Source organism: Bacillus sp. EKM206B (assembly GCF_011066015.1).
GTDB classification, from domain to species: Bacteria; Bacillota; Bacilli; order Bacillales; family Bacillaceae; genus Bacillus; species Bacillus velezensis.
This window is the reverse complement of sequence record NZ_JAAMNL010000004.1, coordinates 1-227,743: the sequence shown is the minus strand read 5'-3', so window position 1 is coordinate 227,743 and position 227,743 is coordinate 1. Positions and strand designations below refer to the sequence as shown.

Annotated in this window: 250 protein-coding genes, 1 tRNA gene, 2 other RNA genes, 10 pseudogenes and 2 riboswitches (1 of these 265 cut by a window edge); of the genes and pseudogenes, 194 read left to right on the top strand and 69 right to left on the bottom strand. The window is 44.9% G+C overall.

Annotated elements, in window-relative coordinates:
- The 32 genes from G9F50_RS10140 to G9F50_RS09985 form a co-directional block, all read left to right on the top strand.
- Positions 1–94: the final stretch of a DUF2768 domain-containing protein gene (locus G9F50_RS10140; protein ID WP_015240106.1), read on the top strand. It extends 110 nt beyond the left edge of the window; only the last 94 of its 204 coding nucleotides appear in the window; its start codon lies off the left edge, out of view; it ends in the stop codon at positions 92–94.
- 19 nt (positions 95–113) lie between these two features.
- A complete protein-coding gene (locus tag G9F50_RS10135; protein WP_060562924.1) occupies positions 114–848 on the top strand; it encodes a hypothetical protein in 735 nt (244 codons plus the stop codon).
- Between the two features lie 185 nt (positions 849–1,033).
- Complete coding sequence (spoIVA, locus tag G9F50_RS10130) at positions 1,034–2,512, top strand: stage IV sporulation protein A (RefSeq protein ID WP_007409454.1); 1,479 nt, start codon at positions 1,034–1,036, stop codon at positions 2,510–2,512.
- Between the two features lie 375 nt (positions 2,513–2,887).
- Positions 2,888–3,166 carry a non-specific DNA-binding protein Hbs gene (gene hbs, locus G9F50_RS10125; protein WP_003153447.1) on the top strand — a complete coding sequence of 93 codons (279 nt, stop codon included), beginning with the start codon at positions 2,888–2,890 and terminating at the stop codon, positions 3,164–3,166.
- A 186-nt stretch (positions 3,167–3,352) separates the two neighbouring features.
- On the top strand, positions 3,353–3,925 hold the full coding sequence (folE, locus tag G9F50_RS10120) for a GTP cyclohydrolase I FolE (protein WP_003153448.1): 573 nt from the start codon (positions 3,353–3,355) through the stop codon (positions 3,923–3,925).
- Positions 3,926–3,945: 20 nt separating this feature from the next.
- Positions 3,946–4,173: a trp RNA-binding attenuation protein MtrB gene (gene mtrB, locus G9F50_RS10115; RefSeq protein WP_003153449.1), complete on the top strand. Its 228-nt coding sequence runs from the start codon at positions 3,946–3,948 to the stop codon at positions 4,171–4,173.
- Positions 4,174–4,329: 156 nt separating this feature from the next.
- On the top strand, positions 4,330–5,085 hold the full coding sequence (gene hepS / locus G9F50_RS10110) for a heptaprenyl diphosphate synthase component 1 (protein WP_007409455.1): 756 nt from the start codon (positions 4,330–4,332) through the stop codon (positions 5,083–5,085).
- 4 nt (positions 5,086–5,089) lie between these two features.
- Positions 5,090–5,791, top strand: coding sequence for a demethylmenaquinone methyltransferase (menG, locus tag G9F50_RS10105; RefSeq protein WP_003153453.1), 702 nt, complete (start codon positions 5,090–5,092; stop codon positions 5,789–5,791).
- A gap of 28 nt (positions 5,792–5,819) precedes the next feature.
- Positions 5,820–6,782 (top strand): heptaprenyl diphosphate synthase component II, encoded by a 963-nt coding sequence (hepT, locus tag G9F50_RS10100; RefSeq protein WP_003153454.1) that lies wholly within the window; start codon positions 5,820–5,822, stop codon positions 6,780–6,782.
- A gap of 120 nt (positions 6,783–6,902) precedes the next feature.
- Positions 6,903–7,349 (top strand): nucleoside-diphosphate kinase, encoded by a 447-nt coding sequence (gene ndk / locus G9F50_RS10095; protein WP_012117865.1) that lies wholly within the window; start codon positions 6,903–6,905, stop codon positions 7,347–7,349.
- Between the two features lie 189 nt (positions 7,350–7,538).
- Positions 7,539–8,309 carry a protein-glutamate O-methyltransferase gene (locus G9F50_RS10090; protein ID WP_060562778.1) on the top strand — a complete coding sequence of 257 codons (771 nt, stop codon included), beginning with the start codon at positions 7,539–7,541 and terminating at the stop codon, positions 8,307–8,309.
- A 71-nt stretch (positions 8,310–8,380) separates the two neighbouring features.
- Positions 8,381–9,553: a chorismate synthase gene (aroC, locus tag G9F50_RS10085; RefSeq protein WP_003153459.1), complete on the top strand. Its 1,173-nt coding sequence runs from the start codon at positions 8,381–8,383 to the stop codon at positions 9,551–9,553.
- The gene (gene aroB / locus G9F50_RS10080; protein ID WP_015240104.1) at positions 9,553–10,641 is read left to right on the top strand and encodes a 3-dehydroquinate synthase; all 1,089 of its coding nucleotides are present in this window, start codon (positions 9,553–9,555) and stop codon (positions 10,639–10,641) included. The genes aroC and aroB overlap by 1 nt, the downstream gene beginning before the upstream one ends.
- Positions 10,638–11,021: a chorismate mutase gene (gene aroH, locus G9F50_RS10075; RefSeq protein ID WP_003153463.1), complete on the top strand. Its 384-nt coding sequence runs from the start codon at positions 10,638–10,640 to the stop codon at positions 11,019–11,021. Before aroB ends, aroH begins: the two co-directional genes overlap by 4 nt.
- Before the next feature lie 223 nt (positions 11,022–11,244).
- Positions 11,245–12,792, top strand: coding sequence for an anthranilate synthase component I (gene trpE / locus G9F50_RS10070; RefSeq protein WP_060562779.1), 1,548 nt, complete (start codon positions 11,245–11,247; stop codon positions 12,790–12,792).
- A complete protein-coding gene (gene trpD / locus G9F50_RS10065; protein WP_060562780.1) occupies positions 12,764–13,780 on the top strand; it encodes an anthranilate phosphoribosyltransferase in 1,017 nt (338 codons plus the stop codon). The genes trpE and trpD overlap by 29 nt, the downstream gene beginning before the upstream one ends.
- Positions 13,773–14,525 carry an indole-3-glycerol phosphate synthase TrpC gene (gene trpC / locus G9F50_RS10060; protein WP_012117859.1) on the top strand — a complete coding sequence of 251 codons (753 nt, stop codon included), beginning with the start codon at positions 13,773–13,775 and terminating at the stop codon, positions 14,523–14,525. The genes trpD and trpC overlap by 8 nt, the downstream gene beginning before the upstream one ends.
- A gap of 4 nt (positions 14,526–14,529) precedes the next feature.
- Positions 14,530–15,183 carry a phosphoribosylanthranilate isomerase gene (locus G9F50_RS10055; protein WP_060562781.1) on the top strand — a complete coding sequence of 218 codons (654 nt, stop codon included), beginning with the start codon at positions 14,530–14,532 and terminating at the stop codon, positions 15,181–15,183.
- Positions 15,164–16,366: a tryptophan synthase subunit beta gene (gene trpB, locus G9F50_RS10050; RefSeq protein WP_060562782.1), complete on the top strand. Its 1,203-nt coding sequence runs from the start codon at positions 15,164–15,166 to the stop codon at positions 16,364–16,366. Before G9F50_RS10055 ends, trpB begins: the two co-directional genes overlap by 20 nt.
- Positions 16,359–17,156, top strand: coding sequence for a tryptophan synthase subunit alpha (trpA, locus tag G9F50_RS10045; RefSeq protein ID WP_017418034.1), 798 nt, complete (start codon positions 16,359–16,361; stop codon positions 17,154–17,156). The genes trpB and trpA overlap by 8 nt, the downstream gene beginning before the upstream one ends.
- A gap of 11 nt (positions 17,157–17,167) precedes the next feature.
- Complete coding sequence (gene hisC, locus G9F50_RS10040) at positions 17,168–18,250, top strand: histidinol-phosphate transaminase (protein WP_060562783.1); 1,083 nt, start codon at positions 17,168–17,170, stop codon at positions 18,248–18,250.
- 51 nt (positions 18,251–18,301) lie between these two features.
- Positions 18,302–19,417 (top strand): prephenate dehydrogenase, encoded by a 1,116-nt coding sequence (locus G9F50_RS10035; RefSeq protein ID WP_060562925.1) that lies wholly within the window; start codon positions 18,302–18,304, stop codon positions 19,415–19,417.
- An 11-nt stretch (positions 19,418–19,428) separates the two neighbouring features.
- A complete protein-coding gene (aroA, locus tag G9F50_RS10030) occupies positions 19,429–20,715 on the top strand; it encodes a 3-phosphoshikimate 1-carboxyvinyltransferase (RefSeq protein ID WP_060562784.1) in 1,287 nt (428 codons plus the stop codon).
- A 317-nt stretch (positions 20,716–21,032) separates the two neighbouring features.
- Positions 21,033–22,304 carry a tetratricopeptide repeat protein gene (locus G9F50_RS10025; RefSeq protein WP_060562785.1) on the top strand — a complete coding sequence of 424 codons (1,272 nt, stop codon included), beginning with the start codon at positions 21,033–21,035 and terminating at the stop codon, positions 22,302–22,304.
- 73 nt (positions 22,305–22,377) lie between these two features.
- Positions 22,378–22,917, top strand: coding sequence for a ReoY family proteolytic degradation factor (locus G9F50_RS10020; RefSeq protein ID WP_060562786.1), 540 nt, complete (start codon positions 22,378–22,380; stop codon positions 22,915–22,917).
- Positions 22,918–22,971: 54 nt separating this feature from the next.
- Entirely contained in the window at positions 22,972–23,418 is a 447-nt protein-coding gene (locus G9F50_RS10015; protein ID WP_012117852.1) for a YpiF family protein, read from the top strand.
- 138 nt (positions 23,419–23,556) lie between these two features.
- On the top strand, positions 23,557–24,060 hold the full coding sequence (locus tag G9F50_RS10010) for a Rieske (2Fe-2S) protein (RefSeq protein ID WP_003153484.1): 504 nt from the start codon (positions 23,557–23,559) through the stop codon (positions 24,058–24,060).
- Between the two features lies 1 nt (position 24,061).
- On the top strand, positions 24,062–24,736 hold the full coding sequence (gene qcrB / locus G9F50_RS10005) for a menaquinol-cytochrome c reductase cytochrome b subunit (protein ID WP_003153485.1): 675 nt from the start codon (positions 24,062–24,064) through the stop codon (positions 24,734–24,736).
- Between the two features lie 31 nt (positions 24,737–24,767).
- Positions 24,768–25,535: a menaquinol-cytochrome c reductase cytochrome b/c subunit gene (locus tag G9F50_RS10000; RefSeq protein WP_007409471.1), complete on the top strand. Its 768-nt coding sequence runs from the start codon at positions 24,768–24,770 to the stop codon at positions 25,533–25,535.
- A 107-nt stretch (positions 25,536–25,642) separates the two neighbouring features.
- Positions 25,643–26,236 carry a lipoprotein heptaprenylglyceryl N-acetyltransferase LhaT gene (lhaT, locus tag G9F50_RS09995; RefSeq protein WP_060562787.1) on the top strand — a complete coding sequence of 198 codons (594 nt, stop codon included), beginning with the start codon at positions 25,643–25,645 and terminating at the stop codon, positions 26,234–26,236.
- Between the two features lie 67 nt (positions 26,237–26,303).
- Positions 26,304–27,086, top strand: coding sequence for a sporulation protein YpjB (gene ypjB, locus G9F50_RS09990; protein WP_060562788.1), 783 nt, complete (start codon positions 26,304–26,306; stop codon positions 27,084–27,086).
- A gap of 29 nt (positions 27,087–27,115) precedes the next feature.
- Positions 27,116–28,291 (top strand): oxalate decarboxylase family bicupin, encoded by a 1,176-nt coding sequence (locus G9F50_RS09985; protein WP_060562789.1) that lies wholly within the window; start codon positions 27,116–27,118, stop codon positions 28,289–28,291.
- A gap of 24 nt (positions 28,292–28,315) precedes the next feature.
- Here G9F50_RS09985 and G9F50_RS09980 read toward each other — a convergent pair whose 3' ends face one another.
- The gene (locus G9F50_RS09980) at positions 28,316–29,188 is read right to left on the bottom strand and encodes a YitT family protein (protein WP_003153493.1); all 873 of its coding nucleotides are present in this window, start codon (positions 29,186–29,188) and stop codon (positions 28,316–28,318) included.
- Between the two features lie 142 nt (positions 29,189–29,330).
- Here G9F50_RS09980 and G9F50_RS09975 point away from each other — a divergent pair, with 142 nt between their 5' ends.
- The 18 genes from G9F50_RS09975 (at position 29,331) to G9F50_RS09890 (ending at position 45,546) form a co-directional block, all read left to right on the top strand.
- Positions 29,331–29,666, top strand: coding sequence for a nucleotide pyrophosphohydrolase (locus G9F50_RS09975; RefSeq protein ID WP_003153495.1), 336 nt, complete (start codon positions 29,331–29,333; stop codon positions 29,664–29,666).
- A gap of 8 nt (positions 29,667–29,674) precedes the next feature.
- Entirely contained in the window at positions 29,675–30,478 is an 804-nt protein-coding gene (dapB, locus tag G9F50_RS09970; protein ID WP_003153497.1) for a 4-hydroxy-tetrahydrodipicolinate reductase, read from the top strand.
- 23 nt (positions 30,479–30,501) lie between these two features.
- Positions 30,502–30,915, top strand: coding sequence for a methylglyoxal synthase (gene mgsA, locus G9F50_RS09965; protein WP_003153499.1), 414 nt, complete (start codon positions 30,502–30,504; stop codon positions 30,913–30,915).
- Positions 30,908–31,621, top strand: a complete 714-nt coding sequence (gene bshB1, locus G9F50_RS09960; protein WP_014418244.1) for a bacillithiol biosynthesis deacetylase BshB1 — start codon at positions 30,908–30,910, stop codon at positions 31,619–31,621. The genes mgsA and bshB1 overlap by 8 nt, the downstream gene beginning before the upstream one ends.
- Positions 31,618–32,751: an N-acetyl-alpha-D-glucosaminyl L-malate synthase BshA gene (gene bshA / locus G9F50_RS09955; RefSeq protein WP_060562790.1), complete on the top strand. Its 1,134-nt coding sequence runs from the start codon at positions 31,618–31,620 to the stop codon at positions 32,749–32,751. Before bshB1 ends, bshA begins: the two co-directional genes overlap by 4 nt.
- Before the next feature lie 4 nt (positions 32,752–32,755).
- On the top strand, positions 32,756–33,946 hold the full coding sequence (locus G9F50_RS09950) for a CCA tRNA nucleotidyltransferase (protein WP_060562791.1): 1,191 nt from the start codon (positions 32,756–32,758) through the stop codon (positions 33,944–33,946).
- Positions 33,931–34,908 (top strand): biotin--[acetyl-CoA-carboxylase] ligase, encoded by a 978-nt coding sequence (locus tag G9F50_RS09945; protein WP_060562792.1) that lies wholly within the window; start codon positions 33,931–33,933, stop codon positions 34,906–34,908. Before G9F50_RS09950 ends, G9F50_RS09945 begins: the two co-directional genes overlap by 16 nt.
- A 244-nt stretch (positions 34,909–35,152) precedes the next feature.
- Positions 35,153–35,986: a 3-methyl-2-oxobutanoate hydroxymethyltransferase gene (panB, locus tag G9F50_RS09940; protein WP_007409480.1), complete on the top strand. Its 834-nt coding sequence runs from the start codon at positions 35,153–35,155 to the stop codon at positions 35,984–35,986.
- 3 nt (positions 35,987–35,989) lie between these two features.
- A complete protein-coding gene (panC, locus tag G9F50_RS09935; protein WP_060562793.1) occupies positions 35,990–36,850 on the top strand; it encodes a pantoate--beta-alanine ligase in 861 nt (286 codons plus the stop codon).
- A 1-nt stretch (position 36,851) separates the two neighbouring features.
- Positions 36,852–37,235, top strand: a complete 384-nt coding sequence (gene panD, locus G9F50_RS09930) for an aspartate 1-decarboxylase (RefSeq protein ID WP_003153510.1) — start codon at positions 36,852–36,854, stop codon at positions 37,233–37,235.
- A 121-nt stretch (positions 37,236–37,356) separates the two neighbouring features.
- Positions 37,357–40,143: an ATP-dependent DNA helicase DinG gene (gene dinG, locus G9F50_RS09925; protein WP_060562794.1), complete on the top strand. Its 2,787-nt coding sequence runs from the start codon at positions 37,357–37,359 to the stop codon at positions 40,141–40,143.
- 147 nt (positions 40,144–40,290) lie between these two features.
- Positions 40,291–40,461 carry a YpmA family protein gene (locus G9F50_RS09920; RefSeq protein ID WP_003153512.1) on the top strand — a complete coding sequence of 57 codons (171 nt, stop codon included), beginning with the start codon at positions 40,291–40,293 and terminating at the stop codon, positions 40,459–40,461.
- Between the two features lie 9 nt (positions 40,462–40,470).
- Positions 40,471–40,956 carry a cell wall elongation/penicillin-binding protein regulator TseB gene (gene tseB / locus G9F50_RS09915; RefSeq protein ID WP_060562795.1) on the top strand — a complete coding sequence of 162 codons (486 nt, stop codon included), beginning with the start codon at positions 40,471–40,473 and terminating at the stop codon, positions 40,954–40,956.
- Between the two features lie 22 nt (positions 40,957–40,978).
- Positions 40,979–42,160 carry a pyridoxal phosphate-dependent aminotransferase gene (locus tag G9F50_RS09910; RefSeq protein ID WP_007612190.1) on the top strand — a complete coding sequence of 394 codons (1,182 nt, stop codon included), beginning with the start codon at positions 40,979–40,981 and terminating at the stop codon, positions 42,158–42,160.
- 134 nt (positions 42,161–42,294) lie between these two features.
- Entirely contained in the window at positions 42,295–43,587 is a 1,293-nt protein-coding gene (gene asnS, locus G9F50_RS09905; RefSeq protein WP_060562796.1) for an asparagine--tRNA ligase, read from the top strand.
- A gap of 94 nt (positions 43,588–43,681) precedes the next feature.
- On the top strand, positions 43,682–44,380 hold the full coding sequence (gene dnaD / locus G9F50_RS09900; protein ID WP_003153516.1) for a DNA replication protein DnaD: 699 nt from the start codon (positions 43,682–43,684) through the stop codon (positions 44,378–44,380).
- Between the two features lie 18 nt (positions 44,381–44,398).
- A complete protein-coding gene (gene nth / locus G9F50_RS09895; protein WP_060562797.1) occupies positions 44,399–45,058 on the top strand; it encodes an endonuclease III in 660 nt (219 codons plus the stop codon).
- Entirely contained in the window at positions 45,055–45,546 is a 492-nt protein-coding gene (locus G9F50_RS09890; protein WP_052827590.1) for a YpoC family protein, read from the top strand. Before nth ends, G9F50_RS09890 begins: the two co-directional genes overlap by 4 nt.
- Before the next feature lie 77 nt (positions 45,547–45,623).
- On the opposite strand, the gene G9F50_RS09885 is transcribed toward G9F50_RS09890, so the two are convergent.
- Positions 45,624–48,407 (bottom strand): PBP1A family penicillin-binding protein, encoded by a 2,784-nt coding sequence (locus G9F50_RS09885; RefSeq protein WP_060562798.1) that lies wholly within the window; start codon positions 48,405–48,407, stop codon positions 45,624–45,626.
- A 38-nt stretch (positions 48,408–48,445) separates the two neighbouring features.
- A complete protein-coding gene (gene recU / locus G9F50_RS09880; RefSeq protein WP_012117837.1) occupies positions 48,446–49,054 on the bottom strand; it encodes a Holliday junction resolvase RecU in 609 nt (202 codons plus the stop codon).
- 41 nt (positions 49,055–49,095) lie between these two features.
- Between recU and G9F50_RS09875 the strand changes: the two genes are divergently transcribed.
- Positions 49,096–50,058, top strand: coding sequence for a DUF2515 domain-containing protein (locus G9F50_RS09875; protein ID WP_014418234.1), 963 nt, complete (start codon positions 49,096–49,098; stop codon positions 50,056–50,058).
- Positions 50,059–50,101: 43 nt separating this feature from the next.
- Here G9F50_RS09875 and sspM read toward each other — a convergent pair whose 3' ends face one another.
- A complete protein-coding gene (sspM, locus tag G9F50_RS09870) occupies positions 50,102–50,206 on the bottom strand; it encodes an acid-soluble spore protein SspM (RefSeq protein ID WP_003153525.1) in 105 nt (34 codons plus the stop codon).
- A gap of 205 nt (positions 50,207–50,411) precedes the next feature.
- Here sspM and G9F50_RS09865 point away from each other — a divergent pair, with 205 nt between their 5' ends.
- Together G9F50_RS09865 and G9F50_RS09860 are read left to right on the top strand one after the other, a co-directional pair.
- The gene (locus G9F50_RS09865; RefSeq protein WP_014418233.1) at positions 50,412–50,657 is read left to right on the top strand and encodes a DUF5446 family protein; all 246 of its coding nucleotides are present in this window, start codon (positions 50,412–50,414) and stop codon (positions 50,655–50,657) included.
- Positions 50,658–50,702: 45 nt separating this feature from the next.
- On the top strand, positions 50,703–51,071 hold the full coding sequence (locus tag G9F50_RS09860; RefSeq protein WP_060562799.1) for a YppE family protein: 369 nt from the start codon (positions 50,703–50,705) through the stop codon (positions 51,069–51,071).
- A gap of 38 nt (positions 51,072–51,109) precedes the next feature.
- On the opposite strand, the gene G9F50_RS09855 is transcribed toward G9F50_RS09860, so the two are convergent.
- Complete coding sequence (locus G9F50_RS09855; protein ID WP_003153532.1) at positions 51,110–51,292, bottom strand: YppF family protein; 183 nt, start codon at positions 51,290–51,292, stop codon at positions 51,110–51,112.
- Between the two features lie 186 nt (positions 51,293–51,478).
- Here G9F50_RS09855 and G9F50_RS09850 point away from each other — a divergent pair, with 186 nt between their 5' ends.
- On the top strand, positions 51,479–51,913 hold the full coding sequence (locus G9F50_RS09850) for a YppG family protein (RefSeq protein ID WP_060562800.1): 435 nt from the start codon (positions 51,479–51,481) through the stop codon (positions 51,911–51,913).
- 29 nt (positions 51,914–51,942) lie between these two features.
- On the opposite strand, the gene G9F50_RS09845 is transcribed toward G9F50_RS09850, so the two are convergent.
- Entirely contained in the window at positions 51,943–52,356 is a 414-nt protein-coding gene (locus G9F50_RS09845; protein ID WP_017418017.1) for an Hsp20/alpha crystallin family protein, read from the bottom strand.
- A 138-nt stretch (positions 52,357–52,494) separates the two neighbouring features.
- Between G9F50_RS09845 and G9F50_RS09840 the strand changes: the two genes are divergently transcribed.
- The 10 genes and pseudogenes from G9F50_RS09840 (at position 52,495) to G9F50_RS09795 (ending at position 60,626) form a co-directional block, all read left to right on the top strand.
- Positions 52,495–53,001, top strand: a complete 507-nt coding sequence (locus G9F50_RS09840) for a PTS sugar transporter subunit IIA (RefSeq protein WP_012117833.1) — start codon at positions 52,495–52,497, stop codon at positions 52,999–53,001.
- A gap of 98 nt (positions 53,002–53,099) precedes the next feature.
- On the top strand, positions 53,100–55,346 hold the full coding sequence (locus tag G9F50_RS09835) for a DEAD/DEAH box helicase (RefSeq protein ID WP_012117832.1): 2,247 nt from the start codon (positions 53,100–53,102) through the stop codon (positions 55,344–55,346).
- 19 nt (positions 55,347–55,365) lie between these two features.
- Positions 55,366–56,604: a ribonuclease H-like domain-containing protein gene (locus G9F50_RS09830; protein WP_059368445.1), complete on the top strand. Its 1,239-nt coding sequence runs from the start codon at positions 55,366–55,368 to the stop codon at positions 56,602–56,604.
- 121 nt (positions 56,605–56,725) lie between these two features.
- Positions 56,726–56,833 (top strand): annotated as a pseudogene (locus tag G9F50_RS09825) (hypothetical protein); the annotation flags it as partial.
- A gap of 83 nt (positions 56,834–56,916) precedes the next feature.
- The gene (gene cotD / locus G9F50_RS09820) at positions 56,917–57,153 is read left to right on the top strand and encodes a spore coat protein CotD (protein WP_003153539.1); all 237 of its coding nucleotides are present in this window, start codon (positions 56,917–56,919) and stop codon (positions 57,151–57,153) included.
- Positions 57,154–57,241: 88 nt separating this feature from the next.
- The gene (locus tag G9F50_RS09815) at positions 57,242–57,790 is read left to right on the top strand and encodes an SLOG family protein (RefSeq protein WP_012117830.1); all 549 of its coding nucleotides are present in this window, start codon (positions 57,242–57,244) and stop codon (positions 57,788–57,790) included.
- A gap of 79 nt (positions 57,791–57,869) precedes the next feature.
- Entirely contained in the window at positions 57,870–58,169 is a 300-nt protein-coding gene (gene gpsB, locus G9F50_RS09810) for a cell division regulator GpsB (RefSeq protein ID WP_003153541.1), read from the top strand.
- Between the two features lie 55 nt (positions 58,170–58,224).
- Positions 58,225–58,606, top strand: an RNA gene (gene rnpB, locus G9F50_RS09805) — RNase P RNA component class B.
- Positions 58,607–58,703: 97 nt separating this feature from the next.
- The gene (locus G9F50_RS09800; protein ID WP_060562926.1) at positions 58,704–59,852 is read left to right on the top strand and encodes a THUMP domain-containing class I SAM-dependent RNA methyltransferase; all 1,149 of its coding nucleotides are present in this window, start codon (positions 58,704–58,706) and stop codon (positions 59,850–59,852) included.
- 327 nt (positions 59,853–60,179) lie between these two features.
- Complete coding sequence (locus G9F50_RS09795) at positions 60,180–60,626, top strand: hypothetical protein (protein ID WP_041482202.1); 447 nt, start codon at positions 60,180–60,182, stop codon at positions 60,624–60,626.
- An 83-nt stretch (positions 60,627–60,709) separates the two neighbouring features.
- Here G9F50_RS09795 and G9F50_RS09790 read toward each other — a convergent pair whose 3' ends face one another.
- Entirely contained in the window at positions 60,710–60,862 is a 153-nt protein-coding gene (locus tag G9F50_RS09790) for a YpzG family protein (protein ID WP_003153548.1), read from the bottom strand.
- 165 nt (positions 60,863–61,027) lie between these two features.
- Between G9F50_RS09790 and G9F50_RS09785 the strand changes: the two genes are divergently transcribed.
- The 5 genes from G9F50_RS09785 (at position 61,028) to pbuX (ending at position 67,074) form a co-directional block, all read left to right on the top strand.
- Entirely contained in the window at positions 61,028–61,219 is a 192-nt protein-coding gene (locus G9F50_RS09785) for a hypothetical protein (RefSeq protein WP_025852643.1), read from the top strand.
- Between the two features lie 103 nt (positions 61,220–61,322).
- Positions 61,323–63,242, top strand: coding sequence for an ATP-dependent DNA helicase (locus tag G9F50_RS09780; RefSeq protein WP_060562801.1), 1,920 nt, complete (start codon positions 61,323–61,325; stop codon positions 63,240–63,242).
- A gap of 111 nt (positions 63,243–63,353) precedes the next feature.
- A complete protein-coding gene (locus G9F50_RS09775; protein ID WP_060562802.1) occupies positions 63,354–64,856 on the top strand; it encodes a carboxypeptidase M32 in 1,503 nt (500 codons plus the stop codon).
- Positions 64,857–64,989: 133 nt separating this feature from the next.
- A riboswitch (purine riboswitch) is annotated at positions 64,990–65,089 on the top strand.
- A 99-nt stretch (positions 65,090–65,188) separates the two neighbouring features.
- On the top strand, positions 65,189–65,773 hold the full coding sequence (gene xpt, locus G9F50_RS09770; protein WP_012117825.1) for a xanthine phosphoribosyltransferase: 585 nt from the start codon (positions 65,189–65,191) through the stop codon (positions 65,771–65,773).
- Positions 65,770–67,074, top strand: coding sequence for a xanthine permease PbuX (gene pbuX, locus G9F50_RS09765; protein ID WP_025284909.1), 1,305 nt, complete (start codon positions 65,770–65,772; stop codon positions 67,072–67,074). Before xpt ends, pbuX begins: the two co-directional genes overlap by 4 nt.
- A gap of 392 nt (positions 67,075–67,466) precedes the next feature.
- Here pbuX and G9F50_RS09760 read toward each other — a convergent pair whose 3' ends face one another.
- Positions 67,467–67,742, bottom strand: a complete 276-nt coding sequence (locus G9F50_RS09760; protein ID WP_015417694.1) for a hypothetical protein — start codon at positions 67,740–67,742, stop codon at positions 67,467–67,469.
- Between the two features lie 344 nt (positions 67,743–68,086).
- Between G9F50_RS09760 and G9F50_RS09755 the strand changes: the two genes are divergently transcribed.
- On the top strand, positions 68,087–68,653 hold the full coding sequence (locus tag G9F50_RS09755; protein WP_060562803.1) for a cysteine hydrolase family protein: 567 nt from the start codon (positions 68,087–68,089) through the stop codon (positions 68,651–68,653).
- A 248-nt stretch (positions 68,654–68,901) separates the two neighbouring features.
- Here the strand turns inward: G9F50_RS09755 and G9F50_RS09750 are convergent.
- Together G9F50_RS09750 and G9F50_RS09745 are read right to left on the bottom strand one after the other, a co-directional pair.
- Positions 68,902–69,485, bottom strand: a pseudogene (locus tag G9F50_RS09750) (DUF421 domain-containing protein).
- A gap of 795 nt (positions 69,486–70,280) precedes the next feature.
- Positions 70,281–70,544 (bottom strand): hypothetical protein, encoded by a 264-nt coding sequence (locus tag G9F50_RS09745; RefSeq protein ID WP_032866282.1) that lies wholly within the window; start codon positions 70,542–70,544, stop codon positions 70,281–70,283.
- Positions 70,545–70,765: 221 nt separating this feature from the next.
- On the opposite strand from G9F50_RS09745, the gene G9F50_RS09740 reads away from it, so the two are divergent.
- Positions 70,766–71,074: an MGMT family protein gene (locus G9F50_RS09740; RefSeq protein WP_025284907.1), complete on the top strand. Its 309-nt coding sequence runs from the start codon at positions 70,766–70,768 to the stop codon at positions 71,072–71,074.
- 28 nt (positions 71,075–71,102) lie between these two features.
- Here G9F50_RS09740 and G9F50_RS09735 read toward each other — a convergent pair whose 3' ends face one another.
- Positions 71,103–71,711: a GNAT family N-acetyltransferase gene (locus G9F50_RS09735; protein ID WP_060562804.1), complete on the bottom strand. Its 609-nt coding sequence runs from the start codon at positions 71,709–71,711 to the stop codon at positions 71,103–71,105.
- A gap of 163 nt (positions 71,712–71,874) precedes the next feature.
- Between G9F50_RS09735 and G9F50_RS09730 the strand changes: the two genes are divergently transcribed.
- The 7 genes from G9F50_RS09730 (at position 71,875) to G9F50_RS09700 (ending at position 78,941) form a co-directional block, all read left to right on the top strand.
- On the top strand, positions 71,875–72,975 hold the full coding sequence (locus G9F50_RS09730; protein ID WP_060562805.1) for a type III polyketide synthase: 1,101 nt from the start codon (positions 71,875–71,877) through the stop codon (positions 72,973–72,975).
- Entirely contained in the window at positions 72,975–73,481 is a 507-nt protein-coding gene (locus G9F50_RS09725) for an isoprenylcysteine carboxyl methyltransferase family protein (protein WP_060562806.1), read from the top strand. Before G9F50_RS09730 ends, G9F50_RS09725 begins: the two co-directional genes overlap by 1 nt.
- 72 nt (positions 73,482–73,553) lie before the next feature.
- A complete protein-coding gene (gene fbpC, locus G9F50_RS09720; RefSeq protein ID WP_025284905.1) occupies positions 73,554–73,649 on the top strand; it encodes a Fur-regulated basic protein FbpC in 96 nt (31 codons plus the stop codon).
- Between the two features lie 183 nt (positions 73,650–73,832).
- Positions 73,833–77,414, top strand: a complete 3,582-nt coding sequence (dynA, locus tag G9F50_RS09715; protein WP_060562807.1) for a dynamin GTPase — start codon at positions 73,833–73,835, stop codon at positions 77,412–77,414.
- A 67-nt stretch (positions 77,415–77,481) separates the two neighbouring features.
- Positions 77,482–77,739, top strand: a complete 258-nt coding sequence (locus G9F50_RS09710) for a YpbS family protein (protein ID WP_012117818.1) — start codon at positions 77,482–77,484, stop codon at positions 77,737–77,739.
- Positions 77,740–77,815: 76 nt separating this feature from the next.
- Complete coding sequence (locus G9F50_RS09705) at positions 77,816–77,959, top strand: hypothetical protein (protein WP_003153570.1); 144 nt, start codon at positions 77,816–77,818, stop codon at positions 77,957–77,959.
- 94 nt (positions 77,960–78,053) lie between these two features.
- Complete coding sequence (locus G9F50_RS09700) at positions 78,054–78,941, top strand: 5'-3' exonuclease (protein ID WP_007409515.1); 888 nt, start codon at positions 78,054–78,056, stop codon at positions 78,939–78,941.
- Positions 78,942–78,946: 5 nt separating this feature from the next.
- Here the strand turns inward: G9F50_RS09700 and sspL are convergent, their stop codons facing one another.
- Genes sspL through G9F50_RS09685 form a run of 3 tightly spaced genes read right to left on the bottom strand, consistent with a single transcriptional unit; the run spans position 78,947 to position 80,206 of the window.
- On the bottom strand, positions 78,947–79,075 hold the full coding sequence (sspL, locus tag G9F50_RS09695; protein WP_060562808.1) for a small, acid-soluble spore protein L: 129 nt from the start codon (positions 79,073–79,075) through the stop codon (positions 78,947–78,949).
- Positions 79,076–79,126: 51 nt separating this feature from the next.
- A complete protein-coding gene (locus G9F50_RS09690; RefSeq protein WP_098081982.1) occupies positions 79,127–79,519 on the bottom strand; it encodes a reverse transcriptase-like protein in 393 nt (130 codons plus the stop codon).
- A 6-nt stretch (positions 79,520–79,525) separates the two neighbouring features.
- A complete protein-coding gene (locus G9F50_RS09685; RefSeq protein WP_012117815.1) occupies positions 79,526–80,206 on the bottom strand; it encodes a queuosine precursor transporter in 681 nt (226 codons plus the stop codon).
- 81 nt (positions 80,207–80,287) lie between these two features.
- Between G9F50_RS09685 and G9F50_RS09680 the strand changes: the two genes are divergently transcribed.
- Positions 80,288–80,959, top strand: a complete 672-nt coding sequence (locus tag G9F50_RS09680; RefSeq protein ID WP_082998654.1) for a ribonuclease H family protein — start codon at positions 80,288–80,290, stop codon at positions 80,957–80,959.
- 2 nt (positions 80,960–80,961) lie between these two features.
- The gene (locus G9F50_RS09675; protein ID WP_015240062.1) at positions 80,962–81,144 is read left to right on the top strand and encodes a zinc-finger domain-containing protein; all 183 of its coding nucleotides are present in this window, start codon (positions 80,962–80,964) and stop codon (positions 81,142–81,144) included.
- 26 nt (positions 81,145–81,170) lie between these two features.
- Here G9F50_RS09675 and G9F50_RS09670 read toward each other — a convergent pair whose 3' ends face one another.
- On the bottom strand, positions 81,171–81,428 hold the full coding sequence (locus G9F50_RS09670; protein WP_007409519.1) for a DUF2564 family protein: 258 nt from the start codon (positions 81,426–81,428) through the stop codon (positions 81,171–81,173).
- Between the two features lie 161 nt (positions 81,429–81,589).
- Here G9F50_RS09670 and G9F50_RS09665 point away from each other — a divergent pair, with 161 nt between their 5' ends.
- Positions 81,590–81,772 (top strand): hypothetical protein, encoded by a 183-nt coding sequence (locus G9F50_RS09665; protein WP_012117812.1) that lies wholly within the window; start codon positions 81,590–81,592, stop codon positions 81,770–81,772.
- 51 nt (positions 81,773–81,823) lie between these two features.
- Here G9F50_RS09665 and cspD read toward each other — a convergent pair whose 3' ends face one another.
- The 4 genes and pseudogenes from cspD to metA all read right to left on the bottom strand — a co-directional run bounded on the left by cspD (position 81,824) and on the right by metA (position 84,518).
- Complete coding sequence (gene cspD / locus G9F50_RS09660; RefSeq protein ID WP_003153604.1) at positions 81,824–82,024, bottom strand: cold-shock protein CspD; 201 nt, start codon at positions 82,022–82,024, stop codon at positions 81,824–81,826.
- A gap of 15 nt (positions 82,025–82,039) precedes the next feature.
- Positions 82,040–82,151: pseudogene (locus G9F50_RS09655) on the bottom strand (hypothetical protein); the annotation flags it as partial.
- Positions 82,152–82,245: 94 nt separating this feature from the next.
- The gene (locus G9F50_RS09650; RefSeq protein WP_007409520.1) at positions 82,246–83,388 is read right to left on the bottom strand and encodes a diglucosyl diacylglycerol synthase; all 1,143 of its coding nucleotides are present in this window, start codon (positions 83,386–83,388) and stop codon (positions 82,246–82,248) included.
- A 224-nt stretch (positions 83,389–83,612) separates the two neighbouring features.
- Complete coding sequence (gene metA, locus G9F50_RS09645) at positions 83,613–84,518, bottom strand: homoserine O-acetyltransferase MetA (protein ID WP_165406544.1); 906 nt, start codon at positions 84,516–84,518, stop codon at positions 83,613–83,615.
- A 282-nt stretch (positions 84,519–84,800) separates the two neighbouring features.
- On the opposite strand from metA, the gene G9F50_RS09640 reads away from it, so the two are divergent.
- The 10 genes from G9F50_RS09640 (at position 84,801) to G9F50_RS09595 (ending at position 93,253) form a co-directional block, all read left to right on the top strand.
- A complete protein-coding gene (locus tag G9F50_RS09640) occupies positions 84,801–85,283 on the top strand; it encodes a glutathione peroxidase (protein WP_007409521.1) in 483 nt (160 codons plus the stop codon).
- Positions 85,284–85,294: 11 nt separating this feature from the next.
- Positions 85,295–85,903 carry an HD domain-containing protein gene (locus tag G9F50_RS09635; RefSeq protein WP_060562812.1) on the top strand — a complete coding sequence of 203 codons (609 nt, stop codon included), beginning with the start codon at positions 85,295–85,297 and terminating at the stop codon, positions 85,901–85,903.
- 68 nt (positions 85,904–85,971) lie between these two features.
- Positions 85,972–87,105, top strand: coding sequence for a conserved virulence factor C family protein (locus G9F50_RS09630; protein ID WP_060562813.1), 1,134 nt, complete (start codon positions 85,972–85,974; stop codon positions 87,103–87,105).
- A gap of 252 nt (positions 87,106–87,357) precedes the next feature.
- Positions 87,358–89,034 carry a dihydroxy-acid dehydratase gene (gene ilvD, locus G9F50_RS09625; RefSeq protein WP_007409524.1) on the top strand — a complete coding sequence of 559 codons (1,677 nt, stop codon included), beginning with the start codon at positions 87,358–87,360 and terminating at the stop codon, positions 89,032–89,034.
- Positions 89,035–89,115: 81 nt separating this feature from the next.
- Positions 89,116–89,550 (top strand): BrxA/BrxB family bacilliredoxin, encoded by a 435-nt coding sequence (locus G9F50_RS09620; protein ID WP_003153619.1) that lies wholly within the window; start codon positions 89,116–89,118, stop codon positions 89,548–89,550.
- Between the two features lie 39 nt (positions 89,551–89,589).
- Positions 89,590–90,360, top strand: coding sequence for a class I SAM-dependent methyltransferase (locus G9F50_RS09615; protein ID WP_032870018.1), 771 nt, complete (start codon positions 89,590–89,592; stop codon positions 90,358–90,360).
- A gap of 262 nt (positions 90,361–90,622) precedes the next feature.
- Positions 90,623–91,231, top strand: a complete 609-nt coding sequence (locus tag G9F50_RS09610; protein WP_007409526.1) for a YpjP family protein — start codon at positions 90,623–90,625, stop codon at positions 91,229–91,231.
- A gap of 100 nt (positions 91,232–91,331) precedes the next feature.
- Positions 91,332–92,126 (top strand): thymidylate synthase, encoded by a 795-nt coding sequence (locus G9F50_RS09605; RefSeq protein WP_060562814.1) that lies wholly within the window; start codon positions 91,332–91,334, stop codon positions 92,124–92,126.
- Complete coding sequence (locus tag G9F50_RS09600) at positions 92,123–92,608, top strand: dihydrofolate reductase (RefSeq protein ID WP_012117807.1); 486 nt, start codon at positions 92,123–92,125, stop codon at positions 92,606–92,608. The genes G9F50_RS09605 and G9F50_RS09600 overlap by 4 nt, the downstream gene beginning before the upstream one ends.
- A gap of 21 nt (positions 92,609–92,629) precedes the next feature.
- Complete coding sequence (locus G9F50_RS09595; protein ID WP_059368434.1) at positions 92,630–93,253, top strand: lysophospholipid acyltransferase family protein; 624 nt, start codon at positions 92,630–92,632, stop codon at positions 93,251–93,253.
- Positions 93,254–93,293: 40 nt separating this feature from the next.
- Here G9F50_RS09595 and trhA read toward each other — a convergent pair whose 3' ends face one another.
- Together trhA and G9F50_RS09585 are read right to left on the bottom strand one after the other, a co-directional pair.
- Positions 93,294–93,932: a PAQR family membrane homeostasis protein TrhA gene (trhA, locus tag G9F50_RS09590; RefSeq protein WP_007409529.1), complete on the bottom strand. Its 639-nt coding sequence runs from the start codon at positions 93,930–93,932 to the stop codon at positions 93,294–93,296.
- 16 nt (positions 93,933–93,948) lie between these two features.
- Positions 93,949–94,941, bottom strand: a complete 993-nt coding sequence (locus G9F50_RS09585; protein WP_025284893.1) for a sigma-54-dependent transcriptional regulator — start codon at positions 94,939–94,941, stop codon at positions 93,949–93,951.
- Between the two features lie 184 nt (positions 94,942–95,125).
- On the opposite strand from G9F50_RS09585, the gene ilvA reads away from it, so the two are divergent.
- The 5 genes from ilvA (at position 95,126) to G9F50_RS09560 (ending at position 98,824) form a co-directional block, all read left to right on the top strand.
- Positions 95,126–96,394: a threonine ammonia-lyase IlvA gene (ilvA, locus tag G9F50_RS09580; RefSeq protein ID WP_007612085.1), complete on the top strand. Its 1,269-nt coding sequence runs from the start codon at positions 95,126–95,128 to the stop codon at positions 96,392–96,394.
- A 92-nt stretch (positions 96,395–96,486) separates the two neighbouring features.
- Complete coding sequence (locus tag G9F50_RS09575) at positions 96,487–96,738, top strand: DUF2535 family protein (protein ID WP_060562815.1); 252 nt, start codon at positions 96,487–96,489, stop codon at positions 96,736–96,738.
- A gap of 98 nt (positions 96,739–96,836) precedes the next feature.
- Positions 96,837–97,418 carry an SCO family protein gene (locus tag G9F50_RS09570; protein ID WP_060562929.1) on the top strand — a complete coding sequence of 194 codons (582 nt, stop codon included), beginning with the start codon at positions 96,837–96,839 and terminating at the stop codon, positions 97,416–97,418.
- A gap of 77 nt (positions 97,419–97,495) precedes the next feature.
- Positions 97,496–98,251, top strand: a complete 756-nt coding sequence (locus tag G9F50_RS09565) for an SGNH/GDSL hydrolase family protein (RefSeq protein WP_060562816.1) — start codon at positions 97,496–97,498, stop codon at positions 98,249–98,251.
- Positions 98,252–98,260: 9 nt separating this feature from the next.
- Positions 98,261–98,824 carry a YpmS family protein gene (locus tag G9F50_RS09560; RefSeq protein WP_007409535.1) on the top strand — a complete coding sequence of 188 codons (564 nt, stop codon included), beginning with the start codon at positions 98,261–98,263 and terminating at the stop codon, positions 98,822–98,824.
- Between the two features lie 50 nt (positions 98,825–98,874).
- On the opposite strand, the gene G9F50_RS09555 is transcribed toward G9F50_RS09560, so the two are convergent.
- Positions 98,875–99,300 carry a MarR family transcriptional regulator gene (locus G9F50_RS09555; RefSeq protein ID WP_060562817.1) on the bottom strand — a complete coding sequence of 142 codons (426 nt, stop codon included), beginning with the start codon at positions 99,298–99,300 and terminating at the stop codon, positions 98,875–98,877.
- Positions 99,301–99,428: 128 nt separating this feature from the next.
- Here G9F50_RS09555 and msrA point away from each other — a divergent pair, with 128 nt between their 5' ends.
- Both msrA and msrB read left to right on the top strand, forming a co-directional pair.
- Entirely contained in the window at positions 99,429–99,962 is a 534-nt protein-coding gene (msrA, locus tag G9F50_RS09550; protein ID WP_003153641.1) for a peptide-methionine (S)-S-oxide reductase MsrA, read from the top strand.
- A 1-nt stretch (position 99,963) separates the two neighbouring features.
- The gene (gene msrB / locus G9F50_RS09545; RefSeq protein ID WP_007409536.1) at positions 99,964–100,398 is read left to right on the top strand and encodes a peptide-methionine (R)-S-oxide reductase MsrB; all 435 of its coding nucleotides are present in this window, start codon (positions 99,964–99,966) and stop codon (positions 100,396–100,398) included.
- A 40-nt stretch (positions 100,399–100,438) separates the two neighbouring features.
- On the opposite strand, the pseudogene G9F50_RS09540 reads toward msrB, so the two are convergent.
- A pseudogene (locus G9F50_RS09540) lies at positions 100,439–101,059 on the bottom strand (polysaccharide biosynthesis protein); the annotation flags it as partial.
- Positions 101,035–102,719: pseudogene (locus G9F50_RS09535) on the bottom strand (recombinase family protein). The pseudogenes G9F50_RS09535 and G9F50_RS09540, both read right to left, overlap by 25 nt.
- 819 nt (positions 102,720–103,538) lie before the next feature.
- Between G9F50_RS09535 and G9F50_RS09530 the strand changes: the two are divergent.
- Together G9F50_RS09530 and G9F50_RS09525 are read left to right on the top strand one after the other, a co-directional pair.
- Positions 103,539–104,072, top strand: coding sequence for a hypothetical protein (locus G9F50_RS09530; RefSeq protein WP_060562819.1), 534 nt, complete (start codon positions 103,539–103,541; stop codon positions 104,070–104,072).
- 23 nt (positions 104,073–104,095) lie between these two features.
- On the top strand, positions 104,096–104,416 hold the full coding sequence (locus tag G9F50_RS09525; RefSeq protein WP_060562820.1) for a hypothetical protein: 321 nt from the start codon (positions 104,096–104,098) through the stop codon (positions 104,414–104,416).
- Between the two features lie 124 nt (positions 104,417–104,540).
- Here G9F50_RS09525 and G9F50_RS09520 read toward each other — a convergent pair whose 3' ends face one another.
- On the bottom strand, positions 104,541–105,491 hold the full coding sequence (locus G9F50_RS09520; RefSeq protein ID WP_060562821.1) for a thermonuclease family protein: 951 nt from the start codon (positions 105,489–105,491) through the stop codon (positions 104,541–104,543).
- A gap of 264 nt (positions 105,492–105,755) precedes the next feature.
- Here G9F50_RS09520 and G9F50_RS09515 point away from each other — a divergent pair, with 264 nt between their 5' ends.
- The 6 genes and pseudogenes from G9F50_RS09515 (at position 105,756) to G9F50_RS09495 (ending at position 109,493) form a co-directional block, all read left to right on the top strand.
- Complete coding sequence (locus tag G9F50_RS09515; protein WP_101536303.1) at positions 105,756–106,190, top strand: SMI1/KNR4 family protein; 435 nt, start codon at positions 105,756–105,758, stop codon at positions 106,188–106,190.
- 36 nt (positions 106,191–106,226) lie between these two features.
- Positions 106,227–108,027 (top strand): annotated as a pseudogene (locus G9F50_RS09510) (T7SS effector LXG polymorphic toxin).
- 2 nt (positions 108,028–108,029) lie between these two features.
- Positions 108,030–108,488, top strand: coding sequence for an SMI1/KNR4 family protein (locus G9F50_RS09505; protein ID WP_041482154.1), 459 nt, complete (start codon positions 108,030–108,032; stop codon positions 108,486–108,488).
- A 129-nt stretch (positions 108,489–108,617) separates the two neighbouring features.
- A complete protein-coding gene (locus tag G9F50_RS09500; protein WP_015240048.1) occupies positions 108,618–109,043 on the top strand; it encodes a hypothetical protein in 426 nt (141 codons plus the stop codon).
- A gap of 110 nt (positions 109,044–109,153) precedes the next feature.
- Complete coding sequence (locus tag G9F50_RS20790; protein WP_124693176.1) at positions 109,154–109,363, top strand: aldehyde dehydrogenase family protein; 210 nt, start codon at positions 109,154–109,156, stop codon at positions 109,361–109,363.
- Positions 109,281–109,493: an aldehyde dehydrogenase family protein gene (locus G9F50_RS09495; RefSeq protein WP_157773903.1), complete on the top strand. Its 213-nt coding sequence runs from the start codon at positions 109,281–109,283 to the stop codon at positions 109,491–109,493. Before G9F50_RS20790 ends, G9F50_RS09495 begins: the two co-directional genes overlap by 83 nt.
- Positions 109,494–109,883: 390 nt before the next feature.
- Here the strand turns inward: G9F50_RS09495 and G9F50_RS09490 are convergent, their stop codons facing one another.
- Together G9F50_RS09490 and G9F50_RS09485 are read right to left on the bottom strand one after the other, a co-directional pair.
- The gene (locus tag G9F50_RS09490; RefSeq protein ID WP_003153655.1) at positions 109,884–110,066 is read right to left on the bottom strand and encodes a hypothetical protein; all 183 of its coding nucleotides are present in this window, start codon (positions 110,064–110,066) and stop codon (positions 109,884–109,886) included.
- Entirely contained in the window at positions 110,056–111,192 is a 1,137-nt protein-coding gene (locus G9F50_RS09485; protein WP_060562824.1) for a Rap family tetratricopeptide repeat protein, read from the bottom strand. Before G9F50_RS09485 ends, G9F50_RS09490 begins: the two co-directional genes overlap by 11 nt.
- Before the next feature lie 358 nt (positions 111,193–111,550).
- Here G9F50_RS09485 and G9F50_RS09480 point away from each other — a divergent pair, with 358 nt between their 5' ends.
- Both G9F50_RS09480 and G9F50_RS20785 read left to right on the top strand, forming a co-directional pair.
- A complete protein-coding gene (locus G9F50_RS09480; RefSeq protein ID WP_060562825.1) occupies positions 111,551–112,003 on the top strand; it encodes a YoqH family protein in 453 nt (150 codons plus the stop codon).
- 140 nt (positions 112,004–112,143) lie between these two features.
- Positions 112,144–112,222: pseudogene (locus G9F50_RS20785) on the top strand (hypothetical protein); the annotation flags it as partial.
- 16 nt (positions 112,223–112,238) lie between these two features.
- Here G9F50_RS20785 and G9F50_RS09475 read toward each other — a convergent pair.
- A complete protein-coding gene (locus G9F50_RS09475; RefSeq protein ID WP_015240044.1) occupies positions 112,239–112,613 on the bottom strand; it encodes a YoqO family protein in 375 nt (124 codons plus the stop codon).
- A 563-nt stretch (positions 112,614–113,176) separates the two neighbouring features.
- On the opposite strand from G9F50_RS09475, the gene G9F50_RS09470 reads away from it, so the two are divergent.
- The gene (locus tag G9F50_RS09470; protein ID WP_060562826.1) at positions 113,177–113,455 is read left to right on the top strand and encodes a hypothetical protein; all 279 of its coding nucleotides are present in this window, start codon (positions 113,177–113,179) and stop codon (positions 113,453–113,455) included.
- Positions 113,456–113,645: 190 nt separating this feature from the next.
- On the opposite strand, the gene G9F50_RS09465 is transcribed toward G9F50_RS09470, so the two are convergent.
- The 4 genes and pseudogenes from G9F50_RS09465 to G9F50_RS09455 form a co-directional block, all read right to left on the bottom strand.
- Positions 113,646–114,110 (bottom strand): hypothetical protein, encoded by a 465-nt coding sequence (locus tag G9F50_RS09465; protein ID WP_039254808.1) that lies wholly within the window; start codon positions 114,108–114,110, stop codon positions 113,646–113,648.
- Positions 114,111–114,306: 196 nt separating this feature from the next.
- Positions 114,307–114,587, bottom strand: a pseudogene (locus tag G9F50_RS20780) (hypothetical protein); the annotation flags it as partial.
- A 167-nt stretch (positions 114,588–114,754) separates the two neighbouring features.
- Positions 114,755–115,276: a hypothetical protein gene (locus G9F50_RS09460; protein WP_021493934.1), complete on the bottom strand. Its 522-nt coding sequence runs from the start codon at positions 115,274–115,276 to the stop codon at positions 114,755–114,757.
- A gap of 74 nt (positions 115,277–115,350) precedes the next feature.
- Complete coding sequence (locus G9F50_RS09455; RefSeq protein WP_043021830.1) at positions 115,351–115,779, bottom strand: hypothetical protein; 429 nt, start codon at positions 115,777–115,779, stop codon at positions 115,351–115,353.
- Positions 115,780–116,497: 718 nt separating this feature from the next.
- On the opposite strand from G9F50_RS09455, the gene G9F50_RS09450 reads away from it, so the two are divergent.
- Both G9F50_RS09450 and sprB read left to right on the top strand, forming a co-directional pair.
- Positions 116,498–116,755: a DUF3221 domain-containing protein gene (locus tag G9F50_RS09450; RefSeq protein ID WP_241493483.1), complete on the top strand. Its 258-nt coding sequence runs from the start codon at positions 116,498–116,500 to the stop codon at positions 116,753–116,755.
- Between the two features lie 370 nt (positions 116,756–117,125).
- Positions 117,126–117,302, top strand: coding sequence for a recombination directionality factor SprB (gene sprB, locus G9F50_RS09445; protein ID WP_003153662.1), 177 nt, complete (start codon positions 117,126–117,128; stop codon positions 117,300–117,302).
- 33 nt (positions 117,303–117,335) lie between these two features.
- On the opposite strand, the gene G9F50_RS09440 is transcribed toward sprB, so the two are convergent.
- On the bottom strand, positions 117,336–117,761 hold the full coding sequence (locus G9F50_RS09440) for an SDR family NAD(P)-dependent oxidoreductase (RefSeq protein WP_060562827.1): 426 nt from the start codon (positions 117,759–117,761) through the stop codon (positions 117,336–117,338).
- Positions 117,762–118,076: 315 nt separating this feature from the next.
- On the opposite strand from G9F50_RS09440, the gene phyC reads away from it, so the two are divergent.
- Positions 118,077–119,228, top strand: a complete 1,152-nt coding sequence (phyC, locus tag G9F50_RS09435) for a 3-phytase (RefSeq protein WP_039254819.1) — start codon at positions 118,077–118,079, stop codon at positions 119,226–119,228.
- 49 nt (positions 119,229–119,277) lie between these two features.
- Here phyC and G9F50_RS09430 read toward each other — a convergent pair whose 3' ends face one another.
- Both G9F50_RS09430 and G9F50_RS09425 read right to left on the bottom strand, forming a co-directional pair.
- Positions 119,278–120,234, bottom strand: a complete 957-nt coding sequence (locus tag G9F50_RS09430; RefSeq protein WP_025284880.1) for a CgeB family protein — start codon at positions 120,232–120,234, stop codon at positions 119,278–119,280.
- Positions 120,235–120,240: 6 nt separating this feature from the next.
- Complete coding sequence (locus G9F50_RS09425) at positions 120,241–120,672, bottom strand: hypothetical protein (RefSeq protein WP_044802191.1); 432 nt, start codon at positions 120,670–120,672, stop codon at positions 120,241–120,243.
- A gap of 210 nt (positions 120,673–120,882) precedes the next feature.
- Between G9F50_RS09425 and cgeC the strand changes: the two genes are divergently transcribed.
- The 15 genes and pseudogenes from cgeC (at position 120,883) to G9F50_RS09350 (ending at position 132,651) form a co-directional block, all read left to right on the top strand.
- Complete coding sequence (cgeC, locus tag G9F50_RS09420; protein ID WP_007407929.1) at positions 120,883–121,182, top strand: spore maturation protein CgeC; 300 nt, start codon at positions 120,883–120,885, stop codon at positions 121,180–121,182.
- 64 nt (positions 121,183–121,246) lie between these two features.
- Positions 121,247–122,518, top strand: a complete 1,272-nt coding sequence (locus tag G9F50_RS09415; protein ID WP_060562828.1) for a glycosyltransferase family 2 protein — start codon at positions 121,247–121,249, stop codon at positions 122,516–122,518.
- Between the two features lie 38 nt (positions 122,519–122,556).
- Positions 122,557–123,336 (top strand): GNAT family N-acetyltransferase, encoded by a 780-nt coding sequence (locus G9F50_RS09410; protein WP_015240038.1) that lies wholly within the window; start codon positions 122,557–122,559, stop codon positions 123,334–123,336.
- Positions 123,337–123,414: 78 nt separating this feature from the next.
- The gene (locus G9F50_RS09405; protein ID WP_014418145.1) at positions 123,415–123,561 is read left to right on the top strand and encodes a YjcZ family sporulation protein; all 147 of its coding nucleotides are present in this window, start codon (positions 123,415–123,417) and stop codon (positions 123,559–123,561) included.
- 137 nt (positions 123,562–123,698) lie between these two features.
- The gene (locus G9F50_RS09400) at positions 123,699–124,145 is read left to right on the top strand and encodes an AraC family transcriptional regulator (RefSeq protein ID WP_060562932.1); all 447 of its coding nucleotides are present in this window, start codon (positions 123,699–123,701) and stop codon (positions 124,143–124,145) included.
- A 246-nt stretch (positions 124,146–124,391) separates the two neighbouring features.
- Positions 124,392–125,723: an aspartate aminotransferase family protein gene (locus G9F50_RS09395; RefSeq protein ID WP_060562829.1), complete on the top strand. Its 1,332-nt coding sequence runs from the start codon at positions 124,392–124,394 to the stop codon at positions 125,721–125,723.
- Positions 125,724–125,729: 6 nt separating this feature from the next.
- Positions 125,730–126,419, top strand: a complete 690-nt coding sequence (locus tag G9F50_RS09390; protein ID WP_060562830.1) for a CoA transferase subunit A — start codon at positions 125,730–125,732, stop codon at positions 126,417–126,419.
- Positions 126,404–127,099, top strand: coding sequence for a 3-oxoacid CoA-transferase subunit B (locus G9F50_RS09385; RefSeq protein ID WP_015240034.1), 696 nt, complete (start codon positions 126,404–126,406; stop codon positions 127,097–127,099). The genes G9F50_RS09390 and G9F50_RS09385 overlap by 16 nt, the downstream gene beginning before the upstream one ends.
- Complete coding sequence (locus tag G9F50_RS09380) at positions 127,071–128,372, top strand: peptidase (protein WP_395940735.1); 1,302 nt, start codon at positions 127,071–127,073, stop codon at positions 128,370–128,372. Before G9F50_RS09385 ends, G9F50_RS09380 begins: the two co-directional genes overlap by 29 nt.
- Entirely contained in the window at positions 128,335–129,207 is an 873-nt protein-coding gene (ablB, locus tag G9F50_RS09375) for a putative beta-lysine N-acetyltransferase (protein WP_060562832.1), read from the top strand. Before G9F50_RS09380 ends, ablB begins: the two co-directional genes overlap by 38 nt.
- On the top strand, positions 129,204–130,625 hold the full coding sequence (gene kamA / locus G9F50_RS09370) for a lysine 2,3-aminomutase (RefSeq protein ID WP_060562835.1): 1,422 nt from the start codon (positions 129,204–129,206) through the stop codon (positions 130,623–130,625). Before ablB ends, kamA begins: the two co-directional genes overlap by 4 nt.
- Entirely contained in the window at positions 130,622–130,900 is a 279-nt protein-coding gene (locus G9F50_RS09365) for a YokU family protein (protein ID WP_012117773.1), read from the top strand. The genes kamA and G9F50_RS09365 overlap by 4 nt, the downstream gene beginning before the upstream one ends.
- Positions 130,901–130,974: 74 nt before the next feature.
- Positions 130,975–131,199 carry a YozE family protein gene (locus tag G9F50_RS09360; RefSeq protein ID WP_007407941.1) on the top strand — a complete coding sequence of 75 codons (225 nt, stop codon included), beginning with the start codon at positions 130,975–130,977 and terminating at the stop codon, positions 131,197–131,199.
- A gap of 285 nt (positions 131,200–131,484) precedes the next feature.
- Positions 131,485–131,825 (top strand): annotated as a pseudogene (locus G9F50_RS20775) (VOC family protein).
- Positions 131,826–131,970: 145 nt separating this feature from the next.
- Positions 131,971–132,651 carry a hypothetical protein gene (locus tag G9F50_RS09350; RefSeq protein ID WP_003153690.1) on the top strand — a complete coding sequence of 227 codons (681 nt, stop codon included), beginning with the start codon at positions 131,971–131,973 and terminating at the stop codon, positions 132,649–132,651.
- Here the strand turns inward: G9F50_RS09350 and G9F50_RS09345 are convergent.
- Positions 132,648–132,791 (bottom strand): hypothetical protein, encoded by a 144-nt coding sequence (locus G9F50_RS09345; protein WP_012117771.1) that lies wholly within the window; start codon positions 132,789–132,791, stop codon positions 132,648–132,650. The genes G9F50_RS09350 and G9F50_RS09345 overlap by 4 nt on opposite strands.
- A gap of 117 nt (positions 132,792–132,908) precedes the next feature.
- On the opposite strand from G9F50_RS09345, the gene G9F50_RS09340 reads away from it, so the two are divergent.
- The 3 genes from G9F50_RS09340 to G9F50_RS09330 all read left to right on the top strand — a co-directional run bounded on the left by G9F50_RS09340 (position 132,909) and on the right by G9F50_RS09330 (position 134,147).
- Positions 132,909–133,082, top strand: coding sequence for a YozD family protein (locus tag G9F50_RS09340; protein ID WP_003153696.1), 174 nt, complete (start codon positions 132,909–132,911; stop codon positions 133,080–133,082).
- 73 nt (positions 133,083–133,155) lie between these two features.
- Positions 133,156–133,767 (top strand): phosphatase PAP2 family protein, encoded by a 612-nt coding sequence (locus tag G9F50_RS09335; protein ID WP_060562839.1) that lies wholly within the window; start codon positions 133,156–133,158, stop codon positions 133,765–133,767.
- A gap of 59 nt (positions 133,768–133,826) precedes the next feature.
- A complete protein-coding gene (locus tag G9F50_RS09330) occupies positions 133,827–134,147 on the top strand; it encodes a YodL domain-containing protein (protein ID WP_012117769.1) in 321 nt (106 codons plus the stop codon).
- 54 nt (positions 134,148–134,201) lie between these two features.
- Here the strand turns inward: G9F50_RS09330 and G9F50_RS09325 are convergent, their stop codons facing one another.
- Positions 134,202–134,327 (bottom strand): hypothetical protein, encoded by a 126-nt coding sequence (locus G9F50_RS09325; protein ID WP_003153701.1) that lies wholly within the window; start codon positions 134,325–134,327, stop codon positions 134,202–134,204.
- Positions 134,328–134,463: 136 nt separating this feature from the next.
- On the opposite strand from G9F50_RS09325, the gene deoD reads away from it, so the two are divergent.
- Complete coding sequence (gene deoD / locus G9F50_RS09320; protein WP_003153702.1) at positions 134,464–135,162, top strand: purine-nucleoside phosphorylase; 699 nt, start codon at positions 134,464–134,466, stop codon at positions 135,160–135,162.
- An 83-nt stretch (positions 135,163–135,245) separates the two neighbouring features.
- The gene (locus G9F50_RS09315) at positions 135,246–136,064 is read left to right on the top strand and encodes a M15 family metallopeptidase (RefSeq protein WP_007407945.1); all 819 of its coding nucleotides are present in this window, start codon (positions 135,246–135,248) and stop codon (positions 136,062–136,064) included.
- Positions 136,065–136,107: 43 nt separating this feature from the next.
- On the opposite strand, the gene G9F50_RS09310 is transcribed toward G9F50_RS09315, so the two are convergent.
- On the bottom strand, positions 136,108–136,359 hold the full coding sequence (locus G9F50_RS09310) for a hypothetical protein (RefSeq protein ID WP_007612011.1): 252 nt from the start codon (positions 136,357–136,359) through the stop codon (positions 136,108–136,110).
- Between the two features lie 92 nt (positions 136,360–136,451).
- Positions 136,452–137,153: a class I SAM-dependent methyltransferase gene (locus tag G9F50_RS09305; RefSeq protein ID WP_060562841.1), complete on the bottom strand. Its 702-nt coding sequence runs from the start codon at positions 137,151–137,153 to the stop codon at positions 136,452–136,454.
- Between the two features lie 145 nt (positions 137,154–137,298).
- On the opposite strand from G9F50_RS09305, the gene ctpA reads away from it, so the two are divergent.
- Positions 137,299–138,702: a carboxy-terminal processing protease CtpA gene (gene ctpA / locus G9F50_RS09300; protein ID WP_025284869.1), complete on the top strand. Its 1,404-nt coding sequence runs from the start codon at positions 137,299–137,301 to the stop codon at positions 138,700–138,702.
- 60 nt (positions 138,703–138,762) lie between these two features.
- Here the strand turns inward: ctpA and G9F50_RS09295 are convergent, their stop codons facing one another.
- Positions 138,763–139,488 (bottom strand): GntR family transcriptional regulator, encoded by a 726-nt coding sequence (locus tag G9F50_RS09295; protein ID WP_060562844.1) that lies wholly within the window; start codon positions 139,486–139,488, stop codon positions 138,763–138,765.
- Positions 139,489–139,738: 250 nt separating this feature from the next.
- Here G9F50_RS09295 and bglA point away from each other — a divergent pair, with 250 nt between their 5' ends.
- Both bglA and G9F50_RS09285 read left to right on the top strand, forming a co-directional pair.
- The gene (gene bglA / locus G9F50_RS09290; protein WP_060562845.1) at positions 139,739–141,181 is read left to right on the top strand and encodes a 6-phospho-beta-glucosidase BglA; all 1,443 of its coding nucleotides are present in this window, start codon (positions 139,739–139,741) and stop codon (positions 141,179–141,181) included.
- A 147-nt stretch (positions 141,182–141,328) separates the two neighbouring features.
- Complete coding sequence (locus G9F50_RS09285) at positions 141,329–142,798, top strand: glycoside hydrolase family 30 protein (protein ID WP_060562847.1); 1,470 nt, start codon at positions 141,329–141,331, stop codon at positions 142,796–142,798.
- 44 nt (positions 142,799–142,842) lie between these two features.
- On the opposite strand, the gene G9F50_RS09280 is transcribed toward G9F50_RS09285, so the two are convergent.
- Positions 142,843–144,333 carry a sodium:solute symporter family protein gene (locus tag G9F50_RS09280; RefSeq protein WP_060562849.1) on the bottom strand — a complete coding sequence of 497 codons (1,491 nt, stop codon included), beginning with the start codon at positions 144,331–144,333 and terminating at the stop codon, positions 142,843–142,845.
- The gene (locus G9F50_RS09275; RefSeq protein ID WP_003153716.1) at positions 144,333–144,533 is read right to left on the bottom strand and encodes a DUF3311 domain-containing protein; all 201 of its coding nucleotides are present in this window, start codon (positions 144,531–144,533) and stop codon (positions 144,333–144,335) included. The genes G9F50_RS09280 and G9F50_RS09275 overlap by 1 nt, the downstream gene beginning before the upstream one ends.
- A gap of 185 nt (positions 144,534–144,718) precedes the next feature.
- On the opposite strand from G9F50_RS09275, the gene G9F50_RS09270 reads away from it, so the two are divergent.
- Together G9F50_RS09270 and G9F50_RS09265 are read left to right on the top strand one after the other, a co-directional pair.
- On the top strand, positions 144,719–145,642 hold the full coding sequence (locus G9F50_RS09270) for a ring-cleaving dioxygenase (protein WP_060562851.1): 924 nt from the start codon (positions 144,719–144,721) through the stop codon (positions 145,640–145,642).
- Between the two features lie 2 nt (positions 145,643–145,644).
- Positions 145,645–146,247: an alpha/beta hydrolase gene (locus tag G9F50_RS09265; RefSeq protein ID WP_023356960.1), complete on the top strand. Its 603-nt coding sequence runs from the start codon at positions 145,645–145,647 to the stop codon at positions 146,245–146,247.
- Positions 146,248–146,290: 43 nt separating this feature from the next.
- On the opposite strand, the gene G9F50_RS09260 is transcribed toward G9F50_RS09265, so the two are convergent.
- On the bottom strand, positions 146,291–146,899 hold the full coding sequence (locus G9F50_RS09260) for a nitroreductase family protein (protein WP_003153727.1): 609 nt from the start codon (positions 146,897–146,899) through the stop codon (positions 146,291–146,293).
- 129 nt (positions 146,900–147,028) lie between these two features.
- On the opposite strand from G9F50_RS09260, the gene yodB reads away from it, so the two are divergent.
- Entirely contained in the window at positions 147,029–147,370 is a 342-nt protein-coding gene (yodB, locus tag G9F50_RS09255) for a transcriptional regulator YodB (protein WP_012117759.1), read from the top strand.
- A gap of 39 nt (positions 147,371–147,409) precedes the next feature.
- Here yodB and G9F50_RS09250 read toward each other — a convergent pair whose 3' ends face one another.
- Both G9F50_RS09250 and G9F50_RS09245 read right to left on the bottom strand, forming a co-directional pair.
- Positions 147,410–147,778 (bottom strand): hypothetical protein, encoded by a 369-nt coding sequence (locus G9F50_RS09250; RefSeq protein ID WP_060562853.1) that lies wholly within the window; start codon positions 147,776–147,778, stop codon positions 147,410–147,412.
- 52 nt (positions 147,779–147,830) lie between these two features.
- Positions 147,831–148,220, bottom strand: coding sequence for a tautomerase family protein (locus G9F50_RS09245; RefSeq protein ID WP_060562855.1), 390 nt, complete (start codon positions 148,218–148,220; stop codon positions 147,831–147,833).
- Positions 148,221–148,423: 203 nt separating this feature from the next.
- Between G9F50_RS09245 and G9F50_RS09240 the strand changes: the two genes are divergently transcribed.
- Positions 148,424–148,663, top strand: a complete 240-nt coding sequence (locus G9F50_RS09240) for a hypothetical protein (RefSeq protein ID WP_003153736.1) — start codon at positions 148,424–148,426, stop codon at positions 148,661–148,663.
- 34 nt (positions 148,664–148,697) lie between these two features.
- On the opposite strand, the gene G9F50_RS09235 is transcribed toward G9F50_RS09240, so the two are convergent.
- Positions 148,698–149,162 (bottom strand): hypothetical protein, encoded by a 465-nt coding sequence (locus tag G9F50_RS09235; RefSeq protein ID WP_039254863.1) that lies wholly within the window; start codon positions 149,160–149,162, stop codon positions 148,698–148,700.
- 97 nt (positions 149,163–149,259) lie between these two features.
- Here G9F50_RS09235 and rarD point away from each other — a divergent pair, with 97 nt between their 5' ends.
- The 4 genes from rarD to bshB2 all read left to right on the top strand — a co-directional run bounded on the left by rarD (position 149,260) and on the right by bshB2 (position 151,532).
- A complete protein-coding gene (rarD, locus tag G9F50_RS09230) occupies positions 149,260–150,156 on the top strand; it encodes an EamA family transporter RarD (RefSeq protein ID WP_060562858.1) in 897 nt (298 codons plus the stop codon).
- A gap of 67 nt (positions 150,157–150,223) precedes the next feature.
- A complete protein-coding gene (locus G9F50_RS09225; protein ID WP_003153742.1) occupies positions 150,224–150,502 on the top strand; it encodes a hypothetical protein in 279 nt (92 codons plus the stop codon).
- On the top strand, positions 150,499–150,849 hold the full coding sequence (locus tag G9F50_RS09220; protein WP_007407960.1) for a YojF family protein: 351 nt from the start codon (positions 150,499–150,501) through the stop codon (positions 150,847–150,849). Before G9F50_RS09225 ends, G9F50_RS09220 begins: the two co-directional genes overlap by 4 nt.
- 17 nt (positions 150,850–150,866) lie before the next feature.
- Positions 150,867–151,532: a bacillithiol biosynthesis deacetylase BshB2 gene (bshB2, locus tag G9F50_RS09215; protein ID WP_007407961.1), complete on the top strand. Its 666-nt coding sequence runs from the start codon at positions 150,867–150,869 to the stop codon at positions 151,530–151,532.
- A 27-nt stretch (positions 151,533–151,559) separates the two neighbouring features.
- Here bshB2 and G9F50_RS09210 read toward each other — a convergent pair whose 3' ends face one another.
- Positions 151,560–152,408, bottom strand: a complete 849-nt coding sequence (locus tag G9F50_RS09210; RefSeq protein WP_043021820.1) for an STAS domain-containing protein — start codon at positions 152,406–152,408, stop codon at positions 151,560–151,562.
- Between the two features lie 13 nt (positions 152,409–152,421).
- Positions 152,422–153,780, bottom strand: coding sequence for an MATE family efflux transporter (locus tag G9F50_RS09205; RefSeq protein WP_060562860.1), 1,359 nt, complete (start codon positions 153,778–153,780; stop codon positions 152,422–152,424).
- 277 nt (positions 153,781–154,057) lie between these two features.
- Between G9F50_RS09205 and cdaS the strand changes: the two genes are divergently transcribed.
- From cdaS to G9F50_RS09160, 9 genes are all read left to right on the top strand, one after another.
- Positions 154,058–154,684, top strand: a complete 627-nt coding sequence (gene cdaS / locus G9F50_RS09200; protein WP_007407964.1) for a sporulation-specific diadenylate cyclase CdaS — start codon at positions 154,058–154,060, stop codon at positions 154,682–154,684.
- A gap of 118 nt (positions 154,685–154,802) precedes the next feature.
- The gene (locus G9F50_RS09195) at positions 154,803–156,014 is read left to right on the top strand and encodes a macrolide family glycosyltransferase (RefSeq protein ID WP_007407965.1); all 1,212 of its coding nucleotides are present in this window, start codon (positions 154,803–154,805) and stop codon (positions 156,012–156,014) included.
- A 322-nt stretch (positions 156,015–156,336) separates the two neighbouring features.
- On the top strand, positions 156,337–157,578 hold the full coding sequence (locus G9F50_RS09190; RefSeq protein WP_032869970.1) for a C40 family peptidase: 1,242 nt from the start codon (positions 156,337–156,339) through the stop codon (positions 157,576–157,578).
- Between the two features lie 82 nt (positions 157,579–157,660).
- Positions 157,661–158,251 carry a superoxide dismutase family protein gene (locus G9F50_RS09185; RefSeq protein WP_012117752.1) on the top strand — a complete coding sequence of 197 codons (591 nt, stop codon included), beginning with the start codon at positions 157,661–157,663 and terminating at the stop codon, positions 158,249–158,251.
- Positions 158,252–158,328: 77 nt separating this feature from the next.
- Positions 158,329–159,219, top strand: coding sequence for an AAA family ATPase (locus tag G9F50_RS09180; protein WP_003153758.1), 891 nt, complete (start codon positions 158,329–158,331; stop codon positions 159,217–159,219).
- Positions 159,220–159,229: 10 nt separating this feature from the next.
- The gene (locus tag G9F50_RS09175; protein ID WP_060562862.1) at positions 159,230–161,146 is read left to right on the top strand and encodes a vWA domain-containing protein; all 1,917 of its coding nucleotides are present in this window, start codon (positions 159,230–159,232) and stop codon (positions 161,144–161,146) included.
- A gap of 227 nt (positions 161,147–161,373) precedes the next feature.
- A complete protein-coding gene (gene sucA / locus G9F50_RS09170; protein ID WP_007407971.1) occupies positions 161,374–164,208 on the top strand; it encodes a 2-oxoglutarate dehydrogenase E1 component in 2,835 nt (944 codons plus the stop codon).
- 15 nt (positions 164,209–164,223) lie between these two features.
- Positions 164,224–165,471, top strand: a complete 1,248-nt coding sequence (odhB, locus tag G9F50_RS09165) for a 2-oxoglutarate dehydrogenase complex dihydrolipoyllysine-residue succinyltransferase (RefSeq protein ID WP_021493911.1) — start codon at positions 164,224–164,226, stop codon at positions 165,469–165,471.
- Between the two features lie 73 nt (positions 165,472–165,544).
- Positions 165,545–166,285 (top strand): MBL fold metallo-hydrolase, encoded by a 741-nt coding sequence (locus tag G9F50_RS09160; RefSeq protein WP_060562864.1) that lies wholly within the window; start codon positions 165,545–165,547, stop codon positions 166,283–166,285.
- A 38-nt stretch (positions 166,286–166,323) separates the two neighbouring features.
- Here G9F50_RS09160 and G9F50_RS09155 read toward each other — a convergent pair whose 3' ends face one another.
- The gene (locus G9F50_RS09155) at positions 166,324–167,295 is read right to left on the bottom strand and encodes a bile acid:sodium symporter family transporter (RefSeq protein WP_032866238.1); all 972 of its coding nucleotides are present in this window, start codon (positions 167,293–167,295) and stop codon (positions 166,324–166,326) included.
- Between the two features lie 203 nt (positions 167,296–167,498).
- Between G9F50_RS09155 and G9F50_RS09150 the strand changes: the two genes are divergently transcribed.
- On the top strand, positions 167,499–168,836 hold the full coding sequence (locus tag G9F50_RS09150) for a sodium-dependent transporter (RefSeq protein ID WP_060562866.1): 1,338 nt from the start codon (positions 167,499–167,501) through the stop codon (positions 168,834–168,836).
- A gap of 39 nt (positions 168,837–168,875) precedes the next feature.
- Here G9F50_RS09150 and G9F50_RS09145 read toward each other — a convergent pair whose 3' ends face one another.
- The 3 genes from G9F50_RS09145 to G9F50_RS09135 form a co-directional block, all read right to left on the bottom strand.
- A complete protein-coding gene (locus tag G9F50_RS09145) occupies positions 168,876–169,721 on the bottom strand; it encodes a superoxide dismutase (RefSeq protein WP_007407976.1) in 846 nt (281 codons plus the stop codon).
- The gene (locus G9F50_RS09140; RefSeq protein WP_165406545.1) at positions 169,718–171,601 is read right to left on the bottom strand and encodes a terpene cyclase/mutase family protein; all 1,884 of its coding nucleotides are present in this window, start codon (positions 171,599–171,601) and stop codon (positions 169,718–169,720) included. The genes G9F50_RS09145 and G9F50_RS09140 overlap by 4 nt, the downstream gene beginning before the upstream one ends.
- Before the next feature lie 96 nt (positions 171,602–171,697).
- Positions 171,698–173,185 (bottom strand): aldehyde dehydrogenase family protein, encoded by a 1,488-nt coding sequence (locus tag G9F50_RS09135; protein WP_060562868.1) that lies wholly within the window; start codon positions 173,183–173,185, stop codon positions 171,698–171,700.
- A 183-nt stretch (positions 173,186–173,368) separates the two neighbouring features.
- Here G9F50_RS09135 and G9F50_RS09130 point away from each other — a divergent pair, with 183 nt between their 5' ends.
- From G9F50_RS09130 to G9F50_RS09120, 3 genes are all read left to right on the top strand, one after another.
- Complete coding sequence (locus G9F50_RS09130; protein ID WP_007407979.1) at positions 173,369–173,572, top strand: DUF6501 family protein; 204 nt, start codon at positions 173,369–173,371, stop codon at positions 173,570–173,572.
- A gap of 65 nt (positions 173,573–173,637) precedes the next feature.
- Positions 173,638–173,778: a DUF4025 domain-containing protein gene (locus tag G9F50_RS09125; protein ID WP_101536302.1), complete on the top strand. Its 141-nt coding sequence runs from the start codon at positions 173,638–173,640 to the stop codon at positions 173,776–173,778.
- Between the two features lie 293 nt (positions 173,779–174,071).
- Positions 174,072–174,416, top strand: a complete 345-nt coding sequence (locus tag G9F50_RS09120; RefSeq protein ID WP_003153783.1) for a PH domain-containing protein — start codon at positions 174,072–174,074, stop codon at positions 174,414–174,416.
- A gap of 44 nt (positions 174,417–174,460) precedes the next feature.
- Here G9F50_RS09120 and G9F50_RS09115 read toward each other — a convergent pair whose 3' ends face one another.
- Together G9F50_RS09115 and G9F50_RS09110 are read right to left on the bottom strand one after the other, a co-directional pair.
- The gene (locus tag G9F50_RS09115; RefSeq protein WP_003153785.1) at positions 174,461–174,694 is read right to left on the bottom strand and encodes a hypothetical protein; all 234 of its coding nucleotides are present in this window, start codon (positions 174,692–174,694) and stop codon (positions 174,461–174,463) included.
- Positions 174,691–174,963 carry a hypothetical protein gene (locus G9F50_RS09110; protein ID WP_003153786.1) on the bottom strand — a complete coding sequence of 91 codons (273 nt, stop codon included), beginning with the start codon at positions 174,961–174,963 and terminating at the stop codon, positions 174,691–174,693. Before G9F50_RS09110 ends, G9F50_RS09115 begins: the two co-directional genes overlap by 4 nt.
- Positions 174,964–175,033: 70 nt before the next feature.
- Here G9F50_RS09110 and G9F50_RS09105 point away from each other — a divergent pair, with 70 nt between their 5' ends.
- Positions 175,034–175,516, top strand: a complete 483-nt coding sequence (locus G9F50_RS09105) for an Hsp20/alpha crystallin family protein (RefSeq protein ID WP_003153787.1) — start codon at positions 175,034–175,036, stop codon at positions 175,514–175,516.
- On the opposite strand, the gene G9F50_RS09100 is transcribed toward G9F50_RS09105, so the two are convergent.
- The gene (locus G9F50_RS09100) at positions 175,503–175,736 is read right to left on the bottom strand and encodes a hypothetical protein (RefSeq protein WP_060562870.1); all 234 of its coding nucleotides are present in this window, start codon (positions 175,734–175,736) and stop codon (positions 175,503–175,505) included. The genes G9F50_RS09105 and G9F50_RS09100 overlap by 14 nt on opposite strands.
- 92 nt (positions 175,737–175,828) lie before the next feature.
- On the opposite strand from G9F50_RS09100, the gene gerPC reads away from it, so the two are divergent.
- The 7 genes from gerPC to G9F50_RS09065 all read left to right on the top strand — a co-directional run bounded on the left by gerPC (position 175,829) and on the right by G9F50_RS09065 (position 181,512).
- Positions 175,829–176,209, top strand: a complete 381-nt coding sequence (gene gerPC / locus G9F50_RS09095; protein ID WP_060562872.1) for a spore germination protein GerPC — start codon at positions 175,829–175,831, stop codon at positions 176,207–176,209.
- A gap of 83 nt (positions 176,210–176,292) precedes the next feature.
- On the top strand, positions 176,293–176,784 hold the full coding sequence (locus G9F50_RS09090; RefSeq protein WP_003153790.1) for a TraR/DksA family transcriptional regulator: 492 nt from the start codon (positions 176,293–176,295) through the stop codon (positions 176,782–176,784).
- Between the two features lie 144 nt (positions 176,785–176,928).
- A complete protein-coding gene (locus tag G9F50_RS09085) occupies positions 176,929–177,555 on the top strand; it encodes an FMN-dependent NADH-azoreductase (protein WP_003153791.1) in 627 nt (208 codons plus the stop codon).
- A gap of 222 nt (positions 177,556–177,777) precedes the next feature.
- Positions 177,778–177,963: non-coding RNA, 6S RNA (gene ssrS / locus G9F50_RS09080), on the top strand.
- A 107-nt stretch (positions 177,964–178,070) separates the two neighbouring features.
- Positions 178,071–179,849 carry a DNA helicase RecQ gene (recQ, locus tag G9F50_RS09075; RefSeq protein ID WP_060562874.1) on the top strand — a complete coding sequence of 593 codons (1,779 nt, stop codon included), beginning with the start codon at positions 178,071–178,073 and terminating at the stop codon, positions 179,847–179,849.
- Between the two features lie 235 nt (positions 179,850–180,084).
- Positions 180,085–180,957, top strand: coding sequence for a 3D domain-containing protein (locus tag G9F50_RS09070; RefSeq protein ID WP_003153795.1), 873 nt, complete (start codon positions 180,085–180,087; stop codon positions 180,955–180,957).
- Between the two features lie 162 nt (positions 180,958–181,119).
- Positions 181,120–181,512: a hypothetical protein gene (locus tag G9F50_RS09065; RefSeq protein WP_025284849.1), complete on the top strand. Its 393-nt coding sequence runs from the start codon at positions 181,120–181,122 to the stop codon at positions 181,510–181,512.
- Between the two features lie 31 nt (positions 181,513–181,543).
- Here G9F50_RS09065 and G9F50_RS09060 read toward each other — a convergent pair whose 3' ends face one another.
- Both G9F50_RS09060 and G9F50_RS09055 read right to left on the bottom strand, forming a co-directional pair.
- Complete coding sequence (locus tag G9F50_RS09060; RefSeq protein ID WP_060562876.1) at positions 181,544–182,521, bottom strand: S66 family peptidase; 978 nt, start codon at positions 182,519–182,521, stop codon at positions 181,544–181,546.
- Between the two features lie 64 nt (positions 182,522–182,585).
- Complete coding sequence (locus G9F50_RS09055; protein WP_014305189.1) at positions 182,586–183,089, bottom strand: N-acetyltransferase; 504 nt, start codon at positions 183,087–183,089, stop codon at positions 182,586–182,588.
- Between the two features lie 188 nt (positions 183,090–183,277).
- On the opposite strand from G9F50_RS09055, the gene G9F50_RS09050 reads away from it, so the two are divergent.
- Both G9F50_RS09050 and G9F50_RS09045 read left to right on the top strand, forming a co-directional pair.
- Positions 183,278–184,060 (top strand): VLRF1 family aeRF1-type release factor, encoded by a 783-nt coding sequence (locus G9F50_RS09050; protein ID WP_060562878.1) that lies wholly within the window; start codon positions 183,278–183,280, stop codon positions 184,058–184,060.
- Between the two features lie 144 nt (positions 184,061–184,204).
- A complete protein-coding gene (locus G9F50_RS09045; RefSeq protein ID WP_003153801.1) occupies positions 184,205–184,741 on the top strand; it encodes a DUF420 domain-containing protein in 537 nt (178 codons plus the stop codon).
- Between the two features lie 66 nt (positions 184,742–184,807).
- Here the strand turns inward: G9F50_RS09045 and G9F50_RS09040 are convergent, their stop codons facing one another.
- On the bottom strand, positions 184,808–185,473 hold the full coding sequence (locus G9F50_RS09040; protein WP_003153802.1) for a lysozyme family protein: 666 nt from the start codon (positions 185,471–185,473) through the stop codon (positions 184,808–184,810).
- Between the two features lie 191 nt (positions 185,474–185,664).
- Between G9F50_RS09040 and czrA the strand changes: the two genes are divergently transcribed.
- The gene (czrA, locus tag G9F50_RS09035; protein ID WP_007407993.1) at positions 185,665–185,997 is read left to right on the top strand and encodes a Zn(II)-responsive metalloregulatory transcriptional repressor CzrA; all 333 of its coding nucleotides are present in this window, start codon (positions 185,665–185,667) and stop codon (positions 185,995–185,997) included.
- Between the two features lie 29 nt (positions 185,998–186,026).
- Here the strand turns inward: czrA and G9F50_RS09030 are convergent, their stop codons facing one another.
- Entirely contained in the window at positions 186,027–186,548 is a 522-nt protein-coding gene (locus G9F50_RS09030) for a CcdC protein domain-containing protein (protein ID WP_007407994.1), read from the bottom strand.
- Positions 186,549–186,772: 224 nt separating this feature from the next.
- Between G9F50_RS09030 and G9F50_RS09025 the strand changes: the two genes are divergently transcribed.
- From G9F50_RS09025 to G9F50_RS09000, 6 genes are all read left to right on the top strand, one after another.
- The gene (locus G9F50_RS09025; protein WP_060562880.1) at positions 186,773–187,492 is read left to right on the top strand and encodes an MBL fold metallo-hydrolase; all 720 of its coding nucleotides are present in this window, start codon (positions 186,773–186,775) and stop codon (positions 187,490–187,492) included.
- The gene (locus tag G9F50_RS09020; protein WP_060562882.1) at positions 187,492–188,058 is read left to right on the top strand and encodes a TetR/AcrR family transcriptional regulator; all 567 of its coding nucleotides are present in this window, start codon (positions 187,492–187,494) and stop codon (positions 188,056–188,058) included. Before G9F50_RS09025 ends, G9F50_RS09020 begins: the two co-directional genes overlap by 1 nt.
- 52 nt (positions 188,059–188,110) lie before the next feature.
- On the top strand, positions 188,111–188,821 hold the full coding sequence (locus G9F50_RS09015; protein WP_060562885.1) for an AraC family transcriptional regulator: 711 nt from the start codon (positions 188,111–188,113) through the stop codon (positions 188,819–188,821).
- A 68-nt stretch (positions 188,822–188,889) separates the two neighbouring features.
- Positions 188,890–189,222 (top strand): chaperone CsaA, encoded by a 333-nt coding sequence (gene csaA, locus G9F50_RS09010; protein WP_043021809.1) that lies wholly within the window; start codon positions 188,890–188,892, stop codon positions 189,220–189,222.
- Between the two features lie 329 nt (positions 189,223–189,551).
- Positions 189,552–191,348, top strand: coding sequence for a T7SS effector LXG polymorphic toxin (locus G9F50_RS09005; RefSeq protein WP_060562887.1), 1,797 nt, complete (start codon positions 189,552–189,554; stop codon positions 191,346–191,348).
- Positions 191,349–191,368: 20 nt separating this feature from the next.
- Positions 191,369–191,833 (top strand): SMI1/KNR4 family protein, encoded by a 465-nt coding sequence (locus G9F50_RS09000; RefSeq protein ID WP_060562890.1) that lies wholly within the window; start codon positions 191,369–191,371, stop codon positions 191,831–191,833.
- A 39-nt stretch (positions 191,834–191,872) separates the two neighbouring features.
- On the opposite strand, the gene G9F50_RS08995 is transcribed toward G9F50_RS09000, so the two are convergent.
- From G9F50_RS08995 to G9F50_RS08980, 4 genes are all read right to left on the bottom strand, one after another.
- The gene (locus tag G9F50_RS08995; protein ID WP_060562892.1) at positions 191,873–192,154 is read right to left on the bottom strand and encodes a hypothetical protein; all 282 of its coding nucleotides are present in this window, start codon (positions 192,152–192,154) and stop codon (positions 191,873–191,875) included.
- Positions 192,147–192,677, bottom strand: coding sequence for a MarR family winged helix-turn-helix transcriptional regulator (locus tag G9F50_RS08990; RefSeq protein WP_060562894.1), 531 nt, complete (start codon positions 192,675–192,677; stop codon positions 192,147–192,149). The genes G9F50_RS08995 and G9F50_RS08990 overlap by 8 nt, the downstream gene beginning before the upstream one ends.
- On the bottom strand, positions 192,620–192,931 hold the full coding sequence (locus G9F50_RS08985) for a hypothetical protein (RefSeq protein ID WP_060562901.1): 312 nt from the start codon (positions 192,929–192,931) through the stop codon (positions 192,620–192,622). Before G9F50_RS08985 ends, G9F50_RS08990 begins: the two co-directional genes overlap by 58 nt.
- Positions 192,932–193,016: 85 nt before the next feature.
- Positions 193,017–195,080: a molybdopterin oxidoreductase family protein gene (locus tag G9F50_RS08980; protein WP_060562903.1), complete on the bottom strand. Its 2,064-nt coding sequence runs from the start codon at positions 195,078–195,080 to the stop codon at positions 193,017–193,019.
- 147 nt (positions 195,081–195,227) lie between these two features.
- A riboswitch (SAM riboswitch) is annotated at positions 195,228–195,320 on the top strand.
- A 121-nt stretch (positions 195,321–195,441) separates the two neighbouring features.
- Between G9F50_RS08980 and G9F50_RS08975 the strand changes: the two genes are divergently transcribed.
- From G9F50_RS08975 to G9F50_RS08965, 3 genes are read left to right on the top strand one after another with little or no spacing between them, the layout of a single operon-like run.
- Positions 195,442–196,458: a 2-hydroxyacid dehydrogenase gene (locus G9F50_RS08975; RefSeq protein ID WP_060562905.1), complete on the top strand. Its 1,017-nt coding sequence runs from the start codon at positions 195,442–195,444 to the stop codon at positions 196,456–196,458.
- On the top strand, positions 196,451–197,917 hold the full coding sequence (locus tag G9F50_RS08970; RefSeq protein WP_077722439.1) for an FGGY-family carbohydrate kinase: 1,467 nt from the start codon (positions 196,451–196,453) through the stop codon (positions 197,915–197,917). Before G9F50_RS08975 ends, G9F50_RS08970 begins: the two co-directional genes overlap by 8 nt.
- 47 nt (positions 197,918–197,964) lie before the next feature.
- Positions 197,965–199,212 carry an RbtT/DalT/CsbX family MFS transporter gene (locus G9F50_RS08965; RefSeq protein WP_060562909.1) on the top strand — a complete coding sequence of 416 codons (1,248 nt, stop codon included), beginning with the start codon at positions 197,965–197,967 and terminating at the stop codon, positions 199,210–199,212.
- A gap of 31 nt (positions 199,213–199,243) precedes the next feature.
- Here the strand turns inward: G9F50_RS08965 and G9F50_RS08960 are convergent, their stop codons facing one another.
- Entirely contained in the window at positions 199,244–200,005 is a 762-nt protein-coding gene (locus G9F50_RS08960; protein WP_060562912.1) for a hypothetical protein, read from the bottom strand.
- Between the two features lie 65 nt (positions 200,006–200,070).
- Positions 200,071–200,376: a DUF948 domain-containing protein gene (locus tag G9F50_RS08955; RefSeq protein ID WP_003153826.1), complete on the bottom strand. Its 306-nt coding sequence runs from the start codon at positions 200,374–200,376 to the stop codon at positions 200,071–200,073.
- A 129-nt stretch (positions 200,377–200,505) separates the two neighbouring features.
- Here G9F50_RS08955 and G9F50_RS08950 point away from each other — a divergent pair, with 129 nt between their 5' ends.
- The 4 genes from G9F50_RS08950 to proB all read left to right on the top strand — a co-directional run bounded on the left by G9F50_RS08950 (position 200,506) and on the right by proB (position 204,049).
- A complete protein-coding gene (locus tag G9F50_RS08950; protein WP_015417604.1) occupies positions 200,506–201,222 on the top strand; it encodes a 3-ketoacyl-ACP reductase in 717 nt (238 codons plus the stop codon).
- A 290-nt stretch (positions 201,223–201,512) separates the two neighbouring features.
- Entirely contained in the window at positions 201,513–201,881 is a 369-nt protein-coding gene (rtp, locus tag G9F50_RS08945) for a replication termination protein (protein ID WP_003153833.1), read from the top strand.
- A gap of 176 nt (positions 201,882–202,057) precedes the next feature.
- Positions 202,058–202,906, top strand: a complete 849-nt coding sequence (proC, locus tag G9F50_RS08940; protein WP_063124861.1) for a pyrroline-5-carboxylate reductase — start codon at positions 202,058–202,060, stop codon at positions 202,904–202,906.
- A 24-nt stretch (positions 202,907–202,930) separates the two neighbouring features.
- Positions 202,931–204,049, top strand: a complete 1,119-nt coding sequence (gene proB / locus G9F50_RS08935) for a glutamate 5-kinase (RefSeq protein ID WP_060562913.1) — start codon at positions 202,931–202,933, stop codon at positions 204,047–204,049.
- A gap of 60 nt (positions 204,050–204,109) precedes the next feature.
- Here proB and gltC read toward each other — a convergent pair whose 3' ends face one another.
- The gene (gene gltC / locus G9F50_RS08930; protein WP_003153836.1) at positions 204,110–205,012 is read right to left on the bottom strand and encodes a glutamate biosynthesis transcriptional regulator GltC; all 903 of its coding nucleotides are present in this window, start codon (positions 205,010–205,012) and stop codon (positions 204,110–204,112) included.
- Positions 205,013–205,157: 145 nt separating this feature from the next.
- Here gltC and gltB point away from each other — a divergent pair, with 145 nt between their 5' ends.
- From gltB to G9F50_RS08915, 3 genes are all read left to right on the top strand, one after another.
- A complete protein-coding gene (gene gltB / locus G9F50_RS08925; RefSeq protein WP_060562914.1) occupies positions 205,158–209,717 on the top strand; it encodes a glutamate synthase large subunit in 4,560 nt (1,519 codons plus the stop codon).
- 16 nt (positions 209,718–209,733) lie between these two features.
- The gene (gltD, locus tag G9F50_RS08920) at positions 209,734–211,215 is read left to right on the top strand and encodes a glutamate synthase small subunit (protein ID WP_012117713.1); all 1,482 of its coding nucleotides are present in this window, start codon (positions 209,734–209,736) and stop codon (positions 211,213–211,215) included.
- A 118-nt stretch (positions 211,216–211,333) separates the two neighbouring features.
- A complete protein-coding gene (locus tag G9F50_RS08915; protein ID WP_060562915.1) occupies positions 211,334–212,044 on the top strand; it encodes a hypothetical protein in 711 nt (236 codons plus the stop codon).
- A 27-nt stretch (positions 212,045–212,071) separates the two neighbouring features.
- Here the strand turns inward: G9F50_RS08915 and G9F50_RS08910 are convergent, their stop codons facing one another.
- Positions 212,072–213,052 carry a zinc-binding dehydrogenase gene (locus tag G9F50_RS08910; RefSeq protein ID WP_060562917.1) on the bottom strand — a complete coding sequence of 327 codons (981 nt, stop codon included), beginning with the start codon at positions 213,050–213,052 and terminating at the stop codon, positions 212,072–212,074.
- Between the two features lie 118 nt (positions 213,053–213,170).
- Here G9F50_RS08910 and G9F50_RS08905 point away from each other — a divergent pair, with 118 nt between their 5' ends.
- From G9F50_RS08905 to G9F50_RS08890, 4 genes and pseudogenes are all read left to right on the top strand, one after another.
- Positions 213,171–214,037 carry a LysR family transcriptional regulator gene (locus G9F50_RS08905; RefSeq protein WP_053285515.1) on the top strand — a complete coding sequence of 289 codons (867 nt, stop codon included), beginning with the start codon at positions 213,171–213,173 and terminating at the stop codon, positions 214,035–214,037.
- A gap of 51 nt (positions 214,038–214,088) precedes the next feature.
- Positions 214,089–214,322 (top strand): annotated as a pseudogene (locus G9F50_RS08900) (His/Gly/Thr/Pro-type tRNA ligase C-terminal domain-containing protein); the annotation flags it as partial.
- Positions 214,323–214,365: 43 nt separating this feature from the next.
- Positions 214,366–214,668 (top strand): ArsR/SmtB family transcription factor, encoded by a 303-nt coding sequence (locus G9F50_RS08895; RefSeq protein ID WP_003153841.1) that lies wholly within the window; start codon positions 214,366–214,368, stop codon positions 214,666–214,668.
- A 143-nt stretch (positions 214,669–214,811) separates the two neighbouring features.
- A complete protein-coding gene (locus G9F50_RS08890; RefSeq protein ID WP_060562919.1) occupies positions 214,812–215,987 on the top strand; it encodes an MFS transporter in 1,176 nt (391 codons plus the stop codon).
- A gap of 46 nt (positions 215,988–216,033) precedes the next feature.
- Here the strand turns inward: G9F50_RS08890 and ggt are convergent, their stop codons facing one another.
- On the bottom strand, positions 216,034–217,809 hold the full coding sequence (ggt, locus tag G9F50_RS08885; RefSeq protein ID WP_060562920.1) for a gamma-glutamyltransferase: 1,776 nt from the start codon (positions 217,807–217,809) through the stop codon (positions 216,034–216,036).
- Positions 217,810–218,052: 243 nt separating this feature from the next.
- Here ggt and G9F50_RS08880 point away from each other — a divergent pair, with 243 nt between their 5' ends.
- From G9F50_RS08880 to G9F50_RS08870, 3 genes are all read left to right on the top strand, one after another.
- Entirely contained in the window at positions 218,053–218,283 is a 231-nt protein-coding gene (locus G9F50_RS08880; RefSeq protein WP_003153848.1) for an excisionase family DNA-binding protein, read from the top strand.
- A gap of 315 nt (positions 218,284–218,598) precedes the next feature.
- Positions 218,599–219,144, top strand: a complete 546-nt coding sequence (locus G9F50_RS08875) for a site-specific integrase (RefSeq protein WP_003153850.1) — start codon at positions 218,599–218,601, stop codon at positions 219,142–219,144.
- A gap of 42 nt (positions 219,145–219,186) precedes the next feature.
- Positions 219,187–219,259, top strand: a tRNA-Arg gene (locus G9F50_RS08870).
- 145 nt (positions 219,260–219,404) lie between these two features.
- On the opposite strand, the gene G9F50_RS08865 is transcribed toward G9F50_RS08870, so the two are convergent.
- On the bottom strand, positions 219,405–219,947 hold the full coding sequence (locus G9F50_RS08865) for an IseA DL-endopeptidase inhibitor family protein (protein ID WP_060562921.1): 543 nt from the start codon (positions 219,945–219,947) through the stop codon (positions 219,405–219,407).
- 228 nt (positions 219,948–220,175) lie between these two features.
- Between G9F50_RS08865 and G9F50_RS08860 the strand changes: the two genes are divergently transcribed.
- From G9F50_RS08860 to G9F50_RS08845, 4 genes are all read left to right on the top strand, one after another.
- Positions 220,176–221,564 (top strand): MATE family efflux transporter, encoded by a 1,389-nt coding sequence (locus tag G9F50_RS08860; RefSeq protein ID WP_060562922.1) that lies wholly within the window; start codon positions 220,176–220,178, stop codon positions 221,562–221,564.
- Between the two features lie 115 nt (positions 221,565–221,679).
- The gene (locus G9F50_RS08855; protein WP_060562935.1) at positions 221,680–222,648 is read left to right on the top strand and encodes an aldose 1-epimerase; all 969 of its coding nucleotides are present in this window, start codon (positions 221,680–221,682) and stop codon (positions 222,646–222,648) included.
- Between the two features lie 18 nt (positions 222,649–222,666).
- The gene (gene dacB / locus G9F50_RS08850) at positions 222,667–224,142 is read left to right on the top strand and encodes a D-alanyl-D-alanine carboxypeptidase/D-alanyl-D-alanine endopeptidase (RefSeq protein WP_060562923.1); all 1,476 of its coding nucleotides are present in this window, start codon (positions 222,667–222,669) and stop codon (positions 224,140–224,142) included.
- A gap of 479 nt (positions 224,143–224,621) precedes the next feature.
- Positions 224,622–227,743 (top strand): non-ribosomal peptide synthetase (locus G9F50_RS08845; protein WP_165417730.1); only part of this gene is annotated, 3,122 nt, incomplete at its 3' end.

Genomic DNA, 227,743 nt, shown 5'->3' with positions numbered 1-227,743 from the left:
AAAAGCAGCGGTTTCTTCACTCGCTTATGCCTGCATGATCATCTCGGGATTGATCGTGTTAATGGTCGTTTTCAGCGGGCCTGTCAATGAATAAAGCAAAAAGGGGGCGCGGAATGCATAAGTTAAAAATGGCCGTCATAACGGCAATGGCGGTGCTCCTGCTGTCCGGCTGTCTGTACCCTGAAGCGGAAAAAACTGAAAATAAAGTATCTTACAAACATCAGCTTCAGCAGGTGCAAGCGGCAGTGGATGAATTTAAAAAGGCGAACGGCGGACTTCTGCCGATTCAGACAAAAGATATGAAAACACCGCTCTATCAAAAATATCCGATAGATTTTAAGCGGCTCGCGCCCAGATACATAGAGGAGCCGCCGGCCTCAGCTTATGAAAGCGGTGGAATGTACCAATACGTGCTTGTCGATGTGGAAAATAAGCCGACCGTCAAGCTGGTCGATCTCCAAATGGCGGAAGCAATCCGCGACATGAAGCTGCGTGTCAAAATGTATCAGGAAAAGCATACATATCCTCCCTATGAGGACGCCGTTTCAAAAGGGCTGTTCACTTTAAATAAAAAAAAGCTCGGCATGAAAGACTCTCCTTCAGTCAAAAGTCCGGTTTCAGGCACGTCTCTGCCGCTTTTAATCGGCGCTGACGGAGAAATCTATGCCGACTATCGCGTCGATCTCGCCCGCTGCCTGAAGGAAAACAAAAAGAAAATCAAACCGGGCGCGGAAATTCAGGATATTTTATGGAGAGAGACTCCTTTCGTCCCGGCCTTTTCAGTCACATACACCGTAAATGAAAAACAGGAACCCGTTTTTTTAGAAAGTCAAACGAAACAGGAATGAACCTTTTTCCCGCGCATACAAATAGGGAGAAAGGTTTTTTTGATTTTGATAGAAAAGACTGCCTGAAAATTTTCTAAAGATGTCATATTGAAATAGGACAACGTCATACACATATAGTGTCCTGTATTTGATTGGAGAATGGTGAATGAAAAATGATAAGGATAGGAAGTCCGGGAGGGGATCACTTGGAAAAGGTCGATATTTTCAAGGATATCGCTGAACGAACAGGGGGCGATATATACTTAGGAGTCGTTGGCGCTGTCCGTACAGGGAAATCTACATTCATTAAAAAATTTATGGAGCTCGTGGTGCTCCCGAATATCAGCAATGAGGCCGATCGAGCGCGGGCGCAGGATGAGCTTCCGCAAAGCGCAGCAGGAAAAACGATAATGACCACAGAACCAAAATTTGTCCCGAATCAAGCCATGTCCGTTCATGTCGCGGAAGGACTTGATGTCAACATCCGTCTTGTGGATTGTGTGGGATATACGGTTCCCGGGGCGAAGGGATATGAGGATGAAAACGGCCCGAGAATGATCAATACACCTTGGTACGAAGAACCGATTCCCTTTCATGAGGCAGCGGAAATCGGTACGAGAAAAGTCATCCAGGAACACTCCACAATCGGGGTCGTCATTACGACAGACGGCTCAATCGGCGATATTGCGCGGGGCGATTACGTGGAAGCGGAAGAAAGAGTCATCGACGAGCTGAAGGAAGTCGGCAAACCGTTTATTATGGTCATCAACTCCGTAAAACCGTACCACCCGGAAACAGAAGCGCTCAGAGCTGAATTAAGCGCGAAATATGATATTCCCGTCCTCGCCATGAGTGTTGAAAGCATGCGGGAAACAGATGTGTTAAGCGTCCTCAGAGAAGCGCTTTACGAGTTCCCTGTGCTGGAAGTCAATGTCAACCTTCCGAGCTGGGTCATGGTGCTGAAAGAAAATCACTGGCTCAGAGAGAGCTACCAGGAATCAGTGAAAGAAACCGTAAAAGATATTAAACGCCTGCGCGATGTCGACCGGGTTGTCGGCCACTTCAGTGAATTTGAGTTTATTGAAAGCGCCGGTCTGGCCGGAATCGAACTTGGCCAGGGTGTCGCAGAAATTGATTTGTATGCGCCGGATCATTTATATGACCAGATTTTAAAAGAAGTGGTCGGCGTTGAAATCCGCGGGAAAGACCACCTGCTTGAATTAATGCAGGACTTCGCCCACGCGAAAAAAGAATATGATCAGGTATCAGATGCGCTGAAAATGGTGAAACAGACCGGCTACGGCATTGCCGCCCCGGCCTTAGCCGATATGAGCCTTGATGAACCGGAAATCATCAGACAGGGATCAAGGTTTGGAGTAAGGCTCAAAGCGGTCGCTCCGTCCATTCATATGATCAAAGTGGATGTGGAAAGTGAATTCGCGCCGATCATCGGGACGGAAAAACAAAGTGAAGAACTTGTCCGTTACTTAATGCAGGACTTTGAAGATGATCCGCTTTCTATCTGGAACTCCGATATTTTCGGCAGATCATTGAGCTCTATCGTAAGAGAAGGAATCTCCGCAAAACTGTCACTCATGCCGGAAAATGCGAGATATAAACTGAAAGAAACGCTGGAGAGAATTATTAACGAAGGCTCAGGCGGCCTGATCGCCATTATTTTGTAAGCTGAAGGACCTCTTCCTGAAACGGGGGGTCTTTTTTTTATTCTTTTTAGATACTGGAAATCAATCAAGGATTAGGAGGAAAAAAGCAAAAAAAGGAATATTTGTTCGGTAAAACACGTGAAAACCTTGACGAGCAAGGGATTGAGGCTTTAAAATGCTTGATATGGCTTTTTATATGTGTTACTCTACATACAGAAAATCTTCACTTTGTTGGACAAACATTCCTCAAAGTGTCTGTTTTCTTTTGAAAAGCCGTTTACTTGTCTGTTCTTCCCTGCTTTGATTTTTTATCAGACAGGTTTAGAATCAGGCTGAACTGTGAAGAAATGATAATAAACTGCTGATTTGATACCCTTTTGGGAGGAGGTGAAAGGCATGAACAAGACAGAACTAATCAATGCGGTTGCTGAAGCAAGCGAATTGTCTAAAAAAGACGCTACAAAAGCAGTTGATTCTGTTTTTGATACGATTTTAGATGCACTTAAAAACGGTGATAAAATCCAACTGATCGGTTTCGGTAACTTTGAGGTGCGCGAGCGCTCTGCACGTAAAGGACGTAACCCGCAAACAGGTGAAGAAATCGAAATCCCTGCAAGCAAGGTACCTGCTTTCAAACCAGGTAAAGCTCTTAAAGACGCTGTTGCAGGAAAATAATTGTGAATATAGATCGTGTATGCATCTGATACATACACTTTGTTTCTTCACAGAAAAGCCCCTTGATAAAGGGGCTTTTCATATTTAAGCAGCCTCGGTCACCGGGCAGGACTTTCGTTTTGCTTTTGGCGCGGCAAATGTGCTAGAATCGAAATTAAATGTATTCAATGGTGGAGGACACAGACAATGAAAGAAGTTAATAAAGAACAGATTGAACAGGCGGTTCGCCAGATTTTAGAGGCGATTGGAGAAGACCCGGACCGGGAAGGGCTTTTAGATACGCCGAAACGCGTGGCAAAAATGTACGCGGAAGTATTCTCGGGATTAAATGAAGACCCGAAAGAACACTTTAAAACCGTTTTCGGAGAAGACCATGAGGAGCTTGTTCTTGTAAAAGATATCGCGTTTCATTCCATGTGTGAACATCACCTTGTTCCTTTTTACGGAAAAGCGCATATTGCCTACATTCCGCGCGGCGGCAAAGTGACGGGCCTGAGTAAATTGGCGCGGGCGGTGGAAGCCGTCTCAAAACGCCCGCAGCTGCAGGAGCGCATCACTTCAACGATTGCAGAAAGCATTGTAGAGACCTTAGATCCCCACGGCGTCATGGTTGTCGTCGAAGCTGAGCATATGTGCATGACGATGAGGGGCGTAAGAAAGCCGGGTGCAAAAACAGTGACTTCCGCTGTAAGAGGTATTTTTAAAGATGACGCAGCGGCGCGTTCCGAAGTGTTAGAACATATTAAACGTGCGGATTAATAATGATAGAGGGTGCAGATATGAATTCAAAGCATTCAAGTGATTTTGTCGTCATTAAAGCGGTCGAGGACGGCGTGAACGTCATCGGTTTAACGAGAGGAACGGATACGAAATTTCACCATTCCGAAAAACTGGACAAAGGCGAAGTGATTATCGCTCAGTTTACTGAGCATACCTCTGCCATCAAAGTGAGAGGCAACGCCCTCATCCAGACCGCTTACGGAGAAATGAACAGCGAAAAAAAATAAGCCGGCTGTTTCCCGCTTTTGCCAAATGCCCGCAAACGGCGGGAGAATACAGCCAATTTCTTTTTTTTATGCTATAATGATACCTGCGTATAATAATGACGAGTAAATCTCATACATATTAGAATAAATGTGAATTTGGGGACAAGGGTGATATTTTTGCAAGACATCTACGGAACTTTAGCGAATCTAAATACGAAATTAAAACAAAAGCTGTCTCATCCTTATTTAGCGAAACATATTTCTGCGCCTAAAATCGATGAGGATAAGCTTCTTCTTTTTCACGCTTTGTTTGAAGAGGCGGACATTAAGAACAACGACAGAGAAAATTACATAGTAACTGCGATGCTTGTCCAAAGCGCCCTTGATACCCACGATGAAGTGACAACAGCCAGAGCGTTAAAGCGAGACGAAAATAAAAACCGGCAGCTCACCGTGCTTGCCGGCGACTATTTCAGCGGACTGTATTATTCGCTTTTATCTGAAATGAAGGATATCTATATGATTCGGACGCTCGCTACGGCAATTAAAGAAATCAATGAGCATAAAATCCGTCTGTACGATCGGTCTGTCAATGACTTGAATCAATTGATCGAAAGCATGGCGATTGTGGAAGCGGCCCTGTTTCACAGAGTGTCAGACCACTTTAATCTTCCGCGCTGGAAAGAGCTGGCGAGTGATTTTTTTGTATATAAGCGGCTGATGAACGGCAATGCTATATTTCTCGATGTCATCGGCAATATTGTAAAGTCAGGGAAATCAAAGGCTGACATAATGGAAGATAGCTTCCGAAAGGCAAAGCAAAGCATTGAAACGCTGCTGCCGCTCAATTCACCAATCCAAAACCTAATGCTGAACCGGCTTAAAGCGATCAGCCAGGACAAAACATATCATCAGAAAGTGGAAGAAGGGTAATCTCATGCAGGAGTCAAAAGAACAGCGCGTACACGGCGTGTTTGAAAAAATCTATAAAAATTATGACCAAATGAACTCTGTTATCAGTTTTCAGCAGCATAAAAAATGGCGCGATAAAACGATGCAGATCATGAATGTAAAAGAAGGCGCAAAAGCGCTTGATGTCTGCTGCGGAACGGCTGACTGGACGATTGCCCTCGCAGAAGCTGCCGGAAAAAGCGGCGAAATCAAAGGACTGGATTTCAGCAAAAATATGCTGAGCATCGGTGAGAAAAAAGTGAAAGAGGGCGGTTACAGCCAAATTGAGCTTTTGCACGGAAATGCGATGGAGCTTCCTTTCGCTGATGATTCTTTTGATTTTGTCACCATCGGCTTCGGGCTGCGAAACGTTCCCGACTATCTGACCGTGCTGAAAGAAATGCGGCGGGTCGTCAAACCGGGCGGACAGGTCGTATGTCTGGAAACATCCCAGCCGGAAATGTTCGGATTCAGACAGGCATATTTTCTTTATTTTAAATACATCATGCCTTTCTTCGGAAAAATGTTTGCGAAGAGCTATAAAGAATATTCTTGGCTTCAAGAATCGGCAAGAGAATTTCCCGGTATGAAAGAGCTTGCGCGTCTGTTTGAAGAAGCGGGCCTGACGAATGTCAAATACCATTCGTTTACCGGCGGAGTGGCCGCTACGCATATCGGTTGGAAATGATGAATATACAGATGTTTGGGTGAATGATATGAAATTTAAAATGGCCTATTCTTTTTTAAATGACGATATTGATGTGATCGAAAGGGAGCTTGAGCAAACGGTGCGGTCAGACTATCCCTTGCTGAGTGAAGCCGGGCTCCACCTGCTCCAGGCGGGCGGCAAGCGGATCCGCCCTGTTTTCGTATTGCTTTCCGGCATGTTCGGCGACTATGACATTAATAAAATAAAATATGTTGCGGTGACGCTGGAAATGATTCATATGGCGTCCCTCGTGCATGACGACGTCATTGATGACGCCGAGCTGCGGAGGGGAAAACCGACCATCAAAGCCAAGTGGGACAACCGCATCGCCATGTATACCGGTGATTATATGCTTGCGGGCTCACTTGAGATGATGACGAGATTGGATGAGCCGAAAGCCCACCGGATCCTGTCCAAAACCATCGTAGAAGTATGCCTCGGAGAAATTGAACAGATCAGAGATAAATACAATATGGAACAAAACCTCAGAACCTATTTGCGCCGCATCAAACGGAAAACGGCTCTTCTCATTGCCGTCAGCTGCCAGCTCGGCGCCATCGCTTCGGGAGCTGATGAGAAGATTCACAAAGCATTATATTGGTTCGGTTATTACGTGGGCATGTCCTATCAGATTATTGACGACATTCTTGATTTCACTTCAACGGAAGAGGAACTGGGAAAACCGGTCGGAGGGGATCTGCTGCAAGGAAATGTCACTCTGCCCGTTTTGTACGCGCTCCGTCAGCCTGAATTGAAAAATCAGCTGAAATTAATTAACAGTGAAACAACACAGGAGCAGCTCGCCCCCATTATTGAAAATATTAAACGCACAGACGCGATTGAAAAATCAATGGCCGTCAGTGACAGGTACTTAAAAAAAGCGTTTGAAAAACTGAATACACTGCCGAGAGGACGTGCGCGCTCATCATTGGCCGCCATCGCCAAATATATCGGCAAACGGAAATTTTAAATTCCTTTTACGAACAAGATGTGAACATTCTCCGCCCTGGATTGATTAATTGTCAGAAAGATGTTACGATTTCGGTGTGCAACTTGAAAGCCTATACATAATGATGGGGTGGAGAATCTTATGGAAAAAACTTTTATCATGGTAAAACCGGACGGCGTACAGCGCCAGCTGATCGGAGAGATTTTATCCAGATTTGAGCGTAAGGGCTTACAATTGGCAGGAGCCAAGCTAATGCAAGTTTCAGAACAGATGGCTGAAACCCATTATGCTGAACATAAAGGGAAGCCGTTTTTCGGCGAGCTTGTGGAATTCATTACATCAGGACCCGTATTTGCAATGGTATGGGAAGGGGAAAATGTAGTAGAGATCACAAGACAGCTGATCGGAAAAACGAACCCGAAAGATGCACTGCCGGGCACAATCCGCGGTGACTACGGCATGTTTGTCGGCAAAAATATCATTCACGGTTCAGACTCCTTAGAAAGCGCTGAGCGGGAAATTCACATTTTCTTTAAACAGGAAGAGCTTGTACCGTATCAAAAATTAATGGCCGACTGGGTGTACTAAACCGTCAGCCTTTCTTTTTCTCGTATTATGAAAAGGTTTACATCATTTATGAAAGACAGAGGCTGTTCCGCCCTGTCTTTTCGTTTCTCACAAATCAGCCCGCGGGCTGATTTTTTTATTGAAATCGTACAATTTCGACAGAAAACAGGCTATACTAGGACAAAAGACAGCGAGATTGGGAGAGAAGCAATGGAGCCTTACGACATTTTTATCACCAAGTGGAAACAAATAACCGGCGTTGATTTATCTTTATACAAAGAAGCACAGATGAAAAGGCGGCTGACGTCCCTTTATGAAAAGAAGGGGTTCAGAGATTTTCAGGAATTTGCCGCCGCTTTGGAAAAAGATAAGCTTTTATTAAATGAAACATTGGACAGAATGACGATCAATGTTTCTGAATTTTACCGAAATTATAAACGGTGGGAAGTTCTTGAAACCTCAATTCTCCCATTAATAAAGCATAACAAACCGTTAAAAATATGGAGTGCGGCCTGTTCAACGGGAGAGGAGCCCTATACTTTGGCGATGATTCTCAATCAGCAGACGGGACTGGCCGGATTTGATATATTGGCGACAGATATTGATGAAAAGGCGCTAAGCAAAGCCAAGCGGGGCATCTATCAGGAACGCTCGCTGCAAGAGGTGCCGGCTTCCGTGAAAAGCCGTTATTTCACCAAGCAGACTGACAACAGCTATCAAGTAAAACAAGAGATTCAGAAAAACATCCGGTTTAAGCGGCACAACCTGCTTGCCGACAGCTATGAACAGGATTTTGATCTGATCGTCTGCCGCAACGTCTTTATTTATTTTACTGAAAAAGCAAAAGAAGAGCTGTATGTGAAAATGGCGGGCAGTCTGAAAAAGAACGGAATTCTGTTTGTCGGCAGTACAGAACAAATTTTCAGCCCGGAAAAATTCGGCCTTGAGAGCACTGATACATTTTTTTATCAAAAAAGATAGAAGACATTTAATGAAAACTTGTGGTATAGTTTTACTTAAAAGCGTTAATGCGATGAAGGGAGAAGAAAGAAATGAGATACTTAACAGCCGGAGAATCACACGGTCCGCAGCTGACGACAATTATAGAAGGTGTGCCTGCGGGGCTTTATATAACTGAAGAAGACATTAATTTTGAGCTTGCCAGACGTCAAAAAGGGCACGGCCGCGGACGCCGCATGCAGATTGAAACGGACAGAGCGAAGATCACAAGCGGCGTGCGGCATGCCCGGACACTCGGTTCACCGATCGCGCTCGTTGTAGAAAATAAAGACTGGACCCACTGGACAAAAATTATGGGCGCTGCACCGATTACAGAAGAAGAAGAAAGTGAAATGAAACGCCAGATTTCAAGACCGAGACCGGGACACGCAGATTTGAACGGTGCGATTAAGTATAATCACCGTGATATGAGAAATGTGTTAGAACGATCTTCCGCGCGTGAGACAACGGTTCGCGTGGCTGCCGGAGCCGTCGCTAAAAAGATTTTAGCGGAGCTTGGCATTAAAGTCGCCGGACATGTCCTTCAAATCGGCAGCGTAAAAGCAGAGAAAACCGATTACACATCCATTGAGGATCTCAAACGGGTAACGGAAGAATCACCGGTCAGATGCTACGATGAAGAAGCAGGCCGTCAAATGATGGCAGCCATTGATGAAGCGAAGGCAAACGGCGACTCGATCGGCGGAATCGTTGAAGTGATCGTCGAAGGCATGCCGGTCGGTGTCGGAAGCTATGTCCACTATGACCGTAAGCTGGACAGCAAGCTCGCTGCTGCCGTTCTGTCGATTAACGCGTTTAAAGGCGTAGAGTTCGGCATCGGTTTTGAAGCGGCCGGCAAAAACGGCAGTGAAGTTCATGATGAAATCGTATGGGATGAAGAGAAAGGCTATACACGCGCCACAAACAGGCTCGGAGGATTAGAAGGCGGTATGACGACGGGAATGCCGATTGTCGTCCGCGGCGTTATGAAACCGATCCCTACTTTGTACAAGCCGCTGAAAAGCGTCGACATTGAAACGAAAGAACCGTTTACTGCGAGCATTGAACGTTCAGACAGCTGCGCGGTTCCGGCAGCAAGTGTAGTGGCTGAAGCAGCAGTGGCCTGGGAAATCGCAAATGCCGTCGTTGAACAATTCGGGCTTGACCAGATCGACCGAATTAAAGAAAATGTTGAAAACATGAAAAAATTATCGAGGGAATTCTGATGAAAGAGCTTGAGGTTCGGACAGCTTCCTCCGCATATCCCGTGTATATCGGTGAAGGCATAAGGAAACAGGCCGCTGCCCTTTTGTCTTCACTGAACAGGCCGCTGACAAAGATCCTTCTCATCATTGATGCTGAAGTTGACCGGCTTTACGGTGATGAGATGTTCCGGCTTTTAAACGAAACATGGCCCGTGAAAAAAGTGATCGTTCCAAGCGGAGAAGAAGCGAAATCTCTAAAAGAGTATGAACGGATTCAAACGGAAGCGATCGCTTTCCATATGGACCGCTCCTCATGTATGATCGCCTTCGGAGGCGGCGTGACGGGTGATTTGGCCGGCTTTTGCGCAGCAACTTTTATGCGCGGAATTGATTTCATTCAAATGCCGACAACACTGCTTGCCCATGACAGCGCGGTCGGCGGCAAGGTGGCCGTCAACCATAAACTCGGAAAGAACTTAATCGGCGCGTTTTATCAGCCGAAAGCGGTGATTTACGATACGGAGCTTCTGAAAACCCTGCCGGAACAAGAGCTGAGATCGGGCATGGCTGAAGTGATCAAACACGCGTTTATCGCCGATTATGCTTTTTTAGAAAAACTTCTCACGTTTGACACGTTGCAAGGACTGACAAGCGCTGAGCTGAATGAAATGATTTATAAAGGAATTTCAATCAAATCGGCCGTCGTGCGTGAGGACGAAAAGGAAGAGGGGATAAGAGCTTTTCTGAATTTCGGCCATACGCTCGGCCATGCCGTTGAGGCGGAATACGGCTACGGACGGATTACACATGGAGATGCGGTCGCCCTCGGCATGCAGTTTGCCCTTTACGTGAGTGAACAGGTTGCACGTTGCAAGATGAACAGGAAAGAACTCACACAATGGCTGATTGGGCTCGGCTACCCGGGAAGCATCAGACAAGATATTGAAACGCCGGTTCTCTCCGCCCGGATGATGAATGATAAAAAAACGCGCGGAGGCATGACACAGTTCATCGTGTTAAAGGAATTAGGCGAAGCGCGGGACTGCATGCTTTCAAAAGATGAGCTCGAAAATTTGCTGAACAAATGGCGAATGGAGGAAACAGCATGATGATACGCGGCATTCGCGGAGCAACAACGGTGGAACAAGACACCGAACAAGAAATTTTAGAAAAAACACAGCAGCTGCTTGAAAAAATCATTGAACAAAATGGATGCAAGCCGGAAGACGTTGTACAGATCCTGTTATCCGCCACGCCTGATATCCATTCCGTATTTCCGGCAAAAGCGGTCCGCCGCCTTTCCGGGTGGCAATACGTCCCGGTGACGTGCATGCAGGAAATGGATGTCACCGGCGCTCTGCAAAAGTGTATCCGTGTCCTGATGACGGTTCAGACGGATACGCCTCAGGATGAAATCAAGCATGTCTATTTAGAAAAAGCCGTTGTGTTAAGGCCGGATTTATCATTGACAAAAAATACTGACATGTAATACGATAAACAAAGCTTAGAAATACACAAGAGTGTGTATAGAGCTGGTAAGTAAGACATTGAACAGTTGAGTTTAGAATAGGGTAGCAGAGAATGAGTTTAGCTGAGCTGAGATAAACACGTTTTTATTCTGCCCAAAAGAAGCCTTTCTTTTGGGTTTATTTCTTATACGCAAGACTCCTCTCACTCTTCATCTCATTCTCCTTACCGTAAGGAGGAGAATCATGAATTTACAATCGGATGTTTCTTTATTTTTAAAGGACAGTCTGACACACCGCACCATTCCAATCGCAGAGACTTTTACGGTCGACACGATCACACCCATTCAGATGGTTGAAAAACTGGACAGAAACATTACGTATCTTTTAGAAAGCAAGGATGAGTCGTCAAGCTGGTCGAGATACTCTTTTATCGGCCTTGATCCTTTTATCACGATTAAAGAGAGTCATAACACATTCACTGCCGCTGATCCAAATGGGCATACGCTGTTTGAAGCCGGAGAATTAAAAGCCGTGCTTGACTGGATGAATGAGAGCTTCCGCATTAAAACACCCGAGCTTGATATCCCATTTTCGGGAGGGGCGGTCGGTTATCTGAGCTATGACATGATTCCTTTGATTGAGCCTTCCGTGCCAAGCCACGCGAAAGTAACAGATTTCGAAAAATGCATGCTGTTTGTCTGCCGGAAAATCATCGCGTACGACCACGAAACGAAACAAGTGCATTTCATTCAATATGCGGCGCTTAACGGCCGGGAGACGGAGGAAGAAAAGCGGGCCGTTTTTAAAGAAAATTGCGCGGAGCTTCGTAAGCTTATCGGTATTTTGACAGAATCGAAAGATATGAAAGAGCCGTTTTTTTCTAAAGAAACGTTTGACACGCCAAGTTTTGCCGCTGTGACATCAAATTATACGAAAGAAGAGTTTATGGCCGGCGTTAATAAACTGAAAGAATATATAAAAGCGGGAGACATTTTTCAAGGGGTGCTTTCGCAAAAGTTTGACATTCCGGTATCCAGACATTCATTTGAGCTGTACAGGGTGCTCCGCATCATCAATCCTTCACCCTATATGTACTATATCAAACTGCCTGACAGAGACATTGTCGGTAGTTCTCCTGAACGTCTGATCCGCGTGCATGACAGGCACCTGGAAATTCATCCGATTGCCGGAACGAGAAGAAGGGGCGCCGGAAAAGAAGAGGATGAACGCCTGAAAAAAGAGCTGATGAATGACGAAAAAGAAAAAGCTGAACATTACATGCTCGTCGATCTTGCGCGCAATGACATCGGCAGAGTTGCGGAGTACGGTTCCGTAGCCGTTCCGGAATTCACAAAGGTCGTTTCTTTTTCACATGTGATGCACATCATCTCTGTTGTAACCGGCCGTTTAAAGCAGGGCATCCATCCCGTTGACGCGCTGATGTCAGCATTCCCGGCAGGAACACTCACGGGCGCTCCGAAAATCCGCGCGATGCAGCTTTTAAATGAATTAGAACCGACTTCCAGAGAAACCTACGGCGGATGTATCGCTTATATCGGATTTGACGGGTCGATTGATTCGTGTATTACCATCCGCACCATGAGTGTCAAAAACGGTACGGCATCGGTGCAGGCGGGCGCGGGAATAGTCGCCGATTCCGTCCCGGAAGCCGAATATGAAGAAAGCTGTAACAAAGCGGGGGCGCTTTTAAAAACGATTCAAATCGCAGAAGACATCTTTTCTGGCGGGGAGGAGAAGACGGATGAACAAATTTCTGCAATCGTGCGTTAATGGCCGTACGCTGAAAACCGGAGAAGCCGAAAAGCTGATGGAAATGATGATGAACGGGGACATGTCGCAGTCTGAGATCGGCGGGATTTTATCGGTGTTAGCCCACCGAGGTGAAACGGCGGAGGAGCTTGCCGGATTTGTAAAAGTGATGCGGGCGCGGGCACAGACATCAGGTGGCTTGGCGGATGTCGTTGATACGTGCGGAACAGGCGGAGACGGGATTTCTACGTTTAACATATCCACGGCAGCGGCGATTACAGCTTCTGCCGCCGGAGCTAAAATTGCCAAGCACGGAAATCGCTCCGTTTCGTCTAAAAGCGGCAGCGCGGATGTGCTGGAAAAGCTGGGGGTTTCCATTCAAGCCACTCCAGAAAGCGTTAAACGCAGCATTGAAATGAAACAAATGGGGTTTTTGTTTGCGCCGCTGTTTCATTCGTCAATGAAGCACGTCGCCGCCGCAAGAAAAGAGCTTGGCTTCCGAACCGTATTTAATCTGCTGGGTCCGCTCAGCAACCCGCTGCAGGTGAAGCGGCAGGTGATCGGCGTCTATTCATTTGATAAAGCGCGCCTGATGGCAAGCGCTTTGGAACAATTTGATGTCAGACACGTCATGCTTGTGTCGGCCCGTGACGGATTAGATGAACTGTCCATCTCAGCACCGACCGATATCATTGAACTGAAAAACGGTGAACGTCTGGAATATTCCGTTTCACCTGAACAATTCGGTTTTACAGAAGGTTCACTAAAGGATATTCAAGTGAGTTCATCGGAAGAAAGCGCGCTCCTCATTCAGAATATTTTTGCAAATAAAGTTCCGTCATCCGCTCTGCATATTACCGCCTTAAATGCGGGCGCGGCCATTTATACGGCAGGTCTTGCAAACGATCTGAAAGAAGGAACGAAAACCGCCTTAGAAGCGATTCAAAACGGAGATGCCAAAAGGCAGCTCGAACGTCTGAAACAGAAAGAGGAAGAAATGTATGCTTGATCAAATCATTCAGCAGAAAAAAGAAGAAATCAAATCCATCGTGCTGCCGGAAACCTGTCAAATTGAACGGAGATCCTTTAAAAAAGCGCTCCAGAACCCGAACCGTTTTATCGGGCTGATTGCCGAAGTGAAAAAAGCTTCGCCGTCTAAAGGATTGATTAAAGAGCATTTTGTTCCGGAAACGATTGCGGCGGATTATGAAGCGGCTAAAGCCGACGCCCTTTCAGTTCTCACGGATACCCGTTTTTTTCAGGGGAGAAATCAATTTCTGACAGATGTTAAACAAACGGTGTCTCTTCCCGTGCTGAGAAAAGATTTTATTATTGATTCCCTTCAGGTGGAGGAATCGTTCAGGATCGGCGCCGATGCCATTTTGCTGATCGGGGAAGCGCTGGAACCTTCAGAGCTTCATGAGCTTTATCTGGAAGCCCGCGAGAAGGGCATGGACGTTCTCGTTGAAGTCCATGATGAAACTGTGCTTGAACGGATTTTACAAGTGTTTCAGCCGGACATTCTCGGCATAAACAACCGGGACTTAAAAACGTTCCGTACTTCTGTTTCGCAAACGGAAAAAATAGCGCAGCTTGTACCGGACGGCTGCCTGCTGGTCAGCGAAAGCGGCATCGGTTCTTTGGCTGACCTGCAATTCGTCAACAAGCACGGGGCGCAGGCTGTATTGGTCGGAGAATCCTTAATGAGAGAGGATTCGCAGCAAAAGGCGATCCGCGGACTGTTCGGGGAGTGACGATATGAAAAAGCCTGAGGTAAAGTACTGCGGAATACGATCGAAGCATGATTATGAACTTGCGGCAGCTTCAGAAGCGGATTATCTGGGATTTATTTTTGCCGCAAGCAAACGGAGAGTAACGCCGGATGAGGTCCGGAAATGGAAAGAGAAGGTCCGGACAGACAAGAAACATGTCGGAGTATTTGTAAATGAAACGATAGAAAACATCGCGCAAATCGCCTCTGATCTGGCACTTGACGCCATCCAGCTTCACGGTGATGAATCGCCTGAGGATGCCCGCCGCCTCCGTCCGCTTGTGCACTCGGAAATATGGAAAGCGCTCCATCACGGGGAAGGGACGCTCCGTCAGATGGCTCAATTTGCACCTGCTGTCGACGGTTATGTCATTGATTCTTCAGTGAAAGGAATGAGAGGCGGGACGGGAATCGCGTTTTCATGGGCCCGTGTCCCCTTGTACCGAAAGCAGGCTCAAAATGCAAACAAGCGCTGTTTTATCGCGGGCGGCGTTAATCCTGAAACGATTACCGGCTTACTGAGATCGCGTCCGTGCGGTATAGATCTTGCCAGCGGAATTGAAAAAAACGGACAAAAGGATCAAACACTGATCCGGCTTTTAGAAGAAAGGATGAACCACTATGTATCCATATCCAAATGAAATCGGAAGATACGGCGAATTCGGCGGCAAATTTGTCCCTGAAACATTGATGCGGCCCCTTGAGGAAATCGAAACGGCTTTCAAAGAATTAAAGAATGATCCCGTATTTCATGCCGAATATAAAAAACTACTGTTTGATTACTCTGGAAGACCGACTGCATTAACGTTCGCAGACAGGGTGTCAGAGTATTTGGGAGGGGCGAAAATCTATCTGAAAAGAGAAGATTTAAACCATACCGGCTCTCATAAAATTAACAACGCGTTAGGCCAGATTCTGCTTGCCAAAAAGATGGGCAAAACGAAAATCATCGCCGAAACCGGTGCGGGACAGCACGGTGTGGCTGCCGCGACAGCCGCCGCAAAATTCGGTTTTAAGTGTACGGTTTTTATGGGTGAAGAAGACGTTGCACGCCAGTCGCTGAACGTATTCCGGATGAAACTGCTCGGCGCGGAAGTGGTGCCGGTCACAAGCGGCAACGGCACGCTGAAAGATGCGACGAATGAGGCGATCAGGTATTGGGTCCAGCATTGTGAAGATCATTTCTACCTCATCGGTTCTGTAGTGGGGCCGCACCCGTATCCGTATATCGTTCGCGAATTTCAGAAAATCATCGGCGAGGAAGCGAAAGAACAGCTCCGCCGGGTTGAAGGAACACTCCCGAACAAGGTTGTTGCATGTGTCGGCGGCGGAAGCAATGCGATGGGCATATTTCAGGCCTTTTTAGACGAAGATATTGAGCTGATCGGCGCCGAGGCGGCGGGAAAAGGAATTGATACGCCGCTGCATGCGGCAACGATCGCAAAAGGGACGCTCGGGGTGATTCACGGTTCAATGACCTATTTAATACAAGATGAATACGGGCAGATTATCGAACCGTATTCCATTTCAGCAGGCCTTGATTACCCGGGGATCGGCCCTGAGCACGCCTATCTGCATAAAAGCGGCCGTGTAACGTACGAAAGCGTGACAGACGATGAAGCGATTGCCGCGTTACGTCTGCTTTCTGAAACAGAAGGTATTCTTCCGGCTATTGAATCTGCCCACGCTCTGGCAAAAGCGTTTGAAATGGCAAAAGACATGGATAAAGACAAAATCATTCTCGTCAGTTTGTCGGGAAGAGGAGATAAAGATGTTCATACGCTGATGAATGTTTTGGAAAACGGGGTGGAGACACATGTTTAATCTGCGAGATTCTGAAAAATTATTTATCCCTTTTATTACTGCTGGCGATCCGCTTCCTGACATTTCTGTTGAGCTGGCAATATCATTGCAGAATGCAGGCGCTTCTGCCCTTGAAATCGGCGTTCCTTACACAGATCCGCTTGCGGACGGACCCGTCATACAACGGGCTTCAAAACGGGCTCTGGAAAACGGAATGAATATCGTAAAAGCAATTGAACTTGGCGGCAAAATGAAAAAAAACGGCGTTCATATTCCAATTATCCTCTTTACGTATTATAATCCTGTGTTACAATTAGAAAAAGAATACTTTTTCGCTTTACTGCGGGAAAACGACATAGACGGTCTGCTTGTACCCGACCTTCCATTAGAGGAAAGCGCCCTTTTGCAAATGACATGCAAAAAGGAGAACATCGCTTATATCTCACTGGTTGCGCCGACAAGTGAAGACCGTTTGAAAATAATTACTGAACAGGCCTGCGGCTTTGTGTATTGTGTATCCTCTTTAGGAGTGACGGGCGTACGCAGCGAGTTCGATCCGTCTGTATACTCTTTCATTCGTAAGGTGAAAGAATTCAGCTCTGTTCCGGTGGCGGTCGGTTTTGGCATTTCAAACCGCAAACAGGTTGACAGGATGAATGAAATATCTGACGGTGTCGTTGTCGGCAGCGCGCTTGTCAAAAAAGTTGAAGAGCTTAAAACAAAGCTTGTGAATCCCGGCACAAGAGCTGATGCGCTTCTTGAATTTGAAGAATACGCAAAGACGTTCGGACGACTGTACAGTGTAAAATGAGGTGACTGGATTTGCAGATTAAAGAACAGCTGCGGCAGCTGAAACCGTATCAGCCGGGCAAACCAATAGAAGAAGTGAAAATGGAATACGGGCTTGAGAAAGTAGTAAAACTCGCTTCTAACGAAAATCCGTTCGGCTGTTCACAGGCCGCTAAAGATGCGCTGCATCAGGAGATTGAGCAGCTTGCGCTGTATCCCGACGGTTACAGTGCCGCTTTGAGAACGCGGCTCAGTGAGCATCTGCAGGTCAGTGAATCTTCGATCATTTTCGGCAACGGCTCTGATGAGCTTGTGCAGATTATCTGCCGTTCTTTATTAAATGATCAGGCAAACACGATTACCGCCGCCCCGACTTTCCCGCAATACAGACACAATGCGGTGATTGAAGGCGCTGAGGTGCGCGAGGTGCCGCTCCGCAGTGACGGGGCTCATGATTTGGACCGGATGCTGGAAGTAATTGACGGCAAGACGAAAGTCATATGGGTATGCAACCCCAATAATCCGACGGGGACATATACTTCTGAGCAAGAGCTAATTGCCTTTTTAAACAGAGTTCCCGAGCATATACTCGTTGTACTTGATGAAGCGTACTACGAGTATGTCACGGCGGAAGATTACCCAGAAAGCATTCCGCTTTTAAAGCAATATGCGAATGTCATGATCCTCCGCACCTTCTCTAAAGCGTACGGACTTGCCGCGCTGCGTGTCGGATACGGCATTGCGGACGAAGCGCTGATCCGCCAGATTGAACCGGCGAGAGAGCCGTTCAATACGAGCAGAATCGGTCAGGCTTCGGCACTGGCAGCGCTTGATGACCAGACATTTATTCAGGAATGCGTCGAGAAAAATAAAGCAGGCCTTAAGCAGTATTATGATTTTGCAGAAACTCACGGATTAACTTGTTATCCTTCACAAACCAACTTTGTGCTCATTGATTTTAACCGCCCGGCGGATGAACTGTTCCAAGCCCTGTTGGAAAAAGGATATATCGTCCGCTCAGGGCAGGCGCTCGGATTTCCGACAGCGTTAAGGATTACGGTCGGTACGAAAGAGCAGAATGAGGAAATTCTCACAATTTTAGCTGCAATATTATAAGAGGTGATCAGGCATCACCTCTTTGCTCTATTAAAATAGTTGAAAAAGGAAATGAGTGAAATGAAGGATACTATATTGCTTGCGGGGATCGGGCTGATCGGCGGATCGATCGCATTGGCCATCAAAAAGGAGCATCCGCATAAACGGATTATCGGTGTGGATATTTCGGAAGAACAGCTCACTGCCGCGCTGAAGCTCGGAATTATTGACGAGCGGGCCGGCTCATTTACGGAAGGGGCGCAGCAAGCGTCTGTTGTCATTATCGCCACGCCTGTCGCCCAAACGCTGAAAATGCTCGATGTGCTGGCCGCATCAGACATCACCCATGAACTCCTGATTACGGATGTGGGCAGCACGAAACAGAAAGTCGTCAGCTACGCCGACAAAGTGCTTCCGGCTCACTATCAATTTGTCGGCGGCCATCCGATGGCGGGATCTCATAAATCCGGGGCCGCTGCCGCGAAAGAATTTTTATTCGAAAATGCGTTTTACATTTTAACACCCGGAAAATCAACTTCTAAAGAGTCAGTAACGCATCTGAAGGAACTTTTGAAAGCGGCAAACGCCCACTTTGTGGAGATGACTCCCGAGGAGCATGACGGCGTAACGAGCGTCATCAGCCATTTCCCTCATATCGTTGCTGCAAGCCTCGTACATCAGGCTCATCATGCTGAAGAAGATTATCCGTTTTTGAAACGTTTCGCAGCCGGCGGTTTTCGGGACATCACCAGGATCGCCTCAAGCAGTCCGGCGATGTGGAGGGACATACTTCTTCATAACAAAGATAAACTGCTTGACCGCTTCAAAGAATGGAAACGGGAGATTGACACGATCGAATCTTATGTAGAAAATGAAGATGCGGACAGCCTGTTCGGATATTTTAAAAAAGCGAAAGATTATCGCGACGGTCTGCCGCTCCGTCAAAAAGGAGCGATCCCGTCCTTTTATGACCTTTATGTCGATGTTCCCGATCATCCGGGGGTCATTTCGGAAATTACGGCGATATTGGCAGAAGAAAAAATCAGTATCACCAACATCCGCATTATCGAAACAAGAGAAGATATTAACGGAATTCTCAGAATCAGTTTCCAGACTGATAATGACAGGAAGCGGGCGGAAACCTGCATTCAATCCCGCGCTAAATATGACACATTTTACGCTGACTGAGGTGGAAAACATTGAAAAGAGAAAAAGTGACGTCTTTAAACGGTGAAATTCATATTCCGGGGGATAAATCCATCTCCCACCGTTCTGTTATGTTCGGAGCGCTTGCGGAAGGAACGACAACGGTAAAAAACTTTTTGCCCGGAGCCGATTGTCTGAGCACCATTGCCTGCTTCAGAAAAATGGGTGTCTCCATTGAACAAAACGGAAGTGATGTAACGATATACGGGAAGGGCATTGACGCACTTTGTGAGCCTGACAGCCTTCTTGATGTCGGAAATTCCGGCACGACCATCCGCCTGATGCTCGGCATTTTAGCCGGACGCCCATTTCACAGTACGGTAGCGGGCGACGAAAGTATTGCAAAGCGTCCGATGAAGAGGGTGACGGAGCCTTTAAAACAGATGGGAGCCGCGATTGACGGAAGAGCGGACGGAGGATTTACGCCTTTATCCGTAAGAGGCGGACAATTGAAAGGCATTGATTACGTCTCCCCTGTTGCAAGCGCGCAGATCAAATCCGCCGTGCTGCTTGCCGGATTGCAGGCTGAAGGGACGACGACCGTCACTGAGCCTCATAAATCAAGAGACCATACGGAACGGATGCTGAACGCTTTTGGCGCCGAGCTTGCGGAAACGGAGACGAGCGCTTCCGTAACGGGCGGTCAGAAGCTTCGGGGGGCTGATATTTTCGTGCCCGGCGATATTTCTTCAGCGGCCTTTTTCCTCGCCGCAGGCGCTGTCGTTCCCGGAAGCCGGATTGTGCTGAAAAATGTCGGCCTGAATCCGACACGCACGGGAATGATTGATGTCTTAAAGCAAATGGGGGCTTCACTTGAAGTGATTCCTTCAGAAGCGGACAGCGCGGAGCCTTACGGAGACCTGGTTATTGAAACTTCAGATCTGAAAGCGGCAGAAATCGGCGGAGAAATCATTCCCCGTTTAATTGACGAGATCCCGATTATCGCCCTTTTGGCAACGCAGGCTGAAGGCACAACTGTCATAAAAGACGCTGCGGAGCTGAAGGTGAAGGAAACGAACCGGATCGACACCGTCGTATCAGAGCTCCGGAAAATCGGTGCAGACATTGAACCGACTGAAGACGGCATGAAAATACACGGCAAAAAAACGCTTGCGGGCGGAGCCGATGTGTCAAGCCACGGCGACCACCGCATCGGCATGATGCTCGGTATCGCTTCATGCCTGACAGAAGAGCCGATTGACATCCGTGATACTGAGGCGATCCATGTCTCATATCCGTCATTTTTTGAGCATTTAGATCAATTAGCCAAAAAAGCCTGAAGACGATTCTTCGGGCTTTTTTCTTCATGAGTCATAAAATCTTGGGCTTTGACATAGCTTGTCTTAAACAGAAAAATAAAAGAAAGGGGGAATGCGTTTTCGTTACAGAAACAGCCGGAACAAATTGCGCTGTTTGCGTATAAAGATGCCGTCCCCTTTTTTGCCGTTTTCCTCTTAACCATTTTCTGATAAACTATAATGCCGGGTGAAGCATCTTATTTGCGGGCAGGCCCTGTCTGAATTATGATAAGAATAACCCGAATAAAAACCCTTTTCATTGGTTGATGAGGTATAGGAAAAGAAAGGACCGGTCTGATTTGAATACATTGATCCAAGAAGCCATAAAATTAGTTGAAGCAGGTGAAACCGAAAAGGGACTCAAAGCGCTTTCAAAAGCTGAAACGCAGCTTCATGACGAAGACAAAGCCATTGCAGCCCAGCTCTACTATGAATGGGGAAACGCCGAAAAAGCGTTAGCGCTGATCAGTGATCTGCATGACCTTTATCCGGATGAGTCTGAGCTGACGAATTTTTACGCCGAATTGTTAATAGATATTGATGAAGAAGAAAAAGCTCTTGAGGTGCTGGAGACAATTTCTCCGGAAGACCCGTCTTACGCGGAAAGCCTTCTTTTAATGGCTGATCTGTATCAGATGCAGGGCTTATTTGAAGTAAGTGAGCAAAAGCTGTTACAGGCGAAAGCGATGTTACAAGATGAACCTGTTATTGATTTCGCTCTGGGGGAATTATACTTCACTCAGGGATCATACGCAAAAGCCGTTCCTTACTTTGAAGAGACGGCAAAAGAACGGCACGAAATCGGCGGCGTAAATGTTCATCAGAGGCTGGCTGAGTCATTGAGCGCGGCGGGTGAATTTGAGGAAGCGATTTCATGGTATGAAAAAGCGGCGGCAGAACATACAGAACCGAATACGATTTTCGGGTACGGGTTCACAGCCTATCAGGCGGGAATGGTCAAAACAGCCATCAAGCAGCTGTCTGATTTAAAAGGGCTTGATCCTTCCTATTCATCGCTTTATATGCCGCTTGCAAAAAGCTACGAGGCAGAAGGCATGTATGAAGATGCATTAAAAACCGCTAAAGAAGGTATTACTTACGATGAATACAATAAAGAGCTCTTTCTCTATGCGGCGAAAATGGCGTTAAAGCTCGGCAACGCAGAAGAAGGCAAAAAGCTTCTTCAGGAAGCGCTGGCGCTCGATCCGGGTTACGTGGAAGCGCTCCATACGCTTTTAGCCGTCTATCATAAAGAAGAAAGCTTTGAAGAGATTATTGATCTGATTCAGGAAGTCCGCGGCTACGGAGAAGAAGATCCGAAATACAATTGGTATTTGGCGGGTGCTTATACAGGCCTTGAGCAATACGCTGAAGCGAAAAAAAGCTTCGAAGCTGCGTATCTCCATTATCAGGATGATCGGGATTTCTTATATGAATACGCTCACTTCTTATTGGAAGAGGGTCTCCAGAAAGAAGCGCTGCCGCTTTTAAAACAAGTGCTTTCAATGGATGGAACAAACGAAGAGCTTGAAGAAACAATCTTACGGATAGAGGATGAATTTTTAAGATAAGCAGGATTTTGGACCATGCTTGCTGAATGTATAAGTGATGTCAGATTATACGATCGATAGAGGAGGGAATTACATGCAGACCCCTGTTTCTGTCAATGAAAAAAAGGATTTTATCCGTTGGTTTTTAAATCATTATCAGCTTAAACGCCGGGAGTGCGTCTGGATTTTAAATTATTTAATGAGTCATGATTCATTAATGGAAAAAGTCCATTTTGTAGAACAAGCCGAATTTTGCCCGCGAGGCATTATCATGTCTACTCATTGCGTTGATGAGGTGCCGTTTAGGTTTTACAAAGAAAATGTGATGACTACGGACGCGGAAAAATCTTTTCATGACATCCGGTTAAATAAACAGCAGGATTTATTTATCCAGCTGAATTTCCGTTCGGCCTACAGCTCACCGGAATATGCCGCTGTTCTTGAATCAAATCCGCATCTGCCGAAAGACCTGTTTGAAAATAAACAGGATCAGGGGATGGCCGAAAAAATATTAGAACATGCCATTTCCACTTTCCAGCGGGAAAAGCTGCTTCAAGATATCGACGAGGCGCTGGACCGCCACGACAAAGAAACATTTGAAAAGCTTTCCCGCCAATTGAATCAGCTCACATAAATGACAGCCTTGCAGAATATGCAAGGCTTGTTGCGTAAAGAGGAGGAACGAGACATGAGATGGAGGGCCGCTGATGCCGATGCCTATTTACAATCTGCGGATTACATTGATACCGCTGTCATTCCGTTAATTTCCATAACATCTTCAGGAGGCTTAAAAGAGGCCGTTGAACAGGGGGAAAGCACCCAATTGCTTTCTGAAGAGCTTGAGCGCCAATTGAAGGGACGGGTATATTTATTCCCCTCTTATACATATGTTGATATAGACCAATCACAAATCGCCCTGCTTCAAAAACTCAAAGACGAGGTGATGACCAACTTTCGGCACGTCTTGTTCCTGACGGCAGACGAAAAATGGAAGGATTCTGAAATAGGGTCTGATGTCATATACATACCTGCCGTTCCGTTTGAACATATGAAAGACTCTTTAAAGAGAAAAATTGCGGATGACAAGTGCGGAGAAATTTTGAACGTTTTGTTACAGAAGTGGAACAATTCTTAAAAACACCAGGCATCTCGCAAAACACCCGTTTTGCCTCTGTTGACCTTGCTGAAAGATTCATATATTATGAGGGTGTCAAATCTCAGAATTATTTTCTATTTTAGTTAATTTTTGGTCAATCTTTAGGGGGGGGAAGAGATGGGCGGAAAACAAGATATATCAAGAAGACAATTTTTAAACTATGCGCTCACCGGCGTGGGGGGATTTATGGCCGCCAGTGCGCTTATGCCCATGGTCCGTTTTGCGCTGGACCCGGTATTAAAACCGACGGGAGATCAAAAAATGGTGCAGGTTGTCAGTGTGGATGAGCTGACGAAGGAGCCGAAGCGGTTTGACTTTAAAATTCATCAAGTCGACGCCTGGTACGAATCGGAAGAATCCAGGTCAGCCTGGGTTTACAAGCATGGGGATGAAATTATAGCGCTTTCTCCGATCTGTAAGCATTTGGGCTGCACCGTAAACTGGAACAATGATCCTAAAAATCCGAACAAGTTCTTTTGTCCCTGCCATTACGGGCTGTATGAAAAAGACGGCACGAACGTTCCGGGCACGCCGCCGCTCGCGCCTCTTGACCGTTATGAGCAAAAAGTAAAGGACGGCTTTTTGTATCTTGGAAAAGCAAAGCCTAGGGGGGAAGGGTGACATGCTGAACAAAATTTATGACTGGGTGGATGAACGTCTCGATATTACGCCGATGTGGCGGGATATCGCCGACCATGAAGTGCCGGAACATGTAAATCCCGCTCACCATTTCTCGGCTTTTGTCTATTGTTTCGGCGGTTTGACGTTTTTTGTAACCGTTATCCAAGTGCTGTCCGGGATGTTTTTAACGATGTATTATGTGCCGGATATAAAAAACGCGTGGGAATCTGTGTATTATTTGCAGAATGAAGTCGCTTTCGGGCAGATTGTAAGGGGTATGCACCATTGGGGTGCAAGTTTAGTCATTGTGATGATGTTTTTACATACGCTGCGGGTTTTCTTTCAGGGAGCTTATAAAAAGCCTCGGGAATTGAACTGGATCGTCGGTGTTCTGATCTTTTTTGTGATGCTCGGTCTCGGTTTTACAGGGTATCTGCTTCCATGGGATATGAAGGCGCTGTTTGCGACAAAGGTAGGTCTTCAGATTGCGGAGGCGACGCCATTGATCGGAGCGCAGGTGAAAACTCTTCTTGCCGGCCACCACGATATTGTCGGCGCCCAAACGCTGACGAGATTTTTTGCGATTCACGTATTTTTTCTCCCTGCCGCTTTGTTTGCGCTCATGGGCGCCCACTTTGTCATGATCCGCAAGCAGGGAATTTCAGGACCGCTTTAATACAAATCTGATATAAAAGGGAGGGGATGACATGCACCGGGGGAAAGGAATGAAGTTTGTAGGAGATTCAAGGATACCGGCTGAAAAAAAACCGAATATACCGAAAGACTATTCAGAGTATCCTGGAAAGACAGAGGCGTTTTGGCCGAACTTCCTGCTGAAAGAATGGATGGTCGGGGCCGTTTTCCTCGTCGGATTTCTCGTTTTAACGATTGTGCACGAGCCGCCTTTGGAACGGGTGGCGGACCCGACGGATACAGGGTATATTCCGCTGCCGGATTGGTATTTTCTATTTTTATACCAGCTATTAAAATATGAATATGCCGCAGGGAGCTACACCGTTATCGGCGCGATGATTATACCGGGTCTTGCCTTCGGGTCGCTGCTTTTGGCTCCGTTTCTCGACAGGGGGTCTGAAAGAAGGCCGTGGAAGCGTCCGGTTGCGGTCGGTATGATGCTTTTGGCGCTTTGCGCTACGGTCTTTTTAACGTGGCAGTCAGTCGCGACGCATGACTGGGCGAAGGCGGAGGAGCAAGGGAAAATCAAAAAAGAAGCCGCCATTGATACTGAATCAGACGGTTATAAGGTATTTAAAGAACAAGGCTGTATTTCCTGTCACGGGGATAATCTTCAAGGCGGAAGCGCCGGTCCGTCCCTGGTCGATAACGGGCTGAGCCCGGAAGAAATTAAAAAAATCGCCGTCAAAGGGAAAGGGCAGATGCCAGCCGGTATTTTTAAAGGGAATGACAAACAGCTTGATCAGCTGGCGAAGTTCATTTCTGAAACGACAGCGAAATAACGTATTGTGAAGTAGACAATAGCAGGATATACTTTTATGAAAAGAGCTGACCGGATGTCAGCTTTTTTTGCATGATACATACTTTTTACGGACTGAGAGTTGATGGTATGAGGTGGATTTCTTATCTTTTAGGGTTGCGAGGCATGCTTCTGCTTGTTCTTGCCGTTAATTTTATCGGTACGGTGTACGGCTATTATTGGTATGTGCCTCAGCTTGCGGACACGCCGTTCCGATTTCTGATATTTGTGCCTGACAGCCCGACGGCGACGTTTTTCTTCCTGTTCGTGCTTCTGGCATTTCTCATGGGAAGAAACGCGCCGCTGTTTGAAGCGCTGGCTCTTGTAACCCTTGTAAAATACGGGCTGTGGGCGGTCGGAATGAATGTCTTTGTGCTGGTCAAAATGGGGCAGATGCCTTTGGAAGGGTACATGCTGATTGCTTCACATTTTGCCATGGCCGTTCAAGGCGTTTTATACAGCCCGTATTTTCGGTTCCGGTTATGGCATCTTGCCGTTGCCGCTGTTTGGACGCTTCATAATGATGTCATTGATTATCTTTTCGGCATGATGCCCCGCTACTCAATGCTCAATGACTATATGCAAGTGATCGGCTATGCTACATTCTGGCTGAGCATATTTTCACTCGGCCTTGCATACTATTTGGTGATTTCTAAAAGACGGGTAAAGCTTGACTTACACTGATAGAATCTTGGTCTAACCTTGTCCCGCTCCTCATATTCTGTAAAGAGAAGGAGTGGGAGGGACCTCTATGAAACGAAAGCTGACGATCTGTCTTTTACTTGCTCATATGTGTTTCATCACAACTGCCAAAGCTGAAGATGAGGGCGGTCTCAAGGAACTGAACGACCTTTCGGATACCGTTTTCCAAATGACGCGGCATTCGCAGTATGATGAGGCTCTGCAAGTGCTTGGCTACTTTAAGAAAAAAATGACACACGTAAACTCACTGAGCGGCGCCGAAGTCAGGCAGGTGACTCTGGGTTTCAATGATTTAGTGCGCGTTCTGAAACAGGCAGACGCCTCAGATACCGAAAAAATCCGGGCAGCCGCCCAGTTCAGGTTGGTAATGGATGCGATGGAAGACCACTCCGATCCGCTGTGGGGTTCGCTTGAAAGACCGATTATGGCGACATTCAGCGCCTTAAAAGAAGATGTCAGCGGAAACGGAAGTGAAAATTTCAATGAAAAGTGGAATGAATTTATATCATTATATGATTTAATTTATCCCAGCCTGACAATGGATGTGTCGGCCGGCCAGCTTGATACGGTGGCGAAACATATCGAGGTGATTGAGCAGGACGGGTTTCAGCAGATGACAAAAGGAACAAAGCTTGAGCGTCTGACGCTCCTGCAGCAGGATTTAAAGCGGGTTTTTGACAAGGTGGAGCGGGATGACGCTGACCCTTCGCTGCTCTGGGTCATTCTGACAACAGGCGGTATCATTATTACTGCGCTGACATATGTCGGCTACCGAAAATACAGAGCGGAAAAAAAGAAAGAGAAAAAGCGTGAGTATCCTAAGTCTAAATAAACACAAATTGCTGTAAAGGAGCTAAGGCAGTGAAAAAACTCATCCAGCAATTGGCTTCAAAACACCTCCCGCAGCCGATCAGAGGCAGAAAAGGGGCGACTGACGAAGGACCGCGAAACCTCGCGCGTGACTTCCAGAATCCTGACATGCTCGTTCCGCCTTCAACGGATGCAGGAACGGTTCAAAACTTGAAATTCTCATTTTCTGATACGCATATGAGGCTTGAAGACGGCGGATGGTCCAGAGAGGTGACGGTCAGGGAACTGCCGGTATCCAAAAACATCGCGGCGGTGAACATGAGACTGAAGCCGGGAGCTGTGCGGGAGCTTCATTGGCATAAAGAAGCCGAATGGGGATATGTGATTAACGGAGGAGTCCGTTTAACTGCGGTCGATCAAAATGGAAGGAATTTTATTGACAACGTAAGTGAAGGGGATCTGTGGTATTTTCCTTCCGGCATTCCTCATTCCATTCAAGGATTAGAGCAGGGCAGTGAGTTTTTGCTCGTCTTTGATGACGGCTCTTTTTCAGAAAACAGCACCTTTTCAGTAACGGACTGGTTTGCCCATACCCCGCGCAGCGTGCTGGAGGCGAACTTCGGTGTTCCCGGATATGACTTGGCCTACATTCACAAGAAAGAGCGTTACATGTTCCAGCTGGAACCGCCTCCCCCGATTGAAAAGGCAGCAGTTTCTTCCCCGGAAGGCACCGTTTTGGAGCCGTTCAGCTACGAGCTTTCCCGGCAGGAGCCTCTTGTTACCAGCGGGGGAAGAGTAAAGATTGTCGATTCAAAAACGTTTAAGGTGTCAAAAACGATTGCCGCAGCTCTCGTGGAAGTCGAACCCGGAGGCATGAGAGAATTGCATTGGCATCCGAATACGGACGAGTGGCAGTATTATCTTTCAGGAGAAGCGAAAATGACGGTGTTTGCGGCGGAGGGAAGAGCGCGGACATTTAACTATCAAGCAGGTGACGTAGGATATGTTCCTTTTGCAATGGGACATTATGTTCAGAATACCGGTGACACCGTGCTTCGCTTTCTGGAAATTTTCAAAAGCGACCGTTTTGAAGATGTCTCTTTAAACCAATGGCTGGCACTGACGCCGCAGCGCTTCGTCGAACAGACGCTCAATGTCAGTCCGGCATTCGCCCGCCGATTGAAAAAGAAAAAATCACCGGTTGTCAAATGGAAACACGAACAGTAAAGGCGGCAAAAGCCGCCTTTTTTATTATCGTCTGATCGGATTTTTATTTTCATCAAGCGTAAATCCTTCGCCGAGCACATCATGAACGTCGCTTACTGCAACAAAGGCGTGCGGGTCAACGGAAGTGATGACGCTTTTCAAAAGCACAATTTCGTTTTTCGGAACGACGCAGTAAAGAACATCCCTGTCTTCTTTTGTATATGATCCCTGTCCTTTTAAAACGGTGACGCCGCGCTCCATCTCTTCAATGATTTTTTGCTGGATCAAATCGTTTTTCGAAGAAATAATCGTTGCCCCTTTTGCGGCATAGCCGCCTTCCTGTATAAAATCAATCAATCTCGCAGCGACAAAAACGGCTACAAGCGTATACATCGCTTCCTTGTAAGAAAGATACGTAAACAAAGAAAGCAGAATGACACAGGCGTCAAAGGCAAACATCGTCCGGCCCATCGGGATTCCGAAAAATTTGTTGATCAGTCTGGCGATGATATCAACCCCGCCCGTCGTGCCGCCGTATTTAAAAATAATGCCGAGACCCGCGCCGATAAATACACCGGCGAATAAGGCGGCCAGCGCTAAATCATGCGACAGCGGCATATGAATTTCGTAACGCTGAAAAACGCTCAGAAAAACAGAAAGAGAGACGGTGCCGATCAGGGTATAGACAAACATCGTCCGGCCGAGCATACGCCAGCCGATGAAAAAGATAGGAATGTTCAATACCAGGTTGGAAATAGAAGGGCTGATGTGGAATAACGCATATAAAAGCAGCGTAATGCCGGTAAATCCGCCTTCCGCCAAATTGTTCTGCATATTAAAGTGAACCAGTCCGAATGAAAAAACAGCGGCGCCGATTAAAATAAAGCAAATGTTTTTGATTCTGATTTCTCCAAGCATTGCATCAAACCCCTTTTCCTTCCATAAGATTGCGTAAATATTATAGTGGATACAAAAGAAAACAGCAAACTGCCGTTTTTAACATTTGTCAAATGTACTTGAATTAGCTAACATGGAAGAGATGACAGGAGGTATTCGCACAGTGAGTGACAAAACGATGAAAGACTTACAAGCTGAGGTCGATGAATATATCGGCCAATTCAAAGAAGGCTATTTCAGCCCGCTTGCCATGATGGCCCGTCTCACGGAAGAACTGGGCGAACTTGCAAGAGAAGTCAACCATTATTATGGGGAAAAGCCGAAGAAAACGACGGAAAATGAGAAAAGCATGGAAGAGGAAATGGGCGATGTGCTATTCGTCCTGATCTGCCTCGCCAACTCCCTTGATATTTCATTGGAGGAAGCTCATAACCGCGTCATGCATAAATTTAATACACGTGATAAAGACCGCTGGACTAGAAAAGAAGAAGGAAAGTAGGAGAAACCATGTCAAATGAAACCATTAAAGTCGTCATTGCAGGACCGAGAGGCAGAATGGGCCAGGAGGCCGTAAAACTTGCCGTCCGCACGCCTCATTTTGAGCTTGTCGGCGCCATTGACCATACATACGATCAGCAAACATTGCGGGAAGTGATGTCAGCTGATTCAGACGCTCTTATTTATACGGATATCCGCGCATGTTTCCAAGAAACAAAACCGGATGTGCTGATCGATTTGACAACGCCTGAAATCGGCAAAAAACATACGAAAGCCGCTCTTGAACACGGCGTCCGCCCCGTTGTGGGAACGACCGGATTTTCTGAAGCGGATTTAGAGGAGCTTCAAGCCTTGACTGAAGAAAAAGGAATCGGCGCCATCATCGCTCCGAACTTTGCATTGGGCGCGGTGCTGATGATGAAGTTCTCACAAATGGCCGCCAACTATTTTGAAGATGTAGAAATCATTGAGCTTCATCATGATCAAAAGCTGGATGCCCCGAGCGGAACGGCGCTGAAAACAGCGGAAATGATCTCAAGCGTCCGTACAGAAAAGCAGCAGGGCCATCCTGATGAAAAAGAAATTCTGCCGGGCGCCCGCGGTGCTGAATTAAACGGCATCCGCCTTCACAGCGTGCGTCTGCCGGGCCTTATCGCCCATCAGGAAGTCATGTTCGGCATGGACGGCCAGACGCTGAAACTGCGCCATGACTCCTATAACCGGGCTTCCTTTATGTCAGGAGTGAAGCTGTCAGTGGAGCAAGTGATGAAAATCGACCAGCTTGTATACGGACTCGAAAATATTATCGACTGAATCGGCAAGGGGGAGAACATCAAATGAAAATCGCTTTGATTGCTCACGATAAGAAAAAGCAGGATATGGTTCAGTTTACGACCGCATATAAAGATATACTGAGCCATCATGAGTTATACGCGACAGGTACGACAGGCCTGAAAATCCAGGAAGCGACCGGATTGTCTGTTGAACGTTTTCAATCCGGCCCGCTCGGCGGAGATCAGCAAATCGGCGCATTGATTGCGGCAAATGCCCTGGATCTCGTCATTTTTCTGCGCGATCCGTTAACTGCGCAGCCTCACGAACCGGATGTCTCGGCGCTGATCCGGCTGTGTGACGTATACGCGATCCCGCTCGCCACAAATATGGGAACAGCGGAAATCCTCGTCCGGACGCTGGACGGCGGGGCATTTGATTTCCGCAATCTTGTGCGCGGAGGAGAGCCGAATGTCTGAACACGTTGATATTCTGGCGTTCGGCGCCCATAGTGATGATGTCGAGATCGGTATGGGCGGCACGATCGCAAAATTTACGGCTCAAGGGAAAACCGCGGTGATATGCGATTTGACCGAGGCCGAACTATCATCCAACGGAACGGTAGGGATAAGAAAAGAAGAAGCGGCAAAGGCGGCCCGAATTCTCGGCGTAAAAGAGAGAATCCAGCTTACGCTTCCCGACCGCGGGCTTTTGAAAAGTGAGGACGGCATCCGCCGGATTGTCAGTGTCATCAGAGCCTGCCGGCCGAAAACCGTTTTCATGCCTTATCCGAAAGACCGCCATCCTGACCACGGCAATGCGGCGGCTTTGGTCGAAGAAGCGGTGTTCTCGGCGGGAATTCATAAATACAGAGATCACCAGGAACTGCCGGCTCATAAGGCTCAGCGCGTATACTATTATATGATCAACGGGTTTCACCGTCCGGACTTTGTAATCGACATAACGGAAACCATCGATCTGAAAAAAGAAAGCCTGCACGCCTATCAAAGCCAGTTTATTCCTACGGCGCAGTCAGTGAACACACCGCTGACCAACGGTTATATCGAAATGGTGGAAGCGCGGGAAAGACTGTATGGCAAAGAAGCCGGGACAGGGTATGCCGAGGGTTTCTTTTCAAAACAGCTTCCCGTTTTGAATGATGATGTTTTTGGGGGCGGACAATGAGACCATTAAAAATAGGGATTACATGCTACCCGAGTGTCGGAGGCTCGGGTATTATTGCGACGGAACTCGGCAAGCTGCTTGCGGAAAAAGGGCACCAGGTTCATTTCATCACATCAAGCATCCCGTTCAGATTAAATACATATCATCCGAATATTCATTTTCATGAGGTGGAAGTCAACCAATACGCGGTATTTAAATATCCGCCTTATGACCTTGCGCTGGCGAGTAAAATTGCCGAGGTTGCCGCGAGGGAAAATCTTGACATCATTCACGCGCATTATGCGCTGCCGCATGCGGTATGCGCTTATCTCGCCAAGCAGATGCTCAAGCGTGACATCGGCATCGTGACGACGCTTCACGGTACGGACATCACCGTTTTAGGATACGATCCGTCATTAAAAGATTTAATCCGTTTTGCCATCGAAGCGTCCGACAGAGTGACGGCGGTATCAACCGCGCTTGCCGGAGAAACATATGACTTAATCAAGCCGGATAAAAAAATTGAGACCATCTACAACTTTATTGATGAACGTGTTTATCTTAAGAAAAATACAGAGAGTATAAAAGAGAAACATGGCATTTTGCCGGATGAAAAAGTCGTCATCCATGTCTCGAACTTCAGAAAGGTAAAACGTGTTAAAGATGTCATCCGCGTTTTCCGTAATATCGCAGCCAAAACAAAGGCGAAGCTCCTGCTTGTCGGCGACGGGCCGGAAAAGTGCGTCGCTTGGCAGCTTGTCGAAAAATACGGCCTGCAGGATCAAGTGCTGCTCCTCGGAAACCAGGACAGGGTGGAAGAGCTGTATTCCATCAGTGACCTTAAGCTCCTTCTTTCTGAAAAAGAAAGTTTCGGACTCGTACTTCTGGAGGCGATGGCCTGCGGCGTGCCGTGCATCGGAACAAATATCGGCGGAATACCGGAAGTGATTAAAGATCAAGTAAGCGGTTTTCTGGTGGAAGTCGGCGATATTCAGGCGGCATCTGAAAAAGCGCTTGCCGTTTTAGAAGATAAACAGCTCAGCAAACGATTGACTGATCATGCGCTGAAAATGGTGGAGACCGCCTTTTCTTCGCAAAGAATCGTCAGTCAGTATGAACGGATTTATGACGAATTGGCAGGACCGGAGTGATCTTATGGAACAGGAATTTGTCAAAGCCCTCCCCATCCTTCATCACCTGATGAAGGCGGGCCATCAGGCGTACTTTGTCGGGGGAGCCGTCAGAGACAGCTATATGAAACGAAAAATAGGTGATGTGGACATCGCAACCAGCGCTTCGCCGAATGAGGTGGAGCGTCTCTTTAAGCGGACTGTCGATGTAGGAAAAGAGCACGGCACCGTCATCGTCCTGTGGGAAGATGAAACCTATGAAGTCACCACTTTTCGTGCCGAATCAGAATATAAGGACTACCGGCGCCCTGAAGCTGTGCGGTTCATTACTTCTTTATCAGAAGACTTAAAGCGGAGAGACTTAACGATTAATGCGATGGCGATGTCTGCCGAAGGAGAGCTGCTTGATTATTTCGGAGGCGCGCATGATATCGGTCAAAAGCTGATTCGAACGGTGGGTAACCCTGCAGACCGTTTTCGGGAAGACGCTCTGCGGATGATGAGAGCCGTCCGCTTTATGAGTCAGCTCGGCTTTCTGTTAGAAAAAGAAACAAGAGAGGCCGTCATAAAAGACAGGGAGCTTTTGGCACATGTATCAGTAGAACGAAAGACCGTTGAGTTTGAAAAGCTGCTGCAGGGCGCTTCCTCACAAGAAGCGATTCAAACGATGGTGCAGACAGGTCTGATACAAGAGCTGCCCGGTCTTTCCGGTTATGAGCAGCAAATGCTGGAAGCAAGCGGATTTCCCTTTTCTTCTTTAGATGCACGCGAAGAACGCTGGGCAGCGCTGTTATTGTTTCTCGGTCTTTGTCCGAAAAGCGCCGAGGCGTTTTTAAAACAATGGAAACTGCCGGGAAAAGTCATAAAAAAAGCGGTGCAGATCATAAGCGTTTATCCGGCGCAGCTGGAAGCAGAAGCGATGTACCGGGCGGGAGAGGCGCTGTTATCAGCCGTTAAAATCGGGATGCTGAAAAAGCATAAGACGATTGATGAACAAAAGCTGAAAGAGGTTCAGAGCCTGTATGAGCAGCTGCCGATCAAAAGCCTTCGAGACCTCGACATTTCAGGCGCTGATCTGATGGAGCTCAGAAACCGCCGCGCGGGTAAATGGGTGGCCGAAGAACTTCGCCGGATCGAAGAAGCGGTATTGGCAGGGAAGCTCCCTAACCGAAAACATGACATAAAGGAGTGGCTCGCATCATGGGATCAACATTAAGAACCCGATTAATTGATTTATTTTCTGAGGCGGGTGACGGCTTTATCTCCGGGCAGAAAATAAGTGACGCGCTCGGCTGCTCGAGAACCGCCGTTTGGAAACATATAGAGGAACTCCGCAAAGAGGGCTATGAGGTTGAGGCGGTCAGGCGAAAAGGGTACAGGCTCATTAAAAAACCGGGGAAACTCAGTGAGTCCGAAATCCGTTTCGGGCTGAAAACAGAGGTTTTGGGCAAACAGCTTCATTACCGGGACGTCCTGCCGTCCACCCAAAAAACCGCTCATGAACTTGCCAATGACGGCGCGCCGGAAGGGACGCTCGTAGTCGCCGATAAACAAACGGCAGGCAGAGGAAGAATGGCTAGAGTATGGCATTCACAGGAGGGAAACGGGATTTGGATGAGCCTCATTCTGAAACCCGACGTTCCTTTGCAAAAAACGCCGCAGCTCACCCTGTTATCCGCCGTTGCGGTCGTACAGGCCATCGAGGCTTTTACAGGTGTACAGCCCGCCATTAAATGGCCGAATGATTTAATGATTCACGGCAAAAAAGCCGTCGGGATTTTAACTGAGCTGCAGGCGGAAGAAGACCGTGTCCGTTCGGTTATTCTCGGGATCGGGATCAACGTGAACCAGCAGGAAACCGACTTTCCCGGCGAGCTTCAGGACATTGCGACGAGCCTGAGCATGGAAGCCGGCGAGAAAATTGACAGAGCGGGTCTGATACAAGAGATTCTGCTGACTTTTGAAAAACGCTATCAGGATTACTTGAACCACGGCTTTACACCGATCAAGCTGCTATGGGAAAGCTATGCGGTCGGACTGGGGAACGAGCTCAGAGCGAGAACGCTGCAAGGGACGTTTTACGGGAAATCGCTCGGCATTGATGATGAGGGAGTTCTTCTCTTGGAAACGAGAGACGGTATAAAGAAGATCTATTCTGCCGATATTGAGCTCAATTAATCTTAGTTGGTACAAGCCTCGTGAATTTGGTATACTTCCTATGGGCAGTATCATAATGAACTGCACCTGATCAGCAGAACAGAGATTACGAAAAGTCTGCCTTGATCCAAAAAAGGACTGGGACAGAGGGATGACATTCGCCGAACGTTAAACAAGTGGGAATCCTTCTTATTTTACAGAAGGCTTTTTTGCTTGCGAAGAATTGGCGGCTCATCTCCTCACCGTTTAGAGGAGGAGAAACAGAATGAAAACAAAACTGGATTTCATGAAAATGAAGGAAAACGGAGAGCCGATCGTGATGCTGACCGCTTACGATTATCCGCAGGCAAAGCTTGCGGAACAGGCGGGAGTCGACATGATTTTAGTCGGGGATTCGCTCGGAATGGTCGTGCTCGGACTCGATTCAACAGTCGGCGTAACGGTCAGTGACATGATTCACCATACAAAAGCGGTAAAACGCGGTGCGAAAAATACGTTTATCGTAACTGACATGCCGTTTATGTCTTACCACCTTTCAAAAGAGGATACATTGAAAAACGCCGCGGCCATTATTCAGGAAAGCGGCGCGGACGCGTTAAAGCTGGAAGGCGGAGACGGTGTTTTCGAATCCATCCGCGCGCTGACTCTCGGCGGAATTCCCGTCGTCAGCCATTTAGGCCTCACACCGCAGTCTGTCGGCGTATTAGGCGGATATAAAGTGCAGGGAAAAGATGAGCAAAGCGCGAAAAAGCTCATTGAAGACAGCATTAAATGCGAGCAGGCGGGAGCGATGATGCTCGTGCTTGAATGTGTGCCTGCTGAACTGACTGCTAAAATAAAAGAAGAAGTATCCATTCCCGTCATCGGAATCGGAGCCGGTTCAAAAGCGGACGGCCAAGTCCTTGTTTATCATGACGTCGTCGGCCACGGCGTGGACAGAACACCGAAGTTCGTGAAGCAATACGCCAAAATCGACGGCACGATTGAGTCGGCCCTAAGCGATTACGTCCGTGATGTGAAAGAACGGGTTTTCCCGGAAGAAAAGCATTCCTTTCAGATAAACCAAACTGTGCTGCAAGGCTTGTACGGAGGAAAGTAAGCGATGAAACAACTGACAGAAACTCAACAGCTGAAAGAATTGATTGCACAATACCGCTCAGAAGGCCGGACGATCGGATTCGTCCCGACAATGGGTTTTCTTCATGAAGGACATCTGACGCTGGTTGAAAAAGCAAGCAAAGAAAACGATATTGTCGTGATGAGCATCTTTGTCAATCCGACTCAATTCGGACCGGGCGAGGATTACGAAGCATATCCGCGAGATTTAAAGCGCGATGCCGGGCTTGCAGAACAGGCGGGGGCAGATGTTTTGTTTACGCCGTCTTCAAGTGATATGTACAAAGGCGAGCAAAATGTTGCCGTGCAAGTGAAAAGGAGAACTGACGTGTTGTGCGGCGCCTCCCGCGTCGGCCATTTTGACGGAGTGGCCACTGTGCTGACGAAATTTTTCAATCTCGTTAAACCGACCCGCGCCTACTTCGGCCTGAAAGATGCCCAGCAGGCAGCGGTTGTGGACGGATTGATTGAGGATTTCTTTATGGATATCGAATTGGTTGCAGTGGACACGGTCAGAGAAGAAGACGGACTTGCCAAAAGCTCTCGCAACGTCTATCTGACTGAGCAGGAACGCAAAGAAGCGCCGATGATCTATAAAGCATTGCAGCAAGGCGCCGAACTGATCAGAGACGGTGAAAGAAATCCGGAAACCGTTATAAAAACCGTCACCGATATCATCGAAAACACAAGCGGCGTCATTGATTATGCCGAACTGTACGCTTATCCGGAGCTGACTCCGCTTAAAACATTAAACGGCAAGGTCATTCTGGCCTGTGCCGTCCAATTTTCTAAAGCCAGACTGATTGATAATATCATTATTGATATTGATGAATGGGAGAGATCATAATATGTACCGCACTATGATGGCCGGAAAACTGCACCGCGCTACCGTGACGGAAGCCAATTTAAACTATGTCGGCAGCATTACAATTGATGAAGATCTTTTAGATGCCGTCGGAATGCTCGCTAATGAAAAAGTTCAGATTGTGAATAATAATAACGGAGCGAGACTTGAAACGTATATTATTCCCGGTAAGCGGGGGAGCGGCGTCATCTGTTTAAACGGAGCAGCCGCCCGTCTCGTCCAAGAAGGAGATAAAGTCATTATTATTTCTTATCAAATGATGTCTGATCAGGAAGCAAAAAGCCATCAGCCGAAGGTGGCCGTTCTGGATGATCAGAATAAAATCGAGCAGATGCTGGGTCAGGAGCCGGCACACACGATTTTGTAAAAGAGCCCCCTTCATGGGGGTTTTCTTTTAAGATTTAGGGGCAAAAGCTGTTTTTCCGCTCCATTTCTCAACAAAACGTGTTACACTTTTCTCGTATGCAAGAATTGAGGTGTCCATTTTAATGAACAAACAACGGTTCGTTGTCATAGATGTCGAAACAACAGGAAATTCGCCGAAAAAGGGCGATAAAATCATTCAAATCGCAGCGGTTGTCATTGAAAATGGACAAATAACTGAGCGGTTTTCAAAATATATCAATCCGAATCAGGCCATCCCGCCGTTTATTGAACAGCTGACCGGAATTTCGTCCGGAATGGTTGAAAATGAACTGCCGTTTGAAGCGGTCGCGGAGGAGATTTTTCATCTGCTTGACGGCGCGTATTTTGTTGCCCACAATATTCATTTCGACCTCGGATTTGTCCGGCATGAACTGAGCGAAGCGGGCTATGAGCTGCCGGATTGTGAAGTGCTTGATACGGTTGAGCTTTCACGTATTGTTTTCCCGGGGTTTGAAGGATATAAGCTCGGTGAGTTGTGCGCGGAGCTGAATATTGTTCATGACCGACCTCACCGCGCAGACAGCGATGCGGAAGTTACGGGACTGGTCTTTTTAGACATTTTACATAAACTGAAACATTTGCCTTTACCGACATTAAAGCAGCTTAGAAGGCTTTCACAGCATTTTATCAGCGATTTGACGCTGCTTTTGGATTCTTTTATACATGAAAGCAGGCCGGCGGAAGAAAAGAGCTGCATTCCATACGCCTCTTTTTCGATTAAAGAGCCCGATCACATTCCGGTTTCCCGTCCGGTGAATGCGGCCATTGACCTTGAAAAGTGGAACGAAGAAAAAGAACAGATCTTATCCGGCATCATCCCCCGCTATGAAAAGCGGAAAGGGCAGCTTTCGATGATGGATGAAGTGCTTGGCGCCTTCCGCAATCGGGAGCATGCGCTGATTGAAGCGGCGCCCGGCATCGGAAAAACGATCGGTTATCTCGTTCCGGCTGTTTTATTTGCCAAAGCGGAGCAGACTCCCGTGATTATCAGCACGTACTCTACTCTTTTGCAGCAGCAGATCATGTCTAAAGATCTTCCGCTTTTGGAGCGTATGTTTCCTTGGCCGGTCAAAGCCGCTATTTTAAAAGGGAAATCACATTATCTGTGCCTGCCTAAGTTTGAACATATTCTGCATGAGGAAGATGACAACTATGATGCGGTTTTGACGAAAGCGCAGCTTCTCGTCTGGCTGACGGAGACTGAAACGGGCGACGCCGCTGAGCTGAATCTTCCATCAGGCGGCAGATTGCTGTGGGAGCGCATGGCTTACGATGAGAATTCTTTTTTTAAAAAAGGGAAGGACTCGGCTGCCGGGTTTTATGAACGGGCTAAAGAAAAAGCGCAGGCCGCAGATCTGATTATCACAAACCATGCTTTGCTGTTTTCAGATCAAAGCAGTGAAACGAAAAAACTGCCTGCAAGCGGAACGGTCATCATTGATGAAGCGCATCATTTCGAACGCGCTGCCAGCGAGCATCTGGGAAAGAGAGCTTCATACATCGGACTGCACACAAAGCTCAGCCGAATCGGAACTTTAAAGGAACACGGACTGTTAAAGCGGATGAGAAAACTGTTTTATACGTATGAACTGCCGGCGGAAAGTTTTTTTGACGCCGATGAGTGGATGAAGCATATTCAATCGGAAAGCGACGCATTTTTCAGTTCAGTGCATTCTTTTGTCAAACGAAGAAAACCTAAAGACGATCTGAACCGTCTCGTTTATAGTCTCAATCATAAAAGCCAGGATAAAGGGTTTCACATGATAACGGACGGAGCGGAGCGGCTTTGTGCGATGCTGGATCAGCTGCTTGACATGTTTTCAGTACAGGAGAAACTGTTACATCAAAAGCTTGATCAGATGAAAAGCGGAGCGGCTTTTTTAGCGGCCGAATATGTAAAGTGTATCAGGGGGCTGAAAGAATATCGCGATACGTTCAGCAGGCTGCTGTTTGAAAATGATGAGAAAGAAGCCGTTTGGGTTGAAATTGACGCGAAGGGCGCAAAAAATGCCGTCAGCATCTATGCGCAGCCTTTGGAGCCCGGTGAAATGCTGGCAGACCAGTTTTTCGCCCGCAAAAAAAGCGTTGTGCTCACATCAGCGACCTTAATGGTGGAGCATTCTTTTCAATTTATGATTGAAAGGCTCGGACTTGCGGATTTTTATCCGCGCACCAAAAGCATCCCGTCTCCTTTTTCTTACGATGATCAGATGAACGTCATCATTCCGAAAGAGATGAAATCCGTTAAATATGACGGAGAGCGGGAAGTCATTGAGCATATTGCCAAGTATGCAGAAATCATGTCAAAGGGAAAACAGCCGAAGATCCTTGTCCTGTTTACGTCTCATGATATGCTGAAAAAAGTGTATCAGGAACTGAAACTCAGTATGGAGATATCAGGCATTCAGCTTCTCGCCCAAGGTATTTCGGGCGGGAGTCCCGGTAAATTAATGAAAACCTTTAAAACGGCAAGCCGGGCGATTTTGCTCGGGACGAATCATTTCTGGGAAGGCGTTGATTTTCCGGGGGATGAATTGTCAACCGTCATGATCGCAAGACTTCCTTTCAGGGCGCCTGACAATCCGCTTCACGCCGCAAAATGCGAATTTGCCAAGAAGCAGGGGAAAAATCCGTTTCAGACGATTTCCCTGCCTGAGGCTGTGTTAACGTTCAGGCAGGGGATCGGGCGCCTGCTCCGTACGGCGGGAGACAAGGGAACAATCGTTCTTTTAGATCAGCGTGTAAAGACGGCGGGATACGGACGGCTGTTTCTTGAAGCGCTCCCGACTTCATCCCTTTTGGAGCTGACGGATGCCGAACTCGGGGCTTATGTCAGCCAAACGGAATAAAAGCCGCATAAACGCGGCTTTCGTGGTGTGGGATGAGGAATTGTTTTTATAGTAAAAGCGGGTTCATGCCGCCTTGTGATTTTATTATGCCGCGGGCGCATCCCGTTATGACTAACAAAATTTGTTCGACCGATGGAGGGTATAAAAATGGAAAGCAAAATTGAAATTCTGTCAACGATTAATGTGGAGCATTCAGATGATTTATATAAAATCGTCGATACATTAAACCGGACTTTGAAACGGGACAATCTGATGTTCGGGCTTGCGCTCGACGAAGAAAATCAAAATGAAGCGGTCTTCACCATTTATCGCACATAGGTGAAAAAGATGAGAAAAAAAGCATTAATATTTACAGCCGTATTTGGTATTATTTTTTTAGCAGTTCTTTTATTTTCGGCCAGCATTTTTAAATCTGCAATGGCCCAAAAAGAAGAAGGCCACGAAACAGCTGCCGCAGCCGCTAAAGAAAAAACGGATCTGACAGATGCTGAGAAAGTGGAGACCTTTGTCGGCAAACAGAAATATTATGTTGTTACCGGAACGGATAAACGTGGAAAAGATATGTATGTATGGGTTCCGGCCGACAAAAAAGCAAAAATTCTCTCAAAAAAAGCCAGTGACGGCATTTCAAGCGGCAAGGCTGCCAAGATCGTTCGGGACGAAGGGCTTGTTTCCAAGCTGAATGGCGTTCACCCGGCGAGAGAAAACAATGTTCCGTTATGGGAAGTGACCTATATCAACAAAAGCGGGCAGTATAGCTTTAGTTATGTGGACTTTACAAGCGGCAAGATTCTCAAAAACATCACACCGTGAGACGTATTAGGGGGAGTTCAAGTTGAAATTGGCAAAAAGAGTATCCGCATTAACACCGTCTGCAACACTTGCAATTACTGCAAAAGCGAAAGAGCTGAAAGCAGAAGGCCATGATGTCATCGGCCTCGGAGCAGGAGAACCGGATTTTAATACGCCTCAGCACATTATAGATGCCGCGGTGCGTTCCATGAATGAAGGCCATACGAAATATACGCCTTCAGGGGGTCTGCCGGCGCTGAAAGACAGTATCGCAAAAAAATTCAAAAACGACCAGGGGATTGAATATAAGCCGTCAGAAATCATTGTCTGCACCGGAGCGAAACACGCTCTGTATACATTATTTCAGGTTATTCTCGATGAAGGGGACGAAGTGATTATACCGACTCCTTACTGGGTCAGCTACCCTGAGCAGGTGAAACTGGCAGGGGGGCGTCCCGTCTATGCAGAAGGGCTGGAATCCAATCAGTTTAAAATTTCACCGGAGCAGCTGAAGCAGGCTATCACCGAGAAAACAAAAGCGCTCATTATCAATTCACCGAGCAACCCGACAGGTGTTATGTATACGAAAGAAGAGCTTGCGGAACTCGGAAAAGTGTGTCTGGAGCATGGCATTCTGATCGTTTCCGACGAGATTTATGAGAAGCTTACATACGGAGGAAAAAAACACGTCTCAATCGCACAGCTTTCAGATGAATTGAAAGAGCAGACGATCATCATTAACGGCGTGTCGAAATCTCACAGCATGACGGGCTGGAGGATCGGCTATGCGGCGGGTTCGGAGACGATTATTAAAGCGATGACGAGCCTTGCGAGCCACAGCACATCAAATCCGACGTCTATCGCTCAATACGGCGCTATTGCGGCCTATAACGGTCCGGCTGAGCCGCTGGAAGAGATGAGACAGGCATTTGAGCACAGACTGAACACCATTTACGCTCAGCTCAGTGAGATTCCCGGATTCACCTGTGTCAAACCTGAAGGGGCGTTTTACTTGTTCCCTAACGCCAAAGCGGCCGCAGAAAACTGTGGATTCAAAGATGTCGATGAATACGTCAAGGCGCTTCTGGAAGAAGAAAAAGTCGCCATCGTGCCGGGCTCGGGTTTCGGTTCACCGGACAACGTCCGCTTATCTTACGCAACGTCACTCGATCTTTTAGAAGAAGCGGTCGAAAGAATCCGCCGCTTCACGGAAAAACACAGCTGATTCTGAAAAAGCGGCTTTTAAAGCCGCTTTTCACTTGCATTGACCCCGTTAGAGTAGAACGGGTATAATAAAGTGATGAAAAAAGAGATTCAGGCAGATTCCTGAATGTCTTTCTTGTTCTGGAGGGAAAGAGTTTGAAAACAACAATCAACCAAGTGTATAAACACACAGGCGAGGAAGTAACGATTGGAGCTTGGGTCGCTAATAAACGCTCAAGCGGTAAAATCGCATTTTTACAGCTGAGAGACGGTACCGGCTTCATTCAGGGAGTTGTCGTCAAAGCTGAAGTAGAAGAAGACATCTTCCAAATCGCAAAATCAGTGACGCAGGAAACGTCACTTTATGTAAAAGGAATTGTGAAAGAGGACGAGCGTTCACCGCTTGGCTATGAGCTTGCTGTTACATCCATTGAAGTCATTCACGAAGCGACTGATTATCCGATTACGCCTAAAGAGCACGGTACGGAATTTTTAATGGATCACAGACATTTATGGCTCCGTTCGAAACGCCAGCACGCAATTATGAAAATCCGCAACGAAATCATCCGTGCGACTTATGAATTTTTCAACAAAGAAGGCTTCGTGAAAGTTGATCCGCCGATTTTGACGGGAAGCGCTCCGGAAGGCACGACTGAGCTGTTCGCGACGAAATATTTTGATGAAGACGCCTTCTTGTCTCAAAGCGGCCAGCTGTATATGGAAGCAGCTGCAATGGCGCTCGGAAAAGTATTCTCTTTCGGACCGACGTTCAGAGCGGAAAAATCGAAAACGAAACGCCATCTCATCGAATTCTGGATGATTGAGCCTGAAATGGCATTTGTTGAATTTCAAGAAAACCTTGAAGTTCAGGAGAATTATGTTGCATACATCGTACAAAGTGTGCTGGAACATTGTAAGATCGAGCTGAACACATTAGGTAGAGACACATCGAAGCTTGAACAAATCAAAGCGCCATTCCCGCGCATTACGTACGATAAAGCGATCGAATTCCTGAAAGAAAAAGGCTTTGACGATATTGAGTGGGGAGATGACTTCGGTGCGCCGCATGAAACAGCGATCGCAGAAAGCTATGACAAACCGGTGTTTATCACTCATTACCCGACGTCATTAAAACCGTTTTATATGCAGCCTGCCAAAGATCGTGACGATGTCGTGTTATGTGCCGACTTAATCGCTCCGGAAGGCTACGGGGAAATCATCGGCGGTTCAGAACGCGTTCATGATATGGATTTATTGGAAGAAAGATTAAAAGAACACGGTCTGGATTCAGATGCTTACAAATGGTATGCTGAACTCAGACAATACGGTTCTGTTCCGCACTCCGGCTTCGGCCTCGGACTTGAGCGGACAGTGGCTTGGATCAGCGGAGCGCCTCACGTGCGTGAAACGATTCCGTTCCCGAGACTTCTGAACCGTCTGTATCCGTAATAGTTTTAAAAAACGAAGTCTCCTGCAAGGGAGACTTTTTCTAAGTAAAGGGGAAAGCTCCCGGAGATAACCTTTTACAGTAAGAGGTGTAAGGATGAAAAAACAGCAATTTATAGATATGCAGGAACTCGGCATTTCAAGCATTCCCAACCTGCTGCTGACACATTACCGGCAGCTCGGGCTGAATGAAACCGAATTGATCCTGCTTTTGAAGATTAAAATGCATTTGGAAAAGGGCTCTTATTTTCCGACGCCGTTTGAACTTCAGTCAGGCATGTCCATCTCTGCTGAAGAATGTACAAGCTGCCTGAGAATGTTTATTCAAAAAGGTTTTCTGTTTATTGAAGAATGTGAAGACCATAACGGCATAAAGTTTGAAAAATATTCTCTGCAGCCGTTATGGGCGAAGCTGTATGATTACATGCAGCATTCACAAAACGAAACGCAGGAAAGAACGTCAGAAAGAGAACAAAAAAGCCTGTATACCATCTTTGAAGAAGAGTTCGGAAGACCGCTGTCGCCCCTTGAATGCGAGACGCTGGCCATATGGCAGGATCAGGATCAGCATGATGCGATTCTGATTAAACACGCCTTAAAAGAAGCCGTTTTATCGGGGAAACTCAGTTTTCGCTATATTGACAGGATTTTATTTGAATGGAAAAAGAACGGCTTCAAAACGGTTGAACAGGCGAAGGCGCACAGCCAAAAATTCCGGCGTGTTCAAACAAAACAAAATGATCCGCAAAAAGAGTATACGAGGCAGGTGCCTTTTTACAATTGGCTGGAACAATAACATGAGAAGGGGAGAAACGTGTTAAATTTAAAGCAGATTGAATATTGTCTTGAAAAAATCGGCGATATGTTTCCGCACGCAGAATGTGAACTTGTCCATTCAAATCCTTTCGAATTGGTTGTGGCAGTCGCATTATCCGCGCAATGTACGGACGCTCTCGTCAACAGAGTGACAAAAACGCTATTTCAAAAATATAAACGGCCCGAAGATTATCTTGCTGTATCGCTGGAAGAACTCCAGCAGGATATTAAATCAATCGGTCTGTACCGTAATAAAGCCAAAAATATTCAAAAGCTGAGCAAAATGATCATCGAAGAGTACGGCGGAGAAGTGCCGAAAGACCGGGATGTGCTTGTGAATCTGCCGGGTGTCGGACGGAAAACGGCAAATGTGGTCGTGTCTGTTGCTTTCGGCGTACCTGCGATCGCAGTAGACACTCATGTGGAGCGGGTCTCTAAACGGCTCGGTATCTGCCGCTGGAAGGACTCTGTTTTGGAAGTAGAGAAAACATTAATGAAAAAAGTGCCGAAAGAGGATTGGTCTGTTACGCATCACAGATTAATATTTTTCGGCAGGTATCATTGTAAAGCGCAATCTCCCCGCTGTGCGGAATGCCCTTTGCTTCCGCTATGCAGAGAAGGGCAGAAGCGTGACAAAAAAGGGCTGGTGAAACGGTGACGGCGATTGACATTCTGGCAGGCTATGAAACATACCTGCGCAGCCTTACGGATTTGGAAAGCCTTGAGATCAAAACGGCGCTGCGCCGCCATCCGCTGTATATGGATTTCAGCGGTCAGCCAACCGTGCAGCCATGGAGGGAAAGGGGCGAATATGTCCCGTTTCTGTTTCAAGTTTGGAATGAAACGAAAGAAACGCTGCTTCCCGTTTTTCAAACAAGAAAATCGAGATGTGATCAAAATGACATGCTGAAGGGAATTGCCTGTCTGATTGCCGCTTTTCACTGGACGGCAGGGGAGCGGGTCACATCACTCGATTGGTCTGTGCTTGAAACAAAGCATTTTCCCGCCGAACCGATCAATTGGGCGGAGCGAATGGCGTTTATTTTAACGAAACCGACTCAATTTCACTCGTTTATTCAGCTGGATGAATTGATGACGGAGATGAAGAAACAATATCATAAATATGAAGCCATGAACAAATGTTAAGAACCTCCTTTTCTCATAAGGAGGTTTTTTTGTATGAAAAAAATCCTTCACCTGTTTGAGGTGAAGGATTGTGTCCGCTAATGAGCGGGATTTGACTGGATGGTTGACGAATTGGACTGCCCGTTGATGTTTGAAGATGAGTCTTGGTTTTTGTCCGTTTGACCGTTGTCAGGTTTATTTGAGCCGTCTGAACCGGAATCGGAATCATTATCAGAGCCGTTATCTTGCTGTCCGTTGTTATCGGTCCCGTTACCGGGCTGATTCTGATTGTTGTTATCTGTTTGATCCTTATCGGATTGATCCTGATTTTTATCCGGGTCATCAGTTGGTGTTTGATCCGATCCGTCAGACGTATCTGTTTGATTGTCATCTGTGTTTGAATCATCGGTTTGCGTCTTGTCTTTGTCTTTATCTTCATCAGACTTCTGTTCATCGTCAGTCGCTTTATCTTTATCCGCATCGTCTTCTTCATCTTTCGGGACTTTGAAAGATGCTGATGCCGTATCGCTTTTTCCGTCATCGTTTTCCGCTGTCACCTGGAAGCTGTATGTGGAGCCTGGTGTGACATCTGAGACGACGGCTTCTTTTGCCGAACTGTTTTGAATGTCACTGTAGCTTCCGCCATCAACGGATTGTTTGACATTGAATGTTGCATCACCGTCATAATTCCAGCTTAAAGTTAATGATTTTTTATCTTTGTCGTATTTCACTTGCAATCCTGTCGGTTTATCGGCTTTTTCTTTCGTGTACGTTTTAGAAACGGCAGTTGGCTGCGTTCCTTTCACGAAGTACTCCGTCACTTTTTTATCATCCGGTGTATTTGGTCCGGCTAAAGCGGCAGGATTCGAGCCTTTCTCAACTGTTTCTTTTACGACGCTGTCAGGCTGCTTAAAGCTTCCTTTACCGTCATCAACGTATGAGATCAGCTTTTGAAAAATCCGTTTTGCGACTTGCTGGTCTGCATAAGATAATGATTTTTTACCTGCTTTATTACCAGATTCTACACCAGTCCAAACCGCCGCAGTATATTGAGGGGTGTATCCGACAAACCATGAGTCTGGGACTCCGCCTTGTGCGATATTATATTTTTGAATATCACCTTTAGTAAAGTTGGTCGTACCCGTTTTACCGGCCACTTCCACGTTCGGTACTTGGGCCAGTTTACCTGTTCCTGATTCGACAGCTGACTTGAGCATATCTGTAACCATGAACGCCGTGTAGTCGCTCATAGCACTTTTCGGCTTTGGTGTTAAATCAAGCTTAGTGCCGTCATTAAATTCAATCGATGTGACCGCGTGCGGTTCATTGTACGTACCGTTATTTCCGAAAGCACTGTAGGCGCCCGCCATTGTCATTGGAGAAACCCCCGGATTATCAGCTCCAAAACCGCCGATCGAATAAGATTCCGTTACACTATCTTTGTTTAATCCCAATCCTAAGTCATTTGCGAAGTCGACGGCATTATCTTTCCCTGCTGCTTGGTATGCTTTTAAAGCAGGAATATTACGTGAGTCCGCGAGGGCCTCTCGCATTGATATCATATTTCTGTATTTATTGTCCCAATCATGTATCGGAGTGCCATCAGAGTACGTGTAAGCGGAATCGTCAATCTGCTCATACGTCGACCATTTTTTGTTTTCAATGACAGGCCCGTAATCAAGAATCGGTTTAATCGTCGAACCTGGCTGGCGTTGAGTATCTGTCGCGTAGTTAAACCCGCCTGCAGTTCTGTTCCGTCCTGCTCCGATAGCGCGGATTTCTCCGTTTGTCGTATCAAGGAGGGTGACGCCGCCCTGCATGCCTTCCGAAAAGCCGGCTGTATCTCCGTTCATCAATTGATCAAGATAATCTTGTGCTTTCGTATCAAGAGTCGTGTAAATTTTCAATCCGTCAGTTGAAATATCGACGTCTTTCTTTTCTTTTGTCTCAATTTCTTTCATAACTTCTTCGACAAAAGCGCTGTATTTATTTGTGTCCTTTTTATCGTATTCCTTTTGGCTGACGACGCCTTCATCTTTCATGGACACTTTCTTTGCTTTTTGGTAGTCAGAATTTGAAATGAATCCTTGTTTTTCCATTAAGCTGAGAACGATGTTTCGGCGTTTTTCGGAAGCCTTCGGATTTTTAACCGGGTTATATCCGGTCGGGCTTTGCGGCATTCCGGCAAGCGTCGCCGCCTGTTCAACCGTAAGCTTGCTCAAGTCTTTTACGCCGAAGAATTCTTCAGCCGCTTTACCGACGCCGTAGGCGCGCGGTGAGAAATAAATTCTGTTTAAATACATTTCTAAGATTTCATCTTTAGAATAATGGCGCTCCAGCTGCAGTGAAAGCCACACTTCTTGTGCTTTCCGTTTAATCGTTTTCTGATGGGTCAAAAGCGAGTTTTTCACAACCTGCTGGGTGATTGTGCTTCCTCCCTCTGAACCGAATCCATCCGTAAAGTTGGCGACCAAGGCGCCTCCGATCCGGATCGGGTCTATACCGTGGTGCTTATAAAAACGGGCGTCTTCAGTTGCGATAAATGCTTCTTTCACAACATCGGGTATATCCTTAATCGGGACGTAGGTTCGTTTTTCACCGCCCACTTCCGCGATTTCTTTGCCGTTTTTATCGTAAATCGTTGAAGAGTAAGGCGTTTTCAGCTTGGCTTCGTCCAAAGACGGCGCGCCGGAAACCAAAACGGCAAATGCCGCCGCTCCGCCGACTATGCCAAGGACAAACAGAATAACCAAGGACAGTACAATCTTTTTGAATAAACCGCCTTTACGCTGTTTCTTGCCTTTTTTCGGTGAAGAGGGCTTAGTGCTTTTCGTCTGCCTTGCCTTACGGCGTTCTTCACGGCTCGTAAATTGATCTGACATAACATCTCAACCTTTCGTTTATCAACCTTTCGCTCAGTCTACTGTTCCTGCGAAAAATAAAGCTGTTCAATAATACTAATATAATCAATTCTCGGTGAGTATCCAAGGGAAATCGGAAAGGAAGCATCTTCTAATTCGTCTTTGCGAATTGATTTTCTGCCATTGTTCTCCTTTCTCTCCCAAAAGACAAACAGCTTGTCGGCTTCGAGGAAATAAACCTTTCCGAAAGCGGATATAATAACAAAACAAATGCCGTCTTGTCTGACCACCTGCTTCATATGCTCAATCTGATGATCGTGAAAATTCTGCAGGGGAAATGCCGTTTTGTTTTTTGTTTCTTTTGCCTCAAAATCAATGTAGCGCCCTTTATAAATGCCGTTGTAGTCAGTTGTTGAAGACTGTTTAAAATAAGCTTCCTTAATGACTGCGGCGCTTCTTTTCGGATAGTGGACGTTTACAATCTGGACGGGTGTCGGCTTTTTGTGAATGACAGCAATTTGGTTAGCCAGATAATACTTATTCGTTTCATTCAGGTCGTCTTCGAGGGTCATGCCGCGATTACTGTATGAATGGGACCGTTTCTGGCTGTTTTGGGATGAAACCGTTTTGTTCGGCTGAAAAGTTTTTCCATTCGGGTACCGAATCACTTTTTCCATCCTCCTTATCAAACTAATAGTGACGGAAGTGAATGAACGTGCATAAACGACAGACCGTAACCGCCATTCTTCGCCTGATCGAAAAAGAGACGAAAATAAAAAATGCCGATAATATTTCCCGGACGAATGCCTATAAAGCATATTATGACCGCCATCCTGAGATCAAGTGGCCGCTTTTGGCATCCTTTGTGTCCCGCAATGCGGGCTGGTCGATGACTGATTTAAGAGGCGTCCTTTATCAGGAGGGCCTTGACAGCAGTCAGAAAAACTGGTTTTTCCTTTCGTATGAAAGGGCGAATTGGCTGATTTTTTCTGATGCCTATCCTCAGCTTCTGGTCTACCAGTGGTCAAAACAAATCGGCGAACCTCTTTTCCGTCATCTTCCTCATTTCCGCGTCTCGGCTTTTATGCAGGAAGAATGGTTCCGCTTTTGGCGTGACGGAGATACGGAACGGCTCATGTATGCTCTTATTATAAATGAACAAAACACTATCCAAGCACCTATTATACAAAATCCTTCGTTTAAAAAGAATGTTTTTGGCACGATTCCTTTTTATTTAAGTGATTGGTTTCACTTTAATACGGTGATATTCCCTTCATTTGACGGACATTTATACGGAATTTCCGTCAAACGGTTTTCAAAAACCGAAGAGAGAATTACGCTCGGAAAACAGCTGGCCCGCCTACTGTTCAGCCCTGATCTTCACGCTTCTTTTTACCGTTTTCTTGATACCGTTCCTCATACCGGTTCACGCTTTGATATGGAGAAAATGATCGGCATCAAAAAAAGAACATCACCGATGCTGAGGACAACCTATCCCATTGTTGCCCACCCATTAGACGGCGAAAGGGCGGATTGGTTTCAAAAAAGGTTAAGAAAAGGGGCTTTCTTACAGGAGAAAATGCCGAAACAGCTTGAACTGACGGACTGGTACTTCCAGAAAAGACGGGAGCTCCATGCGCTCTTCGCGGTTAAAGAGTGGCTGAAGAAATGAAAAAGCCCGAAACCGTTCGCTGGGGTTTCGGGCTGCTGATGTGTTACGTGGAAGGGCGGTTTGGGCCGCCTAATTTTTTATCAAGCGTATCAGTCGTTTTTGCTTCGGTTTTTTGCTGTTTACCTGCATTTTTCGGTCTCGTTTTCATACGGCACCTCCTCAACTGTATCGTTTGCATTAACGTGCCGGTTCATACAAAGTTTGCGGCACTTTTTTGTCGAAAGGCACGCCTTTTAGGATAATCTCTGTTTGTTTGCCGAACTGCTTCTAGTTTTGTCATGTGCAGAGGAGAGCGGTATGAAAACGAGAATTATATTCTAAAGAGACGCAAGTGATAAAAGGGAGGAACATGAATGTCTGTTTACACGAGCAAGGCTGATATTCTCCGTCTGCTTTCTGATATTGAAATCCGGATTTCTGCTGCTGAAAAGACGCTTACCCAAGCAGTCAGATCCTGTCAGGCGGAAGCTGAAGAAATCAGACAGGAGAAACTTTCCCGCCTTGAGGAAGAGGCGCGGGAGCTTCATGTTTGTATTGATGACCTGTTTTTGGCTGACCGGCGTAAAAAGGATTTGCCGAGAGCCTGCCGGATCAGCTGATTTTATGCAAAAACTTTGGTACCATATGTACTGAGGTGAGTCCGTTTGCAGACACAGTCGTTATTGGAGCTGACAGAACAAATGATAGAGGCGGTTCTGGAAGCCGAAAAAAGGTATCAGGATGGAAAAGAGTCAGGCCGTTCATATGATTTTTTTGAGATTATAAAACCCGATGTTGAAAAAAGAGACCGGATTTGCGCGCTTTGGACAGAAGCAGCACTTGCGTTTATTCGGGAAAACCGTCCGAAATACGTTCATCACGCACAAATTCAGGCCGTTACAGAAAATTTCGGAGAGCTGATGCTCCAATCATATGTTCATCATATTCATAAAAAAAGATACAGGGATTTAACTGAATCTGTTTTATATACGCTTCGTATATTAAGGGATGAAATTGAAAAAGAAGGCAGCTGAAAACGGCTGCCTTCTTTTATATAAAGGGGTCGGGTATGTTATTCATACGCCGGGTTTTCTGCTCCACTTGCTTCGAGAACCTTCATACTGTTTCGAAATTCGGTTGCGGTGAGATGGCCTTGAATATAGAGGAATTTTGCAAAGTCCATCAGTTTATCTGCACAATCTGTTTCATATTTTTTCACTTCAGCAAAACGCTTTCTTAAGTATGATACGTTCATAATGGTGCATCCCCTCTCATGTATGTTGAGATTATGGTAACATAACGATTCGACTTTTTTCTGTTTTTAAAAAATTAAGACTTTCGACAGCATTTGACAAAGATCAGAATCACCGAAAGCACATAACCAAGGCGGAATTCATACATATATAGCAGAAACTTAGTGAGAGACAAGGGGGAATGTCATATGCAATGGAGAGCAGAGCCATATCAAAATATGTACCAGCAGCCGGCGGGATATTTCTACCCGCAGCAGATACAGCCATTACAGCAGCCGTATCCGCAGCAGATACAGCCATTGCAGCCGCCGCCATATCATCAGCAAGGGCAGTACCCGCAGCAATTTTATCCGAATCAGGAATACGGTCATATGCAGCAGCCGTTTGCTCCCTCTCCTCCTCAGGCAGCCATGCCCGGGGGGCAGCCGGGGTTTGTGAATCCTTACCCCGTTCCCAGACCGAATCAGCAGCAGTCTTCCCAATTCTCAGGCATACTCTCCCAGTTTAAAAAAACGAACGGACAGTTTGACTTTAATAAAATGATAGATACAACGGGGCAGATGGTAAGCGCCGTAAATCAGGTCGGATCGCTGGTGAAAGGCTTCACCAGTATCTTCAAATAAAAAGCATGAATGATATCCATCATTCATGCTTATTTTTTAGGGAAAAAGAGGGTAAGCGTCTGTTCATTCCAGGATGTTTCCATATCTTCTTCACTCACCTTATACGGGAGGACAACGGTTCTTGTCATGCTTGAAGACACATGGGATGAATGAGCCTGTTTATGATCGTAGCGGATTGTAACGTGAAGGTAGCACCCCTTCGTTTCCACCAGCATATCACCGTCACGGAATGTCTCGGGAACGCTGATATCAACCGCGAGGCCCGTCGGCTCTTCTCTGACGTCAATCGTCACTTGCGCTTCAGTAAAAGCCGAATTGACAAGGTGCTGAAAACCCTGCATCAATTCTGCGAAGGGACCTGAGTGAAAAAATTGGTCCATCGCATGGCTGATGATGTCCTCATTTCTTTGCGGATCAAGTTTATCGTTTTGTGATTGATCCATATGACCACCGCCTTTTTACAAACAGACTATGCGATGTTATGCCGTATGGTTAAGAATTGAAGGAAAAAAGAAAGTATGGTTAAATAGTGGAGAATAAACTGGTAACGGATTCACATTTAGGAAGGGGAGCACAACACATTGCTGAAAAAATTATTCGGATTGGGAGACAGCCGGAAAAAGCCGGCCGAGGAAGTGATCTTTTCTCCGGCTGACGGAGCGGTGATGGATTTGGCTTCAGTGCCGGATCCCGTATTTTCACAAAAAATGATGGGGGACGGGATCGCCGTCGAGCCTGCAAACGGAGACATTGTTTCACCGGTTGAGGGAGAAGTGATTCAGCTGTTCCATACAAAACATGCTGTCGGCATCCGCACCCTTTCCGGAGCGGAACTTTTGATACATGTCGGTTTGGATACCGTCAATATGAACGGTGAAGGCTTTGAAGCGCATGTAAAAGAAGGAGACAAAGTGAAAACAGGCGATCTGCTTTTAACGTGCCGGCTGGATTTAATAAAAGAAAAAGCAAGCAGCACCGTCATCCCTATGGTGATTATGAATGGCGATGCCGCAGAACCTTTGCAATTTGCAGGCGCAAATGAAGCGAAAAAAGGACAAACAGAGCTTTTTACGATAAAAATGAAGTAGGCAGGGGCTGATTCCCTGCTTTTTTTCTTGTGCAGGATTTTCATCTAGCCAGGCAAACAAATATTCGGTAAACTGTACCTCATAAAGAGGTGTGAACGATGAAGAAAAAATCACTGAGCGAACTGATTCAGGAATTAAAAAATCATGAAAATATTGTGCATTGGCATGAAGAGGAACCGCGGGAGGCGAAAACCATGCCGATGCCGGAGCAAGTAGATCCGAACATTCGGGCGGCTCTCGAAAAGAGGGGGATCGAGCGGCTCTTTACACATCAATACTCCGCTTTTCAGACGGTTCAAAACGGAGAAAGCATTGTGGCTGTCACACCGACGGCCTCCGGAAAAACACTGTGCTATAATCTTCCGGTTCTTCAGTCTATCGCGGAAGATGCCTCAAGCCGCGCGCTTTATTTATTTCCGACAAAGGCGCTCGCGCAGGATCAAAAAAGCGAGCTGAACGAAATCATAGACGAGACGGGCATGGACATTAAAAGCTTTACCTATGACGGAGATACGTCTCCGGCCATCAGGCAGAAAGTCAGAAAGGCCGGGCATATTGTGATCACAAACCCTGATATGCTTCATTCAGCCATTCTTCCCCACCATACAAAATGGGTGAGTCTGTTTGAAAACCTGAAATATATTGTCATTGATGAATTACATACGTACCGCGGCGTATTCGGCAGCCATGTGGCGAACGTCATCCGCCGTTTAATGAGAATCTGCGCTTTTTACGGAAGCACGCCGTCATTTATCTGTACATCCGCCACAATCGCCAATCCGAGGGAATTGGCGGAGCAGCTGACGGGAAAATCAGTGCGTCTGATTGACGATAACGGCGCCCCGGCCGGAAGAAAGCACTTTGCTTTTTACAATCCTCCGATTGTAAATAAACCGCTGCATATTCGAAAAAGCGCCACCGTGGAAGTGAACGAACTTGCCAAAACTTTTTTAAAAAATAAGATCCAGACGATTGTTTTTGCCAGAAGCCGTGTCCGGGTTGAAATTATTTTAAGCCACATTCAGGAGATCGTAAAAAAAGAAATCGGGTCGAAGTCTGTCAGAGGCTATCGCGGCGGATATCTTCCGAAAGAAAGAAGAGAAATAGAGCGGGGGTTAAGAGACGGCAGCATTCTCGGCGTTGTCAGCACAAACGCGCTGGAGCTCGGCGTTGATATCGGCCAGCTTCAGGTCTGCGTGATGACGGGGTACCCGGGCAGTGTCGCGAGCGCATGGCAGCAGGCGGGCCGGGCTGGGCGGCGGCAGGGAGAGGCGCTTATCGTGATGGTGGCGAACTCTGATCCGATTGACCAATATATTGTGCGCCATCCTGATTATTTCTTTAAACGCTCGCCTGAATCTGCAAGGATTAATCCTGATAATCTCATTATATTGGTCGATCACCTGAAATGCGCTGCGTATGAGCTGCCTTTCAGAGCCGATGAAACATTCGGAGAAAATGATGCAAGAGATATTCTCGAGTATTTAGAAGAAGAAGGGGTGCTTCACGAAAACCGCGAACGCTATCACTGGGCGAGCGAATCTTTTCCCGCCTCCAACATCAGTCTCCGTTCGGCGTCACAGGAAAACGTGGTCATCGTTGACCGGTCAGAGACGGCTGATGTAAAAATCATCGGAGAAATGGACCGCTTCAGCGCGATGACGCTTCTTCATGATGAAGCGATTTATCTTCATGAAGGGGTGCAGTACCAGGTTGAAAAGCTTGATTGGGATCATAAAAAAGCGTACGTGCGAAAGGTCGATGTCGAATATTATACAGATGCCAATTTAGCGGTGCAGCTGAAAGTGCTGGACATTGACAGAACGGACAGCAGAAAGAAAACGGCCTTACATTTCGGCGATGTAACCGTGAACGCACTTCCGACAATATTTAAAAAAATTAAAATGACGACATTTGAAAATATAGGATCAGGGCCGATTCATCTTCCAGAAGAAGAACTGCATACCAGTGCTGCCTGGCTTGAATTGAAAGAGACGGATTCGGAGATCGGCGAAAAAACGCTTGAACAGCTGCTTTTAGGCATTGCCCACGTCCTGCAGCATATCGTGCCTGTATACGTCATGTGCGACCGAAATGACGTGCATGTCGTGCCGCAAATCAAAGCCGCACATACCGGACTTCCGACAATCTTTCTGTATGATCATTATCCGGGCGGAATCGGACTTGCCGATGAAGTATATAAGCGATTTGATGAAATCAATGAAGGGGCTGAGCGCCTGATCAGACAATGTCCATGTCAAGACGGATGTCCTTCCTGCATCGGCTCCGAAATAGAAGGAATAGATGCAAAGAAAGCGATACTCCGGCTCTTGAATTACGTGTAAAAGAAAAGGGGGACGAAAGATGTCCTTGAAAAATAAATTAAAGCGGATGAAAAACCACCTGAATGTGCCGGAAGCTGAAAAAAAGCCGGCATCTTCACAACTTTCGGTCCCGGATATTCAAGTCCCATTTAGAGAAGAATGGGAGGCATTCGGAGTGAAGCCTTTCTTTTTTGAGGATGAATACTGTCTTATCCGCGAAACCGTCTATCCGCTTTCGCACCGCCACGGACGGTACAGCTTCAGTGAACTTGATGACGTCATGGCATTATGGAATAAAGGCGGATTGACACATACTTTATCAGCAGAAGGATACGAAAAAAGCCAGCTGTTCTTCTTTGATACTGAAACGACCGGCCTCGGCGGCGGGGCCGGCAATATGATCTTTTTGCTCGGTCATGCAAGAGTGTATGAAGACCGTGTCGCGGTTAAACAGCATCTGCTTCCTAAACCGGGAAACGAGACGGCTCTTTACAAAAGCTTTTTAAGTGAGGTTGACATTACGTCTCTTGTTACGTATAACGGAAAAGCCTTTGACTGGCCGCAGGTAAAAACTAGGCATACATTGCTCCGGGACAGGCTTCCGAAACTTCCTGACTTCGGTCACTTTGATCTTCTGCACGGGGCGAGACGGCTTTGGAAACATAAATTAGAGCGTGTATCGCTTTCAGCGGTTGAAAATGAAGAGCTTGCTTTTAAAAGGGACGAAGACACACCTGGTTATTTGGCGCCGATGCTGTATTTTCAATTTTTAAAGGCGGAGGACCCGGCTCTTTTAAAGGGAGTGCTCTCACATAATGAACAAGATGTGCTTTCCCTCATCGCTCTTTACATCCATATGTCAAAAAAGATTTTTGCATCTTCTGATCAAACGTCAGAACGTCAGGAAGCATACGCCATGGCGAAATGGTTTATCGCTCATAAAGAAACCGATCGGGCTGTTTCACAGCTGGAAGCGCTGCAAGGCAAAGCCTTTGAAGATTCGGATCGGGCCCTTTTTGACTTAGCAATGCTTTATAAAAAACAAAACCGCAGGCAAGACGCCGTGCCCCTTTGGGAGAAACTGACGGGCTCTGCTCTTCACATATGCAGACACCAATCAGCGGTAGAGCTGGCGATCTATTTTGAGCATCACGCAAAAGATTACAAAAAAGCTCTGCAGGTCGCGCAGCAGGCGGCAGAAGACGGGGAAATATCGGAAAAAGAAGCCGAGAAGCTCCATGTGAGAATTGCCCGGCTCAAGAGGAAATATTCCTCTTGAAATATTGCCCGGGAAAGCGCAAAAGCCGAGCTGTTTCGCCAAAAATATTTTTTTCTGAATCCGCATCGATTTTGTTGTAGAATGGTGCCGCATCTTGTAAAATAGCGTTAGTTATTTATAGGGGAGAGTTGGTATGTATAAAGGTGTTTTTTACTTGTTCTTTGTCGTGGTTTTTTTGATTGCGTTTGTATTTTCGAATTTTAAAGACAGTTTGCTGACGCACTTTTAAATTGGGTGATTGAATTAGAACATGTACCCTCTTTTCTTCATAACCTAACAGTGTAATAAAAGTTAATGGAGAGGGGATTTAGCATGTTTCATCATCATTGTTGCAGACCAAACGTGATGCCGCCGATTGTCCATCCGACTCATTGCTGTGAACACCATTGCTTTTCTAACACGGTTGTGCCGCATATTCATCCGCAACATACAACTAACGTAAATCACCACAACTTTGAGCACGTTCATTACTATCCGCACACTTTTTCAAATGTTGACCCGACAACTCACCAGCATTTTCAGTGCGGAAGCCCTTGCTGCGATCATTAGTATTGAACGCTTAAGCAAGATCGGTTAGGATATCAGCAAATCAAAATGGGGCCCGATGGGGAGCCCCATTTTTTAAGCAGGTGATCAATTGAAAGTATTAGCCGTAACAGGATACAAGCCGTTTGAACTCGGGATTTTTAAACAGGATGACCAGGCCCTTGTTTATATAAAAAAGGCGATAGAAACCAGACTCAGAAGCTTTATTGACGAAGGCTTGGAATGGATTCTCATATCCGGACAGCTGGGGACTGAGCTTTGGGCGGCTGAAACGGCATACGATCTCAGAGAAGAGTATCCGGAATTAAAGGTTGCCGTTATCACGCCTTTCTACGGTCAAGAAGAAAAGTGGAAGGAACCGAATAAAGAAATGTATGAAGCGGTGCTTGCTCAGGCAGATTATGAGGAGAGCCTGACGCATCGGCCGTACGAAAGTCCGCTCCAATTCCGGCAGAAAAACGCGTTCTTTATTGAAAAGTCAGATGCGCTTTTGCTTTTATATGATCCTGAAATGGAAGGATCGCCGAAATATATGCTGCAGCAGGCAGAAAAACGCCGTGAAACAGACGGATATCCGATTTATTCGATTACGATGGATGATCTCCGTGCCGCCGTTGAAGAAGAAGATTTCTTTACATAACACGTCAGAGAATATTTGACAACGGGACGTGTTTCTGAATAAAATATAACATGATGATTCACGATATGAGGTGAAAAAGATGCTTGCTGATAAAGTAAAGCTTTCTGCGAAAGACATTTTGGAAAAAGAATTTAAAACAGGCGTTAGAGGTTACAGACAAGAAGACGTTGACAAATTTTTAGATATGATTATTAAGGATTATGAAACCTTTCATCAAGAAATTGAAGAACTGCAGCAAGAAAATCTGCAGCTGAAAAAACAGCTTGAAGAAGCAAGCAAAAAACAGCCGGTGCAGTCCAATACGACCAACTTTGACATTCTGAAAAGGCTGTCCAACCTTGAGAAACATGTATTCGGAAGCAAACTTTATGACGAATAGGGCAGATGCACTTGTCAAATGAGACAAGTTGCTTTATAATGAACAAGTGTTCTTAACGTTCGGGTAATCGCTGCAGATCTTTGAATCTGTAGAGGAAAGTCCATGCTCGCACGGTGCTGAGATGCCCGTAGTGTTCGTGCCTAGCGAAGAAATAAGCTAGGGCAGCCTTGATAGGCTGACGGCAGGAAAAAAGCCTACGTCTCCGGATATGGCTGAGTATCCTTGAAAGTGCCACAGTGACGAAGTCTCATCAGAAATGGTGAGAGTGGAACGCGGTAAACCCCTCGAGCGAGAAACCCAAATTTTGGTAGGGGAACCTTCTTGAAGGAATTGAACAGATAGAAGGACAGAATGCTTTCTGTAGATAGATGATTGCCGCCTGAGTACGAGGTGATGAGCCGATTGCAGTACGACGGAACAAAACATGGCTTACAGAGCGTTAAACATTATTGATATGACAAATTAGAGCTCTCCTTTAAAGGGGAGCTTTTATCTTGAATGAAACGAAAGCTTAAAAAGAGACAGGGTGATACGATGAAGAAGTACACACTAATAGCGACAGCGCCGATGGGAATCGAAGCGATCGTCGCCAAAGAAGTGCGTGATTTAGGTTATGAATGCAAAGTAGACAACGGAAAAGTCATTTTTGAAGGAGATGCGCTTGCGATCTGCCGGGCTAACTTATGGCTGCGGACGGCTGACCGCATTAAAGTACAGGTCGCCGAGTTTCAGGCGAAAACGTTTGATGAGCTGTTTGAAAAAACAAAAGCGATTGACTGGCGCGCGTACATTCCGGAAAACGCCAAGTTCCCCGTTATTGGAAAGTCCGTGAAATCAGTGCTTGCCAGTGTGCCTGACTGCCAGCGGATCGTCAAAAAGGCGATAGCGGAAAAGCTGAAACTGCAATCAGGAAAACAAAATGAATGGATTGAAGAAACGGGCCCCGAGTATAAGGTGGAGATTTCCCTTTTAAAAGATAAAGCCGTACTTACACTGGATTCATCAGGAACAGGCCTTCACAAACGGGGATACAGGGTTGATCAGGGAGGAGCTCCGATTAAAGAGACGCTCGCTGCCGCGTTAATTCAGTTAACCAACTGGACGCCTGACCGTCCGTTCGTCGATCCGTTCTGCGGTTCCGGCACGATCGCCATCGAAGCCGCTTTAATCGGGCAAAACATTGCTCCCGGTTTTAACCGTGATTTTGTTTCAGAAGACTGGGAATGGATCGGAAAAGAACTGTGGGACAAGGCGCGTCTTGAAGTGGAAGAAAAGGCGAACTATGATCAGCCGCTGCAGATCTTTGCCAGTGACGTGGATCACCGGATGGTAAACATCGCCAAAGAAAACGCAGAAGAAGCGGGACTTGGTGACCTGATCGAATGCAAACAAATGCGGGTGCAGGATTTTACGACGAAACTCGAATACGGCGTAATCGTCGGAAACCCTCCGTACGGCGAACGGCTCGGCGAAAAAAAGGAAGTCGAGCAGATGTATAAAGAAATGGGCCGGGCATTTGAATCTCTTGATACATGGTCTGTCTACATGTTAACGTCAAATGAACAATTTGAAGAGGTCTACGGAAGAAAAGCAACCAAAAAACGGAAGCTCTTTAACGGTTTTATCAAAACGGATTATTATCAGTATTGGGCTAAAAAGAAAAAAACAATTTCAAAAATATAGTACCTTTTATAGTGGATTTTTGTGGTAATATTGATTTTGAAAATAGGCTATGAATAGATTTTCAAGTTGGAGCCGAAAAACAGGGACTTAAGTTCCTGTTTTTCGGCTATTTAGTATAAATATCTTTGGAGTATATTGGGGAATAAAGTTTTTATGAACGATTTATTATACATAATTTCTCTTAATAAATGCAAATTCTTAACGAATTCGCCTTTTATATTAAGTAGCCATAGATTAATAATTTTATAAAATTTACCTACTAGTCTTGATATATATATTATATCGATTTATAATATTTTATGTAAAAATATGAAGGAGTTGGAATTAATGAAGAAAACTTCGAAAATCTTGATGGGTGCTTCTGCATTACTGATAGCAGGCTCTACATTTATTTGCAGTCCTAAAGCAGAAGCAGCAATGAGTTCATGGCAAACAGTTCAAGGAATTAAAGGTTGTGAAGCTAGGGTTTGGACTGATGCAACAACATATACAAGAAAAGCTACTTCTATTGATGTATATGCTCAAACAAACGGAAAATGTGGGACATTGAACTATCGAATGGGTGTTACCACCTTAGATGGGGAATACAACATCGGAAATTTTTCCCATAAGGGTTCATTCTCGAATAAAACACCTGTTAAAAAGTTTTATTTCAGTAAACTACTAAAACCTACATTTAAAGAGAGATGGCAGGTTAATGTTGAGTTATACAAAGGCGGGAAAATGAAAGACGCAGTTCAATCCAAAACTATTTATGTAGAGAAAAGAAAATAGTCAGAAAAATTTTTCTGTAGATTAATTTTAACAGGCTGTCGATATTCGACAGCCTGTAAGCATCTTTACGTTTTATTCTGCCATTACCAGCGGTGCGCTTTTGCGTTGCTCCGTAAAATAATGTTGGTCTGGGACATTTCGGTGTGGCCGTTCACTTGCGATTTAGAGCGTTTCGGCCGCGTCCAATTGTGATGAAACAATTCAGAATGCTGATCTAATCGATCTTTATAACTCATGTAACCATCACTCCCGGATAGAATAATTTTGTGAAGATGGATATTCGATCGAATATCTGTTGTAGTTTGTGCAGGTCAGGTGCGGATCATTCAGAATGGCATGTATAGAAAGTGAAGCATCGGCATAGAATGATGATTATTTCTATTTGAGAGGTGATCTATTTTATGCTGAACAGCGAGCACTTCAGTAAAATACAAAAGGCGTTAGACGCAACTGCTTTCCGGCTGGAGGAAGCCGGAGCGGAGTTCGGTCCTTCCGTCATGACACACGCACAGGAAGAACTTGAAAATGCGGTAAAACATACACATTCAACAGACCATCCGTTCCTATGTACACATATCATTAACCGGAAATGATAATGGCAAAAACTTGGCGAGGCCAAGTTTTTTTGTTGTATTGAAAAGGGTTAAATGATATTATAGATGGTCTGAATGCCGAATAGTTAGGGGTTGGAGTTGGGTGACAACATCACGTTTGCCTTTTGCTTTAACAAAAGAAAAGAATTTTTACGAAGAATTGAACAATTGGATTGGTGACGTGTTTTACGATATCCTTCCCGAGAAAGGCTTTGACCTTCGGGATGAGCAGGTATTTATGGCGTTTCAGCTTGAACGGGCATTTAAAGAGAAAAAGGTCATGTTCGCTGAGGCAGGAGTCGGTACGGGGAAAACGCTGGTGTATCTGCTGTTTGCCATCAGCTATGCCAGATATACGGGTAAACCGGCCATTATCGCATGCGCCGATGAAACGTTAATTGAACAGCTTGTCAAAAAAGAAGGCGACATTTCCAAGCTGACAGAACATTTGGATCTGCAGATTGATACACGGCTGTCCAAATCCCATGAGCAGTATCTGTGTCTGAAAAAGCTTGAGAAAACGATGCAGCGTTCTGATGATGAAAAGTGGCTGGATCTTTATGAGTCGCTGCCTTCATTCGTACACGAATCACAAGCGATGCAGCGCTTTTATCCGTACGGCGACCGCAAACAGTACGCTGATTTGACGAATGAAGAGTGGGCAGGCGTCAGCTATGATTCCTTCCAAGATTGTTTAACTTGTGATATGAGACATAGATGCGGTTTAACACTTTCGAGAGATCATTACAGAAAATCAACGGATCTGATTGTTTGCTCCCATGATTTCTACATGGAGCATGTATGGACGGAAGAATCACGCAAAAGGGAAGGACAGCTGCCGCTTTTGCCGGATCACAGCGCCGTCGTGTTTGATGAAGGACATCTGCTGGAATTCGCCGCGCAAAAAGCGTTAACGTATCGCGTGAAGCAGTCGACGCTTGAGCTGTTTTTAGAGCGTCTGCTTCAAAATGATATCAGAGAGGAATTCGCCGAACTGATTGAAGATGCCCTTGCCGCAAACGATGAGTTTTTCTATGTGCTGTCAGAGGAATCGAAGGAAATCGCAGGCTCTCACCGATTGGACATCCAAAACGACCAGCGTGTTAAGCGTGCGGCTGACGAACTGTGCCGTCTGCTCGATAAAATCGGCGAGGCGCTCGTATTTGAATCGGAAATGTATACGATCGATAAGTACGAGCTGTCAGTTGTAGAAGAATACGTCGAACAAATGGCATATTCGCTGTCGCTGTATCAAAAGGATGCCATCAGCTGGCTTGAAACGCGGGATACAGACTCAACGTTTGTTGTTATGCCGAGAACTGTAGCCGAAGTTTTGGGAGAAAAGGTCTTTTCTAAAAAGATTCCTTATATCTTCTCATCGGCCACTCTTTCTGAGGGCGGTTCATTTGATTATATCGCTGACAGCCTCGGAATCCGTGACCCTTTATCATTCACCGTTGAATCTCCGTACGATTACGAGGAGCAAATGTCTGTTGCGCTTCACGGTGACATGACGTCTGAGCAGAAAACAGCTGAAACGATTGAAACCATTAAGAAGAATGAAGGACGCACCCTCGTTCTTTTCCCTTCCTTTGAAGACATGAAGGAATTTAAAGAACAGGCTGCCTCGTGGGAGCTGCCGTATCCGATATACTACGAAGGTGATGAAGAGATCAGCAGTCTGGTCGAAAAATTCCAGCGGGATGAAGAATCCGTGCTTTGTTCCGTCCACTTATGGGAAGGTCTTGACATTCCCGGTGACTCGCTCCGGAATGTGACCATTTGGGCATTGCCGTATCCGCCTCATGATCCCGTGTTTACCGCAAAGCGGAACGGAGCGAAAAAAGATCCGTTTGAGGAAGTTGATCTGCCGTACATGCTTTTGAGAGTCCGGCAGGGAATCGGCCGCCTCATCCGTTCTAATCAGGACAGCGGAACCATATCCATTTATGCGGGCGGAGAAAGTGAACGGGTCTTGGCCGAAGTCAAAAAGATCTTGCCTGTTACACCGAAAATCGTATAAAAACAAAAGCTGCAGGATTCTTATCCTGCGGCTTTTTTAAATCCGGGAAGTTGACTTTATCACGGCATTCCATTAGCCTGTAATTGATAGTGAAAAGGGAGGGGAACGGATATGGATTTACATACATATGAAAAAGAGTTTTTTGATCTGTTAAAAAGAGTATCCCACTATGAAGAAGCCATTGCACTTATGCATTGGGACTTAAGAACGGGAGCCCCAAAAAAAGGCTCTGATGACCGGGCGGAAAGCATCGGACAGCTGTCGGCTGACGTTTTTCAAATCCAGACATCCGACCGGATGAAAGAGCTGATCGACATCCTTCTCGCGCATGCAGAAGAGCTCTCTGAAGATACAGTGAAAGCGGCGGAACTTGCGAAAAAAGATTATGATCATAATAAAAAAATTCCTGAAGATGAGTATAAAGAATATGTCATTTTAACATCGAAAGCTGAAACGGCTTGGGAGGATGCAAAGGCTGCCTCTGATTTTTCTATGTTTGCTCCGTACCTTGAGAAGCTGATTGATTTTAATAAGCGGTTTATTTCGTATTGGGGCTATGAAGATCATCCATACAACGCATTGCTCGATATTTTCGAACCGGGTGTTACGGTAAAGGTGCTGGATCAGCTGTTTTCTGAATTGAAGGAAGCGATTATTCCGCTTATCAAAAAAGTGACGGAATCCGGCAATAAACCGGACACTTCCTTTATAACGAAAACGTTTTCGAAAGAACAACAAAGAGCCCTCTCCTTGTATTTCTTAAAAGAGTTCGGGTATGATTTTGACGGCGGCCGCCTGGACGAGACGGTGCATCCGTTTGCGACGACAATCAACCGGGGCGATGTGCGGGTAACGACCAGATATGACGAAAACGATTTCCGCACGGCGATTTTCGGAACGATTCATGAATGCGGGCATGCGATCTACGAGCAGAATATTGACGAAGCGTTGAGCGGAACGAACTTATCTGACGGTGCATCCATGGGAATTCATGAATCCCAATCGTTATTTTATGAAAACTTTATCGCCAGAAATCAACATTTCTGGACCGCCTATTATGAAAAAATGGTTGAGGCTTCGCCTGATCAATTTCAAGATGTGAAAAGAGAAGATTTTGTACGCGCTGTCAACGAGGCGAAACCGACATTTATCCGAATTGAAGCCGATGAGCTGACATATCCGCTTCATATTATTATCCGTTATGAAATTGAAAAAGCGATTTTCAGCAATGAAGTGACAGTGGAAGAACTGCCTGCATTGTGGAATCAAAAATATCATGATTATTTAGGCATTACGCCGCCATCTGACGCAAAAGGCATTTTGCAGGACGTACATTGGGCGGGCGGAGATTTCGGCTATTTCCCTTCCTATGCGCTCGGATATATGTATGCGGCACAGCTGAAGCATACCATGCTTGAGGATCTGCCTGAATTTGACCAATTAATAGAACGGGGCGATTTTGAGCCGATCAAACAATGGCTGACAGAAAAGGTTCATCAGCACGGAAGACGCAAAATGCCGCTTGACATCATAAAAGATGCAACGGGAGAAGAGCTGAACGTTCAATATCTCATTGAGTATCTCGTCGGCAAATATTCAAATTTATATTTATAAACGAAACGCCCGGCATACACCGGGTGTTTTTCTAAAAATTCCAAAAACACGAATAATTGAAAACCAATTCTTTGTAAAAGTTCGGAAATATTCAAATTTCACTATGCAAAAGAAGTGTATCTTGTTATAATTTGATTAATATCATACGAACACTCATATAATGGCGTGGATATGGCACGCAAGTTTCTACCGGTCACCGTAAATGTCCGACTATGAGTGAGCAATGGAACGGCTTTATTCGGCCGTTGCGTGTAGATCATTCGGCATTGCTTGCTCTTTTTTTGGAGAGCGGGCAATGCTTTTTTTATTTTTTATAAGCGGGGGTAATCATTGTGGAAGCATTAAAACGAAAAATAGCAGAAGACGGAATTGTTCTTTCTGATCAAGTGCTGAAAGTGGATTCTTTTTTAAACCATCAAATTGATCCGGTTCTCATGCAGCAGATCGGCCGGGAATTTGCGCGCCGTTTTGAAAAAGACGAGATAACCAAAATCGTCACAATTGAATCTTCGGGCATTGCCCCTGCGGTGATGGCCGGCCTTGAACTCGGCGTTCCCGTCATCTTTGCGAGAAAAAGGAAGTCTCTCACATTAACGGATGATCTGCTGACGGCATCCGTCTATTCTTTCACGAAAAAAACAGAAAGTCAGATTGCAATCTCCGGAAATCATCTGTCGAAAGATGACCGCGTGTTAATCATTGACGACTTTTTAGCGAACGGACAGGCGGCAGAAGGACTTTTATCCATTGTAAAACAAGCAGGCGCAGCGGTTTGCGGGATCGGAATCGTCATTGAAAAGTCATTTCAGCCGGGAAGAGATGAGCTGGTGAAAAAAGGATGCCGGGTCGAATCACTGGCGAGAATTCAATCGCTTGAAGACGGAAAAGTGACATTTGTACAGGAGGTCCGTTCATGAAAAACGGCTATGCCAAAACACTTTCACTCGGTATCCAGCACGTGCTTGCCATGTATGCCGGCGCCGTCGTCGTTCCCTTAATTGTAGGAGCGGCATTGGGACTGAACGCAGAACAGCTGACATATCTCGTATCAATTGACATTTTTATGTGCGGGGCGGCTACGCTGCTTCAAGTATGGAGGAATAAATGTTTCGGCATCGGCTTGCCTGTTGTGCTCGGCTGTACGTTCACCGCGGTAGCGCCGATTATTTCCATCGGTAAGGAGTACGGGATTTCAGCCATTTACGGGAGCATTTTGGCATCGGGTCTGCTTGTCATTCTGCTGTCGTTTTTCTTCGGCAAGCTCGTATCCTTTTTCCCGCCTGTCGTAACCGGATCTGTCGTGACGATTATCGGGATGACCTTAATGCCGGTCGCGATGAATCATATTGCCGGCGGTGAAGGCAGCAAGGATTTCGGTGATCCGGCTAACCTTGCCCTCGGATTTACGGTGCTCGTCATCATCGTGCTGCTTTATCGGTTTACAAAAGGATTTTTGAAATCCATTTCGATTTTAATCGGCATTGTCATCGGGACGGCCATCGCATATTTTATGGGAAAAGTGCAATTTGACAATGTGGCGAATGCTGACGCCATTCAAATGATTAAACCGTTTTACTTCGGGGCGCCGACATTTCATGCGGCACCGATTATTACGATGTCCATCGTTGCCATTGTCAGCCTTGTTGAGTCAACCGGCGTCTATTTCGCTCTCGGTGACCTGACAAACCGGCGCCTGTCTGAACGTGATTTAGCAAAAGGCTACCGCGCGGAAGGCCTGGCGGTATTCATCAGCGGCATTTTTAATGCTTTTCCGTACACGGCTTATTCCCAAAACGTCGGCCTCGTGCAGCTGACGGGAATTAAGAAAAACGCGGTTATCGGTGTCACGGGCGCACTTTTAATGCTCTTCGGCCTTTTTCCGAAAATCGCAGCCTTCACGACCATCATCCCGTCTTCCGTACTGGGAGGCGCGATGGTGGCCATGTTCGGCATGGTCATCTCCTACGGCATTAAAATGCTCAGTCAAATTGACTTTAAAAAGCAGGAAAACCTTCTGATTGTCGCGTGTTCGGTCGGATTGGGACTCGGTGTAACCGTCGTTCCCGATATGTTTAAGCACCTGCCGTCTTACTTAAATCTGCTGACCACAAACGGAATCGTCGCCGGAAGCTTTACCGCCGTCCTTTTGAATATTATTTATAATATGATTCCTAAAACGAAAAAAACCCTTGATGTGACAAGGGTTCAAGAGGGTTAGTGATCCGTTTTTCTTTAAAATAACATCTTATTTTATCCAGATCGAGGATGCTTCCGAAAGTTGCTGAACTTTTTGCGAGGCATTCTCTTTTTTTATTAGTTTCATTGTTTGAAAAGAAACAAATTGAGTGATGCGGCATCCGCCTTATTTCGCCGAAAAACCGTCCCGAACTATATGTACGTGAACATATGACTAAATGTAAGAAAAAAAAGGAGAATGGGGGATCATATCGTAAACAATATCATTGCTCGCACTGTGATGACACGAAACTTGGTTGAGACATGGAATGAAATGCCTGATGCCGAAATGAAACTGCAGGATGGGCACTGAGGGGGAGTGTCTTGTGCACCGATCCTTATAAAAGAGAGTAAAAGAAGGGAAAGCCCCTTCTTCTAATTAATCCATCCTTCAAAAGTTGCGCGATAGAACCCTTCGATTATCTCTACTTTCTTAAGGTAATAAGTAACACCATTTTTAACAGTTGTATTTGGGATATCCCATCTATGAAGGTAATCCATTGTAAAAGAATCTTTGGTCGCTTGTGTCGAAATTTTTGTTTGAGTTGAGTCGCTATTTGTATGACCAGGGCTAGATGCAAAAGCAGGGGCAGCGGAAACGAGTAAAGCGAGAGACAAGGCAGAACCAGTTAAAACTTTTTTTAATTTCATTTTGAACACTCCTTTGTTTTTTAATACACTTGTATTATTACATACAATACAAAAATAACCAAGGGTTTTTTTGTTAATACTTTGCGAGCGTGAATGTAGTTAGGGGCAATCCTTTCATTCACGCGGCTTATTTCAGGATATTGATAAGTATATAGAGAAAAAGAGTTGAATATTGCTGGCCTCTGGTGATTTGCAGCTTTTGAGTGAGTGCTTGCTTTAGATATTTCAATGCTTTACCACCGGGGAAGGTGAGATATGAAATTTAACACTGAAACAATTGTACAAAAGTAAAATCTTTATTTAAAATGTTATAAATACGAATTTTCAATATAGGAGGTTATCTGATGGCAGAAAAGAAAAAAGCTTTAATCATTGTGGATGTACAAAAAGCCTTTGATGATAAAAAGTGGGGAGAACGAAATAACGTAAAGGCGGAAGAAAATATCAGCAAAATACTGAAATTATGGAGAGAAAAAGGATGGACAGTCATATACATACAACATACTTCTGATAAACCTGGTTCTTTATTTTATCCAAAAAATGAGGGGGTTGCTATAAAGGAAATCGTTAAACCTATGGATAAAGAAGTCATTATAACCAAGAAAGTAAACAGCAGCTTTATTGGGACTAATCTAGAAGAGCTCTTAAAAGCAAATGATATAACAACTGTCGTAATCACTGGCTTGACTACGCCGCACTGTGTTTCAACAACCACAAGGATGAGCGGTAATTTAGGATTTGATACATACCTGATTTCAGATGCAACAGCAGCCTTTGGAATGAGAGACCAAAATGATACATATTATGATGCAGAGACTATTCATAATATATCTCTGGCCACGTTGCAGGATGAATTTGCCACAATATTAACGACTGATCAATTAATCAATGATTTTATAAAAACAAACTGACTAACATTATGGCTAAGGGCGGCGGTGGGGATAGGCGGCTGAAAAGCATATTCAGGCGCATACAAGGACCTCTCGAAAAATACGGGGGTTGCCGACTCTTTTCATCGTCGAATATCGAGTGAAAAAAGGCATCTGCTTCAGATGCTTTTTTTGTTTCTTGTAAACCGGTTTCGGTAAAAAATGATCGGCGGTTAACGGTCTGATTCGGCTTCGGTTTTGAATAACAAAAGGCTTTACTAATCAGCGAATTATTCAAGATTTTTTGGCTTGTGCTGAGTCTGGTGTTTTTTGATTTCCTCGAATATATTGGCTTGATCATCTTTTTGAGGCTGAGGCTCTTTGTTAAGACATTTTGGATCGATCACATTTTTAAGATCTTTGATGGTTAAAGGCTTACAGTCATCTTTTAATTCGTAGCCTAATTGTCCATTAGCTTCTAAAGTGGCATATTTAATTGTGTTTATATTTGAAATGCCAAGAAGTCTTAAACGCATTTCGAGTTGATCTGCTGTCAGTCTCAGCTTCTTTAAGTTTTCTATATTGAGTTGGCCGTCTTCTATAACGAATTTAGATTTTGGTTTAAAAAAAATTCAATCCAGTTTACTTTTACTTGAAACCATTCCATCAAAATCAAAGCGCTAAAAAGGATAGACGCAGCGATTAATGTTTTCAATAAACTGGTTTCTAAAATGGGATGAACGATAATCGTACCGATTGAAATCATCACCATTGTCTGTGCGACGGTCATTTGTGCAATGGATTTTCTCCCTGAAATTCTCAGTAAAATCATTCCGAATGCAATTATAATTAATTCTTCCCAAGCAAATCTCATGTTATCACCCTGGGTTGTGTTTTATCAAAAATAAAGTAAGAGGTTTTATGGTGTACTTGCTCACGAAGAATTATTGCCCTTTCATTCAATTTTATTCATTTTAGGTGTTTTTCTGATCGGGGATGTCCTGCGCCCCTCGTCCAAAAGAAGGTTTGATAACTAAAGAGGGGAGGAAAAACATTCCATGGCCTTTTGTTTACGTCAGCATATATCAAGAATAGAGTTACCTTAACATGAGCTGGGGAACTCAAGCGTCCATAGAAATGTTCTGAAGGATCTGGATTGATTCTTCGTAAAGAGTTGAGGCTCGGCTTTTGGATAGACATGTGATTCACTAAAGTGCTGCAGGATCCGATCAAAAAACCTATGGCAGGAGAGAATTTTAGATTATGTGTTTTTTCGTCTAAAAGCAGAAAACAGTACGACTGATAATGATCATCGGGTGAAATGAAATTACGCACCTAGGTGCTGTATGTTGGATCAATTATAAAAGGAAGTGAAACTAGAAAAAGGGGCAAAGCCCCCCTCATATTAGTAACAGCGCTCATCATTCCCATACCAGATTCCGTTCCGGAAAGAAACTCCTTTTAGATACCAATTGTTGATATCGTCCAGCAGTTGCAAAAGCAGAAGGTGCTGATACAAGTAGAGCAAGAGATAATTCAGAATCTGTCACAATTTTTACTTTTACACTTTTTAGGTACATGTTAGCAATCATTTATTCTCTTATCGGCACGGTAACATACGGATTATTTTTAGTTGTTACTTAGAACAAACATTCCGCGTCATGAAAAATCAGCTTTTGTAGACGGCTGTCCAAGTGCCATCAGCACCATGGAAGGTGATGTTGTCTAAATAATAGGTGATTCCATTCCGGTAAATTGAAGTAGGATAATCAGGGCCGGAACCATTAAGTATGAACGTCGCCAAAGCAGATACTTCCTTCGTTTTACTTTCTGCAGAAGGTGTATCAGCAGGACCTGCGGCAAAAGCAGGGGCGGCAGAACAGAGTAAAGCGAGTGATAGGGCTGAGCCGGCTAAAGCTTTTTTCATTTTCATTGTAAACACTCCTTTTCTTTTTTAATACAATTGTATTATTACATATTATGTTAAATATGTACATACTTATCTTTGTTAATTTTTTGTGAACAAACAGATAATCTATTTAAACGCAGAGATGAAATAAGTATGATGATGTAGCAATTATCATCTGTAAAAATAAGATCAGGAAGTGGCTGATTTTCTCAAAAATCATCTGCTCTTGCGAAATGAGGAGTTGCATGACATTTACGGAACGGGCGGTAGCCATTATCAAACAGATTCCTGAAGGAAAAGTGATGACGTATGGTCAAATTGCCGATCTTGCGGGAAGTCCGCGGGGAGCGAGGCAGGTTGTGAGGATTCTTCACTCCATGAGTAAAAAGCATTGTCTTCCTTGGCACAGGGTCATCAATGCAAAGGGCGAAATCGGATTGAGAGACGAAGAGATGTTTTCTGTACAGAAGCTGTCTCTTGAAGCTGAGGGGGTAGCGGTCACGTCAGACGGACGGATCGATCTCAATTTATACGTATATGATCCGAATATGTAAAAAAACCTGTCGTATATCGGCAGGTTTTTCAGTTATATGCTTTGAGCCGGCCAGAAAGGTTTTGCCGGATATAAGGCCATTCCTCCCGAAGGATGGAGTAGTAGGCGGTATCTCTGAGGCCGCCGTCGACAGCCGGAATGTGTGCGCGGCGGATTCCTTCAAATTGGGCTCCGATCCGCAAAATCGCAGTCCGTGAGCGCTGGTTGCGAACGTCGGTTTTCAGCGTCACCCTGACAGCTTGCCACACGTCAAACGCATGAGTCAGCATAAGAAGTTTACATTCCGTATTGACACCGGTCCGCTGCACGGCAGAGGCATACCATGTGCTGCCGATCTCACACACTTCCGGAGCTGCGTCCGCCGGCCGCGTAAACACTTCCGCATCCATAAACCGCGTGCTTCCGACGATTCGGTCTGTTTCAAGACTCCGTACTGCAAAAGGCAATGCAAGTCCTTTTTCATAATCGGAAAGCGCACGCTCAATATAACGCTTTGTTTCTTCGATTCCGTCAGGAACATGGGTGTAAGCGTAAGTCGTCCTATTTTCTGAACCAGCGTCACAAAGTGCCTGAGTGTGATCAATCGTCATCGGCTCTAACTGAACGAGTGACCCTCTAAGAATGACAGGTGTCAGCATCCCAATCACAACCTTTTTTCATGAATGGGTCAAGTATAGCCGAATGGTTTCTTATTCAAAAGGGCCAATTTCCTATTAAAATGGCGGGTCAGGCAAATGCCCAGCCCGAATTTATGCATACATTCAGGAAAAAAGCGGAAACTTATGTAAAGAGGTGATGGGCATGGCATATGTGTTATCTGTCGGAACGAGCATTCCGAAGTATCATGTCTCGCAAGAAACGGCGGCGGATTTTGCGAGAGGGATGTTTGCCGATTCATTTAAGGATATTGACCGGCTGTTAAAAGCCTTTCAAAACGGCGAAATTGAATCAAGGCAGTTTGTCCGGCCGATTGAATGGTATAAAACGGCACGGGGTTTTTCAGAAAAAAACCGGCTGTATACGGAAGAAACTGTCAAGCACAGTGCGGATGCGGCACTTGATTGTTTAACAAACCCGGATTGTTTAACAAATCCCTTTCCATATGAAAAAGTGGATGCGATCTTTTTTATTTCCAGCACCGGGCTTTCGACACCCAGCATTGAAGCGAAAGTGATGAATCAGCTTCCGTTTTCTGCGAAAACAAAACGGATACCGATCTGGGGTTTAGGATGCGCGGGCGGAGCGGCCGGCCTGTCCAGGGCGTACGAATACTGCCGCGCGTATCCTGAAGCGTACGTGCTTGTCATCGCGGCAGAACTCTGCAGCTTAACGTTTCAGCCGAACGACAAGTCAAAAAGCAACTTAATCGGAACTTCCCTGTTTGCGGACGGAATTGCCGCAGTACTAATCGGAGGAGAAAAGGCGAACCGAAACGACGTCAAACAGCCGCTTCTTCCGCGGATATTCGCCACTCAATCGGTGATGATGCCGGATGCGGAAGATGTGATGGGCTGGGAATTCACCGACAGCGGTTTTCAAGTCATTTTTTCAAGAGACATTCCCACCCTGGTTTCACAGTGGCTGAAGGACAATGTTGATGAATTTTTATTTGCATATGGTATCAGTCCTCACGACATTAAAACCTTTCTTGCCCATCCAGGCGGGAAAAAGGTCATTGACGCCTATTTAACGAGTCTTTCAATGGGCACCGGTCAGCTTGCGGCATCTCGGAAGGTGCTGCAAAAACACGGGAACATGTCTTCCGCAACTATTTTTCATGTGATAAAAGAACAGTTGCTCCACGGACGGCAGAAAGAAAACGAGAAAGGGCTGATCGGCGCTCTCGGGCCGGGATTTTCGTCTGAGCTTTTGCTGTTCAGCTGGGAAAAGGGGGCTTCTTAATGTTTTGGCTGTTTATCATGCTGCTTGCGGCCCAGCGGATTGCGGAGATGATCGTGGCCCGGCGCAATGAGCAAAAGGTGAAAAAGCTAGGCGCAGTCGAATATGGAGAAGGACATTATCCCTTTCTCGTCCTGATGCACGTGCTCTTTTTTGTCTCTCTTACAGCTGAGGTGGCGGCGTTTCAAAAAACGCTTTCTCCAAGGTGGGCCGCCATTATATGTATCATTTTATTTGTACAGGGGATCAGGTATTGGGCGCTATTATCATTAGGGCGGTATTGGAATACGAAAATTCTTGTCGTGCCGGATGCGGAGCTTGTCAGAAAGGGGCCGTACAGGTGGATGAAGCACCCGAACTACGCGGTCGTCATCTTAGAATTTATTTTTCTGCCGCTGTTATACGGAGCGTATTGGACACTGTTTCTCTTTTCGATTCTCAATGCCTGCATGCTCACTGTGAGGATTCGCGCCGAAGAGAAAGCGCTAGAAGAAAACACCGCAAAATAGAGATTGAAAATCATTCTCACTCATGATAAGATATAAATATGAAAATGATTCTCATTCAAGGTGGTGCCGAAAATGACAATGTTATTTTTATTTGCAGCCGTTTGTACATACAGTGTTTTAATTGGTTTCGTATTGAAAAAAGTTTCGAATAAATCGATGTCTTCTTAAACATCTGCGGTTTTTCCTGCCGCGGGTGTTTTTTCTTTATCAGCTGCCGATATCGGCGGCTTTTTTGCGTTTCCTGAAGAAAAGTGAGCCATTCTTGTGTAAAATGGGGGAGAGGTTTTTTTCAGAGCTTTCTAAAAATGAAAAACGTCATTTGATGCGACAGACACAAAGGGGTAAAGACACATGACAGAAGAAGAACGCCATAACAGGGAGATTTTCAGCAGAACGGGTGCCTTATACGCACAATTTTTGGATCATCAGGATGAAAAACGGGCCGATCAGCTCGCGGCCATTATGAAAAAAGCGGCTGATGAAGAGGTTTATATCGCGTTTACCGGGCATTATTCGGCCGGAAAGTCCTCTTTATTAAACACATTGCTCGGTGAAGACATACTGCCGACAAGCCCGATTCCCACAAGCGCCAATCTCGTTGTCATCCGGCACGGTGAAGATAAAGTCGTGCTTCATACGACGGACGGGGCTTATGCAGAAATTAAAGGAAGTTACGATAAAGAACAAGTGCAGCAATTCTGTAAAGACGGTGAGCAAATTGAAACGGTGGAAGTCTATGCCGGCTTTAAGGAGTCAGAGCCTTATGCGGCCTACATTGACACACCGGGAATTGATTCGACGGACGAAGCGCATTTTTTATCTGCCGCTTCGGTTCTGCATCAGGCTGACGCTTTATTTTACGTCGTTCATTATAATCACGTCCATTCAGAAGAAAATATGCTGTTTCTCAGCTCCATCAAAGACCGTATTCCGAATTTATTTCTGATCGTCAACCAAATTGACAGACATGATGAAACTGAAACGAAGTTTGAAGAGTACCGCAGGCAGGTGGAAGACATGCTTGAAGGCGCGGGAATACCGAAAGAATCGCTTTTCTTTACGTCTGTCACTGAGCCTGACCATCCTTTAAACGGCATGGAACAGCTGAAAAAACATCTGCAGAAGCTGAAACAGCAGGCAAAAACAAATTTATGGTCCTTAACGGAGAGAAAAGTTGCACACTTAGTCAAAGAGCATACAGAGATGCTCGTAAAAGAAGATAAAAACGGCAGCGGAGAGCAGTTTGACAAACAAGAAGCACTTGTCCGTTCTGTTGAAGATGAGCTTAAAAAAGCCGTTCAACAGGCTGAAACAGCAGAGAAAGACATCAGAAAAGACGTGCAGAACATACTGCAAAATGCTAATCTGACACCCTTTGAGATGAGGGAGCTTGCATCTGCTTATATTGAATCACAGCAGCCCTCATTTAAAACCGGATTATTCTTTTCAAAAGCGAAAACGGCTTCGGAAAAAGAAAGAAGGCGTGCTGAATTTTTTGCCGATATTAAAAAAAGAACGGAAGGGGAAGCGGATTGGCATATTATCGACACATTTATGAAAGCGGCCAAGCGGTATGAAGCGGATTCGGACGAACTGATCAAGAAAATCCAGGCGTACCGCACACCGCTTTCTGATGATATCACCGCTCAGGCCCTTAAGCAGGGAGCGGCCTTTTCATCTGAATACGTATTAACTTATACGAAAGACCTCGCTGAAATGATCAGAAGGGAAGCCAAAAGACAGACAGCGGAACTCATTGAGGAGCTGACAGCTTATGTTCAGACAAAAAACGGACCGCTCATTGAGAACTTGAAAAACCGGCTCGAAAAAGAAAAGAAAATAAGGGATGAGCTCGCGCAATCGGCAAAAGAAGAACGCAATGCCTTGGAAAAAGCAGCCCGCGTCCGCGCTTTGTGGGAAGAAGAATTGACCTGTGCTACGGGAAGCGGCGACTGGTATACACGAAAAAAACGCCTTGCGAAAGCGCCCGTCCAAAAAGAGAAACCAAAAGAGGCTGTACAGCATGAAGTAAGCAAGCCTGAAAAAAATGCGATGAAGGAACTTCCTATAAAAGAGCAGACTGATCGGTTCTATGAGCTTGCCGGGATTCTTGAATCCTCGAGCATATTAGGAAAACAGGCAGAAGCCTTTCGAAGCAGGATTGAGCGGCTTGAAAACCGCCAGTTTACCTTGGCATTATTCGGCGGATTCAGCTCGGGGAAATCATCATTTGCAAATGCGCTTGTCGGTGAATACGTGCTTCCATCATCACCGACGCCCACAACGGCTACAATCAACAAAATAACGAAACCGCAAGACGGCAAACCGCATAAATCTGCGGAGATCGTTTTTAAAACGGAGGAGGAGCTGGATGCTGAAATGCTTCAGCTGACTGAGCTGAAAGATGCTGATGTAAAGGGGCGTTCACTGAAAGAGAGATGGAATTATGCCATTAAAAAGGGAAAAATTCCGGATGAACTCATCCCGGTGATTCAGACGATGCTGCAGGCGTTTGATACGTACGAAGAGCAGATCCGTCAAAGGCTGACACTGACGGTGCCGGTTGAAGATTTAAAACCGTACGCAGCCGAAGAAAAAACGGCCTGCTGCGTAAAAGAAGTCACCGTGTATTATGATTCGCCTCTCACGCAAAAAGGCATCACCATTGTTGATACGCCGGGAGCAAGCAGTATAAACAAGCGCCATACGGAACTTGCCTTTCAATATATAAAAGATGCTGACGCGTTCTTTTATATGACGTACTATCAGCATTCTTTTTCAAAAGGAGACAGGTCCTTTCTGAAGAAACTCGGCCTCGTCAAAGAATCATTCGGCATGGATAAAATGTTTTTTGTCATTAACGCCGCCGATCTGGCCAAAACCGAAAGCGAGCTGGAAACCGTCAAAGACTATGTCCGCTCAGAACTCTCAAAAGAGGGAATTAACCGGCCGAAATTATATCATGTCTCAAGTAAAGAAGAGCTTGCGGGTAAAAAAGCAACTTTTTATAACAGGTTCTCTGATGTAAGAACCGGGCTTGAGCACTTTATTGAGGAAGATGTAATGAGGGCCAGCTGCGCCCAGCTGAAAACAGAGGCGGACAAATTGTGCGATATGGTGGAACAGCTTCACGAATCTCTTCACCAGTCGGCAGAAGAAAAAGAGAAAAAGAAACAGCGTCTGGAGTCTTCCTATGAAAAAGCTCTCGCTGACATTTCAAAGCGCCGTACGTCTGAGGTCATCATTCGAAAAGTGATGAAAGATACGGAAGAACAGCTCTATCACATTAAACACCGCCTGACGTTTTATGCGAATGATATGCTGAAAACCGCCTTCCATCCGGGTCTTCAAAACGGTGATTGGAAACAAAATATATCAGCGGCGCTGAATGAAGCGCTCAAGGAATTCCGTTTTGAATATATTCAAGAGCTGAAAACGCTCGATATCCGGATGACCGGTTTTATTGAGCGCCATATGACTGAGGAATGGATGGAAAACTGTCAGAAGAAGCTTATGGAAGACGGAGATTTCTCCATTTATGTGAGCGGTGAAAACGAATTTGCCGTTCAGCTGAAAGAGGTCGCTCCGGTCATTGACGTCTCGGCATTCTCACATCACGTAAAGGAAGTTAAATCACCGAAGCAGTTTTTTGAACAGAACGGAAAAGCAGCGTTTGTAGAAGGGCTCAGGCTGAGCCTGCAAAAAGTGACAGAAAAGTGGCTTGAGCAGGAGAAAGAAAGCCTTTCAGAGCGATATGCTGAGCAGGTGCGCCGTCTGCAAGAAGACATGGCGGATAAAAGCCTTTCCCAGATCCGCGAGCAGCGGGACACTTATTTACAAGGTCTTGCGGAAAATACGAGTGCAAGGGAAATTGAACACCTTTACGAAGCCGAAAAAGCATGGAAAAAGAAAGATGAAATGCTGAAAATTTAAAAATCCGGTTGGCGGCAGATAACAGTCGTGGTAGACTAAAATGAAAAAAAGCGAGATGAAACCTTTTATGTCAGAAGTCCATAAAGCAATTTCAGCACATTCCGCAAAACAGCATCAGCACGTCAAAACATTTGTACAGCTTGATTATGAGCGTGAACAGGCCATTGAAGAAGCAATTGTAAAATGCAGACAGAATAAACCGTTCACGACAGATGCCATCAATGGCATCACCGCAAAAATGAACCAGCTGGCGAAAAAGGGCATCGTGCCGCAAAGACGATTCGTAAGTGAAGAGATGGTGAAAGAATTCGTGAGCAGACAGTAATGGATGAACCTGCCGCGTGTGTCATCAGCGCTTGCTGTACATACTATCGGTATCTTCTCTAAAGGGGGATATGACCATGGGCAGAACAAAACTGGGAAACAGAAATGCTCAGCAAAATAACAATGCCAAAAAGAAAAACGGCTTCGGACAGAAATTTGATTCTTATGCCGGCCGTGAAGCTGAAAAGCTGATGGCAAGCAATAAAAGACACGGTGAGTAAACGTGACGGCAGCATCTTCCAAATGGGGGGATGCTGTTTTTTTACCGACTTCTTTGGTAAAATAGGAACATTGAATAAAAAGGAGTTTCGATATATGAATAATAAATTACTGCTCGTTGACGGCATGGCGCTTTTGTTCCGCTCGTTTTTCGCGACGGCCGTTCATCGCAATTTTATGATAAATGAAAACGGAATTCCCACAAACGGCGTCAACGGTTTTTTAAAGCATCTTATTACGGCGGTTGATACGTTTCAACCCACACATGTCGTCTGCTGCTGGGATATGGGAAGCAAAACGTACCGCAATGATTTGTTTCAAGATTATAAGGCCAACAGAAGCGAACCGCCGCTAGAGCTGATTCCGCAATTTGATCTAGCGAAAGAAGCAGCGCGAGAGCTCGGTTTTTTAAACATCGGCATAAAAGGCTATGAGGCGGATGACTGTATCGGTACGCTTTCTGCCCTATTTTCCGGGGAAGCGGAAATTACGATTGTAACGGGTGATAAAGATCTGCTTCAATTGCTGAATCATCAAGTTCAAGTAGCGCTGCTGCAAAAGGGTATCGGCAATTATAAGGTATACACAGATGAGATATTCAGAGAAGAAACGGGAGTTCCGCCAAAAGCGCTGATTGACATTAAGGCGCTGATGGGAGACACGAGCGATAACTATCCCGGCGTTAAAGGGATCGGGGAAAAAACGGCGTACAAGCTGATCCGTGAATATCAAAACATAGATCGCTTATTAGAAAGCCTCGCTCTCTTGCCGAAGGGCCAGCAAACGAAAATTCAGCAAAGCTTGAAAGAATTGGAGCTGTCAAGGCAGCTTGCTGAAATACATTGCGAGGTGCCGTTAGCCTGTACGCTTGAAGAAGCGCTTTTTTCATTAAAGATGGAAGAGGCGGCATTAATGCTCAGACGTCATCAGATAAAAGGAATTGAAAGGATGCTCGAAAAGCTGAACGCCAGAGAGATCAGCTGATCCCTCTAGCGTTTTGTATTGCTTTTTTTTGCGTTGTTTTCAAGGGCTGATTTCGGGTCTTTATGCGCATTTCCTTCCATATTTCCCTGAGTATTCACGCCCCCGGTCAGCCGGCCTTTATTTTCTTTTCTCATAGCTGTTCACCTCATTTGTAGGATGAACAGTGAGACGCAATTTCATTCCGGTTATTTATTCAGCCGAATCGCTTTTTTTGCGAGCTGATCGGCTGTTTGGTTTTGTCTGCCGGGAATCCACTTAATGAAAAACAATGGAAATCCGGACTTTAAGCGGATGATTTCGTCAACAAACGGCTGGAAAGCCTTGTTTTTAACCGCTTCAAGATCTGCGGCCCGCTCCACGATATCCGAATCCGTCCGGAATGACACGGACTCATATCCGCGGGCGGCACACAGCTTCATTCCTTCAATTAAAGCGAGAAATTCAGCTTCCTGATTTGAATGGTCGCCGATCGGAATTGAGAAAGATTCTGTTTTCCCGTCATGTTTAATAAAAATACCGATACCGGACGGGCCCGGGTTTCCGGCGCTTGCACCGTCTACATAAATTTCAGCGGGCATCATCCGTCACTCTCCATTCGGTGTCATTCGTTTTGCCGCATACGCATAAGGGACAGAAATGAGTGATACCGCAAATTTAATCAGGTAAGTTGAAATGAAGATGCTGAACCATACTCCCGCGGAATAAACGCCGATAAAGGCCACGGCAGTGAAGATAAATGTATCCAGCAGCTGGCTGAGCGCCGTACTTCCGCTGTTTCTGAGCCAGAGAAGCCTGTCTGAAGGAAAGATTCTCCGAATGGCTGAATATACATAAACATCTATCGTTTGGCTGAAAATAAAAGCCAAGAGGCTTCCGAGCGCAACACGCGGCAGAAAACCGAAAATCGTCTCAAGGGCCGGCTGTGCGATATCTGACGCAGCCGGTTTATATAAAAGAGCCCCCTGCATGGCGCATGTCAAAGCGAGCAGAGTGGAAAACCCGAGCCAGACGGCTTTGCGCGCTTCCCTGGGACCGTATTTTTCATTCAGCACATCCGTTGCGAAGAAAACGGTGCCGTACATGATATTTCCCAGTGTCGCCGTAAGCCCGAACAGCTCGACTGTTTTGACAACCTGCAAGTTGGCGCACACCGTGGCGAAACCGATCCATACGAATAGGCCCGTTTTGCCAAATCCTTTATAAAACAGAAGAACAATGATAAAATGAATGACCGCAAATAAGATCCATAACACATCGTTAAACAAAACCTGCTGACTTCCTTTCAATTTGAGAATGGTTTGATTATAGCACACGCCCGTCAACTAATGAATGGTAAGGTGATTTCAATGAATCTTAAGCCGTATATCGAAATAGAAGCAAAAGGAACAGGCCCTGTCGCGTTTTTTTCCGAAGATTGGCTGACCGTTCCGAAAGCGCGCATGCTTGCAAGAGAAGTCAGCCGCTTTCCTTATATAAAAGACATTTATTTTGAGGATGAAAAAGGCGCGAGCTGGACGCTTAAAGAATTAGAAAAGCTTACTGAAGAGCTTGCGGACGAACCTGACGACATTACAGTGTATTTCGACGGCGGCTTTGACAAAACAAGCGGACGCGCCGGACTCGGAATTGTCGTGTATTATTCTCTCGGCGGCAAGCGGCACCGCATACGGAAAAACAAAAGCTTAACGCTTCAGACGAACAATGAGGCGGAATATGCCGCTTTGTACGAAGCGCTTAAGGAAGTACAGGAACTTGGCGCAAGCAGAAATTCAATCACGATAAGAGGGGATTCCCTCGTCGTTTTACATCAGCTTGACGGCAGCTGGCCGTGTTATGATGAAACGCAAAACGAATGGCTGGATAAAATTGAAGCGCTGCTCGAATCCTTAAAGCTGACACCGACATATGAAGCCGTAAACCGAAAGGAAAATCAAGAAGCGGATGACCTTGCCAGAAAAATTCTCTCGGACCGGCAGATTGAAAGCCGTATAACATTAGAAGGTAACGGAGATGACTGATATTGGATAAAAAAAGCATTTATAAAGAATTGACAGAGCTTCAGGATGAATATTGCAAAGACTGTTTCGTAAAAAAGCATTTCCGCAAAGAGTTTGGAAAAAATCACGCTCATTCTTTCTGCATCAACCAATGCACAGTGGGGGAGAAGCTGAAAGCCTACGGCAAGGAGCTGACAAATCAATAAAAAATAAAACCGCAGCTTCTGCGGTTTTATTTTTCGAATTCATCGAGCTGATGCTGGCAATCGTCGAGAAGCATTCGCTGCTTTTGCAGAAAATCCTGGTCGAGAGCTTGCAGTTCACTGGATTGTGACATCGTTCTGGCATCCTGAATCGCCTGGTATGCAGATTCCACCAAAGTTGAATTTTGGCCCCGGGTAGCCGCTCCCGTTGTTTTCTGGGCCGTTTCCACCGCTAATTCAAGCTGGCGTTTATCCGTCAGTCCGTTTGGGAAAAATTCAGAGTCCATTAAAAAACACCTCCGCAAATAGTTTGGAGATTTTTTTTAGAAATATGTACGGAAAATAGAAAAAAATATAGAAAATAAGCCGATATAACTATTGAACCTGATTAATTAGGGCTTATTTACTATTATTCAGGGTATCTTGGGAGAGAAGGGAAAAACCAGCCGTGAATGATAAAGATTTAAAAACAATCCTTCAGCAGACATTTAAAGAAATATACGGTGATTTGGGAAGTTTAGCGGAAATGGCAAAAAAAGGAATGCCGTCAATGGAGAAACAAATTGAAGAAATTGAGCAGCGCTGCAAGCAGAATCTTGTTGCAATTGAGATTCAGACGGCAATCAAATAGGAGAGGCATACGCCTCTCCTCTATTTGTCATCTGATCAACATGTATTGAGTTTAGAGTTTTACAACATTAGAAGCTTGAGGTCCACGATTACCTTCGACAATTTCAAAAGAAACTTCTTGTCCTTCTTCTAATGATTTGTATCCTTCTCCTTCGATAGCAGTGAAGTGAACAAATACGTCGTCTCCGCCTTCAACTTCGATGAAGCCGAATCCTTTTTCGTTATTGAACCATTTTACTTTACCGTTTTGCATATTGCTTAATTCCTCCTAGTACTGTAGCACCTTCGTGCTAAAAAAAATTTTGTCATCATCCAACCGTACGTATGTAAACGTTGTTAAATGATGGTTCAACTATACACCATATGGGAGCGGACGTCAAGCGGCCGCTCCCTATTTTTTATCTTTATTTTTCCAGTAACAAAGCTTAACCGGAAAAAAACAAAAAGCACACGAATCGTTCGTGTGCTTTTCTTTTACGATAATGCCATATCCGCCTTCCCGGCCATCATTTCAGATTCTTTTATAATGTCCTGCAAAATGACTTCAGAAGAGTTGGGGAGGTGAAGGCTTTTAATATTGTCCTTCATCCGGTTCAGCTTCTCCTCATCCGCAAGAAGGGAGGTGACCGACTCTAAAATTTCTTCGTGGCGGTTGACCACGACAGCCGCACCGCGATCTTCAAAGAAAATGGCGTTTTCTTTTTCCTGTCCGGGAACCGGTTTGTACAAAATAACGGGTACTCCGATCGCCGTTGCTTCCGTCAGTGTGATGCCGCCCGGTTTCGTGATCATGCAGTCCGTAATACGGAACAGCTCGTCAATTCTTTCTACATAGCCCAGAACTTTCAGCCGGTCGGCATTGTCACCTTCCAAGCTGCTGAGGGATTCTTTCAGTGAGCTGTTTTTGCCGCATACCACCACAACCTGCACCTGATCGTCATGAACGAGATTTTCGCACAGTTCTTTTACGTTTTTCAGCACACCATGCGCTCCCGCCATAATAAGAAGAACTTTTTTGTCGGGAGAGAGATTGTATTTTTTATAAATCGGCTCTTTCGGCATCGATTCCTCGAATTGAGGCCTGATGGGAATGCCCGTGATCTTTACGTTGTTCGGGTGAGTGCCGATTTCAATCAGTTTTTCCTTCACGTAATCTGTGGCGACATAATATTTATCAACATTTTCATGAACCCAGATTTTGTGAAGGCAGAAATCGGTCATAACGTTGAACGTCGGGATCACTTTTCCGGTTCTCCGTCTGTATTCCGGTACGACAATCATCGGAAATGTATTGATAATAATGTCCGGCTTATGCTCTTCGACGAGCTGGCCTAAACGTTTATTTCCCATTTTAAAATAAATATTGAATTTGCGTTTATTATAGATTTTGTCAACTCCGTAATAAAACAAACGATAAAACTGTTTCCCGATTGAGAAGCTTTTTAAATAAAGGTATTGAGTAACCTCTGAAACAATCGGATTTGACTCTTGATACAAATTAGAAACCGTCACATCTAAGCCGAGACGCAGACACTGTTCGTAGAGCGTTTTGGCCACTTGAACATGCCCGTTTCCGTAATTTGCAGTCAAAATTAATACTTTTTTATTGGTATTCAAGTAAATTCACCTCAATGTAATCAACAACAAGCAAGCTTCATGCATCGTAAGGAGTTATTGTCTATAGATAAACATAACACAAGTGCATCATTTTATAATAAGCGCGGCAACATATTTAAACTAAATTTAATTGATATGTTCCATTATTTTAAAGTTTTGTTATACGCATACTGAATCAAGAGTATTTTATCATATTTTTGTCACCGTATCACTCAAAACAAAAATTAATCCCATTCATACGGGGTTTCCTGATATACGTAATAATTCAGCCAATTCATAAACAATAACGTTGCATGAGCTTTCCAGCGGTTAACAGGTTCTTTCCCGCCGGGCGCAAAATAGTACTTAGGAGCTTCTACGTTTGAAAGTTTTCTCTCTATGTCTCTCTCATACTCCTGAAGTAGCGTATCGGTATCATATTCCGGATGACCCGTTAAGAAAATCTGTTTTTCGTCTTTTGAAACGATTAAACAGACCCCAGCTTCCTCTGAAACGCTGAGCACATCCAGATCCGAAGCCGATTGCAGCTGTTCCGTATTAATATCTGTATGCCGTGAGTGGGGCACATAGTATAGCTCGTCAAATCCTCTTACCAATCTCTCATGTTTTTTAAGAACGGTATGCTCAAACACACCGAAGATTTTCTTCGGCAGCTCCACTTTCTCAATGCCGTAATGATAGTATAAACCGGCTTGAGCGCCCCAGCAGATATGGAGGGTTGAAGTGACATTCGTTTTGCTCCATTCCATGATTTCCTTCAATTCTTCCCAGTAAGAAACATCTTCAAACGGCAGGTGCTCAATCGGAGCCCCGGTAATAATCATTCCGTCAAACCGTTTGTGGCGGATGCTGGAAAAATCCGTATAAAATTCATCCAGATGCTGCCTTGCCGTATTTTTTGGAGTATGTGTGCTCGGAATTAAGAACGTAAAGTGAACTTGTAAAGGTGAATTCCCAAGCATCCTGAGGAGCTGGGTTTCCGTTTGGATTTTTTTCGGCATCAGATTTAAAATCACGATCTTCTGCGGCCGGATATCCTGATGAAAAGCCCGGCTTTCATCCATTACAAAGATGTGTTCACTTTCAAGCACCTGCTTAGCGGGCAGGTGATTTGGTATATTAATAGGCAACATGCCACCTCCGTTATTCCCCGTTAATTTTCTTCATTATAGAAATTTTTAAGCCATTTTTCAATCCATCCCGGCGTAATAAACCGCATTTAACGCATAATGACAGGGATAAAAGCGGCAAATGGGCATAAATTCGGAGCGGCTCTTTATTATGACGGGTAAAGAGCCGTTTGGTTCCTCGAAAAAAACGTTTTCCGTTAAGTGGAAGGAAAAAGCGGTTGCCGTTTGTTTTGCAGTGTAAAACAGGTAAAATAAATGGAGAATGTAAAAAGGAGGCCGCAGATGACAATTTACGATATAAACGTACGGACCATAACAGGCGAAGACATGACGCTATCGGCTTACAGAGGCAAGGTGATGATCATTGTGAATACAGCAAGCAAATGCGGGTTCACATCCCAGCTCAAGCAGCTTCAGGAGCTCTATGATACATATCGGGAGGAAGGTCTTGAAATATTAGGATTTCCCTGCAACCAATTCATGAACCAAGAACCTGGAAACGAAGCGGAAATTCAAGAGTTCTGTGTGAAAAACTACGGAGTCACATTCCCGATGTTTGCGAAAGTTGATGTCAATGGAGCAGACGCTCATCCTCTCTTCACATATCTGACGGAGCAGGCGAAGGGGATGCTCGGCACAAAAGCGGTCAAATGGAATTTCACTAAGTTTATCGTGGACCGAAACGGTGAAGTCACCGGGCGTTTTTCACCGAACGTCAACCCAAAAGAACTTGAAGATACGGTGCAGAGGCTTTTGGCCCGATAAGAGGTGATACGGTGAACGAAAAAGAGCAGCTGGAAAGCGTCAGGAATTGGGTCAGAGAAAAGCTTATCAATGAACGAACGGGCCATGACTGGCTTCATATTTCCCGGGTCGCAAAACTTTCTGTGTACATTGCAAAAGAAGAAGGCGCCGACTTATTTGTCACTGAGACGGCCGCGCTGGTTCATGATCTGATTGACGCCAAGCTCGAAAAAAGCGAAAGGCTGACGGCAGGCGAAGTGACAGAACGGCTGGCTGCTTTCAACGTCGCGGATGGCTCCATTCAGGAGATCACGGATATTATCACGAGAATGTCATTCAGACACAGGGAACTGCTGATAAAGCGGCCGCTTTCATTGGAGGGGAAAGTTGTTCAGGATGCAGACATGCTTGATGCGATCGGCGCAGCGGGCATCGGCAGGGCTTTTATGTTTGCCGGCGCGAAGGGTCATCCGATGTACGGAACTCAAACAAGTGTGCTGGCCCATATAGAGGATAAATTAATCAAGCTTAAAGGCTTAATGAATACAAAAGCGGGGGCCGGTTTAGCAGAGGAGCGGCATCAATTTCTTTTGCAGTTCGCCGCCCGTATCCAAAAAGAGGCCGGCATTTGCAAAAGCTAAGCGGTGCAATAGAACGCTTGTGCCGACTATGTTAGAATAAGTGTCAGATTGCGCATAGGAGGACCAATATGAAGATTAAATCAATAGAACCGACGCCGAGTCCGAACACGATGAAAGTGATTTTGACTGAAGAGCTTCCGGCAGGGAAAAGCAACAATTACAAGCCCGATCAGGCAGATGATGCTCCGGTTGTCGTACGTGATATTTTAAACATTGAAGGAGTAAAGGGCGTTTATCACGTTGCCGATTTCCTGGCTGTGGAGAGAAACGCACGTTTTGACTGGAAGGAAATTCTGCCTCAGGTCCGTTCCGCTTTCGGAATGGAACATACGGAGCAGTCTGAGAGCCGTTCTGAACAGGAATCGTTCGGTGAAGTGAAGGTTTTCGTACAAATGTTCAGCGGAATCCCGATGCAGGTCAAATTGACGGACGGCGAACGTGAAGAACGCTTCGGCCTTCCGGAACGTTTCCAAGAAGCCATTTTAAAGCTGCGTTCCGAAGCTTCAAATGTTGTATTTGAGCGGACTTGGAAAGAACAAGGCGTGCGCTTCGGAGATTTTACCGAAATCGGACACGATGTCACAGAAGAGCTTCAGGCCGCCTACAGTGGTGAGCGGCTCAAACGCCTGACAGAAGCAGCCGCACAGCAAAAGGGTGAGGCCAAACCTGCAGTGCAGCGGAAAGCTTATAAAGTGACACTGGACATGCTTGATGATGAAGACTGGAAACAGCGCTATGCCCATCTTGAGCAAATGGATCCGGATGAAGACGATTTACCAGTATTGGAAAAGGCGCTGCATGATCCGAAGACTTCGATCAGAAGACAAGCCGTCGTTTATTTGGGAATGATCGAAAAGCCGTCTGTGCTTCCGCTGTTATACAAAGCGCTTGAAGACAAAACGGTGACGGTCAGAAGGACGGCGGGTGACTGTCTGTCGGATCTCGGCGATGCGAGCGCCATCCCGGCCATGATAAAATCGCTCAGTGACTCAAGTAAGCTCGTGCGCTGGCGCGCGGCCATGTTTTTATATGAAGTCGGCGATGAAAGCGCGCTGGAAGCATTAAAAGCGGCGGAAGACGATCCGGAATTCGAAGTCAGCCTGCAAGTCAAAATGGCGATTGAACGGATTGAGCACGGAGAAGAGGCGAAAGGTTCAGTCTGGAAACAGATGACTGAAAGCAGAAAAAAAGAACAGTTATAACAAAAAGGTGCGCCATGCACCTTTTTTATTTGAATTCACTTTTTATAAAAATTATTTAGAATATTGTTGAAAAATAATTCAAAACTCTATATAGTAAGTACAATATTAATTGTTGGAGGGTTTTTATCGAAATACAGAAAGAATAGAAAAGCGAGACAGGGCAAAGACACTGTAAAATTTGCAGAACACGCCCTAGAATAAACTGAAAATTTTAAAAATAGTGCACAGTCTAAAAACAGTAGGGGGATCACCATGGCAGAATTACGCAGCAACATGATCACACAGGGAATTGACAGAGCGCCGCACCGCAGCCTTCTTCGCGCTGCCGGCGTAAAAGAAGAAGACTTCGGCAAACCGTTTATCGCGGTCTGTAATTCATACATCGATATCGTTCCCGGGCATGTTCACCTGCAGGAATTTGGAAAAATCGTAAAAGAAGCAATCAGGGAAGCGGGCGGTGTGCCTTTTGAATTTAACACGATCGGAGTAGATGACGGAATCGCGATGGGGCATATCGGTATGAGATATTCGCTGCCGAGCCGCGAAATCATTGCCGATTCAGTTGAAACGGTCGTCTCGGCTCACTGGTTTGACGGAATGGTCTGCATTCCGAACTGCGACAAAATTACGCCGGGAATGCTGATGGCGGCTATGCGGATTAATATTCCGACCATTTTTGTCAGCGGGGGGCCGATGGCAGCCGGCCGCACAAGCGACGGCCGCAAAATTTCGCTTTCTTCAGTATTTGAAGGCGTCGGCGCATATCAAGCCGGGAAAATCGGTGAAAGCGACCTGCAGGAGCTGGAACAGTTCGGCTGCCCGACGTGCGGATCTTGTTCGGGCATGTTTACGGCAAACTCCATGAACTGTCTGTCTGAAGCGCTCGGTCTGGCGCTTCCGGGCAACGGAACAATTCTTGCAACTTCACCGGAAAGAAGAGAGTTTGTGAGAAAATCAGCGGCCCAATTGATGGAGACCATCAAAAAAGACATTAAGCCGCGCGATATCGTCACCGAAAAAGCGATTGACAACGCATTTGCGTTAGACATGGCTCTCGGCGGCTCAACCAACACAGTGCTACATACGCTTGCGCTTGCCAATGAAGCTGGGGTTGAGTACTCTTTAGAACGCATTAACGAAGTGGCTGAACGAGTGCCTCACTTATCGAAATTGGCGCCGGCCTCGGACGTCTTCATTGAAGATCTGCACGAAGCGGGCGGAGTCTCGGCGGCCCTTAATGAATTAGCGAAAAAAGAAGGGGCGCTTCATCTTGACGCGCTGACTGTAACAGGCCGCACACTCGGAGAAACAATTGCGGGTCATGAAGTAAAGGATTATGACGTGATTCATCCGCTTGACAATCCGTTTACCGAAAAAGGCGGTTTGGCCGTCCTGTTTGGGAATCTGGCTCCGGACGGCGCCATTATCAAAACAGGCGGCGTACAGGACGGGATTACAAGACATGAAGGTCCCGCTGTCGTCTTTGATTCCCAGGATGCCGCGCTTGAAGGCATTATAAACCGCAAAGTAAAAGAAGGAGATGTTGTCATTATCCGTTATGAAGGGCCAAAGGGCGGCCCGGGCATGCCGGAGATGCTCGCTCCGACGTCTCAGATTGTCGGAATGGGGCTTGGCCCGAAAGTGGCGCTTATTACAGACGGCCGTTTTTCAGGAGCGTCCCGGGGCCTTTCAATCGGGCACGTATCGCCTGAAGCGGCTGAAGGCGGCCCGCTCGCATTCGTAGAAAACGGCGACCATGTCATCGTTGACATAGAAAAACGGATTTTGGACGTACAAGTGCCTGAAGAAGAATGGGAAAAACGCAAGGCCGAATGGAAAGGCTTCGAGCCGAAAGTAAAAACAGGATATCTCGCCCGGTATTCCAAACTCGTAACAAGCGCCAATACGGGCGGAATCATGAAAATATAAAACAGAGGCCTGAACAATTGAATTCCGGCCCCCTCTATAGTATCCTTGACTTCATATAAGGATTTTAGAGGGGGCTTTTTTATGTCAATGGCTTATGAAGAATATATGCGCCAGCTGGTCGTGCCGATGCGCCGTGAGCTGACGGGTGCGGGTTTTCAGGAATTAACGACTGCTGAAGAAGTAGAAAGCTTTATGGAACAGGCAGAGGGCACGACATTGGTCGTTGTCAACTCCGTGTGCGGCTGTGCAGCCGGTCTTGCCCGTCCGGCTGCGACTCAGGCTGTTTTACAGCATGAAAAAGCGCCTGATCATACGGTTACCGTATTTGCCGGTCAAGATAAAGACGCAACTGCAAAAATGCGTGAATACTTTACAGGGCAAGAACCTTCCTCGCCATCAATGGCGCTGTTAAAAGGGAAAGAGGTCGTTCATTTTATTCCCCGCCACGAAATCGAAGGGCATGACATGGAGGAAATTATGAAAAATCTGACGGATGCCTTCGATGCGCACTGCTGAAATGCCCGAATTCCGGGCATTTTCTTTTTGGAGAAAAAGATGATCACAACGAGTTACAGACCAAGCGAATATACGATACACACAGCGCAGTCGCTCAGTGTCAAGCTGGGTGACACTTACTGCAGCCGCAATAAACAGCCCATTGAAAAAATGCTGGAACGAGCGGCTAGCGATCTTTTAGTCATCGGAAAGGAACGGTTCGAACTTTACACGAAGCAAGGGGAGAAGTTCTTTTTTCACCCGAATACAGCGATGTTCCGCGCAAAGCGGTTTTTGAGAGGGGAAGCCGAGCCGTTGTTAAAAGCAGCCGGATTACGCGAAGGGGATTCCTTTTTAGATTGTACGCTCGGCCTGGCATCCGATGCGATTTTGGCAAGCCTGGCAGTCGGAAAAAGCGGACAAGTCATCGGCCTGGAGAAAAACAAGCTTGTCTCATTGCTTGTTGAAACAGGACTTCAAACGTGGGAAACCGGAATGGAGCAGCTCCAAACCGCCATGAAACGCATTCAGGTCAAACATGCCGACTGCGCCGATTATTTGCGGGAGCTTCCTGATTCATCGGTAGATGTCATTTATTTTGACCCGATGTTTCACGAACCTGTTGAAACGTCAGACGGCATTGCACCGCTCCGCGCGCTGGCAGAAGAGGGTTTTAACGAAGAGTGCATCACGCAAGCCGTCCGGGCGGCGAAAAAATGCGTAGTGCTTAAAGACCATTGGAAAAGCCCGCGGTTTGAACGATACGGCTTCAAGGTGCTGAAAAGAAAGACGGCGCTTTTCCACTTTGGTGTCATCCATGTGAGCTCATGATATCATGGGCTTCTTTTTCGTTAATCAGTGATTTCCATAACGACAAAATAAAGCAGCGTGAGAAGTGATACAGTCGCAAATAAAGCGTTAATCATCTCATCCCCTCCTTTTTCTCCTTCTTATTGTAAGCGGTTTATCCGCTCGGTCACAGTTACCAATTTCCCATATTGCATGATAATACGCTGCCGGACATGACGCCGCGCTTTCATCTATGCTAAAATAAAGGAAAAGAGGACAATAAAACAGAGGGGAACAATCTGTCATGAAATTGTGGATGAAAAAGACCCTTGTGGTTCTGTTTACCATTGTAACGTTCGGACTCGTGTCTCCTCCGGCTGCTTTGATGACAGACAAGCCTTCAGGACAGTCGAGCAGTCTTGAGCAGAATGATTACACCGCTTTTTATGATGAACACGCCCTGCCGGGAGAAGAGAAGGCAGGGCGGGAGCCTGAATTACTGTTTCAATCGTATCAGCAGCAGCTTCTCGGTGATGCTGAAAATCAATCATTTTTAAAATTCGGCAGCAAAATCTCTCCGGTCATTGAAGATGACTACAGAAGTGAAATTCTGCCGAAAATCGAAGATGTGATCACAGGACATTTAGCCAAGTTTCAAGATGATGAAGCGTATCAGGATGTGGTTATTTCCAGCAAACCGTCGGCCGGAAAAACTGAAAAAATTTTTCATGTGTATAACAGGCTGACGGGTGAAGATCTTTTAAGGTTCCACGTCCGCCGGGATCATCCTCCGCAAGACGGCTACTGGTTTAATTTTCATTACCATACCGCTGAAGACGGATTTCAATCACATCATGAGCTCGGCAGCATTTACTGGGACCGCAATACGCCGCCTGACTGGATGAGCGTGTAATAGCGAGAAGAAATAAAAAAAATCATTTCTGAGAAATTTTGCAGAAATGATTTTTTATTGTGTTACACTACTAAAAGACTACTTTAAAAGGATGAAAAAAATGAAACAATATAAAGATTTGTGCCGTCATGTGTTAGAAAACGGAGAAAAAAAAGGAGACCGTACGGGAACGGGTACGATCAGCACGTTCGGCTACCAAATGCGGTTTAACCTTCAGGAAGGTTTCCCGATGCTTACGACGAAAAAGCTCCATTTTAAATCCATCGCGCATGAGCTGCTTTGGTTTTTAAAAGGAGATACGAATGTCCGCTACCTTCAGGAAAACGGAGTCCGCATCTGGAACGAATGGGCGGATGAAAACGGAGAACTCGGACCGGTTTACGGTTCTCAATGGCGTTCATGGCGCGGAGCGGACGGCGAGACCATTGATCAAATCTCCCGGCTGATTCATGACATCAAGACAAACCCGAATTCCAGACGTTTAATCGTCAGCGCCTGGAATGTCGGCGAAATTGATCATATGGCGCTTCCGCCTTGCCACTGCCTGTTTCAGTTTTATGTCGCGGACGGAAAACTGTCGTGTCAGCTTTATCAGCGCTCAGCGGATGTCTTTCTCGGCGTGCCGTTTAATATTGCGTCTTATGCGCTTTTAACATTGATGATCGCGCATGTGACGGGACTTGAACCGGGTGAGTTTGTTCATACATTCGGAGACGTCCACATTTACCAAAACCATATGGAGCAGGTGAATTTGCAGCTGACAAGGGATGTCCGTCCGCTGCCGAAACTGCGGTTTGCGCGAAACGTTGATTCTATTTTTGATTTTACGTTTGAAGATTTTATCATTGAGGATTATGACCCGCATCCGCACATAAAAGGAGCTGTCAGCGTATGATTTCGTTTATTTTTGCGATGGATGAAAACCGGCTGATAGGAAAAGATAACGATCTGCCTTGGCACCTTCCCGATGATCTCGCATATTTCAAAAAAGTGACGACGGGCCACACCATTGTAATGGGGCGGAAAACGTTTGAATCAATCGGACGCCCGCTTCCGAACCGGCGTAACATCGTTGTAACCTCACGGGACGAATCTTCATTCCCGGGCTGTATTACCGCCGACTCGGCTGAGGAAGTGCTCAAGCTGATCCCGGCGGATGAAGAATGCTTTGTGATCGGCGGAGCCCAGCTGTACAGTGCGCTCTTTCCTTATGCGGACAGACTCTACATGACAAAAATTCACCATGTCTTTGAAGGAGACCGTTTTTTTCCGGAATTTAATGAAGCTGAATGGGAATTGACATCCCGCAAACAGGGAGTAAAAGATGAAAAAAACCCTTACGATTATGAGTACCTTGTATACGAGAAAAAGAATTGAGTTTAAGCAGGGGGACAAGAATTGATTCGTTACGGCTGCCTTGTGATGTACGTTGTATTTATGTTCATGAAAAATATTCAGGAATATATCAATCAAAAAGAGCTTGACCCGCGGCTTTCTTTTCAAAAACAGATGAGGCTGGTGTATGAGCGGCCGAAAGCCTTTATGAGAGGCTGCATTGACGTGTCGGGATCGGCAATCGGCATTCATCATGATCAGCCGATACCGGACGGCCCCGTATTGTATGTGCATCCCAGATTGCGCCCGGCTGATCTTCTTCTGCTTGCGGGACATCTTGAAGAGCCGGCTGGTTTTATCGCTGGCGAGAAAGCTTTCCGGATGCCGTTTCTCGGAAATTGGCTGCGGCTGATGGGTGTCATTTGTGACGGAGACAGCCGGGATGCCATGTTTCAGGAGGCGGAAGTCCGTCTGCAAAAAGGGCAAAGTCTGATTCTGTCCGAAGACGGCAAAATCAATCCGGAGGAACTGGCCCTTCGTTTCGATCTCCCGATTGTGCCTGTCAGCACTTCGGGAACAGACCGGCTGCTGCGGGGCAGATTACTGAAACGGCTGAAACCGGCTGACATTGAATTACATATAAAGCCCGCTTATTATCCGGCCGGTCAGAAACGGCTCCGTGCATAAAAAAAGCACAGTCTCTATAGAGAGGCTGTGCTTTTTTATTTCAGATAAAGGGGACTTTGACGCAATAAAATAAAATACAGAAAAACATCGAGGCGCTGCCGCCTAAAACAAAACTGTGCCAAATGGCGTGATGATACGGAACCTTTCTCCAAATATAAAATATTGTGCCGGCGGAATACAATAAGCCGCCGAAAAGAAGAAGGCCGAAACCGGGGCCTGACAGCGAAGCGTACAGCGGTTTAATGGCGACGATGATCAGCCAGCCCATCATTAAATAGACAAGCGTTGAAAAAATGATAAACCGCTTCACGAAAAAGATTTTAAACACGATGCCTCCGATGGCAAGCGACCAAACAATAATTAAAAGGGTCAGACCGAGCGCCCCTTTAAGGGGTCCTAATAAAAATGGCGTATATGTTCCGGCTATTAATACGTATATCGCGGAATGATCCACAATCTCAAGAATGTCTTTCGTTTTTTTATGCTGAATGCTGTGCAAAAGAGTCGAGCTGAGATACAGCAGCAGCATTGAAGCGCCGAAGATTGAAAAGCTGACGATGTCTGTCGGCGATCCGTATTTCACCGCGAAGATAATGAGAAAAATAAGCGCCGGAATCGACAGCAATACACCGATTCCGTGTGTGACGGCATTTGCGATTTCTTCTTTTATTGTGAACAATCAAATGTCCTCCTTTTTAAAGGATTTGTTTTTGCAGTGACTGCAAAAAGCTCAACCCTTCTAATGTAATTTTTGTTCCAGCGCGTCCTCGGCCTTTTGTCACATAGTTCATCTTTTCTAAGTAATCAAGCCTGTTTCTGACCTGCTGGGGCGATAATGTCATTGTGCTGTTTTCGCTTAATTCGGATATGCTCCGTCTGCTGGCAGGTTCGCCTTTTGTATTTAAGTCTTTAATTGATTCCAAAATAAACAAAAACTCTTCTTTCTCCATCAATGTCAGCCGTTTTTCTTTTTTCTTAGCTGTTTTCGCTTTCTGGCTGTTTTTGATATACAGCGGGACATCATCGGGATAAATCGTGCTGCCGGATGCTGCCGCGGCCATATAGTACGCCGCATTTTGAAGTTCCCTGATGTTGCCGTTAAAGGTGTGCCGCTCAAACAGCGGATAAACGGACGGATCGATATGAACATGCTGCCCCGTGGCTGTCAGCATATGCTGCAGAAGAAGCGGTATATCGCTTTTTCGTTCAGATAAAGCAGGGAGCGGAAGGCATAACACGTGAAGCCTGTAAAATAAATCTTGGCTGAACGTATTTTCTGCGCCGGTATCACCAAGATCCGCCGTGCTGCTTGCAATGATGCGGGCAGAAAGCCCGGCATCCAGCTCGGAAAGAAGGCGGGCCTGTACCGAGAGCGGCATGTCTCCGATTTCATATAAGAATAATGTTCCGCGGCGGGCCCTGTTTAATGCGCCTTCAGCGCCGAACAGTTCATATTCGAGCCGCTCTTCGCTTTGGCTGCAGTGAACGGTAATAAATAGTTCGCTGTTTCTGCGGGATTTATGATGGATCGCTCTGGCCATTTGTTTTTTTCCGGTTCCGACTTCACCCGTTATGAAGACTGGCAAATCAGATAAGGCAAATTGCGAGGCCAATCGTTTCGCTTCTGAAAAGGTGTGATGTTCGCCGGCTAGCTGATAAAAAGGATCAGTTTGTTCAATTACACTCATGAATTGGCTCCTTTTGGTTCTAATTGGTTTAAGTATAACACGTTTGTGCGATCGAAAATATCTTTTTCTCTTGTATCGGTTCATTTAATTTTATTTACAAAATTAAAATAATTGTCTTATTATTTGAATATTCATGTTATAATGGCATATTAAATAGGGATTTAAATAAGAAAGGACTCTGTAAATGAAACCGTTGCTTAAAGAAGACTCTCTCATCCAGGTAAAAGACATTTTAAAAGCGCACCAAAATGTAAAGGACGTTGTGATACATACGCCTTTGCAGAGGAATGACAGACTTTCTGAGAGGTATGGCTGCAACATCTATTTGAAAAGGGAAGACCTGCAGGTGGTCAGATCATTTAAGCTCAGAGGGGCTTATAATAAAATGAGGCAGCTCTCAAAAGAGCAGACTGAAAACGGAATTGTATGCGCAAGTGCGGGAAACCATGCGCAGGGGGTTGCGTTTTCATGCAAACACCTCGGCATTCACGGCAAGATTTTTATGCCGTCAACCACACCGAGACAGAAAGTATCCCAAGTGGAACTGTTCGGAAAAGAATTTGTTGAAATCATATTGACGGGTGACACTTTCGATGATGCGTATAAGAGTTCTGCGGAATGCTGTGAAAAAGAAAACCGCACGTTTATTCATCCGTTTGACGATCCCGATGTCATGGCCGGACAGGGAACGGCTGCCATCGAAATTTTAAATGACATTGACGTTGAACCGCATTTTCTTTTTGCAAGCGTAGGGGGAGGAGGACTCCTGTCCGGGCTCGGCACGTACATGAAAAACATCTCGCCGGATACAAAAATCATAGCGGTAGAGCCGAAGGGCGCAGCCTCCTATTTTGAATCGAAAAAAGCCGGACAAGTGGTTGAACTTGAGAAAATTGATAAATTTGTCGATGGGGCGGCCGTAAAAAAAATCGGCGCCGAAACCTTTCAAACGCTCGAAACCGTCGTCGATGACGTTGTGCTTGTCCCGGAAGGAAAAGTGTGCAGCACGATTCTCGAATTATATAATCAATGCGCCATCGTAGCGGAGCCGGCGGGGGCATTGTCCGTGTCAGCACTTGATCTGTACAAGGAAGAGATTAAAGGGAAAAACGTCATCTGCATGGTCAGCGGAGGGAATAATGACATCGGCAGAATGCAGGAGATGAAGGAACGCTCCATGATTTATGAGGGGCTGCAGCATTATTTTATCGTTAATTTCCCGCAAAGGGCGGGAGCGCTTCGCGAATACCTAGATGAAGTGCTTGGGCCTGATGATGACATCACCCGGTTTGAATACACGAAAAAAAATAACAAAAGCAGCGGCCCCGCATTGGTCGGCATTGAGCTTAAGCATCGGGAAGATTACGGCGCGCTCATTGCCCGGATGAATCAAAAAGGATTTCATTACGTAGAGGTAAATAAAGATCAGGATCTGTTTCACCTGTTAATCTGACTTTTTTTAGAACGGCCGCGCAAAATGACAGACACGCTTTCTCAGATTGTATATAATAAAAAGAAAACAATCGAAAAAGAAGGATTGATATCTTGTTACTCAAAAGCCTAGAGTTCAAACGACAGGACGGGATTCAGGTAAAAGTGACAGAAATACCGGTTGTCACGGAAGGTGAACATTATTTTTTTCAAATTCATCAGCACCTTGAGCTTTATTTGAGAGAGGTTTTTGCTTCACATAGTGTGAGAACAGTGTATTCATTCCGACAATATGTCAAGCGCCGTATGAAGTGGAAAGATTACGAGGCCGTTTTCAACCAAGAGATTTTAAAACATAACGCATAACGGTGCATATTCCTTAGCGCCTTCCTTTTGATAAGGGAGGGTGCGGGAATTTTTTTATGATGAATGCTGTAAGCGTTTTATCCATGGGGGGAATGGAAATGAAAAAAGTGAAAATCTTCGCTGCCGTCTTTTGTTTGCTGCTCTTGTGCGCCTGCGGGGGGAAAACGATAAAAGACCCGCTGAACTATCAGATTGAACCGTTTTCATACCAGAACCAAGACGGGAAAACAGTGTCACTGAAAAGCCTCAAGGGAAAGGTCTGGATTGCCGACTTTATGTTTACAAATTGTAATACGGTCTGTCCGCCGATGACGGCCCACATGACCGAACTGCAAAAAAAACTGAAGGCTGAGAATCTGGACGTGCGGATTGTGTCGTTCAGTGTAGATCCTGAAAAGGATACGCCGAAACAGCTGAAAGCCTTTGCTTCCAAATATCCGCTTTCGCTTCGCAACTGGGATTTTCTGACCGGTTACAGCCAAAAGGACATCGAAGATTTTGCGCTGAACAGCTTTAAAGCAATCGTCAAAAAGCCGGAGGGAGAGGACCAGGTCATACATCAAACCTCTTTTTATTTAGTCGGGCCTGACGGCAAGGTGCTTAAAGATTATGACGGTGTGCAGAAAGTTCCGTATGATGATATCCTGTCAGATGTCAAAGCGGCTGAGGAGCTCAAGTAAACTGGCAGATTAGACATTTTCAAATCTGAAAAAACATGTTACACTTTCCACTAGTAGACGGGGAAGGAGCAACCAGATTGAAGCTGCGAATGTTCTCATTGATCGCCGGACTGGCTTTGCTTTTATCAGCTTGTTCTGTCCAGCGCACCGGTTCTGACACTGAAGAACCGAAAACGAAAGATCATATTGTCATAGCTGCGGTCGGTGATTCATTGACTGAAGGAGTAGGAGATCCTGACGGTTCAGGATACGTCGGCAGGGCAGCGGAGTCTCTTAAGAAAAAGGGACATGTGAAAACGGTAGATATTAAAAATTATGCGGTGCAGGGTGACAAAACGTCGGACCTGCTGAAAAAGCTTGATAATAAAAAAGTTCAGAAATCATTAAAGAGCGCCGACTATATCTTTTTTACCATCGGCGGTAATGACTTAATGAAGGTGCTCCGCCAGAATGTGATGCAGCTGACGGTTCAGCCGTTCCAAAAGGAAGAGAAACCTTTTGAAAAACGATTCAAGGCGATCGTTTCAAAAATCCGCAAATATAATGAAAACGCAGAGCTGGTGTATGTCAGCATGTATAATCCATTCACGTTTACGCTGCCTGAATTAAAAGAAATTAATGGGGTTGTAACGGATTGGAACAAGATCGCCGCAAAAGAGCTGGAAAAAGATCCCCACGCCGCTGCGGTGAATGTTGAAGACTTGTTCAGTCAAAAAAGCGGCAGCAGACGGATTTCAAAGGATGATGATTTTCATCCGAACGCAAAAGGGTATGCACTCATCGCCGATCGATTGTACGGCATCATTGAAAAACAAGGGTTACCAGCAGAATAGGGTGAAATGATGAAAAAGTGGAAATCGCTGTTTTTTGTTCTTCTCGCACTCAATGTGATTGCCGCCGCGGTAATTGTGACATTATTGGTTATGCCGGGAGAGCAGGCGAAAATACAAGATCAGACAAAAAGTGAGTACGGCTTTCATATCACGAGCTCGAAAGAATCTCTTGCCAGGTTTGTGAATGCGTACTTAAAAGAGAAGGCATCGAATCAGCTTGACTACAAAGTGGACATCAATAACGATGTGCACGTGGCAGGTAAAATTAAAGCATTCTCAACCTCCATTAACGCGGTCGTCACATTTGAACCGTCCGTACAGGAGAACGGAGATGTGATGTTGAAAGTGACGAAGTTTTCCTTAGGCGAATTAAGCCTGCCGATCAGCTTTGTGCTGAATTATATGGACAGCTTTTATGAACTCCCGTCATTTGTGCACGTTCATTCCGGGGATAAAAGCATCGAGATCCGTCTGTCGGAAATGCCTTTAGACAACGGCATGTATGTAAAAGCGGATAAAATCAATCTCGACACGGATGAAATTGAATTTTCCTATTATCATCCAAAACAATAAGTTTTCATAAAAAAAACACAGATCCTTTCAGGGATTTGTGTTTTTTCGTGTCAGCGTTTTTTGTCCAGCTTGCTGAACAGTTTGATTAACGTTGCGAGCTCTTCATCAGAGTAGCAGTCAAACCGTTTAAAAAAGTATTCTGTTTTTTTCTGGTTGAAATGATCGACAATTTTCTCCCCGGCTTCCGTAATATAGATTCTGATAATTCGTCTGTCCTCTTTGGAACGGATGCGGGTGATCCATTCCTTTTCTACTAAAGCGTCGGTCACTGCGGTAATGTGGCTTGCGGAGACCTCAAGAATGGGGGCGAATTCCGTTACTTTTTTAGGTCCTTGTTCACTGAGAATCCGCAAAATGGTGAATTCGTTCCTGGACAGCTCTTTATCTAGAATTTCATTAACTTCATTTCTGATTTGTTTAAACACTTTTCGAAGCAAAGCTTCCATATCATACATCATTTGTGTCCTTACTTTCAAATCATGAACCTCCAATATGTAGTCAGCGTGGCATTCGTTTAGCTTCCCCTGAAAGCAGAATTATTTTTATTCTGTTTATACATGCTATAATATAATAATACCACGTATGAACAAAGGAGGGCACCCGTATGTCAGAAAAAAAAGAAATCGCCACATTTGCAGGCGGCTGTTTTTGGTGCATGGTGAAGCCGTTTGACGAACAGCCCGGGATTGAAAAGGTGGTGTCCGGCTATACAGGAGGTCATACTGAGAATCCGACTTACGAAGAAGTGTGCAGTGAAACGACCGGACACAGAGAAGCCGTTCAAATCACATTTCAACCTGACATTTATCCGTATGAAAAGCTTGTCGAGCTGTTTTGGCAGCAGATCGACCCGACTGATGCAGGCGGCCAGTTTGCAGACCGCGGAAGTTCATATCGGGCGGCGATATATTACCATAATGATGAACAAAAACAAATCGCTGAAGCCTCAAAAAAACAGCTTGAAGAAAGCGGCATATTTAAAAAGCCGATCGTGACAGACATTTTGAAGGCTGAGCCTTTTTATGAAGCGGAAGGCTATCATCAGCACTTTTATAAGAAAAATCCTGATCACTACGGGCGCTACCGTGTAGGTTCCGGACGTCAAGGCTTTCTGGATGAGCATTGGAGGGACAGATAAGATGGCTTTTAATAAAGAAGAAAAAATCAAATCATTAAACCGCATGCAATATGAAGTCACACAAAATAACGGAACGGAGCCGCCGTTTCAAAATGAATTCTGGGATCACAAAGAAGAGGGGCTGTATGTTGATATCGTATCGGGAAAGCCCTTGTTTACTTCTCTGGATAAATTCGATTCTCATTGCGGCTGGCCCAGTTTTACAAAACCGATTGAGGAAGAAGAGGTTGACGAAAAACTGGACACAAGCCACGGGATGATCCGGACGGAAGTGAGAAGCAAAACAGCTGATTCCCACTTAGGCCACGTATTTAATGACGGTCCGGGGCCAAGCGGTCTCCGTTATTGCATTAACTCTGCGGCACTCCGGTTTATTCCGAAAGACAAGCTGAAGGAAGAGGGCTATGAAGCCTGTCTGCATTTATTTGAAAAATAGAGCTCAGCAATGAGGCCTGCCTATCAGACAGGCCTTTTTTCTATGTTTTTTTTTCTTCATGTAATCGTTCAATAATCTTTACGATTGTGTCTTTTGTGATGAGCGGCGCCTGATCGGATTGATATCTGGGGAGATTGACCTTCCGAAATTCCGGATGTTTGGCGGGTTCCGGCAATATTGCGTAAAGATTGCCCCATTCATATAAAGATTCCGTCTCATGCGGAGAGGTCAGTTCTTCATGAAGCTTTTCACCGGGGCGTTTTCCTACTTCAACAGCGGCGGGGCGCGGCAGTCCGTGCCGGAACGCATACTCCTCAAACCCGTGAAGCAGTTCTTCAAGCCTCAGGGACTCCATTTTAAAAATAAACGTTTCTCCGCCCTTTGTGATCGCCGCTGATTGCAGGGTGAGCGTTGCGGCGTCATCAATCGACATAAAAAACCTCGTCATGTTTTTATCCGTAATGGTGAGCGGACCGCCTGCCATCAACTGCTCAAATAAAATAGGAATAACAGAACCGCGTGAACCGAGCACATTGCCGAAGCGGACCGAACAAAACACCGTACCGCGGTTTTGAACATGATGATTCGCCTGATGAAACAGCTTTTCGGACAACAGCTTCGTAGCTCCCATTGTGTTTACCGGGGAAACGGCTTTATCGGTTTTTTAAGATATTTACTGTATTTTGAGGGACTATCAGTGACGGTGAGGTCGAAAACGAAAAATTAAACCTTAGGATAGGGGTAATTTCAAACTGAGCCGGAATTGGCCCTTTTCTTTTTTGTGTCATCGTAACGATAACTTCTTTGAAGACCATTCTTAATAGCGCGTTCTTTTTCTCTGTGCTTGATTCAATGTGATATTGATCAATTATCCTATTTATGTTGTTTCTGACTGTATTACTGTCTATTTCTGATTGCGCTTCTTGGGTTCCATTGAGCTCTTGCTTGGCAATCTGGAGTTCTTTAAATTCTTCATCTAAAACAGCTTTTCTTTTCAAAAAAAGTTCATCAGTGTAAATGCCGCTCTCATATTTCTCGAAGATAAAATTCTCTTTATTTATTAACTCTTGTTCTTTTTGTGAAAGATGTTCAGACATTTGTTTTTTTGTTTTCACATTACTATTTATGTCTTCGTATTTAGAAATCATTGAAATGATATGTTTTGTTAAAGTCTTATTATCTAAGTTGCTTAAAGAAGAGAGGTAATCCAAAATGGCATTTTCAACATCGTTATATCTTACATAAGTGCATTTATTCTTTTTGCAAGTGAGTGATTTAACGTGATACACACTTTTCGTGCCGTTTTTGTTTTCTCGCGTTCTCCTAGTTTCGTATTTAGATAATGGTTCACCGCACTTAGAACAAGTGCATACGCCTGCCAATTCACTTAATTCCAATGCATTTTTATTAGGCAGCAGGGGGACTTTGTTTGCAATTTTCTCTTGTGATTGTTGAAATTGTTCTTGATCTATTATAGGGGCATGTGCATCCGATACTACAATTTGTTCCTTTTCAGGTCTAATTGTTCGTTTACCGTCTTTTGTTTTTTCCCTAACCTTATATTTAACAGTTCCGATATACGCTTCGTTTTGCAGAATTGCTTTAATTGTGTATTGATTCCAGCGCTTTTTTCCTGATGGAGTCGGTATTTGTAATTTTGTTAAGTGAGAAGCAATCGCTGTATAACTATAATCTTTTCCATTCAACCCATTTAAAAAGATGTTAAAGATGAATTGAACGACTTTTGCTTTTTCTTCGACTGGGACTAGTTTGGATGTTTTTTTGTTTAACCGGTATCCATAAGGCGCTAGCCCGGAAATCCATTTCCCCTGTGCCGCATATGTGTATTTAGCGCCTGTCATACGCTCTCTGGTCATTTCAAATTCTTCTCTGGCCATAAACAATTCAAAACGAATCTGACGCATGTCTGCAGGGTTTCGAGGGTCATAAACTTTATATGGTGTAATAATAATCAATCGCTTGTTTTGAAGAAGGTTAACAATTTGTCCCGCATCACTGTAACTCCCGCGGCTGAGTCTTGTTATTTCTTTAACAGCAATTGCCTGGTACTTGCCTTCATCGAGGTCTTTAAGACATTCTTTAAAAACAGGGCGGCCCTCAATGCTATCTCCTGACCCGATTTCCATTTTTAATTCATAGGGGATTTCAATCGACTTCAGTATTTTATTCATGAGTTCTTTTTGTTCTGTTAGCGTATCTTCGCCTGTTCTTTTTTCTCGCTCCATATCCTGACGAGAGCGTCTAAGATAACCTAAAATATTTGTAATGTTATAAGAATGAACGATGTTTTTTAATTCCAAAAAATCAGCACCTCCTCTTTATTGTATTTGCTGTAAAAACAGAAGTATTCATACAATATGCTGTCTGACATTGAATACGAAAATAACGTAATATATTGTAAGGATTGTATTGTTTGAATATTGATCTATTCTAATCGTATTCATTTTTTAATTAAACGCCGACTGTAATTAACAGGGTTTTTATTTTGTTCATTTAATCCTCATATGGCAGCGCTTATGAGCAACTATAACTTGAACACTAAATAAAATAATGGTTTTATCCATAAACAAAGAACTTAAAACGATGGGGGAAATATCAAAGGAGCTTAATATTCCAGACTGGGGTATTCTGAATCTTTTTTTAAGGCGAAAAAAGTGGACAAGCTTTCTTATCCTGAATTGTCAAAGAGGAGGAGAGCAAAGGACTTTGATCTGTTATACGATCTGCATTTCAACAAAAAAATGAGTCTAAAAGAAATTGGCCGGAAATATGGTTATTCACCTCCCTACATCCGTCAAGTTTTTAAGGATCAAGGAATTGAGCACTTGGCGTTTAAAAATCAGAATAAGAATTAAGGAAATTAACGGATACGTTAATTCTAAAAACATCTAAGACTGTTTTTGAGAACAGTCTTTTTTATGTAGTAAAAATATCTTAAATTGTGAATGAATATTTGATCACCGTAGTGATTTCTGAACAGTTTCAAATGCAGGACTTCCTTGCCTTTTTTAAACTAATATTATAAAAACAGGAAAAAATATTAGTATTTTATGGTATTGTGGTCAATGTGTTGAACAATAAAATTAGGGATAAAGGAGAGTTTAAATAAAATTCTTTTGATGTTGCTTGCAGCCGTTATAGCCATCCCTACTGTTGGAGCTTCGGCCTCAGAAGTGCAAAAAGCAAGTGTTTCTAAACAGGACGTGCAATTTACTTATAATCCTACCGAGCTTCAAAAACTAGCTAAAGAATACTCAGTCCCACCAGTTAAAGAAAAAGGCATTTTAAATGCTGCTGAAGAATTAAAAGGTCTCGAAAATGGTAACTCACAAGATCAAATGAGTACTATGGGAGCTAAAAGCGCCGCAGCTAAAGAAGCGATTAAGGTTATTAGAGGACTAGCGAATAATGCTTGGGCAAAAGACATTTTAGGTACAATGTTTGGAAAGTCCACGGTAAACAAGATTATTAAAAACACAAACAAAATTTGTAAGGTTCTCGAAGATATAACCGGAGCTCCTAAAGAGGTTGCTGCTATGGCAAGAAAACAAATCCCGCCAGCTATTAAAGGTGCAGTTGGCGCAGGAGTTGCTGAAACAATTGGCATGGCAGTAGAATATATCATCCTTGCTGCAGATTATCTTGTTCTTTAAATACTAAAATTAAAGGTGATAACATGACTGGAAATCGTTTTGTAGACTGGTGTAACGAAAATAACTTAAATTCTAAAGATGAAACTTTTCTCGTCCAGTTGTCAGGTGCATTTTGTAATTATGAAAATGATAAAGCGAAAGAAATGAATAAACAACTATTCATTAACCGATACGGTGAAGAGCTTGGAATTAGCTCCATTAAAGGAGATAATCGATCAGAATATGAAGAAATTATTCGTACTTATGAAAAGAATAATTACAAGCAGAACGAAATTAATATAGATGAACTGCTTCAGGTATTATTTGAGACAGAGATGATGTTATCTTTAAAAGAAAAGTTTTGATAAAATCCTAATTGATGTATCATAGGGGTTTAATCAGCCACTATAGGCCACAGAGTCCCTCACACGCTCAGTGGTTTTGAATGTATCCAAATAAAAAAAGAAGCCTCAGAGGACTTCAAAATAATTAATTCTTCTCACATGCAAAGTTGTCATTATCCCGATCCATCTTAGATGTATAAGCAGGGTGAGTGCTTGGTACTCCATGCGGATATTTCTTTCTCAGCTCTGTGCAGTTTGCAAAGTGTTCTGTTCCTCCAGCAGAAGGGGAGGCTTGTGCAGAGTTAGAAGAGCTGCTTGATGCTGAACCGCTTGAGTTCGATTTATGTGTCTCGGATTGGTGTGTTGCAACTGACTTTTGAGCCGGCTTAGATACACTTACTGATTTCTTCGGTTTCGTTACGCAGCCATTAAATCCTTTATCAGTCGCATATCCATTCTTACTCCAAATCTTCAAGTCTTTATCTTTCGCAGCTTGCTCATCTTTCTTATACGTGTCTAAATACTTCGTGTTTGGCTCATATACATAAGCTACTCGTGCTAATCCTTCTTTAAGCAGTGTTTCTTGTACTGATTTGCCATCTGCATAAACGTAAGCCAGCATTCTCCCATACTTGTCTGTACGATCTCCTTTATCAAACTCCAGTTGAAGTTCTCCCTTGTTAACCAGCTGTTTGTTTCTTGCTGAAGCATCCTCACCATATGGTTGTACGCAAGAGTTTGGGTTCTTAGTTTTAGGCGTGTCAACAAGTAAATAACGAACAGTTTTGACTTCGCCTTTATAGTTAACTTTAATCGTATCCCCATCAACTGTTCTGTTAAGTGTTACATCGACCAGCTTTTTCTTTTTGTCAGACGCCTTTTTATCCGACGAATCCTTCTTTGAAGCATTTTCGGCTTTTTCACTTTTGTCATTTGATTGAGTGTCTGCCTTTGTCTCTTTTGCATCCTTTTCTTCTTGCTCTGTTGTTTTAGCTTGATCTGAATCTGTTTTATCTGTAGAAGCAGAATCAGATCCACACGCAGCCAAAGAAAAGCTTAGAGATAATGCGCCAATACCTAACAGCCATTTCTTCAATGTAATTCCCCCAATTTGTTTGTTCTGTCTCTATATCGGACAAACCTTCCTAATTATAAGTATAAAACCAAAGATTGTAAATTTCATTTTGGCATTTTAAGACACTCAAATACAGTTGTGTGGTAAAATTTAGTGACTCAAACACCTTAGAGGAGGGAAATTTAATTGGAAGAAGGAAAGTTAATTCGCATGACTCTTGATGGGATAAAGGAAGCTGTTTCTAAATACGGAACTTTTCCTATGCTCCAACATGGAGGGCATGTCATGGAAGATGCTGCTTTTCAATTCAGAGACCCAGCCAGTCCTCAAGAAATTAATAGTTTAGAAAAGATGTTAGGGGTAACTTTGCCTAATGATTATAAAGAGTTCCTATTCAATCACAATGGAATGGAAATGTTTAATGGTATTGAGCTTCTTAGTACAGAAGGGATAATTGAATTTAATGAAGTTCAAGACTTCCCTAAGGGATATGTCCTAATTGGGTACCACTATGATGGCAGGTATGTTGTTGACACAAACAAATCAAATAAGGGATTAGGATATATGATGTATCTGGATTCAATTGATAATATTGAAGATGCGGTATATTTAGACTCTAACTTTGAGATATGGTTTGACATGTTGGTGTCATCAAATGGAGCTAAATACTGGGAAGTGAAGCCGAAAATCCAAGAGTATTATAAATATATTTCAGAATAGAAAATTTAGATAAGATTAAGTGGGAAGGAGACTTAAATGAAAGTATTTGAAGCAGCCTCGTTCATTTCAGCCGCAGAAAAGCGAGCAATAGAATACGATCAGATTAGAGAGCAATTTATTAATCTCAGAAAAGCATTTCAAGGAATGGCTGATTTAGATGACAGTGAGTTTTCAGGCAAAGGCGCTGATAACATCAAAGCATTCTTCCAAGATCACGCTGGTGTCACAGACAGCTGGCTTGATCTGATCGATGTGAAGATTGCTTTTCTTAACAGTATTTCAGGAAAAGTAGCTGATGCCGGATTGGCCGATTCGTTTGTGGAAGAGTCCTTTTTAGAACACGAGCTGATCCATGCGAAGAATCAATCACAAGCCATCATGCAGGAGCAGCGCAATGAAATGAAAGGTATCCTTGATGAAATCAGCGATATCATTCATCTTGATGTTTTCTCTACAGAGGATGTCGATCAAAAGCTGGATTCAGCGGACAAAAAACCGGGATGAGACCATACATAAGCTTGGAAAGCTTGATCACGATCTAACGAAAGAATACGCAGAAACCGAGGCAAATGAACATTTCATTCAGGCAGATTTTCAACAGCTCCAAAACGCTACGGGCCAAGGAAAAAACGCCACTCCGCTTCACTATAACGCTAAGGCATACAGGGAAAGTGACATACATAAGAAAAAAGGCGAAATTGCAAGACATTCGGATGCTTATCTGACGTTTAAAAAGGAAGAAGCGAAAGAGCGGGAAATCAAGGATCTGAAGAAAAAGCTCGCTGACGGTGTGACCGATCCGGATGAATATTTGGAAATTGCGAAGAAGATCGGCTATGAAAACCTTGAACCTTCCCAGCAGCAATATGTCGTTCAGCTTGAACAAGCAAAACAGCTGGAAGAAGCCGGAGAAGTAACTTGGGATATTTTAAAAGGAGCCGGCGTTGGTTTATATGATGTCGGGAAAGACATGGTAACCGGTCTACGGGACTTTATAACCAATCCGGGGGAAACCTTGTCAGCACTGGGGAATGCAGTACTTCATCCTGTTAAAACATATGATGCTGTTGCAGAGGCAATTGAAGAGTCGTATCAAAAAGATATGGTAAATGGAGATGCGTATTCCCGATCAAGATGGGTGACATATGCAATTGGTTCAGCAGCTGTGGCTGTCGTCGGAGGCGCAGGAGCCGTTAACAAAGCTGATGCGGCGGGGAAAGTCATAAACAAGGCAGGACAGGCAGGGAAGAAAATTAAAGACGTTAAACTTCCAGAACTGCTTCCTTATAACTCTAAATATGATCTTGCTCTGGCAGGTGACGTACCATACAATGTGGTTGACAGCCAAAACCTTAAAAATCAACTATTAACTAATGCGAAGAAATTAGATGAGAGTAGAAAGCCGTTTACAGGTAAGGAATTAACTTTCCCTTGGCTAAATAAAGAGAAGTATGGCGCCTTTGAAGTTAAAGGGAAGGTAAAAGCTTCGGGTAAAACTAAAGATGTAAGTCGAAGAGTATACACGTTGAAAGATATTGATATAAACAAAGTTGATGCTGAAAGCGGAAAAACAAATTTACAACTTATGAAAAAAGGTGACGCTCCTTTTGCTAATGATGGCACAAAAATCAACTTACATCATTTAATTCAAGAAGAGCCAGGAACGATGGTGGAAATTCCAGCTTCTGTTCATCAAAATAATAAAAAAGTTCTCCATGGATTGAAAAAAGGTGGGGAAAGTTTTAGAAATGACAGGGAGTTGCGGAATCAGTATAAAAGCTTCCAACGAAGATATTGGAAATGGAGAGCGAGCCAATTTGAGAAAGGAGAAATGTAACAATGACTTATCATGAAATTGAAGAATTTATTAAAGAAAACGCTGAAGATGATGATTTTACAGGCGGAATAAGTGAAGAAAAAATCAAAGAGATACAAAATCGTTTAAATGTAAAACTTCCCGAGAGTTATAAGTGGTTTTTAAATAAATATGGCTCCGGTGGAATTTACGGGGTAAATATACTAGGCCATGGGAAAGTTTCTGCAAGGGTTGTTACAGTTACTGAGGAATATAGAACTTATTATAATTTAAGTGACGGTATTATCGTTATAGAAGATGTAGATGAATTCTCTTATTGCCTTGATACAAACAAAATGGAAAACGACGAATGTCCAGTAATAGTTTGGGCAAATGAAGCCGGTTATGGTGACAAGGTTGCAGATAACTTTCTGCAATTTTTCTTGGAAGAGCTTGAAGAAGCAAAAGAAAATTGGGAAGAGGACGAAGATTGGGACGATTAACTTGGTAAATCCTCTGAAACGCTGATGAGAACATTCGATGATTTAGCGCCATGCCACGAGATTAATAAATAATTTATGAATGAATAAAAGGAATAAAGTTTACCTTGAACAGCGAGGAGAATAGTGAAAATGTATGAAGAATATAGTAAGCAGTCTTTACCGTCAAGAAAGTATAGGGAGTTGTTAGGAAGCGCAATCTGTGTTTTCAACTCTAACAATGCATTTATCATTGAAAATATACTTAAAAATGATGAGGAAAACAGGTTTAATTGGCAAGAATTAATTGACTATACTTCTGGTCAACTTAGTCAACCAATAAAGGAAACTATAACTAAGTTTTCAGGTGCAAAAATTACTTCGTGTTTTTCTGAAATCATTGAAATGAGAAATAGAATTATTCATAGCTTTCGAATAACCGATGGTGATGGTAAACAGACTTTAGCAACTAAACATAAGCATGGAAAACAGTTTATTATTACAGAGGATTACCTTTATCATTTTATTAAAAAGAACGAAGAGTTAAGTGATCTCCTTCATGAATTTAGAGGCCATTAGTTCTATTATGGAAAAGGGCGAGCGTCTTTTTCAAACCACTCCACACATTAAATCAGAGTTAGGCCTAAAAAGATTGTGAAGGGTTACTTAAACTATCGGGTGCATTAGTTATACAACAACCAACATCTGTTGTTCTAAAATCCTGTTCATCTATTAGGCCTACGATTTCTGTTGAAGAAGCAAATAGAGTTGAGTCTTGGGTAAATGAGGATTTTGAAAAAGGGGCAGACTTGCTTTGTGGTGGAAAAAGAGAGGGATCATTTTATTATCCAACAGGTTTTGAGTGCATACCTCACGACTGTAGGCTTGCTACTAAGTGAAGTTTTTGGCCCTGTTGTTTCAATTGAAGATCTTGAAAACGCTATTTCAAAATCTAATGATGTATCCTATGGTTTACAAGTTGGAATCTTTACTCAGAATATAAATGCGGCTTTTAAAGCTATAAATTAATTGGATGTTGGTTGAGTCATGGTAAACCATGGTTCTGATTATCGGATAGACGCTATGCCTTTTGGTGGGGGGAGGGATCGGGCTTAGGATGGGAAGGAATAAAATATTCTATCAGGAGATGACTGAACAAAGCAGTATGCTTTAATATTTCAAACAAAGGGTAAACCTTTAGAGTTCCGAATTAGTCTCTTAATTGTATTTGAAATGAGGAAGGCCCTGTTATTTCTTGAGTTAGAGGAGTAAACATTTGTTTATTCCTCTTTTGAGCAGAAATAAATACAGATCAAAAGCGATCTTTTATACACCTGGAGCACCACATTGCATAGAGCAGGTTTAACAGGTGAACACAGAGCATAAAAAACACCCCCTTATATGGGAGTGCCAAAACATTTATGCGGTTTGCCCTCGGCGTTCCGCTGAGAAGTCATTATGGTGATCAAGCGCGATGTGGATACTGGCTGTATGGCCTCTTCGGGCTTCTTTAAAAACTTTGTGGCCGTCAAGAAGATAATGTCCAACAAGCCCAAGTAAGATAACTAAAAAGATAAAAGCCGATGCAAATTTAAATTTCATAAAGACAATCCCCTCTCTGAATTTGTTTTCGGGCATAAAGCACTTTCTCATAAAAGGCTGTAGCTACTTTATGGTCTTCATTTACATTATAATACATTGCTGCATCAGTCGCTAGGTCTTCCACATCTGAAAGCATAGCTTTTGATTCTAAGTAATCTAAGATTTTAAAAAGTCGTTCTTTGTCATTCTCAACGAATAAACCCATAAGAAAATCAAACATTTTCTCTAATACGTCATCGTTCAAATCCTTTGACAGCATAAGACCTTGTTCACAAACTTGTTTTCCATCAACTGTGTTGGACAACTTAAAGTGCGTTTTTGCCAGCATTAAAAGTATGTCAAGCAGTCGGCTAGAATTGTGAAGAGAATTAGTTTGATAAATTGAGACGCCTTCTTTAAAATACTCCAATGCCTTCTCCATATGTCCTGTTGTAAATGAGCATAAACCGAGATTGTACAAAGAAGAACCTATTAACCGTGGCATATCAATTTCTTGTGCTTGTTTTAATGCATTCATGAAATGCGGTATTGCTTTTTCTGGATACTCCATGTCTAAATAATTCAGACCGATGACGAATGAACATTGGATTACTCTTATTGAGTACGTTTCGTGTGCTTTGTAGGTTTCTATTGCTTGAACGATATGATGCATAGACATGTGGGTTTGCTTCATGTGATAGTACACTTCAGCAACTTTATAGTGAAATTCAGCTCGCTCTATTTCATCGGGGACAATAGATATCTTCTTTTCAGCTCGGTTGTAAAAACTTATTGCTTTAAGATATTCGTACTGTTCAAATTCATACATCCCATGAAAAAAGTTAAAATAATATTCAAGAATTCCTTTTAGATCGCTTTGTTTACTTTCGATCTCTTCTGATAAGTCTGAAATTTTAGGTCGTTCTTCATTCATGGTTTTTGGTTCAAGATAATCAAGCATTAATTGATGTCGAAAACACATGAGCGAATAGTACAACAATAAATCTTGATCTTCTTCCATAAGCTCTATTTCTTGCTTCACTTCTTCCTTCAAGATTTCTGCATCTGCAACACTGAATAACCTTATGTATTTGTACCATTCATTGATTTTTAAGCCAACTTTTGAAGAAGAGATCAATTGCTCCAAAAAAATCACCCTCCTAGCATTTCGTCTGATTATGTAATATTTTATCATAATGTAATATGTTGGGAAGGGTGTTTTTTCTTAATTTCTCAATTCGGTATGGAATGCGATAGAATCCTCCTCGTTAGAGAAGGGTACGTGATCAGTTTGCTGTTGCTTTTAGTGAGGCAAGCCATTCATCTAATGTTCCTGAGAAACCTTGTGGAACGGCTAATTCATATGCTGATTTTCCATCTTTACCGGCAGCACCTGTAGCTCCAGTACTGCCTTTTTCACCTTTTAATGAAGCTAACCATTCAAAAGTGATGAATATTCAAGGCGGGAGTAAGGGAAATTAACAAAAAAATGTGAGGGAATGTAGATGAAACGATTTATCTTGGTTATACCGTTATTGGCTGCTGTTATTGCCTCTCCAACTCAAATGAAAGCAAGTCCAATGCCTTGTAGTGCAGTACTCGAACCGGTAAATCAAAAACTGAAAAATGCGAAGGGTGCGGCACTAATCTATGAAGTGCAGTTATACCCGCCAAGTGCTGCAAGAACGAATATGAGTATTCTTGCTGTCCACCTTCCTCAGCCATCTTCTTATGGAAGCTACGACGGTTATGAAGGATTTGCCGCCAAAACAGGGGAGATCAGTTGGCGATTTAAACTATATCCAACTCCCAAGGAAGAGAGCCCTAATTGGGCTGGAAGGATTGATTCCATATCGGCTGAAATGACAAATGTTAAAGTGCAAGTGCGCCTTTCAAATTCTAAGACGCAAAAGTTGGGGCCAAGTGTATTAACAAACAATATTCAATATTGCTATTAGAAATGTAGAGTTCTTATCAAAGAGAGCAATGCGACTGGATCTTTTGTAAAGTGTCAAAAAGGTAATTGATCGAGAAAACTTCTGGTGAAAAATGAAAAAGAGTCCATTAAGATGCAATGTCTGGAGTCAATTCATCATTTGACAGAAGAGAGCCGGCAAAAGTCGATATTGCGTTTGATTTTGTACATAGAAAGACGGCATAAAAAGAAATGGTTAGCTAAAAAAAGGCAAAGAGTCAACGCTCTTTACCATCAGGTGTTTTCCTTAAGCGGTCTGCAATATGCTTAATTAAACTCAGCGCAGCAGTCACTAATCCAATAACTAAAACAATTTCAAGTAAGAGGATAAATCCAAAATTTAAACCGCGACTTTCAAAGTAATCACCAGTAAAAAAGAGCAATTGATAAATTCCAAGCATTAGCACAATAAAGGAAGCGCCTATAATCGCCAGAGACTTTTTAGAGAACTCCTTAGTATGGTTAAAATTATAAACCAATAAGAACAAAAATAGACAAGCCATGGCGATCTTATGAGTCAATGAATCACTTGCTGAGAACCCTTGCACAAGTAAGGAGATAATTAATCCGGTCATTCCGATTATTTTGTTCAATATATCACCTGCTTTGTATAAGTATGACCTTAGATGTCAGTTTACCAATTAAAGGTGATATTCTCAACATAATGCAATTTAAAGTTAACTTAAAATGTGATTATTTTAAGAAAGGGGTTGAAATATGCTCGGTTGTCAAAAAGGGGAGCAAGTAAGGTCTTTGAGGAGGAGGAAATGGGAATTATATTGTGGACGACAAATCGAGGTTTTGTAGGTGTTGAATGGGACTCTGGTGAATATGGTGAATACAATGATAAAATCGATGAGCTATTAATGTTAGCAGATTAAAATGTTTTCCGAAAGTTAAACGAAAGCAGTTCATTAAAGGAAGGGATGATTAAAATAAGGCTATTCCAAGATGAATATTGCAATGGTGAATGGGTTGAAATTGATATGGTTTCATAAGAGCAGAGTCAATTAATATTGAAGTGATTGATATCAAATACAATTCACTAAATACTGTGCGAACTCATAATACAGCTCTGCGTATATATAGAGAAAGGACTTAAGATCACTAGGACGTGAAGATGAAATCATGATTTTAAACGGAGTAAGAGGAAGAAATGAAAACCTGTGTAGCAACCAGGGAAACTGAGTACTTTACCAATGAATCAATTAAAGAGGTGCATTATGCTGGTGACAATAAAGAAGCTGCCTTTAGCAAAATTGATGGCACTTCAGGCAACAGGCTAATTTTAGATGTTTGTTTTGATGGCTTGAGGATTAAATCTTTTATCAGAATTCATAATGGTGATTGGCGAGTAGCTTTTGATAAATTGGGCAGCACAAAGAAAGAGGTTGAAGACTACAATGCCAAACTAATTGCGGCACAATTTCTTTGAAATGTTGGAGAGAGCTGAACAAGTCTAGATAAAAGAAGTAGGATTTTATCACTGGCTTGTTTTTTGTGTAGGAGCCTTGAATCTTCGATTGTATTATCAATATATCATATTTTTACAAATAATCCATTTCTGTCTTACGATAGTTTTTAATGAATACAAAAAGCCCCACGAATGGAGCTTAAATTACGTTTTATTGAACATAGCCAGAAAAGTCGCTCGGAGCAGAGAAAGATAGATAGTAAAGCGCATTGGCATCTAGATTTTTTATTGTTCCTGTAGCTGTACCGTTAGCATTTACAGTTAGTGTTTCAGTAGCAAAAATCCAGTCGGAATCATTCCAAACTTTCACAGTTAGTTTAGTTCCAATATTGTTTGTAATTGAATAGCTTATCGAAGATTTTCCTTGAAAATAACTGTTTGAATATAATGTATTGCCAGTTGCTTGTCCAGCGAATGTCAATTTGTTTTTCGTAAGATTTACAATGCTATTTGAATTAGGAGGGTTAAGACCAAAAGCTTTAAATTCACCTTCGGCAGAGCTAGTAAGCTTAGTTGAAAACCTAGAATTGCCGGTCTCAGCAGATGCGGCAGTGGCAAAGCTCAGAGAAAGAATGGCCACCATGGTGCAAACAATAAAACTAAACAACTTTTTCAAATTAAACACTCCTTTATTTGTAAATTCAAGTAAATAATAACACTTAATTTTAGGGGGTCAATAGGTTTATTCAAACTGGAATGAATCTGTCACAAAATATGAAGAGCATTTGGTGAAGGATAACTTATTGTATTATGTACTAAATTTTCAGTTCATTTTAAGGGGCTAAGCATTAAGGAGTTATGTAACGGAGAGATTATACTCTCCAAGATTCAAAGGAATGTATGCGGAGTTTACCATGTAGTCTTAAATCTATAATCACTTTCAGCCAGCTATAAGAATGTTTATTAATCTCATGGGGGCTTTTTTAATACGATTCCTTCAAGATGCTTTTCTTTGGCAGATTAAAGTAAGCTAGCGTCCCATTACAGTCTCAAAGCCAGGAACACCACCTTGGGCTGCAAAAACAACAGTACCATTGAGCATATCAAGATTCGAGAGTTCTGGGAACTTGCTTGTTACTTTATTGTTGTGACGAAGTATAAAGCATGAAGGTTCAGTGTGAGCTTTAGGAGCTGAATTTCTTAGAGAAAGCACTGTATGAAGAGGGATTTTAATTAAATAAAGCAGACATTAAGCCTGCTTTATCTTTTTGAACATTATTCCTTTTTTATATGCATTATGTTCTCACCAAATGCCCGTCCTTAAGATTTTAAATTCTGGGCACGATCAGACTTTTTAGGGAAAATACATTCTAACAAAAGAAAAAATAAAGTTAATCCTAATGATAATTTAAAATTGTCGCTGTTCCCAATTGAACATAAGATACCCACTATATAAATGAATAAAAACCTAAACAATGAGGCAAATATAAACTTGAAGAAGTTATCCCCAATGAGATGCCTTCCAACAGCCACAAAAATATTATCAAAAGTAAAAGAATAAACAACCATACACACACTTGTTATAACAATCTGTTTAAATTCTATTTCTAATTCAAAGAAGCTTACAAGCACATTTGCTGATCCTGTTGCAAATAAGATTATCACCATTATGACTGCAGTAGGAATGAGTGATAAAACCAAAGCTCCTATTACTGTAGATAATAAAAATTTTTCATTTGTGTTTTTTTCTGCAGCTTCTTTCTTTTCTCCTCTGTACATAAAAATAAAAAAGACGATGAGAGATAAAAGATAAATTGATAACGTCATAACAAGCAGATTCATGGTGATCTCTCCTTACCTAATTAAAACAAAAGAGTGAAGGTTGTAAGCCTCACTCTCTTGTTTTTAATGTATAGTTATGCCAAAAAGAACACAACAACCTTCGCAATTAACTGTGCATCAGCTAATGGAATTCCGGCTTTCACTAAGGCCACAGTAACAGCTGTTTCTCCGAAATTTGTAAGTTCATCTATAACGTCCGCCGCTTTGTGTCCCCACTTAGAACAAGCATCACCAGCTTTTTGAGCCCATTTATATGGGATCTTTTTAATAAGGTTTCCTAAAGCGGGACCGCCAACCCTAAGTGCTTTTACTAACATTTGTTTAGCGAAAGGAATGCCTTGTGTATGTACTTCAGAATTTGAAGCTAAAGGAGCCTGTACGCTATTTTGAACTACAGGTGCTTTTTTACTTTCTGCTGCACTTGCATAGCCAGGAGAAACAACTGATACAGCCAGCACAGTTAACGTGAAAAACATGATAAATGAAATAAGTTTTTTCTTCATTTTTTTACTCCTCCTTAAATAACCATAAGTTTAATATATTGGTAACTATATTAAATATCTGGATGAAAATCAATATATTTCCTAAAAATTAGTTATAAAAGAAGGAAAACAAAAATTCAAAAAACATGCAGTTCACTATTTTGTTATTATACGAAACACAACTTTTTTTTAAAAGAACCTAAAGTCTCATTGGGGATGCCCATTTCATGCTGTGGAGAAGATTCAATTAAAGAGATGAATATATGGCCAACATTTTAAGTCAAGAACAAGATAAAGCAATCCGGCATTTCAAGGACAAGCTGAACATGTCTGAAAAACTGTACATATCCTTAGTTAATGTAAACTGCTTATAGATAAGCAAAATGATTAAGCGGAAAGGCTGTATAGACTTATAGGACCTTATAATATAAGCATTAGATCGCTTAAAGAAGGTGATGTGGTTGATCAGCCAATTGAATATTTCGTGATGCAATTGTGCGGTTCTATAATGGTGAAGACCTCGCCGTGTTTCATTTGTCTAGGGGGAATTTGTTTAAATTCATAAACATGGGCGTTTTAGTCTGTCATTTCCTAAAACAGTGTTTTATTCGTGTTACAAATATGCAAGAAGGGCGGTTTGAACTTGTATAGAGTGTTTATAATGCTGTTAATTTTGTTATGTATAACATTAGGGTGTCAAAACCAACATAACAAACATTTTATGGAGGCTGAGCAAACTATGGTCGGCTATGTCATTTTAAAAAGAGAGAATCAAGCAATTCTCATACCTAATGAAAAAGCTGATGTTAAAAACTTTGAAAATCTTAGTGAAAAAGAGATTATTGAAAAGTATAGATCGGATATAGTATTACTGGGACTTAGTCAACTTAACAATAAAGATGACTTGAGCAAAGGACAAAAAATTCGTGTTTGGTATAAAAAATTAAATGAATCTTCACCTCCAAAAACAAACATCTCAAAGTTTGAAAGGATTTAGTACGTATTCTTTAATTCTCAGGGATACCGCTTCAAAACTTAAGCGGCATATTGAACCGAAATAATGTCTTCAAACCTCACGTCATTCTTCATTCGCGGTGGCTTATTCCTGCTCCGGGATTTATTTGACGATTGTTGACTCAAGTGCAAGGAGAAGGCACATGCCAAGAACACATTTTTGAATTACTGGGCACCTTGAATAAAACCAGCATTCCCGTATTCATATGCGAAGAGATCGGTACTGAACGCTGGATAAAGAAAAAAGTTAACCATACATTTGAACAAGCTTGCGAGGCTTTGATAAAGAAAGAACAGTCAAGAGACGAACCATTACATACATATAATACTCCTGTGAAAGCGGGGGTGTAGTTTTGGAACCTTACCAACGTTATGAGGAATTGAAGAAGAAAACAATAAAGGTTGTCCATAAAGATAATTACAGTATCCGCTATATAGAACAGGATGAAGCCAGTAATGACTTAGATGAATTTTATAAACAATTTGCTCAGCATTTATTGGAGGCTGCTTTGGAAAGGAGTGCAGAGTAAGCTTCTTTTTTTGATTTGTTTGTAGTAAGTATCTTAATAAACGGCTTTATCGGTACTGATATTAATCACATGCGTCACCTCTTGCAGCAAAGCGGCTTCTGCGACATTTTGTCCGCCGATAAGGTTGGTTTGAATGGCTTCAAAGGGATTATCCTCACATGTCGGAACCTGCTTCAGCGCAGCTGTGTGAAAGACAATATCAACACCTTTCATCACTTGGTTGACTCTTCTGTAGTCACGAACATCGCCGAGCACAAACGACAGTCTTTGTTCATACGCGTATTTTTGTTTCATCACATATTGTTTGCTGTCATCTTTGCTGAACACAATGACTTCTTTAGGGGTTAAGAGCAAAAGGCGTTTTACTATTTGGCTTCCGATTGATCCTGTCCCGCCTGTGACGAGAACAGTTTTATCGTGAAAAAACGGTTGTAGCTCTACTGCTTGCTGTTTAGGCATGGCTTATCCTCCAACTCTCGTTTCTCTACCATGCATCATATGTTGAACAATTTCAGCGAGTTAATGAAAGAAACCAATAAATCAAAAATTAGAGAAAAACATTAATCTGATGCACTTTCATATCGCTTTACCCGATTAATAGAATAGAACTTACAAATAAAACAATGTACTAAATATTCATCAAGAATATTTGCTCACGTCAATTTTCTCTCTTCATAAATTCTCACATGCGGACAATCTTCACAAAAACTTAACACTGACATTCCTGTATGTATTTTACAATTGAAGTGCACGTTCATAAAAGGAGGAAGGAAAATGAATCATTCAAAAACACTTTTGTTAACCGCGGCAGCCGGATTGATGCTCACATGCGGTGCGGTTTCTTCCCAGGCCAAGCATAAGCTGTCTGATCCTTATCATTTTACCGTGAATGCGGCGGCGGAAACGGAACCGGTTGATACAGCAGGTGATGCAGCTGATGATCCTGCGATTTGGCTGGACCCCAAGAATCCTCAGAACAGCAAATTGATCACAACCAATAAAAAATCAGGCTTAGTCGTGTACAGCCTAGAGGGAAAGATGCTTCATTCCTATCCTACCGGGAAGCTGAACAATGTTGATATCCGCTATGATTTTCCGTTGAACGGAAAAAAAGTTGATATTGCGGCGGCATCCAATCGGTCTGAAGGAAAGAATACCATTGAGATTTACGCCATCGACGGAAAAAACGGCACATTACAAAGCATTACGGATCCAGACCGCCCGATTGCATCAGCAATTGATGAAGTATACGGTTTCAGCTTGTACCACAGTCAAAAAACAGGAAAATATTACGCGATGGTGACAGGGAAAGAAGGCGAATTTGAACAATACGAATTAAATGCTGATAAAAATGGATACATATCCGGCAAAAAGGTAAGGGCGTTTAAAATGAATTCTCAGACAGAAGGGATGGCAGCAGACGATGAATACGGCAGTCTTTATATCGCAGAAGAAGATGAGGCCATCTGGAAGTTCAGCGCTGAGCCGGACGGCGGCAGTAACGGAACGGTTATCGATCGTGCCGACGGCAGGCATTTAACCCCTGATATTGAAGGACTGACGATTTACTACGCTGCTGACGGGAAAGGTTATTTGCTTGCATCCAGCCAGGGTAACAGCAGCTACGCGATTTATGAAAGACAGGGACAGAACAAATATGTTGCGGACTTTCAGATAACAGACGGGCCTGAGACAGACGGTACAAGCGATACAGACGGAATTGACGTTCTGGGTTTCGGGCTGGGACCTGAATATCCGTTCGGCCTTTTTGTCGCACAGGACGGAGAAAATATAGATCACGGCCAAAAGGCCAATCAAAATTTTAAAATGGTGCCTTGGGAAAGAATCGCTGATAAAATCGGCTTTCACCCGCAGGTCAATAAACAGGTTGACCCGAGAAAACTGACTGACAGAAGCGGAAAATAAACATGAAAAAAGCAGCTTATCCAAGCTGCTTTTTGATGTGAAGAGCGTTTCATGAGAAAGTCTTGGAACGGATAGCCGCAAGCACAGCCGGAAGCTGGTCATACGTGTACGCCGGTACTGTCTCTTGATAATTAAGCGCCGCGATTTGTTTACGTTCACCCGGGTTTGTCATATAAAAATGGATTTTATCCGCAAAGTCCGCAAGCCCGCTGTAAGAAACAAAGGATGAAAACGGGGGCGCGGGAGAAAGGTCTGTCAGCTGAAAGGCCTGACAAGCCGCAATGTCTAAGCTTCTCGTATTTAAACTGATATTTTCGATGCCGCGTCCGTTCTGATTGAGCGCAAACCGATAAGAACGGTGAGGGTTTAAGACCACGTCTGCGCTGTTATAATATAATGCGGCACGTTCGGGTGCAATCCATTCATCCATTACGAGCACATTTTGCTGCCTGGCGATTTTTTTAGGCAGATGTCTGCGCCATCCCTTCCCGATGATACGAAGCGTATACGGAAGCTTCGCCGCTGCTTTCACCAGTTCAACGCGGTTCGGGTAAGGGTATCCGATCAGAAGCAGATTTGTGTGAAGAGAGGCTTCAGCAGGTTGTTTCTTAAAAAGCCGCTGATTAACGGGGATCGGGACATAATATACGTGCTGTAAGCCCATTTGCCGGTAAGCATCAAGCGCGTTTTGTTCTATCGTCAAAACGGCATCGGCGAAAGGGGCGATTGTCATGCTCACATCGAAATAAAAAGGATCTTCCGTCATCCATAGATAAACGGGAATCTGTTCTGTCTTCAGCCATTGAAGCCATTCAGATGGAATACGGTCTCCCGTCATCATCAGGCTGATGTCTGGTTTGAATGCCCGTATACTGCGGATGGTATCTTCCTCAAACTCAGAAACAGAAAAAAAGCGGACGGAAGACTGTAAAAAGCCTTCCTCGATCCAGCGGTCAAAATACGTGTATATGCCTTTATATCCTGAACGGATATATAAAACGTTCATATGCTGTTACGAAGTGAACGTGACACTTTCAACTTTGTCGACGTCAAGCAATGTTGTAGCAGAGCCTGCCGGTGTAACGGAATTTTCCTGCGTAACAAAAACGATTCCGTGAATTTCGTCAAAGGCAACAAATTGAACCGGGCCGATCATGTCTCCAGAATCCATCACAATGCTGATGACAGTGCCGGGCTGAATTCTTGCAAAAATCCATCTCGCCGCTAATGAAATACCGCTTCCCAATACAGATTGTGCGCTGAGACTGTCTTTCGCCGCTGCTTCATCTATTTTTGCATCAATTGCCGATTCCAATAAATCTTTTACTTTGTTTTCCACATTATCTCCTCCATCTGTGCCGCCAGATAAAGCGCTGTTGTCAAATACAGGGGCTAAAAGAGTTTTCAATAACTCCTTTTTAAGCTCCAAACGATCCTCGCTCATGCGGACATACACCTCCTTTAACAATTTTAACCTCACGTTTATTCATATTCCTGATTGAAGAGATTGGTATAAGTCGAATGCCGTTTTGCTTGTGTTTTTTTCAATATTTAATCAAACAGCTGAATTTTCGAATCAGGCTTTGTTTTGCCTATGCGGATTGTAAGAGTATGACATACGTTGTATAGATAAAAAATGAAGGAGAGGAATACTTTGGATTCAGAAGAAACTGTAAAACACGGGGGTTTTGAGGAGGAATTTCAGCTCGTACTGCTTCTTCTTCTTTTGTTATCCCGTCAGCCGTCCGGAGATCATTCAGATTTGCGGCGTCAGCTTGTAATGGCAAAAGAGCTTGGGGTTCCTGTATCACGCGTCAATCTGATTAACGGCAGCACACTGCAAAACGTAATTGTCAAAGAAGTGCTGTCAGATTTGGCCGTTTTTCAAAATCCGCTCAATAATACGAGATCAAACGTCGCGATTTCAAGCATCGTCAGCTGGGGTGCTTTTTAATAACGGATATCAGGCTCTGTCTCTTTCGGAGCCGTTTTTTACGTTTTACAGAAGGGGTGATGGGATGGAAAAGAAGATCTCAATTATCTTAACGAGTTACAACAAACCGGATCTTGTGAAACAGGCAATTGAAAGTGTTTTGCATCAGACCTACAGCAATTGGGAGCTGTTTGTAATGGATGATCATTCAAATGAAGAAACCTCGGCTGCCATCAGTACGTATATAAAAGATCCTCGCATATATTATGACAACAGTTTTATCAATCCTGCCGAACGGCTGAAGTCGACCCGGTATGCCGTTTTGATTAATGATGCGCTTTCACGGGCTAAAGGCGAATACATCACTTATTTGACAGACGACACCGTATTTCATCCGGATAGGCTCAGCCGCATGGCGGAAGCGCTTAATCAATACAGCGAGTTTGATGCCGTCTATTCCAGCCAGAAGGTGATACATGTAAACGGGCGCGGAACAGAACAATTCCACTTCTATCGTTTGGCTGAAGAGGTGCTTGATCAGGCCGCTTTTCTCGTTGATCACTGTTCAGTGATGCACCGGAGATCATTGCTTGAGCGTGTGAAAGAGAAGTTCGGCAGCTTTTGGGACGAAGATGTTATGCATTGGAATCACGGAGACTCTGTTTTTTGGAGCAGGCTCAACACATTTACATCATTTCTGCCGATAAAAGAAGTGTTGGATACGACCTATAAAACACCCCACTCATTTCAGAACACGTATCAATCGCTTCCGTCTGTCCTGATCGACGGATCCTTTGTAAAGGGGACGGATCAGAAAGTATATCAGCTTGACCGAAATAAAAGGAAGCCTGTAAACGAGCGCTGGCATTCGTTATATGAAGGGCGAACCGTCGTCATTCCGGATCCGTTTTTATTTCAATATGAGGAAGAAAACTCCGTCAGTATTCCGAATTTTCAGCTCGTCAGGGATCAGTTTCATGTTTATTTTATAGAAGACGGGGAGAAAAGGCTGGTTGATCTTAGCGCATTTCGCTTTTACCGATTTAAACGGCATGACATCCCGGCTTTAGAACGGGACGAAATACAAGCGCTTCCGGACGGTCCGCCGATCAGCCGGGGGACATCGGGGTGTATTCAACATCTGCCCGGGAGAATGCTGTTGCGCATTGAACGGGAATTTTATGTTTATTTGAGAGGGGTTCTCCATCCGATCAGTCATGACGTAGCGAAACGCTTTTTTGCGAATCAGAAGGCGATAACCATTTCCTTTCAGCAAATTAAACAATTACCAATTGGAATGCCGTTCTATCCGGTGTACGATGAAATTATGAGAAATCTCAATATAACAAAAGGTTGAGAGATGCAGTTGGATGTGTAAGGAAAAGGAGAGCTTTTATGACCGATCAATTTGATAAAACCGAGAAGCAGTATATAGAGCTTACTTCCGGCATTCAGAGGTTCGAGCATTTCAGTGTATATACGGACCCTTTTTTGCCGCAGATTTTTTCGCATAACTTTGTTCAGCTGCACCGTACATTTCCGTTAGACAAACTGCTGCCGTTTTTTTCGTCCGTTCCGGGCTTGCTTCAAGCCAATTATATTCATGTGAAAGCGGCTCCGGAGCACGCGTTTCCGCTTCTTCTGAAACAAAATCTCGTAAAGCAGGGCTGCGTAGTGGAAGATGAGCTGTTTTTTGCAAGGAAACTGGAAAATGGGGACCTGCAGGCCGGACACCCGCTCACTGCTTGGGGGACGGAAAAAAGCCTCGCCGACGGGTCGTCTATTATGAACATCTATGATGCCCTTTACATTGGCGAGGCGGCGGCCGAACAAAAGCTTGAGCGGAAATATCCTTTGTATAAGGACGGAACGGTTATGCTTGTCGTGTGCTACAGCGACGCCTCGCAAACGATTCCGATCGGCTGCGGAGAGCTTTTCATCAACAAAGCAGATAAAACCGCAAAAATAGAAGAAGTCGCAATTCTGGACCAATTCCAACGAAAAGGCTACGGATCGATATTGATGAATGAGCTGATGGCGGCGGCAAAGCTGAACGGCATGGAAACCGTATACCTTGTGACGTCCGGGATGGACGGTGTAAACCGCTTTTATGAAAAACTCGGCTTCAAAAGATTTCGGCGCGTGCATACAATTTTTCATTATTTTCTTACATAGTTGGGCATTCGCATAAACCAATTGGGAGTTGGCCCGCATACAATGCCGTATATCGTAAGAAGAAAGGATGATTTGCGTATGTACGGATACGGATATGGCTACGGTTGCGGCAGTTTTGGCTATGGTTACGGGCACGGCGGCTGCGGAGGCGGAACCAGCACGTTTGTGCTGATCGTGGTATTGTTTATTTTATTAATCATCGTCGGTGCGGCTTTTATTTGTTAGACTGAAAAAAATCCTATATTGAAAATCAGCCTGCAGAGAACATCACTTTCTGCAGGCTTTTTGTTATATCCATGCTGAAAAATCAGCTTGAAAAACATTTTAATACATATTACCTTTCTGGAGAAGAGGGCGAAAATGTGAACATAACGATTGAAGAATTACCTGAATCAAGAATTGCTTATTTCCGAAACGTCGGAGAGTATGGCGGAAAGCAAAACAAAGAACTGATGGAGTCATTTAAAAGCTGGGCGCAATTGAATGGTCTGCTTGATCATTCTGTCATTTTAGGAATTCCGCAAGATCATCCGAATCGTTCTCCTAAAAAGAAATGCCGCTATGATGTTTGTCTTGTTATCAATCAAGACCATGTGCCTGAACCAGCCCGGATCGGTACATTTTCCGGAGGGAAGTACGCTGTTTTCTTGCTTGATCATACAAAAGAGGCAGTCAGTGGATTTTGGAACACTGTTTTTTCTGAGATCGAAAAAAATAATTTATCAATCAGAGAGCAGCCCATTATCGAAAGGTATACTTTACAAAAGGTGAATCATCATTTGTGTGAAATATTGATTCCCATACGGTAAAGAAGACGGGAATTTTCCGCCTTCTGCTTATACTGATTCAGATCAAAAATGATGGATGATGAGCTGAGCAAAGAATAAAATCAACAATAGGAATAGAATTTCCAGAACGCTCTTCAGGCTGTCGGGACATCTCCGACAGCCTGTTTTACAGAAAGGTATTTTCTGCAAAAAACTTTCTGAAGGATAAGAATGCGGTTATTCATCTGTTCATACAATGAAGCAAATGGGTTTTCGAGGTGGAAAGATATGGGGAGCTATTTAATCAAACCGGAGCTTGACGGGAATTATCCGTCAGTCAGTCATGGAAAGGGATCATATGTGTATGATCAGGAGGGGAACAAGTATCTTGACGGAGCATCGGGGGCGGTCACTTGCAATATCGGCCACGGCACGGAGGATATTATACAAGCTTTAAAAGAGCAGCTTGACTCCGTTTCGTTTGTGTATCGCTCGCAATTCACCAGTACTCCGGCAGAAGAACTCGCTTTATTTCTGGCGGATCATCTGCCGGGCGGGCTGAATTGGTCATTTTTTGTAAACAGCGGATCAGAGGCAGTCGAAACAGCGATGAAAATGGCCGTTCAATATTGGCAGGAAAAAGGGCAATACCAAAAATCCGTCTTTCTATCAAGATGGGGCAGTTACCACGGCATTACTTTGGGAGCGCTTTCATTATCGGGGTTCTACGAACGGAGATACCGCTTCACCCAGTTGCTCGAACGGTTTCCTGCCGTTTCAGCGCCTAATATGTATCGTTCAGAGCTGCAGGGAGAGGAATTTGTGAAAGCTGCGGCGGCTGAACTGGAAACGGCTGTTCAGCGGATCGGTCCCTCATTTATCGCGGGATTTGTCGCAGAACCGATTGTCGGAGCAGCCGGGGCGGCCATCACTCCGCCGGCAGGTTATTATGAAGCGCTTGAGGATGTCTGCCGCCGGCACGGTATTTTGTTTATCGCGGATGAAGTCATGACGGGGCTCGGGAGAACAGGGCGGATGCTTGCTTCTGAGCATTGGAGGATCGCACCTGATATCGCGGTGCTCGGAAAAGGGTTAGGCGCCGGTTACGCTCCGATAGCGGCAGCCGTTGCGTCTGATGACATCATTGAAACGATCAAGCGGGGCTCCGGGGTCATTATGAGCGGACATACGTACAGTGCCAACCCATACTGTGCTAGAGCGGCGCTTGAAGTGCTTCACTATGTTAAGAAACACGAGCTGCTTCGGCAGTCAGAGGAGAAAGGCGTAATGCTGAAGCGGAAATTAGAAGAAATCAAAGAGCGCAGCGGGGTGATTGGGGATGTCCGCGGTAAAGGCCTCCTGATCGGGGTTGAATTCGTTAAGGATAAAACGACGAAGGACGTTTTTTCGAAAAAACAGGCCTTCACCGAAAAAATCATTAAAGCGGCAAAAAAACGGGGCCTGCTTATTTACCCTGCAAAGCCCGGTATTGACAGCGGAGAAGGAGACGCCGTCATCATCGCCCCGCCGTTCACGATTTCATATGCCGAGCTGGATGAGCTGTCAGATCTATTTTCCCAGGCCGCAGAAGAAGTTGAAAAAATGATGAAGAAGGATTGAGCTGATATGTCTATTTTTCATAAAAAAATCGATATTCATGAAGCAATTGCCGATGTCAAGGACGAATCTGTCATTATGTTCGGCGGTTTTGGGGGAGTGGGTTCACCTCCGTCATTAATCGAAGCGATTTTGGAAAGCGGCGTTAAAGAGCTGACCGTCATCTGCAATGATGCCGGATTTCCGGAAATCGGCATCGGCCCGCTTATCGTTCATAAGCGGGTAAAAAGGCTGATCGCTTCCCATATCGGCTCAAATCCTGTCGCGGGCAGACAAATGACTGACGGAGCGCTTGAGGTGGAATTTTCGCCGCAAGGGACGCTTGCTGAACGGATTCGCGCAGGCGGAGCGGGGCTAGGCGGTATATTAACTGATATCGGCATTGATAACGCAACCGTTTGTGAAAACAAAGAAACCGTAACGATTGACGGAAAGTCCTATTTAGTTGAAAAAGCGCTGACGGCTGATTTCGCTTTTGTGTCCGCACATACTGCTGATGAATTCGGGAATCTGACGTTTGACAAAACGGCGCGCAACATGAACCCTCTGATGGCTACGGCGGCCGAAAGAACATTTGCTGAGGCGGCAGAGATTGTGCCTGCCGGCGAACTTGACAGCGAGCATATTGTAACGCCGGGCGTTTTCGTGGAGGGTGTCGTGCAAAGTGAAGGAGTGAAGTGGAAATGGGCTTGGGAATAGCGGAAAGAGAGAGTATCGCGAGGCGGGCCGCGAGTGAAGTTACCTCAGGTATGATTGTCAACCTGGGGATCGGCATTCCTTCTTTAGTGCCGAACTTTCTGCCTGCCGGCATGGAGGTCATGCTGCAGGCGGAAAACGGCGTCCTCGGGATCGGCGGCAGTCCGGAGCGCGGAGAGGAGGATGAGCTTTTATGCAATGCGGCCGGATTTCCTGTCAGTACAGTTAAGGGAGCTTCCTATTTTGATTCAGCTCTGTCTTTTGCCATGATCAGAAAAGGGCTGATAGATATTACCATTTTAGGCGCGCTCCAAGTCAGCAGGACAGGTGATCTCGCCAATTGGCTCGTGCCGGGAAAAAAAGTGCCTGGAATGGGCGGGGCGATGGAGCTTGCCCAAGGCGCGAAAAAAGTAGTTGTCGTCATGAGCCACACCGATCAGAAAGGACGGCCGAAGCTGGTCGAAAGCTGTTCATTGCCGCTTACAGCAGCGGGCTGTGCAGATCTCATCATTACAGAGAAAGCCGTCATCAGCATAGATGATGGGGCTTTTGTTCTTGAGGAACTGCTGAATGGCACGACCATAGACGATGTCATTCAAACAACGGATGCCGAGATCAGATTGGGAGAATGTTTTCTTAAAAGGGGGCCTGTCCATGGATCAATTAGAAAAGAAAGTCACTGAGTGGGCGGAAGAAAACACAGCAAAAGCGGTAAGCTTGCTGAAACGGCTGATCGGGGAAAAAAGCACGTTCGGCCATGAATTTAACGCACAGGCAGTCGTTTTAGAAAAACTGAGACAGTTTGACATGGATATTGATGTATGGGAGCCGAGTGTCAAACATTTGAAAGAGCATCCTTATTTCGTATCGGAACGCGAAGACTTCCATGAAAGCCCGAATATCACAGCTGTAAAGAAAGGGGCCGGGGGCGGAAGATCACTGATACTGAACGGACATATTGATGTTGTCCCGGAAGGAAATCCCGCCGCATGGACGTATGAACCGTTTACCGCTGTTGAAAAGGACGGCAAAGTTTACGGCCGCGGTTCAACGGATATGAAAGGCGGCAATACAGCCCTCTTGTTTGCGTTAGAAGCGCTTGAAACCTGCGGGATTACGTTAAAAGGAGATGTCCTGTTTCAAAGTGTCGTAGATGAAGAGTGCGGCGGCGCGGGAACGCTGTCGGCTGTTATGAGGGGCTACAAGGCTGACGGGGCGCTTATTCCCGAACCGACTAATTTAAAGCTGTTTGTTAAGCAGCAAGGGTCTATGTGGTTCCGCATTACGGTAAGGGGATTGTCCGCACACGGCGGCACCCGCTATGAAGGGGTGAGCGCCATTGAAAAAAGCCTGCATGTCATCACAGCCCTTAAAGAGCTTGAACACGTCCGCAACGCCCGTATCACAGACCCGCTTTATCGGGACGTTCCGATCCCGGTTCCCATTAATATCGGCACCGTCCAAGGGGGAACGTGGCCATCATCGGTAGCTGACCGTGTGGTGATAGAAGGCAGGTGCGGAATAGCGCCGGATGAAACGCCCGAAGCAGTAAAAGAAGAGCTCGCAAGCTGGCTGAAAGATTTGGAGTACCGGGATGAATGGTTTAAACACCACCCGGCGGAAATAGAATGGTTTGGGGCTCAGTGGCTTCCGAATGATCTCCCGGATGAGCATCCGCTGATTTCCGCTCTGGAATCTTCTTTTGAGAAAATGAAAGGGGCAAAACCGGTTCGTGAAGCGTCCCCGTGGGGAACGGACGGAGGGCTTTTGCAGCACGCGGGACAGACGCCGGTCATCGTCTTCGGGCCGGGAGAAGTCAAAGCGGCGCATCAGGCGAATGAATACATTGAAATCCGGGCGTTAATCGATGCCGTCAAAATCATTTCTCTTTTTATCATGGAATGGTGCGGGGTGGCAGATGGGGGTGACGGAGCTGATAAAGGAACTGAGGGCTGAAAAGGGAGCGGCCGAGATTGATGCAGACCGTTTCAATGAGCGGCTCAGAGTCATTCATTATGACGGACAGATCACGGCGCTTATTCCGGCCGTTTTGGCAGAAGCAAAGCAAGAAGGAGCCCAAAAGGTAATTTTCTTTGCCAAGCGCGGCGATGAGCCGGAATTTGTCAAGCATCTTTTTATTGTTGAGGGTGTCATAGACGGGTATTACAACGGGCATGAGGCTGTTGTGATGGTGCGCTATTTAGCAGAGGAACGGAGACGGTCAGATTCATATGTATCAGAAGATTCGACTGTTGACCGTTTACATGAGACACCGCGGCGGGGACTGACTCAGACAGAAAGCGCGCTGATGTTCAGAAAAGCGGACGAAGATGATGCAGACCGTTTAACGCACTTATATAAACATGTTTTTCTTACCTATCCGACTCCTGTCTTTAATCCCCTTTATATTAAAAAAACAATGAGAGAAAACACCATCTATTATGCCGCATTCGATCAGGATCGTCTCATTGGGGCGGCAAGCGCAGATATCAATTCAGTATTGGGGCACGCTGAAATGACCGATTGCGCGGTTCTGTCAGATTACAGGGGGAACTCCGTAACGGCACACTTGTTTAAAGCGTTGGAACAGGAACTCGCGGGCCGGGGAATCATCCATCTTTTTTCCTTGGCCCGTGCAGCGTCTTACGGGATGAATGCCGTTTTGTATCATGCCGGATACGGCTACAGAGGCAGGCTTGTGAACAACTGCCGCATTTCAGAAGGGCTCGAAAATATGAATATATGGTGCAAGACTTTACGTTTGGCCATTCATAAGGAGGAATTCGTTTGACAAACAAATGGTTTCAGCCGAAGCGTCATTGGAAGGAGATTGAATTGTGGAAAGATGTGCCGGAAGACAAGTGGAATGATTGGCTGTGGCAGCTCACCCATACTGTAAGAACCGTCGATGACCTGAAAAAAGTCATTCATTTGACCGAAGAGGAAGAAGAAGGCGTCAGGATGTCTGTAAAAACCATTCCCCTGAACATTACGCCTTATTATGCTTCTTTAATGGATCCCGATAACCCGAGATGTCCGATCCGCATGCAGTCCGTGCCGCTGTCAGAAGAAATGCACAAAACGAAATATGACCTTGAAGATCCGCTGTTTGAAGATGAAGATTCACCGGTTCCCGGTCTTACGCACCGCTATCCCGACCGCGTTCTTTTTCTGGTGACAAATCAATGCTCGATGTATTGCCGATATTGCACAAGAAGGCGTTTTTCCGGACAGATCGGAATGGGGGTGCCGAAAAAACAGCTCGATGCGGCAATCGCTTACATCCGGGAAACGCCGGAAATCCGTGACTGCCTGATTTCCGGCGGAGATGGGCTTTTAATCAACGATCAGATTCTGGAATATATTTTGAAAAACCTGCGTGACATTCCCCATCTTGAAATTATCCGGATCGGAACGAGAGCGCCCGTCGTATTTCCGCAGCGGATAACGGATAACCTTTGTGAGATTTTGAAAAAATATCATCCGGTCTGGCTGAACACTCATTTTAATACGAGCATCGAACTGACGGAAGAATCGGTTGAGGCGTGTGAAAAGCTCGTTAACGCAGGTGTTCCGGTCGGTAACCAGGCCGTTATTTTAGCAGGCATTAACGATTCGGTGCCGATTATGAAAAAACTCATGCATGATTTAGTGAAAATCCGCGTGCGTCCGTATTATATTTATCAATGTGATTTGTCAGAGGGGATCGGCCATTTCAGAGCGCCTGTGTCGAAAGGGCTGGAAATCATTGAAGGACTGAGGGGCCACACAACGGGCTTTGCCGTGCCGACCTTTGTCGTCGACGCCCCGGGCGGAGGCGGTAAAATCGCCCTGCAGCCGAACTACTTGCTCTCCCAAAGTCCGGAGAAAGTTGTGATCAGAAACTTCGAAGGAGTGATTACATCTTATCCCGAGCCGGAAAACTATATCCCGAATCAAGCCGACGACTATTTTGAATCTGTTTTTCCGGGAACGATGGCCAAACGCGAGCCGGTCGGACTGAGCGCCATTTTCGCGGACAAAGAGGTTTCGTTCACACCGGAAAATGTATCGAGGATCGACAGGAGGAAAACGTTCACATCAAACCCTGATCATGAAACGCTGAAAGACCGCAGAGAAAAGAGAGATGAATTGAAAGAAAAGAAATTTATTGCACAGCAAAAGAAAGAGCAAAAAGCAGGATCGGAAGTCGGAGGTGAATCGCCGTGAAGCCATGCGAGTGGTGCGGCAATCAGAAGGCGTCAGCTTGTCAGGCGGCTGTGTACTGGGAGCTTCCTGACGGTACGAGGGCCATAGAAATTACAGAAACACCCGCATTCGCCTGTTCCTCCTGCGGCATGACTTATCAGGAGGAAGCGGTCATAGCGGAAATCGAAAATCAGCTTTTTTTAGTCAATGCAAAAAAATTACCGGAAACACTCACATATCAAGAGCTGATGGAGACAGAACGGATCTTGAAACGGAATTATTTTGACTTCTCCTAGTCTTCTTTTGTTGTAATTTCACACTTGAATTGTATAATAGTACAACAAAAGACAGTCATCAGGAGGGGAAACCCATGAAATCCTTTTATCACTATTTGATGAAATACAGGCATCCCAAGCCGCAGGACGCAATCAGCCAGTTTGCGAATCAGGCATACGAAGATCACGGCTTTCCGAAAACGTCAAGCGATTATCACGAGCTCAGTTCTTATTTAGAACTGAGCGCCGACTATTTAGAAACGATGGCGACATTTGATGAAGCTTGGGAAAAATATGAGACCGAGGTGCATCACGCCTGACGAAAAACCGCACATTGTGCGGTTTTTTTCTGTTGAAATGACTCGCTTATGAGGTGCCGTATGATCAAATCCCGCAACGCCGTCCGTTTTGATCAGCACGTAAACACATCTTCCTGCCGGCACATATCATAATCAGGCAGGAGAAGGTATAGCTCCAGATTTCACCGGATCAGGCCTGCTGCCGGCGGGGTCCCGTGTAAGGAACCGCTTTTCACGGAGAAGTAATCAAACATTTAAATGAAGTGAGGGGAATCAAATGATCCATTAGGTAAGCCTGATGAGGCACTGACGTTTGGACGGAAAAGGGAATTTTATGTGACAAGGTTGAAGCGGATTGAAGTTGTGCCTTCATTGAAAGCCGAAACGAGTTTGGTTGTTCATGATAAACAAGCCATTGCAAATATGCAGCCTGAATTGAATCTCCATACACCTTCGATGATGTGTTTCACGGCAAATCTTGAACATCACGGCGGTGATATTGTCAACATGCCTTCGGGCCGGGTATTTACCTTTGCGTCATAGAGAAAAAAACAAAGACTCATAAAAAATAGAAGCTTTTTGTCTCAGCATTGTTACTGCTCATTCGATCGAGAGCGGAATGTCATCGGACGCTTCTGTTACGGTAAGTGAAAAAACGCACAAGCATGTTGCGGTTTTTGCCATTTTGAACAGGTACAGAAATAGATATTTCCTGTGGTTTTCATGCCCATGCGAAATGATGGCGGCCGGCATACGATAGCGTATGACAGTCCGCGGCAAGGGGGAGACAGCATGAAGCCAGATAAACCGAAATTTCAAGTGGGAGACATCGTGGTCGTCGTGATGTACGGAACCGTCGGCACCATTACGAAGGTTCATCAAATTGATAAACATTATCTTTACGAAGTCAATCATAATGAAGTGCTTTATTTTGAATCGTCCATCCAGCTTTATAAAGATTATGAGGGCGTGATCGTCGATATGGAAAAATTGGATATTGAATATGAATTTCTGATCGGCGACGTAGTATATGTAAAGGACTACGGAAAGGAATTATTCCGTGTCATCGGCCACAGAACTGAAATATGGAGATATTTAGAGGATGGCTGGGAGGATATTATTTATGAGCTGACTCGGCTGAAAGACGGAGAGTGGCTTGAAACGGAGGAAGAGGATCTCACGCTGGTTCTGAGAAAATATGAAATGGATCAGTTTGTGCATCAGCTGCTGTTTGTCCACTATGTTGGGGAAGCATCTCATGAGATCGGCGAGGATACCGTCGCGTCTGCTCTTCTTCAGTTTGAAGGCGATGCTGATGATCCCGATGCCCTGCATGTGCTGGCGGTATCGATTGTAGATGAGCTGCTTGATATTTATAACGATTATAAGATTCTTTATCATTTGTTCGGTGACGAAGAATATAAAGATATGATGAATTTTGTGCTGGAAAGCCTGCGGGAGCATTTCAGCTAGCCGGCAAAAAAACGGACGGTGACATATAAAAACCAGGGCAGACAGCCGGCAAAGATTACAAACGACATTCCTTTCAGCACTTTTTCCAATACGATATCAAATCCATCTCCGTCCAATAAAGCCATCATTTTCGTCATCATCTTTTCTCCCTCCGGGGCTTGTTTTTTAAAAGTATATGAGCGGACAAAACGTTTAGAACTTTCGGGTATAATTTGAACGGTTTTTTCATAAAACATAAAAAAGGAGGCGGTGTTTGCATGAAAGAAATAGATCTTGTGATTGACACAGAAGAAATAGCTGATTATTTTTACAGTCAGCTTGCTATGCGCGGGTACATACCGAGTGAAGAGGAAATCTTCGAAATAGCCGACATCACCTTTGATTATTTATTAGAAAAATGTATGATAGACGAAGAGCTTGATGAAGACTGAAACTGCGGAACCGAAGTGAAAAAGCTTCGGTTTTTTCAATCAGCTCGGGAGAATGAAACATGGGGGGAAAACGTTGTACAAGCCAGCAAGTCTTTTCGCATTGTTTATTCTGCTCGCAGCAGCGATCCGGATAGAAGCCGTCCGGGTTTTTGATGAGCGTGTGATAGAAGCGGCTGTCAGGATCAGGGCTCCCTGGCTGAATGAATTGATGTTATGGATAACGGAGCTCGGCACGACCGCGGTGCTTTTGCCGCTCCTTCTTTTGACAGGCGCGGCTCTGTATATGTACAAAAAAACGCCGGATGTTGTTTTTTTGCCGCTTCTCTTTCTCATTGAACGGATTGTAAACATAAAAATAAAAGAATTGATTGAAAGAGCCAGACCTGCTTTTGAACCGCTCGTCCATGAAACCTCATACAGTTTTCCGAGCGGCCACTCCATGAATTCGGCAGTGATGTATCCCGTCATCGCTTACTTTTTGATCAAGCATGTTCCGTTTTTCACGAAAAGAAAACGGGCCGTCACCGTTTTTACCGGGGTTCTCGTCATTCTGATCGGATTCAGCAGAATTTATTTGGGCGCGCATTTTCCGACGGATGTGCTTGCCGGATTCAGTCTCGGACTTTGCTTCGTTTCGCTTTTTGCGCTCTTTGACGAAAAGTATCATCCGTTTCGACAAAAATAGAGACAGGAAAAATGAGAAAAAACGCTAATACTATTAAGAAATAAGAGGGAGGGATCTTGATGCTGTTATCGCTGCCCGTGTTTAAAAAAAAGATTTGCGCCTATGATGTGACGATTTTTCAAACACCCCGCTACGGCGAGAAAAAGGGATACAGGGTCGTCTATCGGACAGAGCTGGCCGCTGACAATCATCAAGACGCACTGGAAAGGGCATTTTCTGTTTTTAATGTGCCTGATACGGTCCCAAACGACTATCAAGCCAGATTCATAGCGACCGGAGATGTCATACTCATAGACGAAGGAAGAAAAGGAAAGACCTATTACAGGCTTAACCCTGCGGGATGGAGCAAAATTAACCGGCTGCTCGTCCAGCCGAGGTAAGACGGGGCCGGCTGAATCTTCAGCCGGCTTCCGTATTGTCTGGGAAAGACAGTGTTAAGGCTTCCGTTTAGCGGCGGAATGCTCTTTTCCATGCGCTTCATCAGCTGCAATGACGTCTGAAACGGGCACGTGATTGTTCTTTTTCTGGCCGGTCACCCGGTTGCGCTGTTTTTTGCCCATTATGTTCACTCCTTTTTCTTTAGGCTTGTCATCCCGCATATTCTGCCCAAGATCGCCCTGATCATGCTGATGATTGTCTCTTACCGTTATTCAGTGTACAATGGGTGGGAGTTTGAATAGGCAGGAGGAAAAGGAAATGAGTGTACATATAAACGCAGAAAAAGGCCAAATTGCGGATACAGTGCTTTTGCCGGGAGATCCGCTCAGAGCGAAATTTATTGCGGAAACTTATCTTGAAAATGTGGAATGCTATAATGAAGTCAGAGGAATGTACGGATTTACGGGTACATATAACGGCAAAAAAGTATCAGTCCAAGGCACCGGCATGGGTGTTCCGTCTATCTCTATTTATGTGAATGAACTGATTCAGAGCTATGATGTTCAAAACTTAATCAGAGTCGGCTCATGCGGAGCCATCCGTAATGACGTGAAGGTGCGTGACGTGATTTTGGCTATGACGTCTTCAACTGATTCACAGATGAACCGTGTCGCCTTCGGCAGTGTAGATTATGCTCCTTGCGCAGACTTCGAACTGCTTCATAAAGCGTACCAGGAAGCGCAAAAAAACAATCTTCCCGTAGCGGTCGGAAGCGTATTCACCGCCGATCAGTTTTACAATGAAGACTCCCAAATCGAAAAGCTTGCCAGATACGGCGTTCTCGGCGTAGAGATGGAAACGACTGCTTTATATACGCTTGCCGCTAAATACGGCAAAAAAGCGCTGTCTATCCTGACTGTAAGCGATCACGTATTAACGGGAGAAGAAACAACGGCAGAAGAGCGTCAAACGACTTTTCATGATATGATTAAACTGGCGCTGCATACTGTATCGTAAACTTGAGATGAGGGTTATGCTGATTAAAGCAGCCCTCTTCTTTATGCATCGCCCTGATTCAAAAAAAGAAAGGTAAGTGTAAAATGAAGAAATCCACTAAATGGTTCTCGCTCGCTGCCGCTCTCAGCGTAACCGCAATCGTGGGAACCGGCTGCAGCATTTCAGGCGGCGACAGCCACAAGGACACAAAAACAGCAGCTGAGACAAAACAATCAGATGACACATCAAGCAAAAAAACAACGAAGGCAGAAAACAGCGATTTTGTATTGGAGAGCAAATATTTTAATGATATTAAAGAAGTGAACGGGCTTGAGACCATTCAAAACCCGACAAATACACTTGCGCTCGTGAATAAGACATACACGCTGCCGGGAGATTATAAACCGAATGATCTCGTGATCCCGAAAGTCGAATTTTCTTTTACTGAGAAAATCGAGAAACGATATATCCGCAAACCTGCCGCCGATGCTTTGGCGGAACTATTCAGCGCCGGGAAAAAAGAAGGTTATGACCTGGTTGCTGTTTCAGGATACCGCTCTTATGACAGACAGAAAGTTATTTTCGATAATGAAGTCAGTCTGAAAGGTGAAAAAAAGGCGAAAGAAGCCGTCGCATATCCGGGGCAAAGCGAACACCAGACGGGGCTTGCCATGGACATTTCCAGCAAAAGCAACGGATATGAGCTGAATGAAGCGTTCGGAAACACGGCGGACGGCAAATGGGTGAAAGACCATGCGTATGAATACGGCTTTATCATCCGCTATCCTAAAGGCAAAGAAAATGTCACAAAGTATGAGTATGAACCATGGCATTTACGCTATGTAGGCAAAAAAGCGGCAAAAGCCATCCATGACCATCAATTAACACTTGAAGAATATTTTAATGAAGTAAAGAAAGTGTAATAAGAAGAAGCCCGCTTGAAAAATAGAAAGCGGGCTTTCTTTATTACCAGAAGAGTAAACCTCCAAGCGCAAATCCGGTAATTAAACCAAGGCCGATACCGTAGGCTGCTCCCCAGCCTCCCCAGCCTCCCCAATAGCCGAACCCGTATCCTCTGTGACGGCCGCCGACAGGGGCGATATACACTTTGCTGTTAGTCACCCGTACGATTCTTCCGACGTGGACTCTGCCGTTTCGTTCTGTAATTCTTGCTACTTTTCCCTGGTGCTGCCGGCAAAGATGATAATAGTTTTGCATCTTTTCTCCTCCTATCCAACCTATCTTTCTATGTCAGCTTATGATAGAGTGCGGTAAAAAGGTTGGACGAAAACAGGAGGACAATCGCCGTTTTACTTGTAAGCGACAAAAGCGCAGTGTCCCATATATTCACGGTACGTCTGCATAAGCTCGTAATGAGCCGTCAGCGTATCGTAGTGAACCGGCTGAATAACGGGCGATAAATCCATTTCTGTAGTCGGCTCCTGCGCATTGTTTTCAAAGACAGCGGGAATGAAATCCGCTTTCTGAAAGCCTTGCTGAAGCAATCTCTGTTTCCATGCCGTTTCATCCTGCAATACGGTAAAACCGTAGAAGTCTTTTATCTGCGTGATGGCGTTTTCCGGCATGGGCTTTTGTAAAGCAGCTTCAATGCCGATCAGCATACCCCCGGGTTTAAGGACCCGCAGGATTTCAGACAGCGATGAATCAAGATTTGAAAAGGTGAGAACTGATTCGGAAAGAACGGCGGAAAATTGATTTTCAGCAAACGGAAGCCGCTCAAGCTCCGCCAAATAGCCCGGAATGGTTAAGCCTTCAGCGGCAAATCGTTTTGCTGCTTTTTCAAGCATAAGGGGATCCTTATCAACACAGGTGACGGGGTACAGCAGGAGGCCGAGATAAGCGGCCGTCTGTCCCGTTCCGCAGCCGGCGTCAAGAATCGGTTCGCCAGGAGGAGGAGCCGCTTTTGTGAGAACGGCTTTGGAAAAAGCGAGCCCGCCGGGGTGAGCCCCTCCGACTCCGAATAAGGACAGCATTTCTAAATATTTGCTCAAAGGCCGAATCCTCCTTTTTCCTCAGCATATGTTGAGAGAAAAGCATAGGTTTGGGTAAACGGGAAAGAAGGGCGCCTCACGTTTGAAGTTGACGAATGAGCGTTCGTCTATGATAATAATGTAAGAATAAAAAGGTGGTGTTTTCTTGAAGCGGCAATTTAAACTGTTTTTTATTATATTGATCACCGCGGTCGCAGCCTCGGCGCTTACGCTGTTTATCACGGGCAATACGACCATTTTCGGACAAGGCTCGGCTGCTTTGACGAACAGCAAATTTGAGAAATTCAATAAAGCCTACGAGCAGATTAAAAGTGATTACTATCAAAAAACAGATGACAGCAAATTAGTAGACGGAGCGATAAAAGGCATGATCAGTTCCCTGGATGATCCATATTCTTCTTATATGGATCCGCAGGAAGGAAAGTCTTTTGAAGAAACCATTTCCGCTTCGTTTGAAGGCATCGGCGCACAAGTGGAAGAAAAGGACGGCAGCATCCTGATCGTATCGCCGATTAAAGGGTCACCCGCGGAAAAAGCGGGGGTTAAACCGAATGACCAGATCTTGAAGGTAAACGGCAAAAGCGTTAAAGGCCTTAATGTAAACGAAGCCGTCGCATTAATCCGCGGCAAAAAGGGAACAAACGTCAAGCTTGTGCTGCACAGAGCGGGTGTCGGCGATCTGAACCTGTCGATCAAACGTGACACCATTCCGGTTGAAACGGTGTACTCTGAAATGAAAAAAGGAGACATCGGCGAAATCCAAATCACATCCTTCTCCGAATCGACGGCAAAAGAGCTGAATTCAGCCATTGACAGCCTCGAAAAACAAGGAGCGAAAGGATACATTCTCGATTTAAGGGGCAACCCAGGCGGACTGATGGATGAAGCCATCAAAATGAGCAACATGTTTATCGATAAAGGGAAAAATATCATGCAGGTCGAATACAAAGACGGCACGAAAGAGGTCATGAAAGCGACGAAAGAGCGAAAAGTGACAAAACCGACAGTCGTCCTCGTCAATGACGGCACCGCGAGCGCCGCAGAAATCATGTCGGCTGCGCTGCATGAATCATCGGGCATTCCGCTGATCGGCGAGAAAACGTTCGGAAAAGGAACCGTGCAGACGGCAAAAGATTACAGCGACGGTTCTACCGTTAAACTGACAATCGCTAAATGGCTGACAGCGGACGGAGAGTGGATTCATAAAAAAGGCATCAAACCGCAATATCAGGTTAAGCTTCCTGAATATGCGAACCTGCCGTATTTAGATGCGAAAAAAACATACAAATACGGGGATTCCGGAACCACCGTCACCAATGCGCAAAAAATGCTGAAAGCGCTGGGGTACAGCGTGAAAGTAAACGGCACGTATGATAAAGCATTTGAACAAGCAGTTAAACAATTCCAAGCAAAAGAGAAACTGAAACAAACAGGCATTATAACGGGAGACACAACGGCAAAATTGATGACAGATCTGCAAAAACAGCTTGCGGACAACGATACACAAATGAAAAAAGCCGTTGAAACATTAAATAAGAATATGAAATAGTAAAAAACACCCGGTGCGCCGCTCGCGCATTGGGTGTTTTCTGTTTGCGAAAAGCCCGTCTTATGTCGTTTCCTGTTCAAAAAGGTGGCTGTTCGCCTGAATGAAAAACTGTGATTGCTCATAGTGATAGGTGACTTTTGAGTAGTCAAACGGCTGGCCGTTGGTTAAATGAAAAATCGTTTCAACGCAAAGCTTAGGCGCTCCTGTAAATAGACCTAAGTACTCCGCTTCTTCCTCATTTAACATCCCCGCGTACAGATATAAATCTGAAAAACCGCGCTTTAACCCGAGACCTTCTCGAATATAATCAAATATTGATTCTGCCACGATCTCTTTATTCAAATACGTAATAATGGATTTGTTGTAAAATGACTCTTCGATACACAATGTCAGCCCGTCAATATATCGGATTCGCTTGACATAATACACGTCGCCGTCAGGTGGCATATTCAGATTTTGGGCAGCCTCAGGCGTGGGTTTTCTCACTTCCAGCGCTAATAATTTGGAAGTGACATTAAAATCTTCAAGTGATTCTTTAAATCCCTGATTAGAAAGCAGACTGATATACCCTTTTCTTTTATTCCGTCTGACAAAAATGCCGCTTCCCCTCACTTGAAACACAATCCCCTTTTTTTCTAATAAATCTAAGGACTTGGTGATCGTGCTTTTGCTCACGTTAAACCGGCTCATTAAGGTTTGCAGCACAGGCAGTTTATCCCCTTGCTGCAGCTGATGTTCTTCTATGTATTTTTCAATATCTATCGCGATTTGCTGGTATTTTAACATATACATTCCTCATTCATTTATTGTCCCGCTTCTTTCAGAATTATAGCATAATCGTTTTTAAAAGCCATTTCGTAAATTAACTATAATTGTTTTATGTGTTGATAAATTATACCGGTACAATTATAATGTAAGCGTATAATATGAAAATAAAGGCAGGAATTCTTCTGCACTTGCGAAGCGGATGCTTGAAGCGGCTGCAGTGCATTTATTCGGCATGCAAGCGGCAGTCAAATAAAGGAGGATATAAACGATGGGGACATTGCCAAAAGATTTTTTATGGGGAGGCGCTCTGGCCGCCCACCAATTTGAAGGGGGATGGAATAAAGGCGGCAAGGGGCCGAGTGTAGTGGACGTCATGACGGCAGGCGCGCATGGTGTGCCCCGGAAAATAACAGATACAATTGAAGAGCGGGAATTTTATCCGAATCATGAAGCGATCGATTTTTATCATCGTTATAAAGAGGACATCGCATTATTCAGCGAGCTGGGTCTGAAATGTTTAAGAACGTCCATCGGCTGGAGCAGAATTTTTCCTAAAGGTGATGAAGCCGAGCCCAATGAGGAAGGATTGGCTTTTTACGACCGGGTGTTTGATGAATTGCTGAAACATGGGATTGAACCGGTAATCACGTTGTCACATTTTGAGATGCCGCTGCATTTGGCGAGAGAATACGGCGGTTTCAGAAACAGAAAAACAGTCGGATTTTTTGTGAAATTCGCTGAAGTGTGTTTTGAACGCTATAAACATAAGGTGAATTATTGGATGACGTTTAACGAAATCAATAATAAGATGGATGTGAATAATCCGATCTTTTTATGGACGAACTCGGGCGTCGCCGTCAAAGAAAACGAAAACGCAAAAGAAGTCATGTATCAGGCCGGCCATCACGAACTGCTGGCAAGCGCATTGGCTGTTTCGAAGGGAAGAGACATCAATCCCGAGTTCAGGATCGGCGCGATGGTATCACATGTTCCGATTTACCCGTACTCATCTCACCCCGACGATGTGATGCTGGCTGAAGAAACGATGAGACAGCGTTTTTTCTTCCCGGACGTGCAGGTTCGCGGATATTATCCAAGCTATGCGTTAAAAGAGTTTGAAAGAGAAGGCTATCAGATACACTTTGAAGACGGTGATGAAGAGATTTTGAAAAACGGCCGAGTGGACTACCTCGGATTCAGCTATTACATGTCTACAACCGTAAAAAGTGATGTATCAAACGATAATACCGGGGATGTCGTAAACGGAGGATTGCCAAACGGCGTGGAAAATCCTTATATTACAGCGAGTGATTGGGGCTGGGCGATTGACCCGACCGGTTTACGGTACACATTAAACCGCTTATACGACCGCTACCAGATTCCGTTATTTATCGTGGAAAACGGATTTGGCGCCATCGACACATTAGAAGAGGACGGTTCAATTCATGACACTTCAAGAATTGAATATTTATCGTCACATATAAAAGCTTTGAAAAGAGCAATCACATATGATGGTGTGGATGTAATGGGCTATACACCATGGGGAATTATTGATATCGTGTCATTTACAACCGGAGAAATGAAAAAACGCTACGGCATGATTTATGTTGATCGGGATAATGAAGGCAACGGTTCAATGAGGCGGCTTAAGAAAGACTCATTTGAATGGTATAAAAAAGTGATTGAAACAAACGGCTCATATGTATCCTAAAGGTGTAAAAAGGGAAGGCTTCACCGTTGTGTGAAGCCTGCTTTTTATCAGTAATTTTGAAAGCGCATTCATTTAAGCGGGAAGGAGGTGACTGTCCGGCTTTTCATTTAGAATTGCTTATAAAAATAAGGAAAGGGATGGTGGTTCATGTTTTTTAAAAAAGGTCTGCACATAACGCTGGTTTTTCTTATGTTTTTCTTTTTCATATCAAGCAGCATGGAAACCGAAGTGTATGCAGCTGATCGGAAGGCTTCAGACAAAAACAAAGTAAGGGTGTGGTTCAGTTCTGAAAAAGATCCGGCTTCCCGTACGTGGTATAACGGGCCGCTAGAAGTGAAATACGCCTTAGACGAACAAACACCGCTTACATTGACAAAAAAGAAGGCATCTGACTCCGCTGCCGTGTATATTGATCCGTCGCACCGCTATCAAAGTGTGTTAGGCGTAGGATCGTCCCTGGAAGAATCCACAATCCATAATTTATCAAAAATGACACCCGCAAAAAGAAAAGAAGTGCTGAAAAAACTCGTTGATCCCAAAGATGGTATCGGAATGGACGTTATGCGCATAACGATCGGGACATCTGATTTTACAGCACAGGAATTTTATACGTATGATGATATGCCTGAAGGCCAAACAGATCCTAAGCTCCGTCATTTCTCGATCCAAAAGGATATTGATTTACACATTACAGCAACCATCAAGGAAGCGCTGGCGATAAATCCGGAACTGAAAATCATTGCCTCACCGTGGAGCCCGCCGGCTTGGATGAAAACGAATGAAAACCTCAAGCGGGGAAAGCTGAAAGATAAATATATCGGTGCACTGGCCGTTTACTTCCGCAAATTTATTGAGGCGTACGAAAAGCAAGGAATTCCGATTTATGCGATGACCCTTCAAAATGAACCTTTGCTGGAAATCGACTATCCGAGCATGTATATGCCGCCGTCTCAGCAGCGTAAACTGGCACTGGCCTTAAAAAAAGAAATGAAACAACACGTAATTGACACGAAAATTTGGATTTATGATCACAATGCGAGCGGGGCGTGGAACTATATTCCGCCGATTTTAGATGATAAAAAAGGAAACCGGGCGGCAGACGGCATCGCTTTTCACGATTATGACGGTGACCTTTCCGTCATGTCGGAAATCGGAAAGAGATATCCTGATCAATCTATTCACTTAACGGAGCGGTCTGTCTGGGGGACGGCAGGGGCGGACCGGATCGCGCAGTATTTCCGCAATGGCGCGTCAAGCTACAATGCGTGGGTGACGATGCTCGACAGTCAAATCAAGACGCATCATTGGATAGGCACCCCAGACCCGACGCTGTTTATTCAGGATGCTAAAAACCCTGACCGCTATTGGAATATCCCGATCTTTCATATGACAGGCAACTTTTCAAAATTTATCGATCGGGGAGCAAAGCGGATAGAAAGTAATTACGGCTCCAAAAACACAGTCTCGAATGTATCGTTCCTTAATCCTGATCAATCCATTGTGACAGTCGTAATCAACCAGACATCCGCCGATCAAAAATTCCATGTCGTTTCAGAAAATCGGCAGTTTGAAGCTGTCATCCCGGCTAAAACCGTGGCTACCTACAAATGGAAGTGAAAAAAAGTAAAAAACCGGCACATTTACGTGCCGGCTTCTTTCTGTTAAGCGCCTTTTTGGTTCAGTTGATCAGAAGGCGCTTTATTGAATAAACCGTCTTTGACGGCGTTTGAAGCCGCTTTTTTTACAAAAAACGGGTTAAGGATAATAACGGCTGCCATGTTAGCGGTCAAACCCCAAAAGCCTTCATATATACCGTGGGCGGATTGGGTGATATTTACCGTGAATGTCACGATAAGACCGACGAGAAGACCGATAATTGTCGCTTCTTTCGTTTGATTCTTCCAAAACAGACTGACGGCGATAGCCGGAAAGATCTGAACCATGCCGGAAACACCGAGAAGCTGAAGGGTAACGAGCGCAGTCGGGAACAGCATGCCGAATAAAAGCGCGAGTCCGATGACGACAAATACCATTGAACGGGTGATCATCGTCAGCTTGCTTGGTGACACATTCGGGTGGATCAAATCCCGATATAAGTTATTCGCAAATAAGTTTGATGCTCCGATGGCCATGATAGAGCAGGGAATCAATGACGCAAGAGCAATCGTGGAGTAAGCAAAGCCCTGCGCGACTCCGCCGTAAGACGTTTGAATCAGCTTCAATAAAGCGAGCCGCGGATTGGTATCTTCCGGCAGGACAAGAAACGCGATAAAGCCGAGAAAAATAACAAGAATCAAAACAATATTATAAAGCGGCAGAAACATGCTGTTTTTGCGGACGGCATCTGCGCTTTTTGCCGTAAATACGCCGGTTGCCGCATGCGCCCACATAAAGAGCGCCAGCGCAGATACGATGGAAGCTGTGATAAACCAAGGAATTCCTTTCGGCCCCGAGTCCGGAATCGTCAGCATTTGCGGCGCTTTTTCAGCCAGAGTGTGAATCATCGGCGTCCAGCCGTGAAAATGGATCAGCGGGAGTGACACGACCATAAACAGCATAATCACCCACACGAGAATGTCTTTAATAATCGCCGTAAACGTCGGCCCTTTAATTCCGCTGAAAAAAGTATACAGCGCTACAAGAATAAAAGAGATGATGACGACCATATTGACATTAATGACACCCGATCCGGCCACCTGAAGCGTATCTTGAATTCCGCTCAGCTGGAGACAAATATAAGGAATGAGCATAAGAACGCCGACAATGGCGACAAGACTGGCCAAAAGTTTACTGTCAAAACGCTCACGGGCATAATCGGCAAGCGTCGTTAATTTGTGTATTTTTGCCACTTTCCACAGCTTCGGCAGAAAGAAATAAGCGATAAAATACGCCAAAACAGAATACGGGATTGCAAAAAAAGCAACGCTTCCCCCTGTGTAGGCTGTGCTTGTTAAGCCTAAAAACGTATAAGCCGTATAGAGATCCGCGCCGACTAAAAACCATACGAGGAGCCCCCCGAACCGTCTGCCGCCGACAGACCATTCCTCAACAGAAGTGCGTGATGATTTGTCTCTCCCGGCTATAAAGCCGATACAGACAACGGTTAAAACGATGACGGCTGTAATGATCAATGCTGTTATATTTGCGGGCATCAGTCCAGTCCTCCTTGTTTCTTCTGCAGCCTATAAATAAGAAACGAACATAATGGAGTGACTGCGATCCATAAAAGCAGCCAGAAATGAAAAAAAGGCAGCCCGATAATGATCGGATGAACCCGATTAGCGACTGACAGCAGGGCCAGCTGGCTGAAAGGGATTAAGATGAGAACGAAAATTAGTGCTTTTCTGACCATTTACTTTCCTCCTGAAACTTGATAATGCTCCTTATCATAGCAGGTGTCAGATAAGATCACAAGATATTTTTCAGAAAAAAAAGAATTCTATTACTTTTTTAACTGAAACACTTTAGTTGCATCTTCATTCATATTAAATTAGAATAGTTAATATCTCGAAATCAAGATATTTAGGAGTGAATTCATTGAATACACAAGGATTGCACCATGTTACCGCATTTGCAAAAGATCCTGCTGAAAATCTTCGGTTTTATACTGAAGTGCTGGGTTTGCGGCTCGTTAAAAAAACCGTTAATTTTGACGACCCGGCCACTTATCACTTTTATTTCGGCAACCAAAACGGAGAGCCGGGCACGATCATTACATTTTTTCCTTTTCAGGGAAGCCGCCCGGGAACCGTGGGAAAAGGGCAGGCCGGAAGAATTTATTTCTCCGTGCCAAAAGGAGCACTCGCGTTTTGGAAGCGCCGGCTTGAAGAAAACGGCTTGTCTGTAAAAGAACAGATCATGCTGTCTGAACAAGTCCTTCTCTTTAATGATACAGAAGACCTGCCGCTTGCCATAATGGAAGATGAAAGAAGCGGACAGAGTGAATGGACTCCTGCGGGCATTACTGGAGAAGAAGCGATCACAGGCATGAGAGGTGTTCTTCTGTACTCGTACCGTCCTGAAGCAACCATTCAATTTCTCATAGAACGCTTCGGTTATTCAAAGACAGGAGAAGAAAATCAGATTGTCAGGCTGCAATCGGAGGCGCGGATCGGACATATTATAGATGTTGATCTCGCGCCGAAAGAAGCAGGTATCGGCGGTTACGGGACAGTTCATCATGTCGCTTTCCGCACTAGCGAAAAAGAGCAGGCGGAATGGAAGAATATTCTTGCTGATTCTCATCTTGCTTCATCTGACATTCTTGACAGGTCTTACTTTACTTCAATCTATTTCAGAGAAAGCGGCGGCATTTTATTTGAAATGGCAACCGATGAACCGGGCTTTATGACGGATGAAACCTTTGAAAATCTCGGAACAGAGCTGAAGCTTCCGGAATGGCTGGAAGAGCATCGCAGCCAGATTACAGCTGTTCTGCCCAAAATGGAGAAAGGAGAATGATGATGAAACATGTGTTTGAACAGGGAACGTCAGAAAATGTTCTGCTGCTTTTGCACGGAACGGGAGGAAATGAACATGATCTTCTGTCACTCGGACGTTTTATCGATCCGAACGCAAGTCTGCTCGGGGTCAGAGGATCAGTGTCGGAAAACGGCATGCCCCGTTTTTTTAAGCGGCTGAAAGAAGGCGTATTTGACGAGAAAGATTTAATTGAACGGACGGAAGAATTAAAGAATTTTATTGATGAAGCGGCGCAAATGTACGGATTCAGCAGAGAAAACGTAATTGCTGCCGGCTATTCAAACGGCGCCAATATTGCAGCAAGTCTTTTGTTTCATTATAAAGATGTACTGAAAGGAGCGGTTCTGCATCATCCGATGGTGCCGATTCGCGGAGTGAAGCTGCCTGATATGGAAGGGATGCCTGTGTTTATCGGTGCGGGAAAACGCGATCCTCTATGTACAAAAGAAGAATCGGAGGAGCTTTATCAGTATCTGACAGATGCCCATGCATCCGTTTCGCTTGTTTGGCAGGAGGGCGGTCATCAGCTCACACAGCAGGAAGCAGAGCAGGCACGAACCTGGTACAGTGAGCGATTCCTATAAAAAACCCTTAGTCCGCTTAAGCGGACTAAGGGTTTCTTTCATCTTACAGCCAAGTTGACACTTTAGATACAGGCAGCCGGTTGCTTTTATGCGCCGGTTTAACGGCTTTACCGATTGAAATCAGCATGACGGGCACGAAACGCTCACTCACGTCGAATTCCTTAACGAATTGCTCTTTATTGAATCCGCCGATCGCGCAAGTGTCGTAGCCTTTTGCTTTAGCGGCAAGCATCAGCTGCATCGCTGCTAAAGAAGCGTTTAAAAATGCTGAATCACGGGCAAACTGATCATTTTGGTATGCGCCGTTAATCTGGCCTAAAAGCGTTTGTTTAATCTCTTCTGTGATATTGCCTTGCTCAGCCAGTTCAGCATAAACGTCTTCACCATTTTCATTTGCTTTTAAATCGCCTAATACGGCAATAACTGCTGATGAATCAATAATCTGTTTTTGATTAAAAGCAACCGGAAGCAGGGCAGCTTTTGCTTCATCACTGTGAAAGACTTGAAAATGCCAATGCTGAAGGTTCCAGGCGGAAGGCGCTTGCGTTGTGATTTCAAGGAGTTCTGTTAATTCCTCTTTTGTAATGACCGCGTCTTTATCGTATTCTTTAACAGATGCGCGTTCCTTTAAAACGTCTAATACGGATGTCATCATGTTTCCTCCTTCGGATAAACGTGTTATCATAATAGAAAAGTTAGAAGCTTACTAAATGTAACTCGAAAACTAATTTTAATGGATCACAAAAAACTTGTCAATTCATAGATGAAGGGATGAACTCACGTGGGATATACAATGTGTCCTAAAATGGAATCCGCTTTTTCTCTTTTGGGAAAGCGCTGGAACGGCCTCATTATCCATGTACTGATGGACGGGCCGAAACGATTTAAAGATATGACCGAAACGATACCGACAATCAGCCAAAAAATGCTCGCGGAGCGGCTCAAAGAGCTGGAACAAAATGAAATCGTCGAGCGTCAGGTGCTGCCTGAAACACCTGTCAAAGTCATTTATAAACTGACTGATAAAGGCTTGGCCCTGCAAGCCGTTTTTCAGGAAATGCAAAAATGGGCAGACAGTTTTTGCGAGCCCGGGGGATCTGCCAACGACACATGTGATGAATAACAAAGGCTGCCCAAGGCAGCCTTTTCTTAATGATCATGTTTACTCGTCATAAAAACCATTAATATCAAAATTGTTCAGATTGAGGTTCAAGCCTTTTAATTGCTTTAATAAAGCATCGAATGTAAGGAAATGATCATTTTTACATTCCGCCGGGACATCATTTGGAGAAAATAGTTTCATTCCTCCCTCAATCCACTGTTTCCGGTATAACTGAAATGCCGCTTCAATTAAATGATCAGGCGTTACAATAAACCCTAAGCTTACGTCATGGTCCTCACTGTAGCCGAATTCAAACCCGCAGCAGGGGCAAATATCAAATGTTTTTTGATATTCGCCGTTATAAATAGGACTTGTCTCTAATCCTTTAAATCCGCATATCAAACAAGGATACAACTCACTAACCAACATACATCCCTCTTTTATTCAGTTTGCAATCATTCAGAACAAGCGGGGAGGCCTTTTACAGTTTCCCGGTTAAAAACTGAGCCTCACCAAGCCCGAAGCTCCAATCGGCGTCCCCGTTTTCTGTAATGGAAATCATGACGTCCTCGGGTGATATGCCGCATTCTGTTTTAAGCTGATCAGCCATTAGTTGATATAACGTTTCTTTTTGATGTTCGGTGCGCGCTTTGCTGACAATGCTGATGATGACAAGATCTTTGCTTCTTTTGAAACCGAGCCCGGTATCTTCAATGATAAGCTCATGAGGCCGATGCTGGTGAACGATCTGATAACGGTCCGTTACAGGGACGTCAAAAGCTTTAACCATGGCATAATGGGCGGTATCCAGTAATTTTTTTAATGCTGCGTCATCCCGGCCTTCAATAACGTCAAAACGAAGTAATGGCATTGTTTTATTCCCCCTGATGGTTTTTTATCATGTCGCAACTTGTAAAAAAGTATAACAGTTAATCAAAATGTAATCAAATTATAACCAAAATATTTATACATTAATGCAATATCAGAGAGAGGCACATGTTGTTACAATCGCCCAATCAATTTCCTCATTTTATGAATACGCTTAAGAATAGGCAGACATAAAGGAGGAAAAACATGTACCCTCGTCATGCATTGTATCGCGGGAATTTCGGTCCTGCCGGATTTCCGGCGAGAAGTCCTTTTTTGTTCGGCGCTCCTTTATTCGGCGGATTTTTAGGCGGTCTTCTCGGAGGCGTGATTGCCACAGGCTTTACAAGACCCCGCTATCCGTACGGGTTCGCCGGTTACGGATACGGAGGCGTCCCATACGGCGGTTTCGGGCCGGGAGCCGGCGGTTATCCGCCATTTTATTAAAGAAAAAACGGCCTGCATCGCGCGGGCCGTTTTTTTATCTTAAAATCTCCACTTCCGATAGATTGTAGTCTTCCTGTTTTGAAAACATAACTTCAATCATCCCGTCTTTATAGACTGCTTTTGTTCCTTTCCGTTTGACGAGGCTCGGAAGGACGATTTCTTTTTTTCCTTCTCCCAGACTGCTGTTCTCTACAACGAGGCTGTGTGACGTATGCTTAATCCTGATACGGTCGAGTTCCTCTTGTTCGGCGGGAATTTTCGCAAAAACATGATCGGATGTTTCAAACAGGTCAATTTCCGGCTTGGGCGGTTCCGCTTCGACCGGCTCGGCCTTTTTGGACATTGGGTCGCGAAAAGGGAACTGTCCGGCATAACCGGCGCCGAATACGCTTTCCATCACTCGGTTGACATATGTCTCGACATCTTTCGGATCAGCATTTTTAAACGTTTCTTTAGAGAACTGATTTTGGAAGGGAAAATATCTGTTCCAATCAAACACGGCATCTCACCCTTTCTTAACGGACAACATAGTATATGCCCGCCGGAAGCTTCCCGTGATATAATATAATCTGTTTACAGAAAGGAAGGGGAAGGCCGTGCAAGGGAATAACGCAAGAAAAGGAATCATTTATACCGCTTGTTCTTTCGTCATGTGGGGGCTGTTTCCGGTCTATTGGAAACTTCTTGAACAAATACCCGCATTGGACATTTTAGCTCACCGGATTTTATGGTCATTTGTTTTCATGTGTGTGCTTTTAACTGTGCTTAAGAAGTGGAAAACCGGATGGCGTGAACTGCGTCTTTTGAAATCGGAAGGGGGCCTGCTGGCGCTTTTTTTCGCTTCCGTTTTAATTTCCGTTAATTGGTTTGTGTACATATGGGCCGTCAATCACGGCTTTTTGCTTGAAGCAAGTCTCGGGTACTACATTAATCCGCTCGTTTCCGTTCTTTTGGGCATCCTATTCTTAAAAGAAAAGCTTAACAGGATGCAAACAGCAGCCGTTTCTATTGCCGGGGCGGCCGTGATCATATCTGCGTTTCAATATGGCGCGGTTCCTTATATCGCATTGCTGCTTGCATTCAGCTTCGGCCTGTACGGCTTATGTAAAAAAAGAACCCGCATGTCCAGCACGATCGGACTGACGCTGGAGACGCTTTTGATTACCCCGGCTGCATTTATTTATTTAGGATATACAGCTGACGGGAGCACTTCCGGGTCCTTGGGGGCAGGAACATGGGCGCTCCTATTTTTCGCAGGCGTATTTACGGCCCTGCCGCTGTTGCTGTTTGCAGAGGGGGCAAAGCGTCTGCCGCTGTATCAAGTCGGCATTTTGCAATATATAGCGCCGACCATTACCCTTATGCTCGGCGTATTTGTGTATCATGAACCGTTTTCCGGGCAAAAAGCGTTTACCTTCATTTGTATATGGGCAGCATTGCTTTTGTTTACCTTTTCACAGATAAAATGGAAACGGCCGATAAAAAGCCGCTAAGCCTTTCGCTTTCCAGCGATAGCTTAAATTATGTATAATCATTACGAGTATGTAAAGGAGCTGTACAATGGGCACTGATAAAGACATAGCAAAAGCCTATCAGGCACTGTGGAATAACCGCACTCTCCCGGCTTCAACTCTTGAAGAAGCGGAGAAGGCAATTGATCTGGAACTGCTTGATCAAAGAACACATCCGAGGCTCCGGAAGTCACCCGAGGAAAAGTTTGCTCTGGCGGTGCAGCGAATTGTAGATTCCCGGCTGCGGCCGATTGAGAAATATGAATTGGTTGAACTACATACGAAGCGTTTGCAATTTTTAAAAGAAGAAAGAGGGGAGCAGCTATGAAAGCGATCATAAAAGAAGATGTGCAAACTTCTTTAGAGCGATATGCCGATCGTCCTGTATATATCCATTTGGAAACAACGACCGGTTCTTATTCAGCGCATCTGAATGAGAAAAACATGACGGTTGTAGCCTATATACGCAATGCAAAAGTGACGTACCATCAGGCGAAAATCAAAGGAAACGGCCCGTACCGCGTCGGTTTGAAAACGGAAGAAGGCTGGATTTACGCAGAAGGTCTGACTGAATATACAGTAGATGACGAAAACCGCTTGTTAATGGCAGGGCATCTGCCGGGCGGAAAATTGGCGATTTCGCTTCAAATCAGCGAAAAGCCGTTTACAGTTTAAAGAAAAGGGTGAAAATCATGAAAGAACATGTACTCGTCATCCTGCCTCACCCTGATGATGAATCATACGGAGTGGCAGGGCTGATTGCTTTACACAGACAAAAAGATATTCCCGTTACGTATGCATGCGCAACGCTTGGCGAAATGGGCCGGAACATGGGAGATCCTTTTTTCGCGAACCGTGAAACACTGCCGCTGTTAAGAAAACAAGAGCTGATCGACGCATGCAAAGCAATGGACGTTACTGACCTGAGAATGCTCGGGCTTCGTGATAAAACACTTGAATTTGAAGATGACGAGTGGCTCGCGGATATGATGGAAGAGATTATCGACGATGTAAAACCGAGTCTGATTGTCACATTCTATCCGGAGCACGGCGTCCATCCGGATCATGATGCATGCGGCGAAGCGGTTATCAGAGCGCTTTACAGAAAGAAAAAAGAGGACCGCCCGCGCACGCTTTGCATGGCAATCACCCGCAACAGGGAGGAAGCCGTCGGCAAGCCTGATGTCATTCTTGATATTAAAGAGGTTGCCGATATTAAAATGAATGCCTTAAAAGCGCACCGCACCCAAACGGAAGGTATGCTGAGAGAGCTGGAAGAAAAAATAAAAAATAACGAGCCGGTTCTTCAGACATGGTTTGAAGAAGAAGTGTATTGGACATATCCGTGGAAAGACTGATAAAAAAAGGGATAAGGCTGAAATGCCTTATCCCTTTTTTTGTGTCAGATCGGAGGCGATCGCTTCCGCAAGCGAAGACCGTATTGATAAATTTGAAAAACTCAGTCCGAGCTGCACCGCGGTTTGGGCGATTTCAGGACGGATTCCGGATAATGTCGCTTTCACGCCGAGCATTCCGAGTGATTCAATTAAGGTGAAAAGCTGTTGGGCAACCATCGTATCAATCATGGCTACGCCCGATAAATCAATGTACAGCTGCGTGATGCGCTTCTCTGAACACTGCTGCAGCGTATTCTCTAAAATCATTTTGGCTCTTGCCGTGTCAATATCCCCGATCAGCGGCAGCAGTCCGACATTATCAAAAAGCACAATTACCGGCGAGCTCAGCTCGGTGATCAATTCTTTTTGCGCTTCAAGCTGAATGTTTGTGTTTTTATACATTTCCTCTATGAAAATATGAATCACCACATCAAAAGATTTAATCAGCGTATGGAATATATTTTCGGCATCTTCTTCTGTCACGGTGTCTGAATGAAGTCTGGTAAACTGCTTGACATGGCCGACATACAAATCACGAACTCTGATAAACTCGCGAATAATATAATGGATGGGAGTTTTTAAATGTTCTTCATCTCGTGCGGCTTCGAACGCCCACTTTTCCAATGCCGCTGTATATACTTCCTTCTCTTCAGAAAAAATCCGATTGAGCTGATAATTAAACGCCAGATTTTGTTTTTTCAGATTCGTGAGTACAGCCGGGTCAGTAGAAGCATAAACAGAATCAGGATCCGTATCATGAAGGGTATCAAACCATGTCTGACTGATGTCCTCCGCCCGTTCAGTTAAATAATCGTACAGCAGTTTATGTTTTGGCATTGCTGCTCCTCCTTTATGAAATCATTTTTTTCACATAATGCTTTTGCAGTTTCATCAGTCTGAAGAATAAACCGACAGCTCCTGCGGCAAGTCCTGCAATTAACCCGATCCAGTAGCCGTATGCCCCGAGGCCCGTATAAGTGCCGACTGCGTAACCGACCGGAAGCCCGATAATCCAATACGACACAAAAGCCGCGCCGAGTGTATAGTTGACATCCTTATATCCTCTCAGAGCGCCTTGTATCGGAGCTGCTACGGCATCAGAAAGCTGGAAAAACAGCGCATAGATTAAAAAGTGCTGCGTCAACATGAGCACCGCCGGATCTGATGTATACATTCCGGCGATTTGCGGTCTGAACAGTAAAATGAAAGCCGCCGTGCATAAAGAAAAACTAAGCGCCATCACGATCCCGATATAGCTGTATGACCGGGCATCCCTGTAGCGCTTTGCCCCTGCTTCAAATCCGACCAAAATGGTCATGGCCATGGATACGCTGAGCGGCAGCATATACAAGAGGGAAGCAAAATTCATTGCCGCTTGGTGGGCTGCAATCGTCACCGTCTGAAAATGGCTCATAAGCAGTGTGACAGCCGCAAAAATGCTCGTTTCAAAAAATACCGCAAAACCGATAGGCAATCCGATTTTCAAAAGCTTTCTGCATTCAGACGGAGAAAAACGGTACAGTTTCCGAAATACAGAGTACCCGGCAAACGGCTCAAATCTGCAGACGATAAAAAAGCTGATGGCGCAAATACACCAGTAAGTCAGGGCGGAAGCGAGCCCCGCCCCGACTCCTCCCAATGCCGGCATGTTGAATTTCCCGAAAATAAATACATAATTTAAAACAAAATTAATAGGCAATGAGCAAAGCGTAATAAGCATAGTGACTCGCGTTTTGCCGAGTGCATCAATAAACGAGCGCAAAACGGTGTACACAAACAAAGGAAAAATACCGAGGGATAAAAATCCTAAAAAGTGTTTGGCGATCGTCCGGACACGAGGTTCCAGGCCCAAATGTCCCAAGATCATATCAACGGTGAAAAAGCCGATCAGGATAACCGCCGCACTGAGAACGGCCGCTACATAAACGGCCTGGATGACGGAAAACGGCACTTCCTTTTGTCTGCCGGCTCCAAACAGCTGCGAAACAACGGGCGTAACGGCCATTAATATTCCTGCCAGGCCCGTATAAACCGGCGTCCACAGGCTTGAACCAATTGCAACCCCGGCTAAATCGGCAGCGCTCACTTTCCCTGACATCACCGTATCCAAAAAGGTGATCAGGGAAAGGCCCGCCTGTGTGATTAAAATCGGAATGAAGATATGTAACAGCTGTCTGACCTTTTGGCCGATCGTGTTCGTTTCTCTCAAGTTAGGTTCCCCGTTTCTTTATTTTAACGAGAGAAATTATAACATTTTATGTATAAAAAGCAATGAAAGCCGGCCTACTCTTTTTTGTCCGGTTTCGGCTTTTTAAACATCTTGGCATAAATGAATGAAAGTGAAATGACCCCTAAAAAGGTGCAGATATATTGCATCAGCCGTGCGAATTCCATATGATGTGCGCCTCCTTTCATGATTATGGTGCACACAGCGGCGCATATCCATGCGCGTGATGCAGAAAATAAGGGAAAGGAGCTGATGTGACATGCGCCACACTCAAATGACGGAAAGCGCGTTTACCGCTGCGGTTCAAACGTATTTGAAACAAATTACAGAGGATGCCGGAATGATACTGCGGACATTGGATGAAAAAGACCAATGCCTTCTTTGCGAATTAGATGAACTGGGACATACGTTTCAGGAAATGCAGGCTGTCGCTTCGTCGTTTTACCTGCAGTCATATATCGAACATTTTACGCCTTCCTATACAGAGCTGGCGAGGGCCGTGCAGCATCTGGCGGAAGAAAAACACGGAGCGCTGATTGTGATTGAACGTGCAGATCCGCTGGATGGAATGATACAAAAAGGGACCAGCCTGCATGCCGAGATCAGTGCAGCTTTAATTGAGAGTATTTTTTATCCCGGCAATCCGCTTCACGACGGAGCCGTATTGGTCAGAGAAAACCGGGTTGTATCAGCAGCCAATGTGCTTCCGCTCACAACAAAACATGTCGATCTCAAATACGGGACGCGCCACAGGGCCGCGATGGGACTTTCGGCCGTGACTGATGCACTCGTGCTCGTCGTTTCAGAAGAAACGGGAAAAATGTCCTTTGCTAAAGACGGCGGACTGTATCCGCTTGTTTCGCCGCGGGCGCTTCATACGAAATAATAAGAAAATGGGAATATTGTACCCATTTAATATTAATAAGGTGAACATCTTTACCTTTTTCTGTATTGATGTTATCGTTTAAATATACATAAAATTTAAAAGAATAGGGAGTGGAAAGATGGCAAATGTATTGATGATCGGCTTTCCGGGAGAAGGGCATATCAATCCGTCTTTAGGCGTCGTAAAAGAACTGAAGGCAAAAGGGGAACATGTCGTATATTACGGCGTGAAGGAATATGAGAACAAAATCGCGTCAAGCGGAGCGGAATTCCGTGAATATGAAGATTTCCGTAAAGATGAATTCGGAAAAAACGCAACGGGTGATGAACAGCGGGACGCTACCGAGTTTTTGCTATTAATGATTGAGACTTCCAAAAAAGCCGCACTCCGTATTCTTGAGGAAGTAAAAGATGAATCCTACGACTACATCCTGTATGATCATCATTTTCTGGCAGGAAGGCTCGTGAGAAACCAGCTGAAACTGCCGGCATATTCACTTTGTACGACATTTGCAATGAATGAAGCATTTATTAAAGAAGTGTTTTCAAATACAAACCTTGTATCAGAGGAATCATCTCATTATCCGGCTTATACCGAAGCGGTCAGCCGGCTCAATGAAGAATTCAGCGCAGACATTAAAACGCCGTATGATATTTTCTCAAATGACGGCAGAAAAACCATCGTATTTACTTCAAGAGCGTTTCAGCCGAAAGAAGAAGAGTTTGGCGATTCTTATCTCTTTGTCGGTCCGTCCATAACCGAAAGGGCGGCGGCTCAAGATTTCCCGTTTGAACAGCTTGAAGGAGAAAAAGTCCTGTTTATTTCAATGGGCACGATTTTTAACAATCAGAAGGAATTGTTTAATAAATGCTTAAAAGCGGTCAGAAACTTTAACGGAAAAGCCGTCATGTCAATCGGCAAACATCTTGATCCTGCGGAGCTTGATGAAATTCCTGAGAATGTCATTGTAAAGCCTTATGTTCCGCAGCTTGAGATCCTGAAGAGAGCGGACTTATTTATCACTCACGGCGGAATGAACAGTACGAGCGAAGGGCTTTACTACAAAACCCCGATGATCGTCATTCCGATGGGCGCAGATCAGTTCGCCGTCGGAAGCCAAGTGGAAAACACGGGCGCGGGCAAAATGTTTAAAAAAGAAGATGTAACAGCGGAACTGCTCACTGAAGCAATAAAAGAATTGAGCGAAAATCCTGAATATCAGACAAAAGCTTCTGAAATCGGAGAATCCCTGAAAGCGGCCGGCGGAGCACAGCGTGCAGCGGAATTGATAGCAGAAGACGTGAAAACTGCCGAGACCCGGGTTCTGTAATCAGCTGTCACCCGCTTCCTTTAAAGGAAGCGGGCTTTTTTTAAATTGTTTTTCGGGAGGATTTTTCACGCCGTAAAGAGAATTGTATGAAAAACAGACAAGAAAGGTGGAATGTCGCGGAAAAAAGCCATGTTATGAAAATGATTCCAAAGTCTTTTGTGAAATGTTCTCAATTTATGTAAAATGTGTGGCATTGGTGATGATCTAAGGTCAAATGAATCGGAATTAATGTCGACTTCTGAATGAATCCTGCATAACAGGGCGGCGTCCAAAGAAAAGGAACGTCCCTTTCAGCAATGATAAATAGGAGGTTTTTCGTTATATGAAGAAAAAAATCGCAGCCGGACTGGCTGTATCTGCAGTAATGACTTCAACCTTCGCCGTGCATCCCGCTGAAGCAAAAACCATTCAAGTAAAAAGCGGCGACTCTCTTTGGAAGCTTTCCCGGCAATATCATACAAGTATTTCAGCCCTGCAGGCGGAAAATAAACTGAAATCAACGATACTCCACCCAGGACAGCGGCTGCACATTCCCGACGGCAGCGGCACACATAAAACGGGGCAAAAGGGAAAACGAAGCACGGGTGCCTACACAGTTACATACGGAGACTCATTATGGGTGATCGCAAAAAAATACAAAATGAGCGTTTCTGAGCTGAGAAGCCTGAACCGTTTGAGTTCAGATGTCATCTATCCGGGCCAGAAACTGAAAATTAAAGGGTCTGCCGGCGGCACGGACGGAGGCGGCAGACAGACAAAGCCTGATAAAGGCGCATCAGGGACTTACACTGTGAAGCCGGGTGACTCGCTGTGGAAAATCGCCAATCAAACCGGGATCACCATCGCCGAGCTGAAAAAGCTGAATCAATTAACATCAGACATGCTGTATCCGAATCAAGTGTTAAAGATCAAAGGTTCTTCACATAACGGAAACAGCGGCACAACACCGCCATCTCATTCAAACCCTTCTGAGAAGCCATCCACTTACAAAGTAAAAGCAGGCGATTCCCTCTGGAAAATTGCTAATCGGTTCGGCATCACCGCTCAGCTCATCAGAGAAAAAAATAAATTGACAACTGATGTGCTTCAAATCGGACAAGTTCTGGTGATTAACGGAACGGGAAAAACAGAAGATCCTGTGCGGCAGCCGGATAACAAACCGGCAAAACCAAACAAGCCGAATACTCCTGAACCTCCGGTGACAGGGTCAAAGATTGACAGAATGATAGGCGAGGCGAAAAAACATGTCGGCGTGCCTTACCGCTGGGGAGGCAATACGCCTGCGGGCTTCGATTGCAGCGGTTACATCTATTACCTTTTAAATAAGGTAAGCTCTGTTTCCCGTCTGAGCACGGCCGGATATTGGAATACGATGAAACATATCAGCCAGCCGTCAGCAGGCGACTTTGTCTTCTTTACGACATATAAAGCGGGCCCTTCTCATATGGGAATGTATTTAGGTGGAGGAGATTTTATTCACGCAAGCTCCTCCGGGGTTGAAGTTTCAAACTTAAGCAATCCGTATTGGAAAAAAGCGTATTTAGGAGCGCGCAGTTATTTTTAAAAAAAGCCTTTCGGGGCTTTTTTTGTTTACCATTTTCACGTTTTGACAAGACTGATGGGTAAAAAAATAAGGGGGAGGAAGCATGAATCGTCTCTTGCTTTTTCTCATGCTCGTATCAATTACGCTTTGCGGCTGCGGGGGGAGACCCGCTCCTGTTCCGCCCAAAAAACATGGGGAAAGCCGCGCATTGGAAGCATCTGCATACCGTGAGCATGCCGGACTCATCAATCAAAACGGAAAAACGATCGGATATATCGAAGTGAGGGAATCTGATGATGAAGGGTCAGACATTCATATATCAGCGGGGCATCTGCCGCCCGGCACTTCTCTCGGATTTCATATTTATGAAAAAGGGACTTGTCAGGCACCTGATTTCGAATCAGCCGGCGGTCCGTTCAACCCTTTGAACAAAGAACACGGCTTCAACAATCCGATGGGTCATCACGCCGGGGATCTCCCCAATCTTGAAGTGGGGGCTGACGGTAAAGTGGATGTCATTATGAACGCACCGCAAACTTCATTAAAAGAAGGGAGCAGACTCAGCCTGCTCGACCGGGACGGAAGCGCGTTCGTCATTCATGAACATACGGACGATTATTTGACAAACCCGAGCGGAAATTCCGGAGCCAGAATCGCCTGCGCTCCCCTGACAAAAAGCGCCCGCAGGGAATGAGCCCTTTTGTATTGAGTATACAAGGGCTTTTTTAGTATACTCGGTTATGGAATACAAATGGAAAGGAAACATCACCTATGACTTCAGAATTACAGCACCTATCACTTCCGGAAGATATACAAAACAAACTGCAGGCTTATCAAAATCATCCCGTTTCCCAAGAATTCCGGGATTTAATCGGATCATCAGGCTATGAGGCCGAAGATAAAGCGATTGTATTCGATGCCGTCATTGCTTTGACTATGGGAAAAAATATCTTATTAAAAGGACCGACGGGTTCAGGGAAAACAAAATTGGCGGAAACGCTTTCGAACTATTTTCATAAACCGATGCACAGCGTCAACTGCTCCGTAGACCTCGATGCAGAAGCGCTTGTCGGCTATAAAACGATTGAAAATGAACAGGGACAGGCGACTATTGAATTCGTTCCCGGACCTGTAACAACCGCAATGAACGAGGGACATTTTTTATACATTGACGAAATCAATATGGCAAAGCCTGAAACCCTTCCGATTCTAAACGGCGTGCTAGATTACAGAAAAATGATGACAAATCCCTTTACAGGAGAAGTGATTAAGGCAAGCGAAGGATTCGGTGTTATCGCCGCGATTAATGAAGGCTACGTCGGCACCGTTCCGCTGAACGAAGCCCTTAAAAACCGTTTTGTCATCATTGATGTTCCGTATATTAAAGGAAGCCTCCTGAAACAGGTGCTGACCTCTCAGTCTGTCTTAAAAGATGAGAAATTAATTGAGCGCTTTATGACGCTGTCTTCTGATTTAATCGCACAAGCGCATAACGGACAAGTGTCAGAAGAAGCGGCGTCCATCAGGGCTCTCATTGATACGTGCGACTTGGCTGCGTACATCCCGCCGAAACGGGCGATTGAAAGAGGCATCGTAGAAAAACTTGACGATGACAGAGAAAAAGCCGCTGTCAGAAATATTGCAGAAACGCTGTTCGAATGAGGGAAATACAATGAAGTTTATCAAATTTAATGACAGCACGATTGATTCGTTTTTGTTCATGATGCTGACTGATCTGGCCAAAACACTGACCAGAAGCAGTGAAGTTGAAGTGGAATACGGCGTGCAGTCTTACTACAATCCCTTTGAAAAGAAAATTTACATGAGCCACTTTTGGAAAGACAGATCAGCCGGGGATATGGAAGCCGGCCTGAAAAGCGATGTCTATTTGCGCGCTGTCGGAACACGCAGCAGCTCATTTCGGGAATTTGCGGGGTTTTTAAATGACGTTCACCGGCATTTCACCTGCCAAAGCTTTGCCAAGCAGCTGTTTATGCTGCTTGAGGATATCAGAATTGAAGAGCTGATCAAAAAAGAACGGCCGGGAACGAAACGTGTTTTTCAGAAGCGGAGGGAGATGTACAGGAAATATTTCACGACGCAGCTGACATTGAATTTAGAACGGAGCATTTTCACCGACGCTTTGTATTGCGCGATGTTTGTCAAGCTGACGGCTGAGTCTCCGCTTGAAGGCATTCCTTCCATGCATGAACATATTGATATGATGATACCGTATATTGAACGTCAGCTCATCCGGGTGTATGAGGCGGATTCTACGGAACAAATCGCAAGAATAACGGAAGACCTCATGGAAGGCCTTGATGAAGTGCTTGAGAAAGATATGCTGAACACGTACTTTTTTCTGCCGGAACTTGATTACGAAAAAGCGGCTGAAGAGCCTTTATTCGAAAGTGTAAAAAAAGCGCCTTCGTTAAGTGACGATCTCACGCTCCCTGAGTCTTCCGACGGAGATGAAGAAATCCTTGAAGAGAAAATGAATACGTGGCACCGGGAAACCGAAGCGCCGTCAAAAAGTTTCCTTCAATTTGATATTGAGCACGGCGCGAAATCAGATCTTGGGAAAGACGCGGCCAGAGAAGGCGATGACGGTGACCAGGCGCTCGGCTCCGTTCAAGGTTCCGCACGTCAGACGAAAAGAGAGGATTACTCCAAACTGGAAGCGCTTGAATCCATTCAGGATGAACATGAGGGCGCGGGGCTGGCTGACGGAAAAGAAAACAAATTTGCCTTCCCGGTTTATCAAACGCCTCATAAAGCGTCTCCTGAAGAGGAGCAGTCTTATAAAGAACAGGCAAAAACGATAGAATCATATCAAAAACGCCTGAAGCAGATGATACAAAAAACACTTGAGCACAAAAAAACGCTCCCGCGGACCGACCTTCACGCAGGCCGGCTGAATCGCAAACTGATCCGCTATTTTACGGAGCGGAACCCGCGCCTTTTCTATAAAAAGCAGGACCCGTCTTCAGACATTGACGCCGTTTTTACATTGCTTGTCGATTGTTCGGCCAGCATGTTCGACAAAATGGATGAAACAAAAAGAGGGATCGTTCTTTTTCATGAAGCCTTGAAATCAGTGTCCGTACCGCACCAGATCGTCGGATTTTGGGAGGATACAAACGAAGCGACTGAAACGAGCCAGCCGAATTTCTTCAATACCGTTATTCCGTTTGAAGAGTCGCTGCTGCAGGCGGCGGGTCCGCTGATCATGCAGCTTGCGCCTGAAGAAGATAACAGAGATGGATACGCCATCAGACAAATGACGAAACAGCTGATGCGGCGGAGTGAGGCGCAAAAATTTTTAATCGTGTTTTCAGACGGAGAGCCGGCAGCATTCGGATATGAACAAAACGGCATTGTCGATACGAGCGAGGCTGTCATCGAAGCGAGAAAAAAAGGGATAGAAGTCATAAATGTTTTTCTGTCCAATACTGCGATAGAAGAATCACAGATGAAAACCATTCAGGATATGTACGGAAAGTACAGTATTTTTGTTCCGGATGTCGATCAGCTGCCCGATGTGCTGTATCCGCTCTTGAAAAAACTGCTTCATAAAAGCATAGGATAGGCTTTTTCCTATGCTTTTTCGCTTTTTATTTTAAAATGATTTAATTTTTTCGGTATTGATCTGTTTTTTTTACTATTTTGTGAACAATCAAGGTAGAATCCAAACGCAATCAGTGGTAAAATATCCTTGGAAGCGTTTTTATTACATAATTTTGGGCACAGCGTTCAAAAGTTATTTCAAGATAGTGAATTGATCACTTGATTATCTAGGTTGGGGGTAATATTCAAATGTTTCAAAATAATATGAAACAAAGAATGAATTGGGAAGATTTTTACGGACCGAACCTCGGCTATGCACTGGAGCTGTACGACCAATATGCTGAAGATCCAGACAGCATTGATCCGGATCTGAAAGACATGTTTGACGAACTCGGCGCTCCGCCAAGCCAAATAAAAGAGGCATCGGGAACAAAGGAACAGGGACGCGTCACCGCAGATCTGATTCAAAAGATCGCAGCAGCAGTTAAACTTGCAGAAGATATTCGAACCTATGGCCATCTGAACGCTTCCGTCAATCCGCTCAGAAAGGATCCGAAAAAGAGCGAGCTCTTTCCGTTATCCGAGTACGGGCTTACAGAAGAAGAAATGAAAGCAATACCCGCGTCTGTCATCTGTAAAGACGCACCTGCCAATATAACAAACGGCTTAGAAGCCATCCAGCATTTACGCAATACCTATAAAAGAACCATCTCCTTCGAGTTTGACCATGTGCATGATTTCGAAGAGCGCGCATGGATTACAAAAATGGTTGAATCCGGAGAATTGTTCCGGAAAAATTCACCGGAAAAACTGTCAGCCGTTTTAGAAAGACTGACGGAAGTAGAAGGATTTGAACAATTTTTACACCGGACATTCGTCGGTCAGAAGCGTTTCTCAATTGAGGGATTAGACGCGCTTGTGCCGGTTCTTGACGACATTATCGCCCAGTCTGTGAAAGCGGGCACAACCAATGTCAATATCGGGATGGCGCACAGAGGCCGTTTAAATGTGCTTGCGCATGTGCTCGGCAAACCGTATGAGATTATTTTCTCAGAATTCCAGCACGCGCCGAATAAAGACCTTGTGCCGTCTGAAGGATCGACCGGCATCAGCTACGGCTGGACGGGCGATGTAAAATACCACCTCGGTGCAGACAGACAGCTTCAGGATGCTGAAACCAAAAGCGCGCGGATTACGCTTGCAAATAACCCGAGCCATTTGGAATTCATCAATCCGATTGTTGAAGGAAGCACGCGGGCGGCACAGGAAACAAGAACGCAAAAGGGGTACCCGGTTCAAGACGAAACAAAATCGCTCGCCATTTTAATTCACGGTGACGCAGCGTTTCCGGGAGAAGGCATTGTCGCCGAGACGCTGAACTTAAGCTCTCTGAAAGGCTATCAGGTCGGCGGGGCCATTCATATCATCGCCAATAATATGATTGGCTTTACAACTGAAAGCGATGAATCACGATCCACGAAATATGCCAGTGATTTGGCGAAGGGCTATGAAATTCCGATCGTTCACGTCAACGCGGATGATCCGGAAGCATGCCTGTCAGCCGTTAAATTTGCGGTTGAATACCGGAAGCGGTTCAATAAAGATTTCTTAATCGATTTAATCGGGTACAGACGGTACGGCCACAATGAAATGGATGAGCCGTCAACGACACAGCCGATGCTGTATGACGCCGTCAGAAAACACCCGACTGTCAAGCGGATCTTTGCGGAAAAACTCGTAAGTGAAGGACTGATCAGCGAGGAAAAAGCGCAAAACATCGAAACGACAGTGACAAAACGAATTGAAGACGCCTATAAAAAGGTGCCCGCCAAAAAAGAAGACGCCGTACGGGAAATTGAATTGCCGGAACCGGTGTCCAACGGTTTTCCAGACGTTGACACAGCCATTGATTTTGATGTTCTCCGCAAGCTGAACGGCGAACTTATCAACTGGCCGGAATCTTTTAACGTGTTCGGCAAGCTGAAAAGAATCCTGGAAAGACGTGCAAAAGCGTTTGATGATGACCGTAAAGTAGAATGGTCATTGGCTGAATCGCTTGCGTTTGCTTCCATTTTGAAAGACGGCACGCCGATCCGGCTGACCGGACAGGATTCAGAGCGCGGAACGTTCGCTCAAAGAAACCTTGTGCTGCATGACAGCGAAACAGGAGAAGAATTTGTTGCCCTCCATCACTTAGACGACTGCGCTGCTTCATTTACGGTGCATAACAGCCCGCTCTCTGAAGGATCGGTTCTCGGCTTTGAATATGGATACAACGTGTATTCGCCTGAAACGCTTGTGATGTGGGAGGCGCAGTACGGGGACTTTGCTAATGCGGCTCAAGTCTATTTTGATCAATTCATATCTGCAGGACGGGCAAAATGGGGACAAAAATCAGGACTGGTCATGCTGCTGCCTCACGGTTACGAAGGGCAGGGCCCTGAACACTCCAGCGGCCGCGTCGAGCGGTTCCTGCAGCTGGCGGCGGAAAACAACTGGACGGTGGCCAACCTGACAAGTGCGGCTCAGTATTTCCATATTTTAAGAAGACAAGCGAAAATGCTGCTTCGTGAGGAAATCCGCCCGCTTGTGATCATGACGCCGAAGAGCCTGCTGCGCAACCCGAATACGGTATCTGAAGTGCAGGAACTGAGCGAAAGCCGATTCAAGCCTGTCTATGAGCAGTCCGGTCTTTCCCATGCTTACGAAAAAGTGACTCGCGTCGTATTATCAAGCGGAAAAGTGTCAATTGATATCAGCGATCACTTCAACAAAATGGAAGGCGATAAGGATTGGCTTCATATTGCCAGAATCGAACAGCTGTATCCGTTCCCGGCAAAAGATACGAAGGAGCTTTTCGCCAAACTGCCGAACCTGCAAGAGATCGTTTGGGTTCAGGAAGAGCCGCAGAACATGGGGGCATGGAGTTATATCAGCCCGTATCTGACGGAAATCGCGCCAAAAGGAGTAAATGTCCAATACATCGGCCGAAGAAGACGATCCAGTCCTGCAGAAGGAGATCCGACAGTCCACAAAAAAGAACAGGAACGCATTGTATCTGATAGCTTGACTCGCAAAAACTAAGGGGGAAATGAAAAAATGGCGGAAATTAAGGTACCTGAATTAGCAGAATCAATCTCAGAAGGAACGATAGCCCAATGGTTAAAGCAGCCCGGTGATTATGTAGAACAGGGTGAGTACTTGCTTGAACTGGAGACGGACAAAGTAAATGTTGAATTGACAGCAGAAGAATCGGGTGTTCTAAAAGAGGTATTGAAAGATTCGGGTGATACCGTCCAAGTAGGAGAAATTATCGGTACCATTACAGAAGGCGCTGGCGAAAGTTCTGCACCCGCCCCTTCAGAAAGTGCTCCAGCCAATGAACAAACGAAAGAGGAAGCAAAAGCTGAACCTGCTGCACAAGAAGTCAGCCAGGAAGCACAATCAGAAGCGAAATCCAGAACGATAGCGTCTCCGGCTGCACGCAAGCTGGCAAGGGAAAAAGGAATTGATCTATCACAAATTCCGACGGGGGACCCGCTCGGCCGCGTGCGCAAGCAAGATGTGGAAGCTTATGAAAAACCGGCTTCAAAACCTGCGGCACAGCCGAAACAGCAGGCTCAAAAAACACAGCAAAGCTTTGACAAACCTGTCGAAGTGCAAAAAATGTCCCGCCGCAGACAGACGATCGCGAAACGATTGGTTGAAGTGCAGCAGACTTCTGCGATGCTGACTACATTTAACGAAGTTGACATGACGGCCGTTATGAATCTAAGAAAACGCCGCAAAGACCAATTCCTTGAGCAAAACGAAGTAAAACTCGGTTTCATGTCGTTCTTTACAAAAGCCGTCGTGGCTGCATTGAAAAAATTCCCGCTCCTTAACGCTGAAATTCAAGGCGATGAGCTGATCGTGAAAAAATTCTATGACATCGGTATCGCTGTCGCGGCTGAAGAAGGGCTTGTCGTCCCAGTCGTGCGTGACGCTGACCGCCTGACGTTTGCCGGCATTGAAAGAGAGATCGGCGAACTTGCGAAGAAAGCGCGAAACAATAAATTAACATTAGGTGAGCTGCAAGGAGGCTCCTTCACGATCACAAACGGAGGTACATTCGGATCGCTTATGTCAACACCGATCCTAAACAGCCCTCAGGTTGGGATCTTAGGTATGCACAAAATTCAGCTGCGCCCAGTAGCGATTGATGCGGAGCGCTCTGAAAACCGTCCGATGATGTACATCGCTTTATCATACGATCACAGAATTGTAGATGGTAAAGAAGCGGTCGGATTCCTTGTTACCATTAAAAACCTGCTTGAAGATCCGGAACAGCTGTTGCTGGAAGGATAATTTGAGACAGACAAAAAGTACACTGCCCTTACAAGCAGTGTACTTTTTTTATTGAGAGAAGGGGAGAATTTATATGAAAAGCTGTTATCCGCTTGAGATCGAATTTGAATATAATGAAGAATTGCATTCTATCACTCCGGTTCTTCTGCAAGACGAACATGACACGATATTAATAGACTGCGGATATCCCGGTTTTACAAACCATCTTCAACATGCTGCTGCCCGGCATGGAATGTCGCTTCATTCATTGACAAAAATCATTGTAACGCATCACGACATAGACCATATCGGCTCACTCGCTGCATTATACCGTTTGCATCCGGATGTCAGCGTGACAGTACATGAGCGTGAAGCGCCGTATATTGACGGCTCTAAAAAATCTTTACGGCTTGAGCAGGCTGAATCAACGTTTTGTTCATTGCCAGAGGATGCAAAGCCTTATGCAAAACAGTTCATCCGCTCGCTTCAATCAGTCGAACCGGCTCCAGTTCACCGGACAGTTACTGACGGCGAGCTGCTGCCTTGGTGCGGAGGCATTCGCGTTGTAGCCACGCCGGGTCATACACCCGGCCATATCAGTCTTTATCTGCCTGCCGAAAAAACTATGGTCACAGGTGATGCGGTCGTCATTGAAGACGGAAAGCTGAACCTTGCTAATCCCGGCTATACGTTACATATGGATGATGCGGTCCGTTCTGTGCAGCGGCTGCTCGATTACGATATCCGCCAATTGATTTGTTATCATGGAGGTTTATTTCAGGGGGATGTAAAAAAAGCGCTTTTGCGTCTGCTTCGTGATTTGCAGAATAAATAAGGATAGGAGCGGCAGCAGCCTATCCTATCCTTGTTCAGTTATGAAAACGGAATCTTTGCCGTTTCTTCTTCTTCGGCGCTGTTTTTCTCTTTTTTCTTAGACCAGTAGGTGGCAAGAACAGACCCCGACAGATTGTGCCATATGCTGAAAATTGCGCTCGGCACGGCTGACAAAGGGGAGAAATGCGCTGTCGCAAGCGCTGCGCCCAGTCCGGAGTTTTGCATCCCGACTTCGATCGCAATCGCTTTTTGTGAAGCATAATCCATTTTGAACAGCTTTGCAGTCAGGAATCCTAACAAATATCCGATTCCGTTATGTAAGATGACGACAGACACAATCAGCAGTCCTGATTGAAGCAAATGCTCACGATTTACGCTGACGACAGAGGATACAATCGCTACGATGCCGATTACCGACACGAGAGGAAGCGCGTGCACGGCTTGTCCGACCTGTTTTTTGAAGAACAGCTTCACAATCACCCCGAGGACGATCGGCAAAAGCACGGCTTGCATAATGGAAACAAACAGTGAGCCGAAAGAAACGGGGAGCCACTCTTTCGCAAACAGCATAATAAGTGCCGGCGTTACAATAGGAGCAAGCAATGTTGAGATCGTGGTGACCGCAACAGAAAGCGCCGTATTGCCTTTCGCCAAAAACGTCATGACGTTTGATGCCGTACCGCCCGGACAGCATCCGACCAGAATGACGCCCGCGGCGATTTCTGCGGGGAGGCGGAGCCCGATTGATAAACAGAAAGCCGTAAGCGGCATAATCGTAAACTGGGCAGCGACTCCGATCACGACATGCCAAGGCTTTCTGATTAATTCTTTAAAATCGTCTGCTTGAAGAGTAAGCCCCATCCCAAACATAATAATACCAAGGAAAATCGTCATATAAGAACTGATCCAAGAAAACAAATCAGGGCAGGCGAATCCTAAACCGGCAAAGACGATAACCCACAAGCCAAAGGTTTGGCCCGCAAACCCGCTTATTTTTTTCAGCCATTCCATAAACACAGCTCCTTTTACATTCAATCAATCAGTCAGAAAATATGACTGACTTTTCTGTATTCCATTATAAATAATTTTCTGAATAATTCAATATTAAATATAAGTTTTCAATAAAATTATTATGTAAACTAACATCTTCTTGACTATTCAGACATATATTCTTACAATTGATTTTTATACTGAAATGAATTGGGAGTGCTGAAGTGAAAGAAGCTAATCAATGGTCATCTAAGCTGGGATTTATTTTAGCTACGGCCGGCTCTGCAATCGGGCTCGGCGCAATATGGAAGTTCCCTTACGTAGCGGGAACCAGCGGAGGCGGCGCTTTTCTGCTTGTTTTTATTTTATTTACTGTTTTAATCGGACTGCCGCTTTTGCTTGCTGAATTTATTATCGGCAGAAAAACACAAAAAAACGCCGTTGAATCCTATAAGGCGCTCGCGCCGGGGAAAAAGTGGCACTGGATCGGATATCTCGGAATCATTACGTGTTTTATTCTATTATCCTTCTACAGCGTAGTGGGGGGATGGATATTAATCTACATTATAAAAGGCTTTACGGGCGGCTTATCGCTTTCTTCGGGATTTGATACGTTATTTATCGATACCATTTCAAATCCTTATGCAGCCGTTTTCGGTCAGCTGCTGTTTATCGTGCTGACGATTTTAGTTGTGGCAAAAGGGGTGAGCAGCGGCATTGAAAAAGTGAGCCAGGTGTTGATGCCGGCTCTGTTTATTCTGTTTATTCTCTTAATGATCCGCTCCGTTACGCTGCATGATGCAGCAAAAGGATTAAAATTCTTTTTTATGCCTGATTTTGGCGCGATGGATGCCAATACCATTTTATATGCGATGGGACAATCATTTTTCTCGTTAAGCGTCGGAGTGTCCGTAATGGTTACATACAGCGCATATTTAGAAAAAGAAGAAAATATTGTTCAATCCGCCGTATCGGTGACGGTATTAAATGTACTTGTTGCTGTGATGGCGGGAGTGGCGATTTTTCCGGCGGTGTTTGCATTCGGTCTCGAGCCGGATCAAGGCCCGCAGCTTTTATTTAACGTGCTGCCGACCGTCTTTAACCAAATGCCGTTGGGCATCGTGTTTTTGCTCGCCTTTTTGCTGCTGTTTTTATTTGCGACGCTGACATCGGCTTTTTCAATGCTTGAAATTTTAGTTGCTGTTTTGTCAAAAGGCGATTCGGCAAAACGGAAGCGTTATGCATGGATCGGGGGACTTGCTATATTTATTGTCGGGGTCCCTTCGGCGCTGTCGTACGGAATTTTGAGTGATGTTTCTATTTTTCACCGCAGTATTTTTGACGCTGCGGATTTTCTGGTCAGCAATGTCTTAATGCCGCTGGGCGCGCTTTTAATTGCCGTTTTCGTACCGTTGAAAATTCCGAAACAGATGCTGTTTGACGAACTGAAAAGCGGTTCCGGTATAAAACGAAAATGGTTTGCAGTCTGGCTCCTATTAATCCGTTATGTGGCTCCTGTAGCCATTATTATCGTTTTTCTGCACGTCCTTGGTATTTTTTAAACCAAAAGAAGCAGGCCCCCGTTCAAGACGGGGGCTTTTTTAATAAAGCGGCCATATCACGCGGTGCGCTTGCTCGAACCGTTTCTCCGCCTCCCGCCAATCAACGACATTCCACCATTGATCCACGTAAGCCGCTCGGTCGTTTTTATATTGTAAGTAATAAGCGTGTTCCCACACATCCAGCGGAAGCAAAGGAATGACGTCCCACTGGCTGTAGAGCTGATGCTTCTCAGCGGCCAAAATCTCCAGCCGCCCGGCGCGCGGCGCCCAGACTAGGATAGCCCAGCCGACTCCTTCGACTTTTTTCGCCGCTTGAGAAAATTGCTCTTTAAAAGCGGAGTAGCTTCCGAATGACACATCAATCATTTGAAAGAGTGCACCCGTCGGCCGTCTTTTTCCGTTTGGATTCATCGAAAACCAGAAAATACTGTGCAAATAATGGCCCGCGCCGTGAAACGCCAATTGCCGCCCCCAATGTGCCACTAAGTCGTACTGTTTCGTCTGTCTCGCTTTTTTGAGCTCCAGTTCTGCTTTATTCAGACCGTCAACATAGCTCTGATGGTGTTTTGTATGGTGAAGTTTCATAATCTCTCTTGAAATATACGGTTCCAGTGCGGAATAACTGTAAGGCAGTTTAGGGAGGACATGCTTGCCGATCGGCACATAAGCTCTGCGCTCATCCGGCTCTTCGGGTTCAGTAATGTCCCGGTAAAGTGCCGATGCCTGTTCGTACCATTCCGCCTCCGTTAATCCATCATCCTGAAGGGTGTGAAAAATCCGGTCGATTTGTGCCGCGAAGCGATCGAACCGACCTTGCTGAATGACTTGTTCCTTCAAGGTTTCACACCAATTCAGCATCTCGGTTTGATAAGCGTGCCGTTTCATTTTTCTTCCTCCTTTTCACTCATTTTCATAAAAGTGCTGAGCGCAAGCAAAGAAAACACATACGGGTAGCTGTGATACCTGATGTAAAACTGCTTCGGCAGGCCGATTCCGGTCGGATAGCTGAAAGCGGCTCCTTCGTAATGCTGGTTTTCAATAAGAAAAGATATGCCTTTTGTGACGGCTTGATGATGAGTTTTTTCGTATTGCAGCAAAGCTTCGGCCGCCCAAGCCGTCTGGACAAGCGTCCCGTAAGAAAGCGGAACATAGGTTTTCTCTTCTGCGCTTTTACAGGATTCCCCCCAGCTTCCGTCCTCGTTTTGAATGGACTTCAGCCAGCGGATCGCTTTTTTCACGGCCGGGTGGTTTTGGCTCACGCCGCAAGCCTTCATTCCTGTCAGCGCTGCCCATGTGCCGTAAATATAGCAGACACCCCATCTGCCGTACCACGATCCGTCCTCTTCTTGATGGCGGATCAGCCATTGGACGGCCTTTTCAATCTGAGGGTGATCAGAAGAAAGCCCCGCTTCTCCTAAACAGTGCAGCACCCGTCCGGTTAAGTCGCTTGTTGAGGGATCGATGGCAGCTTCCTCAGCCGATTCCAGCGGCAGCAGGCGGACCAGCGGATGATTGACATTTTTCTCAAAAGCAGAGAAGCCGCCGTCACTGTTTTGCATGGACAAAAGCCAGCTCAGTCCGCGTTCCCATGAGGCGGGATAAAGTTTTCGCGGAATGGCTTTGAGCACTGCGGCTGTGTCATCACAATCAGGATTATTTGTATTGATGTTTGAAAAACCCCATCCTCCCGGTTCAGCATGCGGGTTGTGAACGGCCCAATCAGCGACTTTCGTCTGCTGCCGTTCACGCAGAAACCGGGCGGCGCTGGTTATCATCTGATCGTTATCTGAGATGCCGCTTTTCATAAGCGCATAGTTGAGAAGCGCCGTATCCCAAACGGTCGACGTTGAATTTTCCAGGTACGGTATATCGCCGCAAGACGTGAGCAAAGCTTTCGTGCCGGCAAGTGCTTTTCTGATAACGGGGGAGTGGCGCGATACACCGAGAGCGAGCAGGCCGTACACCATAAAAATAGTGGCGCTCGCATAGCTGTATAATGTGCCGTCTTCTTCAATCCGGTCAAGCATATACGTTTTGGCCGTACGCAGACCGAGCTGGTGAAAAGCGGCAGGAATCTGCAAAAGCCGCTTCCAGTGCGCGAAAAGAGAAGAGAGGTCTCTGTTCTCATCCTGATCGGAACGAAGCCATGTAAACGGATTTTTAGTCATATGCCGATCTAAATACGCGAGAGACGGAACGTTGGGATTTTTCAGCGAAAATCTTTTGTTAAGCGTCACGGCCATCGGTACAAAATGAATACGGGCGTATGTACTGAACTGGTAAAAATGCAGCGGGAAGGATGGGGGAATGACTAAGAAAGATAATGGCAGATGCAGCGCGGGCCATGGATAAAGGCCGTTTGCCGCAAGCATCCACTTTGTCATGAAGTGTACGTTGCGCAAGCCGCCATTTGAGATGATAAAGCGTTCGGCCTGAATCATATGCGCCTCAGAACGGCTATATAAACCGGAAGCCAGCAAGCCGGCATAGCCCTGTACAGTGGCGGTCACATTTCCTTTCCGGTCATCAGGATAGTTGGCAAAAGTTCCGTCCGGGCGCTGTTTAGCGCGAATGCCTTCTGCAAGCTCAGCGATCAGTTCTTTATCATTGTCTCCAAGAGAAGTGAGGAGGAGGATCAGAAAGGCGTTTGTCAAAATCGGTCCTTCAAAACAAAATGACCATGAGCCGTCCGCATTTTGCGTTTCTCTTAATAGAGAGATGGTTTTCTTTTGGCGGCTTCTGACGTTTTCATGAATTGTGCTCACACTCGCTCAACTCCTTCAGAAGCATATATATTCATATGTAAAAGTCGGCATGACAAAAGAAAGAAACTGCTGACAGGCAGCAGTTTCTTGTTTGATTTAATCTTCCAGATTGATCCAGACGCTTTTCACTTCTGTATAATTATTCAGCGCGTAAGAGCCCATTTCCCGCCCGAGGCCGGACTGCTTATAGCCGCCGAAAGGAGATGCCGCATCGAAAACATTGTAGCAGTTGACCCAAATGGTGCCGGCTTGGAGACGGTCAGCAATGTAATGGGCGTTTTTCACATTCTCAGTCCAAAGTCCGGCTGCAAGGCCGTATTCCGAGCGGTTCGCCCGCTCAATGACTTCATCTACCGTATCATACGGAATGGCGGCTAAAACAGGGCCGAAAATTTCTTCTTTTGCGATGGTCATGCTGTCATCCACATCCGCAAATACAGTCGGGGAGACAAAATACCCTTCTTCAAACGGGCAGCTGCCGCCCGCGACAGCTTTGGCTCCTTCCGCTTTTCCTTTTTCAATATATGAAAGCACGCGCTCATGCTGTTCCTGACTGACGAGCGGGCCGATTTGTGTATCTTGGTGAAGGCCGGCGCCTTGCTGAAGCGATTTCGCATATGAAACCATTTCGCTGACGACCTCATCATATTTGTCTTTGTGAATGAAGACACGGGAGCCTGCGCAGCATACCTGCCCCTGATTAAACATGACCCCGTTTAAAGCGCCGGGAATCGCTTTCTTCAAATTGGCGTCAGGCAAAATGATGTTAGGTGACTTTCCGCCAAGCTCCAGTGTCACGCGTTTAATTTTTTTTGCGGCTTTTTCCATGATTTTTTTGCCGATTTCTGTAGAACCGGTAAAAGCGAGTTTATCGACATCGTCATGGTTGGTCAGCGCTTCCCCGGCCGTCTCGCCGAACCCTGGGACAATATTGATGACGCCGTCAGGGAAGTCCGCCTGATCTATTAATTCCGCTAAATAGAGGGCGGTCAGCGGTGTCTGTTCCGCCGGTTTCAAAACGATTGTGCAGCCTGTGGCAAGAGCGGCGCCCATTTTCCACATCGCCATAAGGAGCGGGAAGTTCCAAGGGATGATCTGCCCCACGACGCCGACAGGCTCATGGCGGGTGTAATTAAAATATGAGCCGGCGACCGGAATCGTTTGTCCGGTTATCTTTGTAGACCACCCGGCATAATAACGCATATGCTCAATTGCGAGCGGGATATCCCCATTCGTCGTTTCATTAATCGGTTTTCCGTTATCAAGTGTTTCAAGCTGCGCGAGTTCCGTTTTGTGCTCTTCCATTAAATCGGCAAGCTTATACATCAGCCTGCTTCTGGAAGCGGCCGGCATAGTGCGCCATTCGCCGTGATCAAAGGCTTTCCGTGCCGCTTTCACTGCACTGTCAATGTCTTCTGACTGTGCCTCGTAAAGCGTCATCAGCGTTTCTCCGGTTGCCGGATTCGGTGTGACAAATGTTGATCCTGAAGCGCTCGGAACAAATTTTCCGTCAATATAAAGTTTCTTCGTGCCCTGCAAAAATGTTTCCAGCCTTTTTGTGATCTGCATCGTTAAAGAACTCATTCGTAACAAACCTCCCGAAATTTTTTTATGGTCTGTTTTGAGCATCTTGATGTCCGCGCAAAGTAAGCGCATACAGTCATTCTATAATAACAGCCCCGGTAAAATCAATTGATAACCGTTATTGCAATTCACAAGAAAAAACGGCTACAATAAGCTTATCGATTAAGAAAAGGAGTTTTATAAATGATTCATAATAATTGGCAGACAAAAGAAAGCGTCAAAAAGGTCAAATGCGTACATACAGATGCGAAAAAATACATTGTCAAAAATGTGCTGACGCCGGGTAAAGAGTATGAAGTCAAAAATGAAACAGAAGAATTCATTTTTGTTGTAGACAATACAAACAAAGTCGGAGGCTTCTACAAAGAGTATTTTGAAGAAGTTTAAAGCTGAATGAATTTATTTTGCCTGAGCCATACTAAAAAAGACTACATATAAAGGGTGGCTGCAAAATGAAAAAAACAGAGCGAGACAAACAAAATAAAACATCAGATCAGCTTCAGCAAGTGCAACCTGAAGAAGGTACCGACACAACGATGGAACAAATTTCAGATACCTATAAAGAAGGAACAATTGAAGATACGGATCGTTGATGTTTTGTTGAAACCGCGGCATTGGAGAAGCCGCGGTTTTTTATGGCGAAAATAAAAAACTGACTTTTCGAAAAAAATACCGTTTTCTTGAAACCTTTTCTTCCGCTGAACCGTATTACTTCATAACTGCGGCACCTTTCGCGAAGGGCTTTTTTGATGAACGTTCTAAAAATGTAATCTGTTCGTAATGGTTTAAATGCCGTCTATGTCGTATTCTTATATAGGGATAAAGAACTTATTTTTTTATGATTGTAATAAAACAATAGTATAGAAGCAGAAAGTGGGGTTCTTCATTGGGAATTTTTTCTGTCAGCAGATCAACCGACACAAAAAAGCTGGAGGCTTTGCTCGTTGAGGGAGAACGGATCGAAACGATTTATAAACTGCGGGTTGACCAAATATGCTTTACGAATAAACGAGTGATTTTCTTTGATAATAAAATGTTCTCCAAAAAGAAAGTGCGCGTATTTCTTCCATATAAAACAATTGAAAGCTTCGCCATTCAAGAAGCGGGGATGTTTGATCCCGATACCGGGCTTGTATTAATGACAAGGGGAAAAACTTTCGAATTGGAATTTGCAAAAGAAACGGACTTGACTGAGGTTCAAGCCATCTTAACAAAATACTTATGCAGTTAAATATCACATAAAAGCCATCCGAATGCATGCGGATGGCCTTTTTATTATATAATGCTTGTTTTTCCGGAGTTCGAATCAATGAGATCCGGATCAGCGATAGAACTGATGGGGATATAAATCGGCGCCAAATCACCATTTTCTTCACCGAATCCGTAGTTGATCTTATTGGATAAAAAATAATCGATCTGCTGATACGGCCCGATCGTAATGGAAGAACCGCGGTCGACCGCATTTACTTTAAAGCCTCCTACATTTACCAAAACCGGCGAAAACATCATAATGGGCCTCCTTTTCCGGCAGGGATTTTATCGCATGCAGACTCAAAGGTTGATGGAGAATCAATTTGATCCCGGTCATCCACTTTGCCGTTCGTGCCGATAAAGCCGCTTGCATCTCCGAAGTTCTGTCCGTATCCCTGATTCTTTTTATCAGAATTCTGCCATTCCGCCAGTAAATTTTGTCCGACATTCACCGCTGAAGCATTTTCAAAGGAATTAATTTTCAACATGAAAATATTAATATTGATATATGGAGTTGGTTGAACCACAGGCAAACCTCCTTTAATACAGGTGTATGCCGGCTGTTATGACCGTATGCTTAGACAGGGGGCGATAAAAATGGATTTCGATAAGATGAAGCAATGGATGGAAATGGCGCAAAACATGTCCGGCGGCGACTTTTGGAAAAACGTTTTTGATGATGAACAACTGAAATCATTTCAAAACGGCCATTCTCATTTTCCCTTTCAACAGGGAGATGGGCAAATGAGAAGAAATGAGGATGCTTTTCCTCTTATAGATATTGTGGAAACCCATGATGAGCTCCAATTTTTGCTGTATCTGCCCGGCTACCGGAAACAAGATGTTCAGCTTTTGTCCTATGGAGAATATATTGTCGTAAAAGGCACGAGAAAATCCTTTTTCAATGAACAGGATTTTAAACAGAAGACCGGAAAATACGGCGATTTTGAAAAAAAACTCGATCTTCCGCATTCCGCTCAAGGTACGAAGGGAATGCAGGCGGTATTCAAAGACGGGATTTTATATATATCGATTGCTAAACATCTGGGGGATGCAAGCCAGATCATTATCGAAGGCTGATCTTGTTCGCTGTGCCATCTATCAGATCTGAATCATCGATACTCATGATAGGGATGACGGCAACGGTGCAATCACCGTTTTGTTCACCGTACCCTTCATTTCTTTTATTGGCTGCTGTGTTTCTCACCATAACGGAAGAGCCGGTGTTAAAAGCCGCTCCGCCGCTGATTCCGTTCATTTTTATATACTCAAAGTTGATAACGGACGGAAAAAACATCATGATTCGCCTCCTTTTTGTATATCATGTTTATATATTCGCAATACGGGACGCATAGAACTTTCCAAGAGTGACGGGGAAAGAAGTGATTTTCTTTGAAAAAAATAATGAAAGAGCTTTTCAAAAAAGTGTGTGAAGAAGAATTAGACCGGCTTAAGAAAGTGGAACAACAGCTTGATGAGCTTCAGGATAAGTGTCATTTTGAGCCGCAAACGGTTGAAGGGGAAAAAACATATGTCCATATTGAGCACGTCAAAGTGGACAAGGTTGAATACAATATTGATTTTGAACAGCTGAGTATAGAAGAGCTGAGCGGTATGCTGAATATCGGCGCCACTTACCATACACCGGCGCACAGGCTCAAACAAGCCTGCGCTGAAGAAAGTCGGGACAACCCGCAAAATGATGCTGCGAAAGAAAAAAGACAGACAAAGCAGCAGACACCCAATGTCACCATCAGGGGGAGAAAGCATTGACCCCCATTGTTTCATCCTCCTTTTTCGAGGGTATGTATTAACAGATGCAGCGAAGAATACAGACGAAAAAGGAGATGATGAATATGTCATTATCAAAAGAACAGCAGGACAGCCTTTATCATAAATTAATCGATTTAAAAGAAAGTCTTCAGGGAGAATCAAAAGAAAATCATTCAATGAGCGAAGACACAGGAGAACTGTCGAACGGAGTAGATAATCACTTAGCTGATCACGGAAGCATTTATTTGGACAGGGTCACGAATCAGACGCTGGACGGTGTCGATCAGAATCTTTTAGATGAGGTGAACGCCGCGCTTGAACGAATGGATAAAGGAACATACGGGATTTGCGAGAAAACGGGAAAAGAAATTCCTTATGAAAGACTTGAAGCCGTGCCGTACGCCAGAATGACCGTCGAAGCGCAGCGAGAAACAGAAGGGGATGTGAAAACAGACGCTCCGTCATATGAAAGGGAATTTCACGAGCAGGTGAAAGACCTCTCAAATAAAGAAACCGTTGATCAAAAAAGCTCACAAACTTACGAAATCCTGGATCGCGAGCAGGATTCACAATAATAGCAGCAGGTACATTCATATGTACCTGTTTTTTTATTCCATAAAAAATCTCAGAATCGAAATAAAATCATTGACTTTATATAAAAAAGAAAGTAACATACTATTTGTAAGTAAATATTAAAAGATTACCGGGAGGAATTTAGAATGTCTCAAGTATTATTTGTAAAATCAAGCGACCGTACGGCTGAAGAAGGCGTATCCGTAAAATTATACGAAGCGTTTCTGGCTGCTTATAAAGAAAACAATCCGAATGATGAAGTGATCGAACTTGATCTTCATAAAGAAAACCTTCCTTACCTCGGAAGAGATATGATTAACGGAACATTCAAAGCTTCAAAAGGAATTGAAATGACAGACGAAGAGAAAAAACAAGCGTCAACTGCTGACATTTACTTAAATCAATTCGTCAAAGCTGACAAAGTCGTGTTTGCATTCCCGCTTTGGAACTTCACAGTGCCTGCTGTGCTTCATACTTATGTTGATTACCTGTCTCGCGCAGGGGTTACTTTCACATACACGCCTGAAGGCCCTAAAGGTCTGATGGGAGATAAAAAAGTAGCGCTCTTAAACGCACGCGGCGGCGTATATTCTGAAGGACCGATGGCATCTCTTGAAATGTCATTAAACTTTATGAAAACCGTTCTCGGTTTCTGGGGTGTCCAAGATCTTCACACTGTTGTCGTTGAAGGCCATAATGCTGCACCGGATAACGCTCAAGCGATCATTGAAAAAGGACTGCAAGAAGCGAAAGATCTGGCTGCAAAATTCTAATTGCCATAACTCTTGCGCCCCTACAGGGTGTGAGAGTTTTTTCTATAATAGAAGAAACTGGCGGAAGCTTTCGATCTGATCTTATATTGATATATTGATATATTGATATTTTGTCGAAAAAACAATTTTTATGTAGAATAAAGCATTTTTTACAAAGAAAAAAGGTTTTCTGTAAAAGAATTAACCCTCTTGCCAAAATACGACTGATGGTGTAGGATATAAGAGAAGCTACATTGTTCGTATTGTTAATTAAGTTTTAACCTTTAAGCTGTAATAGGGAGTTTTATATCGAAGCCGGAATGTCATGCCTCCATTGCAGAGGACGACAGGAACGCTTCTGCAAACACCCACTTTGAGGAGTGGTGGTTTAAAACTTTCTTACTTGCGTACGGCATACGTAGCGAAAGCCATTTCCCTTGCGGAGATGGCTTTTTATTTTGAATTGCCCTTGAGCAGCGTACTTTATCAGTATGATAAAATAAAAGAATCAAAGACAAAGTGAGGTTTTACAACATATGCTGGATAAAGCCCAATCCCTTCTGGCGCATTATTTTGGCTACGACAGTCTTCGCGCGGGCCAAAAGCAGGCGATACAATCAGTTGCAGAGGAGAGAAAAAACACGGTCTGCATTATGCCGACTGGGGGCGGAAAATCAATCTGCTATCAGATTCCCGCACTGCTGTTTGAAGGAACCACAATCGTTATTTCCCCTCTTATTTCTTTAATGAAAGATCAAGTCGACGCGCTTGAAGAAGCGGGTATCGCGGCAGCTTATATTAACAGCACCCAGACAAGCCGTGACATTCATGAGCGCCTGACCGGTTTGAAACAAGGGGCTTACCGGCTCTTTTACATCACACCGGAGCGTTTGACTTCTTCTGAATTCATTCACATCCTGCAGAATATTACGGTTTCTCTTGTCGCCATTGACGAAGCTCACTGTATATCGCAATGGGGACATGATTTCAGGCCGAGTTACCGGAATATCGAAATCCTTTTTAATGAATTAAAAGAACCGCCCGTCATCATCGCCTTAACGGCGACGGCTACGCCTGAGGTTCATGATGACATCTGCAAGCAGCTTCATATTAAGAAAGAACAAACTGTATATACCGGTTTTGCCAGAGAGAATTTAACGTTTAAAGTAGTAAAGGGCGAAAACAAAGACCGGTTTATCGAGCGGTACCTCGAAAAAAATAAACACGAAGCCGGCATTATATATACAGCGACAAGAAAAGAAACCGACCGTTTATATGAGAAATTAAAACGCAGCGGCATCAATGCCGGCCGTTATCACGGCGGATTGGCGGATGATGACAGAAAAGACCAGCAGGAGCGTTTTCTTAACGATCAGATACAAGTGATGGTAGCTACGTCCGCTTTCGGAATGGGAATCGATAAGAGCAACATCAGGTTTGTTTTACACGCGCAGATCCCGAAAGATATGGAGAGCTATTACCAGGAAGCCGGACGAGCCGGGCGCGACGGTCTTAACAGCGAGTGTGTGCTCTTGTTTTCGCCGCAGGATATTATGGTGCAGCGTTTTTTAATAGACCAATCGGCCGCCGGAGAAGAAAAACAAAAGCAGGATCTCAAAAAACTGAGACAGATGGTGGATTACTGTCATACGGAAGATTGCCTGCAGAGGTTTATTCTGAAGTATTTCGGCGAGAATGAGGCGGAAGCTTGCGAAGCATGCGGCAATTGCACTGATACAAGGACCGCCCATGACGTCACAAAAGAAGCGCAGATGGTATTGTCATGCATCATCAGAATGAATGAGCGTTTCGGAAAAACGATGGTGGCGCAGGTGCTTAGCGGGTCTAAAAATAAAAAAGTGCTGGAAAACGGCTTCAGCAGCCTGTCCACTTACGGCATTATGAAGCATCAATCCGCAGCGGAAATCAGTGATTTTATCGAATTCCTTATTTCAGATGAATATATCAGAATGGCGGACGGCACATTTCCGACGCTTATGGTCACCCAAAAAGGCAGGGACGTTCTGCTTGGAAAAAGCGCAGTCGCGAGAAAAGAAGCCTTACAGGCCGCCGCCGTTACCGAAAATGATGAATTATTTGAGCTTCTCCGGCGTCTCCGCAAAGAGATTGCAGCTGAACAGGGTGTTCCTCCATTTGTCGTGTTCTCAGATCAGACGTTAAAAGAAATGTCGGCGAAACTTCCGAAAACAGATCAGGATCTTCTTTCCGTAAAAGGGGTCGGGGAACAAAAAAGATTGAAATACGGAGCGGTTTTTTTAGAAGAAATCCGAAATTATGTAAGAGAAACAGAGTGAAAAAAAGTTTTTTTAGAAATTTGCACATTGTGTTTTTCATTGGCGCCGGAAAAATCAGAAGCTTGAAAACCCTTGCTGTATCAAGGTTTCAGCAAGACTTACCAAGCGAGAGAAATGTTTCATGTAAAGGAACTGTAATCTAATTCAAATCGTTTTGTTATTGAACTGACATTTTCATATGTTACGATATCACCTGTTAGCCGCCAATAAAAAGCTAACAAGGGAGGATTTACTTATGAAGAAGACGATTATGTCCTTTGTCGCAGTTGCAGCAATTTCAACAACTGCATTTGGAGCTCACGCTTCTGCTAAAGAAATCACGGTGCAAAAGGGTGACACGCTCTGGGGGATCTCGCAAAAAAACGGAGTGAACCTAAAGGACTTAAAAGAATGGAATCAGTTATCTTCTGATTTAATTATTGAAGGAGAGAAACTGACTATTTCTTCAGTAGAAACAACCACATCTGGGCAGTACACAGTGAAGCAGGGCGACAGCCTCTGGAAAATTGCTCAGAAATTCGGAACATCAGTCGGCAATCTGAAAAGCTTGAATAACTTGCAATCAGATATAATTTACGCAGGCACAACGTTAAATGTGAAAGGTCAGGCTCAGGCTGCACAGCCGGCTCAAGAAGCCAGCCAGCCGCAAACTGAACAAAAACCAGCTGCTGAGACAGAACAGCCGAAACAAGAAGCTGTCAAAAACGAGCAGCCTAAACAAGAACCTGTTCAAGAACAACAACAACCTAAACAAGAAGCGAAGGCTGTCGAAGCAAAACAGCAGCCTGTTCAATCAAATACAAACCAACAAGAGCCTAAAAAGCAGCTGACAATGACTGCAACTGCTTACTCTGCTAACGACGGCGGCATTTCCGGTGTAACGGCAACCGGTGTTGACTTAAACAAAAACCCTGATGCAAAAGTCATCGCGGTAGACCCTAGTGTCATTCCGCTTGGCTCTAAGGTTTATGTTGAAGGTTACGGAGTGGCAACAGCAGCAGATACAGGCGGCGCAATTAAAGGAAATAAAATTGACGTATTTGTTGCAAAGAAAAGTGACGCTAACAACTGGGGCGTCAGAACAGTAAATGTTAAAGTATTAGACTAGTTTCATATAGAGATGAAGAACACAAGGCGAAATGCTTTGTGTTCTTTTTTTCTTCCCTTTTTTGACTGTATATAATCGTTATATGCGGAAAAAGAAAAAGCGTTTCTCTAATATAATAAGGAATGGATGTGAAAACGGAATCTGAAGGGATGTATGAATCTGATGGAGCCGGAATTTATATGTTTATGGAATGCCTTCACAGAATCACCGGTGTTTCAAGCAGGTATATGCACCGCTTTTGCCATTGTGCTCGTTATCGGACTGTCTATGCCTGCTGTCAGGCTGTTTCAGGCGCTTGACAGAGGGAGAGGAAGGCCAGCCGTTATTGAAAAGGTGAGACGTACTGGCGTGATGAAGAATGGCAGGCACGAGCTTGTACTTATTTTAAACGTAAAAAACCAAGACGGAACGCATGATAAACGTGAACTGACACACGCCGTATATAATGAAGAGATCAGCCGTTTTTATGAAGGAGCTTCCGTATGGGTGACGGCAGCGGCTGGCGGACGAATTATGATCGCTCCGCGCACGCCGCGGCATAAGGCGTCAAAATAAAAAGACGGGGCGGTTTTCCCGTCTTTATGTATTAATGCCGATCGATCCATATCTGTCCGCCTTCTGAGCCGGCTTCTATCCTGCATGTTCCTCCGATCGGGAATGTCATCAAAGGGGAGGTATGGCCGAAATCAGCATTTGCGATAACAGGCATGGATGACAGTTCTTCTTTTGTACGGATGACGGCACGCAGAGCCTCCTCAGACACATTTGAAGCATGCTGGAAACGTCCGATGACAATTCCCTTCACGGCTGAAAAAGCGGGAAGATGGATGAGTGACTGCAAATCCCGGTCAAACATATGAATGTCCGACATATGATCATCTTCTATAAACAGAATCACTTGTTCCATCTCCGGAAAGTATTCCGTGCCCTGCAGAAGATTCAGCGTGCATAGATTTCCTCCGATCAGTGTTCCTTCCGCATATCCGGGTTGAATAACGAGCGGTCCCGGATTCCGATAAAAACGTCTGTCCTCCTGGTTCAAATACCATTTATCATCACTCCACTCGGATGAAGGTTTTACCTCATACGGGTTGTCAGAAGCACAGCAGGCCAAGAAAGAGTCAATCGTATAGTCCAGCCCTTTTTTCATGGCAAATGAAGAAAAATGGGGACCGGAATATGTAATAAGGCCGGTTTTTTGATATATGGCATGGCCGAGAGCGGTAATATCTGAATAGCCGCAAAGGATTTTCGGATGCCGCTTGATGTTTTCATAATCAAGATAGCGGAGCAGCTGATTTGATTGGAACCCGCCGAGTGTCGTCAAAATCGCTTTGATGTCAGGATCAGCGAAAGCTTCGTGCAGATCCCGTACACGCGATTCAATCGATGATGAATGAAATTCATTTATTTCTTTTGCATTCTCTGAAAAAGAGACACAAAAGCCCAGCTCCTCCAATTTTGTCTTCGCGGCATTTATATTTTCATCTGACATAGCGGACATGCTTGTGGCCGGAGACACAATACGAATGCCGTCGCCTTTTTTCAATTTTTCCGGATACAAAAAAAACCCTCCTTAAATGGTTTAATCTATTACACCATATTAACGAGGGTTTATCTATCATTTTTTACAGGTCGACCCATTTAATGCCGCCTGATTGCGTATCATTGTCAATCCAGACATCAAATTGATGTTTTTCATAAAAATGAACGAGCCGGTCGACATGATCCCAATCACGCTTAGCGATGTCGCCCGTCACTTTCGGGATATTCTGCTCTCTGGCGATATGTTTTAAAAATTTCATGCAGATCGAGCCATAGCCGTGGTTCGGCGGCCCTTTAATGTCCCCGATATGAATGGCATTATCATAATAAGAAGCGATCAGTGAAAAACAGCCTCTTCCCCGGTAGGCTGATTCACAATCAGTCAGCATAATCTTACATGTTTGGCCATCATCAATCGAGGAAACAATGATCCAATCGTCATTGTTCGATTGATCAATACCAAGCACTCGCGCGTCTTTTGATACATCTATCAGATTTTCCCGCATTCTGAAAATCTGAAATTCAAGTTTATGAAGCTCTTTTTCCAGCTCTTTCTGATCTCTTTCTTCTGCAGTAAACAAAATCATACTCCTTTCACAGCGTAAAAGTCTTAGTCAAACACAAGTATCCATTGTAGTAAATGATGTCTTGGTTTGTAAATGGGTTTTGCAAAAACTTTTTTAGAAAAGTCTGCCGTTTATATGTGGATTGACGTTTTTAAGGCGGTGCAGATAGGGAAAGGAACAGTGAGCAGCGGAAAAAGGAGGAATCTATAATGGCAATTGACTCACTCATCGGCAAATTGAAGTACGTAATGACGGAATCTCCTGATAAAATGCTTTCCTTATATGTAAATACGGATATGAGAAATCCGGATCAGCAGGGGGGAGAGTGGAAAATCGCCTTGAAAACCGGTTTTCGGAGATTAAAAGAGTATCTGTCTGTAAGTGATCCGGAAGAAGAAAAATCTCTCGTCCGCATCATGGAACGTGTCTATCAATATATCGATGGGCTTGGTAAAGAGATGCCGCGAAGCCTCGTATTTTTTGCATCGGGGGAAGGCGGTGTCTGGGAGACGATTGAATTGCAGGTGCCTGTCGAAACACGATTTTATTGGGAAGAAACGGCTGTCCTTGATCAATTAGAACTTCTCCGTGAACAATTTCCAAGCACGGCTTTTATTCTCACCCAGCAGAATGAAGTGAAGATCATAGAAACCGTACTCGGAAAAATTGAAGGGGTGGAGCATTATCAATACGACGTCATCAATGAATCGTGGAAACCGCAGGATGTAAGCGGAAGCTTCGCATCGATGGACGAAGATGCGGCCAAAGCCCATGTCGAAGAAAACCAAAACAGGCTGTATAAACGATTGGCTTCAAACCTTGATCAAAAGGCCGCTTCACACCAATGGGAGCGTCTCGTAATCGCAGGGGACAAAGAAACAGCTGATATTCTCGATCAGCATATGAATAAACCGATAGATCGGATCATTCCAAAAAATCTGTTGAATGAAAATGAACATAAGGTGATAGAAGAACTGTTGAAGGAAGCATAATATGACGAAAGGCCGGGTCTCAAACGCCCGGTCTTTTTAGGGCTTAAGTTTGTCTAATTTCTGACGAAGCGGACGAAACCGTTGACATCAAAGCTGAATTCTCATACCATTTGGATAGTCAGTAAAATTGAGAGAGGTCATAAGATGAATCAGACAGAAAACAAACCTAAAAGTTATACCGGTATCGTGCTGACATTGACCGTTTTGATCAACGGGTTAATTGCGGTGCTGTTTTTTATGCCGAAATCGGGACAGGTCAGCATTGCCAATATTCATATTCTGCCGATGTTAAATGCCATTTTTAACAGCTTTACTTTTATCTTTTTGCTGGCAGCGCTCTTTATGATTAAGCAAAAAAATATTCAAGCGCATAAACGCTTTATTTTGGCGGCGTTTACGACGACTCTGCTGTTTTTGATCTGCTATGTCGTGTACCACTCGATAGCTGAGAATACTTTATTCGGCGGCCACGGCATCATTCGGGGGATTTATTTCTTTATTTTAATTACGCACATCTGTCTTTCCGCCGTTATCGTGCCGCTTGCGCTGTTTACGCTGATCAGAGGATTCAGCATGCAAGTGGAGCGCCACAAAAAAATCGCGAGATGGACGATGCCGCTCTGGCTGTATGTCAGTCTGACGGGTGTCATTGTATACTTAATGATCTCACCGTATTATTAAAAAAAGCCGTGCTCTGCGCGGCTTTTTTTCTGTTGATTGAAAAAAGGCGCCTCATCAGGGCGCCTTTTACTCTTCAAGCGTTTCAAGTGTTGTTACATTTAAGGATTGTTCAACGGTTTTTGTTTTTGCTTTTACTTTTTCTGCGTACGTGTAATCACCATAGCAGTAGGGATAACGGAAATTGTCTTTGTTCCCTCCGCAAGTGTAAAGTTTCGGATTCTTTTTGACCTGCTGCTCGGAGTATTGTTTTGCCAGTTCCTCAGTATGCGATCCTCCATGTTCAGCCACAAAATCAATATAGCCGGCTCCCATGTTGTAGCTTTGTATAATTGTATCCAAGTCTACGCCTTTTTTCTTGCCTGTTTGGTACATGAGAGTGAATTGTTTGATTCCCTGTTTGATACTGGTTTGAGGGTTTTTAATCTCATTTCGCTTTAAACCCAGAGATTCTGAAGACTGCATGGGATCATTTCCTCTTCCTTTTGACTCCTGATATATCATGCCGAGTACAAGCGATGTATATTTGGTGAGTCCTTTTTCATCCAGCTCGTCTTCAACAAGCGGTTTGTAATCTGTCAGCCGTTCAAGCACGATCGGTTTGACATCAAACGGAAGACTTTTGAGCCATTCATTATTTGAAAATAACAGAATGAGGAAGAAGGAAACCATGACAAAAACACATATCATCATAAGACCCGCGGCAGCGAAACAGCCTTTTTTCTTTTTCTCCACTGTGTTTCACCCTCAATTTCAGGAGCATTATGACTTTTTCATTATGACACAGATGAATGCGCGAAACCAAGCGGAAACCCGTATTTGAAACATAAATTTAAAATAACGGTTCTTTTGTCAGGCGCAGGATGTATCTGCATCAATTGACATTTGGTATAATTGGGCTACTTGAGAAAAGAAGGGTGAGGTATATGACTGAATTTCACGAATCCGGAAACACGAATGACCCCGCTGTCGATTTAGATGAGGAAACTTTATTTTTGGTTGCCCAGACTTTTAAGGCGCTGTCTGATCCGACCAGAATCAGAATTCTCCATTTGCTGTCACAGGGTGAACACGCGGTAAATGATATCGCAGAAAAGCTGAATTTGCTGCAGTCTACCGTTTCTCATCAGCTACGTTTTCTTAAAAATCTGCGCCTCGTCAAATCACGCAGAGAAGGAACATCCATCTATTATTCACCTGAGGATGAACATGTGTTAGATGTGCTTCAGCAAATGATTCACCATACGCGGCACGATTAAAAAACATCCCTGCTTTTTAGACAGGGATGTCAGCCGTACTGACTGTTATTGGTTTGGTCTCTGCTCGTTTTTAAAACATAAAAAGAGAAGCCGCTGTAATAAACTGCGATGAAATAAAAGATACTGATGGTCAGCGGATCGGCCCCGACCGTTTGGCTGTATGCCTCCGGATGGGTAAAGTCCGCTGTGACCCGGTAAATTTCAATAACGCGATAAACAAATCTCGATAGGAATAACGTTAATAGAATAAGTTCAATCCACAGGTGAGTGCGAAAATACATTTTTCCGCGGCGTTCTTCAAAAGAAATGTTCCGTTTAGCAAACAGGACCAGGAGCCAGCCGCAAAAAGTGCCGAATATAAGATGGCCGTATAAAGCCGGGTGTGTGATGCTGAAAAACGCCAGAGCTGCGGCCAGCAATGAAAACAAAATCATTCTTGTATAAAGCCAGCGGGGTTTCAAAGGCTGAAAGCCGACGGACCGTTTCACCTTTTTATACAGAAAAAAGGCAATCATTAAGACAGGGCAGATGCTTTGAAGTGTGATATGCATGGTGTGGAACTCCCCCTCCGTTGAGTAGTGTATGCTTATCCGGCTGGTTTTAGTAGTCTGATTTATTCGCAGGCTGAAAGCATCTTTTATCACATTATGCACGTTTCTTTTTTTGGCATAAGAGAATCGCCCGCGCCTTTCTCAGGATTTAAACAGAAAACTCTTGAAAAACTAACAGTATTAGTTAAAATAAAACTAATGATATTAGTTTTAGAGGGATGTTGATGAGAATCTTACAATACGGAAGGGTTTGGCAGCTGACTTTTTTTCCAGCGCTTTTCCCGGTGAATTGTTATTTGGTTGAAGAAGAAGAAGGAGTAACCCTGATTGACGCCGGACTGCCTAACAGTTATAAAGGAATCAAACAAGCATTGCGGCAGGTTGGGAAGCCGCTGAATGACATATTACTCACCAACGCGCACGGGGATCACATCGGTTCGCTTGACTCATTAGCTGCGGATTTTCCGGATGCTTCCGTCTGTATTTCTGAGCGGGATTCTTTCTTGCTGAAAGGTGACACTTCATTATTTGAGCATGAAGCACAAACGCCGATAAAGGGGGGAGTGCCGAAAAATGTTCAGACTGAACCTGATCGCCTGCTGAAAGGCGGCGAGCGGATCGGATCTTTACTTGTCATTCCCGCTCCCGGTCATACGCCGGGAAGCCTCGCTTTTAAAGATATGAGAAATGATATGCTGATCGTCGGAGATGCCTTTCAAGTACGGGGCGGCCTTGCTGTTTCAGGGAAGCTGAAATGGAAATTTCCGTTTCCGGCTTTTGCTACGTGGAATAAAGAAGAAGCTGTAAAAACAGCAAGAATGCTTATCGCTCAACAACCAAGCAGTCTGGCCGCCGGACATGGAAATGTTCTCTGCAATCCCGTTGAAATGATGGCTGAGGCTGCTGAGGAAGCTGAACGAAGCCTGTCGGGAGGCCGATCATAATGTCACCGAGAGTCGGAATGAGCCTTGACATGATATTGAGAGCCGCAGCAGGTATCGCTGACGAAAAAGGGCTGAACGAAGTGACGCTTGCGGCCGTTGCAAAGTCCTTAAACGTAAAACCGCCTTCCCTTTACAATTTTGTCAATGGCCTTCAAGGAATTAAAACAGAGCTGGCTGTCTCCGGTTTAACTATGTTATATGAAAAAATGTCGGCCTCTTCAGAAGGACTGACGGGTGAAACGGCTTTGCTCGCTCTTGCCGATGCCTATATCATTTTCGCCGAAGCCAATCCCGGATTATATGACGCAACATTTCAAAAGATAAAAGACGGCCGGATTGAGAATCTGTCAAGCCTGCTTGTAGAGCTTGTTGTCAAGCAGCTGACAGCTAACGGTTATGCACAGTCTGACACTGCGATTCATGCTGCGAGAGGACTGAGGAGCCTTCTTCACGGATTTGCCGTGTTGAGAAAACAGAGTGCATTTGAATTAACCGAATCAATTAAGGAAAGCCGGAAGTTTGCAGTTGTTGCTTTTCTAAGAGGTTTGCAGGAGAGGGAACAATAATATTATTATGTAAACTAAATAAAAAGACACATCATGTAAAAAGGAGGGACAAATGGATTCATTACAACATATCATTTGTGAGCGGCGCACCTATTCACATATTTTTGATTCTCATGCACACGCATACTGCCAAATGCTCTTTCCGCTCGAAGGACAGCTGGACCTGGAGACAGAAAGACGTGAAATCAGATTAAAACCTGACCAAATGCTGTATATTCCGCCCGGGCATGAACATCGGTTCCGTTCTTTGGAGCGAAATGAATGTCTCGTTCTCGACATACCGGCATTTTTTTTCAAAGGTTCCTTTGACCCCGGCGTTCTGAATAAGCTTGATCCTTTTTGGACATCGATTCGGTTTCTGCTGACAGAAGAGACAAAGCAGCAGTCGGCTCATTCATTGAGTCTGCTTGCAGAATATATTGCTGAAAAGATACAAGAAAACCGTACGAATGATTCAATTGCGTATATCCGCCGAAATCTCTCAAAGACTTTTACAATTAAAGAGCTCGCCGCAATGGAACATTACCACCCGGCGTATTATTCCGACTGGTTTAAAAAGCAGACGGGAAAAAGCCCGCAAGCTTATATTGCTGAGCTCCGTATGAAGAAAGCGGAACAAATGCTTATTGAAACAAAATGCCGGCTGACAGACATCAGTCAGGAGGTCGGCTTTCAAAATTTGTCTTCCTTTACCAGATGGTTTGTCAGACATAAGGGAATAACGCCGCGTGTCTTCCGAAACACCTTTCAATCTGATAAATAATCCTGAAAATCGGTTAAATAAACTGCTTCTTTTTTTGGTAACATGATTGTAAAAAAGGAGTTTTTGATATGGCAGTCATTGAAGATTTTATCAAGCTTGATCTCAGAATAGGAACGGTCGTAAAAGCGGAAGTATTTCCGGAAGCAAAGGTGCCGGCCATTAAGATGACAATAGATTTCGGCGAAGAGATCGGCATGAAACAATCAAGCGCCCAGATTACAAAACGGTACGAACCGGGTGATCTGACGGGCAGACAGGTGACAGCTATTGTCAACTTTCCGTCGCGGCGGATCGCCGGATTTAAGTCAGAAGTTCTCGTTCTCGGCGGCATCCCGGAAAAAGGAGACGTTGTCCTGCTTACGCCAGAGCAGACAGTACCGAACGGAACGAAAATCGGATAATAAAAAAAGACGTTTGCAGAAGCAAACGTCTTTTGCGTATTGAGGCGATACACCACACGCCACATTCGTGTGTGCCGCAAGGGCATGTGCATCGGCTTACACAATTCAGCTCATCGCTATATAAATATAGCATGGCGGGTGCGGAAATGCAAGAGATTTTTTAATATATGTTATATCTGGCTTTGTTTTGCCGATCCCCGATCTTTCGTGTAAGGTTTTCTTTGAAATTTTATGATCTTGAATAAAGCAGTTCGACAAATGCAAGAGATTCATCTAATCTTATATCCTGTGGTAAAATTTAGGAATAAAGAAGCGGGAAGGAAACGTAAATGAAAGTATTTGAAGCAGCCTCGTTCATTTCAGCCGCAGAAAAGCGGGCAAAACAATACGATCAGATTAGAGAACAATTTATCAATCTCAGAAAAGCATTTCAGGGAATGGCTGACTTAGACGACAGTGAGTTTTCAGGCAAAGGCGCAGACAACATTAAAGCCTTTTTTCAAGATCACGCCGGTGTCACAGACAGCTGGCTTGATCTGATCGATATGAAGATTGCGTTTCTTAACAGTATTTCAGGAAAAGTAGCTGATGCCGGATTAGCCGATTCCTTTGTGGAAGAGTCATTTTTAGAACATGAGCTGATTCATGCGAAGAATAAATCACAAGCCATCATGCAGGAGCAGCGCAATGAAATGAAAGGTATCCTTGATGAAATCAGTGATATCATTCATCTAGAAGTTTTCTCGACAGAAGATGTCGATCAAAAGCTGGATTCAGCAGATAAAAAACGGGATGAGACCATACATAAGCTCGGAAAGCTTGATCATGATCTAACGAAAGAATACGCAGAAACCGAGGCAAACGAACATTTCATTCAGGCAGATTTTCAGCAGCTTCAAAATGCCACGGGTAAAGGGAAAAACGCAACACCACTTCACTATAACGCCAAAGCATACAGGGAAAGTGACATACATAAGAAAAAAGGCGAGATTGCAAGACATTCGGATGCTTATTTGACGATTAAAAAGGAAGAGGCGAAAGAACGGGAAATCAAGGATCTGAAGAAAAAGCTGGCTGACGGTGTGGCCGATCCGGATGAATATTTGGAAATTGTGAAGAAGATCGGCTATGAAAACCTTGAACCTTCCCAGCAGCAATATGTCATTCAGCTTGAACAAGCAAAACAGCTGGAAGAAGCCGGAGAAGTGACTTGGGATATATTAAAAGGAGCCGGCGTTGGTTTATATGATGTCGGGAAAGACACGGTAACCGGTCTATGGGACTTCATAACCGATCCGGGAGAAACCTTGTCAGCACTGGGGAATGCAGTACTTCATCCTGTTAAAACATATGATGCTGTTTCAGCAGCAATCGAGGAATCGTATCAAAAGGATATGGTAAATGGAGATGCTTACTCCAGATCAAGATGGGTGACATATGCAATTGGTTCAGCAGCTGTGGCTGTCGTCGGAACGAAAGGCGCAGGAGCCGTTAACAAAGCTGATGCGGCGGGGAAGGTCATAAACAAGACAGGACAGGCAGGGAAGAAAATTAAAGACATTAAACTTCCAGAACTGCTTCCTTATAACTCTAAATATGATCTTGCTCTGTCGGGTGACGTACCATACAATGTGGTTGACAGCCAAAACCTTAAAAATGAACTTTTGACCTATGCAAAGAAAATCCCGGATGGAACGAGAAAGCCGTTTACTGGTCAAGAAATAAACCTTCCTTGGTTAAATAAAGAAAAGTATGGTGCCTTTGAGGTTAAGGGCAAGGTAAAAGCAAAGGGAAAAGTTAAAGACATAAGCCGCAGAGTGTATACTATGAAAGATATTGATATGAACCAAAAAAATCGTAAAGGCCTTACGAATCTTCAATTAATGAAAAGTGGAAATGCACCTTTTGCGAAAGATGGGACACAAATAAATCTACACCATTTAATTCAAGAGGAGCCTGGTCCAATGCTTGAAATTCCAAATAGCTTACATACTAAATATAGCGGCATTATCCATAGGCTTAAATCTGATGGTGAAAGCTTTAGAAACGATCCGGTTCTAAAAGCCCAGTATGATAATTTCCGAGACAGGTATTGGAAATGGAGAGCAAAACAATATGAAAAATAAAAAAGGAATGAGAGATATCAATGGACTTATATGAAAAAACTATAGAGTTTATAACTGAAAATAAAGCAGACAGTTATTTTACTAGAGGAATAAGTGAAAAAGAGATTATTAATATAGAGAAGGAGCTCCAACTACAACTTCCTGATAGTTATAAATGGTTTCTGAGAAACTTTGGCTCTGGCGGCTTATATGGAATTGATATTTTAGGGTATGACTTTGGCGGGGCTTCGGTAGTTGAAACCACAGAGGAATATCGTAATTATTATCAGTTATCTGATGGACTTGTGATATTAGAAGATATTGATTTTTTTGCTTATGCCTTAGATACTAATAAAATGAACAGTAATAATGAATGCCCTGTTTTTATTTGGGATAGAGTACTTGGATACCAAGACAAGCTAGCCGACAGCTTTATTGAATTTTTCTACAGAAGGCTGCTTGAAAAAAAAGAAAACTGGGAAGAAGATGAAGACTGGGACGATTAATAAAAGAAAGCTCTCTTTTAGAGAGCTTTTTTCTGATTTTCAATTTTTAACAGGCTTTATAATGAGCAAACAGGCATTACTCAAAATACTCGCCGCGCCTATCCAAAGCAGCCATTGTGTTGCGGTCAGCCATGAGGCAGTTAGGATAAAGAGTCCAATGGCAATTGATATATAATTGCCGGCTCGGTCCAGTTTACGTTTGCGATGAATTTTATATTTGGCATGAGAAATAAATTGATCAATTTTATCTTTCAGCTCATAGCAATTTTCCTTCATTTTATCCTCTGTTTCTTTTACTTTTCGATAAACCATATTATTCATCGTCTGCACTCCCATATCGCCGTTTTGAAAATTCAGCCATGATTTTTTCTTCATAGTCATCTGAGATGAATTGTGCCTGATCTTTAACTTTCAAATGTGCTTTTTCTTCAAAACCATCCTGTTCTTCACCATCAAAACGATAAAGTTTTTGCAATAGCCTCCAGAATGTTTCAATTTCATCAGTTGTGAAGTCATGAAACATATCCGCTAAAAAATAGGTGGATTTTTCTGAACAGGAAATTAACGCTTTTTTTCCTTCAGCGGTAATCTCAATATTGATTGCACGTTTATCCAGTTTGCTTGGCACAGTGTGAACATATCCTTTTTTCGCGAGGCTTGAAATTAATTTGTTAGCGGTTTGTTTTGTTGTGCCCAGCTTTTTAGCGATATTCATAAGTGTGGTATCTTCCGTCGGTAAATGGGCAATAGCAATAAGAGTCATGTGCTGTCGGGAAGTCAACATTTCTAAGTATTCGTCCCCCCGAGCCTGCACTTTATTGACAACCGAAAATAATGATGCCATTCTCTTAATGTATTCTTCTGCACATACCGCTTTCCGTTTCTCGTGATATGCGGAATGTCAGAGGTGTCGGGCACGATTTGTTTTGCTTCTTCCTTCGTAACTCCTAAATAATAACCAATATAGAAGTGCAGATCTTTTTCTTTAATGAGAATGTGGTCAGTGTGTTCATGAGGATCAGGTGATTTAAAGTTTTTCAATCCGTCTCCGATGAAATATCCGGCTAAAGCGATTCCGATGCCGGTAATGATATCCATACAGCAAACCTCCAATAAACGTTATCACTTTTTATACGGTGAAGCCGGCTGAAAGGATTCAGCCTTCATCAAAACCGCCCGGCGTTTATTGCGGGCGGTTTTGATTGCTGAGCTTTTCCACCTGCACCTTTCCGGAGAAGAAAACAGCGCCTCCGCCCATATCCGCCAGCCGATCGGGCGTGAGCGAGTTGACAAGCTGTTTTTTATCATCCATATCGGCCCAAAGACCTTGGCTGACTGCAACGCCGGGAAGCACCTGTTCGCCGACCGAAGCTGTTAATTCACACTCGCCGCGGTGATTCCAAACTCTAACGGTTTCCCCGTCTTCTATGTTCCGGCGTACAGCATCTTCTGTATGAATAAAAAGCTTTGGCGCTTTTTCTAATTTTACGTGTTTTTCATTATTCGAAAATGTTGAATTTAAAAAATTATGATTCGGTCCCGGGACAAATAAAAGCGGAAAATCGTCATCGCTCTCAAGAGGGATGTGTGTCGGCAGCGCCGGATAACCGTCCTGTTTCATCTTTTCCGAATATAATTCAATTCTTCCGCTCGGTGTCTTGAGCTTTCCCGGAAAAAGCGGTTTTTTCCGTTTGGCTTTCATGAAGGAATGGCGTGAGAGCGCTTCGTAATCAATATCCTCGATATACGGATTGTCGGGAAAGTCCAGCGCCTGTCTGATCAACTCTTCATCGGAATCCTGAAGCTCCTGCTCGGTAAATCCCATTGCTTCGGCAAGCAAACGGAACACTTCCGTATTCGATTTGCTGTCCCCGTAGGGTTCGATCACCGGTTTTTGCAGCTGAATAAAATGATGCCAGTAAGACGTGTAAAAATCTGTGTTTTCAAATGCGGATGAAGCAGGGAGCACGATATCCGCATATTTGGCGGTTTCCGTTAAAAATAGATCGTGAACGACTGTAAATAAATCCTCCCGCAGCAGGCCTTTTCTGACTTTATTCGCTTCCGGCGCAACCACTGCAGGATTCGTACCGTAAATAAACAGGGAGCGTACGGGCGGTTTTGTTTCTAAAAGAACGCTTCCGAGCCTGTTCATATTAAATGATCGCGGCTTCCTGCCGTAAAGCAGATCAGGCCGCTGGAGCGCTTGTCTGTTATAGTTTAATACCGCGCTGTTGTGCTTGATTGCGCCTCCTCCGGTGTTGAGCCACTGTCCTGTAACAGCCGGAAGGCAGGCGACGGTGCGGACGATCATTCCGCCGTTGTCATGGTGCTGAATGCCGTTTCCGATCCTGATAAGGGAAGGGGAGGTTTCCCCGTACATTCTCGCAAGACGTCTGATATCGTCGGCTTTAACGCCTGTAATAGCAGAAACCGTTTCCGGATCATAGTGTTTAACATGCGCTTTTAATTCGTCACTGCCTTCGGTGTATTCTGTGAGAAATGCTTCATCGTGAAGGTTTTCGTCGAATAAGACATGCATGATACCGAGGGCGAGTGCGGCATCTGTGCCGGGGCGAATGGAAATAAACCAATCGGCAAGCCGGCCGGTTTGGTTCTTATGTACATCGATAACGACAATTTTAGCTCCTTTTTTCCGGGCTTTTTGAGCAATCATGACTTGATGCATATTCGTGCTGACGGCATTGATCCCCCAAAAAATAAAGAGCTTTGCATGTATGGTCTCCTCCGGATCAGTACCCGCTCCTTCACCCATTGTATAGTTATAGCCTTCAGAACCGGCTTTGCTGCAGATCGTCCGTTCGAGATGACTCGCTCCCAGACGATGGAAAAAACGGCGGTCCATTCCCTCTGCCGCCAGTTTTCCCATATTGCCGTAAAAGCTGTACGGAAGAATGCTTTCCTCTCCTTCTTCGGCAATAAGCTCTTTCCAGCGCGCACTGATCGTATTGATCGCTTCCTCCCAGGAAATAGGCGCAAACGCGGCTTCACCTTTTTTACCGATCCGTTTTAACGGAACGGTTACGCGCTTCTCATCATAAATACGCTCAGCCATGTGTCTGACTTTGTTGCAAATATTCCCTGATGTGACCCGGTGATCGGGGTCTCCCTGAATGTTAACGATTTTTCCGTCTTTTTTTGTCACAAGCAAGCCGCATTGATCGGGACAGTCTAGTGAGCATACCGACTTAAAGACCCCGTTCGGCTGTTTTGCAGCAGAATTCATAGCCCATTTCTCCTCTTTGTTTATATTGTAAGCATTATAACATTTCAAAATCGAACGTCAATTCAGAAAAAAAGTGTTGACATCATGGAAAGACTTTTCTATGATGAGTTTATTCTTTTAAACAGCCTGACAATTTCATCATTTTATTTTCTATCCAGAGAGGTGGAGGGACTGGCCCTAAGAAACCTCGGCAACATTTATTGTGCCAATTCCAGCAAGCGTATGCTTGAAAGATAGGAAAGAATGATCTATACATATTTGTGTGCTTCAAGCGTATAAAGACGGTATATGAATCTCTTTCCTTCTTTGAGGAAAGAGATTTTTTTATGGGAAAATTTATGTGAAAAGGATGTTTTGCACCATGACGGTTTTAATTACTGCGCCATATCACGACGAGGGGCTGAAGGAGCTGACTGAGCTGTTCGGCCGGACTGTGCACCGGCCGTGGAAGAAGCACGGCCGGGCCTATCGGGAAGATGAATTGCTCCGAATGATTCAAGAGACAAACGCGTCGGGGCTTATTACTGAACTTGATGAGGTGTCTGAGCGTGTTATTGACATATTGCCGGATTCCGCTTTTATCGGTGTCTGCAGAGGAATGCCGTCTAATGTGGATATTGCGGCGGCGACTAAAAGAAAAATCCCCGTTTTCTTTACACCGGCCCGCAATGCCCAGGCCGTTGCTGAAATGTTTATCGGAAATGTGATTTCATTTTTGCGTCATACGTATTCTTCCCATCAGTGGCTGAAGGACGGGAAGTGGAATGGTGATTATTTGCAGGCTTACGTCAAATTCAGGGGAAATGAGCTGACGGGGAAAACAGTCGGCCTTATCGGTTTCGGCGCTGTCGGACAGAGAATCGCCCGGCTATTGGCCGCTTTTGATTGCAAGGTGCTTTACTATGATCCATTTGTCCGTCATGAAAACCGGGAGTATGAAAAAACGACGATTGAACGGGTATTTTCTGAAAGTGATATTGTTTCCGTTCACTTGCCGCGCACAGAAGAAACCATCGGCCTTATCGGCGCCCGGCACTTTCAATTGATGAAACAGGAAGCTGTTTTTGTCAATACGTCAAGAGCGGCGGTTACAGACAGGGAAGAGCTGCTGCGGGTGCTGAAAGAACGGCGGATTAAGGGAGCGATCCTTGACGTGTTTTATCACGAACCGCCTGAATCTTCTGATTATGATTTGATCTCTTTGCCGAATGTGTTCGCGACTCCCCATTTAGCGGGCGCAACATTTGAAGTGGAAGATCATCATGTGAAGATTTTAAATGAAGCGCTTTTCAAATGGAAACAAGATCAAACCTGCACAATACGTGAACTTTATAACAAAAGAGAACTTGAAACGGAAGGAGGAGGCTGTAATGGCTGAACAAAAAGGCTACCTTGTATTTGACATCGGGACTGGGAATGCGCGAGTCGCGGTCGTGACTGCCGGCGGCGAAGTGACCGCGCTTGAAAGGGAAGACATCGAATATGTGACGGATCCGCTTTATCCGGACGGACGATATTTCTCACCGGAAGGGTTATGGACGCAAATCAGCGCTATGGCAAGAAAGGCTATTGCCAAGAGCCCTCATATTACATTAATCGGAATCACCTCAACAAGCCAGAGGCAGGGAATCGTTTTGATCAATAAAGATAAAAAGGCATTTCTCGGTCTGCCCAACATTGATAACAGAGGGCGTGAATGGGAAGGCGGGATTGAGGCAGAAGACGAAGTGCATCAGCAAACCGGACGTCTTCCGAGCGCTTTATTTTCCGCCATGAAACTTGTTGGATTAAAAGCCAGACAGCCGTCTTTATGGAAAGAAGTGAAGTGCATCACAAGCATCAGTGACTGGGTGACATTTGAGCTGAGCGGAATTTTAAGCTATGAACCGTCACAGGCTGCTGAAACACTGCTGTTTGACGTAAGGAAAAAGGCGTGGTCAGAGAAATTATGCAACATCTTCGGTGTGTCTTCTGCCATTCTTCCTTCACTCGTCCGATCTGGGGCGGTTGTCGGAATGTTAACGTTTAAGAAAGCGGCGGTGCTCGGTCTTTCTGAAAGAGTGCCTGTGATTGCAGGCGGGGGAGACACACAGCTTGCCATCAAAAGTGCAGATGCAAAGCCGGGAGATATCGTCATCGTATCCGGCACAACGACGCCGATTACAAAGATAACAGCGGAGACCGGAACCGAAAGTTTAGAGAATGCATGGCTGAATTGCCATACAGAAGAAGGTCAATGGCTTCTTGAAACGAATCCGGGTGTAACAGGACTCAATTATCAAAAATTAAAATCCATTTTTTATCCGAATGAATCCTACAGCGTCATGGAACGGGAAATCGCAAGTCTGCCGAAACATGATCATGCTTGTATATCTGCGTTAGGCTCCTATTTATCGCCTGAGAAAAACGCACTGGCAAAAGGCGGATTTATATTTGACGCTCCGCTGTCCCAAAACTTAAGCAGAGCCCATTTTGTTAAAGCCGCACTGCTGGAAATCGCTTTTTCAATCAAATGGAACTATGAGGCGTTAACAGAGGCGGCTTCCTTTTCACAAGATTATGTGAAGGTGTGCGGCGGCGGTTTCCAAAGCGATGCTTTGACGCAGTTTCTTGCTAACCTTCTTCAAAAGAAAATCTATAAGAGAGAGGGGTTCAGCCAGGCATCCGCAATGGGAGCGGTGATGATTTGCAACGAAGCTCTCGGTGTGAAAGCAGAGCTTTCGACCCGCACAAAGATAATTGAGCCGGAAGCGGATCAGACGGATCTCTTCCTATATGAAGAATGGAAACATACGCAAAAATTATTTACTCATTTTCAACCGGCGGTGAAAGCCTGACTTGGGGATGAGATGACAACATGAAAGATTGCTGAGGAGGAACAAAAATGCTTAATAAAATAGGAATTCCAAAACAGCTCGCCTGGGGATTTTTAGGGGTCGTGCTGTTTATGATGGGGGACGGCCTTGAACAAGGCTGGCTCAGCCCGTTTTTAGTTGAAAACGGCTTGACGGTACAGCAATCAGCATCCCTGTTTACGGTTTACGGTATTTCTCTTGCTGTGGCGTCGTGGTTTTCAGGGGTCTGCCTCGAAGCCTTCGGCGCAAAGCGGACGATGTTTATGGGGCTGTTGTTTTACGTCATCGGAACAGCCGCGTTTATCGCATACGGATTTGAGAATCTTAACTTGCCGGTGATGTATGTCACGTATTTTATTAAAGGGCTGGGTTACCCGCTGTTTGCCTATTCATTTTTGACATGGGTGATTTACCGTTCGCCGAAAAACAGGCTCAGTACGGCGGTCGGCTGGTTCTGGATTGCATATTGCTGCGGGATGTTTGTATTCGGTGCTTGGTATTCAAGCTGGGCTATCAAATCCTTCGGCTATTTGAATACGCTGTGGAGTTCAATTTTCTGGGTATGCCTCGGCGCGTTTTTTGCTTTGATTTTAAATAGGGACCGCTTTGAAAAGAAAAAGGCAGATAAGCGGGAAAAGGCGCAGGAATTAATGAAGGGAATCACCATCCTTGCTGAAAATCCGCGCGTGCTCTCTGGGGGGATCATTCGGATCATTAACAGCATCGGAACATACGGATTTCCGGTATTCCTCCCGTTGCATATGGCGCAGCACGGCATTTCTACAAATGTATGGCTGCAAATTTGGGGAACGATCTTTCTCGGAAATATCGTCTTTAACTTAATATTCGGCGCAGTCGGCGATGCCTTCGGCTGGAAAAAGACCGTCATGTGGTTCGGAGGAGTGGGCTGCGGCATTTTTACTCTTTTATTATATTATGCTCCTGTTGTATCACATGGGAATTTGCTGTTCGTCAGCATTGTCGGTTTTATATGGGGAGGGCTCCTCGCCGGGTTCGTTCCGATCGGGGCTATCGTGCCGACGGCGGCCGGCAGCAATAAAGGTGCTGCCATGTCTGTGTTAAATCTGGCTGCGGGCCTGTCGGCATTTGTCGGCCCCGCGCTTGCCTGGGCGTTCATCGGGCTTGTCGGCGCACAAGGCGTTGTATGGATTTTCGCAGCGCTCTATTTCGTAAGTGCAATCTTGACAAATCAAATCAAAATACCTGAAGAGAAAACGGCAAAACACAATAAAGCATTGCCTGAATACGCTTCTTAACAGCAGCGCCCCGAAAATTCGGGGCGTTTTTTTACGGCTGCTGAAGAAACCCGGCAAACCGCTGCATTTGTTCACGTAACGATTGTTTGTTTTCGTGAAATTGTTTGAAACGATGTCCGTTTGCTCCGGACGGATGCGGGAAGCCTTCCAGAATGACCGCATGGCCCATTCTGCCGTTCTTCTTCAGCATGCGGCAGGCGGATTCTGCTGCTTTACCGAGAGGGATAAGCAGAATGTCCTTTTTCATCATTTCTATTTCATCCGGAAAACATGTCAGCGCGTAACGGCTGAGAAGAGCTGATCTGCTGATGGCCGGCCGGTGTCCCGTATAGTTTTTCTGTTTATAAAAAACAGGGTGTTTGATAACGGATGTCGTATGAAGCAGCTCCCGTTTTGAATCAAAAAACCGGGATGAATCCTCAACGTGAAGCGCGGCCGGCAGACCGCATTCATTAAGCATTTCGATGATGTGCTGCCTCATGGAACCGGAAAGTCCGGCCGCTTTTTTTGTCTCATATGCTATCAACTCAAGAGATTCGCCGTTTTTTAAAAGCTGTGCCGCTGCTTTGTAAGCCCGCTGCATCTGAAAAAAACCGGGTGTAATTCCGGAGATGACAACCGCAGCATGTGGGTTGATATACTCATTATGAGGCGAATAATACATATCCAGATCTCCGTCCTTGGCTAAATGGAACTCCGGAGTCAGCAAATCCGATTTTGTAAATCCTCCCGAAGATGATAATGCTTTAAGCTGCTGCAAAAAATGCGCAAGCCGCTCACGATCGCAAATCATGTTATGCCTCCTTGAATCCGCCAGTTTCTCTTAGTGTCATCAAAAACGTCGGATGACATGCAGGCTCATAAACCGCTTTTACCGGCGTTCCAGAGCATTTTCAGCACGTGAGGCGTTCCTTTAACTTCGGCTGCCGTCGTTTGCACGGCTGTTTTTTTAGTAAGAAAGTCTTCCTGCAGTTCTTTCTGCTTTTGTGATAACAAACGGGTTTCTGTTTTGATTTCTTCAACGGACGTCTGCATAGACGCTGTCGCGGCGTTAATCTTCTTTATATCAGGCGCTGTGTTTCTTTTAAAATGCACGGCGGATACGGCTGCATAAATTAATGCGGCAGCCGCAACGGCAGCACTGATATACAAAATGATGATCATCTGCTTTTCACTCCTTTTTTTCAGTTGATACCCTTTACGGGTCGTGCTGAATCATTTTATTTGCTAATTGTTTTTTTTCTGCTTATAATGTGAAATCGTACATAAGGACATTCAGAAAGGGTGAAAGACATGGAAAGCTTACAAAACAAAACGGCTCTAATCACGGGTGCGGGCAGAGGAATCGGCCGCGCCGCCGCTATCGCTTTAGCCAAAGAAGGAGTCAATATCGGTTTAATCGGCCGTACAGAAGCAAATGTCGAAAAGGTTGCGGAAGAAGTGAAAGCCCTTGGTGTAAAGGCATCATTCGCTGCTGCCGATGTAAAAAACCAAAAAGAGGTTGAACAAGCCGTCTCCTCTATTAAAGAAGAACTCGGTGAGGTTGACATCCTGATTAACAATGCCGGAATCAGCAAATTCGGGGGATTTTTGGATCTTACGCCTGAAGAGTGGGAAGACATCATTCAAGTTAATGTAATGGGTGTATACCACGTGACACGCGCCGTTCTTCCTGAAATGATTGAGAGAAAATCAGGAGATATCATTAATATTTCTTCTACGGCGGGCCAAAGAGGCGCCGCGGCGACAAGTGCGTACAGCGCTTCTAAATTTGCCGTTCTCGGTCTGACCGAATCTCTCATGCAGGAAGTCAGAAAACACAATATCCGTGTCAGCGCAATGACTCCGAGTACGGTTGCAAGCGACATGTCTATTGAATTAAATCTGACAGACGGCAATCCGGAAAAAGTCATGCAGCCTGAGGATCTTGCAGAATATATGGTTGCTCAATTGAAATTACATCCGCGCATTTTCATCAAAACTGCCGGTTTGTGGTCAACTAATCCTTAAACAAAAGGGGACCTGTCTTTGTGACGGGTCTTTTCTTTTTTTGATTTCGCAACCCGATTAAATAGGCATAAAGATCCGTTTTTGCAGAAAAAAGAGTGAAAAAGAAACCGATATCAGCTATAATTAAACTAAATAAACTATGTACCAAATGTTCAATGAGATTATTTTTCCCCGCATCCAAAAAACAAATCAATACAAACCAAACTGTCCGAACAATAAAAGGGAAAACGGAATATAAAGAGAATATTTAGTACATGGAATAATTTGTTAGAAGGAAGGATGTGCACATATTGAAAGAAGAAAAAAGAAGTTCAACCGGTTTTTTAGTGAAACAAAGAGCCTTTTTAAAGCTTTACATGATTACAATGACAGAGCAGGAACGGCTTTACGGACTGAAGCTTCTCGAGGTGCTGCGTTCGGAATTTAAACCCATCGGTTTTAAGCCGAATCATACCGAGGTGTACCGTTCACTTCACGAACTTTTGGATGACGGGATTTTAAAGCAAGTAAAAGTGAAAAAAGAGGGAGCCAAACTCCAGGAAGTCGTTCTCTATCAATTTAAAGACTATGAAGCTGCGAAGCTTTACAAAAAACAGCTTAAGACAGAGCTTGACCGCTGCAAAAAGCTGATAGAAAAAGCCATTTCAGATAATTTTTAAATCCGGCCGGAACGCACCCGGCCTCCCGGGCTCTAAAGGTTTGTTCTGTGATTCATTATACATAATAACAGGCTCGGAACAATACATATCAATAAAACCTTCAAACTTGACATCGACTCTTGAAGTGGTAACATAAAAAACGTGTGAAAAATACGAACAAAATACGAACAAGGGAGATGTTACCGATCTTAGATCAAAAGAAAGTTGCTTTTATCGGAGCAGGATCAATGGCTGAAGGAATGATATCAGGCATGGTCCGCGCAAAAAAAATTCCCAACCAAAACATCTGCGTGACAAACCGCCGCAATACAGAGCGACTCGCTGAATTGGAACATCAATACGGAATTCAAGGCATTGCTTTTGACAGCATGAAAACCGAAGACATTGATGTCTTTATTTTAGCCATGAAACCGAAGGATGCTGAAATCGCTCTTGCTACGCTGAAACGGCGTATCCAACCTCATCAAATCATCCTGTCTGTTCTGGCAGGCATAACAACCTCATTTATACAACAATCATTACATGACCGTCAGCCAGTTGTAAGAGTGATGCCGAACACATCCAGCATGATCGGCGAATCGGCAACAGCTGCGGCTTTCGGAGACCATGTCTCTTACGGTTCAGCAAAAACCGTGGTATCCCTTTTGGAATGCCTCGGGGAAGTGTACGTGATCAAGGAAGATCAGATGGACATTTTCACCGGCATCGCAGGCAGCGGACCGGCGTACTTCTATTATTTAATGGAGTTTATTGAAAAAGCAGGTGAAGAAGCCGGCTTAGACAAACGGCTGTCCCGCAAAATCGGCGCGCAAACGTTATTGGGCGCTGCTAAAATGCTGATGGAAACGGGTGAAAAACCGGATGTGCTTCGGGAAAACATCACCTCTCCAAACGGCACGACGGAAGCCGGCCTCGATGCGCTCAGGTCAGAAGGCGGCGGAGAAGCCATTGCCAAAGCCATTAAACATGCGACCGAACGTTCTATTGAGATCAGCAAAACAATTGAAAAAACGGCAGCACTATAATCGTTAAGAAACAGGAGTGATACAGTGACGTCTCGGACGAAGATCAAAAGAGTCGCGGTGAAAATCGGAAGCAGCTCACTGACGAGCCTGCACGGGGAAATCAGCAGAAGAAAGCTGGAAGCATTGGTGGATCAAATCGCACAGCTGAAAGACAGCGGCTATGAAGTGATTTTAATATCTTCCGGCGCAGTGGCGGCAGGTTATCGGAAGCTCGGGTTTATTCAGAAACCGGAAGGCCTCCCTGAAAAACAGGCTTCTGCTTCCATCGGGCAGGGATTATTAATGGAGGCTTATTCAAAGCTGTTTTTAGCGCACGGTTATGTCGCATCACAAATATTAATTACAAGAAGCGACTTTTCCGATGAATACCGCTACCATAATGTGCGCAATACGATGAACGTCCTTTTGGAACGAGGCATTATTCCGATTATTAATGAAAATGACACGGTCACAGTCAACCGGCTGAAATTCGGAGATAACGATACACTCGCAGCGAAGGTGGCAGGTTTAATTGATGCCGACATGCTTGTGATTTTATCAGACATTGACGGTTTATATGATGATAATCCGCGCAGCAACCCGAAAGCGAAAAGAATCAGACATGTAAGTGACATTACTCCGGAAATAGAAGCAAGCGCGGGAGATGCCGGGAGTGAAATGGGAACCGGCGGAATGCGTTCGAAACTAGATGCTTTTAAAATTGTGATGGCCTCCGGTATTAAAGGCTTTCTCGGGCAGGCTAACATTCCGGACATTCTGCTTCAAGCGGTAGATGAGGCGGCTGAAGGAACTTATTTTGAAGCGGAAGGAACCCTGCCGTTAAACCACAAAGAACAATGGCTTGCATTTAATTCCGGCCCCGAAGGCGAAATTGTGATGGAAAAGAAAAGCAGCCGTGATGTCGCGAACGGAAATTTGGCGCTGTCACCGCAGGATATCGAACAGATTAAGGGCAGATTCAGCAGCGGAGCGGTTGTCAGGCTGCTTGATCAGCAGGGAGAAGAGCTCGGACTCGGCATCGTCAACTATTCCTCAGCCCAGCTGAAGACATTTAAAGAAACGCCGCACAAACAGACCGATCAATCAGTCATTGATCCGGAAGCGTTTGTCTGCCACGTTGAACTATCCATTCCGATCGGCTGAGAAAGATCTATAAAAATATGAAAAAGCCCGAGGCTTCGTTTTGAAGCTCGGGTTTGTTTTTTATTGATATTGTTCAAGTTTGGAGAAAAATTGAATGACAAAATGGTAGAAATCATTTGCAGACGGAGCCAGCTCTCTTCCTTTTGGTTTAATAATGCCTACGGTGCGCTTCACTTGAGGAAATTCAATCGGAATTTTGACCGTGAACCGGGGTGTGGTTTCTGCAAAGGTGCTTTCGGGTAATAAAGTAACTCCCATCCCCGCGGAGACTAATCCTTTAATGGCATCTAAATCCTCGCCTTCCGTCGATACAAGCGGCGCAAAGCCGGCCTGTCTGCAAGCGTCAATCGCCATATTGCGGAGAATAAATCCTTCAGGAAATAAAACAAATTGGTCGCCGCGAAGATCAATTAAATGAATATTTTTCTGTTTGGCAAGCGGGTGGTGCAGCGGTACAAGCGCGTAAATCTTTTCCGTGAATAAGATATTGCCTGTTATGTCGGGGAATTCCGTCGGAACGGGGCCGAGCAGTGCCGCATCTATATCTCTGTTTCTTACGGCTTCAATTAAAAACTTATAAGACCCCTGACGGAGCAAAAACTCAACGTTCGGGTATTCCTCTTTAAATGCCGAAATCACCGTCGGCAAAAGCTGGCTTGCAAGGCTCGTCGGAAATCCTATTTTGACGGTTCCGCGATTCGGATCAAGATATTCATCAATTTGTTCCTTCGCGTAATCAATTGCTTTCATCGCCGTTTTAACATGTTCTAAAAATTGCTTGCCGATCGGCGTTAATTTAATATTTCTGCCTTCCCGTTCAAATAAAGTGACTTTCAGCTCTTCTTCAAGATTTGCAATCTGCCTGCTGATGGCGGATTGTGCGACATGCAGATGATCAGCCGCTTCTGACACATGTTCCCGTTCTGCTACCTCCATAAAATACCGAAGCTGGCGTAATTCCATTGCGTTCACACCCATCTATCTCATTTTGAGATGTATTTGATCTAAATTATATATTGTTTATATTGTTTTGAAAACTTACAATTAATTTAAAGTTGTCAGATTTTATGACCGATAATTAACGGAAACTGATCGGGGGAGAGGAATTATGACTTACAATCAAATGCCGAAAGCACAAGGTCTCTACCGTCCGGAATTTGAGCACGATGCATGCGGAATCGGCTTGTATGCCCATTTAAAAGGGAAACCTTCACATGACATTGTCAAAAAAGGACTGAAGATGCTTTGCCAGCTGGATCACAGAGGAGGACAGGGCAGTGATCCGAATACGGGTGACGGCGCCGGCCTGATGGTTCAGATCCCTGATGCTTTTTTTAAGAAAGAGTGCGGAGAAATGAGACTGCCGGAAAAAGGCCGTTACGGGGTAGGAATGGTCTTTTTCTCGCAAAATGAAGAGGAAAGAAAAAAGATCGAAAAACAGGTAAATGCATTCATTGAGCAGGAAGGACAGATCGTTCTCGGCTGGAGAACCGTCCCTGTAAATGTCGGAAAAATCGGAACAGTGGCACAAGGCACTTGCCCATATGTGCGTCAAGTATTCATCGGCGCCGCAAACGATTTGAAAGACAGCCTTGCTTTTGAACGCAAACTGTATGTCATCCGGAAGCAGGCGGAAAATTGGGGCGTTCAAGAACAGCTTGATTTTTACTTCGCAAGCTTGTCAAGCCAGACTATTGTTTATAAAGGGTTGTTAACGCCTGAGCAGGTTGACGCTTTTTATTTGGATTTGCAGGATGAAACCTTCGTATCTGCATTTTCACTTGTGCATTCAAGGTTCAGCACAAACACCTTTCCAACCTGGGAACGTGCTCATCCGAACCGCTATCTGATTCATAACGGAGAAATCAATACGCTCCGGGGTAACATCAATTGGATGAGAGCGAGGGAGCAGCAGTTCGTTTCAGAAAGCTTCGGAGACGATCTTCACAAAGTGCTGCCGATTCTAAATGCTGAGGGCAGTGACTCATCCATTCTTGATAATGCGTTTGAATTTTTCGTGATGGCAGGGCGGAAACCGGCACATACGGCAATGATGCTGATTCCGGAACCATGGACGGAAAACACTCACATGTCTAAAGCGAAACGGGCTTTTTATGAATATCACAGCTCTTTAATGGAGCCGTGGGACGGGCCGACCGCCATTTCGTTTACGGACGGAAAACAGATCGGCGCCATCCTTGACCGTAACGGCTTGCGTCCGGCACGTTACTATGTGACAAAAGATGACCATATTATTTTCTCATCCGAGGTCGGCGTTATTGAAGTAGAGCAGGAGAACATTCTTCATAAAAAACGTCTGGAGCCCGGAAAAATGCTGCTCATTGACTTAGAAGAAGGCCGGATTATTTCAGATGAAGAAGTGAAAACAGAAATTGCCAATGAATTCCCTTATCAAAAATGGCTTGAAGAAGAATTGGTTCAAGTGAATCCTGATCCGGAGATCCGGGAAGAGGAACAATTCGATGATCTTCTCGTCCGTCAAAAAGCGTTTGGCTATACGTATGAAGATATTCAGAAGTATTTAATTCCTGTTATTAAAGAAGGCAAGGACCCGCTCGGCTCTATGGGAAATGATTCGCCGCTCGCCGTTTTATCCGATCGCGCCCAATCACTGTTTCATTACTTTAAACAGCTGTTTGCGCAAGTCACAAACCCGCCGATTGACGCGATCCGCGAGCAGCTTGTGACCTCCACGGTGACATGGCTCGGAGCTGAAGGCGATCTGCTGCATCCGAGTGAAAGAAATGCACGCCGCATAAAATTGTATACTCCTGTATTATCAAACGAACAGTTTTATGCGCTGAAAACACTTGTGCATCCTGACATTAAGAGCCAGAACATCCGCGCGCTGTTTTCCGATGACCTAGAAAAAGGCCTGAAGGATTTGTTTCAGCAAGCGGAAAAAGCGATCAAGGAAGGCGTATCTCTGTTAATTTTATCTGACAGGGCAATGAGTAAGGAATTGACGCCGATTCCGCCGCTTTTGGCCGTCAGTGCGCTGCATCAGCATTTGATCCGTCAAGGCCTGCGAACAAAAGCAAGCATTATCGTTGAATCCGGGGAAGCGCGTGAAGTTCATCACTTTGCGGCTCTCATCGGGTATGGTGCAGATGCTGTCAATCCGTATTTGACTTACGCTACGTATAAGCAGGAAATCGATGAAGGCCGGCTTGATATTCCGTATGAAGAAGCTGTCAGCAAATACGGAAAGAGCGTAACAGAAGGCGTCGTGAAAGTGATGTCAAAAATGGGGATTTCAACTGTGCAAAGTTACAGGGGCGCCCAAATTTTTGAAGCGGTCGGCATCGGTGAAGACGTTATCGCTAAATACTTTACCGGTACTGCATCTCAGCTTGGCGGAATCGATATCGAGACGATTGCGCAAGAAGCGAAACAGCGCCATCAAGCGGCGTACAAGGATGATTACAGCCAAACCCTTGATCCGGGAAGTGAATTCCAATGGCGGAACGGAGGAGAGCACCACGCTTTCAACCCGAAAACCATCCATACGCTGCAATGGGCCTGCCGCAAAAATGATTACAGCCTGTTTAAGCAGTATTCTCATGCAGCGGATGAAGAACGAATCGGATTTTTACGCAATCTGTTCGCCTTCAAAGAAGACCGCAAGCCTTTAAAATTAGAGGAAGTTGAATCAGCTGCTTCCATCGTGAAACGTTTTAAAACAGGAGCGATGTCATTCGGTTCATTAAGCAAGGAAGCCCATGAGGCTTTAGCGATAGCGATGAACAGGCTTGGCGGAAAAAGCAATAGCGGAGAAGGCGGCGAGGACCCGAAACGTTTCGTTCCGGATGAAAATGGCGACGACAGAAGAAGTGCGATTAAACAGATTGCTTCCGGCCGTTTCGGCGTAAAGAGCCATTATCTCGTCAATGCGGATGAATTGCAGATCAAAATGGCGCAAGGGGCGAAGCCGGGAGAAGGCGGTCAGCTTCCGGGCAACAAGGTATATCCTTGGGTCGCGGATGTCCGCGGTTCTACTCCAGGTGTAGGGCTGATCTCACCGCCTCCTCACCATGATATTTATTCAATTGAAGATTTGGCGCAGCTGATTCATGATTTGAAAAATGCGAATCGAAGCGCGCGTATCAGCGTGAAGCTCGTGTCAAAAGCCGGTGTCGGCACGATTGCGGCCGGTGTGGCAAAAGGCACTGCGGATGTCATCGTCATCAGCGGCTACGATGGCGGAACGGGCGCGTCGCCGAAAACAAGTATTAAACATACGGGTCTTCCGTGGGAGCTTGGTCTTGCAGAAGCTCACCAAACGCTGATGCTGAACGGTTTACGGGATCGCGTGGTATTGGAAACGGACGGTAAGCTGATGACAGGCCGAGATGTCGTGATGGCTGCCCTGCTCGGTGCGGAGGAATTCGGCTTTGCTACAGCGCCGCTTGTCGTTCTCGGCTGCGTCATGATGCGCGCCTGCCATTTAGATACATGTCCTGTAGGTGTCGCGACGCAAAACCCGGAGCTTCGTAAAAAATTCATGGGCGATCCTGACCATATCGTAAACTACATGCTGTTTGTCGCAGAAGAAGTGCGTGAATATATGGCGCAGTTAGGCTTTAAGACGCTTGATGAGATGATCGGACGGACAGACGTTCTTCATGTCAGTAAACGTGCGAAAGCGCATTGGAAAGCGGGCCAGCTTGATTTATCCACACTGCTGTACCAGCCTGAAGGCGTACGCACTTTCCGTACGGCGCAAAACCATAAAATCGACGAGTCGCTTGATATGACGGTTATTCTTCCGGCGGTGCAGGCTGCAATTGAAGCCGGTCAGGAAGCGGAAGCTGAAATCAAGATCAATAATACAAATCGCGTAGCCGGAACCGTGACGGGAAGTGAAATTTCTAAACGCTACGGAGCGGAAGGCCTGCCGGATGATACGATCAGACTTCATTTTACCGGATCAGCCGGACAGAGTTTCGGAGCATTTGTCCCTAAAGGGATGACGCTTCATTTGAACGGGGATTCAAATGACTACGTAGGCAAAGGGCTTTCAGGCGGAAAAATCATCGTGAAAGCGCCTGATGCCTTCAATTGTATAACGCACGATAACGTTATTATCGGGAACGTCGCATTTTACGGAGCAACAAGCGGGGAAGCATACATTAACGGGCGCGCCGGTGAACGTTTTGCAGTCCGTAACAGCGGAGTCAATGTCGTTGTAGAAGGTATCGGAGACCACGGTTGTGAATACATGACAGGCGGCCGGGTTGTCGTCCTCGGCGAAGTCGGCAAAAACTTCGGGGCGGGAATGTCAGGCGGTATCGCATACGTCCTGAGTGATGATGCCAAAGCATTTAAACGCAAATGCAACATGGAAATGATTTCATTTGAAAAGCTGACGGATGAGGCGGAAATCAAAGAAGTGCAAGAAATGGTCAAACGGCATGCGGCGCTGACAAACAGCAAAAAAGCCGCGGATCTCCTGGACAATTGGGAAAAAGCCGCAGAAACCTTTATCAAAGTCATTCCGAAAAACTATAAACAAATGCTCCTCAGCATCGAAGAACAAAAAGCGGCGGGTTTATCAGAAGAAGACGCAATTATGTATGCTTTTGAAGCCAATACAAAGGTCCTCCAAACGCCTGCCAAAGATCAAAAACAAGCGGTAGTACAGTAAGAAAGGGGAGAGGAACATGGGGAAACCAACTGGATTCATGGAAGAAAAACGAGAAAAACCGGCTGAGCGGGACCCTCTCACTCGCTTAAAGGATTGGAAAGAGTATTCGGCTCCGTTTTCAGATGAAGCGTCAAAGCGGCAGGGGGCGCGGTGTATGGATTGCGGCACACCGTTTTGCCAAATCGGCGCTGATATCAACGGTTTTACGTCCGGCTGCCCGATTTATAATCTGATACCGGAGTGGAATGACCTCGTCTATCGGGGGCGCTGGAAAGAAGCCTTGGAGCGCCTTCTGAAAACGAATAACTTTCCTGAATTCACAGGGCGGGTCTGTCCCGCTCCTTGTGAAGGATCTTGTACGCTGGCTATTTCAGATCCGGCTGTTTCAATTAAAAACATCGAGCGGACGATCATTGACAAAGGTTTTGAAAATGGATGGATTCAGCCGAGAATTCCAGCGAAACGCACAGGTAAAAAAGTCGCTGTCGTCGGTTCAGGCCCGGCAGGTCTGGCAAGCGCTGATCAGCTGAACCAAGCCGGTCATTCCGTAACGGTCTATGAGCGTGCTGACAGAGCGGGAGGCCTGCTGATGTACGGCATTCCGAGCATGAAGCTTGAGAAAAGTGTCGTCGAACGCCGTATTAAACTTTTGACGCAGGAAGGTATAGATTTTGTAACAAATACCGAAATCGGCGTTGACATAACGGCAGATGAGCTGAAAGATCAATTTGATGCCGTCATTTTGTGCACAGGCGCCCAAAAGCAGCGCAATCTGCTGATTGAAGGCCGGGAAGCAAAAGGCGTCCATTATGCGATGGACTATTTAACACTGGCGACGAAAAGCTATTTAGATTCCAACTTTAAAGACAAACAATATATAGACGCTAAAGGGAAAGACGTCATCGTAATCGGCGGAGGAGACACAGGAGCTGACTGCGTGGCAACCGCGCTGCGCCAAAAAGCGCGCAGCGTGCACCAGTTCGGGAAACATCCTAAACTTCCTCAAACGCGCACGAACGACAATATGTGGCCTGAACAGCCGCACGTCTTTACCCTTGAATACGCCTATGAAGAAGCGCAGGCAAAGTTCGGCAAAGACCCGAGAGAGTATTCAATTCAGACGACAAAAATGGTGGCCGATAAGCAGGGCCGCTTACAAGAGATTCACACCATTCAAATGGAAAAAGTCAGAAACGAATTCGGAAAGTATGAATTTCATGAACTGCCCGGTACAGAAAAAGTCTGGCCTGCTCAGCTGGTGTTCATCGCCATCGGTTTTGAAGGGACAGAACAGCCATTATTGAAACAGTTCGGTGTCGATTCGGCAAATCATAAAATTCAGGCGGCATATGGGGATTATAAAACGAATGTTGACGGTGTTTTCGCCGCAGGGGATGCGAGAAGGGGCCAAAGCCTGATTGTATGGGCGATTAATGAAGGCCGGGAAGCAGCGCGCGAAGTCGACAGTTATTTAATGGGGAGCACTGTTTTACCGTAAATAAAGGGGTTTATTTATAAAACCGGCTGAGATCAGCCGGTTTTTCGTATTGAAACAAAATCTCCTTCTTCCTGTATTGGTCATATAAGGGTAACGTGATGGGAATGGAGGATAACAAATGGAATTTTGTTTTACAGGGTGGAGAGATTATTTTCGTAGAAATCAATCAGCAGTCAAGGAACTGAACTGTAAATATGATCAGCTTTCTGAAACTGAGCGCCGCGTTATTTGTTCTTCAGTTCAGCAGTTTCAAATCGGCGAAAGTTCAGAATTTCTGTTTTTGATAGCTGCTGCAAAACGTTTCTTAAAGGATTGTGCTGACAAAAGTTATCTGGAAGCGCTGATTTTATTTATTCAGGAAGAACAAAGGCATGCGGGTGAATTGGAAATATTCATGAACCGGCACAATATCCCAAAGCTGAAAAAGCATTGGGTTGATCAAATCTTCCGCAGACTGAGACGATTTGCAAGCCTTGAGCAGTCGATCACGGTGCTGCTGACGGCGGAAATCATCGCCGCCGTTTATTATGACGCCTTAAAAAACGTGACGGGCTCTGTGTGTCTGCGATCAATTTGCGGGCAGATTTTAATTGATGAAGAAAAACATATTGAATTTCAAGCGGAAGCACTGCACAAGTTCGGCCGGCGCCGCTTAAAGATCACCAATACGTGTGCTGTGTTTTCCCGCTTTATTTTATTGACGGGCACTTTACCCGTCGTGTGGCTCTATCATCGAAAAGTTTTAAAAGCCGGGGGTAAACACTTTTTTGTTTATTTGAAAGAAGCCTATCAAGAGTATGTCAGAGCGGAAAAACTCATAAACAAATAAGGAAACGGACGGGTCCGCTCCTCTTTTTTAGACATCTATACGAAAGCCGATATTGCCGAACTGCCGTCCTTCCCGCATTCTGTTAAAAGCGGCAGCTGCTTCACTGAGAGGGTACATGCGGTCGATAATGGGACGGATGCCGCAGCGGTTTATCAATTCCAGAATATCCGCGAATTCCTCATTGCTTCCCATTGATGTACCGAGAATATGAATCTGCGGAAAAAACAGCGAACGAATAGGAAATCCGAGCTGATCGCCTGAACTGGCGCCAAATGTTACGATCCGGCCATTCGGTTTCATAATGTCAAGATAGTGTTGAAACAAGGCGGGGCCTACACCGTCAAGTATGATATCTGCTTTTTCGCCATTCAGCGCCTCATTCCAGTCACCGTAGCTGTCAATCGCCCGGTCTGCACCGTATGACAGTGCGGTTTGTTTTTTGTTTTCGCTGCGGGAAGTGACGCTGACTGTCGCTCCGATAGCTTTTGCCATTAATAAGGCATATGTTGCCACGCCGCTTCCGATGCCCGGAAGGATAAGGTGTTCGCCTTTTTTTAATTGTCCTTTTGTAAATAAGGCGCGATAAGCGGTTAATGCTGATAACGGCAGCACGCCCGCTTCCTCCCAAGTCAGGTGTTCCGGTTTTAAAACGGCATTTTCCGCAGGAACAATGACATAAGGTGAAAATGTTCCGTCGCTCGGACCTCCTAAAATATCAGGGACGGCTGGTACGTCCTCAACAGTCTTCCAATTCAGCACCGGGTTGATGATGACTTCTGCATGCAGTAAATGAGACCGGACGCCATGTCCTATTTCGGTTACGATTCCCGCGCCGTCTGAACCGAGAGTAAATTCATGGTTTCCGGTTTCGTGTTTTTTCATTAAAAACAAATCACGATGGTTTAATCCGGCTGTTTTCAGCTTTATTTTTACTTCGCCGTTTCCCGGCCGTTTGTCAGGTGCCTGCCTGAAATCAAAGCCATTTTCGTGTATGATAAGAGCATTCATCATTCTTCTCTCCTTTATGATTGATGAGAAAGATTTTACAGGCTGTATCAGCTGCAGTAAACAAATGAAAATTGATAGCCGGCTATCAATAAAAATCATAGCAAGAAGGTGCCCTTACATGGAAAGCGGAGACTTAAAGATTTTTCAGGCTGTCGCCCGCAAAGGAAGTATTTCAAAGGCGGCAGAAAGCCTGCATTATGTTCAATCAAATGTGACAAACCGGATTCAGCAGCTGGAACGGCAATTGCAAACACAGCTTTTTTACCGCACAAATCGGGGGATGACGCTGACGCCCGCAGGTGAAAACTTATTAAAAGACGCAGACAGAATCCTTCAATTGCTGCATGAGGCGCAAAAAACGGCGCAAGAGGCAGGCGATCCGAACGGCCCGCTTCGAATCGGTTCTCTTGAAACGGCGGCAGCCGTCCATCTCCCTCAATTTTTCACGGAGTATTGCAGCCGTTACGCGAAAGTACAGCTGTCTCTGTCAACCGGTGATACACATACCTTAGTGCAGCGCGTCTTACACTATGAGCTGGACGGCGCTTTTGTTTATGGACCGGTCGAATACGAAGATCTTGAGCAAGTCGCTGTATTTCAAGAAGAATTGGTCTTGGTCTCAAATAAGCGGGAAGGCAGTTTGCAAGACTTGTTGCGAGATCCGATTCTGTATTTTGCCGCGGGCTGTTCGCACCGCCGCAAAATAAAAAACATACTGAAAGAAGAGGCAGTGCCCGCACATAAAATCATTGAATTCGGTACGTTGGAAGCCATTATTGGGGCGGTGCAGGCGGGGATGGGGGTTTCCTTTCTGCCTGCATCAGCCGTCCGTTATTTTCAAAACAGGAAAAATCTTTTTCTTCATGAGCTCCCTGAACATTTTCGGGATATGAATATATCATTCATCTACCGGAGTGATTTATTTTTGACATCGGCGTTTGAAGAACTGCTGAATGGATTAAAAGCATTACCGAACGGAAGATGAGAAAACAGGACAGCTGTGTACGCCAATTTTTTTCGTTCCGGTTATTCTCAAAAGAAAGCGGGTATCCGGGCTGAGCTTGATGAGCGCGATGAAAAACTCGGCTATAAAATCAGAGAAGCACAAATGAAAAAAATACCGTATATTGCTGTTGTGGGAGATCAAGAGTGCCGCCATCAATCTGTACATGTACGGCAATACGGGCGGGAAGACACATTTGAAGAGAATGTGAGTGATTTTATTTCCCGGATCATAAGAGAGGCAAAACAAAAAATAGAGATTGAATAAAAACAATATTGACATATCGTAAAATCACGATATAATAAAGCGTATGAAACCTATTGATGTTTTTAAAGCGTTGTCTAATGAGTCACGGCTTGAGATTTTGCAATGGCTGAAAGAGCCGGACCGTCACTTCGCACCGCACGATGGCATTGATATGAATGAGATCGGAGTGTGTGTCAGCCAGATCACCGATAAGCTTCAGATGACACAGTCAACGGCGTCTCAATATCTTTCCATCCTTCAGCGGGCGGGCCTTATCCAAACAAAACGGATTGGCAAATACACCTATTATAAAAGAGATGAAGACGCGATAAAGGCGATGGCCGATTATTTTCAGCGCGAAATGTAGGGCTGAATCCTTTAGAAGAGGGATTCAGTTTCTTTTTCCGACTACACATCGACATATTGCGATTTGTTTCTGTTTGTTCAACTCTTTATATCGATATATCACAATATATCTTTATATAAATCATCAATGAAGGAGTGTGTCAGGTGCAAAATACCTGGAAGATTTACATTTTGGCAATTATTAGTTTTTTAGTGGGGACGTCTGAATATGTGATATCAGGGATGCTTGATAAAATTGCAGGTTCCTTGGGAGTTACTGTGGCAGCGGCAGGGCAGCTGATTACGATTTTTTCGCTTGTTTATGCAATCGGAACGCCTGTCATGATGGCCCTTACAGCAAAACTGGACAGAAGGAAGCTCATGATCTATGCTCTGGGGCTGTTTGTTATCGGGAATATCATTTCTTTCCTTGTGCAGGGATTCGGCTTATTTGCGGGAGCGCGGGTGATCATGGCGCTTGGAGCAGGAACTGTGGTGGTCACCGCGCTTACGATCGCAGCAAAAATCGCTCCCCCGGGAAAACAGGCAAGTTCTCTCGCAACCGTCATTATGGGGTTTACGGCGGCGCTCATTATCGGTGTTCCGATCGGAAGAACCGTGTCTGAAGCTTTTGGCTGGAAGGTGGTTTTTGCCGGAATTGCGGCAATCGGAATCATTGCCATGCTTATTATACGTTTCGCGTTGCCTGAGATAAAAGGAGATAAACCGGTGCCGCTCATTCAGCAATTTTCTCTTTTGAAGAAACGAAAGGTGGCTGTCGGGCTGGCCATTACGTTTTTTTGGCTCGGAGGCTATTCGGTTGCGTATACGTACCTTTCTCCGTATTTACTGAACGTCACTTATATCGGCAGCGGAATACTGAGTACATTGCTGCTTATTTTCGGTGTTGCAAGTCTTGCCGGTTCTAAAGCAGGCGGTTTCAGCGCAGACAAATGGGGGGCGCGTATGACATTAACCGGCGGAATGGCGCTTCATGCTATCATGCTCATGTTATTGCCGTTTGTCACACATTCTGCTTTCGGAGCGGCGGCAGTGCTTATGTTTTGGTCCTTCGCCGCCTGGTCATCTGGGCCTGCTCAGCAGTATCATTTGGCAACGATGGAGCCTGAATCATCGGGTGTATTACTTGGCCTCAACCAGTCTGTGATGCAGCTGGCTATGGCGGCCGGTGCGGGCATCGGGGGCATTGTTGTCACTCATCTGTCTCTTGCATCAGTGACATGGATCGGATCAGCGGGTGTTGTCATCGCGATGTGCGGTGTGCTTTCGCTTGCGTCATTAACGTCTGAAAAAACCTCATCTGAATACAGTGCAGAATAAACAAAAGCCTCATTTCTCAGCTTGAGAAACGAGGCTTTTTGTCTTGTTATTTTGTATGTTTTTTCAAGTTTACGCCGATTGCGGCTCCGTTTCGGCTTGAGTCGGCAACTCCGGTGAAGGTGCCGTTTTCACGGTCAATCAGGATGCTTTGCACATTCCCGATATCAACCGGGCTGCTGCCGAATTTATGCCCCATTTCGTTCAGTTTTGTGCGAGCTTCTTCCGGCACTCCTTTTTCATATCGATAGGATGTCATGCTGTTTGTGTAAATTCTCGGCTCTTCGACCGCCGCTTTCAGATCCATGCCGTACTCAACTTTGTTCAGGATCGTTTGCAGGACGGAAGAAATAATCGTTGCTCCGCCGGGGGAGCCGACAGTCAGGACAGGTTCGTTATTTTTGAATAAAATAGTCGGAGTCATGCTGCTGAGCGGACGTTTATTCGGCTGCACTTCATTTGCGCCGCCAGGCACCGCATCGAAGTCTGTTAACTCATTATTCAATACAACGCCGTATCCGGGAACCATAATGCCGGAACCGAACAGCTGTTCAATCGTTGTCGTATAAGATACGACATTGCCGAAGCGATCAGTTACCGTGAAGTGAGTCGTTTGGCCTTCTTGTTTGTCAGTCGGCTGCTCCACTTGTTTATAGTTTGCAGAACCTTCCTGATAGGCCCAAGGGTCGCCGGCTTTCGGTTTTTTATTGACTTTATCAATATCTATCAGCTGTCTGCGGGCATTGATATAATCTGGATTCAAGAGACCTTTGAGAGGGACGTTGACGAATTCTGGGTCCCCGGCAAATGCGGCGCGGTCAGCATAAGCCAAATGCATCGTTTCTGCGAGAAGCTGATATTTTTGCCAAGAACGGATATCATATTGAGAAAGCTTAAAATCATCCAGGAGGTTCAGCATTTGCAACAGGAAAACGCCGCCCGAGCTTGGAGGAGGAGCAGTTGCGATATGATAGCCCTGGTAATCTCCCCAGATCGGTTCGTCAATCGTCACATTGAAGTTTTTAATATCTTTTTCTGTCATTGAGCCGCCGAATTCCTGCACTGTTTCCGCAAGCTTTTTGGAGAATGCTCCGTCATAGAATGCTTTTGTGCCTTTGTACTTAATAGCTGTAAATGTTTTGGCTAAGTCTTTTTGGATAAGTGTGTCTCCTTCTTTCAGAGGTTCTCCGTCCGGAAGAAACACGTCTTTTGCAGCAGTGTGTGATAATTTGTCTTTATAATCTGAGATGGCATCAGCTAAAACCGAATCGATCGGAAAGCCTTTTGAGGCAAGTTTAATGGAAGGGGTGATGAGTTGTTTCATGGAGCGTGTGCCCCATTTGTCGAGCGCTTTTTCAAGTCCTTTTAATGTTCCCGGAACACCGACTGCAGTCCCTTTCGTAACGCGTTCGGAGAAAGGAATGGCTTTACCGTTTTCGTCAAGGAACATATCCGGTGTTGCGCCTGCGGGTGCGCGTTCCCTGCTGTCGATAATGGTGGTGTCTTTTGTCTTCGCGTCATAAACCATCATAAATCCGCCGCCGCCGATTCCCGACATCATCGGTTCAGTTACGTTTAATGCGAATTGAATGGCAACCGCGGCGTCAATTGCATTGCCGCCTTTTTTCAGCACGTCGGCACCGATTTGTGAAGCGAGAGGGTGGGCGGTGGCAACCATGCCGTCTTTGCCGACATCTACCTGTTTGTAGTCGTCATAGGAAAACGGGTGTTTCTTAGCCTGAGCGTGATAAGGGATGCTTCCGGCCGCGAGCAACGTACTGAGCAGAACGATAAAACAGAGATTCATAAACTTTTTCTTTTTCATAGTCTGCCTCCTTTGTTTTCCGCTTACAATTATAGAGTAAGTAAAATGTGCTGTTTTCACAAGTGACAAACGGAATAGTCCGGTGCGCAAAAAGCCGGAGTTTCTGTGTGAATGTAATCAGTCGCAAATAGGCTAAATGGGAAACCGGGCTGAAAAAGCTGTGAAACAAGCATAAAGACAAAAAATAAGCTACAATAAACAAAACAGAATTCACTCACATGACATATGAAAGGAACGTGAGCCATGTATTTAACGATCAAAGAGACAGCGGAGTTTACCAGTCTTCCTGAAGAATATGTGCACAATCTTGTTTTGACGAATAAAATAAGGGCCGTCCATGACGGACAGCAATATTTAATCAACAAGGAACAATTTCAAACCCATCTCGAGCAGCTGGAAAAATATAAGGAAATGATTCAAGAATTTTTAAATGAGCCGCTTCCTGAAGACATTGATGTAAAAGATGAAGATTAGGACACAATTTCATATTGTGTCTTTTTTTTACATTTTTTTCGGTTACTTACAAAAAAACGGATGCTCAGATTTCCTTTTAAGGACGTTGTTTTCATTTTTTAATGCCTTGGGTCTCTATTTGTTTAAAAGCTTGTCACCGGGCTGAAAATGATGTTTTTGAGGAATTTGTTGAAACTGTGTATCTGATTCACCTTATGTAACACTATGTATATTATGTTACATAAGACCCTTTATCCTTTATCATTCAACGGGTTTCGGCTATAATAGTAACATAATGCTCAATATGTTACTTTACCAATTATAAGGGGTTTTTTGATGCATATCGTACAGCCGATCCGAAGTTTGGAGAAGATCCAGGAAGTCAAACAGTATTTAATGAAGAAAAGTGATCGTGATTATTTTTTATTTATTTTTGGCATGAACAGCGCACTGCGGATTTCTGATGTTCTGCCGCTTCGCGTGAGGGATGTCAGGAACAAAGACCATGTGTGGGCAACCGAAAGCAAAACGAGAAAGAAAAGAAAAATTCTGATACTGGAGTCTTTAAAGGCCGACATATACGCTTATACAAAAGACATGAAAGAGGATGACTATTTGTTTAAATCGAAACGGACGAATAAGCCCATATCCCGGATTCAGGCATACAGAATATTAAAGGAAGCGGCTGCCGCTTGCGGGTTGGAGGAAATCGGAACGCACACACTTAGAAAGACGTTCGGGTATCATTTTTATCAGAGGACAAAAGACATCGCTGAACTGCAGAGGATTTTGAATCATTCTTCTCCGTCTATTACAATGCGTTATATCGGAATAGATGAAGATACGACGAGAGCCGCCTATAAAGTGTTCGGAGGGCTGTAGGCTTGAAAAAAACGGCCGCCAGCGTTACTATAATAGAAGCAGGCTCTAGTAGCACAGCGGATAGTGCAGCAGTTTCCTAAACTGCAGGTCGGGAGTTCGAATCTCTCCTAGAGCGTTTTTTGTATGAGATAGGCGCACCTTAATAATGTCGGTAAAACAAAAACCCCCTTGTTATACAAGGGGGTTTTGAGTTGAATATTTTGTGAAAACCTGGTGGAAATGATGTGAAAAAAGCCCGCTGTAAGCAAGCGGGCTTTTTCTTATATGACAGCATCAAATTGATTGACTTTCCAAACGTTGTTTTCTTTTACGAATGTTACATCGCGTTTTGCTGACGGAGAACCGTCAAGAGTCGGTACAGTGAAGCGGTATGTTTGGACGCTTCCTTTTTTAGAAAGAAGGGTCATTTTTGCTTTTTTCCAATTCAGGAGGTTATCTCCGTCGCCGACCGGAACAGCCAATTTGCCGTCTTTTACAGTGAAGTGGTAATCTTTGAGCCCTTTGTCAATCGCTTGCTTTGTAAAAGCGGGTGTCAGATATTTTACGGCTTTCGCTTTTGTACCGAGGTCTTTGCACATAAATACATATTGCAGATTTTGATATTCAAACGGTTCAGATGTGCAATTTGCGTTTGATTTAAGCGCACCGCCGCTCATCATGTTCCAGAAATGTTCTCTCGCTGACAAGGCCAGCTGAAGTGCTTGTTTTTGTGTAAGGTCATTAGGTGCATTTTTTGCAGTCGCCGCAGTGCCCAATGACAGAATCAATGTAATAGTAGTGAGGAATAATAGCCATTTTTTCATGATATAATCTCTCCTTCAATCAATCTCTTTCTCTTATGTTACAAATGTTACAATAATTACGGTAAGATTACAATACCTTTTCAGAAATATTTTCCGGACTTTTTATTTTTATGGTTTATTTCCATGTAAGACGTGAGAAAAAGATAAAGAGTTTCATTGAACAAAAGGTTTTTACAAGCTGTCTGCTGAATAATAAAATGGAAGAAAATCAAAAAAGGAGTCCTACATATGGAAGTACAAGATCATTTAGAAACAGCGGAAGGCAGCGGCCAGTCTGTCTGGCGATCGATGTCACTGTTTTTAGTGCCGCTGCTTTTAAGCAATGTATTGCAATCTGTCGGCCAATTGGTCGGAATGGTATTTGTCGGAAGGTGGCTCGGAGTCGATGCGCTTGCCGCCGTATCGTCTTTTTTTCCGCTGTTTTTTCTGCTGATCTCCTTTACGATCGGAATCGGTTCAGGAAGTTCCATTCTGATCGGGCAGGCTTACGGCGCGAAAAACGAAGAGAGGATGAAGGCGATTGTCGGCACTACACTGACTTTTACCTTTATGCTCGGTGTTGTCCTGGCAGTTGTCGGCAGTGTGTTTACGCTTGATATTCTGCGGCTGATGGGAACGCCGGAAAACGTAATAGATGTCAGTGTCCGATATGCGCGCATTTTGTTTTGCGCAATGCCGCTGATGTTTTTATATTTTGCGTATACGACATTTTTACGCGGAACGGGAGATTCAAAGACTCCGTTTTATACGTTAATCGTCAGTACAGTCATAAACATCGGGCTCTTGCCCTTATTGATTCTCGGGCTTTTCGGACTTCCGAAGTTCGGCATTTACGGTTCGGCGTATGCAACCGTGATTTCAAACATCGTGACATTTATCGTACTCATGGTTTATTTGCGGAAAAGGAAACATCCATTGGCATTTGATCGGACTGCGCTCCGTTCTCTTAAAATGGACAAAAAGCTGCTCGCGCTTTTACTCCGTCTCGGTATTCCGTCGAGCATCAATATGATTCTCGTGTCACTTTCTGAAATTGCGGTCATTTCATTTGTCAATCATTACGGATCAAACGCGACGGCTGCTTACGGGGTCGTCAACCAAGTGGCGAGTTATGTGCAGATGCCGGCGGTAAGTCTCGGTATCGCCGTTTCCATTTTTGCCGCCCAATCCATTGGCGCCAATCAATTCGGCCGGCTGAAACAGGTCATCAAAGTCGGCATCGGCCTGAATTATTTGATCGGCGGGGTTTTGATTGTGCTGATTTATACCTTCTCCCGGCAGATACTTGCTTTGTTTTTAACAGATCAGGACACGCTCCACATTGCCCGCAATCTGATTATGATTACCCTTTGGAGTTATTTGATTTTCGGTCACGCTCAGATCGTTTCAGCAACGATGCGGGCGAGCGGTACGGTGTTATGGCCGACGATTATCAGCATTTTTGCGATTTGGGGAATTGAAGTGCCTGTGGCCTTTATTCTTTCTCATTATACGAATCTCGGCATTCTCGGTATTTGGGTCGGTTATCCGGCGGCTTTTGTCGTCAGCCTGCTGTTGCAATACGGATATTACCGGTTTGTATGGAAGAAAAAACAGATTACCCGGCTGATTCAATAAGGTTTTACTGCACATCGCTCAGTTCATACGGGCGATGTTTTTTTTAGAGAAGGAAAATGAGTTTAGAAAATGGAATTCCTATACATGCTAGAAAACAAGGAAAGGGCAGGTGCTTATGACGATTGAACATACGACTTATTTAGGGGTTTCAGCCATAAAAGCGGAGACTGATCAGGCTGAATGCATCATTGTGCCGGAGTGGGGATCAAATGTCATATCGCTTCGGGATAAAAGAACCGGTATGCGGCTTCTGAGAGAACCGGAAACTGCGGAGCAATTCCGCGCAAAACCGATGCTGTACGGCATTCCCGTTTTATTCCCGCCGAACCGGATTACGGACGGGACGTTTCGTTTTGACGGCCGCGCGTATCAATTTGAGATAAACGAAGAGGATAAACATAATCATATTCACGGCTTTCTTCACAATCAGCATTGGAAAGCGGCGGCAGCGAAAGAAGAGGGGGATGGAATGAAAGTCGAAACAGAAATTGATCTTTCAAAGATTCCCCGTGTTCATAAACAATTTCCGCACGACGTCATTGTCCGGATGACCTATACATTAAAAGACAATGTGTTTACGCAGCGGGCGCTGATTATGAATAAGGGAACGGAGGCTTTTCCTTGGGGGCTCGGCTATCATTCAACTTTTGTTTTCAATGAAGAGCGTTCCCGTCTATTTTTGACGGCTGACCGCATGTGGGAATTAAATGAACGTTTCGTGCCGACGGGCCGTTTATTGGATGTTCCTGATAAAGAAGCGTTCCGTCATGGGATGTCTTTGAAAAATAAACAGTTTGACGATGTTTTTCTTTCTTCCGGACGGAATGGCGGCAATAATGAAGCTGTTATTTATCATCCGGATGAGCAATTATCCGTTTTGTATCAAGCAGACACGTCTTTCAAGCATTGGGTGGTATATAACGGTGACGGAAAGCAGGGGTTTGTCAGTCTTGAGCCTTATACTTCCGTTACAGATGCATTTAATCTGAATCAGCCTGCATCACTGACAGGGCTTCAGATTCTGAAACCGGGCGAAGAAGCGGCTGCGTCATCCAGGATCACCATTTTGCATGACGAAGAATAGGAAAGAGGCGGGATAACATTGAAAACATATGTGAAACGCTTGAGCGCGGTGATTCTGCTTTTGATCATTGCCGCAGTTCCTTATATTGATGATGCTGCTAAGGCGGCTGAACAAAAAAATACTTTGCAAAAAGAGCTGGAACACATTCTGGATGAAGAACCTGCTTTAAAAGGAGCTTCAGCGGGCGTCAGTGTCCGGTCAGCAAAAACAGGGGAGGTGCTGTTCGGCAGCCGGGAAGATATGCGGCTGAGGCCTGCATCACTGATGAAGCTGCTGACGGCATCTGCGGCGCTTTCCGTTCTCGGAGAAGATTACACCTTTAAGACAGAAGTACGGGCAGAGGGCGCCGTAAAAGGAAAACAGCTGCGCGGAAACCTTTATCTCAGGGGAAAAGGTGATCCGACCCTATTGGCTTCTGATTTTGAGAAGATGGCTAAACAGGTCAAAGCCAGAGGCATCCGGGTCATTAAAGGAGATCTGGTCGGAGATGATTCGTGGTATGACGATACCAGGTATTCAGTTGATCTTCCGTGGAGTGATGAAGGCCAATATTATGGCGCGCAAGTATCAGCTCTTACCGCTTCACCAAATGAGGATTATGATACCGGAACGGTGATTGCGGAAATCAGCCCGGCGAAACAGCCCGGTAAAAAGCCGCGCATTTCGATTTCTCCCCATACGGACGTCGTTCGTGTGAAAAATGAAGTGAAAACCGTCGCTTCTGATGAAAAGAAAGATTTGACGGTTGAACGGGAGCACGGTGGCAATGTGATTACGATAAAGGGAACCATACCTGCCGGCTCGGCACAGGCAAGAGAATGGGCGGCAGTGTGGGATCCGTCGTCCTATGCTTTAGATTTATGGAAACAAGCGCTTACTAAACAGGGGATAACTGTAAAAGGGAAAATCAGAACAGGGCGAATGCCGCACCGCACCCAGCTCGTCACATCACGGACATCCATGCCTCTTTCAGAATTATTGATCCCGTTTATGAAACTGAGCAACAACGGACACGCCGAAATTCTGATCAAGGAAATGGGAAAAGTAAAAAAAGGGGAGGGCAGCTGGGAAAAGGGCTTGGACGTGATGAAATCGGAACTCAAATCGTTCGGGCTGAATCCGGATGAATTGATTGCAAGAGACGGATCCGGCGTTTCTCATATTAACGGCGTATCCGCCGGCCAAATCGGAGAGCTTTTGTATGCGGTTCAGAAAGAAAAGTGGTACCCGGCTTTCCTTCGTTCGCTCCCTGTCGCCGGTGCAAGCGACAGAATGACGGGAGGAACCCTTCGGAACCGGCTGAAGAATACTCCGGCAGAAGGCAAAATTAAAGCGAAAACCGGGTCACTAACATCAGTCAGTTCGATTGCCGGCTATGCAGACACAAAAACAGGAGATACGCTTATTTTTTCCGTGCTTCAAAACGGGCTGCTTGACGAAGATGACGGAAAAGACATTGAAGACAAAATCGCAGTCGTGCTGGCAAATCAATAAGAAGGGCCGAATCCTTAGAGGATTCGGCTTTTTATGATGTCTGTAAAACATTATATTGCGATTATGAATCAATCTTTTCAAAAAGTAATATCAGCAATATCCTTCCTTTTTTTTACATACCGCTTTCTTACATGTTCACCGATTATTCATTTTTTAACATAAAACTTCTTTTCGGGAGGAAAACCTTTTTAAAAGCGCAATTAATTATATATTTTATTCCTTATTATAGTGTTTAAGAACCAGTTTATAGTATGCATACATACCGTTTTACATGGTATAAAGATTATAGAAATGAAGAAGTGAAGTGAGGAATATATACTATATTCTAAAAAATGTTAGAGAAAATTTAATTTTTTATTGTGATTTCTAAAATATGTTTTAAAATAATGCTTATATGGATGATTAAGTCATATGCTGTCGAAATTTAATTGTAATTATTTCACTTTCTTATCCTCTTAAATTGAAGCGGAGGGATTCCATTGGAGAACACTGTTTATTCTTTAACTCACGCACAAAGAAGAGTGTGGTTTACGGAGCTGCTCGAACCGGGCACAAGTATCTGCAATCTCGCGGCATGCGTCAAATTCAGGGGGGACATCGATTTTGACGTACTGCGCCATGCTTTGGATTTTTCTATCTCGCAAAATGATTCGCTCAGGTTTCAACTGACAGAAGGGGACGGATCAGAACCCCAGCTGTATCTGGCGGGGCATCGGCCGATTTCTCTAGAGACTGTTGATTTTACTCATACTGATCAGGCAGAGCGGGACGCATGGATTGACACGCAGACCCGTGTTCCGTTCAAGCTGTTTCATTCACCTCTGTATCACTTTACTCTGCTTGTCATGTCAGACGAAGAAGTTTGGCTTTATTCAAAATTTCACCATATTATCATGGACGGCATCTCGCTCAACCTGCTCGGCAACCAGCTCATTGACATCTACCAAAAGATCATGCGGGGCGAGGATTTAACTGAACATCACAGGCCTTCCTATCTCAGCTACATGGAAAAAGAACAGCAATACTTACAGTCTTCCCGTTTTCAAAAAGACCGTTCATTTTGGACTGAAACATACCGAACCGTTCCGGAACACCTTTCACTGGCGGAACGAACCTCTCATCTTAGACAAAGCACTGCGGCTTCCAGAGATACTATCACTCTTTCTCACTCCTTAGAACAATCTATCCGGCGTTTTTGCAAAGAAAATAATATCAGCATCATCTCTCTGTTTATGGCTTCGTTATACATATGCATCAGCCGTCTGACGGCTAAAAAGGATATTGCCATCGGCACTTATTACGGAAACCGGGGCTCCAGGCTCGAAAAGGATATGCTCGGCATGTTCGTCAGCACACTGCCGATCAGAATGACGGCAGATCCTGATGCGGAGTTCCTGTCCTTTGTCCGCAGCGTAGGAAAAGAGCAGCTGTCTGTTATGCGGCACCAGAAATATCCTTACAATCTTTTTGTCAATGAATTAAGGCAGATTCATCATGACCTGCAAAATATCATCGGTATTTCGATGCAGTATCAGCCGCTTGAGTGGCGTAAGGCAGACGGTTTCGATTATGAAACGGCCATGTTTTTCAGCGGGCATACGGCAAATGAGCTGTCCATTTTAATTAAGGAGCGGACAGATACGGGATTGATTGAGCTGAATTTTGATTACCAATCCGCTTTATTTACTGAAAAATCAATCAAACGCATTCAAACTCATTTGCTGACGATCGTTGAAAATGCCGTTAGAAATCCAGACCGGCTGATTCGGCATATTGATATGGCGGATGAAAATGAAAAGAAACAGGTGTTAACTGCGTTTAACCGTACAGAAACGGCTGAACCGTCGGCCCCGACGCTTCACGGGCTGTTTACCCGCCGTGCCGCGCTTTCGCCGCATCGTCCGGCGCTTCGTTTTCCGGGCGGTATGCTGACGTACGCCGAGCTTGACCAGTACACAGACAGGCTCGCCGCTCGGCTCCGACAAAAAGGCGTCCGCAAAGAAAGCATGGTCGGCGTGCTCGCTGAACGCTCGCCGGAGATGGTGGTTTCTGTGCTTGCCGTGTTAAAAGCGGGCGGCGCCTACGTGCCGCTTGACCCGGAGTATCCTGAGGACAGGCTGAGCTATATGCTCGATGACTGCGGCGCTTGTCTCCTGCTTGCACAGCCGGGATTATCCGTTTCCGGTTTTTCCGGAGAAACGCTTGAAGTGTCTCTTTCTGCTCTGACAAGTGAGGCGGAGACAGGGGCTGTCTCTGACGAAGCGGATGCTGATTCGCTCGCTTATATCATTTATACGTCCGGTTCGACGGGAACACCGAAGGGAGTGGCTGTTGAACACCGTCAGGCCGCCGCCTTTTTATCAGGGATGCAAGGGCAGTTCCCGCTAACGGAAGAGGATATTATCGTGTTGAAATCATCCTTTTCTTTCGATGCCTCCATCTGGCAATTGTTTTGGTGGACGATGTCCGGCGCCTCCGTGTATCTGCTTCCGGCCGGCTGGGAGAAAGATCCTGTGCGGATGATTGAAGCGTTTGCCTCAGAAAAGGTGACGACCGCGCATTTTATTCCGGCGATGGTCAACAGCTTTTTAGACGCGCTGGAAACAGAGCCTGCGGAAACAAGAACACACCTCGGCAGAACACTGACACGCGTGTTTGCCGGAGGGGAAGCTCTTTCACCGCTTACGGCTGCCCGGTTTGCCGATCTTCTGCCGGAGACCGTGCTTATTCACGGCTACGGGCCGACGGAAGCGACGGTGGATGCGGCGTTTTACGTCTGTGACCGAAAACGGGACAGCGGACGGACGCGGCTTCCGATTGGTAAACCCGTTCCGGGTGCCCGTCTGTATGTATTAGATAGCGGAGGAACCATCCAGCCTGCGGGCGTGGCAGGAGAGCTGTACATCGCGGGGACAGGGGTGGCCCGGGGCTATCTGAACCGGCCCGAGCTGACCGAGGAGCGTTTTCTCAATGATCCGTTTTATCCGGGAGAACGCATGTATCAGACGGGCGATATCGCACGCTGGACAGAAGACGGCCTAGTCGAATGGCTCGGCCGTTCAGACGGACAGGTGAAAGTCCGCGGCTACCGGATTGAACCGGGAGAAATCGAAGCGGCGATCCGGCGCATCGACGGCATTCGTGAGGCGGCGGTCACCGCCCGGACCGAACACGGCGAAACCGCGCTTTACGCCTATATTGAAGGACGGGAAAGCGATGACGTGCGGGCGGAGCTTGCGACACGCCTTCCGGCCTACATGATGCCGGCTCAGTTTATAGAGATGAGCGAATGGCCGGTCACGCCGAGCGGAAAACTTGACCGCCGCGCGCTGCCGGCTCCCGGCGGAGCGGCAGACAGACAGGCGTACACCGCCCCGCGGAACGTCACGGAAATGAAGCTTTGCGCCCTTTGGGAAGAGGTGCTGAAAAACGGCCCCGTCGGCATCCGGGATCACTTTTTTGAGCGGGGCGGCCATTCGTTAAAAGCGACGGCTCTCGTCTCCCGCATCGCCAAAGAGTTCGGTGTTCAGGTGCCGTTACAGGACATCTTCGCCCGGCCGACGGTGGAAGAGCTCGCTTCGGTTATTCAGGACTTGGAAGA

Excerpts from the sequence above, each read along its gene's own strand:
- ypjB (WP_060562788.1), top strand. The coding sequence starts at position 26,304 with ATGAAACGAAAGCTGACGATCTGTCTTTTACTTGCTCATATGTGTTTC.
- G9F50_RS09045 (WP_003153801.1), top strand. The coding sequence starts at position 184,205 with ATGAATCAGACAGAAAACAAACCTAAAAGTTATACCGGTATCGTGCTG.
- G9F50_RS08980 (WP_060562903.1), bottom strand. The coding sequence starts at position 195,080 with ATGAATTCTGCTGCAAAACAGCCGAACGGGGTCTTTAAGTCGGTATGC.
- G9F50_RS09630 (WP_060562813.1), top strand. The coding sequence starts at position 85,972 with ATGAAGATTAAATCAATAGAACCGACGCCGAGTCCGAACACGATGAAA.
- G9F50_RS09065 (WP_025284849.1), top strand. The coding sequence starts at position 181,120 with ATGGAGCCGGAATTTATATGTTTATGGAATGCCTTCACAGAATCACCG.
- G9F50_RS09105 (WP_003153787.1), top strand. The coding sequence starts at position 175,034 with ATGGATTTCGATAAGATGAAGCAATGGATGGAAATGGCGCAAAACATG.
- msrB (WP_007409536.1), top strand. The coding sequence starts at position 99,964 with ATGGCTTTTAATAAAGAAGAAAAAATCAAATCATTAAACCGCATGCAA.
- sspL (WP_060562808.1), bottom strand. The coding sequence starts at position 79,075 with ATGAGAAAAGAAAATAAAGGCCGGCTGACCGGGGGCGTGAATACTCAG.
- G9F50_RS09885 (WP_060562798.1), bottom strand. The coding sequence starts at position 48,407 with ATGTCAGATCAATTTACGAGCCGTGAAGAACGCCGTAAGGCAAGGCAG.
- ablB (WP_060562832.1), top strand. The coding sequence starts at position 128,335 with ATGGGGGTGACGGAGCTGATAAAGGAACTGAGGGCTGAAAAGGGAGCG.
- G9F50_RS09190 (WP_032869970.1), top strand. The coding sequence starts at position 156,337 with ATGAAGAAAAAAATCGCAGCCGGACTGGCTGTATCTGCAGTAATGACT.
- G9F50_RS09145 (WP_007407976.1), bottom strand. The coding sequence starts at position 169,721 with ATGAAACGGCACGCTTATCAAACCGAGATGCTGAATTGGTGTGAAACC.
- G9F50_RS09605 (WP_060562814.1), top strand. The coding sequence starts at position 91,332 with ATGAAACAATATAAAGATTTGTGCCGTCATGTGTTAGAAAACGGAGAA.
- G9F50_RS08905 (WP_053285515.1), top strand. The coding sequence starts at position 213,171 with ATGGAAAGCGGAGACTTAAAGATTTTTCAGGCTGTCGCCCGCAAAGGA.
- ggt (WP_060562920.1), bottom strand. The coding sequence starts at position 217,809 with ATGAAAAAGAAAAAGTTTATGAATCTCTGTTTTATCGTTCTGCTCAGT.
- msrA (WP_003153641.1), top strand. The coding sequence starts at position 99,429 with ATGTCAGAAAAAAAAGAAATCGCCACATTTGCAGGCGGCTGTTTTTGG.
- dapB (WP_003153497.1), top strand. The coding sequence starts at position 29,675 with ATGTCAAATGAAACCATTAAAGTCGTCATTGCAGGACCGAGAGGCAGA.
- odhB (WP_021493911.1), top strand. The coding sequence starts at position 164,224 with ATGGCGGAAATTAAGGTACCTGAATTAGCAGAATCAATCTCAGAAGGA.
- G9F50_RS09015 (WP_060562885.1), top strand. The coding sequence starts at position 188,111 with ATGGATTCATTACAACATATCATTTGTGAGCGGCGCACCTATTCACAT.
- G9F50_RS08960 (WP_060562912.1), bottom strand. The coding sequence starts at position 200,005 with ATGATTTGCGATCGTGAGCGGCTTGCGCATTTTTTGCAGCAGCTTAAA.
- G9F50_RS09795 (WP_041482202.1), top strand. The coding sequence starts at position 60,180 with ATGAAGAAAACTTCGAAAATCTTGATGGGTGCTTCTGCATTACTGATA.
- trpE (WP_060562779.1), top strand. The coding sequence starts at position 11,245 with ATGAATTTACAATCGGATGTTTCTTTATTTTTAAAGGACAGTCTGACA.
- lhaT (WP_060562787.1), top strand. The coding sequence starts at position 25,643 with ATGAGGTGGATTTCTTATCTTTTAGGGTTGCGAGGCATGCTTCTGCTT.
- G9F50_RS08880 (WP_003153848.1), top strand. The coding sequence starts at position 218,053 with ATGTATTTAACGATCAAAGAGACAGCGGAGTTTACCAGTCTTCCTGAA.
- aroH (WP_003153463.1), top strand. The coding sequence starts at position 10,638 with ATGATGATACGCGGCATTCGCGGAGCAACAACGGTGGAACAAGACACC.
- G9F50_RS09155 (WP_032866238.1), bottom strand. The coding sequence starts at position 167,295 with ATGGAATGGCTGAAAAAAATAAGCGGGTTTGCGGGCCAAACCTTTGGC.
- G9F50_RS09690 (WP_098081982.1), bottom strand. The coding sequence starts at position 79,519 with ATGCCCGCTGAAATTTATGTAGACGGTGCAAGCGCCGGAAACCCGGGC.
- G9F50_RS10035 (WP_060562925.1), top strand. The coding sequence starts at position 18,302 with ATGAGTGAAATGAAGGATACTATATTGCTTGCGGGGATCGGGCTGATC.
- G9F50_RS09195 (WP_007407965.1), top strand. The coding sequence starts at position 154,803 with ATGGCAAATGTATTGATGATCGGCTTTCCGGGAGAAGGGCATATCAAT.
- G9F50_RS08875 (WP_003153850.1), top strand. The coding sequence starts at position 218,599 with ATGCATATCGTACAGCCGATCCGAAGTTTGGAGAAGATCCAGGAAGTC.
- pbuX (WP_025284909.1), top strand. The coding sequence starts at position 65,770 with ATGAAAAACGGCTATGCCAAAACACTTTCACTCGGTATCCAGCACGTG.
- G9F50_RS09385 (WP_015240034.1), top strand. The coding sequence starts at position 126,404 with ATGGGCTTGGGAATAGCGGAAAGAGAGAGTATCGCGAGGCGGGCCGCG.
- G9F50_RS09460 (WP_021493934.1), bottom strand. The coding sequence starts at position 115,276 with ATGAATCTGCTTGTTATGACGTTATCAATTTATCTTTTATCTCTCATC.
- G9F50_RS10135 (WP_060562924.1), top strand. The coding sequence starts at position 114 with ATGCATAAGTTAAAAATGGCCGTCATAACGGCAATGGCGGTGCTCCTG.
- G9F50_RS09600 (WP_012117807.1), top strand. The coding sequence starts at position 92,123 with ATGATTTCGTTTATTTTTGCGATGGATGAAAACCGGCTGATAGGAAAA.
- G9F50_RS09760 (WP_015417694.1), bottom strand. The coding sequence starts at position 67,742 with ATGAAATTAAAAAAAGTTTTAACTGGTTCTGCCTTGTCTCTCGCTTTA.
- ilvD (WP_007409524.1), top strand. The coding sequence starts at position 87,358 with ATGGCAGAATTACGCAGCAACATGATCACACAGGGAATTGACAGAGCG.
- G9F50_RS09220 (WP_007407960.1), top strand. The coding sequence starts at position 150,499 with ATGAAAGCGATCATAAAAGAAGATGTGCAAACTTCTTTAGAGCGATAT.
- G9F50_RS09670 (WP_007409519.1), bottom strand. The coding sequence starts at position 81,428 with ATGGACTCTGAATTTTTCCCAAACGGACTGACGGATAAACGCCAGCTT.
- G9F50_RS09500 (WP_015240048.1), top strand. The coding sequence starts at position 108,618 with ATGTATGAAGAATATAGTAAGCAGTCTTTACCGTCAAGAAAGTATAGG.
- G9F50_RS09050 (WP_060562878.1), top strand. The coding sequence starts at position 183,278 with ATGGCAATTGACTCACTCATCGGCAAATTGAAGTACGTAATGACGGAA.
- G9F50_RS09275 (WP_003153716.1), bottom strand. The coding sequence starts at position 144,533 with ATGGTCAGAAAAGCACTAATTTTCGTTCTCATCTTAATCCCTTTCAGC.
- G9F50_RS09390 (WP_060562830.1), top strand. The coding sequence starts at position 125,730 with ATGTCTATTTTTCATAAAAAAATCGATATTCATGAAGCAATTGCCGAT.
- trpB (WP_060562782.1), top strand. The coding sequence starts at position 15,164 with ATGTATCCATATCCAAATGAAATCGGAAGATACGGCGAATTCGGCGGC.
- G9F50_RS09280 (WP_060562849.1), bottom strand. The coding sequence starts at position 144,333 with ATGCCCGCAAATATAACAGCATTGATCATTACAGCCGTCATCGTTTTA.
- G9F50_RS09330 (WP_012117769.1), top strand. The coding sequence starts at position 133,827 with ATGCTGTTATCGCTGCCCGTGTTTAAAAAAAAGATTTGCGCCTATGAT.
- G9F50_RS09315 (WP_007407945.1), top strand. The coding sequence starts at position 135,246 with ATGAAGAAATCCACTAAATGGTTCTCGCTCGCTGCCGCTCTCAGCGTA.
- G9F50_RS09620 (WP_003153619.1), top strand. The coding sequence starts at position 89,116 with ATGTCAATGGCTTATGAAGAATATATGCGCCAGCTGGTCGTGCCGATG.
- G9F50_RS09745 (WP_032866282.1), bottom strand. The coding sequence starts at position 70,544 with ATGAAAATGAAAAAAGCTTTAGCCGGCTCAGCCCTATCACTCGCTTTA.
- ndk (WP_012117865.1), top strand. The coding sequence starts at position 6,903 with ATGGAAAAAACTTTTATCATGGTAAAACCGGACGGCGTACAGCGCCAG.
- bshA (WP_060562790.1), top strand. The coding sequence starts at position 31,618 with ATGAGACCATTAAAAATAGGGATTACATGCTACCCGAGTGTCGGAGGC.
- G9F50_RS09515 (WP_101536303.1), top strand. The coding sequence starts at position 105,756 with ATGGAAGATGCTGCTTTTCAATTCAGAGACCCAGCCAGTCCTCAAGAA.
- G9F50_RS09000 (WP_060562890.1), top strand. The coding sequence starts at position 191,369 with ATGGACTTATATGAAAAAACTATAGAGTTTATAACTGAAAATAAAGCA.
- G9F50_RS09125 (WP_101536302.1), top strand. The coding sequence starts at position 173,638 with ATGAAAAAAACAGAGCGAGACAAACAAAATAAAACATCAGATCAGCTT.
- G9F50_RS09735 (WP_060562804.1), bottom strand. The coding sequence starts at position 71,711 with ATGCTGACACCTGTCATTCTTAGAGGGTCACTCGTTCAGTTAGAGCCG.
- G9F50_RS09530 (WP_060562819.1), top strand. The coding sequence starts at position 103,539 with ATGTTGCTTGCAGCCGTTATAGCCATCCCTACTGTTGGAGCTTCGGCC.
- bglA (WP_060562845.1), top strand. The coding sequence starts at position 139,739 with ATGGGGACATTGCCAAAAGATTTTTTATGGGGAGGCGCTCTGGCCGCC.
- G9F50_RS09055 (WP_014305189.1), bottom strand. The coding sequence starts at position 183,089 with ATGATTTTGTTTACTGCAGAAGAAAGAGATCAGAAAGAGCTGGAAAAA.
- G9F50_RS09730 (WP_060562805.1), top strand. The coding sequence starts at position 71,875 with ATGGCATATGTGTTATCTGTCGGAACGAGCATTCCGAAGTATCATGTC.
- panB (WP_007409480.1), top strand. The coding sequence starts at position 35,153 with ATGAAAACAAAACTGGATTTCATGAAAATGAAGGAAAACGGAGAGCCG.
- G9F50_RS09415 (WP_060562828.1), top strand. The coding sequence starts at position 121,247 with ATGGAAAAGAAGATCTCAATTATCTTAACGAGTTACAACAAACCGGAT.
- G9F50_RS09945 (WP_060562792.1), top strand. The coding sequence starts at position 33,931 with ATGGGATCAACATTAAGAACCCGATTAATTGATTTATTTTCTGAGGCG.
- sspM (WP_003153525.1), bottom strand. The coding sequence starts at position 50,206 with ATGAAAACGAGACCGAAAAATGCAGGTAAACAGCAAAAAACCGAAGCA.
- aroC (WP_003153459.1), top strand. The coding sequence starts at position 8,381 with ATGAGATACTTAACAGCCGGAGAATCACACGGTCCGCAGCTGACGACA.
- G9F50_RS09345 (WP_012117771.1), bottom strand. The coding sequence starts at position 132,791 with ATGATGACGAAAATGATGGCTTTATTGGACGGAGATGGATTTGATATC.
- G9F50_RS09020 (WP_060562882.1), top strand. The coding sequence starts at position 187,492 with ATGTCACCGAGAGTCGGAATGAGCCTTGACATGATATTGAGAGCCGCA.
- G9F50_RS09785 (WP_025852643.1), top strand. The coding sequence starts at position 61,028 with ATGCTGAACAGCGAGCACTTCAGTAAAATACAAAAGGCGTTAGACGCA.
- G9F50_RS09325 (WP_003153701.1), bottom strand. The coding sequence starts at position 134,327 with ATGGGCAAAAAACAGCGCAACCGGGTGACCGGCCAGAAAAAGAACAAT.
- G9F50_RS09920 (WP_003153512.1), top strand. The coding sequence starts at position 40,291 with ATGGAAAGCAAAATTGAAATTCTGTCAACGATTAATGTGGAGCATTCA.
- G9F50_RS08865 (WP_060562921.1), bottom strand. The coding sequence starts at position 219,947 with ATGAAAAAATGGCTATTATTCCTCACTACTATTACATTGATTCTGTCA.
- G9F50_RS09585 (WP_025284893.1), bottom strand. The coding sequence starts at position 94,941 with ATGAGTGTAATTGAACAAACTGATCCTTTTTATCAGCTAGCCGGCGAA.
- G9F50_RS09395 (WP_060562829.1), top strand. The coding sequence starts at position 124,392 with ATGGGGAGCTATTTAATCAAACCGGAGCTTGACGGGAATTATCCGTCA.
- bshB2 (WP_007407961.1), top strand. The coding sequence starts at position 150,867 with ATGAAAGAACATGTACTCGTCATCCTGCCTCACCCTGATGATGAATCA.
- G9F50_RS09835 (WP_012117832.1), top strand. The coding sequence starts at position 53,100 with ATGAAGAAAAAATCACTGAGCGAACTGATTCAGGAATTAAAAAATCAT.
- G9F50_RS09710 (WP_012117818.1), top strand. The coding sequence starts at position 77,482 with ATGTCAGAAGTCCATAAAGCAATTTCAGCACATTCCGCAAAACAGCAT.
- phyC (WP_039254819.1), top strand. The coding sequence starts at position 118,077 with ATGAATCATTCAAAAACACTTTTGTTAACCGCGGCAGCCGGATTGATG.
- G9F50_RS09295 (WP_060562844.1), bottom strand. The coding sequence starts at position 139,488 with ATGTTAAAATACCAGCAAATCGCGATAGATATTGAAAAATACATAGAA.
- G9F50_RS10055 (WP_060562781.1), top strand. The coding sequence starts at position 14,530 with ATGAAAAAGCCTGAGGTAAAGTACTGCGGAATACGATCGAAGCATGAT.
- G9F50_RS08995 (WP_060562892.1), bottom strand. The coding sequence starts at position 192,154 with ATGAATAATATGGTTTATCGAAAAGTAAAAGAAACAGAGGATAAAATG.
- trpA (WP_017418034.1), top strand. The coding sequence starts at position 16,359 with ATGTTTAATCTGCGAGATTCTGAAAAATTATTTATCCCTTTTATTACT.
- G9F50_RS08965 (WP_060562909.1), top strand. The coding sequence starts at position 197,965 with ATGCTTAATAAAATAGGAATTCCAAAACAGCTCGCCTGGGGATTTTTA.
- G9F50_RS09440 (WP_060562827.1), bottom strand. The coding sequence starts at position 117,761 with ATGCCTAAACAGCAAGCAGTAGAGCTACAACCGTTTTTTCACGATAAA.
- G9F50_RS09425 (WP_044802191.1), bottom strand. The coding sequence starts at position 120,672 with ATGAGCGAGGATCGTTTGGAGCTTAAAAAGGAGTTATTGAAAACTCTT.
- gltC (WP_003153836.1), bottom strand. The coding sequence starts at position 205,012 with ATGGAATTACGCCAGCTTCGGTATTTTATGGAGGTAGCAGAACGGGAA.
- G9F50_RS08915 (WP_060562915.1), top strand. The coding sequence starts at position 211,334 with ATGGAATTTTGTTTTACAGGGTGGAGAGATTATTTTCGTAGAAATCAA.
- G9F50_RS09240 (WP_003153736.1), top strand. The coding sequence starts at position 148,424 with ATGTACCCTCGTCATGCATTGTATCGCGGGAATTTCGGTCCTGCCGGA.
- G9F50_RS09865 (WP_014418233.1), top strand. The coding sequence starts at position 50,412 with ATGTCTGTTTACACGAGCAAGGCTGATATTCTCCGTCTGCTTTCTGAT.
- G9F50_RS09855 (WP_003153532.1), bottom strand. The coding sequence starts at position 51,292 with ATGAACGTATCATACTTAAGAAAGCGTTTTGCTGAAGTGAAAAAATAT.
- G9F50_RS09800 (WP_060562926.1), top strand. The coding sequence starts at position 58,704 with ATGAAGAAGTACACACTAATAGCGACAGCGCCGATGGGAATCGAAGCG.
- dnaD (WP_003153516.1), top strand. The coding sequence starts at position 43,682 with ATGAAAAAACAGCAATTTATAGATATGCAGGAACTCGGCATTTCAAGC.
- gpsB (WP_003153541.1), top strand. The coding sequence starts at position 57,870 with ATGCTTGCTGATAAAGTAAAGCTTTCTGCGAAAGACATTTTGGAAAAA.
- G9F50_RS08955 (WP_003153826.1), bottom strand. The coding sequence starts at position 200,376 with ATGATCATCATTTTGTATATCAGTGCTGCCGTTGCGGCTGCCGCATTA.
- G9F50_RS10090 (WP_060562778.1), top strand. The coding sequence starts at position 7,539 with ATGGAGCCTTACGACATTTTTATCACCAAGTGGAAACAAATAACCGGC.
- G9F50_RS09450 (WP_241493483.1), top strand. The coding sequence starts at position 116,498 with ATGGTCGGCTATGTCATTTTAAAAAGAGAGAATCAAGCAATTCTCATA.
- tseB (WP_060562795.1), top strand. The coding sequence starts at position 40,471 with ATGAGAAAAAAAGCATTAATATTTACAGCCGTATTTGGTATTATTTTT.
- cotD (WP_003153539.1), top strand. The coding sequence starts at position 56,917 with ATGTTTCATCATCATTGTTGCAGACCAAACGTGATGCCGCCGATTGTC.
- menG (WP_003153453.1), top strand. The coding sequence starts at position 5,090 with ATGCAGGAGTCAAAAGAACAGCGCGTACACGGCGTGTTTGAAAAAATC.
- G9F50_RS10015 (WP_012117852.1), top strand. The coding sequence starts at position 22,972 with ATGAGATGGAGGGCCGCTGATGCCGATGCCTATTTACAATCTGCGGAT.
- fbpC (WP_025284905.1), top strand. The coding sequence starts at position 73,554 with ATGACAATGTTATTTTTATTTGCAGCCGTTTGTACATACAGTGTTTTA.
- recQ (WP_060562874.1), top strand. The coding sequence starts at position 178,071 with ATGCTGGATAAAGCCCAATCCCTTCTGGCGCATTATTTTGGCTACGAC.
- G9F50_RS09070 (WP_003153795.1), top strand. The coding sequence starts at position 180,085 with ATGAAGAAGACGATTATGTCCTTTGTCGCAGTTGCAGCAATTTCAACA.
- G9F50_RS09830 (WP_059368445.1), top strand. The coding sequence starts at position 55,366 with ATGTCCTTGAAAAATAAATTAAAGCGGATGAAAAACCACCTGAATGTG.
- cspD (WP_003153604.1), bottom strand. The coding sequence starts at position 82,024 with ATGCAAAACGGTAAAGTAAAATGGTTCAATAACGAAAAAGGATTCGGC.
- ilvA (WP_007612085.1), top strand. The coding sequence starts at position 95,126 with ATGAAACCGTTGCTTAAAGAAGACTCTCTCATCCAGGTAAAAGACATT.
- G9F50_RS09610 (WP_007409526.1), top strand. The coding sequence starts at position 90,623 with ATGAAATTGTGGATGAAAAAGACCCTTGTGGTTCTGTTTACCATTGTA.
- G9F50_RS08860 (WP_060562922.1), top strand. The coding sequence starts at position 220,176 with ATGGAAGTACAAGATCATTTAGAAACAGCGGAAGGCAGCGGCCAGTCT.
- G9F50_RS09185 (WP_012117752.1), top strand. The coding sequence starts at position 157,661 with ATGAATCGTCTCTTGCTTTTTCTCATGCTCGTATCAATTACGCTTTGC.
- gltD (WP_012117713.1), top strand. The coding sequence starts at position 209,734 with ATGGGGAAACCAACTGGATTCATGGAAGAAAAACGAGAAAAACCGGCT.
- G9F50_RS09480 (WP_060562825.1), top strand. The coding sequence starts at position 111,551 with ATGAAACGATTTATCTTGGTTATACCGTTATTGGCTGCTGTTATTGCC.
- G9F50_RS09180 (WP_003153758.1), top strand. The coding sequence starts at position 158,329 with ATGACTTCAGAATTACAGCACCTATCACTTCCGGAAGATATACAAAAC.
- G9F50_RS09130 (WP_007407979.1), top strand. The coding sequence starts at position 173,369 with ATGATTCATAATAATTGGCAGACAAAAGAAAGCGTCAAAAAGGTCAAA.
- dinG (WP_060562794.1), top strand. The coding sequence starts at position 37,357 with ATGAACAAACAACGGTTCGTTGTCATAGATGTCGAAACAACAGGAAAT.
- gltB (WP_060562914.1), top strand. The coding sequence starts at position 205,158 with ATGACTTACAATCAAATGCCGAAAGCACAAGGTCTCTACCGTCCGGAA.
- G9F50_RS09725 (WP_060562806.1), top strand. The coding sequence starts at position 72,975 with ATGTTTTGGCTGTTTATCATGCTGCTTGCGGCCCAGCGGATTGCGGAG.
- G9F50_RS10020 (WP_060562786.1), top strand. The coding sequence starts at position 22,378 with ATGCAGACCCCTGTTTCTGTCAATGAAAAAAAGGATTTTATCCGTTGG.
- folE (WP_003153448.1), top strand. The coding sequence starts at position 3,353 with ATGAAAGAAGTTAATAAAGAACAGATTGAACAGGCGGTTCGCCAGATT.
- G9F50_RS09245 (WP_060562855.1), bottom strand. The coding sequence starts at position 148,220 with ATGCCATTACTTCGTTTTGACGTTATTGAAGGCCGGGATGACGCAGCA.
- G9F50_RS09470 (WP_060562826.1), top strand. The coding sequence starts at position 113,177 with ATGAAAACCTGTGTAGCAACCAGGGAAACTGAGTACTTTACCAATGAA.
- G9F50_RS08985 (WP_060562901.1), bottom strand. The coding sequence starts at position 192,931 with ATGGATATCATTACCGGCATCGGAATCGCTTTAGCCGGATATTTCATC.
- G9F50_RS09260 (WP_003153727.1), bottom strand. The coding sequence starts at position 146,899 with ATGACATCCGTATTAGACGTTTTAAAGGAACGCGCATCTGTTAAAGAA.
- mgsA (WP_003153499.1), top strand. The coding sequence starts at position 30,502 with ATGAAAATCGCTTTGATTGCTCACGATAAGAAAAAGCAGGATATGGTT.
- G9F50_RS09250 (WP_060562853.1), bottom strand. The coding sequence starts at position 147,778 with ATGTTGGTTAGTGAGTTGTATCCTTGTTTGATATGCGGATTTAAAGGA.
- G9F50_RS09085 (WP_003153791.1), top strand. The coding sequence starts at position 176,929 with ATGTCTCAAGTATTATTTGTAAAATCAAGCGACCGTACGGCTGAAGAA.
- dynA (WP_060562807.1), top strand. The coding sequence starts at position 73,833 with ATGACAGAAGAAGAACGCCATAACAGGGAGATTTTCAGCAGAACGGGT.
- G9F50_RS09005 (WP_060562887.1), top strand. The coding sequence starts at position 189,552 with ATGAAAGTATTTGAAGCAGCCTCGTTCATTTCAGCCGCAGAAAAGCGG.
- G9F50_RS09380 (WP_395940735.1), top strand. The coding sequence starts at position 127,071 with ATGGATCAATTAGAAAAGAAAGTCACTGAGTGGGCGGAAGAAAACACA.
- G9F50_RS09490 (WP_003153655.1), bottom strand. The coding sequence starts at position 110,066 with ATGAAATTTAAATTTGCATCGGCTTTTATCTTTTTAGTTATCTTACTT.
- G9F50_RS09160 (WP_060562864.1), top strand. The coding sequence starts at position 165,545 with ATGAAAAGCTGTTATCCGCTTGAGATCGAATTTGAATATAATGAAGAA.
- aroB (WP_015240104.1), top strand. The coding sequence starts at position 9,553 with ATGAAAGAGCTTGAGGTTCGGACAGCTTCCTCCGCATATCCCGTGTAT.
- G9F50_RS09115 (WP_003153785.1), bottom strand. The coding sequence starts at position 174,694 with ATGATGTTTTCGCCGGTTTTGGTAAATGTAGGAGGCTTTAAAGTAAAT.
- trpC (WP_012117859.1), top strand. The coding sequence starts at position 13,773 with ATGCTTGATCAAATCATTCAGCAGAAAAAAGAAGAAATCAAATCCATC.
- G9F50_RS09100 (WP_060562870.1), bottom strand. The coding sequence starts at position 175,736 with ATGATGTTTTTTCCGTCCGTTATCAACTTTGAGTATATAAAAATGAAC.
- G9F50_RS09950 (WP_060562791.1), top strand. The coding sequence starts at position 32,756 with ATGGAACAGGAATTTGTCAAAGCCCTCCCCATCCTTCATCACCTGATG.
- G9F50_RS09360 (WP_007407941.1), top strand. The coding sequence starts at position 130,975 with ATGAAATCCTTTTATCACTATTTGATGAAATACAGGCATCCCAAGCCG.
- G9F50_RS09405 (WP_014418145.1), top strand. The coding sequence starts at position 123,415 with ATGTACGGATACGGATATGGCTACGGTTGCGGCAGTTTTGGCTATGGT.
- proC (WP_063124861.1), top strand. The coding sequence starts at position 202,058 with ATGTTACCGATCTTAGATCAAAAGAAAGTTGCTTTTATCGGAGCAGGA.
- G9F50_RS09680 (WP_082998654.1), top strand. The coding sequence starts at position 80,288 with ATGAATCTTAAGCCGTATATCGAAATAGAAGCAAAAGGAACAGGCCCT.
- G9F50_RS09135 (WP_060562868.1), bottom strand. The coding sequence starts at position 173,185 with ATGAGTTCTTTAACGATGCAGATCACAAAAAGGCTGGAAACATTTTTG.
- G9F50_RS09265 (WP_023356960.1), top strand. The coding sequence starts at position 145,645 with ATGAAACATGTGTTTGAACAGGGAACGTCAGAAAATGTTCTGCTGCTT.
- cdaS (WP_007407964.1), top strand. The coding sequence starts at position 154,058 with ATGCGCCACACTCAAATGACGGAAAGCGCGTTTACCGCTGCGGTTCAA.
- mtrB (WP_003153449.1), top strand. The coding sequence starts at position 3,946 with ATGAATTCAAAGCATTCAAGTGATTTTGTCGTCATTAAAGCGGTCGAG.
- G9F50_RS10010 (WP_003153484.1), top strand. The coding sequence starts at position 23,557 with ATGGGCGGAAAACAAGATATATCAAGAAGACAATTTTTAAACTATGCG.
- G9F50_RS09845 (WP_017418017.1), bottom strand. The coding sequence starts at position 52,356 with ATGGATCAATCACAAAACGATAAACTTGATCCGCAAAGAAATGAGGAC.
- G9F50_RS08975 (WP_060562905.1), top strand. The coding sequence starts at position 195,442 with ATGACGGTTTTAATTACTGCGCCATATCACGACGAGGGGCTGAAGGAG.
- panD (WP_003153510.1), top strand. The coding sequence starts at position 36,852 with ATGTACCGCACTATGATGGCCGGAAAACTGCACCGCGCTACCGTGACG.
- G9F50_RS08855 (WP_060562935.1), top strand. The coding sequence starts at position 221,680 with ATGACGATTGAACATACGACTTATTTAGGGGTTTCAGCCATAAAAGCG.
- G9F50_RS09505 (WP_041482154.1), top strand. The coding sequence starts at position 108,030 with ATGACTTATCATGAAATTGAAGAATTTATTAAAGAAAACGCTGAAGAT.
- G9F50_RS09090 (WP_003153790.1), top strand. The coding sequence starts at position 176,293 with ATGTCATTATCAAAAGAACAGCAGGACAGCCTTTATCATAAATTAATC.
- G9F50_RS09570 (WP_060562929.1), top strand. The coding sequence starts at position 96,837 with ATGAAAAAAGTGAAAATCTTCGCTGCCGTCTTTTGTTTGCTGCTCTTG.
- hbs (WP_003153447.1), top strand. The coding sequence starts at position 2,888 with ATGAACAAGACAGAACTAATCAATGCGGTTGCTGAAGCAAGCGAATTG.
- G9F50_RS09640 (WP_007409521.1), top strand. The coding sequence starts at position 84,801 with ATGACAATTTACGATATAAACGTACGGACCATAACAGGCGAAGACATG.
- G9F50_RS09700 (WP_007409515.1), top strand. The coding sequence starts at position 78,054 with ATGAATAATAAATTACTGCTCGTTGACGGCATGGCGCTTTTGTTCCGC.
- qcrB (WP_003153485.1), top strand. The coding sequence starts at position 24,062 with ATGCTGAACAAAATTTATGACTGGGTGGATGAACGTCTCGATATTACG.
- G9F50_RS08910 (WP_060562917.1), bottom strand. The coding sequence starts at position 213,052 with ATGAATGCTCTTATCATACACGAAAATGGCTTTGATTTCAGGCAGGCA.
- G9F50_RS09980 (WP_003153493.1), bottom strand. The coding sequence starts at position 29,188 with ATGCTTGGAGAAATCAGAATCAAAAACATTTGCTTTATTTTAATCGGC.
- sucA (WP_007407971.1), top strand. The coding sequence starts at position 161,374 with ATGTTTCAAAATAATATGAAACAAAGAATGAATTGGGAAGATTTTTAC.
- G9F50_RS09410 (WP_015240038.1), top strand. The coding sequence starts at position 122,557 with ATGACCGATCAATTTGATAAAACCGAGAAGCAGTATATAGAGCTTACT.
- G9F50_RS09430 (WP_025284880.1), bottom strand. The coding sequence starts at position 120,234 with ATGAACGTTTTATATATCCGTTCAGGATATAAAGGCATATACACGTAT.
- trpD (WP_060562780.1), top strand. The coding sequence starts at position 12,764 with ATGAACAAATTTCTGCAATCGTGCGTTAATGGCCGTACGCTGAAAACC.
- G9F50_RS09340 (WP_003153696.1), top strand. The coding sequence starts at position 132,909 with ATGAAAGAAATAGATCTTGTGATTGACACAGAAGAAATAGCTGATTAT.
- G9F50_RS09705 (WP_003153570.1), top strand. The coding sequence starts at position 77,816 with ATGGGCAGAACAAAACTGGGAAACAGAAATGCTCAGCAAAATAACAAT.
- panC (WP_060562793.1), top strand. The coding sequence starts at position 35,990 with ATGAAACAACTGACAGAAACTCAACAGCTGAAAGAATTGATTGCACAA.
- G9F50_RS08895 (WP_003153841.1), top strand. The coding sequence starts at position 214,366 with ATGAAACCTATTGATGTTTTTAAAGCGTTGTCTAATGAGTCACGGCTT.
- csaA (WP_043021809.1), top strand. The coding sequence starts at position 188,890 with ATGGCAGTCATTGAAGATTTTATCAAGCTTGATCTCAGAATAGGAACG.
- G9F50_RS09560 (WP_007409535.1), top strand. The coding sequence starts at position 98,261 with ATGAAAAAGTGGAAATCGCTGTTTTTTGTTCTTCTCGCACTCAATGTG.
- G9F50_RS08990 (WP_060562894.1), bottom strand. The coding sequence starts at position 192,677 with ATGGCATCATTATTTTCGGTTGTCAATAAAGTGCAGGCTCGGGGGGAC.
- G9F50_RS09790 (WP_003153548.1), bottom strand. The coding sequence starts at position 60,862 with ATGAGTTATAAAGATCGATTAGATCAGCATTCTGAATTGTTTCATCAC.
- hepT (WP_003153454.1), top strand. The coding sequence starts at position 5,820 with ATGAAATTTAAAATGGCCTATTCTTTTTTAAATGACGATATTGATGTG.
- G9F50_RS09740 (WP_025284907.1), top strand. The coding sequence starts at position 70,766 with ATGACATTTACGGAACGGGCGGTAGCCATTATCAAACAGATTCCTGAA.
- G9F50_RS09525 (WP_060562820.1), top strand. The coding sequence starts at position 104,096 with ATGACTGGAAATCGTTTTGTAGACTGGTGTAACGAAAATAACTTAAAT.
- bshB1 (WP_014418244.1), top strand. The coding sequence starts at position 30,908 with ATGTCTGAACACGTTGATATTCTGGCGTTCGGCGCCCATAGTGATGAT.
- G9F50_RS09455 (WP_043021830.1), bottom strand. The coding sequence starts at position 115,779 with ATGAAGAAAAAACTTATTTCATTTATCATGTTTTTCACGTTAACTGTG.
- G9F50_RS09350 (WP_003153690.1), top strand. The coding sequence starts at position 131,971 with ATGAAGCCAGATAAACCGAAATTTCAAGTGGGAGACATCGTGGTCGTC.
- G9F50_RS09775 (WP_060562802.1), top strand. The coding sequence starts at position 63,354 with ATGGATTTACATACATATGAAAAAGAGTTTTTTGATCTGTTAAAAAGA.
- G9F50_RS09025 (WP_060562880.1), top strand. The coding sequence starts at position 186,773 with ATGAGAATCTTACAATACGGAAGGGTTTGGCAGCTGACTTTTTTTCCA.
- G9F50_RS09210 (WP_043021820.1), bottom strand. The coding sequence starts at position 152,408 with ATGCCAAAACATAAACTGCTGTACGATTATTTAACTGAACGGGCGGAG.
- G9F50_RS10000 (WP_007409471.1), top strand. The coding sequence starts at position 24,768 with ATGCACCGGGGGAAAGGAATGAAGTTTGTAGGAGATTCAAGGATACCG.
- G9F50_RS09850 (WP_060562800.1), top strand. The coding sequence starts at position 51,479 with ATGCAATGGAGAGCAGAGCCATATCAAAATATGTACCAGCAGCCGGCG.
- G9F50_RS09175 (WP_060562862.1), top strand. The coding sequence starts at position 159,230 with ATGAAGTTTATCAAATTTAATGACAGCACGATTGATTCGTTTTTGTTC.
- czrA (WP_007407993.1), top strand. The coding sequence starts at position 185,665 with ATGACTGAATTTCACGAATCCGGAAACACGAATGACCCCGCTGTCGAT.
- G9F50_RS09615 (WP_032870018.1), top strand. The coding sequence starts at position 89,590 with ATGATCACAACGAGTTACAGACCAAGCGAATATACGATACACACAGCG.
- G9F50_RS09310 (WP_007612011.1), bottom strand. The coding sequence starts at position 136,359 with ATGCAAAACTATTATCATCTTTGCCGGCAGCACCAGGGAAAAGTAGCA.
- G9F50_RS09225 (WP_003153742.1), top strand. The coding sequence starts at position 150,224 with ATGGGCACTGATAAAGACATAGCAAAAGCCTATCAGGCACTGTGGAAT.
- G9F50_RS08970 (WP_077722439.1), top strand. The coding sequence starts at position 196,451 with ATGGCTGAACAAAAAGGCTACCTTGTATTTGACATCGGGACTGGGAAT.
- G9F50_RS08950 (WP_015417604.1), top strand. The coding sequence starts at position 200,506 with ATGGAAAGCTTACAAAACAAAACGGCTCTAATCACGGGTGCGGGCAGA.
- deoD (WP_003153702.1), top strand. The coding sequence starts at position 134,464 with ATGAGTGTACATATAAACGCAGAAAAAGGCCAAATTGCGGATACAGTG.
- G9F50_RS09285 (WP_060562847.1), top strand. The coding sequence starts at position 141,329 with ATGTTTTTTAAAAAAGGTCTGCACATAACGCTGGTTTTTCTTATGTTT.
- G9F50_RS09755 (WP_060562803.1), top strand. The coding sequence starts at position 68,087 with ATGGCAGAAAAGAAAAAAGCTTTAATCATTGTGGATGTACAAAAAGCC.
- G9F50_RS09030 (WP_007407994.1), bottom strand. The coding sequence starts at position 186,548 with ATGCATATCACACTTCAAAGCATCTGCCCTGTCTTAATGATTGCCTTT.
- G9F50_RS09875 (WP_014418234.1), top strand. The coding sequence starts at position 49,096 with ATGAACGTGCATAAACGACAGACCGTAACCGCCATTCTTCGCCTGATC.